General features: G+C 35.8%; 221 protein-coding genes, 15 pseudogenes and 3 other annotated features (1 of these 239 cut by a window edge). Of the genes and pseudogenes, 148 read left to right on the top strand and 88 right to left on the bottom strand.

Features of this window, described 5'->3' with window-relative positions:
- Positions 1-249: the 5' end (the start) of a TetR/AcrR family transcriptional regulator gene (locus AZF08_RS22540; protein ID WP_051725871.1), read on the bottom strand. 351 nt of this gene lie to the left of the window's left edge; 249 of the gene's 600 nt are visible here — the first part of the coding sequence; it begins with the start codon at positions 247-249; its stop codon lies off the left edge, out of view.
- A gap of 281 nt (positions 250-530) precedes the next feature.
- Between AZF08_RS22540 and AZF08_RS22535 the strand changes: the two genes are divergently transcribed.
- Together AZF08_RS22535 and AZF08_RS22530 are read left to right on the top strand one after the other, a co-directional pair.
- Positions 531-1,331, top strand: coding sequence for a hypothetical protein (locus tag AZF08_RS22535; RefSeq protein ID WP_033676733.1), 801 nt, complete (start codon positions 531-533; stop codon positions 1,329-1,331).
- Positions 1,332-1,468: 137 nt separating this feature from the next.
- Positions 1,469-1,773, top strand: a pseudogene (locus AZF08_RS22530) (heavy metal-binding domain-containing protein).
- Between the two features lie 518 nt (positions 1,774-2,291).
- Here the strand turns inward: AZF08_RS22530 and AZF08_RS22525 are convergent.
- The gene (locus AZF08_RS22525; protein ID WP_063177376.1) at positions 2,292-3,164 is read right to left on the bottom strand and encodes a YitT family protein; all 873 of its coding nucleotides are present in this window, start codon (positions 3,162-3,164) and stop codon (positions 2,292-2,294) included.
- Positions 3,165-3,679: 515 nt separating this feature from the next.
- Between AZF08_RS22525 and AZF08_RS32410 the strand changes: the two genes are divergently transcribed.
- From AZF08_RS32410 to AZF08_RS31545, 7 genes and pseudogenes are all read left to right on the top strand, one after another.
- Positions 3,680-3,901, top strand: a complete 222-nt coding sequence (locus AZF08_RS32410) for a heavy metal-binding domain-containing protein (RefSeq protein WP_063177375.1) — start codon at positions 3,680-3,682, stop codon at positions 3,899-3,901.
- Positions 3,888-4,091 (top strand): annotated as a pseudogene (locus tag AZF08_RS32405) (heavy metal-binding domain-containing protein); the annotation flags it as partial. The gene AZF08_RS32410 and the pseudogene AZF08_RS32405, both read left to right, overlap by 14 nt.
- On the top strand, positions 4,069-4,191 hold the full coding sequence (locus AZF08_RS29190) for a heavy metal-binding domain-containing protein (RefSeq protein ID WP_082793732.1): 123 nt from the start codon (positions 4,069-4,071) through the stop codon (positions 4,189-4,191). The pseudogene AZF08_RS32405 and the gene AZF08_RS29190, both read left to right, overlap by 23 nt.
- 253 nt (positions 4,192-4,444) lie before the next feature.
- Positions 4,445-5,662: a sensor histidine kinase gene (locus tag AZF08_RS22510; protein ID WP_033673961.1), complete on the top strand. Its 1,218-nt coding sequence runs from the start codon at positions 4,445-4,447 to the stop codon at positions 5,660-5,662.
- Complete coding sequence (locus AZF08_RS22505; RefSeq protein WP_033673960.1) at positions 5,652-6,296, top strand: response regulator; 645 nt, start codon at positions 5,652-5,654, stop codon at positions 6,294-6,296. The genes AZF08_RS22510 and AZF08_RS22505 overlap by 11 nt, the downstream gene beginning before the upstream one ends.
- A 207-nt stretch (positions 6,297-6,503) precedes the next feature.
- Complete coding sequence (locus AZF08_RS22500) at positions 6,504-6,944, top strand: hypothetical protein (protein ID WP_033673959.1); 441 nt, start codon at positions 6,504-6,506, stop codon at positions 6,942-6,944.
- Between the two features lie 254 nt (positions 6,945-7,198).
- Positions 7,199-7,645 carry an Ig-like domain-containing protein gene (locus AZF08_RS31545; protein WP_051725689.1) on the top strand — a complete coding sequence of 149 codons (447 nt, stop codon included), beginning with the start codon at positions 7,199-7,201 and terminating at the stop codon, positions 7,643-7,645.
- A gap of 87 nt (positions 7,646-7,732) precedes the next feature.
- Here the strand turns inward: AZF08_RS31545 and AZF08_RS22490 are convergent, their stop codons facing one another.
- Positions 7,733-7,873 carry a YflJ family protein gene (locus AZF08_RS22490; protein WP_063177373.1) on the bottom strand — a complete coding sequence of 47 codons (141 nt, stop codon included), beginning with the start codon at positions 7,871-7,873 and terminating at the stop codon, positions 7,733-7,735.
- A 154-nt stretch (positions 7,874-8,027) separates the two neighbouring features.
- Here AZF08_RS22490 and AZF08_RS22485 point away from each other — a divergent pair, with 154 nt between their 5' ends.
- On the top strand, positions 8,028-8,387 hold the full coding sequence (locus tag AZF08_RS22485; RefSeq protein ID WP_033673957.1) for a hypothetical protein: 360 nt from the start codon (positions 8,028-8,030) through the stop codon (positions 8,385-8,387).
- Between the two features lie 26 nt (positions 8,388-8,413).
- On the opposite strand, the gene AZF08_RS22480 is transcribed toward AZF08_RS22485, so the two are convergent.
- Positions 8,414-8,599, bottom strand: coding sequence for a YhzD family protein (locus AZF08_RS22480; protein ID WP_033673956.1), 186 nt, complete (start codon positions 8,597-8,599; stop codon positions 8,414-8,416).
- Positions 8,600-8,769: 170 nt separating this feature from the next.
- On the opposite strand from AZF08_RS22480, the gene AZF08_RS22475 reads away from it, so the two are divergent.
- The 15 genes and pseudogenes from AZF08_RS22475 to hepT all read left to right on the top strand — a co-directional run bounded on the left by AZF08_RS22475 (position 8,770) and on the right by hepT (position 27,394).
- Positions 8,770-10,005, top strand: coding sequence for a metallophosphoesterase family protein (locus AZF08_RS22475; RefSeq protein ID WP_033673955.1), 1,236 nt, complete (start codon positions 8,770-8,772; stop codon positions 10,003-10,005).
- An 80-nt stretch (positions 10,006-10,085) separates the two neighbouring features.
- Positions 10,086-10,669 (top strand): annotated as a pseudogene (locus AZF08_RS22470) (IS607 family transposase).
- The gene (locus tag AZF08_RS22465) at positions 10,641-11,759 is read left to right on the top strand and encodes an RNA-guided endonuclease InsQ/TnpB family protein (RefSeq protein ID WP_033673954.1); all 1,119 of its coding nucleotides are present in this window, start codon (positions 10,641-10,643) and stop codon (positions 11,757-11,759) included. Before AZF08_RS22470 ends, AZF08_RS22465 begins: the two are co-directional and overlap by 29 nt.
- Positions 11,760-11,921: 162 nt before the next feature.
- Positions 11,922-14,849, top strand: a complete 2,928-nt coding sequence (locus AZF08_RS22460) for an ATP-binding protein (RefSeq protein WP_033673953.1) — start codon at positions 11,922-11,924, stop codon at positions 14,847-14,849.
- Between the two features lie 41 nt (positions 14,850-14,890).
- Positions 14,891-15,835, top strand: coding sequence for a 3'-5' exoribonuclease YhaM (yhaM, locus tag AZF08_RS22455; protein WP_033673952.1), 945 nt, complete (start codon positions 14,891-14,893; stop codon positions 15,833-15,835).
- A gap of 988 nt (positions 15,836-16,823) precedes the next feature.
- The gene (locus tag AZF08_RS22445; RefSeq protein WP_033673949.1) at positions 16,824-17,936 is read left to right on the top strand and encodes a response regulator aspartate phosphatase; all 1,113 of its coding nucleotides are present in this window, start codon (positions 16,824-16,826) and stop codon (positions 17,934-17,936) included.
- The gene (locus tag AZF08_RS22440) at positions 17,936-18,157 is read left to right on the top strand and encodes a hypothetical protein (protein WP_033673948.1); all 222 of its coding nucleotides are present in this window, start codon (positions 17,936-17,938) and stop codon (positions 18,155-18,157) included. Before AZF08_RS22445 ends, AZF08_RS22440 begins: the two co-directional genes overlap by 1 nt.
- Positions 18,158-18,465: 308 nt before the next feature.
- Complete coding sequence (locus AZF08_RS22435) at positions 18,466-20,853, top strand: immune inhibitor A (protein ID WP_265182898.1); 2,388 nt, start codon at positions 18,466-18,468, stop codon at positions 20,851-20,853.
- 152 nt (positions 20,854-21,005) lie between these two features.
- Positions 21,006-21,206, top strand: coding sequence for a sporulation YhaL family protein (locus AZF08_RS22430; protein ID WP_033673947.1), 201 nt, complete (start codon positions 21,006-21,008; stop codon positions 21,204-21,206).
- A 296-nt stretch (positions 21,207-21,502) separates the two neighbouring features.
- On the top strand, positions 21,503-22,060 hold the full coding sequence (locus AZF08_RS22425) for a glycerol-3-phosphate responsive antiterminator (protein WP_033673946.1): 558 nt from the start codon (positions 21,503-21,505) through the stop codon (positions 22,058-22,060).
- Positions 22,061-22,287: 227 nt separating this feature from the next.
- A complete protein-coding gene (glpF, locus tag AZF08_RS22420; protein ID WP_033673945.1) occupies positions 22,288-23,109 on the top strand; it encodes a glycerol uptake facilitator protein GlpF in 822 nt (273 codons plus the stop codon).
- Between the two features lie 13 nt (positions 23,110-23,122).
- Positions 23,123-24,613, top strand: coding sequence for a glycerol kinase GlpK (glpK, locus tag AZF08_RS22415; RefSeq protein ID WP_033673944.1), 1,491 nt, complete (start codon positions 23,123-23,125; stop codon positions 24,611-24,613).
- A 132-nt stretch (positions 24,614-24,745) separates the two neighbouring features.
- Positions 24,746-26,428, top strand: a complete 1,683-nt coding sequence (gene glpD, locus AZF08_RS22410) for an aerobic glycerol-3-phosphate dehydrogenase (RefSeq protein ID WP_033673943.1) — start codon at positions 24,746-24,748, stop codon at positions 26,426-26,428.
- 195 nt (positions 26,429-26,623) lie between these two features.
- Positions 26,624-27,031 (top strand): type VII toxin-antitoxin system MntA family adenylyltransferase antitoxin, encoded by a 408-nt coding sequence (gene mntA, locus AZF08_RS22405; protein ID WP_033673942.1) that lies wholly within the window; start codon positions 26,624-26,626, stop codon positions 27,029-27,031.
- Positions 27,021-27,394: pseudogene (hepT, locus tag AZF08_RS22400) on the top strand (type VII toxin-antitoxin system HepT family RNase toxin). Before mntA ends, hepT begins: the two are co-directional and overlap by 11 nt.
- Before the next feature lie 73 nt (positions 27,395-27,467).
- Here the strand turns inward: hepT and prsA (AZF08_RS22395) are convergent.
- A complete protein-coding gene (prsA, locus tag AZF08_RS22395; RefSeq protein ID WP_033673940.1) occupies positions 27,468-28,313 on the bottom strand; it encodes a peptidylprolyl isomerase PrsA in 846 nt (281 codons plus the stop codon).
- 486 nt (positions 28,314-28,799) lie between these two features.
- On the opposite strand from prsA (AZF08_RS22395), the gene AZF08_RS32045 reads away from it, so the two are divergent.
- On the top strand, positions 28,800-28,937 hold the full coding sequence (locus tag AZF08_RS32045; RefSeq protein ID WP_321141627.1) for a YjcZ family sporulation protein: 138 nt from the start codon (positions 28,800-28,802) through the stop codon (positions 28,935-28,937).
- 31 nt (positions 28,938-28,968) lie between these two features.
- On the opposite strand, the gene AZF08_RS22390 is transcribed toward AZF08_RS32045, so the two are convergent.
- Positions 28,969-29,163, bottom strand: coding sequence for a hypothetical protein (locus tag AZF08_RS22390; protein WP_033673938.1), 195 nt, complete (start codon positions 29,161-29,163; stop codon positions 28,969-28,971).
- A gap of 119 nt (positions 29,164-29,282) precedes the next feature.
- Between AZF08_RS22390 and AZF08_RS22385 the strand changes: the two genes are divergently transcribed.
- Positions 29,283-29,618 (top strand): DUF1878 family protein, encoded by a 336-nt coding sequence (locus AZF08_RS22385; RefSeq protein ID WP_033673937.1) that lies wholly within the window; start codon positions 29,283-29,285, stop codon positions 29,616-29,618.
- Between the two features lie 6 nt (positions 29,619-29,624).
- On the opposite strand, the gene AZF08_RS22380 is transcribed toward AZF08_RS22385, so the two are convergent.
- The 3 genes from AZF08_RS22380 to AZF08_RS22365 form a co-directional block, all read right to left on the bottom strand.
- Positions 29,625-30,182, bottom strand: a complete 558-nt coding sequence (locus AZF08_RS22380; RefSeq protein ID WP_033673936.1) for an HTH-type transcriptional regulator Hpr — start codon at positions 30,180-30,182, stop codon at positions 29,625-29,627.
- 300 nt (positions 30,183-30,482) lie between these two features.
- Complete coding sequence (locus AZF08_RS22375) at positions 30,483-30,845, bottom strand: YtxH domain-containing protein (protein ID WP_033673935.1); 363 nt, start codon at positions 30,843-30,845, stop codon at positions 30,483-30,485.
- A 313-nt stretch (positions 30,846-31,158) separates the two neighbouring features.
- Positions 31,159-31,593, bottom strand: a complete 435-nt coding sequence (locus AZF08_RS22365; protein ID WP_033673933.1) for an HIT family protein — start codon at positions 31,591-31,593, stop codon at positions 31,159-31,161.
- Between the two features lie 590 nt (positions 31,594-32,183).
- Between AZF08_RS22365 and ecsA the strand changes: the two genes are divergently transcribed.
- From ecsA to AZF08_RS22335, 6 genes are all read left to right on the top strand, one after another.
- Entirely contained in the window at positions 32,184-32,927 is a 744-nt protein-coding gene (gene ecsA, locus AZF08_RS22360) for an ABC transporter ATP-binding protein EcsA (RefSeq protein ID WP_033673932.1), read from the top strand.
- Positions 32,920-34,131, top strand: a complete 1,212-nt coding sequence (locus AZF08_RS22355) for an ABC transporter permease (RefSeq protein ID WP_033673931.1) — start codon at positions 32,920-32,922, stop codon at positions 34,129-34,131. Before ecsA ends, AZF08_RS22355 begins: the two co-directional genes overlap by 8 nt.
- 13 nt (positions 34,132-34,144) lie before the next feature.
- Positions 34,145-34,864, top strand: coding sequence for an EcsC family protein (locus AZF08_RS22350; RefSeq protein WP_033673930.1), 720 nt, complete (start codon positions 34,145-34,147; stop codon positions 34,862-34,864).
- Positions 34,865-35,087: 223 nt separating this feature from the next.
- Positions 35,088-35,270, top strand: coding sequence for a hypothetical protein (locus AZF08_RS22345; RefSeq protein WP_033673929.1), 183 nt, complete (start codon positions 35,088-35,090; stop codon positions 35,268-35,270).
- An 84-nt stretch (positions 35,271-35,354) separates the two neighbouring features.
- Positions 35,355-35,831 carry a PH domain-containing protein gene (locus AZF08_RS22340; protein ID WP_033673928.1) on the top strand — a complete coding sequence of 159 codons (477 nt, stop codon included), beginning with the start codon at positions 35,355-35,357 and terminating at the stop codon, positions 35,829-35,831.
- Entirely contained in the window at positions 35,824-37,254 is a 1,431-nt protein-coding gene (locus AZF08_RS22335) for a PH domain-containing protein (protein WP_033673927.1), read from the top strand. Before AZF08_RS22340 ends, AZF08_RS22335 begins: the two co-directional genes overlap by 8 nt.
- A 560-nt stretch (positions 37,255-37,814) precedes the next feature.
- On the opposite strand, the gene AZF08_RS22330 is transcribed toward AZF08_RS22335, so the two are convergent.
- A complete protein-coding gene (locus AZF08_RS22330) occupies positions 37,815-38,288 on the bottom strand; it encodes an antibiotic biosynthesis monooxygenase family protein (RefSeq protein ID WP_033673926.1) in 474 nt (157 codons plus the stop codon).
- Positions 38,289-38,417: 129 nt separating this feature from the next.
- On the opposite strand from AZF08_RS22330, the gene AZF08_RS22325 reads away from it, so the two are divergent.
- From AZF08_RS22325 to hemY, 4 genes are all read left to right on the top strand, one after another.
- Positions 38,418-40,535 carry a transglycosylase domain-containing protein gene (locus AZF08_RS22325; RefSeq protein WP_033673925.1) on the top strand — a complete coding sequence of 706 codons (2,118 nt, stop codon included), beginning with the start codon at positions 38,418-38,420 and terminating at the stop codon, positions 40,533-40,535.
- Positions 40,536-40,716: 181 nt separating this feature from the next.
- Positions 40,717-41,763: a uroporphyrinogen decarboxylase gene (gene hemE / locus AZF08_RS22320; protein WP_033673924.1), complete on the top strand. Its 1,047-nt coding sequence runs from the start codon at positions 40,717-40,719 to the stop codon at positions 41,761-41,763.
- Between the two features lie 14 nt (positions 41,764-41,777).
- A complete protein-coding gene (gene hemH / locus AZF08_RS22315) occupies positions 41,778-42,713 on the top strand; it encodes a ferrochelatase (protein WP_033673923.1) in 936 nt (311 codons plus the stop codon).
- A gap of 24 nt (positions 42,714-42,737) precedes the next feature.
- On the top strand, positions 42,738-44,159 hold the full coding sequence (hemY, locus tag AZF08_RS22310) for a protoporphyrinogen oxidase (RefSeq protein ID WP_033673922.1): 1,422 nt from the start codon (positions 42,738-42,740) through the stop codon (positions 44,157-44,159).
- A gap of 163 nt (positions 44,160-44,322) precedes the next feature.
- Here hemY and AZF08_RS22305 read toward each other — a convergent pair whose 3' ends face one another.
- On the bottom strand, positions 44,323-44,631 hold the full coding sequence (locus tag AZF08_RS22305) for a carboxymuconolactone decarboxylase family protein (protein WP_033673921.1): 309 nt from the start codon (positions 44,629-44,631) through the stop codon (positions 44,323-44,325).
- The gene (locus tag AZF08_RS22300) at positions 44,631-45,044 is read right to left on the bottom strand and encodes a tautomerase family protein (RefSeq protein WP_033673920.1); all 414 of its coding nucleotides are present in this window, start codon (positions 45,042-45,044) and stop codon (positions 44,631-44,633) included. Before AZF08_RS22300 ends, AZF08_RS22305 begins: the two co-directional genes overlap by 1 nt.
- A gap of 109 nt (positions 45,045-45,153) precedes the next feature.
- Here AZF08_RS22300 and AZF08_RS22295 point away from each other — a divergent pair, with 109 nt between their 5' ends.
- Entirely contained in the window at positions 45,154-46,029 is an 876-nt protein-coding gene (locus AZF08_RS22295; RefSeq protein WP_033673918.1) for a LysR family transcriptional regulator, read from the top strand.
- Positions 46,030-46,214: 185 nt separating this feature from the next.
- Here the strand turns inward: AZF08_RS22295 and AZF08_RS22290 are convergent, their stop codons facing one another.
- The 3 genes from AZF08_RS22290 to AZF08_RS22280 form a co-directional block, all read right to left on the bottom strand.
- Positions 46,215-46,709, bottom strand: a complete 495-nt coding sequence (locus AZF08_RS22290; protein ID WP_033673917.1) for an NUDIX hydrolase — start codon at positions 46,707-46,709, stop codon at positions 46,215-46,217.
- A gap of 187 nt (positions 46,710-46,896) precedes the next feature.
- The gene (locus AZF08_RS22285) at positions 46,897-47,340 is read right to left on the bottom strand and encodes an NUDIX domain-containing protein (RefSeq protein WP_033673916.1); all 444 of its coding nucleotides are present in this window, start codon (positions 47,338-47,340) and stop codon (positions 46,897-46,899) included.
- 15 nt (positions 47,341-47,355) lie between these two features.
- On the bottom strand, positions 47,356-47,841 hold the full coding sequence (locus tag AZF08_RS22280; protein ID WP_033673915.1) for an NUDIX domain-containing protein: 486 nt from the start codon (positions 47,839-47,841) through the stop codon (positions 47,356-47,358).
- A 515-nt stretch (positions 47,842-48,356) separates the two neighbouring features.
- Here AZF08_RS22280 and AZF08_RS22275 point away from each other — a divergent pair.
- Positions 48,357-50,717: a DUF6359 domain-containing protein gene (locus AZF08_RS22275; protein ID WP_033673914.1), complete on the top strand. Its 2,361-nt coding sequence runs from the start codon at positions 48,357-48,359 to the stop codon at positions 50,715-50,717.
- Positions 50,718-50,763: 46 nt separating this feature from the next.
- Here the strand turns inward: AZF08_RS22275 and AZF08_RS22270 are convergent, their stop codons facing one another.
- Positions 50,764-51,621: a membrane protein gene (locus AZF08_RS22270; protein ID WP_033673913.1), complete on the bottom strand. Its 858-nt coding sequence runs from the start codon at positions 51,619-51,621 to the stop codon at positions 50,764-50,766.
- A gap of 316 nt (positions 51,622-51,937) precedes the next feature.
- Here AZF08_RS22270 and AZF08_RS22265 point away from each other — a divergent pair, with 316 nt between their 5' ends.
- Positions 51,938-52,510, top strand: coding sequence for a TetR/AcrR family transcriptional regulator (locus AZF08_RS22265; protein ID WP_033673912.1), 573 nt, complete (start codon positions 51,938-51,940; stop codon positions 52,508-52,510).
- Between the two features lie 289 nt (positions 52,511-52,799).
- On the top strand, positions 52,800-55,484 hold the full coding sequence (locus AZF08_RS22260; protein WP_033673911.1) for a YhgE/Pip domain-containing protein: 2,685 nt from the start codon (positions 52,800-52,802) through the stop codon (positions 55,482-55,484).
- A 616-nt stretch (positions 55,485-56,100) separates the two neighbouring features.
- Here AZF08_RS22260 and AZF08_RS22255 read toward each other — a convergent pair.
- Genes AZF08_RS22255 through AZF08_RS22245 form a run of 3 tightly spaced genes read right to left on the bottom strand, consistent with a single transcriptional unit; the run spans position 56,101 to position 57,441 of the window.
- The gene (locus AZF08_RS22255; protein WP_033673910.1) at positions 56,101-56,628 is read right to left on the bottom strand and encodes a permease; all 528 of its coding nucleotides are present in this window, start codon (positions 56,626-56,628) and stop codon (positions 56,101-56,103) included.
- On the bottom strand, positions 56,625-57,107 hold the full coding sequence (locus AZF08_RS22250) for a hypothetical protein (protein ID WP_033673909.1): 483 nt from the start codon (positions 57,105-57,107) through the stop codon (positions 56,625-56,627). Before AZF08_RS22250 ends, AZF08_RS22255 begins: the two co-directional genes overlap by 4 nt.
- Entirely contained in the window at positions 57,100-57,441 is a 342-nt protein-coding gene (locus tag AZF08_RS22245) for a PadR family transcriptional regulator (RefSeq protein ID WP_033673908.1), read from the bottom strand. Before AZF08_RS22245 ends, AZF08_RS22250 begins: the two co-directional genes overlap by 8 nt.
- A 702-nt stretch (positions 57,442-58,143) precedes the next feature.
- Here AZF08_RS22245 and AZF08_RS22240 point away from each other — a divergent pair.
- The gene (locus AZF08_RS22240; RefSeq protein WP_033673907.1) at positions 58,144-58,809 is read left to right on the top strand and encodes a response regulator transcription factor; all 666 of its coding nucleotides are present in this window, start codon (positions 58,144-58,146) and stop codon (positions 58,807-58,809) included.
- Positions 58,802-60,250 carry a sensor histidine kinase gene (locus AZF08_RS22235; RefSeq protein WP_033673906.1) on the top strand — a complete coding sequence of 483 codons (1,449 nt, stop codon included), beginning with the start codon at positions 58,802-58,804 and terminating at the stop codon, positions 60,248-60,250. The genes AZF08_RS22240 and AZF08_RS22235 overlap by 8 nt, the downstream gene beginning before the upstream one ends.
- Before the next feature lie 35 nt (positions 60,251-60,285).
- Here the strand turns inward: AZF08_RS22235 and AZF08_RS22230 are convergent, their stop codons facing one another.
- Both AZF08_RS22230 and AZF08_RS22225 read right to left on the bottom strand, forming a co-directional pair.
- Complete coding sequence (locus AZF08_RS22230) at positions 60,286-60,972, bottom strand: ABC transporter ATP-binding protein (protein WP_033673905.1); 687 nt, start codon at positions 60,970-60,972, stop codon at positions 60,286-60,288.
- An 11-nt stretch (positions 60,973-60,983) separates the two neighbouring features.
- Positions 60,984-62,414 (bottom strand): ABC transporter permease, encoded by a 1,431-nt coding sequence (locus AZF08_RS22225; RefSeq protein ID WP_033673902.1) that lies wholly within the window; start codon positions 62,412-62,414, stop codon positions 60,984-60,986.
- A 441-nt stretch (positions 62,415-62,855) separates the two neighbouring features.
- On the opposite strand from AZF08_RS22225, the gene AZF08_RS22220 reads away from it, so the two are divergent.
- Complete coding sequence (locus AZF08_RS22220; RefSeq protein ID WP_033673901.1) at positions 62,856-63,386, top strand: RNA polymerase sigma factor SigX; 531 nt, start codon at positions 62,856-62,858, stop codon at positions 63,384-63,386.
- Between the two features lie 3 nt (positions 63,387-63,389).
- Positions 63,390-64,367, top strand: a complete 978-nt coding sequence (locus AZF08_RS22215) for a DUF4179 domain-containing protein (protein ID WP_033673900.1) — start codon at positions 63,390-63,392, stop codon at positions 64,365-64,367.
- Positions 64,368-64,876: 509 nt separating this feature from the next.
- Here AZF08_RS22215 and AZF08_RS22210 read toward each other — a convergent pair.
- Positions 64,877-65,401, bottom strand: a complete 525-nt coding sequence (locus AZF08_RS22210) for a DinB family protein (protein ID WP_033673899.1) — start codon at positions 65,399-65,401, stop codon at positions 64,877-64,879.
- Between the two features lie 256 nt (positions 65,402-65,657).
- Between AZF08_RS22210 and AZF08_RS22205 the strand changes: the two genes are divergently transcribed.
- Complete coding sequence (locus tag AZF08_RS22205; RefSeq protein WP_033673898.1) at positions 65,658-66,671, top strand: LacI family DNA-binding transcriptional regulator; 1,014 nt, start codon at positions 65,658-65,660, stop codon at positions 66,669-66,671.
- A 40-nt stretch (positions 66,672-66,711) separates the two neighbouring features.
- On the opposite strand, the gene yhfH is transcribed toward AZF08_RS22205, so the two are convergent.
- Positions 66,712-66,840 carry a protein YhfH gene (gene yhfH, locus AZF08_RS22200; protein WP_000567010.1) on the bottom strand — a complete coding sequence of 43 codons (129 nt, stop codon included), beginning with the start codon at positions 66,838-66,840 and terminating at the stop codon, positions 66,712-66,714.
- 201 nt (positions 66,841-67,041) lie between these two features.
- Between yhfH and AZF08_RS22195 the strand changes: the two genes are divergently transcribed.
- The 6 genes and pseudogenes from AZF08_RS22195 (at position 67,042) to AZF08_RS22170 (ending at position 73,139) form a co-directional block, all read left to right on the top strand.
- The gene (locus tag AZF08_RS22195; RefSeq protein WP_033673897.1) at positions 67,042-67,776 is read left to right on the top strand and encodes an MBL fold metallo-hydrolase; all 735 of its coding nucleotides are present in this window, start codon (positions 67,042-67,044) and stop codon (positions 67,774-67,776) included.
- A gap of 9 nt (positions 67,777-67,785) precedes the next feature.
- Positions 67,786-68,775, top strand: coding sequence for a lipoate--protein ligase (locus tag AZF08_RS22190; RefSeq protein WP_033673895.1), 990 nt, complete (start codon positions 67,786-67,788; stop codon positions 68,773-68,775).
- 359 nt (positions 68,776-69,134) lie between these two features.
- Entirely contained in the window at positions 69,135-70,667 is a 1,533-nt protein-coding gene (locus AZF08_RS22185; RefSeq protein ID WP_033673893.1) for a fatty acid--CoA ligase family protein, read from the top strand.
- 350 nt (positions 70,668-71,017) lie between these two features.
- Positions 71,018-71,368 (top strand): annotated as a pseudogene (locus AZF08_RS22180) (sulfate transporter subunit); the annotation flags it as partial.
- A pseudogene (locus AZF08_RS22175) lies at positions 71,335-71,841 on the top strand (sulfate/molybdate ABC transporter ATP-binding protein); the annotation flags it as partial. The pseudogenes AZF08_RS22180 and AZF08_RS22175, both read left to right, overlap by 34 nt.
- A 188-nt stretch (positions 71,842-72,029) precedes the next feature.
- Complete coding sequence (locus tag AZF08_RS22170; protein ID WP_033673892.1) at positions 72,030-73,139, top strand: metallophosphoesterase; 1,110 nt, start codon at positions 72,030-72,032, stop codon at positions 73,137-73,139.
- Positions 73,140-73,221: 82 nt separating this feature from the next.
- Here the strand turns inward: AZF08_RS22170 and AZF08_RS22165 are convergent, their stop codons facing one another.
- Complete coding sequence (locus AZF08_RS22165) at positions 73,222-74,340, bottom strand: anti-sigma factor (protein ID WP_033673891.1); 1,119 nt, start codon at positions 74,338-74,340, stop codon at positions 73,222-73,224.
- A gap of 5 nt (positions 74,341-74,345) precedes the next feature.
- Positions 74,346-74,831 carry an RNA polymerase sigma factor gene (locus tag AZF08_RS22160; RefSeq protein ID WP_033673890.1) on the bottom strand — a complete coding sequence of 162 codons (486 nt, stop codon included), beginning with the start codon at positions 74,829-74,831 and terminating at the stop codon, positions 74,346-74,348.
- A 259-nt stretch (positions 74,832-75,090) separates the two neighbouring features.
- Here AZF08_RS22160 and AZF08_RS31540 point away from each other — a divergent pair, with 259 nt between their 5' ends.
- From AZF08_RS31540 to AZF08_RS22145, 4 genes are all read left to right on the top strand, one after another.
- Positions 75,091-75,987 carry a hypothetical protein gene (locus AZF08_RS31540; RefSeq protein WP_235190031.1) on the top strand — a complete coding sequence of 299 codons (897 nt, stop codon included), beginning with the start codon at positions 75,091-75,093 and terminating at the stop codon, positions 75,985-75,987.
- A 27-nt stretch (positions 75,988-76,014) separates the two neighbouring features.
- On the top strand, positions 76,015-76,761 hold the full coding sequence (locus tag AZF08_RS31535; protein ID WP_235190030.1) for an IS200/IS605 family accessory protein TnpB-related protein: 747 nt from the start codon (positions 76,015-76,017) through the stop codon (positions 76,759-76,761).
- A 304-nt stretch (positions 76,762-77,065) separates the two neighbouring features.
- Positions 77,066-77,971: an AraC family transcriptional regulator gene (locus AZF08_RS22150; protein WP_033673889.1), complete on the top strand. Its 906-nt coding sequence runs from the start codon at positions 77,066-77,068 to the stop codon at positions 77,969-77,971.
- A gap of 58 nt (positions 77,972-78,029) precedes the next feature.
- On the top strand, positions 78,030-78,395 hold the full coding sequence (locus AZF08_RS22145; RefSeq protein ID WP_033673888.1) for a VOC family protein: 366 nt from the start codon (positions 78,030-78,032) through the stop codon (positions 78,393-78,395).
- A gap of 44 nt (positions 78,396-78,439) precedes the next feature.
- On the opposite strand, the gene AZF08_RS22140 is transcribed toward AZF08_RS22145, so the two are convergent.
- Positions 78,440-80,179, bottom strand: coding sequence for a sensor histidine kinase (locus AZF08_RS22140; protein ID WP_033673887.1), 1,740 nt, complete (start codon positions 80,177-80,179; stop codon positions 78,440-78,442).
- Positions 80,180-80,188: 9 nt separating this feature from the next.
- A complete protein-coding gene (locus AZF08_RS22135; protein ID WP_033673886.1) occupies positions 80,189-80,893 on the bottom strand; it encodes a response regulator transcription factor in 705 nt (234 codons plus the stop codon).
- Positions 80,894-81,027: 134 nt separating this feature from the next.
- Between AZF08_RS22135 and AZF08_RS22130 the strand changes: the two genes are divergently transcribed.
- The 4 genes from AZF08_RS22130 (at position 81,028) to AZF08_RS22115 (ending at position 83,242) form a co-directional block, all read left to right on the top strand.
- Entirely contained in the window at positions 81,028-81,861 is an 834-nt protein-coding gene (locus AZF08_RS22130) for a CPBP family intramembrane glutamic endopeptidase (RefSeq protein WP_082246028.1), read from the top strand.
- Between the two features lie 25 nt (positions 81,862-81,886).
- Positions 81,887-82,249: a hypothetical protein gene (locus tag AZF08_RS22125; RefSeq protein ID WP_033673884.1), complete on the top strand. Its 363-nt coding sequence runs from the start codon at positions 81,887-81,889 to the stop codon at positions 82,247-82,249.
- Positions 82,250-82,297: 48 nt separating this feature from the next.
- The gene (locus tag AZF08_RS22120; RefSeq protein ID WP_033673883.1) at positions 82,298-82,597 is read left to right on the top strand and encodes a hypothetical protein; all 300 of its coding nucleotides are present in this window, start codon (positions 82,298-82,300) and stop codon (positions 82,595-82,597) included.
- A 345-nt stretch (positions 82,598-82,942) separates the two neighbouring features.
- Positions 82,943-83,242: a hypothetical protein gene (locus AZF08_RS22115; RefSeq protein WP_033673882.1), complete on the top strand. Its 300-nt coding sequence runs from the start codon at positions 82,943-82,945 to the stop codon at positions 83,240-83,242.
- A 47-nt stretch (positions 83,243-83,289) separates the two neighbouring features.
- On the opposite strand, the gene AZF08_RS22110 is transcribed toward AZF08_RS22115, so the two are convergent.
- Positions 83,290-83,874 (bottom strand): SCO family protein, encoded by a 585-nt coding sequence (locus AZF08_RS22110; RefSeq protein WP_033673881.1) that lies wholly within the window; start codon positions 83,872-83,874, stop codon positions 83,290-83,292.
- Positions 83,875-84,031: 157 nt separating this feature from the next.
- Here AZF08_RS22110 and AZF08_RS22105 point away from each other — a divergent pair, with 157 nt between their 5' ends.
- The 11 genes from AZF08_RS22105 (at position 84,032) to AZF08_RS22055 (ending at position 100,147) form a co-directional block, all read left to right on the top strand.
- Entirely contained in the window at positions 84,032-85,294 is a 1,263-nt protein-coding gene (locus tag AZF08_RS22105) for a M48 family metallopeptidase (RefSeq protein WP_033673880.1), read from the top strand.
- 147 nt (positions 85,295-85,441) lie between these two features.
- Positions 85,442-86,359: a DMT family transporter gene (locus AZF08_RS22100; protein ID WP_033673972.1), complete on the top strand. Its 918-nt coding sequence runs from the start codon at positions 85,442-85,444 to the stop codon at positions 86,357-86,359.
- Between the two features lie 252 nt (positions 86,360-86,611).
- Positions 86,612-88,201 carry a malate synthase A gene (gene aceB, locus AZF08_RS22095; RefSeq protein ID WP_033673879.1) on the top strand — a complete coding sequence of 530 codons (1,590 nt, stop codon included), beginning with the start codon at positions 86,612-86,614 and terminating at the stop codon, positions 88,199-88,201.
- A 22-nt stretch (positions 88,202-88,223) separates the two neighbouring features.
- A complete protein-coding gene (aceA, locus tag AZF08_RS22090; RefSeq protein ID WP_082246030.1) occupies positions 88,224-89,501 on the top strand; it encodes an isocitrate lyase in 1,278 nt (425 codons plus the stop codon).
- Between the two features lie 286 nt (positions 89,502-89,787).
- Positions 89,788-89,991, top strand: a complete 204-nt coding sequence (gene cspA / locus AZF08_RS22085) for an RNA chaperone/antiterminator CspA (RefSeq protein WP_033673878.1) — start codon at positions 89,788-89,790, stop codon at positions 89,989-89,991.
- A 356-nt stretch (positions 89,992-90,347) separates the two neighbouring features.
- Positions 90,348-90,935 (top strand): competence protein ComK, encoded by a 588-nt coding sequence (locus AZF08_RS22080; RefSeq protein WP_033673877.1) that lies wholly within the window; start codon positions 90,348-90,350, stop codon positions 90,933-90,935.
- 267 nt (positions 90,936-91,202) lie between these two features.
- On the top strand, positions 91,203-91,796 hold the full coding sequence (locus AZF08_RS22075) for a TVP38/TMEM64 family protein (protein WP_033673876.1): 594 nt from the start codon (positions 91,203-91,205) through the stop codon (positions 91,794-91,796).
- Positions 91,797-91,853: 57 nt separating this feature from the next.
- Positions 91,854-92,420, top strand: coding sequence for a signal peptidase I (gene lepB, locus AZF08_RS22070; protein WP_033673875.1), 567 nt, complete (start codon positions 91,854-91,856; stop codon positions 92,418-92,420).
- Between the two features lie 121 nt (positions 92,421-92,541).
- Entirely contained in the window at positions 92,542-96,057 is a 3,516-nt protein-coding gene (gene addB, locus AZF08_RS22065) for a helicase-exonuclease AddAB subunit AddB (protein ID WP_033673874.1), read from the top strand.
- Positions 96,054-99,776 (top strand): helicase-exonuclease AddAB subunit AddA, encoded by a 3,723-nt coding sequence (addA, locus tag AZF08_RS22060; protein ID WP_033673873.1) that lies wholly within the window; start codon positions 96,054-96,056, stop codon positions 99,774-99,776. Before addB ends, addA begins: the two co-directional genes overlap by 4 nt.
- A 77-nt stretch (positions 99,777-99,853) precedes the next feature.
- Entirely contained in the window at positions 99,854-100,147 is a 294-nt protein-coding gene (locus tag AZF08_RS22055) for an RNA polymerase alpha subunit C-terminal domain-containing protein (RefSeq protein WP_033673872.1), read from the top strand.
- An 85-nt stretch (positions 100,148-100,232) separates the two neighbouring features.
- Here AZF08_RS22055 and gerPF read toward each other — a convergent pair whose 3' ends face one another.
- The 7 genes from gerPF to AZF08_RS22020 form a co-directional block, all read right to left on the bottom strand.
- Positions 100,233-100,448: a spore germination protein GerPF gene (gene gerPF / locus AZF08_RS22050; protein ID WP_033673871.1), complete on the bottom strand. Its 216-nt coding sequence runs from the start codon at positions 100,446-100,448 to the stop codon at positions 100,233-100,235.
- Positions 100,449-100,499: 51 nt separating this feature from the next.
- The gene (locus tag AZF08_RS22045; RefSeq protein ID WP_033673870.1) at positions 100,500-100,877 is read right to left on the bottom strand and encodes a spore germination protein GerPE; all 378 of its coding nucleotides are present in this window, start codon (positions 100,875-100,877) and stop codon (positions 100,500-100,502) included.
- Between the two features lie 14 nt (positions 100,878-100,891).
- Positions 100,892-101,086 carry a hypothetical protein gene (locus AZF08_RS22040; RefSeq protein ID WP_033673869.1) on the bottom strand — a complete coding sequence of 65 codons (195 nt, stop codon included), beginning with the start codon at positions 101,084-101,086 and terminating at the stop codon, positions 100,892-100,894.
- A 6-nt stretch (positions 101,087-101,092) separates the two neighbouring features.
- Positions 101,093-101,707: a spore germination protein GerPC gene (gerPC, locus tag AZF08_RS22035; protein ID WP_033673868.1), complete on the bottom strand. Its 615-nt coding sequence runs from the start codon at positions 101,705-101,707 to the stop codon at positions 101,093-101,095.
- A gap of 68 nt (positions 101,708-101,775) precedes the next feature.
- Positions 101,776-101,979 (bottom strand): spore germination protein GerPB, encoded by a 204-nt coding sequence (locus AZF08_RS22030; RefSeq protein WP_033673867.1) that lies wholly within the window; start codon positions 101,977-101,979, stop codon positions 101,776-101,778.
- A gap of 23 nt (positions 101,980-102,002) precedes the next feature.
- The gene (locus AZF08_RS22025) at positions 102,003-102,224 is read right to left on the bottom strand and encodes a spore germination protein (protein ID WP_033673866.1); all 222 of its coding nucleotides are present in this window, start codon (positions 102,222-102,224) and stop codon (positions 102,003-102,005) included.
- Positions 102,225-102,406: 182 nt separating this feature from the next.
- Positions 102,407-102,586, bottom strand: coding sequence for an aspartyl-phosphate phosphatase Spo0E family protein (locus AZF08_RS22020; RefSeq protein WP_033673865.1), 180 nt, complete (start codon positions 102,584-102,586; stop codon positions 102,407-102,409).
- A gap of 244 nt (positions 102,587-102,830) precedes the next feature.
- Between AZF08_RS22020 and AZF08_RS22015 the strand changes: the two genes are divergently transcribed.
- Both AZF08_RS22015 and AZF08_RS22010 read left to right on the top strand, forming a co-directional pair.
- Positions 102,831-103,730 (top strand): fumarylacetoacetate hydrolase family protein, encoded by a 900-nt coding sequence (locus AZF08_RS22015; RefSeq protein WP_033673864.1) that lies wholly within the window; start codon positions 102,831-102,833, stop codon positions 103,728-103,730.
- Between the two features lie 10 nt (positions 103,731-103,740).
- The gene (locus AZF08_RS22010; RefSeq protein ID WP_265182899.1) at positions 103,741-104,202 is read left to right on the top strand and encodes an HXXEE domain-containing protein; all 462 of its coding nucleotides are present in this window, start codon (positions 103,741-103,743) and stop codon (positions 104,200-104,202) included.
- A 38-nt stretch (positions 104,203-104,240) separates the two neighbouring features.
- On the opposite strand, the gene rocD is transcribed toward AZF08_RS22010, so the two are convergent.
- Complete coding sequence (gene rocD / locus AZF08_RS22005; protein ID WP_033673862.1) at positions 104,241-105,431, bottom strand: ornithine aminotransferase; 1,191 nt, start codon at positions 105,429-105,431, stop codon at positions 104,241-104,243.
- 150 nt (positions 105,432-105,581) lie between these two features.
- Between rocD and AZF08_RS22000 the strand changes: the two genes are divergently transcribed.
- Positions 105,582-105,950, top strand: a complete 369-nt coding sequence (locus tag AZF08_RS22000; RefSeq protein ID WP_033673861.1) for a YisL family protein — start codon at positions 105,582-105,584, stop codon at positions 105,948-105,950.
- 56 nt (positions 105,951-106,006) lie between these two features.
- On the opposite strand, the gene AZF08_RS21995 is transcribed toward AZF08_RS22000, so the two are convergent.
- A complete protein-coding gene (locus AZF08_RS21995; RefSeq protein ID WP_033673860.1) occupies positions 106,007-106,555 on the bottom strand; it encodes a DUF2777 domain-containing protein in 549 nt (182 codons plus the stop codon).
- Between the two features lie 273 nt (positions 106,556-106,828).
- Here AZF08_RS21995 and asnB point away from each other — a divergent pair, with 273 nt between their 5' ends.
- Positions 106,829-108,676 (top strand): asparagine synthase (glutamine-hydrolyzing), encoded by a 1,848-nt coding sequence (gene asnB / locus AZF08_RS21990; protein ID WP_033673859.1) that lies wholly within the window; start codon positions 106,829-106,831, stop codon positions 108,674-108,676.
- A 42-nt stretch (positions 108,677-108,718) separates the two neighbouring features.
- Here the strand turns inward: asnB and AZF08_RS21985 are convergent, their stop codons facing one another.
- Positions 108,719-109,000: a hypothetical protein gene (locus AZF08_RS21985; RefSeq protein ID WP_033673858.1), complete on the bottom strand. Its 282-nt coding sequence runs from the start codon at positions 108,998-109,000 to the stop codon at positions 108,719-108,721.
- Between the two features lie 322 nt (positions 109,001-109,322).
- Between AZF08_RS21985 and hemH (AZF08_RS21980) the strand changes: the two genes are divergently transcribed.
- The 3 genes from hemH (AZF08_RS21980) (at position 109,323) to AZF08_RS21970 (ending at position 112,912) form a co-directional block, all read left to right on the top strand.
- Positions 109,323-110,282, top strand: a complete 960-nt coding sequence (gene hemH / locus AZF08_RS21980; protein WP_033673857.1) for a ferrochelatase — start codon at positions 109,323-109,325, stop codon at positions 110,280-110,282.
- 57 nt (positions 110,283-110,339) lie between these two features.
- Positions 110,340-111,806: a catalase gene (locus AZF08_RS21975; protein ID WP_033673856.1), complete on the top strand. Its 1,467-nt coding sequence runs from the start codon at positions 110,340-110,342 to the stop codon at positions 111,804-111,806.
- A 509-nt stretch (positions 111,807-112,315) separates the two neighbouring features.
- Positions 112,316-112,912, top strand: a complete 597-nt coding sequence (locus tag AZF08_RS21970) for a LysE family translocator (protein WP_064504769.1) — start codon at positions 112,316-112,318, stop codon at positions 112,910-112,912.
- 720 nt (positions 112,913-113,632) lie between these two features.
- Here the strand turns inward: AZF08_RS21970 and AZF08_RS21965 are convergent.
- Positions 113,633-114,874: an ammonium transporter gene (locus AZF08_RS21965; protein ID WP_033673855.1), complete on the bottom strand. Its 1,242-nt coding sequence runs from the start codon at positions 114,872-114,874 to the stop codon at positions 113,633-113,635.
- 283 nt (positions 114,875-115,157) lie between these two features.
- On the opposite strand from AZF08_RS21965, the gene AZF08_RS21960 reads away from it, so the two are divergent.
- Complete coding sequence (locus AZF08_RS21960; protein WP_051725685.1) at positions 115,158-116,441, top strand: alpha-amylase family glycosyl hydrolase; 1,284 nt, start codon at positions 115,158-115,160, stop codon at positions 116,439-116,441.
- 157 nt (positions 116,442-116,598) lie between these two features.
- On the opposite strand, the gene AZF08_RS21955 is transcribed toward AZF08_RS21960, so the two are convergent.
- The 4 genes from AZF08_RS21955 to AZF08_RS21940 all read right to left on the bottom strand — a co-directional run bounded on the left by AZF08_RS21955 (position 116,599) and on the right by AZF08_RS21940 (position 119,820).
- Positions 116,599-117,414: an aldolase/citrate lyase family protein gene (locus AZF08_RS21955; RefSeq protein ID WP_051725681.1), complete on the bottom strand. Its 816-nt coding sequence runs from the start codon at positions 117,412-117,414 to the stop codon at positions 116,599-116,601.
- A gap of 4 nt (positions 117,415-117,418) precedes the next feature.
- Positions 117,419-117,859, bottom strand: a complete 441-nt coding sequence (locus AZF08_RS21950) for a dTDP-4-dehydrorhamnose 3,5-epimerase family protein (RefSeq protein ID WP_033673853.1) — start codon at positions 117,857-117,859, stop codon at positions 117,419-117,421.
- 127 nt (positions 117,860-117,986) lie between these two features.
- Positions 117,987-118,715, bottom strand: a complete 729-nt coding sequence (locus tag AZF08_RS21945) for a glycosyltransferase family 2 protein (protein ID WP_033673852.1) — start codon at positions 118,713-118,715, stop codon at positions 117,987-117,989.
- Between the two features lie 613 nt (positions 118,716-119,328).
- Positions 119,329-119,820, bottom strand: coding sequence for a YajQ family cyclic di-GMP-binding protein (locus tag AZF08_RS21940; protein WP_033673851.1), 492 nt, complete (start codon positions 119,818-119,820; stop codon positions 119,329-119,331).
- Between the two features lie 278 nt (positions 119,821-120,098).
- Between AZF08_RS21940 and AZF08_RS21935 the strand changes: the two genes are divergently transcribed.
- Complete coding sequence (locus AZF08_RS21935; RefSeq protein WP_033673850.1) at positions 120,099-120,965, top strand: CvfB family protein; 867 nt, start codon at positions 120,099-120,101, stop codon at positions 120,963-120,965.
- A gap of 40 nt (positions 120,966-121,005) precedes the next feature.
- Here AZF08_RS21935 and prsA (AZF08_RS21930) read toward each other — a convergent pair whose 3' ends face one another.
- Both prsA (AZF08_RS21930) and AZF08_RS28230 read right to left on the bottom strand, forming a co-directional pair.
- The gene (prsA, locus tag AZF08_RS21930; RefSeq protein ID WP_033673849.1) at positions 121,006-121,869 is read right to left on the bottom strand and encodes a peptidylprolyl isomerase PrsA; all 864 of its coding nucleotides are present in this window, start codon (positions 121,867-121,869) and stop codon (positions 121,006-121,008) included.
- A gap of 125 nt (positions 121,870-121,994) precedes the next feature.
- Positions 121,995-122,126, bottom strand: a complete 132-nt coding sequence (locus AZF08_RS28230; protein WP_001120850.1) for a DUF3941 domain-containing protein — start codon at positions 122,124-122,126, stop codon at positions 121,995-121,997.
- A gap of 107 nt (positions 122,127-122,233) precedes the next feature.
- Between AZF08_RS28230 and AZF08_RS21925 the strand changes: the two genes are divergently transcribed.
- The gene (locus AZF08_RS21925; RefSeq protein ID WP_033673848.1) at positions 122,234-123,091 is read left to right on the top strand and encodes a YitT family protein; all 858 of its coding nucleotides are present in this window, start codon (positions 122,234-122,236) and stop codon (positions 123,089-123,091) included.
- Between the two features lie 26 nt (positions 123,092-123,117).
- Here the strand turns inward: AZF08_RS21925 and AZF08_RS21920 are convergent, their stop codons facing one another.
- The 3 genes from AZF08_RS21920 to AZF08_RS21910 all read right to left on the bottom strand — a co-directional run bounded on the left by AZF08_RS21920 (position 123,118) and on the right by AZF08_RS21910 (position 124,366).
- Positions 123,118-123,315, bottom strand: a complete 198-nt coding sequence (locus AZF08_RS21920) for a DUF3813 domain-containing protein (RefSeq protein ID WP_033673847.1) — start codon at positions 123,313-123,315, stop codon at positions 123,118-123,120.
- Positions 123,316-123,456: a hypothetical protein gene (locus AZF08_RS21915; RefSeq protein WP_033673846.1), complete on the bottom strand. Its 141-nt coding sequence runs from the start codon at positions 123,454-123,456 to the stop codon at positions 123,316-123,318.
- Positions 123,457-123,556: 100 nt separating this feature from the next.
- Complete coding sequence (locus AZF08_RS21910; RefSeq protein ID WP_033673845.1) at positions 123,557-124,366, bottom strand: Cof-type HAD-IIB family hydrolase; 810 nt, start codon at positions 124,364-124,366, stop codon at positions 123,557-123,559.
- A gap of 554 nt (positions 124,367-124,920) precedes the next feature.
- Here AZF08_RS21910 and AZF08_RS21905 point away from each other — a divergent pair.
- Entirely contained in the window at positions 124,921-125,100 is a 180-nt protein-coding gene (locus tag AZF08_RS21905) for a YjzC family protein (protein WP_033673844.1), read from the top strand.
- Between the two features lie 197 nt (positions 125,101-125,297).
- Positions 125,298-127,898 (top strand): ATP-dependent chaperone ClpB, encoded by a 2,601-nt coding sequence (clpB, locus tag AZF08_RS21900; RefSeq protein ID WP_033673843.1) that lies wholly within the window; start codon positions 125,298-125,300, stop codon positions 127,896-127,898.
- A gap of 32 nt (positions 127,899-127,930) precedes the next feature.
- On the opposite strand, the gene AZF08_RS21895 is transcribed toward clpB, so the two are convergent.
- Complete coding sequence (locus tag AZF08_RS21895) at positions 127,931-128,113, bottom strand: YjzD family protein (RefSeq protein WP_033673842.1); 183 nt, start codon at positions 128,111-128,113, stop codon at positions 127,931-127,933.
- A 157-nt stretch (positions 128,114-128,270) separates the two neighbouring features.
- Here AZF08_RS21895 and AZF08_RS21890 point away from each other — a divergent pair, with 157 nt between their 5' ends.
- The 7 genes from AZF08_RS21890 to AZF08_RS21860 all read left to right on the top strand — a co-directional run bounded on the left by AZF08_RS21890 (position 128,271) and on the right by AZF08_RS21860 (position 134,447).
- Positions 128,271-129,005 (top strand): lipase family protein, encoded by a 735-nt coding sequence (locus tag AZF08_RS21890; protein WP_033673841.1) that lies wholly within the window; start codon positions 128,271-128,273, stop codon positions 129,003-129,005.
- A gap of 57 nt (positions 129,006-129,062) precedes the next feature.
- Entirely contained in the window at positions 129,063-129,923 is an 861-nt protein-coding gene (locus tag AZF08_RS21885) for an NAD-dependent epimerase/dehydratase family protein (RefSeq protein ID WP_033673840.1), read from the top strand.
- Between the two features lie 54 nt (positions 129,924-129,977).
- Complete coding sequence (locus tag AZF08_RS21880) at positions 129,978-130,151, top strand: ComZ family protein (protein ID WP_033673839.1); 174 nt, start codon at positions 129,978-129,980, stop codon at positions 130,149-130,151.
- Positions 130,152-130,269: 118 nt separating this feature from the next.
- Positions 130,270-131,202 carry a beta-ketoacyl-ACP synthase III gene (fabH, locus tag AZF08_RS21875; protein WP_033673838.1) on the top strand — a complete coding sequence of 311 codons (933 nt, stop codon included), beginning with the start codon at positions 130,270-130,272 and terminating at the stop codon, positions 131,200-131,202.
- Positions 131,203-131,232: 30 nt separating this feature from the next.
- On the top strand, positions 131,233-132,471 hold the full coding sequence (gene fabF, locus AZF08_RS21870) for a beta-ketoacyl-ACP synthase II (protein ID WP_033673837.1): 1,239 nt from the start codon (positions 131,233-131,235) through the stop codon (positions 132,469-132,471).
- Positions 132,472-132,752: 281 nt separating this feature from the next.
- Positions 132,753-133,544 (top strand): DUF2268 domain-containing protein, encoded by a 792-nt coding sequence (locus tag AZF08_RS21865; RefSeq protein ID WP_033673836.1) that lies wholly within the window; start codon positions 132,753-132,755, stop codon positions 133,542-133,544.
- A gap of 156 nt (positions 133,545-133,700) precedes the next feature.
- The gene (locus AZF08_RS21860; protein WP_033673835.1) at positions 133,701-134,447 is read left to right on the top strand and encodes a YjbA family protein; all 747 of its coding nucleotides are present in this window, start codon (positions 133,701-133,703) and stop codon (positions 134,445-134,447) included.
- A gap of 83 nt (positions 134,448-134,530) precedes the next feature.
- On the opposite strand, the gene trpS is transcribed toward AZF08_RS21860, so the two are convergent.
- Together trpS and AZF08_RS21850 are read right to left on the bottom strand one after the other, a co-directional pair.
- Positions 134,531-135,520: a tryptophan--tRNA ligase gene (gene trpS / locus AZF08_RS21855; RefSeq protein ID WP_033673834.1), complete on the bottom strand. Its 990-nt coding sequence runs from the start codon at positions 135,518-135,520 to the stop codon at positions 134,531-134,533.
- Positions 135,521-135,753: 233 nt separating this feature from the next.
- Positions 135,754-135,971 (bottom strand) — a binding site (T-box leader).
- 118 nt (positions 135,972-136,089) lie between these two features.
- Positions 136,090-136,467 carry a DUF3899 domain-containing protein gene (locus AZF08_RS21850; RefSeq protein ID WP_033673833.1) on the bottom strand — a complete coding sequence of 126 codons (378 nt, stop codon included), beginning with the start codon at positions 136,465-136,467 and terminating at the stop codon, positions 136,090-136,092.
- 330 nt (positions 136,468-136,797) lie between these two features.
- Between AZF08_RS21850 and AZF08_RS21845 the strand changes: the two are divergent.
- The 5 genes and pseudogenes from AZF08_RS21845 to AZF08_RS21825 all read left to right on the top strand — a co-directional run.
- Positions 136,798-138,346, top strand: a pseudogene (locus AZF08_RS21845) (peptide ABC transporter substrate-binding protein); the annotation flags it as partial.
- Between the two features lie 125 nt (positions 138,347-138,471).
- The gene (gene opp3b, locus AZF08_RS21840) at positions 138,472-139,401 is read left to right on the top strand and encodes an oligopeptide ABC transporter permease (RefSeq protein ID WP_033673832.1); all 930 of its coding nucleotides are present in this window, start codon (positions 138,472-138,474) and stop codon (positions 139,399-139,401) included.
- Positions 139,398-140,414: an oligopeptide ABC transporter permease gene (opp3C, locus tag AZF08_RS21835; RefSeq protein WP_033673831.1), complete on the top strand. Its 1,017-nt coding sequence runs from the start codon at positions 139,398-139,400 to the stop codon at positions 140,412-140,414. The genes opp3b and opp3C overlap by 4 nt, the downstream gene beginning before the upstream one ends.
- Before the next feature lie 20 nt (positions 140,415-140,434).
- Complete coding sequence (locus AZF08_RS21830) at positions 140,435-141,478, top strand: ABC transporter ATP-binding protein (protein ID WP_033673830.1); 1,044 nt, start codon at positions 140,435-140,437, stop codon at positions 141,476-141,478.
- Positions 141,471-142,406, top strand: a complete 936-nt coding sequence (locus tag AZF08_RS21825; protein WP_033673829.1) for an ABC transporter ATP-binding protein — start codon at positions 141,471-141,473, stop codon at positions 142,404-142,406. Before AZF08_RS21830 ends, AZF08_RS21825 begins: the two co-directional genes overlap by 8 nt.
- Positions 142,407-142,803: 397 nt before the next feature.
- Here the strand turns inward: AZF08_RS21825 and AZF08_RS21820 are convergent, their stop codons facing one another.
- Entirely contained in the window at positions 142,804-144,195 is a 1,392-nt protein-coding gene (locus tag AZF08_RS21820; protein WP_033673828.1) for an MATE family efflux transporter, read from the bottom strand.
- A 451-nt stretch (positions 144,196-144,646) separates the two neighbouring features.
- Here AZF08_RS21820 and AZF08_RS21815 point away from each other — a divergent pair, with 451 nt between their 5' ends.
- The 3 genes and pseudogenes from AZF08_RS21815 to AZF08_RS21805 all read left to right on the top strand — a co-directional run.
- Positions 144,647-146,296, top strand: coding sequence for a peptide ABC transporter substrate-binding protein (locus AZF08_RS21815; protein WP_033673827.1), 1,650 nt, complete (start codon positions 144,647-144,649; stop codon positions 146,294-146,296).
- A gap of 241 nt (positions 146,297-146,537) precedes the next feature.
- Positions 146,538-146,740 (top strand): annotated as a pseudogene (locus AZF08_RS31525) (tyrosine-type recombinase/integrase); the annotation flags it as partial.
- Positions 146,737-147,732, top strand: a pseudogene (locus tag AZF08_RS21805) (tyrosine-type recombinase/integrase); the annotation flags it as partial. The pseudogenes AZF08_RS31525 and AZF08_RS21805, both read left to right, overlap by 4 nt.
- A gap of 304 nt (positions 147,733-148,036) precedes the next feature.
- Here the strand turns inward: AZF08_RS21805 and AZF08_RS21800 are convergent.
- The gene (locus AZF08_RS21800; RefSeq protein ID WP_033673826.1) at positions 148,037-148,915 is read right to left on the bottom strand and encodes an AraC family transcriptional regulator; all 879 of its coding nucleotides are present in this window, start codon (positions 148,913-148,915) and stop codon (positions 148,037-148,039) included.
- A gap of 709 nt (positions 148,916-149,624) precedes the next feature.
- Between AZF08_RS21800 and AZF08_RS21795 the strand changes: the two genes are divergently transcribed.
- A complete protein-coding gene (locus tag AZF08_RS21795) occupies positions 149,625-150,020 on the top strand; it encodes an SRPBCC domain-containing protein (protein ID WP_033673825.1) in 396 nt (131 codons plus the stop codon).
- A gap of 141 nt (positions 150,021-150,161) precedes the next feature.
- On the opposite strand, the gene AZF08_RS21790 is transcribed toward AZF08_RS21795, so the two are convergent.
- Entirely contained in the window at positions 150,162-150,365 is a 204-nt protein-coding gene (locus AZF08_RS21790; protein ID WP_033673824.1) for a hypothetical protein, read from the bottom strand.
- 630 nt (positions 150,366-150,995) lie between these two features.
- On the opposite strand from AZF08_RS21790, the gene spx reads away from it, so the two are divergent.
- Positions 150,996-151,391 carry a transcriptional regulator Spx gene (gene spx / locus AZF08_RS21785; RefSeq protein ID WP_000258267.1) on the top strand — a complete coding sequence of 132 codons (396 nt, stop codon included), beginning with the start codon at positions 150,996-150,998 and terminating at the stop codon, positions 151,389-151,391.
- A gap of 76 nt (positions 151,392-151,467) precedes the next feature.
- Here the strand turns inward: spx and AZF08_RS21780 are convergent, their stop codons facing one another.
- Positions 151,468-152,142: a TerC family protein gene (locus AZF08_RS21780; protein WP_033673823.1), complete on the bottom strand. Its 675-nt coding sequence runs from the start codon at positions 152,140-152,142 to the stop codon at positions 151,468-151,470.
- A gap of 385 nt (positions 152,143-152,527) precedes the next feature.
- Here AZF08_RS21780 and mecA point away from each other — a divergent pair, with 385 nt between their 5' ends.
- The 5 genes from mecA (at position 152,528) to pepF (ending at position 159,540) form a co-directional block, all read left to right on the top strand.
- Entirely contained in the window at positions 152,528-153,199 is a 672-nt protein-coding gene (gene mecA / locus AZF08_RS21775) for an adaptor protein MecA (protein ID WP_033673822.1), read from the top strand.
- 335 nt (positions 153,200-153,534) lie between these two features.
- Complete coding sequence (tnpB, locus tag AZF08_RS21770; RefSeq protein ID WP_033673821.1) at positions 153,535-154,656, top strand: IS200/IS605 family element RNA-guided endonuclease TnpB; 1,122 nt, start codon at positions 153,535-153,537, stop codon at positions 154,654-154,656.
- Between the two features lie 126 nt (positions 154,657-154,782).
- Positions 154,783-156,327 (top strand): cardiolipin synthase, encoded by a 1,545-nt coding sequence (cls, locus tag AZF08_RS21765; protein WP_033673820.1) that lies wholly within the window; start codon positions 154,783-154,785, stop codon positions 156,325-156,327.
- Between the two features lie 96 nt (positions 156,328-156,423).
- Positions 156,424-157,665: a competence protein CoiA gene (locus tag AZF08_RS21760; RefSeq protein ID WP_033673819.1), complete on the top strand. Its 1,242-nt coding sequence runs from the start codon at positions 156,424-156,426 to the stop codon at positions 157,663-157,665.
- A gap of 48 nt (positions 157,666-157,713) precedes the next feature.
- Entirely contained in the window at positions 157,714-159,540 is a 1,827-nt protein-coding gene (pepF, locus tag AZF08_RS21755; RefSeq protein WP_033673818.1) for an oligoendopeptidase F, read from the top strand.
- A gap of 474 nt (positions 159,541-160,014) precedes the next feature.
- Here the strand turns inward: pepF and AZF08_RS21750 are convergent, their stop codons facing one another.
- The 3 genes from AZF08_RS21750 to AZF08_RS21740 all read right to left on the bottom strand — a co-directional run bounded on the left by AZF08_RS21750 (position 160,015) and on the right by AZF08_RS21740 (position 162,086).
- Positions 160,015-160,908, bottom strand: coding sequence for a ClpXP adapter SpxH family protein (locus AZF08_RS21750; protein ID WP_033673817.1), 894 nt, complete (start codon positions 160,906-160,908; stop codon positions 160,015-160,017).
- Positions 160,908-161,306, bottom strand: a complete 399-nt coding sequence (locus AZF08_RS21745) for a globin domain-containing protein (protein ID WP_033673816.1) — start codon at positions 161,304-161,306, stop codon at positions 160,908-160,910. The genes AZF08_RS21750 and AZF08_RS21745 overlap by 1 nt, the downstream gene beginning before the upstream one ends.
- Positions 161,307-161,507: 201 nt before the next feature.
- The gene (locus tag AZF08_RS21740; RefSeq protein ID WP_033673815.1) at positions 161,508-162,086 is read right to left on the bottom strand and encodes a CYTH domain-containing protein; all 579 of its coding nucleotides are present in this window, start codon (positions 162,084-162,086) and stop codon (positions 161,508-161,510) included.
- 143 nt (positions 162,087-162,229) lie between these two features.
- On the opposite strand from AZF08_RS21740, the gene AZF08_RS21735 reads away from it, so the two are divergent.
- Genes AZF08_RS21735 through AZF08_RS21720 form a run of 4 tightly spaced genes read left to right on the top strand, consistent with a single transcriptional unit; the run spans position 162,230 to position 164,995 of the window.
- On the top strand, positions 162,230-162,601 hold the full coding sequence (locus tag AZF08_RS21735) for a UPF0738 family protein (protein WP_033673814.1): 372 nt from the start codon (positions 162,230-162,232) through the stop codon (positions 162,599-162,601).
- A gap of 30 nt (positions 162,602-162,631) precedes the next feature.
- A complete protein-coding gene (locus tag AZF08_RS21730) occupies positions 162,632-163,270 on the top strand; it encodes a GTP pyrophosphokinase (RefSeq protein ID WP_033673813.1) in 639 nt (212 codons plus the stop codon).
- Positions 163,271-163,288: 18 nt separating this feature from the next.
- Positions 163,289-164,086, top strand: a complete 798-nt coding sequence (locus tag AZF08_RS21725; protein ID WP_033673812.1) for an NAD kinase — start codon at positions 163,289-163,291, stop codon at positions 164,084-164,086.
- Between the two features lie 15 nt (positions 164,087-164,101).
- Entirely contained in the window at positions 164,102-164,995 is an 894-nt protein-coding gene (locus tag AZF08_RS21720) for an RluA family pseudouridine synthase (RefSeq protein WP_033673965.1), read from the top strand.
- A 107-nt stretch (positions 164,996-165,102) separates the two neighbouring features.
- On the opposite strand, the gene AZF08_RS21715 is transcribed toward AZF08_RS21720, so the two are convergent.
- The 7 genes from AZF08_RS21715 to AZF08_RS21685 all read right to left on the bottom strand — a co-directional run bounded on the left by AZF08_RS21715 (position 165,103) and on the right by AZF08_RS21685 (position 172,537).
- Positions 165,103-166,446, bottom strand: coding sequence for a peptidase G2 autoproteolytic cleavage domain-containing protein (locus tag AZF08_RS21715; RefSeq protein ID WP_033673811.1), 1,344 nt, complete (start codon positions 166,444-166,446; stop codon positions 165,103-165,105).
- Positions 166,447-166,689: 243 nt separating this feature from the next.
- Entirely contained in the window at positions 166,690-167,430 is a 741-nt protein-coding gene (gene prpE, locus AZF08_RS21710) for a bis(5'-nucleosyl)-tetraphosphatase PrpE (protein ID WP_033673810.1), read from the bottom strand.
- A 78-nt stretch (positions 167,431-167,508) separates the two neighbouring features.
- Positions 167,509-168,669, bottom strand: a complete 1,161-nt coding sequence (locus tag AZF08_RS21705; protein WP_033673809.1) for an FtsW/RodA/SpoVE family cell cycle protein — start codon at positions 168,667-168,669, stop codon at positions 167,509-167,511.
- Positions 168,670-168,869: 200 nt separating this feature from the next.
- The gene (locus AZF08_RS21700) at positions 168,870-169,808 is read right to left on the bottom strand and encodes a glycosyltransferase family 2 protein (protein ID WP_033673808.1); all 939 of its coding nucleotides are present in this window, start codon (positions 169,806-169,808) and stop codon (positions 168,870-168,872) included.
- Positions 169,805-170,587 (bottom strand): class I SAM-dependent methyltransferase, encoded by a 783-nt coding sequence (locus AZF08_RS21695; protein WP_033673807.1) that lies wholly within the window; start codon positions 170,585-170,587, stop codon positions 169,805-169,807. Before AZF08_RS21695 ends, AZF08_RS21700 begins: the two co-directional genes overlap by 4 nt.
- A gap of 179 nt (positions 170,588-170,766) precedes the next feature.
- Positions 170,767-171,612 carry a TylF/MycF family methyltransferase gene (locus AZF08_RS21690; RefSeq protein ID WP_033673806.1) on the bottom strand — a complete coding sequence of 282 codons (846 nt, stop codon included), beginning with the start codon at positions 171,610-171,612 and terminating at the stop codon, positions 170,767-170,769.
- Positions 171,613-171,736: 124 nt separating this feature from the next.
- On the bottom strand, positions 171,737-172,537 hold the full coding sequence (locus AZF08_RS21685; RefSeq protein ID WP_063177372.1) for a BclA C-terminal domain-containing protein: 801 nt from the start codon (positions 172,535-172,537) through the stop codon (positions 171,737-171,739).
- A 202-nt stretch (positions 172,538-172,739) separates the two neighbouring features.
- Between AZF08_RS21685 and AZF08_RS21680 the strand changes: the two genes are divergently transcribed.
- The 11 genes from AZF08_RS21680 (at position 172,740) to AZF08_RS21630 (ending at position 181,274) form a co-directional block, all read left to right on the top strand.
- The gene (locus AZF08_RS21680) at positions 172,740-173,792 is read left to right on the top strand and encodes a glycosyltransferase (RefSeq protein WP_051725691.1); all 1,053 of its coding nucleotides are present in this window, start codon (positions 172,740-172,742) and stop codon (positions 173,790-173,792) included.
- Between the two features lie 124 nt (positions 173,793-173,916).
- Entirely contained in the window at positions 173,917-174,306 is a 390-nt protein-coding gene (locus tag AZF08_RS21675) for a methyltransferase domain-containing protein (protein ID WP_033673803.1), read from the top strand.
- A gap of 74 nt (positions 174,307-174,380) precedes the next feature.
- Complete coding sequence (locus AZF08_RS21670) at positions 174,381-175,064, top strand: class I SAM-dependent methyltransferase (RefSeq protein WP_033673802.1); 684 nt, start codon at positions 174,381-174,383, stop codon at positions 175,062-175,064.
- Between the two features lie 2 nt (positions 175,065-175,066).
- Positions 175,067-175,747, top strand: a complete 681-nt coding sequence (locus AZF08_RS21665) for a glycosyltransferase family protein (RefSeq protein ID WP_033673801.1) — start codon at positions 175,067-175,069, stop codon at positions 175,745-175,747.
- Between the two features lie 23 nt (positions 175,748-175,770).
- Positions 175,771-176,451 carry a glycosyltransferase family protein gene (locus AZF08_RS21660; RefSeq protein ID WP_033673963.1) on the top strand — a complete coding sequence of 227 codons (681 nt, stop codon included), beginning with the start codon at positions 175,771-175,773 and terminating at the stop codon, positions 176,449-176,451.
- A gap of 13 nt (positions 176,452-176,464) precedes the next feature.
- On the top strand, positions 176,465-177,202 hold the full coding sequence (locus AZF08_RS21655; RefSeq protein WP_033673800.1) for a sugar phosphate nucleotidyltransferase: 738 nt from the start codon (positions 176,465-176,467) through the stop codon (positions 177,200-177,202).
- Between the two features lie 8 nt (positions 177,203-177,210).
- Positions 177,211-177,756, top strand: coding sequence for a dTDP-4-dehydrorhamnose 3,5-epimerase (rfbC, locus tag AZF08_RS21650; protein ID WP_033673799.1), 546 nt, complete (start codon positions 177,211-177,213; stop codon positions 177,754-177,756).
- Positions 177,757-177,767: 11 nt separating this feature from the next.
- A complete protein-coding gene (gene rfbB / locus AZF08_RS21645; protein WP_033673798.1) occupies positions 177,768-178,739 on the top strand; it encodes a dTDP-glucose 4,6-dehydratase in 972 nt (323 codons plus the stop codon).
- 11 nt (positions 178,740-178,750) lie between these two features.
- Positions 178,751-179,605, top strand: a complete 855-nt coding sequence (rfbD, locus tag AZF08_RS21640; RefSeq protein WP_033673797.1) for a dTDP-4-dehydrorhamnose reductase — start codon at positions 178,751-178,753, stop codon at positions 179,603-179,605.
- Positions 179,606-179,712: 107 nt separating this feature from the next.
- On the top strand, positions 179,713-180,483 hold the full coding sequence (fabI, locus tag AZF08_RS21635; protein ID WP_033673796.1) for an enoyl-ACP reductase FabI: 771 nt from the start codon (positions 179,713-179,715) through the stop codon (positions 180,481-180,483).
- Positions 180,484-180,791: 308 nt separating this feature from the next.
- Positions 180,792-181,274, top strand: a complete 483-nt coding sequence (locus AZF08_RS21630) for a CotO family spore coat protein (protein ID WP_033673795.1) — start codon at positions 180,792-180,794, stop codon at positions 181,272-181,274.
- Positions 181,275-181,329: 55 nt separating this feature from the next.
- Here AZF08_RS21630 and AZF08_RS21625 read toward each other — a convergent pair whose 3' ends face one another.
- On the bottom strand, positions 181,330-181,782 hold the full coding sequence (locus AZF08_RS21625) for a CotY/CotZ family spore coat protein (protein WP_063177371.1): 453 nt from the start codon (positions 181,780-181,782) through the stop codon (positions 181,330-181,332).
- Positions 181,783-181,904: 122 nt separating this feature from the next.
- Here AZF08_RS21625 and AZF08_RS21620 point away from each other — a divergent pair, with 122 nt between their 5' ends.
- Positions 181,905-182,264, top strand: coding sequence for a DUF1360 domain-containing protein (locus AZF08_RS21620; RefSeq protein ID WP_033677924.1), 360 nt, complete (start codon positions 181,905-181,907; stop codon positions 182,262-182,264).
- Positions 182,265-182,364: 100 nt separating this feature from the next.
- On the top strand, positions 182,365-182,559 hold the full coding sequence (locus AZF08_RS21615) for a hypothetical protein (RefSeq protein WP_033677923.1): 195 nt from the start codon (positions 182,365-182,367) through the stop codon (positions 182,557-182,559).
- Positions 182,560-182,739: 180 nt separating this feature from the next.
- On the opposite strand, the gene exsF is transcribed toward AZF08_RS21615, so the two are convergent.
- The 6 genes from exsF to AZF08_RS21585 all read right to left on the bottom strand — a co-directional run bounded on the left by exsF (position 182,740) and on the right by AZF08_RS21585 (position 187,976).
- Complete coding sequence (gene exsF / locus AZF08_RS21610) at positions 182,740-183,243, bottom strand: exosporium protein ExsF (protein ID WP_033677922.1); 504 nt, start codon at positions 183,241-183,243, stop codon at positions 182,740-182,742.
- A gap of 170 nt (positions 183,244-183,413) precedes the next feature.
- A complete protein-coding gene (locus AZF08_RS21605) occupies positions 183,414-183,881 on the bottom strand; it encodes a CotY/CotZ family spore coat protein (RefSeq protein WP_033677921.1) in 468 nt (155 codons plus the stop codon).
- 163 nt (positions 183,882-184,044) lie between these two features.
- On the bottom strand, positions 184,045-186,108 hold the full coding sequence (locus AZF08_RS21600) for an ATP-dependent helicase (protein ID WP_033677919.1): 2,064 nt from the start codon (positions 186,106-186,108) through the stop codon (positions 184,045-184,047).
- Positions 186,109-186,209: 101 nt separating this feature from the next.
- Positions 186,210-186,632, bottom strand: a complete 423-nt coding sequence (locus AZF08_RS21595; protein ID WP_033677917.1) for a GNAT family N-acetyltransferase — start codon at positions 186,630-186,632, stop codon at positions 186,210-186,212.
- Position 186,633: 1 nt separating this feature from the next.
- Positions 186,634-187,152 carry a YjcG family protein gene (locus AZF08_RS21590; RefSeq protein ID WP_033677915.1) on the bottom strand — a complete coding sequence of 173 codons (519 nt, stop codon included), beginning with the start codon at positions 187,150-187,152 and terminating at the stop codon, positions 186,634-186,636.
- Positions 187,153-187,244: 92 nt separating this feature from the next.
- Positions 187,245-187,976, bottom strand: a complete 732-nt coding sequence (locus AZF08_RS21585) for an alpha/beta hydrolase (RefSeq protein WP_033677913.1) — start codon at positions 187,974-187,976, stop codon at positions 187,245-187,247.
- A gap of 204 nt (positions 187,977-188,180) precedes the next feature.
- Here AZF08_RS21585 and AZF08_RS21580 point away from each other — a divergent pair, with 204 nt between their 5' ends.
- Both AZF08_RS21580 and AZF08_RS21575 read left to right on the top strand, forming a co-directional pair.
- Complete coding sequence (locus tag AZF08_RS21580) at positions 188,181-189,092, top strand: DMT family transporter (RefSeq protein WP_033677911.1); 912 nt, start codon at positions 188,181-188,183, stop codon at positions 189,090-189,092.
- A 164-nt stretch (positions 189,093-189,256) separates the two neighbouring features.
- Positions 189,257-189,628, top strand: a complete 372-nt coding sequence (locus AZF08_RS21575; protein WP_033677909.1) for a PH domain-containing protein — start codon at positions 189,257-189,259, stop codon at positions 189,626-189,628.
- Positions 189,629-189,654: 26 nt separating this feature from the next.
- Here AZF08_RS21575 and AZF08_RS21570 read toward each other — a convergent pair whose 3' ends face one another.
- Both AZF08_RS21570 and putP read right to left on the bottom strand, forming a co-directional pair.
- Positions 189,655-190,053 (bottom strand): Ig-like domain-containing protein, encoded by a 399-nt coding sequence (locus AZF08_RS21570; protein ID WP_033677907.1) that lies wholly within the window; start codon positions 190,051-190,053, stop codon positions 189,655-189,657.
- Between the two features lie 178 nt (positions 190,054-190,231).
- A complete protein-coding gene (gene putP / locus AZF08_RS21565) occupies positions 190,232-191,698 on the bottom strand; it encodes a sodium/proline symporter PutP (protein ID WP_033677905.1) in 1,467 nt (488 codons plus the stop codon).
- Positions 191,699-192,004: 306 nt separating this feature from the next.
- Positions 192,005-192,243, top strand: a binding site (T-box leader).
- Positions 192,244-192,382: 139 nt separating this feature from the next.
- Positions 192,383-192,624, top strand: a binding site (T-box leader).
- A 51-nt stretch (positions 192,625-192,675) separates the two neighbouring features.
- Here putP and trpE point away from each other — a divergent pair.
- The 7 genes from trpE to trpA are packed head-to-tail and all read left to right on the top strand — an operon-like array spanning position 192,676 to position 199,028.
- Positions 192,676-194,094 (top strand): anthranilate synthase component I, encoded by a 1,419-nt coding sequence (gene trpE, locus AZF08_RS21560; protein ID WP_033677903.1) that lies wholly within the window; start codon positions 192,676-192,678, stop codon positions 194,092-194,094.
- Complete coding sequence (locus AZF08_RS21555; RefSeq protein WP_033677901.1) at positions 194,091-194,678, top strand: aminodeoxychorismate/anthranilate synthase component II; 588 nt, start codon at positions 194,091-194,093, stop codon at positions 194,676-194,678. The genes trpE and AZF08_RS21555 overlap by 4 nt, the downstream gene beginning before the upstream one ends.
- A complete protein-coding gene (gene trpD / locus AZF08_RS21550; RefSeq protein WP_033677899.1) occupies positions 194,675-195,700 on the top strand; it encodes an anthranilate phosphoribosyltransferase in 1,026 nt (341 codons plus the stop codon). Before AZF08_RS21555 ends, trpD begins: the two co-directional genes overlap by 4 nt.
- Complete coding sequence (gene trpC / locus AZF08_RS21545; RefSeq protein WP_033677898.1) at positions 195,701-196,462, top strand: indole-3-glycerol phosphate synthase TrpC; 762 nt, start codon at positions 195,701-195,703, stop codon at positions 196,460-196,462.
- Entirely contained in the window at positions 196,459-197,073 is a 615-nt protein-coding gene (locus AZF08_RS21540; protein ID WP_033677896.1) for a phosphoribosylanthranilate isomerase, read from the top strand. The genes trpC and AZF08_RS21540 overlap by 4 nt, the downstream gene beginning before the upstream one ends.
- The gene (gene trpB, locus AZF08_RS21535) at positions 197,070-198,263 is read left to right on the top strand and encodes a tryptophan synthase subunit beta (RefSeq protein WP_033677895.1); all 1,194 of its coding nucleotides are present in this window, start codon (positions 197,070-197,072) and stop codon (positions 198,261-198,263) included. Before AZF08_RS21540 ends, trpB begins: the two co-directional genes overlap by 4 nt.
- A 3-nt stretch (positions 198,264-198,266) precedes the next feature.
- Positions 198,267-199,028, top strand: coding sequence for a tryptophan synthase subunit alpha (gene trpA, locus AZF08_RS21530; protein WP_033677893.1), 762 nt, complete (start codon positions 198,267-198,269; stop codon positions 199,026-199,028).
- 242 nt (positions 199,029-199,270) lie between these two features.
- Here the strand turns inward: trpA and AZF08_RS21525 are convergent, their stop codons facing one another.
- Positions 199,271-199,834 (bottom strand): DUF4240 domain-containing protein, encoded by a 564-nt coding sequence (locus AZF08_RS21525; protein ID WP_033677891.1) that lies wholly within the window; start codon positions 199,832-199,834, stop codon positions 199,271-199,273.
- A 163-nt stretch (positions 199,835-199,997) separates the two neighbouring features.
- On the opposite strand from AZF08_RS21525, the gene AZF08_RS21520 reads away from it, so the two are divergent.
- The gene (locus AZF08_RS21520; protein ID WP_033677889.1) at positions 199,998-201,494 is read left to right on the top strand and encodes an L-lactate permease; all 1,497 of its coding nucleotides are present in this window, start codon (positions 199,998-200,000) and stop codon (positions 201,492-201,494) included.
- Positions 201,495-201,595: 101 nt separating this feature from the next.
- Positions 201,596-202,276, top strand: a complete 681-nt coding sequence (locus AZF08_RS21515) for a DUF2278 family protein (protein ID WP_033677887.1) — start codon at positions 201,596-201,598, stop codon at positions 202,274-202,276.
- A gap of 14 nt (positions 202,277-202,290) precedes the next feature.
- Here the strand turns inward: AZF08_RS21515 and AZF08_RS21510 are convergent, their stop codons facing one another.
- Complete coding sequence (locus tag AZF08_RS21510; RefSeq protein ID WP_033677885.1) at positions 202,291-203,124, bottom strand: hypothetical protein; 834 nt, start codon at positions 203,122-203,124, stop codon at positions 202,291-202,293.
- 197 nt (positions 203,125-203,321) lie between these two features.
- Between AZF08_RS21510 and AZF08_RS21505 the strand changes: the two genes are divergently transcribed.
- The 3 genes from AZF08_RS21505 to AZF08_RS21495 all read left to right on the top strand — a co-directional run bounded on the left by AZF08_RS21505 (position 203,322) and on the right by AZF08_RS21495 (position 206,336).
- Positions 203,322-204,101, top strand: coding sequence for a zinc ribbon domain-containing protein (locus AZF08_RS21505; RefSeq protein ID WP_033677883.1), 780 nt, complete (start codon positions 203,322-203,324; stop codon positions 204,099-204,101).
- A gap of 299 nt (positions 204,102-204,400) precedes the next feature.
- Positions 204,401-205,735, top strand: coding sequence for an FAD-dependent oxidoreductase (locus AZF08_RS21500; RefSeq protein WP_033677881.1), 1,335 nt, complete (start codon positions 204,401-204,403; stop codon positions 205,733-205,735).
- A gap of 190 nt (positions 205,736-205,925) precedes the next feature.
- On the top strand, positions 205,926-206,336 hold the full coding sequence (locus AZF08_RS21495) for a DUF3908 family protein (protein ID WP_033677879.1): 411 nt from the start codon (positions 205,926-205,928) through the stop codon (positions 206,334-206,336).
- A gap of 24 nt (positions 206,337-206,360) precedes the next feature.
- Here the strand turns inward: AZF08_RS21495 and AZF08_RS29150 are convergent.
- From AZF08_RS29150 to AZF08_RS21465, 7 genes and pseudogenes are all read right to left on the bottom strand, one after another.
- Positions 206,361-206,492 (bottom strand): annotated as a pseudogene (locus AZF08_RS29150) (SAM-dependent methyltransferase); the annotation flags it as partial.
- A 120-nt stretch (positions 206,493-206,612) separates the two neighbouring features.
- Positions 206,613-208,181: a SagB family peptide dehydrogenase gene (locus AZF08_RS21490; protein WP_033677878.1), complete on the bottom strand. Its 1,569-nt coding sequence runs from the start codon at positions 208,179-208,181 to the stop codon at positions 206,613-206,615.
- A gap of 23 nt (positions 208,182-208,204) precedes the next feature.
- A complete protein-coding gene (locus AZF08_RS21485; protein WP_033677876.1) occupies positions 208,205-210,154 on the bottom strand; it encodes a TOMM precursor leader peptide-binding protein in 1,950 nt (649 codons plus the stop codon).
- Positions 210,154-212,073: a putative thiazole-containing bacteriocin maturation protein gene (locus AZF08_RS21480; protein WP_033677875.1), complete on the bottom strand. Its 1,920-nt coding sequence runs from the start codon at positions 212,071-212,073 to the stop codon at positions 210,154-210,156. Before AZF08_RS21480 ends, AZF08_RS21485 begins: the two co-directional genes overlap by 1 nt.
- A 157-nt stretch (positions 212,074-212,230) precedes the next feature.
- The gene (locus tag AZF08_RS21475) at positions 212,231-212,416 is read right to left on the bottom strand and encodes a heterocycloanthracin/sonorensin family bacteriocin (RefSeq protein WP_033677874.1); all 186 of its coding nucleotides are present in this window, start codon (positions 212,414-212,416) and stop codon (positions 212,231-212,233) included.
- A gap of 435 nt (positions 212,417-212,851) precedes the next feature.
- Entirely contained in the window at positions 212,852-214,111 is a 1,260-nt protein-coding gene (odhB, locus tag AZF08_RS21470; RefSeq protein ID WP_033677872.1) for a 2-oxoglutarate dehydrogenase complex dihydrolipoyllysine-residue succinyltransferase, read from the bottom strand.
- Between the two features lie 153 nt (positions 214,112-214,264).
- A complete protein-coding gene (locus AZF08_RS21465; protein ID WP_033677870.1) occupies positions 214,265-217,150 on the bottom strand; it encodes a 2-oxoglutarate dehydrogenase E1 component in 2,886 nt (961 codons plus the stop codon).
- 943 nt (positions 217,151-218,093) lie between these two features.
- Between AZF08_RS21465 and AZF08_RS21460 the strand changes: the two genes are divergently transcribed.
- The 3 genes from AZF08_RS21460 to AZF08_RS21450 are packed head-to-tail and all read left to right on the top strand — an operon-like array spanning position 218,094 to position 218,928.
- On the top strand, positions 218,094-218,297 hold the full coding sequence (locus tag AZF08_RS21460) for a helix-turn-helix transcriptional regulator (RefSeq protein WP_033677868.1): 204 nt from the start codon (positions 218,094-218,096) through the stop codon (positions 218,295-218,297).
- A gap of 22 nt (positions 218,298-218,319) precedes the next feature.
- A complete protein-coding gene (locus AZF08_RS21455) occupies positions 218,320-218,697 on the top strand; it encodes a hypothetical protein (protein ID WP_033677866.1) in 378 nt (125 codons plus the stop codon).
- Between the two features lie 48 nt (positions 218,698-218,745).
- A complete protein-coding gene (locus AZF08_RS21450; protein WP_033677864.1) occupies positions 218,746-218,928 on the top strand; it encodes a DUF3976 domain-containing protein in 183 nt (60 codons plus the stop codon).
- 94 nt (positions 218,929-219,022) lie between these two features.
- Here AZF08_RS21450 and AZF08_RS30890 read toward each other — a convergent pair.
- Positions 219,023-219,160: pseudogene (locus AZF08_RS30890) on the bottom strand (TetR/AcrR family transcriptional regulator); the annotation flags it as partial.
- A 6-nt stretch (positions 219,161-219,166) separates the two neighbouring features.
- Between AZF08_RS30890 and AZF08_RS21445 the strand changes: the two are divergent.
- A pseudogene (locus AZF08_RS21445) lies at positions 219,167-219,676 on the top strand (transposase); the annotation flags it as partial.
- Between the two features lie 148 nt (positions 219,677-219,824).
- A pseudogene (locus AZF08_RS31520) lies at positions 219,825-219,932 on the top strand (IS6 family transposase); the annotation flags it as partial.
- Between the two features lie 231 nt (positions 219,933-220,163).
- Here the strand turns inward: AZF08_RS31520 and AZF08_RS21440 are convergent.
- Positions 220,164-221,240 (bottom strand): Ger(x)C family spore germination protein, encoded by a 1,077-nt coding sequence (locus tag AZF08_RS21440; RefSeq protein ID WP_063177370.1) that lies wholly within the window; start codon positions 221,238-221,240, stop codon positions 220,164-220,166.
- Positions 221,241-221,513: 273 nt separating this feature from the next.
- Here AZF08_RS21440 and AZF08_RS31515 point away from each other — a divergent pair, with 273 nt between their 5' ends.
- A complete protein-coding gene (locus tag AZF08_RS31515; RefSeq protein ID WP_033679072.1) occupies positions 221,514-221,900 on the top strand; it encodes a hypothetical protein in 387 nt (128 codons plus the stop codon).
- A gap of 176 nt (positions 221,901-222,076) precedes the next feature.
- Here AZF08_RS31515 and AZF08_RS21430 read toward each other — a convergent pair whose 3' ends face one another.
- Both AZF08_RS21430 and AZF08_RS32040 read right to left on the bottom strand, forming a co-directional pair.
- On the bottom strand, positions 222,077-222,424 hold the full coding sequence (locus AZF08_RS21430; protein WP_033679071.1) for a YkgJ family cysteine cluster protein: 348 nt from the start codon (positions 222,422-222,424) through the stop codon (positions 222,077-222,079).
- 711 nt (positions 222,425-223,135) lie between these two features.
- A pseudogene (locus tag AZF08_RS32040) lies at positions 223,136-223,323 on the bottom strand (hypothetical protein).
- Positions 223,324-223,426: 103 nt separating this feature from the next.
- Between AZF08_RS32040 and AZF08_RS31880 the strand changes: the two are divergent.
- The 6 genes from AZF08_RS31880 to nheC all read left to right on the top strand — a co-directional run bounded on the left by AZF08_RS31880 (position 223,427) and on the right by nheC (position 229,842).
- Entirely contained in the window at positions 223,427-223,558 is a 132-nt protein-coding gene (locus AZF08_RS31880) for a hypothetical protein (protein ID WP_265182934.1), read from the top strand.
- Positions 223,559-223,954: 396 nt separating this feature from the next.
- Entirely contained in the window at positions 223,955-224,365 is a 411-nt protein-coding gene (locus AZF08_RS21420) for a hypothetical protein (RefSeq protein WP_033679070.1), read from the top strand.
- 288 nt (positions 224,366-224,653) lie between these two features.
- A complete protein-coding gene (locus tag AZF08_RS30885; RefSeq protein WP_033679069.1) occupies positions 224,654-224,845 on the top strand; it encodes a hypothetical protein in 192 nt (63 codons plus the stop codon).
- A gap of 1,161 nt (positions 224,846-226,006) precedes the next feature.
- Positions 226,007-227,176, top strand: a complete 1,170-nt coding sequence (nheA, locus tag AZF08_RS21410) for a non-hemolytic enterotoxin subunit A (protein ID WP_033679068.1) — start codon at positions 226,007-226,009, stop codon at positions 227,174-227,176.
- Between the two features lie 53 nt (positions 227,177-227,229).
- Complete coding sequence (gene nheB, locus AZF08_RS21405; RefSeq protein WP_033679067.1) at positions 227,230-228,405, top strand: non-hemolytic enterotoxin subunit B; 1,176 nt, start codon at positions 227,230-227,232, stop codon at positions 228,403-228,405.
- A gap of 273 nt (positions 228,406-228,678) precedes the next feature.
- Positions 228,679-229,842, top strand: coding sequence for a non-hemolytic enterotoxin subunit C (nheC, locus tag AZF08_RS21400; RefSeq protein ID WP_063177382.1), 1,164 nt, complete (start codon positions 228,679-228,681; stop codon positions 229,840-229,842).
- A 189-nt stretch (positions 229,843-230,031) separates the two neighbouring features.
- On the opposite strand, the pseudogene AZF08_RS31510 reads toward nheC, so the two are convergent.
- Positions 230,032-230,686: pseudogene (locus AZF08_RS31510) on the bottom strand (IS6 family transposase); the annotation flags it as partial.

Here is a 230,686-nt window from a genome sequence, read left to right as displayed (position 1 = left end):
CAGTGATTGTGTGGCTTCCTTAGTTGATAGATGCTCTTTGAAAATAGCCTCAATATCTGTAGTGATTGCTTCGTTTAAGATTTGTAAACAAGTAATTAATAGTTCTTCTTTACCATTTGGAAAATGATGATAGAGCGCTCCTTTTGTAACATTACAAGCTTTTAAGATTTCATTGAGTCCGACACTTTTATAGCCTTTCTGCTGAAAAAGATTTGTAGCAGTATCAATTATTAGTGATTTTGTATCCATGTTTCATGTATCCTCCCTTAACATACCAACTGGTCTGTTTGTTAGTATAACAAAATAATTCTCCATGATGTAAGTGTTTTTTATGTTCTTTTACAAGGAAATTTCACAAATTAGACAATAGAACGTGCGTGAGTTGAAGTAGGACTATAAAAAGGGCCTCAAAATTATATACTGAAAAGATGTTTTCGATACTGCAGCAGAGTCATTTTTGGGTAGAGGATATGATTTATTTTTGATACATTAATAATTGGGAAATACAAATAAGGGGTAGAGATGTAGAAATGGAATTATTTGATTATTATAAGCGAAAAGGGAAGTTTAAACTTTTAATTGGGACCGGTATTTTTATTCTTGCGTTATGCGCTGTGTATGAGAAGTGGGGAAATGTTAATTGGGGACAGGTTACCTTTATTGTGATTGCTTCTTCTGTCTTTTTCGGAATTGGATTTTGGCAGTTACGAAAAGGAAATTTGATACAAAAGAATGCTGTGAAAAGTAATACAACGTTTTGGGATATTGATACTTTTGTCATATTAGAATTACCTAAACGGAACAAACAATTTGGTTTATATCATCCTGATGGTGGATATGCTGCAGGAACAAAGATGATTTCATCTAACATTCTTTCTTCAATGATACCTTTTTTAAACAATAAAGATGTGTATGGATTAGAAACGAGCAGCGGGGAAATTCTTGCATATTTTCATAAGGAAGTCGATGGGTATGATTGGGTAATCTATGATTCGAATTATAACCAGATTGGTATGTTTAAGGAAAAGATGATACAAGGATTTACCATGATACGTGGTTCTTTGATGGCAGATAAAGAAACGAAGTTGTCCGATGTAGAAGTAGAGTTTGATTTTATTCAAACAACTCTTCGTACAATAGATGGACGTACATTAGTAATCGGTAAGCAAGGATATATGCCCATAGAATGGAGTGAAAGGTTTATGGGATTAAATGTGCCTACTATTACATTAGGTTCCAATGCATCTAAGGATGAAAAAATTCTAGGTTTAGGGGCGCTCCTTTATAGTTTATACACAATTGAGATTCGAAAAAATAGAGCGAGTGTTTAATAGGAAAATGTTCTTTTTATTTATGAATCCTTACAAAGATGTCATCTTTCTGTAAGGTTAGTAGATAGTTTATTTATTGCTTCAATGTAATAATAAAGGTATAAGAAGCGCCAATAAATTATAGGAGAGTGTCAGTAATGATTGTAACAACGACTTCTGGAATTCAAGGAAAAGAAATTATTGAATATGTTGATATTGTAAATGGTGAAGCGATTATGGGTGCAAATATTGTCCGCGATTTATTTGCTTCCGTTCGTGATGTTGTAGGTGGCCGTGCTGGTGCATATGAAAGTAAATTAAAAGAAGCGCGTGATATTGCAATGGAAGAAATGAAACAACTTGCGAAGCAANNAATGCAATTGTTGGCATTGATGTAGACTACGAAGTCGTTCGTGACGGAATGTTAATGGTTGCTGTAAGTGGTACTGCTGTACGTATATAAAATAAAAAAAGCATCTCATGAAATGATAGGATCATCCCTTTAGAGTAGACATACTCTAAGGGGATTTTTATATGGAAAACTTACGATATAAAATTTAAGAAAAAGCAGTAGATTGATATGTAGTAGAACAAATTAGATGCTACCACAAGTCTGGCTATGTCAACTGCAAATTCTTTTACTAATGTAAGCATTAGAAATATATATGTTTGTGTTCCCCAGTAGCAAGCCATAAATAAACCACGAGATGCAATGATGGCAGGTAAACCAGATCGTGATATAAAAGTACAGGGGGTAAAAGTGAACGTAATGGAAAAAATAACATAACAGACCCTATAAGTGAAAGGACAACTCCATTCATTTTGGGTAACCATCCTAGTCCTGTAATTCACATACCTGTACTTATAGTCAATACAATGGGTGATGAAAATTAACATAAATATCCAATGTAAAAATCACCTTTTAGTAAAACTAAAAAGGTGATTTTTTGTGAAACTATATTAAAATTTTCCTAGGTTGTACTAATGAATATCATGTTTTTTGAAATTACCGCCCTTTACTTCTGCTACGTCATATACGGTAATAAATGCATTTTCATCAATTTCATGAATGAGTTCTTTCATTTTACTTTCTTCTAAACGGTTAATGACACAAGTGATTTCTTTAAATTGTTCCTTTGAATAACCGCCGTAAACTTCATTATACGTTGCACTTCGACCTAAGCGCTCTCGAATTGTTTCTACCATTAATTCAGGTGCCTTTGTGATAATTTTAAAGGTTTTAGAACCACTTAAACCTACTTCAACGATGTGAATTACTTTTGATGCAATAAAGTAAGCAATTGCCGAAAGAATAGCTCCTTGAAGACCAAATACTGTTGAAACAAAAATAAAGACAAACATGTTTAAAAATAAGATGAGATCACTTGTCCCAAAAGGTAATTTTCGAGAAAGTAATACAGCTAACATATCAATACCATCTAATGCGCCACCATTACGCAATGCTAACCCCATACCAAAACCGATGATAATTCCCCCAACAACGGTAACTAACAATGTATCACCTTGAATAATAGTTGGTACTTGATGCATAAGGACAGTACCGATTGCTAGTGAAGCAATACCGATAACCGAATAAATAGCAAAACTTTTACCAATTTGCTTATACCCTAACCAAACAAAAGGGATGTTAATGACTGCAATTAGAAGTCCTAATGGTAATCCAAATAGTTGTGAGCTAACGATACTTAAACCCGTCACACCACCATCTGATACATTGTTTGGGATTAATACTGATTCTAGTCCATATGCTGTTATAAATCCCCCAATAATAATCATTAATGCTCGTAAAATGATTTTTAGTTTATTGGGCTTGTGCTTTTTGAGTGTACTCATATCATTTCCTCGTTTCAAACTATTTTTTTTCATTACTACACATTTTTTAATCAGTTAGACTCATTCCTAATAACTATTCTAACATATTATCATCAAAATACTCCTTGAAGTATTTTTCTTCTTTAAGTAGAAATCTTCACAATCTCTTCTAAAATGTAAAAAAGATATCCAATTTTCTTTTAAGCTGTTATTCAACAAAATGGCCCGATTGTGGCATTACAGAACGGGCATATTTTTAAATAACTTTATTGTCAATCAACAATGTGTACAGAAAATTGTATATTTCTGTACACAACAATATTGAACAAAAAATCAAGGAATTTCTCCTTTATTGTGTTCAAAAACCTTGTAAACTTATGTATGTTCAGATAAATATACATCATTAAGTGATTGGACAAGGAGAGAGAAAACTAAATGAAAAAAGGTTATTAGATAGTACATTTGTTGTTTCAATGTAATAATAAAGGTATAAGAAATGCCAATACATTTTTATAAATCATAGGAGAGTGTCAGTCATGATTGTAACAACAACTTCTGGAATTCAAGGAAAAGAAATTATTGAATATATTGATATTGTAAATGGTGAAGCGATTATGGGTGCAAATATTGTCCGCGATTTATTTGCTTCTGTTCGTGATGTTGTAGGTGGCCGTGCTGGTGCATATGAAAGTAAATTAAAAGAAGCGCGTGATATTGCAATGGAAGAAATGAAACAACTTGCGAAGCAANGTTCGTGATGTTGTAGGTGGCCGTGCTGGTGCATATGAAAGTAAATTAAAAGAAGCGCGTGATATTGCAATGGAAGAAATGAAACAACTTGCGAAGCAAAAAGGAGCAAATGCAATTGTTGGCATTGATGTAGACTACGAAGTCGTTCGTGACGGAATGTTAATGGTTGCTGTAAGTGGTACTGCTGTACGTATATAAAATAAAAAANAATGCAATTGTTGGCATTGATGTAGACTACGAAGTCGTTCGTGACGGAATGTTAATGGTTGCTGTAAGTGGTACTGCTGTACGTATATAAAATAAAAAAGCATCTCATGAAATGATATGATCCCCTTATAGGACAGAAAAAGAAAGCACATTAATCTGTTTACTATAAGGGGATTTTTCTATGGGGAAAATCAGGATAACTTATAGTGGTCTAAATGATTATACGAAATTCGTAAGAGGATAAATTTGTCATGTAACAGTAGTTAATTTAATCATTTGAGAATAATGCCACCGGGCATGTTATACAATCGATTTATAGTATAATCTAATGGTGGAGGTCGTATATGAAGAAATTAAAGTCAAATATAGATTTGGATACAAATTTATTAGAAGCGGTGTTTATTCCGAGAAGGTTTATAATTTTATGGATAACACTCGTGTATATAGCTTCAATGCTTTTAGAATTTCATGATAACATTTTCTCTATGGATAGTTTTTTCTTTACAATAATAATTGTTATCCATACAATCTTTCATTGGTATGCTAGTTCATTAAAGAATAGTCAATTGCTGTACTTCTTTTTTATTCAACTCTTCATTGTATTTTTCGCTGCATTTATTGTGCCAAATGGTTCAATAGCGGTTTTTGTTGGATTAACCCCCATTTTAATTGCGCAAAGCTTATATGTATATAATAAGATATTTAAAGTAATTGCAGTTTTTACTCTCATGTATGCAATATTTTGTGTTGCAATTAGTATCAATTATGGTGTGAATAAATTATCTATTCTTATCTCTATGTTCCTTTTAGTATTAGCAATTATTATTCCTTTTTCCTATATTAATAAGCAGCAATTTGATGCACGTAATCGCATACAGAGATACATTCAAGAGTTAGAGTCTGCATATATGAGAGTGGAAGAATTGACATTAGCCAATGAAAGACAGCGAATGGCAAGAGATTTACACGATACATTAGCGCAAGGTGTAGCAGGCTTAATTATGCAATTGGAAGCAATAGATGCTCATATGCAAACAGGGAATACAAAACGATCTCAAGAGATTATTAAACAAACTATGATAAGAGCGAGAAAAACTTTACATGATGCAAGATTGGTTATTGATGATTTGCGTCATACCACCAATTCATTTAATGAAGCAGTAGAGGAAGAAGTGCAACGTTTTTCTGAGGCTACGTCTATACATGTGAGATTTAATATTCAAAGTCCCCCGCTTATTTCAAACTTAGTAAAGGAACACTGTTTATATTTAATAAGTGAATGTTTAACCAATATCGTGAAACATTCACAGGCAACGGATGTGAATATAGAAGTTGATTATATGTATGACCTTGAGAAACTCACTATCGAAATTGAAGATAATGGAATTGGTTTTGACACTGGGTATATCGGTAAGAATCCTGGACACTATGGTTTAATTGGTTTAAATGAGCGTGTTCGATTGATCAAGGGAGAAATACACATATCGAGTGAAAAGATGAAGGGTACTAAAGTACATATTCAAGTACCGATGAATAAAGAAGGAGATAGATATGAAGTATAATGTATTAATTGTTGATGATCATTTCGTTGTAAGAGAAGGTCTGAAATTAATAATAGAAACTAGTGATTCCTTTCAAATAATAGGTGAGGCTGAAAATGGAGAAGAGGCTCTTTGGTTAATAGAGGAAAAGAAACCTGATGTAATTTTAATGGACTTAAATATGCCTAAAATGAGTGGTTTAGAAACAATTGAATCTTTAAATAAAAAACAGGATAATACTCCAATTATTATATTAACTACTTATAATGAAGATGAATTAATGATAAAGGGAATTGAGTTAGGAGCAAAAGGATATCTACTAAAAGATACTGATCGTGACAATTTGTTTCGAACATTGGAAGCTGCTATCAGGGGTGAGATTTTACTACAACCAGATATTATGGAAAAGATAGTTAATTATAAAAGAAAAAAGGTACATACCAATACCATTGAAGAACATAATTTGACAGAAAAAGAACTTTTTGTTCTAAAAGCTATTGCGCGAGGATATAAGAACAAAGAAATTGCATTTGATATGGGGATAGCAGAGCGGACAGTAAAAGCGTATTTAACTAATATATACAATAAACTAGGTGTTAATTCACGATCAGAAGCGGTAGCTGTATCTATCGAAAGAAAATTAATTCATTTTTAAAACATTATATATGCCCAATCGTACATTGTAGGCTTGCCCTTTTGTACGATTTTTTTATTTTTTCTTTATGCTATGCTCAGAGAGTATCAAGAAAGTTGAATATTGTATAACTTTAATTTCATAAATGAGATTCAAGAAAAATTGAAACAATACAATCTCATTAGAAATACAGACGCTTCTAATAGAGAAAGGAAACAGAATAATTAAATGATAACTTTGTTGTTCATTTCTACAATGATTTTCTTTGTTTGGATTCAAATCAAACCTAGACAGATAAAATGGATAGATATTTTAATTTTTCTAATTGTTGCAGGAATCATTATATACACGATGCCGCGTCCTATGACATGGAATTTGCAAGCTGAGTTACTTGCGATTACACTCTTTTCTTTTTGTATTGGTGTTTGGCAAGGGAGTGTAATTGAAGTCTATTACGAGGGTGGGATTTTATATATCAAAAGTGGAAGGCAGTATTTAATCTCTTGGATCTTCTTAATAATCGGTCAGATTATTATTATTGATTTATTCGAGGGAGGGATTACATCTATAGCTAATGGAGCATGGTTACTTTTGTTTAGCGTTGTTATTACATCTGGAATAAAAAGCTGTATTTTATATATTTTGTGCAAGCTAACAGTAAGGAATTGAGTGGAAAATCGAATGTTTTTTCTTAACATATTATATTCAATATGGAAATATTTAAGAGTCCCTTATTACCAATCAAAGCTGTTTCCTTTTTTCAAAAAATAGAAATTATAGCTGTAAATTCATTTTATTATATTGATTCAGAGAGTGTGGGGGAATTTATTCTGTTTTCAGATTCCAGTGAGATATGGTTGTATGTCATGATTTGAATTGATCAAAAATGAGAAGGTAGTTTTGGAGAAATGGAGGGACAGTTAATGCAGATGGCTCCATCTATTAGTATTATTGCCATATTGTATAGGTTTAGTTGGCGTAAAAATTTGAGTTTCTGTTCTGATAAAGCTGATATGAATCAAGAATTTTCGGGAACGGAAGATTTAAAAATTAAAAATATATTCTACGAAGATAGAACGATTAAAATGAATTTGAAAGAAAAGAAATGTATTCAATCAGTTGGTTATATTGATGCAAAAATAATGATAGCTTCTGTGACACATAGTGATAAGTATGTAACAGGCCATGCGGAACCTCATTCAACAATTGTACTAATAGGTGACGATATGGTTATTGGGAGCGGACGGGTTGATAAGTATGGGAAATTTAGTATACATACGTATAATCATTTGAAAGATAATTCTATAATCAAAGCTCAAGTGATATTCGATGGTTTTTATCAAGATAGCATAACTATTCATGTTAATTAACTACGAAAGTCATATCTGTTGCGTAGTAGATGAAAAGTAAAATAAGAAAGAAGCAACGTCCCAATAAACGTTGCTTCTCCTCATGTATTAAGCAGACTCTCTCTGAGCTCTTTCGAGTAAACTAGCCAACACATGCGTACGATATGATTCTAGTTTTTTACCTTCATAATGACGGATACCTAATTTTTTTAATTCTTTTACATACCATCCTTTACTTCCGAAATACATGTGATCGCTCCCCTTCAAATTTGTTTTTATTTGTTCTGATTGTTACTTGGAGGTACGGGAAATAGATGAAGGAAATGAATTTCGTGTGAAAATGGTTAACTTCAGTGTAAAAGACATATATACTAAGGGTAGTATATAACGAGGTGGACAAGACGTGATTATAGAGAAGCACGAAATTCAAATTGACCAAATTACGAGCGGAAAGGCAAATATATTTACTTTTTATCGAAATAGAAAGCAAATTAACGATCCGTTTTTACGATTGCAAGAGCCATCGCTTACCGCAAACTACTTTTTCCATTTTCATTTGGATGCAGAAAGTTTACGTCTTCTGCAGGAAGAGTTCCAGGGCGTATATCCGTACGACGGGAATGGAACCATTCACGACTGGACGGAAAAGATGAAACTCGAATTGCAGCGCCAAATTCAAACTGGAGAGTGGAATCGGCGCGTGCGTATTGGTAATCGGATTCTAGATGTGGTATTCACGTGGTGTGATGAAGATATGGAATGAAAAAGAAGCGGATGACGCTTCTTTTTTTAGCGCTGGAATAAAACGAGCTTTCCTGCTGAAGATGTGCAACGATGCGTTTTTTCATATAATCCTTTTTCTCGTAAAAGGGATTCCCCTTTTGATTTCGCTTCTTTTTCTGTTACGGCCTCGAATGATTCGTCTAATGCTTTTGAACCATCTTTTTCAAAGACTGTTAGAACGTATACTCCCATGAAAAATTCCCCTCCAAATTAAAATCAGAATCTTATAACTATTTTGTCATAAAACAATAGAATATGCAAAGAAATATGTGACATTGCGTGGTAAAATAAAGTGAAACTTTTATATATGAACAGTTATGCTGTTTGCAATAGAGTAAGAAAAAAGAAAGGAACGTTTATTTGTGAAACAAGTAAAGTTTATACATGCGGCAGATTTACATTTAGATAGTCCGTTTAAAGGAATGGAAATGAATGTGCCGCTATCGGTTTGGGAAAGAATGAAGCAAAGTACGTTTCAGTCGTTTGAGCGTATTATTGATAAGGCGATTCAAGTGCGCGTTGATTTTGTATTATTAGCAGGAGATTTATATGATGCTGAAACGAGAAGTTTGCGTGCGCAAGTGTTTGTGAGAGAGCAGATGAAGCGGCTTTCGCAGTATGAGATTCCTGTTTATATCATTCATGGTAACCATGATCACTTAGGGGGAAGCTGGGCAGCGATTGAGTTTCCTGAAAATGTTCATGTGTTTACGGAGCCGTATGTAGAAGAGAAGACATTTTATAAAGATGGTGAACTTCTTGCATCTATTTACGGATTTAGTTACCAGCAGCAAGCGGTAACGGATAATATGACAGCGCAATATACAAAGACGAGTGATGCACCTTTTCATATTGGGATGCTTCACGGGAGTGTGGAAGGCGATGCAGAACATAATCGCTATGCACCGTTTCAAATTCGTGAGTTAAAGGAAAAAGGATTTGATTACTGGGCTCTTGGCCATATACATAATAGAGAGATTTTATCAGAGGAACCGTACATTATTTATCCAGGTAATATACAAGGGCGTCACCGGAAGGAAACAGGAGAAAAGGGTGCGTATCTTGTTACGATTACAGAGCAAGGGACGACTTGTTCATTTTTCAGTGCGGCGGAGGTCGTTTGGGGTGAGGCAGAGATTCGGATTGATGAACTGCAAACGGTTGATGACCTTATGTCAGCTTGTACGGAAGTCATAAATGAATGGCGCAAGGAAGAGGAAGGAACGCTTTTGACAGTTGTTTTTACAGGACAAGGGCTAGTATCTTCTTATTTGCGCGATGAGAAACGAGTGGAAGAGATTTTTCATATTTTAGCAGCGGGAGAAGAACGTAGAGATTTTGTATATGTTATGAAGTGGAAGAATGAGACGGTTTCGTTTGCGGAAATTGAACGGTTGAAAGAGGAGAATCATTTTGTTGGTAATGTTCTGCAAGAGTTAGAATCATTTACGAATATGGATGCAGTGCTACGAACAATTTGGACATCTCCTATTGCGCGTAATGTGATTGAAACTTTTTCAGAAGAAGAAAAAGCGGAGATTCAAAAGGAAGCGGAAAGTATTATATTAGAACAATTATTCCAGCAAGAGAGGAAATAACAGTTAAAAATAAGTTATAAAAGTCAACACTCTTTAATTATTATAATGTTTATTTTTTGATAATTGGAGGGGTGGTATAGATGAAATATTACACGATTGGTAAATTTGCTGATTCGATAGTAAAAAAAACACATAAACGCTACGGAACTGGGATAAAGAAGGGGATTTCAAGCCTCATCACGTAACTAAAAGTGGTACTCTCAAGAACAGCTTAATCACTTTTTAGGAATTAAAAATGAAATATAACTTAAAAAAGGTGACTTAGATAGGCAGATTGATAATATTAAGAACATATATGTTTGCTAAGGGTTATCGATTTGAAATTATCACAGATATAGGTAGCGGGATTAGCTATCATAACAAGGAATTAAATCAATTACTCGATAGGATTACAAATTCAGAAGTAGAAAAGGTAGTTATTCTGTATAAAGACAGGTTGATTCGGTTTGGATTTGAGCTGATAGAAAACCTTTGTTCTAAGTTTGGAAACACGATAGAAATAATAGGCGCTACTGAAAAGACCGAGGAACAGGAGTTAGTTGAAGATTTAATCTAAATTGTCACTATGTTCAGTTGTAGACTTCAATAAAAAAGGGCAAATGAAGTTAAGAAGGTGATTAAGGAGTTGGTGGACAGTGATATTAGCGAGGAGAGTTTCTCTTAAACCGACTTTAGAGCAAGAGAAACAACCATGGAAATCCGTTGGAACAGCTCGATGGGCATATAACTGGGCGTTAGCTAAACAAGAAGAGAATTATAAACAAGGTGGAAAGTTCATCACTGATGGTGTTCTTCGAAAAGAGTTGACACAAATGAAACAAACAGAAGAATATGCTTGGTTATACGGTGTATCCAATAATATTACGAAACAAGCGATTAAGGATTTATGTGAGGCGTATAAACGATTCTTCAAGGGATTAGCTGACAGACCACGATTCAAGAGTCGCAAACGCTCTAAACCATCTTTCTATAATGATAATGTCAAACTAAAAGTAAAAAAGAATTATGTTCTCATTGAAAAAGTAGGATGGATAAAAACATCTGAACTCATTCCAATAGTTGATAAGTACACAAACCCACGTGTTAATTTTGACGGGAAGTATTGGTACTTGTGTATAGGGATTGAACAAGAATGTTCTCAATATAAACTAACAAATGAGTGTATTGGAATAGATGTTGGTGTAAAAGAACTTGCGGTTTGTTCGAATAGAATGACGTTTAAAAACATTAACAAAACAAAAGTTATAAAACAGGCAGAGAAACGCCTTCGTAAGTTACAGCGGCAAGTTTCTCGCAAATATGAAATGAATAAGGAGGGAAACCGTTTTGTCAAAACAAGCAACATTATAAAACTTGAAAAACGTATACAACACCTACACCGACGGTTGGCAAACATTCGCAATAACCATATTCACCAAACAACAACTGCAATCGTGAAAATCAAGCCTTGCAGAGTTGTGATGGAAACATTGAATATCAAAGGAATGATGAAGAATAAACACTTATCAAAGGCAATTGCACAGCAAAAGTTACACGATTTCAAGCTGAAGTTACAATATAAATGTGAGAAATATGGGATTGAATTTGTAGAAGCTGATAAGTGGTTTCCGTTGTCAAAAATGTGTTCAAGTTGTGGGAATATCAAAAAAGATTTAAAGCTGTCTGATCGAATGTACCAATGTACTTGTGGTCATGAAATAGACAGGGATTTAAACGCAGCAATCAACTTGTCGCAATATGAATTAGTAAGTTAACATCAAAACGTTACTGCTAATATGTAGGATTCGTTGTATCCGAATTTACGCCTGTGGAGTGTTATACCAAACGAAAGTAGCCCCGGCAAAATCGGACACGTAGAAGCAGGAAGCAAAACAAACTTTATAGAGTTTTATAAGGTTTTGGCAACGGGATAAAAAATGAGAATTGAGAAACTCCATATTTACGGTTATGGAAAATTAGAAAATGTGGAAATGGACCTTTCGATGCTGACTGTATTGTATGGTGAAAATGAAGCGGGAAAATCAACCATTCGCTCGTTTATGAAAAGTATATTGTTTGGTTTTCCGACGAGAGGGCAGCGGCGTTATGAACCGAAAGAAGGCGGGAAATATGGCGGGGCGATGACTGTTATGAGTAAGCAGTATGGCCGTCTCAAAATTGAGCGCCTTCCGAAGACGGCCGCTGGGGAAGTGACGGTTTATTTTGAAGATGGAAAAACGGGCGGTGAAGAGGTATTACACGATTTGCTGAGCGGGATGAATGAAAGTCTATTTGATTCTGTCTTTTCATTTGATATGCACGGTTTGCAAAATATTCATCATATTGGTGAAGCAGAAATCGGGAACTATCTATTTTCAGCAAGTGCAGTCGGAAGTGATGCATTACTACAGTTAGATAAAAAGCTAGAAAAAGAAATGGATCAACGTTTTAAACCGAATGGTCGTAAGCCGGAGATTAATGTGTCACTTCAAGAAATCAAGAAGCTTCAGGAGAAGTTGAATGAGTGGCAAGGGAAAATTGGCACGTATGAAAAACAGGTGAAGCAGTTAAAGGAAAGTGAACAAAAGCTTACTCATGTACGGAATGAGAAAGAGATGGCAGAGAAGCGAAAACAAGATTATGAAGTATTGGCTTCACTCGAGCCTCTTGTAATTGAAAAACGTGCATATGAAAAATTGTTAGAGGAGAAAAAGAATCATTTTCCTGTTCAAGGTGTAGTGCGTTATGAAACGATAAAAGCAAAGATTGAACCGCTCCAAATACAACTAGATGCAGTCCAAAAAAGGATGGAGATGGTGCAATCTGAAGTGGATTCACTTGAAATACAGGAAGAGCTTCTTCAAAAGGAGAGCTATGTAGAAGAACTTCGGATGCAGCATATGTCTTATGAAAATGCACGTCAAGAAATGCGTGATATTACAAGTAGTATTGGAAATATGAAAGAAGAGATAGAAGAGTTACAGCAACAAATTGGTACGACTTTTGAACAAGAACATGTTCTTTCATTTGATACGAGTCTTGGGACAAAAGAAATGGTTACGCAAACTGTGCAAAAGGCGAGAGAGCTAGAAACTCGGAAAGAGCAGTTAGACGCTCGTTTTAAAGCAGCGCAAGAGCAATTAGAGGAACAAGAAGAGAATGTAGGACATATTCGTAAGCAAATGTTATCTGATGAAGAACGCGAGGCACTTGTTGCGCAGGAAAAGTCGGTTCAAGATACGATGTTTAGAGGGAGTGGTGCGGAAAGAATCCAAGGTACATATGAGCAAGGAATGAAAGCAGCGCTGCAGAAGAAAAAGCGGTGGCAAACAATCTGCTATATTTTATTGCTACTGAATACGGGGATTTTACTGACGAGTTTATTTTTAGATAATCGTACATTACTATTTATTAGTGTAATCGCATTTGTTGGGATTGTACTTGCTCTTATCTTATATAGAGATTCTTCTACTGACAATTTAAAAGAAGAACTACTGGCACTAAAGCAAAGTGCAGGAGGACGGCAAAGTGAAGAGGCGCTGTCAATTCGTTATCAATTAGAAAAGGATGAAGAAATCCGAAAGTTATTTGAGCGAGAATCTTATAAACTACAACAAATAGAAAGAGCTTATGATAAAGTTGTTTCGGCATATGAAGAATGGGAACGGGATACGTTTCATGTAGGTGAGAAAGTGGATGCCTATAATACGCGCTATCAATTCCCAAGCTTTTATACATATGCACACGTATTACCAGCATTTGAGCGCATTGAAAAAATGCAACAATTGTACCGTAACCTAGGAAAACGAATAGAGCGAAAAAGCGCATTATATGAAATGATTTCGCAGTTTGAACATAAACTAGAGAATGTTATGAAAGATACAGATTTTGATAATCTGCATATGATTCGTGATCGTATTCAAAAGGAAAAAGAAAAGGGACAACTGCATCAGCAACTTTTAGGAAAGCTTGGCGAGTTGCAGGAGGAACAATCATTATTACAGTATCAACTGCAGCAACTTTTATTAGAAAGGGATGCACTGTGGGAAATAGCAGGAGCTAATAATGAAGAAATGTTTTTAGAAGCAGGCAAGCAAGTGGCGGAAATTGAAGATGCTGAAAAGCAACTGCAGCGATTGTTACCTCAGATTGATATGTTAGAACAGCGTTTAATGAGTTTATCGCTAGCGGAACATTATCAAGTAGAGGGCTATGAGGAAAAGTTAAAGGAAGAATCATTGCGTATACGATCTTTCGTTTCACAAGAGAAGGAATTAACCGAGCGAATTGCGGAGTACCGCGTAGAAATTGCAAACTTAGAAGAGGGTAGTACATACGGTGATTTATTGCATGAATGGGAAATGAAAAAATCGCATGTACGTGAACAGGTGAAAAAGTGGGCTGCGTACGCGACTGCAAAAATGGTATTAACAAAAACGAAGCAATATTATCATGAAGTGCAGTTGCCTCGCATTTTGCAAAAAGCGGAAGAATATTTTGTATACTTAACAGGCGGGCAGTATAGTAAAATATTTTCACCATCAGAAACAGAGCCGTTTATTGTAGAGCGGAGCGATGGTATTCGTTTTTATAGTCATGAGCTAAGTCAAGCGACAGCAGAGCAGTTGTATTTATCATTGCGTTTTGCCCTAGCGCGGACATTTGAACATGATTGTCCATTTATTATTGATGATAGCTTTGTGCATTTTGATGAACTGCGAACGAATCGAACGATAGAGTTAATAAAAGAAATTGCGAAAGATAGACAAGTGATTTTCTTTACATGTCATGCACATCTATTATCATTATTTACGGAAAAACAGATTATAAAATTAACACGTGATCACAAAGAAAATACGGTGTAATGTGCTATACTAAAAGTACTTAAGTTGGTGGAGGAATTAAAATGAAAAAGAAAATTGCAGAATATGAAGTTGGCGAACAAGTCGATATCTTCTTGTTAATTAAGACAGCAACAAAAGGAATCGCAAGTAATGGGAAGCCGTTTTTAACAGTAATCTTACAAGACCAAACTGGAGATATTGAAGCGAAGCTATGGGATGTATCACCTGAAGTAGAGCAGCAGTATGTAGCTGAAACAATTGTGAAAGTAGCTGGAGACGTTCAAAATTATAAAGGACGCATTCAATTACGCGTGAAACAAATTCGCGTTGCAAATGCAAATGAAGTGACGGATATCTCAGACTTTGTAGAAAAAGCACCAGTGAAAAAAGAAGATATGGTAGAAAAGATTACCCAGTACATATTTGAAATGAGAAACCCGAACATTCAGCGTCTGACAAGACATTTATTGAATAAACATCAAAATGAATTTTTAGAATATCCAGCAGCAACGAAAAATCATCATGAGTTCGTATCGGGACTTGCGTATCACGTTGTATCCATGCTTGATTTAGCAAAAGCTATTTCTACGTTATATCCATCTCTAGATAAAGACTTACTTTATGCAGGGGTTATTTTACATGACCTTGGTAAAGTTATCGAATTATCTGGTCCGATTTCAACAACGTATACACTAGAAGGAAACTTACTAGGGCACATTTCAATCATGGTGAACGAAATTGGAAAAGCAGCAGATGAGTTGAAAATTGAAGGAGAAGAAGTATTAATTCTTCAACATATCGTTCTTTCTCATCATGGAAAAGCGGAGTGGGGTAGTCCAAAACCACCGTTAGTAAAAGAAGCAGAAATTCTGCATTACATCGACAATCTAGATGCGAAGATGAATATGATGGATCGTGCACTTGGACGTACGAAACCAGGTGAATATACAGAGCGTGTATTTGCACTTGATAATCGTTCGTTCTATAAACCGACGTTCCATAATTAAAATAGGTTATGTATATGTGAAGTAATAAAATAAACCGGCTCTGTAATAGGAGTCGGTTTTACTTTCTTCTTAGGTTGGGTCGGTTGGGCTAGCGGGGTCAACTGGACTCCGAGAGAACTGCCCATGAAGGACCGTATTCCCACTTTGAATCACACCCGCAGCACTGATTCCCCATGTGTTTACAGTGACGGGCGAATGTGGGTCGGTTGGTGCTAAGGGATCAGTCGGGGCGAGAGGGTCTACCGGTATCGTCACCCGAATTACGTAATGAGGGTCTTGGGGCCTAGTAGGGTCACCTGGCCATGCTCGAACGTTGAATAATTGCCGCGCTGGAATCGTAAAGGTAAACGGAGTCAGAACGGGATCTACGCCCTCCGGTGGATAGTAGATATCGTCGCCGTTTCCGTTACCATGTCGAACTTCCTCATCCGAATCGTTAACGAGTTCTCCGCAAAGATAGCCATACTTAGGAAATTCATTCGCATCACAAGTATCTTGCCAATTGGTTATGGATACGGTAACAGTTTGTGGTTCGTCAGTTTGGTTAAGGACGGAAACTTGGATGAAGTCAGTGTTCACGCTTCGGAATAAGGGGCCTGACGACAAGGTTTGGCGATGATGGTGGCAATGAAAATGATGGTGATGAGATTTTCTCCTATAGCACTTATGACAACTATCGTAATAGTAATCTGCCATACTTATTTTAATTCTCCTTTCTTTTTAGTACATGCTATTCAGTAGAGAAAAAGTATGATTGGACATAGCTACTTCAAGAAAGGATCTTAATAAAGAAAGCCGACTGAAATTGAACTGCACCCGAATTGTTAGACACAGTCTAACAATTAGAGGTGCAGTTTTTTGCTTCTATGATCATCTAATAATATGCTGTAATTTATTTCTCAAGTTTTTAATAGGGGGATTTTATTCTTAATTAGTAGAATTATGGTAATATTTAGAAGGTTAAAGACAGAGTGAGGGGGAAGATTAAATGAATACGGAATTATTTACAAATACAAACATGACAAAGCCTCTGAATGATTGGTATCAGGCTATGTTGTCACTACAAACTGTAAAGGCAACAAGCCTGAAACATGATATTGATGAAATGATAAATAAGGTGAAAAATGGAAACGAAGAATTTCAAGATCAAAATTTATTGCTATACTATGCACTGTTAGATTTTCGTTATAAAATGCTCGCAGATTGGTTAAATATTAAAGATGATAGTTTTGATAATATCGAATTTTTTGACACTCCAGTTGATAACTATTTAGCTTATTATTATCATTTTTTCAAAGGGGTTCATTGTACTTCGACGTCAAATTATAATGCTGCGAAAGAACATTTGGAAAAAGCTGAACAGCTATTAAAATACATTCCAGATCCTTTAGAACGTGCTGAATTTAACTATCGAATGGGTAATTTTTATTATCAGATATATCAACAGATTATTTCGATTGAATATATTAGAAAAGCAAAAGAAGAATTTTCAAAACACCCAGGATATGAAATACATATAGCATTATGTGAAAATACTTTTGGGTTATGTTGTGTGGACTTAAAAAATTATGAACTTGCTGAAGAAAGCTTTAATACAGCAATAAATATTTTCCAAAAAGTAAATAACGAAGAATATATTCTCATGGTTCGGCATAACTTAGGTTCGTTATATGCTAACCAAAATCTTTCACAATTAGCAATTCGTCATGCATCTGAAGTGACGAAGAAGAATCCTAAACTTTTTAAAGCTCTTTTTGTAGAAGCGCGCGAATATTATAAACTAGGAGAATATCAACTTGCGGATGCTCTAATTGAAAAAGGGTTAAGTATATGTGTAGAATTAAATAAAAAAGAATTTCAATATCGCTTTACGATTCTAAGAGAATTGAACAATAAAGTTCCTACACTAACTTTAGAAAAAGTAATTTTAGAAGGGATTTCTTACTTTGAAGAAGAAAAACTATGGGACTGTATTCAAGAATACACTGAAATTTTAGCAATTAGATTTTATAAAGAAGATAACCATCTTAAAGCAAGTCAATATTTTTACATGAGTAACAATGCTAAAAAAAACGAATTAGAAAAAGGAGCGTTGAAATAATGAAAAAGGTTCGTGTAACTGTAATGGGGATAACGCTAGCAAGTATTTTATTATTAGGATTCAATAACTCATTGACAAATCAAAGCTTAAATATAGGAGAGACTGGGGCGCCGCAAAGACCTAACTTAACGTACAATATAGGTGACACGCCTGCACCTGCTGAAGCTCGTGGTGATACTGGTGGAATCGTAAGTAATGAAAGTCACGCGGATCATTTTTAATTGAAAGAATAGGGGCTCCTAAAAAGGGGGTCTCTTTTATTGTTATATCGACGTTTTAAATTATGTAATGATTTATATCCTTATATAAAATATAGCTTTTTGTTCCGTAATTAAAAATAGGTTGTTTGAAAAAGCTCTGCTAAAAATAGCAGAGCTTTTTTTGTACGAGAAATTGTCAGAAAAATATTTCTCAACTTTTCGTATATTCAGTTTGTTAAAATATATTGAAAATTTAATAAACAAACAATATTATTTGTTTATTGACAAAAAAATCTGTTTTTTTTTTGAGAATAAGGGGAGGGAATGCATTGAAAAAGAGAAGATTGAATGGGTATGCAGTACTTGCGACGACAGCGCTATTAAGTAGTACATTTGCGTTCGGCAATTCTTCTGCGTATGCAGAAGAAAAAGTGTTACCATCTATACCGGTAGATGAGCATGTAATACCAGAAGAGCGATTAGCGAATGCACTGAAAGAAAGAGGAGTAATTGATAAATCTGCTTCGCAAGCAGAAACATCAAAAGCTGTTGAAAAGTATGTAGAGAAGAAAAAAGGTGAAAACCCAGGAAAAGAAATTATACCAGGAGATACTCTTACACAAGAAGCTTCTGATTTTATGAAAAAAGTAAAAGATGCAAAGACGAAGGAAAAGGAACAAGCAGAGAAGCCAGCGGACGGAGTATTAACTGGACCAGCGGCAGGTCTCAATCCTAGCAAGTTAAACGGGAAAGTTCCTACTACACCAGCGAAGCCGGAAGAATATAATGGGGCTGTTCGAAAAGATAAAGTGCTTGTTTTACTCGTAGAGTTTAGCGATTTTAAACATAATAATATTGATCAAGAACCAGGATATATGTATTCTAAAGATTTTAATCGTGAGCATTATCAAAAAATGCTATTTGGCGATGAGCCATTTACATTATTTGATGGTTCTAAAATTAATACATTTAAACAATATTACGAGGAACAATCAGGTGGTAGTTACACAGTTGATGGAACTGTAACGGAATGGTTGACTGTTCCAGGAAAAGCTTCAGATTATGGTGCAGATGCTGGAACTGGTCATGATAACAAAGGGCCTTTAGGACCACGTGATTTCGTGAAAGAAGCGTTAAAAGCAGCGGCAGCAAAAGGAATAAACTTAGCAGAATTTGATCAATTCGATCAATATGATCAAAATGGTGATGGAAACAAAAATGAGCCAGATGGCATTATTGATCATTTAATGGTTGTACATGCTGGTGTAGGTCAAGAAGCTGGCGGCGGTAAGTTGAAAGATGATGCGATTTGGTCTCATCGTTCAAAACTTGGATCAAAACCATATCCAATTGAGGGAACAAAAGCATCTGTTCCTAATTGGGGAGGAAAGATGGCTGCGTACGATTATACAATTGAGCCTGAAGACGGAGCTGTTGGTGTGTTTGCACATGAATATGGTCATGATTTAGGTTTACCAGATGAATACGACACAAAGTATACAGGACAAGGTGAACCAGTAGAATCATGGTCTCTTATGAGCGGTGGTAGCTGGTCTGGAAAAATTGCAGGAACAGAACCAACAAGTTTCTCACCACAAAATAAAGAATTCTTCCAAAAGAATATGGGTGGAAATTGGGCGAATATTGTTGAAGTAGATTATGATAAACTTCGCAATGGAATCGGTGCTGCAACATATTTAGACCAAAGTGTTACAAAATCACAACGACCAGGCATCGTTCGCGTTAACTTGCCGGACAAAGATATCAAAAATATTGAATCTGCATTTGGTAAGAAATTTTATTACAGTACAAAAGGGAATGACATTCATACAACACTTGAGACACCAGTATTTGATTTAACGAAAGCTGAGAATGCTAAATTTGATTACAAGACATTCTATGAACTTGAGGCGAAGTATGATTTCCTTGATGTAAACGCGATTACAGAAGATGGAACGAAGGTGCGTATTGATAGAATTGGTGAAAAAGATGTGAAAAATGGTATAGATACAACTGACGGTAAGTGGGTTGATAAATCATACGATTTAAGCCAATTCAAAGGGAAAAAAGTAAAACTACAGTTTGAGTATGTAACAGATATTGCAGTAGCTTACAAAGGATTTGCTTTAGATAATGCATCCTTAACTGTAGATGGTAAAGTTGTCTTCACTGATGATGCAGAAGGCCAACCAGCATTAACACTAAAAGGATTTACTGTATCTAATGGATTGGAACAGAAGAAACATAACTACTATTTAGAGTGGAGAAACTATGCTGGTTCTGACGTTGCGTTAAAACATGCGCGTGGTCCAGTGTTTAATACAGGAATGGTTGTATGGTATGCAGATCAAAGCTTTACAGATAACTGGGTAGGAGTTCATCCAGGTGAAGGATTCTTAGGAGTAGTAGATTCTCATCCAGAGGCAATTGTAGGGACATTAAACGGAAAACCAACTGTGAAGAGCAGTACGCGTTACCAAATTGCAGATGCTGCATTCTCATTTGATCAAACACCAGCATGGAAAGTTGATTCCCCAACTCGCGGTATCTTTGATTATAAAGGATTACCAGGAGTTGCGAAGTTTGATGATTCTAAGCAGTATATCAACAGTACAATTCCAGATGCAGGACGTAAACTACCGAAATTAGGATTGAAGTTCGAGGTAGTAGGACAAGCTGAAGACAAATCTGCAGGTGCAGTTTGGATTCATCGATAGAATAAAGTGAAACTAAGAGCAGTACTCTTATCTATAATAATCGTAGATAGGAGTATTGCTTTAATTGTTTGAAAAAGAAATTGTCATAACTCTTGTCCAACCTTCATATAGTGAAACTAACAAGGCTTGTCTCAGGAAAGGAAGGACGAAGAGTGGAAACTTTACCATGGTGGATTTATCTTATTATTATCGGGATTGTTGTAAGTGGCTACATGGTTTTATATACTTCTAAAAAAGAACAAGAGATGGATAATGAGTTTATTGAAAAAGAAGGCGAAGTATATATGAAGCGTTTAGAAGAAGAACGAGAGCGACGCAATCAAAATAACGATAAGGATTCTGTTCTGCTTTAATTATAGTAAGGGGTGAATAGCGAATCGATTATTCACCCCTTTTTTATTATATCGGCGGAAAGTATATATTTATCGGCGATTTTTAAAATATATCGACCGCTTCTCAGCGTATATCGGCGATTCGACATAGGATATCGACCGTTCGACGCAGTTCAACATAGCGCGACAAGCGAAGAACGATATCGGCCATTCAAAGTGCAACATCAAGGGAACTAAAAATTTCTCTTACTAGCTGTTCTTTTCCCTTAAATTGTGTACTATAAAGGATAGGAAGACGCAAAGAAGGGGACTTTTGAATGGAATTTCATGAACAAAGAATTTTACCAGCTGTTCGGCAAATAAAGGATTTAGAAAAATTACTACATAGCTCTTATGAGTATATTGTGATTTTAGATATTCATATCGGTCAATTGAAAAGTGTGGTTGCACTTGCAAAGCAGCATTGTAAGAAAGTGTTTTTACATGTGGATCTCATTCATGGTTTGCAAAGTGATGGGCATGCAACAGAGTTTTTATGCCAAGAATATAAACCGTATGGCTTATTGTCGACAAAGGCGAGTGTCATTGTGAAGGCAAAGCAAAAAGGTGTTGTTGCCATTCAGCGTATCTTTTTAATTGATTCTAGTGCGATGGAAAAAAGCTGCAATCTTTTAGAAAAAACTAAACCTGATTACATTGAGGTGCTTCCAGGAGCTTTAACGGGTGTGATTGCAGAAGTGCAAGAGCGGACAGGTGTACCGATTTTAGCAGGTGGTTTTATTCGTACAGTTGAGGATGTAGAAAGAGCGTTAGCTGCTGGGGCGACAGCGATTACAACGTCGAAAAAAGAACTATGGAAACATTTCCAAAAATAGTGACGAAAATGTGAAAGAATTCTGTTGACACCGCTTTCATTTGAGGTTAACATTATAGACAAGTTAATAAACGTGACGGAGAAAAGAAGAGATCCACATTTCATTGTTTCTATATTTTTATATAGAAACGTGTTAGCTGTGGGTCTTTTTCTTTCGAAAAAAACGAATGGCCATTCATTTTGTCTCTATCACATTGAAAGCGTTTAAATTGATTGTGGAGGGATTTTATGTCAGCATTTTTAGGGGAATTAATAGGGACAGCGTTGTTAATCGTTCTTGGTGGCGGCGTTTGTGCAGGCGTAAGTTTAAAGAAGTCATTTGCAAAAGATTCAGGTTGGATTGTAATTACAATGGGATGGGGCTTAGCAGTTGCCATCGCAGCATATGCAGTAGGATCAATTAGTGGGGCACATTTAAACCCAGCAGTAACACTTGGACTCGCTTTTAAGGAAGCGTTCCCATGGAGTGATGTACCAGGGTATATCGCGGCGCAAATGATTGGGGCAATCATCGGTGCAATTATCGTATATTTACACTACTTACCTCATTGGAAAGAAACAGAAGATCCAGGCGCAAAATTAGGTGTTTTTGCAACAGGTCCTGCAATTCCGAATACATTTGCAAACCTTTTAAGTGAAATGATTGGTACATTCGTTTTAGTATTTGGTATATTAGCAATTGGTGCAAATAAATTTGCGGATGGTTTAAATCCATTTGTCGTAGGTTTTTTAATTGTAAGTATTGGTTTATCATTAGGTGGAACAACAGGGTATGCGATCAATCCAGCTCGTGATTTAGGGCCTCGTATTGCGCATTTCTTCCTTCCGATTGCAGGGAAGGGCGGTTCGAACTGGAAGTATGCATGGATTCCGGTTGTCGGTCCGATTTTAGGTGGTTCACTTGCAGGTTTATTCCATCAAGTAGTATTTGAAGGCAAACAAAATGCAGCACTTATTTATGTGATAATTGCAACTGTGATTGTACTAGCAATCTCTTATATGACAAGCAAAAAGAGCGGAAACGATAAAAATAGTAGAAAAGTAGCATAAGGGGGAACCGAATATGAAAAAATATATTCTTTCACTAGACCAAGGAACAACAAGTTCACGCGCAATTCTTTTTAATAAGGAAGGTAAAATTGTTCATGTGGCTCAAAAAGAATTCACGCAACATTTTCCAAAGCCAGGTTGGGTAGAGCATAACGCACAAGAAATTTGGGGATCTATCTTAGCAGTTATCGCAACTTGCCTAAGTGAAGCGGATGTAAAACCAGAGCAAATCGCTGGTATCGGGATTACAAACCAACGTGAAACAGCAGTTGTATGGGATAAAGAAACTGGTAAGCCAGTTTATAACGCAATCGTATGGCAATCTCGTCAAACAGCTGAAATTTGTGATGAGTTAAAAGAAAAAGGTTATAGCGACATAGTTCGTGAAAAAACAGGTCTTTTAATTGACGCATACTTCTCTGGTACGAAAGTGAAATGGATTTTAGATAACGTCGAAGGTGCAAGAGAAAAGGCAGAGCGCGGCGAATTATTATTCGGAACAATTGATACATGGCTTGTATGGAAACTATCTGGTGGTAAAGCGCACGTAACAGACTATTCAAATGCATCACGTACATTAATGTTCAATATTCATGATTTAAAATGGGACGAAGAGCTTTTAGATATGTTAACTGTACCGAAAAGCATGCTTCCAGAAGTGCGTCAATCTTCTGAAGTATATGGTCATACAGTTGATTATCACTTCTTTAACCAAAACATACCGATTGCAGGTATTGCAGGTGACCAACAAGCAGCGTTATTTGGACAAGCTTGCTTCGGTGAAGGTATGGCGAAGAACACATACGGAACTGGTTGCTTCATGTTAATGAACACAGGTGAAAAAGCAGTTGCTTCTGAGCATGGTCTATTAACAACAATTGCATGGGGTTTAAATGGTAAAGTTGAGTATGCATTAGAAGGAAGTATTTTCGTAGCAGGTTCTGCAATTCAATGGCTACGCGACGGAATGCGCATGTTTAAAGATGCAAGTGAAAGTGAAGCGTACGCATCTCGCGTTGCATCAACAGATGGCGTGTATGTTGTACCAGCATTCGTCGGACTAGGAACGCCATATTGGGATAGTGAAGTACGCGGAGCTGTATTTGGCGTAACGCGCGGCACAACGAAAGAGCACTTTATTCGTGCAACTCTAGAGTCATTAGCATATCAAACGAAAGATGTACTATGTGCAATGGAGGCAGATTCAGGTATTACGCTGAAAACATTACGCGTTGATGGGGGAGCAGTTAAGAATAACTTCTTAATGCAGTTCCAAAGTGATATGTTAGATGTTCCAGTAGAGCGTCCAGAAGTAAATGAAACAACAGCTTTAGGAGCAGCGTATTTAGCAGGTCTTGCTGTGGGATATTGGGAAAACCAAGAAGAAATCAAGGCGCAGTGGAATATGGATAAAAGCTTTACACCAGCAATGGAAACGGAAACAAGCGAAGAGCTATATGCTGGCTGGAAAAAAGCAATTGAAGCAACAAAAGCTTTTAAATAATCATAAACAGTGTTATAATGATGATAAGTTAATAATTCGGTAGGAGATTCGGAGAGACCACAACGCGCTATAGAAGCGATTTCTATAGTGATGTTTGTGGTCTCTTTTTTCGTATCAAAGGGAGGAATTACCATGAAATTTTCAAGTAAACAACGTAAAGACGTATTAAACGGAGTAAATAAACAAGAGTTAGATGTGATCGTAATTGGTGGCGGTATTACTGGTTCTGGTATTGCATTAGATGGGGCAACACGCGGTTTATCAACAATTGTGTTTGAAATGCAAGACTTTGCAGCAGGTACATCAAGTCGTTCAACGAAGCTTGTACACGGTGGTTTACGTTATTTAAAACAACTTGAAGTGAAGATGGTAGCAGAGGTTGGGAAAGAGCGTGCGATCGTATATGAGAACGGTCCCCATGTAACAACACCAGAGTGGATGTTATTACCGTTCCATACAGGCGGCACATTTGGTTCATTCAGTACATCAATCGGTCTTCGTGTATATGACTTCCTAGCAGGAGTAAAACGAAGCGAACGTAGAAAAATGTTTAGTCGTGAAGAAACAATGAAGAAAGAACCGCTTGTGAAACAAGAAGGATTAAAAGGCGGCGGTTACTACGTAGAATATCGTACGGATGATGCTCGTTTAACAATCGAAGTAATGAAAGAAGCAATTGAACACGGTGCGAAAGCTGTTAACTATGCAAAAGTAGACGGTTTCTTATATAAAGATGGAAAAGTATGTGGTGTACGTGTTATCGATTTATTAGATGGAGAAGTGTATGAAGTATACGGTAAGAAAATCGTAAACGCAGCTGGCCCTTGGGTAGATACACTTCGTGAAAAAGATAACTCTAAAAAAGGTAAAGTCTTGCAATTATCAAAAGGTGTGCATTTAGTTATTGATCAAAAACGTTTCCCACTTGGGCAAGCGATCTACTTTGACACACCAGACAAACGTATGGTCTTCGCGATTCCACGCGGCGGGAAAACATATGTAGGTACAACAGATACGTTCTATGATAAAGATGCAGCGGTACCACAAATGACAACAGAAGATCGCACATATATTATCAATGCGATTAACTATATGTTCCCTAGCGTGAAGATTACAGAAAAGGATATTGAATCAAGCTGGGCTGGTGTTCGTCCGTTAATTTATGAAGAAGGTAAGAATGCATCTGAAATTTCTCGTAAAGATGAAATTTGGACTTCTGAATCTGGCTTAATTACAATTGCTGGTGGGAAATTAACAGGCTATCGTAAAATGGCGGAAATGGTAGTAGATTATGTAACGACGTTATTACAAAAAGAAGGACACAGTGCGTATCCGAAAAGTGAAACGAAGCATATGCCAATCTCTGGTGGGCATGTAAGTGGGTCAAAACAATTCCCAACATTCGTTGCGAAAAAAGCACAAGAAGGAACGAAATATGGTTTAACAACGCAGCAAGCAGAAGAGTTTGCGAAATTCTATGGCTCTAACGTTGATATTCTCTTTAACTTAGCAAAACAACATAAAGAAGAAGAAAAAGAGTATAACATGCCGTTAGACGTGCTTGTACCGCTTGTATACGCGATGGACTATGAAATGACAGCAAAACCTATTGACTTCTTCGTACGCCGCAGAGGGGCTGTATTCTTTAACATTCACTGGGTATATGAGTGGAAAGAAGCAGTTATTGCCTATATGGCAGCAAAATTAGGCTGGAGTAAAGAAGAACAAATGAAATATACAGCTGAATTAGAGAAAGCATTAAGAGACGCTGTAGTGCCTGTAGACCAGCAAGAACAAGCAGTTGCATTAGCATAAAATGGAAAGTTCTATCAGTGATTTCTTCATTCCCTAGCACTGTCTGAGAATAGTGGGATAAAAAATAAATACATTTTTTTCTGAATGATAACCCGAATTGTGGACACTTTGAAAGTACACAATTCGGGTTTTTTAGTAGGCTGTTAATGGTTATGATAAAATAAAGGATAAGAATGGTAAGGGAGAATGGATAATATGATTCCTCAAAATATGGTAACATTTATTATTGAGAAACTGAAAGAAACAGTAAATCCATATTGGATTATTGTATTTGGATCGACAGCAGAGAATCGGGAAAGAGAAGATAGTGATATCGATATAGCATATGCCAGTGATATAATGCTAGGTAATTATGAACGTTTTTTGTTGGCACAGGAATTAGCAAATATTGTTCATAAAGAGGTTGATTTAGTTGATTTATCAGAAGCATCAACAATTTTTCAAGCACAGATTATACATAAAGGAAAAACAATATATTGTTCGGACGAAGAGCGCAAAATAGTATTTGAAATGAAAGCTCTCAAAATGTATGCGAGATTGAATGAGGAACGCCAGGTCATATTTGATGATATTAAGAAAAGAGGTACTATATATGAAGAATGAAGTGATTCTCAACAAAATTGCTACGATAGAGCGTTGTATAAATAGGATTAAAGATGTATATGAAAACAATCCAGATAATTTAAAAGATTATACGAAGCAAGTATTGATTTAGCGATGCATATTGTAGCAGGCAGGAAGCTAGGATTGCCACAATCTAGCCGGGAAGCATTTGATTTATTAGTAGAGGCAGGATTGATTAGTAAGGAATTAGCAAAGAACTTAAAGGCAATGGTAGGATTTCGTAACATTGCTGTTCATGATTATCAAAGTGTGAACTTAGACATTGTCCGTCAAATCATTGAGAAGCATTTGAATAATTTTAAACTGTTTGCTAAGGAAATTATGGGGATATTAGATTTGTAGAAGTAAAAAAGACAAGGATTGGCATATTTGGTGATTCATATAAAAAAGCTCGGCATGTGCCGAGCTTTTTTTATTATTTCTTTTCTGCTTTTGGAGCATCAAAGATATCTTTTAAGTCTTTATCTTCAATTTTCACATCAGATTTTTTAACTTCTTTAGTGATAAGGTCGTTCATGAATTCAGCATCTTGAGTTTTCTTCGCAATAAGTTCTTTTTTAATATTTTCTTTTTCCTGCTCGAACGGTTTTTGTTCTTTAATATCTGTTACTTTAATGATGTGGTAACCGAATTGTGATTTCACAGGTTCACTTACTTCATCTTTTTTCAATTTATATGCAGCATCTGTAAATTCTTGTACCATTTTACCTGGTCCGAAGTAACCTAAGTCGCCGCCTTTTTCAGCAGAGCCTTTATCTTCAGAGTATTGTTTTGCTACCTCTTCAAATGATTTTCCTTGACCAAGTTCTTCTTTTACTTTTTTCGCAGTTGCTTCATCTTTTACAAGGATGTGGCTTGCTTTAATTTCAGGTTTATTATTTTCTTTTAGTTCTTTCTCTGTGATACTCTTTTCAACAGCTTTTTCTGTTGCTAATTGAGCGCGAACACTATTTTTTAAAGTTTCTTCTTTAAGGCCTTGTTGCTTCATTAGTGTTTCGAATTGATCACCGTATTGCTTTTTAAATTCATCATATTTTTTATCAACTTCTTTGTCTTCAACTTTATAGTTTTTCACAAAGACTTTCTCGATAACCATGTTACGTAAAACTTGTTTACCGGATTGTTGCTTCATTGCTGTGTAAAGATCATCCTTTGTTACGTCACCAGCTTTAGATGTTACAATTTTATCAGATGATCCTGTTCCACATGCTGATAAGGCAATTACACTTGTTGCGGCTAAGGCAAGCATAGCTTTCTTCATTCAATAAACACTCCTACTATTATGTATTTTTAATTTATCCCGCACAAATGAACAATTTCCTCATTAAAGGTTATGCTTGTCCATAAGAGCCCGATTAAGTCTCACTGGTTTCGCTTTCTTATCAAGTTGAAAGCCTGCTTAACAGGGCTTACCGAGGCTGAGGATAAAATCTAGCTGAAGGTAATTTTTTTTATAGTATAAGCAATATGTACAAAAATTAATATATCATATTTTGACGTCTTTTCCTATTGATAAAGAAAAAATGCCCATTTGTTTATGAAGATTGTCAGATTGAAGGGGAGTACCATTTTGGGCGAATGTGCATATATATATATCCAATTTGATTTTCCAACATATAAATTGCGGCTATGAAGAACAGAAGGGGACTTCCTCTCATTTTTTCCTTCTGTTTTCACATGGCATGGGGCTAAAAAGGGCACTGACCGCTTCTATCCGTGAGCGGATCTTCTCTTCCACCTAAAAGGAATGGTTTTATGTCGGTCTTTCAATCCGTATTTATATAGAAAAGAGGAGAAGGGATGGGATGGGCGTATGAATTCACTACTTATTTTATTGCTTGTACTGTTTATTTTATTAGTTATAATAGGTATAATTTGCTTATAGAGGAAAAAAGTGAGGAAGGGACTTTCCTTCCTCACTTTCCATGAAATATAATTTCTATATAACTAGAAATTAATAGAATAGTAATACATACATTAATAACCCGAAAAGCCCTCGTTTGGTGGCTCTCGGATAGTTGTTTTCGCTCACACAGTGTATGTGTCAGGAAATTCGTGTAGAATAGAACAATAAGTGCAAATGTGACAAAAACAAGTTCTATAAGAGTCACGAGGAGATACCTCCTTTTGGCCAAAATACATATACTTTTATATATTGTATCATACGATATTTTGTTCGTGTTATAAAATTCAGAAATAGAAGACCTTGTGTTAGAAAGTGAGGAAGAAAATGGACGTTGTAAAACGACTAGAGCAAGCGGAATATTATGTAGAACTTCTTTTTCAAATGATCGATGAAGATAAGTGTCCATTTTATTCTTTGATTATCAAGAAGAAAGCTCGAAAAAAGGATATCGAACGTATATTATCGCTTTGTGAACAATTGAATGAACAATACATAATAGAGAAGCAAGAAGGTTTACTTTTGTTTGATGCTCTTTTGGAGCAATTCGAAAAAGCGCTTCCACATCAGCTCGAAGTAAACGAAACTGCGGAAGCGCTTGTAAGACAAGGGTTATTTCAGCCAGTTATGAAAGAATTTTCACGCATGACAGCGAAAAAATAACTGGCATTACTTTTTAATTAATTTTTGATCGTGTTCTGTAAAGTTTTCCTCAATATTTTCTAATGATTTCTCAAAAATATCGATAAAATCTTGACCGTAAATATTTCGTAAGATTGCGATTAATTCAATGTTTTCTGGGAATTTCCCGTAAAAATTGCGAAGAGCAAGAGCGCCATTAAAGACAGAATTATTTTCAGGGTCATACTCCTCCATTAATTGCAGCAGTAATTCTTCCCCTTTTTCTGTAATTTCAATATACGTATTCCGTTTATCATCTTCTTTTTTTGAGAATACAAGATAGCCGCGCTCTTCAAGCTTTTTAGAAAAGTTAAATGCCGTCGATACGTGCATAACACCAAACTTTGCAATCTCAGAAATAGAAGCCCCTTTTAAATGATAAGCGATTGATAAAATATGATGCTCATTAATGTTTAAATCGTATGGTTTTATCCATTGCTGCCAATCTTTTTCTACACATTTCCATAACGCCTTCGATAATTGAGCGATACGTTGACTAAAAATCATTGCTTCTTTTACCGAATAATCTTTTTCTCCACTTTTCATTTACTCACCCACTTTTACATTCTTATTCATTAGTATCTATTATGCCAGTAAAATAAAAATTAATAAAGTCTTTTTGTGAGAATTGTGAAAATTTTTCGGTAAAACTACACTCTTATACAAATCGTGCATAATTGTGGACGCGTTTTAGGTGTTAAAACTACATATGTTATCTTTACGCAATAGAGGATAACATATATTGTAAATGCATAAAAACACGGCATATCTATGTGATATGCCGTGTTAGGAGAAACAGTTATAAAAAATATTTGTTATATGCAAAAACTAAGAATGGAACGTGTTTTACGCTTTTTCTGGAACTGTTTGTTGCAATTTTTCAATTGATTTTTGAATGTCTAAAATCTCTTGTTCAATATGACGCTTATTCTGAGAAATATCTTGTTTCCATGTGGAAAGCGTATCTTGCATATCATCTTTCAATTCTTGAAAGACTTCTTTACCTTCTGAAGCAGTTTCAACAATTTGACGTTTTAATAACTTTGTATCAGCAGTAATATCTGCTAACGTCTTTTTAATATCATTTCCTTTTTCTTTTAGCTTATTGCGCATATCTTTACCAGAAGAAGGAGTGGAAAAAAGAACGGCTAGTCCAGCGACAGCACCGCCGCAAAGTATACCTGTTATAAAGGATTTAGCTTTTGACATAAAAGGATACCTCCTTATTTTTTGTTCGTATTCATGATGTATAAAACAATGCATATGCTTAAGACAAGGGGGGAGAAAGGTGAAACTCGTGACAACCATTTGTTTTATTGTAAGTCTTTTCTTTCTTGTGCGTGCTATGCATCTATTGTTATTTGTAAAGCAAAAAAGATCGTATCCTCCAGCGTTTTGGGTTAAGAAACAAGCCATGCAGTATATTTCTTTTGGAGGAGTAGGCTTGCTATGTACACTCTTATTTTATATGTTTCTATAGTACGGTTTACTTGCTAGCATGTGATAAATCGTGTTGTTATTTTTATTTTACACTATTTGCAATCGTACTTGCGATATTTTGTAAACTTTCCGTCGTATATTCATTTTGGTGTGATTTCCAAACGGCCCCGAAACCATCGTTTTCACCGTAGCGTGGAATTAAATGCAGGTGGAAGTGGAATACAGTTTGTCCCGCTTTTTCGCCATTGTTGTTCAACAGGTTAAAGCCGACGGGATTAAATTCAGATTTAATCGCATTTGAGATTTTAGGAACGACAGAAAAAATATGGGATGCAATTTCTGGCGTTAAAGCAAAGATATCTTGCTTATGTACTTTTGGAATAACAAGTGTATGTCCTTTTGTTACTTGACTAATATCTAAAAATGCAAGTACATGTTCATCTTCATATACTTTTGAGCAAGGAATTTGTCCTTCAATGATTTTACAAAAAATACAATTATCCGCTGTATGATTCATAGTTCTCATCCTTTCGAGTAGTCTTAGCCGTATTTTAACATAATTACATAGGAGAACAAACACGAAAAACAGGAAGCTGGCTCAGCTTCCTGTTTTCTGAAGAGGGATTGAAAAAGCATTTTTATAATTTACCTTTCGCAGACACCTCATTTATTTAAGAAATGCATGGTAATTCGGCTAAAGTTTCTGCCGTAGACACCCCATTTTCAATAAAATGAAATTGCAATCTTTTATGAAATGAAATTGTTTATTTTATAAAACAGTATATACTCTCCGCGAGACACCCCGTTTCTAAAATGAAACAAATTATCTGGTTTCGTGTAAATTTTCTTTGTCCATGATGGACACCCCATTTCATGATGATTTCACTAAGTTGTATTCATCAATTTGGTGGTTGCTTTTTCAATGTGTTCCTTCTTCACTAATTATGATGTCCCGTTTTGCAGAGGATATGTAAAGAAATTAAATTTTTTTTGAAGAAATCAGGGTACTATGTAGTATCTTCTGTTTTTGGTAAGATGGATATATACATTCTAGTGGAGTATACGCTTTTTAAAAGCGAATGAATATAACGAAGAAAGTGGTGTCATATGGAACAGTTATTACGTGTGGACAATGTTACAGGGGGATATACGAAGCGACCTGTATTACAAAATGTTTCATTTTCTGTTAATAAAGGTGAACTTGTTGGTTTAATCGGCTTAAATGGAGCTGGTAAGAGTACGACGATTAAACATATTATTGGCTTAATGGAACCGAAAAAAGGCAGTGTAACAATTAACGGAAAAACAATTCGCGAAGATATGACGGCATATCGATCCAGTTTTTCTTTTATTCCTGAAACGCCTGTATTATACGATGAGTTAACATTAGAAGAACATTTAAAGTTAACAGCGATGGCATATGGCGTAGATGAGAAGCAATATGAGGAACGCGTAGGGCAGTTATTGCAAGAATTTCGAATGAAAAATCGCTTAAAATGGTTCCCAGCCCATTTTTCAAAAGGGATGAAACAAAAGGTCATGATTATGAGTGCGTTTCTTGTTGAACCAGCGCTTTATATTGTTGACGAACCTTTTGTGGGGTTAGATCCATTAGCAATTCAATCACTTCTACAAATGATGGATCAAATGAAAAAGAGCGGTGCGGGAATTTTAATGAGTACACATATTTTAGCGACAGCAGAGCGCTATTGTGATTCTTTTATTATTTTACATCAAGGTGAAGTAAGGGCGAAAGGGACATTATCTGAATTGCAGTCGCAATTTAATATGCCTGGTGCAACACTAGACGATATTTATATTGCATTAACAAAGGAAGAAGATTATGAATAGTAAAGCGTTATGGAAAGAACGATTCAGGCATTTTTTAAAGGAAGTTCGTACATATAGTAAATATGTTTTTAATGATCATTTGAAATTTATTTTTGTCTTTATCATTGGTGCGGGGGCTTACTATTATCAGCAATGGTTACAAACGCTAACACCTTCGTTTCCCACCGCACTCGTTATGGCAGTTTTACTTGGACTTGCTTTAACGACAGGCTCCATTCAGACGTTATTAAAAGAAGCGGATCTTGTATATTTGCTTCCGGTCGAAGAAAGATTAAAACCATACTTTACAAAGGCGTTTTTCTTTACATTTACAATTCAGCTCTATGTGATAGCGATTGTGGCCGCTGCACTTGCTCCTTTATATTTCCAGCAAACGAAGCAGACGGGTGGGGCTTACATATGGATTGTCGTTGCACTCGTTTTAGTAAAAGCGTGGAATTTATTTGTGACATGGGAAAAATCATTTTTAACAGATCAAAGAATGCAGCGTGGAGATTGGTTTATTCGTTTTATATGTAATGCTTTGTTTGTATACATTCTTGTCGGACATGCTTCTGTCATTTACATAGGGGCTATTCTCCTTGTAATGGTTATGTACCTCGTAGCTATGCATCAAATGGTTAAAGGAAAACCGCTGAATTGGGAATATTTAATTGCAGAAGAAGGCAAGAAAATGATGTTCCTATACCGTATTGCGAATATGTTTGTTGATGTACCAGCATTAAAAGAACGGGTATCACGCCGGAAGTGGCTTGATTTTGTTCTTACAATCATTGGTGAAAAACGGATGTATTTATATTTATATACAAGAACGTTCTTAAGATCGGGTAATTATTTTGGTTTGTATATTCGTTTACTCGCTATTGGCGGTGTCATTCTTTACTTTATCCCATTTTTATATGGTCGTTTCATTGTAAGTATTGTGTTTTTATACTTAATTGGTTATCAGCTATTAAGCCTTTGGAAACATCATCGTTTGAAACTTTGGCTTGATCTATATCCAGTAGCTATAGAAGAAAAGAAAACAGATTTTCTTACCCTGCTACGTGCAATTCTCTGCACAGGTAGTATTGTATTTACAATCATATTTGCTTTCGCAACAAAAGATATCATTATGACGTGTATTTTATTTGCTGTTAGCATAGTCTTTAGTATTGGCTTCGTCTATCAATACGGTGCAAAACGCATTGAGCGTTTAAGTTGAAAGGAATGAACCTATGACTGAATATGAAGAGAAGGTCATAAAAGAAGTGCAGCAGTGGAAGCATACGATCATGAAAGATTCTTCTATGATGACCCGGTTTTCCAAAAAGGTACAAACGAAAGTACAACAGCTTATCCCTGAAAAAGTGCAAAAAGCCTTAACAGAAACAATCAAAAAGATGGTTCAAGGTATTAGTGTTGGTTCTAATTTTATAAAGCCCAAATTAAAGGAAACAGATTGGTCGCTGCAAAGAAGAGATGAAGAAGTCATCAAAAAAATGGATGAGTATAAAAAAATTGCGGCAGCAGAAGGTGCAGGGACGGGGGCTGGTGGTTTTCTCCTTGGGCTTGCAGATTTTCCGCTCTTACTCAGTATTAAAATTAAATTTTTATTTGATGCAGCTACTGTTTATGGGTTTGATACGAGCAAAGAAGAAGAACGGCTTTTTATCCTTCATGTCTTTCAACTTGCCTTTTCAAGCGATGAGTACCGTAAAGAAATATGGAAAGCAATTGAAACATGGGATACGAAGGAAGAAAACCATATCGATTGGGAGAAATTTCAGCAAGAATATCGTGATTATATCGATTTAGCGAAGATGCTCCAGCTTGTTCCGGTTATTGGTGCACCAGTTGGAGCTTATGCGAATTATCAATTACTACAACGACTCGGAGAAGTGACGATGAACTGTTATCGTTTGCGATTACTTCAGCAAAAGGGACTCGTTATTTGAGAAAACAGGAGCCCTCTGGCTCCTGTTTTTTTGTTGTTATTTGTCGCAAAGCCGATATCCTTTGTCGCAAAGCCGATATATTGAAAAAATCGCCGATACATTTTGAGAAACGGTCGATATATTTGAATTTGCGCCGATTCGCTTTTGTTTTCATAATTGCGATTCGTATGTGGGAAAGCAAAAATAGATAAAATCAATTAATCGATAGAGAGGAGAGGGAAATATGAAGTTTCGAAAAGATTGGTTTCTTGGATTTCTTGGTTTAATTGGAGTTTATAAATTTCCTGATGTGATTGATGCGTTTCAAGGTGAAAAAGAATGGACGGCATACATTAGTCTCATTTGGTTCATTTGGTTCGGTTGTTTTATACCAGAGAAGAAAGAAGAGGAAAAGAAGGAGCATTAAAACATTTCTATTTTTTGTAAAACCTTATAATATATATAATAAGAGAATTTATATATATTAGATTTCTAGATTTGGAGTGATTAGATGCAGCCATTGGAAAATGAAATTCATCCTGATATGGTCAAGGTGTGGAAAATTCGAGTTTTGATTGAAACGGGAATTAGTGTACTAGTAATTCTAGCTTATCTCTTTTTTATGATTAAGTTTAATTGGTGGGAGTGGCTTTTCTGGGTGCTTGTTGTTGCGACGATTGTATATACACCATTCGATTATTTTGTGTTTCAAAAACTACGTCAACGTTACCATAGTTATCAATTAAATGAAGAAGAATTAGAAATTCAGCACGGAATGTTTACAGTAAAACGTGTATTAGTTCCGATGATTCGTGTGCAACACGTTACAATTGAACAAGGTCCAGTTATGAGAAAATACGATTTAGCAGAATTACAAATTTCAACGGCGGCTACTTCTCATAGTATTCCAGGTTTAAAGATGAGAGAGGCAGAGCAATTGAAACGACAAATTGCAGAACTTGCGAAGGTGAGTGATGAGGATGTATAAGAGGCAGCATCCCATAACAATTTTACTGGAAATAAAAATTTCTCACCTCTTACCAGGGCTGATTCCTTTAATTAGTTTAAATGGGAAGTTTCCTTTTTGGTATATGATCCCGATTGCAGTTTTTGTTGGGACGATTTTCTTTGCAGTTATACATTGGTATTACAAAGTATATTGGATTAAGGGCAATGTATTGCACATAAAGCAAGGAATGTTTGTGAAAAAAGAGAGTTACTTAAATAAAGAACGTGTACAAACAATAAATACAAGTTCAAATGTTCTATATCAATTATTAGGATTAACGAAACTGAAGATTGAAACAGCGGGTGGGGGGAAAGAACCAGAAGTAAGTTTGGCTGGTGTAACCCTTGAAGAGGCAAAAGCACTTATTTCTCTATTAAATGAGGAAGCGACTGTAAAAAGAGAAAATCAGGAAGAGATAACAGATTCAGTTTTACAAGAAGAACCGAAATCGTCTGAATACAAACTAACATGGAAAGAAATTATTTTTGCTTCCATCACTTCTGGTGAATTTGGAATCGTGTTCTCTGTGCTATTGTTTATTTATTCAAAAGCGCACGACTATGCTCCGAAATGGATTGTAGAAAAAGCTGAAAAATATGTGATGGATTTTGATTTTGATGTTTACGTTTGGGTATACGGCGTTGCAGTGCTACTTGTTCTGTCGTGGATCTTATCAACGATTCGATATGCAATGAAGCACGCCAATTTTACTATCGTTCGAAATGGCAATGAAATACGAGTTTCACAAGGTCTTTTTGAGAAGAAAGAAATTGTTTTAAAAACGCATCGTATTCAAGGGATTACAATAAAAGAAACGTTGTTACGTGAATGGTTAGGTTATTGTTCGATTCATGTAGAAGTCATTCAAAATGCTGAAAAAGGGGAGAAAAGTGTAACGATACATCCCCTTATGAAAAAAGCGCATGTATCCGGTTTACTAGAGCATCTGGAACTCCCTTATAAAATGGAAACAAATCTTATCGGGTTACCAAAGGCGGCATTAAGACGTTACTTACTTGGAAGTTGGATCTTCTTTATTTTTTTAACAATCCTAATTGCAGGAGCAGGGATATATTTTGAAAAATATATTGCATTGTTAGTATTACTTCCGCTATTTATTTTGCTTACATGGTTAGGTTACATATCGTTTACAGCTGGTGGATATGCACTACATGACCAGCAGCTGACAATCGTATCTAGAGGTCTTGGAAAGCGTACAGGTTTAATTCGTAGAAGGCATATACAATCACTCTCGAAGACGCAAACGTTCTTTCAACGTAAAGATAAGTTATGCACATATATATTTATTATTGCTTCATCAGAGGGCGGACATCATTACAAGTTGGAGCATACGCGTTTAGAAGATGCAGAGTGTATGCAAGATTGGTATAAAAAGAAGTAGAAGAAAACACCCTTTTGAAAGGGTGTTTTTTAATAAAGTAAAAAAGACAAAAGCCTTTTCTTTTTAGGAGGGCGAGAGGATCCGGCCATGCATAAAAGCAGTCAGATCCTTTTTTAGCCCCATGCCGAGTGGGATAGTAATGTACATGTCGTTGTTCATCTTTTTGAATGCCTGTATCCTGATGACGATCGTTCTTTTGGGAAAGGTATAGAATTTGATCTTGATCAATTAGCACTTGAATGGTTGCCATTAGAAGACCTTCAAAACACAAACCTTTATCCAAAAGCAATCATACCGTTCTTAACAGAATATGGACTTAGAAATAGGAAGTTGGCAACCTATGTCGGGGATATGGGATAGTATTTATCGATTATAAAGGAGTTAAAACAACTTCTGATAACGGTAATTCTTTTAAGTAAAAAAGATAATAGGTGATGTAAATGAAAATTAGAAATTCAGTCACAGTCATATTAATAACTATGACTGTGTAGTGAGGTTCATATGAGGGGGAGAAAAAGCACTTCTTTTACGTAAAGAAGTGCTTTTCTACTTTAAAATGTTTATGCTTGTACATCAAATGTCGTCACAAAAGATGGTCTTGAAAAAATACTTTTTTGCGGCTCTGCATTCGTTTGTGCAGGGCGTTTTTTATGTGCATTTTCGAAAGATCTAGACTCTGTCCAGTCTTTGAAGTTTTGTTCATTTTCCCACATTGTTAGAATGACATATGTATCGTTACTTAATGGACGAAGCACACGGATAGCTTGGAAACCAGGTTCGTTTTCAATAAGTCCTGCGCGGTTTTTGAAACGATTTTCAAAAACGGGACGACCTTCGTCTGTAACAGAGATGTTGTTACAAACAATAAATCCAGGTTGTCCTTTAAATTCCCCGACTGCGTCTAGCACGTCATATTGAAGTGATCCTTCTGCAGTTTCTTCCGTATTTTCTTTATAAAACATATCTTTTTCATTATTTTTTGCAGTGAAATGTGGTTGCTTGAGAGGTGTTTCGTATGAAATAATTGCTTTCATTTGTAATGCCTCCTTTATGAGTTTGACTTTATTATAGCAACTCTTGTGAAAAAATTCGAAGATTATATACATAAAGATAGTCGTTTTCCAAATAATAAATGTACCATCATTTGGAAAGAAGGACGATGTATGAAGAACATAAAGTGGATCCTAATGAGCGTCGTAGCGGTGTTTGTAGTTGCGATCGTATTCTATAAACTGATTGTATTAGCTGGCGGTTATATGATGGATGAAAAACGACTTGTTTTCCACTCTTCATCACGTATCGTCGATCAGCGAGGAAAAGAAATTACAAAGTTATATGTAGAAAATAGAGAGCTTGTACCAATTGAACAGATTCCAAAGCATGTAGCAGAGGCATTTATTGCTGTAGAAGACGCTCGGTTCTATGAGCATCATGGAGTGGACTACCCGTCTGTGTTTCGAGCGCTATATAAAGATATTTTAGCAGGAGAGAAAATGGAAGGCGGGAGTACAATTACACAGCAGTTAGTCAAAAATGTTTTTTTAAATCAGGAAAAAACGGTAGCCCGCAAATTAAAAGAAGTGGCGATATCCCTTCAACTAGAACAAAAATATACGAAGCAGCAGATTCTTGAAATGTATGTGAATCATATTTATTTTGGACATGGTGCTTATGGGATTCAGGCGGCGGCAAAATTGTATTTTAATAAAAATGTAGAGGGGTTGACAGTTGAAGAAGGAGCGATGCTTGCGGGGCTTCCGAAAGCTCCAAATGGGTATTCTCCTTTCTTATATCCAGAAAAGAGTAAAGGACGCCGTGATTTAGTTTTGTCTCTTATGCATAAGCAAGGATATTTATCAGCAGAGGAAAGTGTTCGTTATCAAGGGAAAACAATCGCTCTTTATAAAAGCTTAGATGAGCGGGAACTTGCTTATATGCCATATATAGACATGGTGATAGATGAAGCTGCACGTTTATATGGCTTATCACATCAAGAAGTACTCCGCGGAGGCTATACATTTGTTGTATCAATGGATGAAAAGCTTCAAAAAGTAGCTTATGATCAATTTCAAGATGCACGCAATTTTCCTGGTAAAGGAAATGGAGCGCAAGGAGCTTTTTTATTAATGGACAATGTAAGTGGCGGAATTAGAGCTGCGATTGGCGGAAGAGACTATGTGCCGAGAGGTTTTAATAGGGTATTTGCGAAAAGGCAGCCTGGCTCTGTGTTAAAGCCTTTAATTGTGTATGCGCCAGCGCTAGAAACAAAAAAATATAATCCGTATTCTTTATTAACAAATGAGCGGATTTCTTTTGAAGGATATGAACCAAGAAACTATAATCACAGGTATTCAAAAGAGGTAACGATGTATGATGCGCTTTTAGAATCAGCAAATGTGCCAGCTGTATCGTTATTAAATGAGCTGGGGGTAGAGGAAGGAAAGCAATATTTAGAAAAGGGCAATATTCATATTGCAGAATCTGGTTTAAGTACGGCACTTGGTGGATTAAAAGAGGGGGTTTCTCCATTTGATCTTGTTAAGATGTATCGTGCTTTCTTAGCGAATGGGAAGATTATCGAGCCTCATGTTATTGAAAAAGTGCTAAATCGTCATGGAGAACTCATTGGACAACCACCTCCAGAAGAAACAAAAATTTTTTCAAAGCAAACAGCGTGGTATATGACAAAAATGTTAGAAGGTGTTGTCGAAGAAGGTACAGCAAAGGCAGGGGAATATAACGGTGCATTAGCTGGGAAAACAGGTACGACGTCACTTCCAGATCAAAGTGAAGGTGCTAGAGATTTTTGGTTTGTTGGCTATACACCAAGTTTAGTAGGTGCGGTATGGATTGGATATGATTGTACGGATAAAGAACATCAATTACAGGATGGAAAGCTATCCGCAACAGCATTATTCAAAAAAATTTTAACGAAAGCAAATGTACAAGATAAAACAAGTTTTACGCAGCCAAAAGGTGTCGAGACAATTGGGAGACCAATTCGCTTAAGTAAAATGGACAATCTAAAGGCGAAGCTCTTCTTTAGTCCATTGGGCTTGTTTACTATGAAGTTAAGTTGGAATCCACTTCCAGATAATCGGATTCTATATCGGATTTATAAAGTAGAACATGGAAGACATACTCATATTGGAACAGTAAAAGGGATTGGTGAGTACGAGGAAAAGTTTATTAATGTTTTCTCGAAACCAAGTTTTTATGTCGTTCCGTATAATCCGCAAACAAACCGAGAGGGAGAAAAGACAAAAGTAGCTAAACCGTAGTTTTTGCTTATGTTATAATAAGAATGTTACAAAAATAGTAAGCGTTTTTACGAACGTTTGTGTCAATTTCATGAACAACGTACATAATGGTATGCATTTTGTTTTTACAAGATGTATAGTAAAAAAAGATAAATATCGGATAAGGTTCTTAGAAGTGTTAGTAAGGAAGGGAGCAAGGGTCTTGGTAAGAAATATAAATGAGACATTTTTAAAAGCATGTATGGGGGAACAAACGGAATATGTACCAGCATGGTATATGCGACAAGCAGGGCGTTCGCAGCCTGAATATAGAAAGATAAAAGAAAAGTATTCTTTATTTGAAATCACACATAACCCGGAGCTATGTGCGTATGTTACAAAGCTTCCAGTTGATCAATATAACGTAGATGCGGCGATTCTTTACAAAGATATTATGTCGCCCCTTCCAGCAATTGGTGTAGATGTGGAAATTAAATCTGGGATTGGTCCGGTTATTGACAACCCGATTCGTTCTTTACAGGACGTGGAAAAGCTTGGTGAAATTCATCCGGAAGAGGATGTACCATACATATTAGATACAATCCGCTTATTAACAACAGAAATGTTAGATGTTCCGTTAATTGGTTTTTCAGGAGCACCGTTTACATTAGCGAGTTATATGATTGAAGGCGGTCCTTCTCGTAACTATCATAAGACGAAGGCATTTATGTATGCTGAGCCAAAAGCTTGGTTTGCTTTAATGGATAAGCTTGCAGATATGGTAATTACATACTTGAAGGCACAGGTTAAAGCAGGAGCAAAGGCTGTACAAATATTTGATTCTTGGGTTGGAGCGGTAAATGTAGTAGATTATCGTCTATTTATTAAGCCAGCAATGGAGCGTATTTTTACAGAGCTTAAGGCTATGAATGTACCGATGATTATGCACGGTGTAGGCGCAGGGCATTTAGCAAATGAATGGCATGATTTACCTCTTGATGTAGTGGGGCTAGATTGGCGTTTACCGATTGAAGAAGCGCGCGCGCGTGGTATTCATAAAGCGATACAAGGAAATATGGATCCTTCTTTATTACTTGCACCTTGGCATGTAATTGAAGAACATGTAAAAGGCATTTTAGATCAAGGGATGAAGCAACCTGGCTATGTATTTAACCTAGGCCACGGTGTGTTCCCAGAAGTAAATCCAGATACATTAAAACGCTTAACAGCATTTATTCATGATTATTCTAAAGGACAGTTAGCGAAGTAAAGGAGAATAGGTGTATGAAAAAGAAAATTGGTTTGCTTGTAATGGCATACGGAACACCGTATAAAGAAGAAGATATTGAACGTTACTATACACATATTCGTAGAGGAAGAAAGCCGAGCCCTGAAATGTTAGAGGACCTAACAGAGCGTTACCGTGCGATCGGTGGTATTTCTCCTTTAGCTACTATTACATTAGAACAAGCAAAAAAATTAGAGACGCGTTTAAACGAAATGCAGGATAACGTGGAATTTCATATGTATCTCGGCTTAAAGCACATTGAGCCTTTTATTGAAGATGCTGTGCAGACAATGCATAATGATGGAATTGAAGAGGCCATTGCCCTTGTCCTTGCTCCGCATTATTCTACTTTTAGTGTGAAATCATACGTTGGACGAGCACAAGAAGAAGCGGAAAAACTAGGTGATTTACAGATTCATGGTATTGATAGTTGGTATAAAGAACCGAAGTTTATTCAGTATTGGGTAGACGAAGTGAAAAAAATATATGGTGGTATGACAGAAGAAGAACGTGAGAAAGCAGTTTTAATTGTGTCTGCACATAGTTTGCCCGAGAAAATTATTGCGCTAGGCGATCCGTACCCAGAACAATTAAATGAAACAGCCGATTACATTGCACGTGGTGCAGAAGTGCCAAATTACGCAGTAGGTTGGCAAAGTGCAGGGAATACACCGGACCCATGGATTGGACCAGATGTACAAGATTTAACGAGAGAATTAAATGAAAAGTATGGTTACACTTCATTTGTATATGCGCCGGTTGGGTTCGTAGCTGAACATTTAGAAGTACTATACGATAATGATATTGAATGTAAAGTCGTTACAGAAGAAATCGGGGCGAAGTATTATCGTCCAGAAATGCCAAATGCATCAGAGGCATTTATTTCTTGTTTAGCGGATGTAGTTTTAAACAAACAAGCAACTGTTTTGTAATACCTTGGGAAAGGAGGAGCTATTTTGAAGAAGAAAGTTGTGGTCATCGGTGGTGGCATTACAGGTTTAACAACAGCGTATTACTTACAAAAAGAAATTCGCGAAAAAGGATTGCCGATTGATACATTACTGATAGAAGCATCGGGTAAGCTTGGAGGGAAAATTCAAACCGTTCAAAAAGATGGATTTACAATTGAGCGCGGTCCGGATTCTTTTTTAGAAAGAAAAGAAAGTGCAGCTAGATTAGCGAGAGAACTAGGACTTGGAGATGGGCTTGTAAATAATGCAACGGGTAAATCATTTGTTCTTGTGAACAACCGATTACATGGAATGCCGAGCGGATCAATGATGGGAATTCCAACGCAAATTACCCCGTTTCTATTTTCAGGATTGTTCTCTCCGATTGGTAAATTAAGAGCTGGTTTTGATTTTGTGTTACCACGTTCGAAACCAGTTTCTGATCAATCACTTGGGCAGTTTTTCCGTCGTCGTCTAGGAAATGAAGTGGTTGAAAACTTAATTGAACCGTTACTATCTGGTATTTATGCGGGGGATATCGACCAAATGAGTTTAATGGCGACGTTCCCACAATTCTATCAAGTTGAGCAGAAATACCGTAGTATTTCACTTGGTATGCGTACGTTAGCACCGAAGAAAGCAAAGGATGTAAAGCCAAAGGGAATCTTTTTAACATTGAAAACAGGTTTAGAATCCTTAGTGGAAGAAATTGAGGAGAAGCTTGATAGTAGAACTGTTATGAAGGGAACTCGTATTGAAAAAATTGCAAAGATAGGCGATGGTTATACGCTTACGCTTAGCAACGGAAAAGAAATTGAAGCAGATTCTATTGTTGTTGCAACTTCTCATAAAGTGTTGCCGTCTATGTTTGCACAGTATAAGCAGTTTCGTTTCTTCCGTAATATTCCCTCGACATCGGTTGCTAATGTTGCGTTAGCTTTTCCGAAAGAAGCAATTCAGCGTGACATTGAAGGTACGGGATTTGTAGTATCGCGAAATAGTGATTTCTCCATTACAGCGTGTACGTGGACGCATAAGAAGTGGCCACATACAACTCCAGAAGGAAAAGTATTGCTTCGTTGCTACGTTGGACGTCCAGGTGATGAAGCAATTGTAGAACAAACGGATGAAGAAATTGTTCAATTTGTAGTAGAAGATTTGCAAAAAACAATGGATATAACAGCCGATCCAGACTTTACCGTTGTGAGTCGCTGGAAAGAAGCAATGCCGCAATATACCGTGGGACATAAAGAGCGAATGGACGAGTTAAGAACATTTATGGAGCAAGAATTACCAGGTGTTTATTTAGCAGGGAGCTCTTATGGCGGAACTGGTCTTCCTGATTGTATTGATCAAGGTGAGGCAGCTGTGAAGCATGTATTATCCTATTTGGAAAAAAGAGATGAAGCTGAATTAATTGCGCAATAATGAAAGAAATCTTTTATGCATGTAAAACTGCAAAGACATAGCGGGATAAACAGCTTGGTGATTGACCAAGCTGTTATTTTTTATTTTCATAACACAGGTTCTCGCTTAAATACTTCATTCTATTTAATTCCATAGCAGACGCATGCATATCTTTGGGAGCTTTTTAACTCAGTATTACGTTTAGAGCTGCAGCCGCTTTCGGCCATCCAACATAAAAGGCTAGATGGGTTATTAAAGCAATCATTTCTTGTTGGTTCATTCCGTTTTTTTCGGCTAATTGTATATGAAATGGTAGTTGTTCTGTATTACCAATACTAATTAGAGCAGAAAGTGTAATTAAACTTCTTTCTTTTGATGTTAAAGTAGGTTCTCTCCATACTTTTTCGAATAACACGTTTTCACTATAATCAACAAAATCGGGAGCAGTATCTCTCATTTTCTTTGGTATATTGAATTCGATACGATCATTCACTATTCTTTTTCTCCCCTCATATTAACCATTTGTGCTATTCCTTGACCAAATGACCAGTTTTCAGCAGATGTTTCGTTTAATGTAATAAAAATATCAGTTGTAGAGATGTTTAAATGATTATAAAAAGCTTCTGAGATTGATCGATACAAATTTCTTTTTTGCTGTATTGTTCTTCCTGGTCCGCATGTAATAGAAACATGAATCATTTTATCTGTTCTCTTTTTCTGCCCTTCTAAGAGATAATACGGATCGTAAAAAAATTGATGAGATGGGTAGGGTAAGAACATGTGAAAGTAATCATTTTCTGGAATTCTAAAATGTTCAATTAATGAATGGTGAATACGATTACTTACTTTTTTTAACTCTTCTCTATGCAATTGACCGTCTGGATAATAAACAGTAACAAATGGCATATATTCACTCCCTTTCTTATGGTTTTATTTTACGTTTGTAACTTCGATTTGTATAATTGAAAATATATAATAAAATTATCAATAAAACCGATAGAGATCAGGTGTGAAAATGGAAATAAAAGAGTTAAAAACGTTCAAAATGATTGCCCAGGAAGGCACTTTTTCACTTGCAGCCAAAAAATTAAACTATGCGCAGTCAACCGTAACAACACATATAAAAAAACTCGAAAATGAACTTGGTTTTCTTCTATTTGAACGAGGATGGGATGCTCGATTAACAGATGAAGGCATTCTATTTGCAGAGGAAGTAGATAACTTGTTAATGCATTGGGATTATTCAATATCTCAAGCGCAGCGTATCAGCAATGAAGAGAAAGGAACAGTAAGAATCGGGTTATTAGAATCTGTTGCAGAAAAATTAATTCCCCGTATATTAAAATGTTTACATGAGGAGAAACCATACATACATTGTGATTTTGTTGTAGGAAACACAGCGCTTTTATCACAAATGATAGAGCAAAATAAGATTGATTTTGCTGTTTGTGGAAACAACAAAAACATTTCCAATGTGAATTTCACTCCACTTTGCCATGAACAAATACAATTTATCGTCGATAATCATCATCATCCATTATTACAAAAAGAGTCAGTAGAAATATTTGATATCATTGAGTATCCTATTTTAATTGGGGAGAATAGTTGTTATTATTATCGATCTGTGAATGCTTTCTTATCAGAAAACAATTTATCATTTAAAAAAGTCTACAATTGTAGTGCACTACATCTCATTCCACAAATGATTTTTGAGGATATGATAGGTATTATTCCTAAGGGAACTAACTTAAAAGAAAGTAATATATCATTTAAGGTTAGAGGATTTGATCCTAAAATGCCTATCGGATTATTAATTTCTTCGAAAAAAAGAAACTATTTGAGTCAAACAAAACAACAACTTATGAAATTGATTCAAGTGTCGTTATTATAAAGTGAAACTTTAATCAGTGGGTAGGCTTCATCCCCTACTGATTATTAGTCAACCAATCGAGTCTTTACGGGCAGTTGATCCCTCATCTAACTGCTTTGCTTTTGCTGAATCTTGAGATGGGGGTCTTACTGCTCGTTAATGCGGGATAAACAGCTTGGTGATTGACCAAGCTGTTATTTTATATCTTATAATATTTCTAATATTTCTAATTCCTTGCATTCGTACGCAACCATTTTATTATTTATAATTACGCATCTATGTTCAAATTTCTTCGAGCTATCGAGAATCTTAGGTAAAATGTGTGGTATTATTTCATCTAATCCATAATTCCCTTCACTTAAAAGCCACGAAATATTTTTCCAGTCTAATATGCCTTCATCTACTTTCTTAGGAGTGGGATAAGAATAATCTTTAGGAATATTAACCAAGTAAGCATACATTCCACCAAAATAAGCATCATCAAATTCCCACTTTATAATCCCTTTAAACTGTACTTGATTGTCTAGTATGTCAATCCCTGTTTCTTCCTTTACTTCTCGAATAATGCAAGCTAATGGTGTTTCTTGGTTCGCTATTTTTCCTCCTACACCGTTCCACAAGCCTTTTAATGGATCATATTCTCGGTTTAACATGAGTATTTCATCATTTCTTTTCATAAAGCACAAAGTATGCTTATACAAAATAAGTCCTCCTCTGTAATTGTTATATTAAAAAATAGTTGTAGACTGAAAAGGTGTTTTCTGTACATAAAAACAATGTGTTGCAAAACCTTGAAAAATTTCTTCGGAAGAACTGAAGAAATTTTTCATTCGTATAATCAGTGTTAGCGATATCGATCTTTTAAGAAGTTCATTTTAACTGAAGCATTTAATCAATTTCACCTATATAAACGGGACTTGATGGATTTCCTGTATGAAAGTCTTTAATAAGCTTCCTGATGCCAATGGGAAACAGTGGATAATGTTGTAAGTCAGCGATTGGTAACCATAAAATCCCTGTTTGTTTGCTGTCCATATTTAGACTTTTGGACTTTACATTTGTAAAGGATACCGGTGTACATGAATACATAAATTCAACTCTGTGTATTTCTGAATCCATAAAACATTCTCTGATGAATAAGAGATCGCCTTCTTTTACTTCAATTCCTGTCTCTTCAAGACATTCTCTTTTCAAGGTTTTATCTAGAGTTTCTCCAACCTCTTGTCCGCCACCAGGAAGTAGGTGATAGATACCTTCCTCATCTTCATAAGTTGTTACTAATAATTTTTCTTCATGTATGAGTATGGCTTTGACTGAATTTCTAATTTTCATGTGCATCACTCTCTTTTAGTTAACAGCCGTAGGATATTCTTCTAAGGCATGCTCTTCAATCATATCTATATTTCTTTTGTTTTTTGCATAATGGATGATATGATCTTTTATGTTTGGATACAGAATAATAGTATGTAATTCAGATAGCGGTATCCATTTTACATCAGTTTGATTCGGATCGGGGTTAGCGGGCATTTTCGGTGCAGATCCATCTTGTATTTTACATTCAAACATGAGACATAAAGAATGGATTGGACCATATTTATTAGCATTTAGATGTGGCGCATATTCATAAGCAAATGCTAATGAACCAACTTCTACATCAACGGATGCTTCTTCTTTCGCTTCCCTTTGTACAGCGTCGATAACTGTTTCACCAGGTTCCGCTCCGCCAGCTGGTAAATTATAATGGAGTCCATTTTCATCATTAAATTCAATTAACAGGATTGAATCATTTTCTATAATAACTGCTCCGGCTCTTACTCTAATATGATAAGTCATTTGTTATCTCCCACCTTTTGAAAATTATACCATCTTATTTTACAGTATTTTTAGAGTTTTGTGTCTAGTTATTAATATTGGAAAGTAATAAAATGCCTTTGAGCACCAAAAGGGAAGTCTTTCGGTTTTTCTTATTGTATTAACGAAGTAGGTTAGTTGAAGAAGGATATATGACGAAATAGCGTGAATTCCCAAAAAATAAAGACATTACTATGGGGCGATTCTTCGAAAAAGGAGGTCGCCTTATTCTTATGCAAGAAACAGGACAATTTAGTAGACACTTTTTTTCATGTAATGATTTCTTTCTTTTGTCTCTCCTATTTCGTCTGATAGCCTTCGTCGGATTTTTCAAACCTTTCTTTCATCTCACGGTCGTCACAGAAAAGAAAGAATTTCTTACAGAAGGATGAGATTAATTTTTTGTAAAGTTTGTCGAATTTTTAGTTCTTTATAAAGAACTATTTGTTATGATAGTACATGCTGAGAAAATACAAAATTAGGGGAGGAAGAAGGATTTGAAGAAGATAGTAAGTGTCTTTTTATCATTGATTCTACTGATTTCATTTACTGGCACTGTAGCAAAAGCAGAGGAGAATGCTTCGTTGTCAGTACAGGATGCAATTCAAATGTTTCAAAATCAGGGAAAAGGTAAAGGGGTAGTAGAAGGGTATATTGTTGGATATACGCAAAGCCCTTCTAAATACACGAAGGATCCAGCGAAGTTTGAAGATACGAATGTGGCGATCGCTGATTCTCCAAATGAGACAGATCCAGCGAAAATTATGCCTGTTCAGTTGCCAAAAGGTGACGTGAGAACAGCGGTAAATGTAAAGGATCACCCTGAAAATATGGGGAAGAAGGTTCGTTTAACAGGGACACTTGATTTGTATTTTAGTAGCCCTGGCCTAAAATCAGTAACAGCTTACAAGTTTCAAGGTGAAATACCAAATCGTGTTGGGGATGTTAGTGCATCACCAAATGGTGGAGAAATTGAAAAAGGAACAGTAGTTACATTAACAACAAATACAGAGGGAGCAGCAATCTATTATACGCTAGATGGATCTGTTCCTACAGATAAAAGTATTCGTTATCATGCACCTATTGTTTTAAATGAAAATAGTGTTGTAAAAGCGATTGGAGTAAAAGAAGGTCTTGTATCTTCGGCTATTTCTACGTTTTCTTTTACAATCGAAAAAAGTGAGCAAATTCGCATTCATGATATTCAAGGGAAATCACATATTTCCCCTTATAATGGAAAAAAAGTACGAAATATAGAAGGTGTTGTAACTGCGCTAGATAAAAATGGTTTTTATATGCAAGACCAACAGCCTGATAATGATCCGGCAACTTCAGAAGGAATCTATGTATATAAAAAAGAGGCAAATGTAGTAGTAGGAGATCTTGTGCAAGTTGATGGAGATGTTGAAGAGTATATTGGACCTGGGTATGCTGAGAAGTTTGAAACAGATTTATCTATTACCGAAATTAAAGCAAATCGCGCCGTAGTAAAAGTAAAGAATCAACAGTTACCATCTGCGATTGTATTAGGTGAAAATGGTTTAAAGATTCCTGATCAAATTATTGATAATGATGCATTTGGAGTATTTGATCCAAATGAAGATGCAATTGATTTTTATGAAAGTTTAGAAGGTATGCGTGTTACAATGCAAACACCAAAAGTTATTGCACCTCAGAAAAACGGGAATCTATATGTAACCGTTGCAAATGGTAGCGATAAAATCGTAACAAAATATGGAACACCACTCTTAGGCGAGAATCAACTAAATCCAGAACGTCTTTCTCTAAAAGTATCTCGTGATTATGTCGCGAAAGTAGGAGATACATTTAATGGAGATATAACGGGAATAGTAGGTTATGACTATGGTTCGTATCGTATTTCCCCAGTAACAGAACTACCATCTGTAACGGATGGCGGATTTAAACAAGTGGGGGCAAATATTCAACCACGACTTGGAAAACTAACAGTGGCAACATATAACATTGAGAACTTTTCCGCAAACAAAAAAGAAACATCTGATGAAAAGGTAAAGGCACTTGCGTATTCTATTAAATATAATTTAAAGATGCCAGATATTATTGGTATACAAGAGATGCAGGATAACAATGGAACACTTAACGATGGAACAACAGATGCTTCATTAAGTGCAAAGCGTATTATTGATGCTGTGCAAGAAATTCGTGGACCAAAGTATGAATATGTAGAAGTTACTCCGCAGAATAATCAAGATGGAGGAGCACCAGGAGCGAATATTCGCGTTGGTTTCTTCTATAATGCATCACGTGTGAAATTAGCAGATCAGCCAAAGTTGTTAGAAACAAATCCAACGCGTATTGGACAAGACAACCCATTATTTGAAAATACACGTAAACCATTAGCTGCTGAATTTACATTCCAAGGTCAAAATATCGTTGTTGTTTCGAATCATTTAAACTCTAAACTTGGGGATGCGACGCCATTTGGAAAAATACAACCGCTTGTATTAAAGAGTGAAGAGAGACGAATTCAGCTCGCGCAAGAAGTGAATCATTTCGTAAAAGGTATACAAGAAAGAGATGCGGATGCACCTGTTGTTGTAGTTGGTGATATGAACGACTTTGAATTCTCTAAACCACTGCAAGCTCTAAAAGGTGATACAATGCAAGATATGTTAGAAACGGTTTCGAAAGAAAATCGTTACACGTATATTCATGAAGGAAATGCACAAGTATTAGATCATATTTTAGTTACAAATAATATTGCTCCGCATACGATTGTAGATCCTGTACATCTAAACTCAAATGTTATGAAGGAACATGGACGCGTTAGTGATCATGATCCAGTACTCGCTCAAATTGATTTGAAAAAGGCTTCTTGAGTATACAAAATATCCCTTAGCAATTAAGCTAAGGGATATTTTTGTATTATAAATTTATTGATTTTCCAATGGATTCTTTGCATCTCATTCTTTTTTGTAGTCTTCGCATATATTTTTTGTTATCTTTTTGTACACCTTTTATATACATAAATAAGCTAATTAATAAAAATAGCATGCATTGTATGCTTAAAACATAAGGTGACATTCCTTGCAGTGGTTGCTTTGGATCATATAAATGAATAGGTGCACCCCCGATGGTAGGGAATATAACATTTAAAATTACATAGGGAAGTGAGCTAACGGCAAATGGAAATAAAATAGCCATGTAATCTTTTTTTGACCATATAGATGCAGCTAATCCTAATACAGCCATTAAACCTGCAAACAAAAAATTAATCCCAATATACAGGGAAATATAAGTGATAGGAGAAGTGTAGTATAGTGATGCAAACATACCGTTATTGTTTATAATCTCAGAGGTTAATGGTGGCATGCCATCTGGTATTGTTAGTTTACAAAGTAATAAAGAAAACAAAAACGGAAAAATATAAAGAATTCCACCAGAAAAAAATGTAACGATATATTTCGTGAATAGATAGGGGAATATAGGAATCTCTCTACTTATAAATGATTTAAAACCATCCGATTTATCAGAGTTATAGCTCGTACTAAATGGTAAAGAAGCGATAACAGGCATTAATAATAAATAAACATCCATCTCATTATCACGAAAGCCAATCCATTTATATGCAGTGGTTACAACATTATCAGGTATGTCTCCTATGTATTGTATGACATAGTAATAATGATAAATTAAAATAAGAACGAACATACTGAAAAAGAAACTCATCGAAATCCGATTCAAAAAGGCTTGCTTTATATTTAAACGAAGTGCATGCATCATGTTTGATTTAGCCCCCACTAAATGTAATAAATATGTCTATGTTCTATACTACTATTATTTGTAAAGATTTTCTTGTTTTTTCATGTTGATTATATAAAAAAAGAAGTGTTTTTTTACCTTTTCATTTCCACTCTCTTTTTGATACACTATGACAGTATTATAGTAATTGATTGTGAATAAAAAACAATTGATAGACTGGAATTTTTTATACTGGGAATAAATAAAAAGAGAACTTGTATACAATGGAAGACTGTGATAATATCAAAAGTGTACTAATTGACTATATTATCCAAATGGTCATTTTGGAGGTGAAGATGTGGCAGTAGATCGAAAACGTTCTATCATTGAAGCTGCGACAAAATCTTTTTCAGCTTTTGGCTATAAGGCAACAACAATGGATCAAGTTGCTAAACTAGCGAATGTCGGAAAAGGAACGATTTATACTTTTTTCAAAAACAAAGAGGAATTATTCGGAGAAATTATTTCTAATTTAATTACAGAAATGAAGCAAGTTGCAAAAGAAGCAATTCGTCCAGAAGTTTCATTTTTTGAAAATGTACATAGAGCATTATATAGCATTTTAGAGTTTAGAAAAGAACATCAGCTCATGATTAAACTCATTCAAGAAGAGCGAGATATGGGAACGAAAGAAGTACAAGAGGTTATGCAGCAAGTTGATGTTGAAATTGTATCTGTTATTCAATCCTATTTAGAAATCGCGATTGAAAAAGGCGAGATTAGTAAATGTGACCCAGAAATCACGGCATTTATTATGCTTCGACTATATGTATCACTGATCTTTGATTGGGAAAAAAATCATAAACCATTAGAAAAAGAGAGAATTGCAGAGCTTTTCGAACTTTATTTATTAAAAGGATTGTCAAATTAAGATAATCCTTTTATTATATATAAAAATGACTAATTAAATAAAATGGTCAAAAGTGAGAGGGGATATAAAAAACAGCAGATTAAGTATATACGATTATCAAAAAGATCATTTTATTTGTTTGCATTGACTAGGTGGATTAAACGGTCATTTAAAATAAAAAGAAACATAATATAAAAATTAGATCATAAAAGTTAGGGCTAGGTAATATATATAACATGCTATAGTCTTTTTATTTGTTATAAAATGACCGTATGAACAAAGTAGTCAACTATTACGAGGGGGAGGATTTATGAAAGGATTTACGTTACTTGGTAAGGAATTTGTAGAGATTATAAAAAGTAAAAAAATTTTAATACCCATTATAGCCGTTTTATTTGTACCACTTTTATATGCGGGGATGTTTTTATGGGCGTTTTGGGATCCATATGAACAGTTAGATGATTTGCCGGTCGCGGTAGTGAATCTAGATCAAGGTGCAGTATTTGATGGCAAACCAATTGAGGTTGGTAAAGGACTCGTAGATAAATTAAAAGATAATAAAAGTTTCAAATGGGAGTTTGTTAGTGAAAAAACAGCGAGAGAAGGAATGGAGAACAGGAAATACTATATGCTAGTTCGTATTCCAGATAATTTCTCAGACAATGCGACAACGCTGTTAAAAGAAAATCCAAAACCATTAAACTTAGAATATATTCCAAATGAAAGCTTAAACTTCTTATCTTCACAAATTGGTGGAACAGCCATTGAAAAAATTAAAGGTGAAGTATCGAGTACATTAACAAAAACGTATGCAGAGAAAATGTTTGATTCGATAAAAGATGTTTCACAAGGTCTCGCTGATGGAGCGGATGGAGCGAATAAGTTACATGATGGAGCTGGAGAGTTACAAGATGGTTCTGGCAAGGTAACAGATGGCTTGCATACGCTGCAAGGGAAGTCTGGAGAGATGGTAGTTGGAGTCAACAAATTACAAGATGGTTCTGGCAAGGTAACAGATGGTGCAAATAAACTATTAGATGGTTCTGGCAAGGTAACAGACGGTGCAAATAAGCTATTAAATGGTTCTGGAAAAGTAACAGACGGTTTAAACTTATTAGTTAATAAATCTAGCGAACTACAAAAAGGAATAGGCGATCTTTCTAATGGTTCAGGTCAATTATATGGTGGTTTAAAAGAATTAACAGGCAAATCAATTGAGTTTAATGCTGGTTTAAAACGTGCTTCATCCGGTTCTAATGAATTACAAAAAGGTACTGCTGATCTTTCGAGCGGCGTGGGAACACTTAACGGTGCGCAAGGGCAATTAGAACAAGGTGCACAAAAAATTCAAAAAGGTTTACAAGGATTAAATAATCAATTGCAAAATGCTGTAACTGGATTCTCAGACATGCAAGAAATACCAGCGGCAATACAAAAAGCAAATAAAGAGGTAGATGACGCAGCAGACAATATAAGTCGATTAGACGCAGTTTCTCTGTCTAATGCAGAGGAGGCGAATAAAGCAACACAAGACGTAGCTGCTCTGAAAAAACAAATTGAAAGTTTACCAAAAGAATATCAAGACCAATTAACCCCTTTTATAACGAATGCTACGAATAGTACAACTAGCGTTCAAAAGAAATCAGCTGGAGTAGCAAGTGCAACAAGTCAATTAAAAGTAGAAGTGTCGCAGTTACAAGAAAAAGTAAATGCAACAACAAAAGGATTACAAGCGAAATTACCAAATCCAGAGAAGCTAAATGGCTTAGTCGCTGGTGTGAATGAGTTAACAAAAGGACAAAATGAATTCGTTGCTAAGTTCCAAGAATTTGGTAAAGGGTTAGATGCGGCAAAATCTGGAGCCGATCGATTAGCATCAGGAAGTAAGCAATTGAATGATGGTGTTAGTCAATTAGCTGAAAATGGTCCGAAACTTGTAAATGGAGTAAGTGAACTAACAAATGGTGCAGGTAAGTTAAATGGAGGGATAGGTACATTATCAACAGGTTCAGGTCAATTAATTACAGGTGTTAATCAATTAGCAGATGGCTCTAGTCAAGTAACGAATGGCTTAGGAACATTAGCAGATGGCTCAAGCCAAGTAACAAATGGCTTAGGAACATTAGCAGATGGCTCAAGCCAAGTAACAAATGGCTTAGGAACAATGTCAAACGGTTCCAATCAATTAATCGACGGAGTAAACAAACTAGCAGACGGATCTGAAAAAGTAACAGATGGTTTAGTCAAAGTAAATGACGGAACAAATGAACTCGCTGCAAAACTTGGTGAGGGTGCTGAGAAAACAGGTGAAGTAAAAGGAACTGATAAAACATACGACATGTTTGCAGATCCAGTGAAAGTACAAACGGAGAAGATGTCAGAAGTACCAAACTACGGAACAGGATTTACACCATATTTCTTATCTCTTGGTCTATTCGTTGGGGCGCTTCTTTTATCCATTGTATATCCACTGCGTGATACAGTAGGTATTCCGAAATCGGGATTTAGTTGGTTTATTAGTAAATTTGGTGTTTTATTATCAGTAGGTATTATCCAAGCTTTAGTTGCAGATTTAGTACTGCTGTTAGGATTAGGTGTGGAAGTAAAGAGTGTTCCATACTTCATTTTATTTAGTATTCTTACAAGTCTATCATTTATTGCATTAATTCAGTGCTTAGTAACAGCATTTGGAGATGCAGGACGATTTATTGCGATTTTAACCTTAATTCTGCAGTTAACAACAAGTGCGGGTACATTCCCACTTGAGTTAATTCCGAAGTTTTTACAATACTTTAACGCTTGGTTACCGATGACATATTCTGTATCTGGTTTTAAAGCGGTGGTATCAAGTGGAGACTTCGACTTTATGTGGCAAAATGCTGGTATTTTAATGATCTTTATCGTTCTGTTATCACTCGGAACAATAGGTTCGTTAACTTGGATGCATAAGCGTCAATTTAGAAATATAGTAGAAGAGAAATCGATAGAAGCCTAGGGGAGTGATCCTTTAGGCTTTTTCAAATATGTAAAAAAGATAGAAAACCATTTCTTTTTAGTTTGGAGAGAGCATCCGACCGTGCGTAGAAGCGGTCAGGTCCTTTTTTAGCCCCATGCCATGTGAGAACAAAAGGAGGAAATGAGTGGGGATCTTCGTTTGTTTTCAAAGCCATAACTTGTATGTTGAAAATACAAATAGATTTATATAGAAGAATTGGAGAGTTTGTTAAATTGGCAAGGATTTTTCAATACGGCTAAAAAAACTGAATAATGTTATAATTTAACGGTTAGTTTAAGGAGTATTTGAGATTGAATTTGTATATAGGACTTTTTACTCATACATCCTCCAATTTCTGGAGCTTAACTAGGCAAAAGCCTACCCTCCCAAACTTCTGTGCAAAAAAGCACAACCTCAAGGATTTCTCCGAAAAGTCCATTCCCCTACAAAAATATAGCGGAATGAATGTACATATTTTATATACCACAAAAAGATTCTATTGTAGCTTTGAAATAAAGTCATACCGTTTGCAAAAAAGATGTACCATCATATCTTTAAAGGTTACAGCTACAAAAGAATCTGGGGTGGAAGGGCTTAAAGACTTATTGATCTAAATCTAAATTTCTTTAGTTATATCATACTTTAACAGTTGTCGTTGGTCATAAAACTTCTCATAAATAATACCCATTAAATAGAAAAATAATAGACCAAAACAAATGTGAATGAGTGTAAATTTAGCTCCAAATGAAGCAAATTCATACACCATAACTGGTAATTTTGCAGTTGTCCAAACTCCTAGAAAAAATATAATGTATCGTATGCTCGCTCCTTTTTTTAATAAAAGTGCCGCGATTGGAAAAGCAACATAGAGGGGACCAGCTGCAATTCCTCCTAATAATAGGGAGAACAAGATGCCATAGATGCCAGAATTTTTCCCCATATATTTAATTAATGTTTCTTTCTTCACCCACTGGTCAAGCAACCCTACGAATATTAAGACAGGAGGAAGTAGAAACAGCATATCTAAAATACTTTTTCCTGTTAATTGAAATGCGTTCCATCCCAACGATTGGTTTACAAAAGTTAATATAATGAGCCCGAATAGTAAAATGAAAAAGAAACGATATTTTCTTAGCTCATTCATGCCATCACCACCCAAATAATATATGAGAATATGAGAGACATTAACAATGCAGATGCATTACGAGAATAAGCAAAACTTCGCCCAAATATCTTTTGTTCCATAGGTAAAGTTGTGATTCCTACTGACATTAATGTAGACATTAATGCCGCAACTTGAGGAAGGCCCGCACCATTCTGGACTAATGTATTTCCAAGAGGAAACACAACAAAGCTTGGAATGAGTGCAACAGAGCCAATTATTGCTGAATAAACAATACCGATGAATCCAGATTTTTCCCCAATGATGGAAGAAATGAAGGAAGGCGTTAATATAGAGAGTGATAGTCCAACGAAAAGCATAATTGATAACATGTCAGGTATAAGATTACGAAACATTTTCCATGACTTGAATAGCGCATCTTTTGTTTTATTCCGATCCTTCACAAAAGAAATACAGATAAGAATAATGGCTAAAGAGTAAAGGATAGCGCCATTAATCATGATTAGACTCTTTCCAGTCTTTATATTTGTCTAAGAAAAATGATAAATTTTTAATTTTTTCTTCAATATCTATTTGAAACTCTTCTAATTGTTTTTTTCCGGCTGTAGTAATTTTGTACATCTTTATTGGCTTATCTTGATCAGATGTATCCAAATAAGATTCAACAGCACCTTCTTTTTCTAATTTTTTTAGAGTGCGGTATATGATGGCACTATCAATTGGATTGACGGGAAGTTTTTCTTCACATTTCTGCAGAAGTTTTCCTCCATAGCTATCTCCCTCTGTTAAAAACAGCAAAAGAAATGCACCTGTATGTCTCCCTGTATGTTTCATAAAATATCTAACCTCCTGAATTAAATGTAAAAAATATTTTTTGTCATCATAACATTAAAATTATTACTGTTAGTAATAATATACTGTTGTTAACAGTAATGTGTTACTGACAGTATAGATGTAATATAATGTCATGTCAATTCTAAAAATAAACAACATGTTTTTTTATCTTTCTGATAACATGAATTTAATTGCAAATACTACCGAAGAATTAACAAGGTCAACAGAAATGAATGCGATGTCATCTATAGATGGTATCGAGGTCAAAAAAAGCAAGAGTGATTTAAAAGTGAAGTAGTTGAAAATGACAGATAGTCTGTTACAAATAATAAAAAACGATTAAACTTTTTTATTATTTCCACTGTCTACTTGACAGGGAGCTGTTCATCTATTTTTCAAAATGGATTCTTTTCATGTATAGAAAGCACCTTTTTCAGTCTAAAACTATTTTTTAATGATCTAATACTTTTTTTATAGTCTAAAACATTTTTTAATAAGACACCTGTATCGATAATTACTTGGTAATTGTCGATACAGGCTCTATATTTTAGTGTTCAATAAATGTTATATATATTTAATTAATAATTTGGTCTCTTTCGTCATAATAGGGGTCACGTCATATTTGAATTTTTCTATATAGTCTAATGCGTCTCCACATAAACTCCAGATAGTAAGGTTATAATGGCTACGAGAGGTGATATAATGATGAACTATCATATTCTTGTGGTAGAGGATGATCAAGAAATTCAGGAATTAATTAAACAGTTTTTAATGACACAACAGTATACTGTTGCAGTTGCATCAGATGGATTAGAGGGCATGAAGCAATTTAATAAGCAATCTTTTGATTTAATTCTTCTAGATGTGATGATGCCAAACCTTAATGGATTTGAAGTTGCCAAAATGATTCGAAGTCAGTCAAATATACCAATTATTATGCTAACCGCGTTAGAAGAAGAACAAGATCAAATGAAGGGATTTGATCTTGGAATCGATGATTATATTACGAAACCTTTTTCCTTTCATGTTTTGATTAGACGAGTCGAAGCAGTAATGAGAAGAAGCTATGATCAAAGCACGGATAATCATTTAGTTTTTAAAGAAATACATGTCGATAGTGATGCATATAAAGTATATGTAAATAAGGTTGAAATCCCCTTAACGACAAAAGAATTCGAAATTCTGCAACTACTACTTCAAAATGAGAAAAAAGTACTTACAAGAGAAAGTATTGTAGAAAAAGTTTGGGGATACGAGTATCACGGAGAAACACGAATAATTGATACACACATTAAAAACATAAGAAAAAAATTAGATATTTCCTACATTAAAACAGTAAAGGGCATTGGTTACAAAATTGATGAATAGGATTGTAAAAATCATGAAGATGAAGAGAATTACCTATAAACTCTTTATGACTACATTTCTCATATTGTTAGCCTTTGCAGTCCTGATTTATTTAACTTTATACTTCTTTCTCCCTACATTTTATGAGCAATACAAAACAGATCAGCTTCAAACAGGAATAGAAGAAATAATTGATAAATCTAAAGATCTTACGTTCCAAAATGCAATACCACTTTTTGATGAATACGCACAAAAAAATAACGCAATGATTTCCCTTCAAAATAAAGAGGGATTAATTATTTATTCTCCTTCATTTACTTTTATTCAAGGAGGTACGCAAGCAAAAATTTTTGCTAAAGCAGCACCATTAGGAAGTTTAGATAACCTTCGCAATTCATATGAGGTTACCATGCCGATCCAATTCCAAGATGGCACCTTAACGCTCGTGGTGTTCGCAACATTTCAACCTATTGATGAAGCCACGCAGGTCTTGGTACGTTTTCTCCCCTATATCAGCATCATTGTACTTGTTATTGGGGTAGGAAGTGCTTATATATATTCAAGGTTTATTACAAAACCACTCATTTATATTAATGAGGGCGCACAAAAGATGGCAAACTTAGATTTCTCGGAAAAAATTGAGGTTCGTTCCATTGATGAATTAGGGGAATTATCCAATAGCTTGAATGATATGTCCATTAATTTACAACAAGCTATGTTCGATTTACAAAAAGCGAATCAGCAATTAAAAAGCGATATTGAAAAAGAAAGAGAAATAGAAACAAAACGCAGGGAATTTTTTGCGATTGTAGCGCATGAATTAAAGACTCCTCTCACTGTTATGAAAGGATACTTAGAAGGGATGATCTATAATATTGGTCCATATCAAAATCGTGACCAATACTTAAAGAAAAATCACCAAATTATTGAAAGTATGGAACAACTGGTTCGTGAAATTTTAAGCATGTCAAAACTAGAACAACATACCTTTAAACTACAAGTAGAAGAAGTAAATCTCTCGGAATTAATGGATACAATCATAAAAGATCTCGAATTTTTTGCTTCTGAAAAAGACATTCAAATAATAAAACAAATTGATTCTGACCTTTTTGTTTATACGGATTGTGTTCTTTTAGAAAAAGCCTGTAAAAACATTATTCATAATGCGGTTATGTATTCACCGCATGGCGAGAAAGTATATATACAGCTAACTCAGGATTCAAAACACAGCCACATCCAAATGCAAGTCATCAATACAGGTGTCAAAATTAAAGAAGAGAATATACAAGATATCTTCAAACCATTTTATCGAATCGAAAAGTCAAGAAATCGAAATACTGGGGGGAGTGGCTTAGGGTTATATATCGTCAAACAAATTTTTGAAGCACTGGGTATAAGGTATTCTATAAACAATGTAGAACAGGGTGTACAATTTTTTGTTAGTATTCCAATATCTAAATAATAAACAAACTCCCCTACTAAAAGGGGAGTTGTTTATTAGGAGTTATTAATATCGTTTACTACTAATTTCTTTTTGCTTAAATAAACTGCTCGATCCGATTTTTTTGCAACTTCTTGTGAATGCGTAACAACAATTACACATTTATTCTCTTGATGGGCGAGCTCCTGAAACAATTCAATAATCTCTTGTGCTGTTTCTTCATCAAGGTTTCCTGTTGGTTCGTCAGCAATAAGTAAATCAACATTGCAAGATAGTGCTCGAGCAATTGCTACACGTTGTTGTTGTCCACCACTTAGTTGCAGGACATTTCGTTTCGCTTCTACTTCTGTGAGTCCTACTTTCTCTAATAATTCTAATGCTCTTGCCTTTTTATTTTGCACCTTAACACCTGTAATTTCCATTGCCGTTAGTACATTTTGAAGAGCAGTCATATAGGTAATTAAATTATATGATTGGAAAATCACGGATACATATTGATTACGGTATCGATCTAAACCAATTTTTCGAATGTCCTTGCCCTTATACAGAACATAACCAGTTTTTGGTATATCCAATCCGCAACCTAGGCTAAGAGCTGTGGTTTTACCAGATCCAGATGGCCCTAAAATCGTGTAAAAATGCCCTTTTTGAAAAGAAAACGTAACATCATCTAGTATCGTTACTTTTTTTCGGTTACTTTCATAATAATAATTTAAGTTCTTAAATTGTAAAATTGTCTCCATGTCGAGCCTCCTTATTCATCTTTTAAAAGGATTTGTTTTGGATTTAAGCGTAGAATCGATAATGCTGGAAGAATAGTTGCTAGTAAAGCAATAGTCAGTCCAATCCCCCCCATTTTTCCTAAATCCTCTCCTGTTACACTTACATCAATTTTATCAATTGGATCTTCTTTTTGGTTTTGTAGAGTACCACCAGGTCCAACCATCATTACACTACCATTTTGTGGATCGTCTTTTTCTTCGCTTGCTGTAGCAATTTCATTAGAAAGTAAATGATCTCCTATGAATTGAGAAACTTTAGCTCCTGTTGTTATGGATAATCCAAATGCTAAAATAGCAATACATACTACTTCTACTACGAACTGCGCCATCAGTTTCCATTTTTTCTCTCCAATAGACAATAGAATCCCCATTTCCTTACGACGTGCTTTAATCGATAACATAATGATTAATCCTAAGATAATAGCACCCGCAATAGATACAATATATATAATCATTTGAGAAGTAGAAGAGATATTTTCGATAGGACCAATCATTTGTTTGTACAATGAATCATGTGCATCTAACTTAAAATAATTAAAATCAATATCAGATTGTTTTGCTTCTTTTTTAAATGCATCAATGTATTGTGGATCGTTCAAGAAGTATACGACTTGAATGCTACTACTAGTACCTTGCTCTGCTTCTAATTTTTTTAAAGTAGAGTGAGGCATATATAGCTTATTAGCTGGATTCATCATAGGAGGGGCATTTCCACCCATCGATGGTGCTTGCTCATCTGTTTCGTAAATACCAATAATTTCAAATTCAAGAGTTTTCTTCTTATCCCCTGATTGAATTTTAACCTTATCTCCTACTTTCAATTTGTTTTGTTCCGCTAATCGTTTTTCCATTAAAGTTACATTCTGATCTTTCATCTTTTCTGTAATTGGTTTCCCATCAATGATTTTACTTTTTCCATTTTTAAAACTTTCTTGTAATAAAGTCTTGCGAACTCCTTCTATCATAAAAGAAGAATTCGGATCTATTTCTGAACCTGAACCTCCTCGTACAGCCATTCCCACTCCACTTTTTCCTTCTCCTACTTCTTCTGAAGATCCTACTAATTTAAACCCATCCGGAATTCCGAAAGTATGGGTTATATAATTATAGTCTTTTACATACTTGGACTTCGCTAATTGATCTGCTTCTTTTGTATTGAGATGCGGCGGATTAGGCATTTCTCCACTTTCCCTTGCTTGTTTTCCTAATTTATCAAAATCAAGACCTAAAGTAACATCTGCACCCAGTTTTTTTCTTGCTGATTCAGTAGCTTTTTTTGATGCATTTTGGATTGTGAATCCTGCCAGCACTAAATTTGTAACAATCAGGAAGACAGCCATCAAAATTAATGATGTTCCTATTCTTTTTTTCATACTGAGAATTGCGCGTTTTATAAAATTCATTGTTTCTAACCTCCTTGATAGCTGTTATTCTATATGAGCTATCTGGAGTCTATATGGAGATATTCAGTAGTTTATCTAGAGATATAAGGGGGTTATATGAAGTTTATATGTAGTGATTCGTTTGCATATTTCTAACAGGTTCTATTGCCAAGATGAACCACTTAAATCAGCTGTTTAGGAAATAACTCTTACTCTATATTTTTATGACACAAGTAGTGGCTAGACCCTCGCTTCACACCAATCACCGCCTCACAACCAAAAACAAAAGTAAGGTTAATTCGTATCAGGGATTAATCTGAATCAAATTTTTGCATGTATCGGATTGAAAAATGAATGATTTTTTTTAGTACATAATAAAAAAATAAAAATTTTTGTCACAAAACTAGGTTTTCTGGTTTCTCTATAATGCAGGCATCAAATGAGAGTGAGGTTTTAACTAAAATGTTAACTATAAAAGGTGAGGAGAGGCATGTTTCGGATGTGACATTTGAAGATTTGTTTAAACAATACTATGTGTACGTTGTGAAACAGATAGTATGGATTATCAAAAAACAAACTATCGCTGAAGAGTTAGCGCAAGAAGTATTTTTACAATTACATCGCACTGATTGGAAAGAAATTGAAAATTTACCTGGATGGCTGATTAAATCTTCTACTTATGTAGCTTATAACTATTTACGCTCTGAGAAAAGACATCAGGCGAGAATAGATAAAGAAATACAATATCATGAAATACGAAATGATTCATCACTAGATGATCAATGGATACGAAAAGAGGAGATTACAAAGGTACAAAATGCATTAATAAAAATGAGCGATCAAGATCGAACAATTTTATTAATGAAATTTTCCGGATTTCAATATAAAGAAATTGCACAAGTACTTCAAATGGACGTATCTTCTATTGGAACATTATTGGTACGAGCCAAAACAAAATTTCGCAAGATTTATAAACAGATGGAGGAGGCATAACAAATGACTTGTTATGATATGGGGTTAATTCAAGCATATATAGATGGAGAACTTCCTCGTGAGACAAGAAAGAAATTTATACAGCATCTAGATACATGTGAAAAGTGTCAAAAAGCATTGATAGAAATTAGTAAATTAAATCAATGGGAAAATTTGATACTTGATGAAGAGTGTACACATGAAACACAAGAAATCAATATTGATGTGGAACAAGCGTGGAAAACATTCGAAAGCCATACCCAGTTAGAAAATGTGTCTGATATAAATCATAAAATGGAGAAGAAGAAAGGATTGTTTACAAACATGAATAAAAAATCAAAACGTTTAATGTATACAGCAGTAGCTGTGGCAGGGCTTGTTACAACAGCAATGATTCCGCAAGTACAAGTTGCGGCTACTAATGTTGCCTCGTATTTTTCTAATGAAGTTGCAAATGATAAGGTTGTAAATGAGGGAATAAAAGATGAAAATGGTGTCACACAAGATATGATGAAGAATGGTCAATTTCTTCCTATAGATGAAAAAATAACGGATCAAGAGATTACTGTACATTTCAAAGAATTGTATGTAGCAGATTCACGTATATCTATTCATTATAAAATTGAGAAGGCCGATGGAAGTGTAGTACCGTTTGAATTTGATACAACTGGATTAGATCTTAAAAGTGATGGAAAGGTAAACGCACAACAAGAAGAGAATCCTGAATATAAAACGAAGGATGGTATGTTCTCACAGTTAGCATTTATTCAAGGTACAGATGGTTTACCGTTTGAATTGATGGCAGCAGGAAAAAAATTAGAACATGTGGGCATTCGTGAGAAAGATAGACCAGAAGGTGTCATTACATTTGTTGAAGGTTCTGAAGGGAAAGGATCGCTTAAACAACCACTTACGTTAGATGTAAATATAAATAAAATTGGGAAAGTAGCTGGATCTTGGAAAGGTCAACTTCAAATTGATACTGCGAAATTTAAAAAATAAAATAAAACAATGTGTATCTAATGCTAGATTTATATGTTTTCTTGTTTTAATTACATTTATTTCTTATCTTGTTTTAACCTTATCTTTTATTTATTAATTAGGTTCATAAACTTAATATGCCTAATTCTACTAAGAACATAACTACTAAAAGGCTATCGCCCGCATTTTAACGGCAATATATGCTAAATAGCATATATCTTTTATGCAATTCATTTTAATCAAAAATCACTTTTTGTTTATCCCGCTATTTGCGAGCAGTAATACTCCCACCTCAAAATTCAGCGGAAGCAAAGAAGTCAAGTGGGAGATAAATTGCCCATAAAAGCCCGATTGGTGAAGGCTAATAATCAGTAGGGGATGAAGACCCCCCACTGATTAAAGTTTCACTTCATTAGTCAGATATTCGCAAAAACATCCCAATAGAGTAGACTATATTGGGATGTTTTATTACGATTAGCTAGCTCTGTCCGTAATGGAACAGTAATAGTTAGACAAGAAAAAGATATTTTTTATTTAAGAACCAAACTCTGTTCCAATCTCTCCTTCTGATGAAGATGATGAACAAAATGCATATAAACGAGTTGAAACCATTCCACTGCATTTAAATAACCTAGTCCAGGGTGCTCTACTTTGCGGTTACTTGAAGTAGAAGCTAGTGATGGTTCAACTTCCTTCATGTCCTTAATTAGTTGTAGCAATCGTTGTTTAACGTCTTCTTTATCTGTAGGATTTTCAGGTGCGTATCCAGGGCGATTAGGCAATTTTATTTGTATAGGAGGGAAAGCTCCCACCTTGTATACTTTTTCACCCATTTCGGTTTTCTGGCCATCTATCGTTGCAGAATCAGTTGTACATTTTGCGATGGCACCTAATTGCATATGTGAAGCTGCAATCAAATGATTATACATTTGTCCGAGAGACCATTCTTCTTCAGAAGGTTTTCTTCTAAATTGTTCAAGGGAGTATTTTTCTAATTCATTCACGTAATCCATAGCTAAACTTTCGAATTTCTCTAAAATGACATTAGTATACATAGGATTAGCTCCTTTTTCTATAAAATTTAGTTCCTAAAGATTACTATAAACGAGTGCGGTGGACACCATTATGTTAGTACAGTAATCGTTATAATAGGAATGTTCGAAAGCCATAGCTGTTTCTCCTGCAAATAACAGACTTTTTCCTATGTATAATATTAATATAGTAAAATCATTCGAACCTGTATTGCAGTTTCCAATAATATACTATATAATCTACTTAAGAAAACGTTTTCATATAAAGGGGGAGAATTTCGTGTCGACGATCGAGGACGTAGCGAAATTAGCGGGGTTATCAAGAACAACGGTTTCTCGGGTGATTAATAACCATCCGTATGTATCAGATGAGAAGAAAAAGAGGGTTCAATTGGCGATGAAGCATTTAGGATTCGTTCCTAATTCTGCAGCAAGAAGACTTAGAAAACAAAAGACAGAGACAATTGCGGTACTTGTTCCAAGGATTACTAATCCTTTTTTCAGTAGATTTATTGAAGCGATTGAGATTGCAGCTTCTGAACATAAATATAAACTGATTATTTGCCAAACAAGATACTTGCCAGAAAAAGAGATGGAATACTTACAACTGTTATCAACGAAACAAGTTGATGGTATTATTTTGTGTTCACTTGAGAATCCATGGGAGAATGTAGAGCCATATTTACAACACGGTCCAATGGTTTTATGTAATGAATATATTGAAGAAGCAAATATTCCAACGGTTAAATTTGATCATGCGCAAGGAGCTTACATAGCTGCAAAACATGTATTAGAACAAGGATATCGCAATCTTATTTTTTGCCGTGGAAATGAAACAAAAGTAATGAGCCAACAGCGAAAAATGGGATTTTTACGCGCGATTACTGAACAGAGTAAACAAGTGGAAGCGATCGATTTTCTTGAAAACGCTTTCTCTTGGGAAGATGGAAAAAGAATATTTCATGAAGCATTGAAGGACAAAAAAAATCCTACCGCTATTTTGGCAGGAGGCGATGAAGTCGCAGCTGGAATTATCGCAGAGGCAAAAAGTCACAACTGGAGCATTCCTGATGATTTAGCTGTAATTGGCTTCGATAATCAAATTTTATCACAGATTACAGAGCCAGGTATTACGACAATTGAACAGCCAATTGATGAAATGGCTCGAAAAGTTGTCGATTTAATGATGGATAAAATCCATACGAAAAATTACCGAAAAAAAGAATTATATGAGTTTGAATTGGAGCTCTTGGTGAAAGGTTCAACGATGAGAAATACGATGTTGCTAGCCTAGTAGACGATGTCTGCTAGGTTTTTCTTATGTTTACAAACTACTATTCTTCGTGAACGCAATCGTCACATTTATTATGATATGCCTCGTGCTGTTCATCAATTTCCTTTCCGCAATGCGCACAAGTTTTCGTTGGTAAATTTCTGAAAAACTCCATTGGTTGATCTATCATGTAAATCCCTCCATTTCCATTTCTTACTAATATTGTATTAGTACAAAAAACAAAAGTCAACAACTGTTTTATAACAAAATTGAAAAATAATGAAAAAGTTTAGGAAATGAATTATAGTTAAGACTGTAGAGTGTAGGTGAAAACCCTTCTTAATGGGAGGAAATACTGCATTTCTAGTGGTTTTAGAAAGGATGGATACATATGAAAATGACTGTTGTTGGCTTTTGGGGTGGCTTTCCAGAAGCGGGAGAAGCAACGTCGGGGTATTTGTTTGAACACGATGGTTTTCGTTTACTCGTTGACTGTGGTAGTGGTGTACTAGCACAGCTTCAAAAATATATAACACCATCTGATATAGATGCAGTTCTATTGTCACATTATCACCACGATCATGTTGCTGATATTGGGGTATTGCAATATGCGCGGTTAATTACGAGTGCGACAAAAGGACAACTACCGGAACTTCCGATTTATGGTCATGGGTTTGATGTACAAGGATTCTCTTCTTTAACACATGAACCACATACGAAAGGGATTGTTTACAATCCGGAAGAACTACTTCAGATTGGACCGTTCACGATTTCATTCTTAAAAACGGTACATCCTGTTATATGCTATGCGATGCGTATTACGGCCGGAGATAAAGTTATCGTATATAGCGCTGATTCCAGCTACATTCCTGAATTTATTCCATTTACAAAAGATGCAGATTTATTTATTTGTGAGTGTAATATGTATGCACATCAGGAAGCTGCAAAAGCAGGGCATATGAACAGTACAGAAGTAGCAGACATTGCAAAGAATGCAAATGTTCAGGAGCTCTTATTAACGCATTTGCCGCATACGGGAAATCCTTCTGATTTAGTAGAGGAAGCAAAACAAATTTTTGGTGGTCGCATTACGCTTGCGCATAGCGGTTACGTTTGGAATTCATGAGGTGATAACATGTTATTTATTGATAATAAAGGGATTACAGATCCTACGATTAACTTAGCAATTGAAGAATACTGTGTGAAAAACTTAGATATTAATGAAACATACTTACTGTTTTACATTAATGAACCTTCCATTATCATTGGAAAAAACCAAAATACAGTGGAAGAAATTAATGCTGATTATGTGAAAGAAAAAGGCATCCATGTTGTAAGACGTTTATCCGGCGGCGGTGCTGTGTATCATGATTTAGGAAACTTAAACTTCAGCTTTATTACGAAAGATGATGGAGACAGTTTTCATAACTTTAAAAAGTTCACAGAACCTGTTACAAAAGCGCTTGGAAAATTAGGTGTAAATGCTGAATTAAGCGGCCGTAATGATATTTTAGCTGAAGGTAGAAAAATTTCAGGTAACGCGCAGTTTTCAACGAAAGGTCGTATGTTTAGTCACGGTACATTACTGTTTGATTCTGAAATCGATCACGTTGTATCTGCACTGAAAGTGAAAATGGATAAGATTCAATCAAAAGGAATCAAATCAATCCGTAGCCGCGTGGCGAATATTACGGAATTTTTAAATGAAAAAATGACAACAGAAGAGTTTAAACAGCTTCTTCTTGCAACGATTTTTGAAGGAGAAACAGAAGTTCCAACATACGAGTTAACAGAAGAGGATTGGAAAGAAATTTATAAAATTTCTGAAGAACGCTACCGCAATTGGGATTGGAACTATGGGAAGTCTCCTAAATTCAACTTACAACATTCGCACCGTTTCCCAGTTGGACAAGTTGATGTTCGTCTAGAGGTAACAAAAGGAACAGTAACGGAATGTAAAGTATACGGTGATTTCTTCGGCGCCCTAGATGTTCATGATATTGAAGAGCGTTTAACAGGGGTACAGTTTGACAAAGAAGCTTTTGCTACTGCTTTAGAAGATGTAGATGTAAAACGCTACTTTGGTAATATAACAAAAGAAGATTTCTTAACTTTATTCTTCTAAAAGGAAGAACGGTCATACGATTTGTATGATCGTTTTTTATGTTGTTCTAAAAGGGTGCATAAAAACAATATGTACAAACTTGGGTTGAAAAATGAATGAATGCTCATTTCTCTCGCATGAACTGGCAACCGTAATGTCATAAAAAAATGTAGTTAAAAATATAGAAAGCGAATGAGGGAAACCGTCTGTAAATGCCCGGTTGGTTCGACTAATAACCTGTGAAGGGCTGAAGCTTTTTCACTGATTAAAGTCTCACTTTATATTCATTTAATTGAATATCACTTGCTACTTTAATTTTCTTTTAATATAATTAATTTAGAATTTTTAAATTTTCTAAATTTTATAAAGGTGGGGTTTGTGTGAATCTCGTTCAATCTTTAGCTGAAACAGCAACAAAGAAAGGAGAGAAACCGGCGTATATTTTTATGGATCAGTCGGTCTCGTATGACCAATTAAACAAAATGGTCACGAGGTTTTCTAGTAATTTAGCAAAAATGGGCATTGGAAAAGGGGACAATGTCGCATTAGTTGTAGGTAATTCACCACATTTTTTAGTTGGGCTATATGGAACGATGAAAACTGGAGCAACTGTCATTCCTATTAATCCAATTTATACAGCAGATGAAATGCATTATATTTTACAAAATGGAGATGTAAAAACAATCATCACACTCGACGTCCTTCTACCTGTTATACAATCTCTTACAACAAGACTTCCTTCACTTGAACATATCATCATATGTGAAACCTCATCAGATTTCAATCATACAGAAAGTGAAAAAATGAAAACGTTTACTAGTCTCGTAGGAACTGGAGATCTATTCTACGAAGGTCCTGAGCTAGATGAAGAAGATGTAGCGGTTATTTTATACACTTCAGGCACAACAGGAAAACCAAAAGGGGCTATGTTAACACATAAAAATTTATACAGTAATGCTAGCGATGTAGCGTCGTATTTACAATATACAGGGGAAGACCGTATTGTTGCGGCACTTCCAATGTTTCATGTGTTTTGTTTAACGGTTGCAGTGAATGCGCCAATTATTAATGGGGCGACGATTTTAATGTTACCAAAGTTTAGTCCAAAAGAAGTATTTCGTATTTGTCGTACATATGAGCCGACAATCTTTGCTGGGGTACCGACGATGTATAATTATTTATATTTATATGAGGAAGCAAGTGCGGAGGATGTTCAAACACTTAGGCTCTGTATTTCCGGTGGTGCTTCTATGCCCGTTGCCCTTTTGAAAAACTTTGAAAATCGCTTTGGAGTTATTGTTTCAGAAGGATATGGATTGTCAGAGGCTTCACCAGTTACTTGCTTTAATCCGTTAGATCGTCCGCGTAAACCAGGATCAATTGGTACAAATATTTGGCATGTAGAAAATAAAATCGTCAATGAGCTTGGCGAAGAAGTTTCTGTCGGTGAAGTAGGCGAACTGATTGTTCGTGGTCCAAATGTTATGAAGGGCTATTATAATGCACCTGAAGATACAGCGGCAACGCTTCGTGATGGATGGTTATATACAGGTGATTTAGCGAAAATGGATGAAGAAGGTTATTTTTATATTGTTGACCGTAAAAAGGATATTGTCCTTGTAGGTGGCTATAATGTATATCCTCGCGAAGTAGAAGAAGTGCTATATCAACATGAGATGGTTGCGGAAGTTGTTGTAATTGGTGTTCCAGATGAGAATTTAGGCGAAGCGGTACGGGCGTATGCTGTTCTGAAACAAGGAGTTGTCACAGAAGAGGAACTGATGCATTATTGTTCTTTACACCTTGCGAAATATAAAGTGCCAAAAAGTATCGAGTTCTTGGAAGAATTACCAAAGAATACAACAGGTAAATTGCTGAGAAGAGCTTTGAGAGAGAAGGCAATGCAGGTATAGTGAGTATGTAATAAAAGTAATGAATTTTATCAGATGAAAAATAAAGTTGTTTATACATGTAATTTGATTGTACGGTAATAAAAAATATATGTTTATAAAAAGCTATGTCTCTACATGATGAGTTGTTATGTGAAGACGTAGCTTTTCATTTGTCTCGCTATTTGCAGAGTAATAGTGAATTGTAAACAACTTAATTCCGAGTTGACATATAAGAATTATTAAATTACAATGAAAGGAAATTAAACAAAATACAATAGAAACTAATCAGAGAAACTGAAGGCGCACAACGTTCACTTTGTGAATGGATTGTGGGCCTTTTTTCTATTGTACAAAACAAGGGGGATTTATTGATGAAACTGTGGGGTAAGGCATCAATTACAAAAAGTGCAGGTGTGTTGTTATCGGCATTTGTTCTTTTGTCGGGGTGTGCATCGACAACATCCACTAGTAAGTCAGAATCGGGGCAGGAGAAAAAATCAATTGAACTGTTAAATGTTTCATATGATCCGACTCGTGAATTGTATCAAGATTTTAATAAAGATTTTGCGAAGTATTGGAAAGAGAAATCTGGTCAAACCGTAACAGTGAAGCAATCGCACGGAGGGTCAGGTAGTCAAGCACGTTCCGTTATTGATGGTTTAGAAGCGGATGTTGTAACACTTGCATTAGCGTATTCGTTACACATGACCAAGAGGAAGCGTTAGATGTTGCGGATCGGATTGTTGTGATGAACGAAGGGCGTATTGAACAAATGGGAACACCAGAAGAAGTGTATGATAATCCAGCGAGTCCATTTGTATATGATTTTTTAGGGAATGTGAACTTATTCCATGGACGTGTCCATAAAGGGAAGTTGAATTTAGGTTCGATTGAACTAGAAGCACCAGAACATACGCATGTTTCTGATACGGATGCAATTGCATATGTACGACCACACGACTTATCGATTACACGGACAAAACAAAGTGTAGATGCCATTTCTGCAAAAGTAACATATTCACATGCTGTTGGCCCTGTTGTATATGTGGAGTTAAGACGCGAGGGGACAGAAGAGTATTTGGAAGCAGAGATTAGTAAGGAACAGTTCATACAGCTACAGATTCAAGTTGGTGAAGTTGTATATGTACATCCAAAAGAAGTGAAGGTATTCATTCCAGAGGATTTTGTTATTTAATATATTGGAAATGGAGGCGAATCATCTATAAACGATGGTTCGTTTTATTTTTCTACTATTTTGTGAGAAAGATTAAGTTTGAAGTTAGAGTTAGGGGTATAAACTTAGTAAGTATCTTATGATGCGTAATATTCACGGTATACATGGATTGCAGGTTATAATGAAAGAAATAATAGAGGAGGCATTCTGTGAAAATAAGACGATATTTGAATATAACTACTATTTTTATCATATACACATTACTGATGTTTTATATCGGATGGAATGGCTGGGTGTGGCTAAGCACGCTCTTTGGCTGGGAGTCTTGGGGATACTATGCCTTATTGGTTGGTCTCTTCTCGTATGCGTATTTAGTTGTTCAAGTGTTTAAGTTTCTTCCTTTCTTACGAACAATTGGCTCATATTGGTTTGCGGTCATACAATACGCGCTTATATTATTGCCACTAGCTGATATAACGGTGTTTATTTTACGGTTATTATCAGTGCAGGTAGAAACGGCTATTATTTGGACAGGAATCGTTACTCTTAGCATGTTCATTTTCATCTTTGGTTATGGAACATTTAATGCGTATAGTCCAGTTGTTCGAAAATATGAGATACATATACCGAAAGAAATGAAGGAGCGTAAAACTCTTCGCATTGCAATGGCTTCTGATATGCACTTTGGTAAATTATCAGGTGTTTCTCATTTAAAAAGATTAGTCCATCATGTAAATGAAATGAAACCGGACATGATTTTACTACCTGGAGATATCATTGATGATCATCCAGGAGTATTCATTAAGAAAAACATGGGACAAATTATGAAGCAAATGCACGCTCCATTAGGTGTATACGGAGTACTCGGAAATCATGAATATTACGGCAAGGCAATTCCTGAATTTTTACAAGAGATGGATAAGATTGACGTTCATATCCTTTTAGATGAAGTAATCAAGATAGAAGATAGTTTTTATCTTGTTGGAAGAAGAGATAAAACAGAGCGAGATCGCCAAAGTTTTGAAGAATTAATGAGTACAGTTGATAAATCGCTTCCTGTTATCGCGATGGATCATCAACCGTTTGAATTAAAACAAGCAGAGGCATCAGGTGTCGATTTATTACTATCCGGTCATACACATAGAGGGCAAATGGCGCCTAACCATTTGATTACGAAACGGATGTATGAATTAGACTGGGGATATGCACAAAAAGAAGCATTTCATGCAATTGTTTCTTCGGGATTTGGATTTTGGGGACCCCCGCTAAGGCTTGGTAGTCGGTCAGAGATTATTCAGATAGAGGTTACGTTTGGGTGATTTAGAAGAAATAAGAAAAATATATACTCTTTCATCATAAAAACCCACTTTTTCCGAGTGGGTTTTTATGATGGGAAATATGTTAAAACCAATTCCAAAATTCAATATTACCAAGTGCGGCAGAGCGTATATGGGGAGAATTTTTGAGTTTTAATAGTTCTTTTGAGGGGCCTGTGATGACGATACCATATACTTTTACACCGTTCTTGTTTACATATTTATATCGTTTGGATAGGTCGAGTGGTTTATTGTCGTACCAAGCAACCTCTTTGACGATGTCCTCGTGCTTTGATAAAGTATGCATCATTTCAATTACTTCGTCTTCTTTCGTTTTAAATTGTCTTTCTTCAAGGTTACCCCAACTTAAATGATTAGGAAAACCGAATATCTCGAATTTTGATAGGAAAAAGGCCTTATCGGTTTGTTCGAGCCCTGTATCCAATGCATACCAAACAGGTGTTGGAGGCATTTCTTGGGCTTCAAATATACTATAAAGAAGAGATTCTAATTCTTGTAAAGTATAAGAACGATCAAAAGAAATAGCCACATCTGCAACGGTTCCATCCGGGATTTTCTGCAAAGTTTCCCACGTTTTTTTTGAATTCAAGGATGGGTCACCAATTTCTTCTGCTTGTGGATGCACAAAGAATAATCTTTTTTGATAAGCCATTTTATCGTCCCATTCTTCTTTTTTTTGAATAGAGGTGAAGAAGCTATTGATTTGGAATGTGCCCAATCTCACATCGTTTTTTCCGACAGTTTTGACTAAATTAACATCAGAGTGGGTGCCGAAAAATGAATCTGTACGTGTTCCACCACCACGAATCTGTACGTTTGGAATTGTAGCTTGTAGCGCAAGTGCAGGTACGTCTCTAACTTCTTTTAGTTTTTGTTCGTTGTTAAATTGAAAGTAAATAGAGGATAGAACGCCACCAATCATATATAAGACCATACAAACTGCAAGCATAAAACCGATAGTTTGCAAACGATGTTTCCATTTGATTCTTCGAAAAGGTACTTGCAGATTTGGCGGTGGCGGGAGCTTTTTCTTTACTCGCTCTGTTTTAGTTAGCAGTTCATCTAAGTAGGCTTCACATATCGCACAAGTTTCAATATGATTTTCTAGTTTTTCTTGTTCTCCATGTGTAAGAGTGCCGTTCTCATATTTCTCCCAAATCTTTTTAAATTCTGAACAACTCATTTATATCACTCCTTTATGATTCGAAGTTCTTTTCGGCCACGGTGCAATTCGATTTTGACTTTTGCTAGTGTGAGACCAGTCATCTCTGTGATTTCTTTATAGGAGAAACCATAGTAATCTCGTAATAGTAAAACGTTTCGCCTTTCTAGTGGAAGGGCGCGTAACCCTTGTAACCAACTTGAAATTTCATGTTTTATGAAATAGGCGTTCTCTGTACTTGGCACATTTGGCAAATGAAAGTCTTCGAGTGTTGTTGTTTTATATTTTGTTTCTTTTCGCCGCCAATCAATAAAAGCATGGTAGGCAATTGTAAATAACCACGGCCTGACTTCTTCGCCTTTATAATAGTCAATATGGACGAGCATTCGGTAGAAGGTTTCTTGCATAAGATCTTCTGCTGAATGGAAATGTCCTGTTAGGGAGAGAAGATAGCGAAATAGATCATGAATATGTTGTTTGTAAATTTGTTCTAATGTTTGATTATCCTTCACTAATTTCCCTCCCCTCACTTATAACAACGAAATACATATGAAAAAGTTACAAGATTCTGTAAAATAAAAGCAAAAAACGTCAAGAAAAGAATTGTCTTTTCTTTTATCATTTTAACTGATAAGACCTCCTCCTCTAAACGAAGTGAAGGTGGGCGATGAATCGGTTTTTTTTTTTTTTTGAAGAAAATTACAATTAATGAGAACGTACGTTTTATTTCGTTGTATAATTGTCTTATCAAATAAAATGAGGTGAGAACAGGTGAAGAAAGCGTATTTTTCGAAACGGATCTATAAGACAGATCTATCGCATGAAATAGTAGATACATTGACACAGACAATCGAAACATTTAATCGAGCGAAACGATATGCGTTTCAAACGATCGTCCGAGAAAAGCGCTGGAACCGCAAGATGCACGCGGATAGTCTTCATCTCGTTCTCAAGCGGAATTATCAATTGAACGATTACTATGCCAACAGAGCGGTACAAGAAGCAAAAGCATTGTTTACAGGTTTAATGGAGTTACAGAAAATATATGAGAAACAAACACAAGAGAAAATCAAGAAACTTAAGAAGAAATTGAAACAAGAACGAACAAAACTGACAAACCTTCGTAAAATTAAACAAAGTTGTGTGAAAGGAAAGATGACGTTTCCGAAAAACACTCGCTTCTCCAAGAACAACAAGGTCATCTCTTTGTCTCGTAAAGAAGACACATTGATTTGGCTGAATGAATATCTTTTTGAGCACCAGTACTTAGATGTTCAAATCAAAAGGATTCAGGCAAAAATTGGCCTTTTGACCCACCGGCAATACCGTTTAACGCAGAAGCTTGAATCGTACAAAACGCATATTCCGAGTGCGGTGTTTGGGAGTAAAAAATTGTTTCGGTCTCAATTTACAATCGATGAGTTCGTACAGAACCATGATAAATGGAAAACATTATTTTCTCGTGCTCGAAATAAACAACATATACTATCTGGTCGTAAAGACGCCAAACATGGAAACTTTGTGTTTCAGTATGTGATGGAGAACCAGGAATTATGGATGACGACAAGTACAGGAAAACGAGTCATGTTTCCAGCTGTTACATTCACGTATGGAAAAGAAATCATTGAAGAAGTAATCACAAACCAATTGCAGTGTAAGGATAAGTAAAAATATGGAAAACCGATTGCGTGGTCTGTGGAAGACCATGGGGAGTATTACATTGTAAAATGTTTAGTCGATGTGCCAGAAAACCCTCATACGAATTATAGTAAATCGGATGGTGTCATTGGTGTGGATTGTAATCTAGATCATTTTGCTTGGGCGAATGTAACGAAGGATGGGAATTACAAAGGAAGTGGCTCCTTTCGCTTTTCGATTATGTGGAAATCTACTGGACAAATCACAAAAATCATCGAAGCAGAAGCCATTCGTTTAGTTGACTTAGCGGAGCGGTATAACAAGCCGATTGTCATAGAGAAGTTGGATACCACGCAATCAAAGACAGGTGATCAATATGGAAATAAGCGAGCAAATTGGATGAAGAGTATGTTTGCTTATGAGAAGATGACAAGCGCGATTCTGGGGCGTGCGCATAAAATAGGCGTAGCTGTCTTTCAAGTTAATCCCGCATACACTTCTATCTCAGGGAAGATGAAATATATGCGGAAATTCGGCATCCCTATTCATCAATCCGCAGCCTTTACAATTGGTCGTCGTGGATTAGGGTATAAAGAAAAGGTACCTCAAGTGTTGCAGCTTTATATTACAAGAAAAGACGCACATCACTGGAGCCATTGGCATCAATTAAACAATCGATTGGATATTCGTACGCATCATTTCTATCAGTTATATGATGTGAATCAACCGAAAGAGGCATTACAAATCAAGCGATTAGACTTATTGGAAAGTGAGAAGAAAAAACTAGAAAAACTGTTTGCATAATGAAAAAAGATCCCCTTGTCCCAGTCTCTTACACTTGTCACCAGAGCAGATAACAGGTCTAGGAACTGGATGCATGACAGGGTGTTCTTCGCCTTGATATAGGAAGAAAGTAGCTGTACCTTTTCTGTTTTCCTCAGAAGACAGAAAGAGGTCGTCTTGCTTAAGGACACTACCGAATTTCTATATTGTTGTATCCTCTTTGTTGAACGAGAGGAAGTGTTTTTGTTAGGGCAGAAACAGTGGAATCCCCACCTCAAGCTCGTGGGGTAGTTCAACATAATACATATAAGGCGGGTGAACAGAGATGGAAAGCTATGAAATGCAAATTCAAAAAGCGATTGATTATATTGAAGAAGATGTGATGGAAAAACAAACGTTACGTAATTTAGCTCATATGGCAGGTTTTTCTGAGTCTCATTTTCATCGTGTATTCCAGGCGTTAGTCGGTGATCCAGTAATGGAGTATGTTCGGAAGAGGAGGCTAGCCCGGGCAGCTTATCAGCTTTCTCATACGGACGAAAAAATTATTGATATCGCATTCGAACATGGCTTTCAATCTCACGAAACGTTCATTCGAGCCTTTAAAAAATTGTTTCAAATGACGCCAAGTGAGTATCGAAAGCAAGAAATAAAAACACCAATGTATTACAAAGTGAATGTGAAACAGAGAAAATTAAATCCATATTTAGGGGGAATAAAAATGGAATTTCGTATTGTGAAAAAGCCAGAGTTTCTTGTAGCGGGGTATGAGATGAAGACGACTAGTAAAGAAGGGAAAAATCATCAAGACATCCCAGCGTTTTGGGATAATTATTTACAAAAAGATCTAGGAACGACTATTCCAAACAGTAAAGATACAAGTCAATGGGTAGAACTTGGAATGTGTACAGATTTTAATTTAGAAACAGGAGACTTCACTTATATTATCGGAATGGAAGTTACAGACTTTAATAATGTGCCAAGTGAACTTACGAAGCGTACATTCCCAGAGGCAACGTATGCGGTATTTACAACGCCGAAAGTACCTCATAAAGATATGGTCCCGTCAATCCATCAAACCTGGAATGCTGTTTTCTCAGAATGGTTCCCACATTCAGGATATGAGCATTGCGGGAGTGTAGAGTTTGAACTATACGATGAGCGTTGCCATGAAGATAAGAGCGAATCTGCTCAAGTTGAGATTTGGATACCAGTGCAGAAAAAACAATAAAAGAAGGAGCGAATCATTAAAAAATGATTCGCTCTTCTTATAAAGGGGATAGGAGAGTATGTTTAAAAAATTAGAATGTGTATCCATACATACAAAGGATATAGAGAAGTCTGCTTTGTTTTATAAATCAATGGGATTGAAACAACATTGGATTGTGGAGAGAAATTTAGAAAATGACCAGGTTTGGACTTTAATAGGACTGAAATTTCCAGAGAAGCATAGTTCCGAGTTAGTATTAAGCAATCATCCAGATATTAATTTTATGGAAGTTGAGATATTGGTAGAAGATGTTCTTCAAACATATGAGAGTTTAAAAGAAAATAAAGATGTGAAATGGATACGTGAGCCGTTTCAAACAGAGTCAGGTCATGTAGCAGTGATGGAGGCGCCAGATGAGAATGTGTTTGTATTGGTTGGTAAATAAGAAAAGAACTTCCTAGATTGATACCCTAGGAAGTTCTTTTTTTGTTAGTTAAGCGGAAATACGATAATAATGGTCGTTCCTTCTCCAAGCTCACTTTCAATTGAAATCGTACCGTTATGAGCGAGTACAAGTTGTTTTGTAATCGCTAAGCCAAGCCCTGTTCCGGCATTATTTTCTTCGGTATTTGTACCGCGATAATAGCGTTCAAACAATAAACCTTTTGTTTGTTCATCCATACCTTTTCCGTTATCAGAAATAGAAAGTGTAAAAGAGTCTGCACCTTGTCCAAGCTTTACAATCACCTTTGTTGTTTCATTATTATGCTTTACGGCATTTGCTAATAAGTTTTCAATGATGCGTTGGAACCATTTTTCCTCGATAGAATAATAAATTTTATTAGCACTAGGAACAAATTCGATATTTTGATTTTGAAGTGTCGGGTTATTAATAAATTGTAATAAGACTTTTTGTACAAACTGGTTGATTTCAACATGAACGTGCTGAGAGGGAAGCGCATTGTTTTTTAATTGGTAAGTTAAGCTTAAGTCGTCAATTAATGTTGTCATATATTGTGACTTTTCTTTCATCACGCGGCCGAATTCTTGAATATCTTTATCAGTCCAGTTATATTGCTTAGACTCTAATAAGAGAGAATAGCCGTAAATGGAACTGAGCGGTGTTTTTAAATCATGCGTGAGACCGGTGATCCATTCTTCGCGTGTTTGTTGGAGCACTTTTCGCATCGCGTCATTTTTTTGAAGAGTAATAGAAAGATGTTCTAACGTATTTGTAACATCTTTAAACAGACGGAATGACCACTTTTCTTTACCAGAGCGCCGGAAGCGAACGGATTTCCCTTTTTTACTTACCGGTTCTTCATATTTCCCTCCAGCAATATTTTTGAGCCAACGCATTGTATGTAATAATGGTTTACCAAATTTTCTTCCGTACCAAATAGAGAGAATTACTAAGTAGGCAAACACGACAAGAAATATAGAGCCGACTCCTGTAAAGAATTTTTTTGCAAATTGGATTTCTGTTTCATCATCTGGATAATAATAATCATTTTTCGCTGTTATGACGAAGAGAAGTCCACTATCTGAATGATAGAAACTAGAGATGTTCTCCTCGTGATTCCATGGTTCTTTTTCGGCAAGTGCGGCTTGTATTGCTGAAAGTGTTTTTTTCTTTCCATGTGGATATGAAAAAACTGCTTCTCCATTTACATCGAATATTTGTAGCGTTGCTTTTTCTTTAGAGAATAATTCCTTTTCTTGTTCGGTTAATGAAAAATTATCGATCAATGGAGAAGGATGATTTTGGTTGAGTTTTTGTAGTAGCGTACTACTTTTCATCACGCCTCCATAAATAACGATTGCTTTTTTATCTTCTAACTCAATTTCCCAATAAGTGAATTTATACGGACTCTGTATATGGTGCTGTAAATATGCAACTAGAGATGTCTTTGTATAAGAAGCAGGGACATCATCTGGAGTATTGAAATGATAGAGAACTTTTCCGTTATCATCTACAATTTGTAGCCAGTCATCTTTATCTGTAATTAATTTTTTTACATCAGAATTCAATGTAATATGACCATCTTCTGAAGAGATATATTGAGAGATTGCGGAACTATCGGATTTTGGGATGTTCGGTTCATATAAAGTTGTACTGACAAGGTAAGCTAAATAAACAAAAGCGACTACTACTGCAATTAGTAAAGTAAACAGGACGAAAATATGCTGCATAATAAACTGGATAATGAGCCTTCTACTTAAATTCATATGTACTACCTACTTTGCAACGAATTTATAGCCAAGTCCACGAACGGTCTTTATATACTGCGGGTTACTTGGATCAATTTCAATTTTTTCACGTAATTTTCGAATGTGGACCATAATAGTATTATCATCCCCATTGTAGGCAGGAGCGCCCCAGACCTTTTCATATATTTCTTCTTTGGAAAATACGTAATTAGGATGTTCACAGAAAAAGAGTAGTAGCTGAAAAAGTTGAGCTGAACATTCAACAGTTTTTCCATCTACTTGTAATTCTGCTGCGTGTATATCAACTTGAAATCTTTCAAAAGAAATGAAGTGTTTTTCTTCCATAGATTGTGTAGCTTTCTTCATATGTCTTCGGAGTTGAGCTTTCATTCGGGCGACTACTTCTAGTGGGTTGAATGGTTTTGTAATATAATCGTCAGCTCCGTATAGGAAGCCGGATACTTTATCTAAATCAGATGATTTTGCTGTTAAGAAGAAAATCGGACAGTCTGTTTTTTGACGAATGATTGGACAAATATCAAATCCAGATTTTCCTGGAAGCATTACATCTAGAACCATTAAATCATAACTGTGTTGCGCTACAAGGCGTAGAGCTTCTTCAGCAGATGTAGCAGTTGTAATATGAGAAAATCCCTCTTTTTGTAGAATAGTAGTTAATAGCTGTAAAATTGCTGTTTCATCATCGACTAGTAAAATATTTGCGTTGTACACAATAAATCCCCCCTATTTCCAACGAATATCATAACATTTTCTTGTAAGTTATGGAATTTTTAAGGGAAAATTAAGGTTTTCTTTGCTTAGAAATAAGATTGAGATGGTATGATAAAAGTAACATAGGGGAGGAGATGAGGGTGAATCCTTTTTATTCGATGCGAGCTAGATATTTTTTGATTGTATATGCACTACTTCTTTGTATAGAACGTGTTAGTAAACAATTTTTAGAAAATACATTTCATATATCAATTTCTTCATTCACAAGCCTACTCGTGATATATATATTTCCATCTGTTTGGTTGTGGTATCAATGTAAGCACAACGGTATTCCATTTACTTTATTTATGAATAGAAGAGAATCATTTAATCTTTTACAAGTTTTGATGATTACAGGAATGCTGTGTCTTTTTAGTTATGGATACATTGTATTGTATATGTATAGCTTCGCATGGATTACACCAGATTTTATTATAAATATATTACATGAACCTATTATAAGTAGTACGGGTGGGTATGTATATCAATTTATAGTAGTAGTTTTGGTGGCTCCTATTATAGGCGAATTTGTATTTAGGGGATTTCTATTCCACCGTTTTGCAGCAAAATGGGGAGCGGTAAAAGGGATGATTACGGTAGCGCTTCTTTTTGGATGTTTGCATGTTGATTTTCTCGGTGCTGCCATATTTAGCATCGTCTTATCAATTGTATACATTCGTACAAAAAGTTTACTAATACCGATCAGTATTCATATGCTCTATAATGCGATTGTACTTATTGCATCTCTTATGTTTAGTAAAGAAGAAATGATAAGTCTAGCTGACTTTTCTAAGTATACGCCATTCTTTACAGGACTTATTATTTTTAGTATTGGTTTAAATTTAGTACTCATCTTTTTGTTTATCAATCGCAGTTATATAAATAAAGAGGTATCAGTGGCATACGTAAATAAAATGAGAGAGTTATAGCTTATATTTTAGGAGAGTAATGGGGATGAAGTTAATTGAAAAAATCTTGAAAGAAATTGTAGACTCTACATCTATTACAGATATATGTAATGGGGGATTTTGTGAATTCGTTAGCCCGGTAGTTGATCCTATTATATTTCCAGAATTTCATTTGTTTACAAGTAGTAGCTATAAAGAAAGTATTATTTTTTTACTTGTCCTGGTAGGGATATTCATTTTAAGTGGTTTTATTTTGGAAGAAATACTGAAGCGTGTGTTTCAAAGATATTGCAAAAATGAAGAGAATCGAGTTGTATTTAACAAAATCTTTGAAAAAGTGATGATCGTTTGTATATCTTTTTATTGTATCAAAGCTATTATTTATTTCATTATAATGAAACGTCATTAAATATATACTGAACAACGAAAAAACATAGAAAGGAGTGTATACAGCTATATGAATAAAACGATACAATCAAATAAACTGTTTTATTTGATTATGGGGAGTCTAATTGTTATTACGACAATGAATGTTGGCTTTCGTTGGAATGAGTCATACTTTTTTGTTTATTTAGCACTGCATCTTCTAGGGCTATTATGTATTGGCGGCGGGATTGTAGTTGAAAAAAGAAGTGAGGATGGCATTAACTATATATGTGTGCTTGGTCTTGTACTACTTTTAACAGTACAAGGAATTATGAAATATAGTTCCATTTCCTTTCAGGATCTCAGTTTCTTCGTGAATATTTTTGGGTGAGGAATGCTAGTTTGTTTTGATGAAAAACAAGTTGGATATGTAGTTACTTTACTTGGATGTATTGTAATCAATTTTTTATGAGTAAACAAAAACAATCTAAAGCCTACTGGATAAATACAGTATAATTTTAGGTTGTTTTTATTATTTAAAGATCTTTAGTCCTATTGAAATCACGGACTGGTGGGAAGGTGACGACGCAGCAACATGTCCTTACTGTGGAATTGACGCTGTTATAGGAGAGGATTCTGGATTTCCGATAACGAATTTGATATTGACTATATATAGATGAAAGGAATTTGTCATCAAATGAAAGCTACTGTTTCTAAGTTATGAGAAGAATATGAGTTGTTTGTTAAAGAGCCTTTTCCAGATTGTCCTGAGGATGATAAATTAGATGATATTTATAGCGAGTTAGTGGAATATGATAGTTTTGTAGCGGGGTTAGTATCGAGTTTCTTATGTGGAAAAAGGCTCAATAAAAAATTTTTACAAAACGATGATGCAATTAATCTAAAATTAAAACAGCATAAAGATAATTTGATACAACCAGATGAAGACGGAGTACAACAGCTAATTATGTATAAACAAAAACTAGATAACCTTATGAGAATGCTTAAAAAAATTAACTTAACTACCAATGAATGATGTGATGTTACTATCACATCATTCATTTATTATTCATAGAAGCTTTTTTATATAGCATCTTTAATTGTGTTGAGTACTTTCTTACTATTAAATCCACGTTCCCCCATACCGAACACTTCAATTAAGCAATCATTTTCATCGAGTAAATAAGAGTTGGAAGTATGAATATATAGTCCGCTCCCTGGATCGCGGTACTGAAAGTTAAAGGTATCTGCTAGTTGTTTCGTTTCATCTACATCCCCACGTAGTAAGTGCCATCCTTTTGTTTTTTTCATTTCAAATGTGTTAGCGTATGTAGTTAATATTTCTTTTGTATCGAATTTTGGATCAATGGTAATTGTGATAAATTCAATTTCTTTATGAAATAGGTTTTCCTTTTCTAATTCGTCTCGTAGATGTTTCATTTTGTAGGTGGTAACTGGGCAAATATCAGGACATTTTGTATATATAAATTCTACAAGTTTTAGTTTTTTAGGCAAGTTATCAAAAGATAGCGTTGTTCCATTTATATCCTCCATGACAATGCCACGTGGTATTTCAGCGGAAGCCTTACGATAATCTGTAAAATAGTAAATTCCAATTCCGATTACAATGACTAAACCTAGTGTAAAAGTAAGATAAAATTTTTTCATTTACCAATCCCCTCCCAAGTATATTTTATAAGAAAAATCCGACAATTTTTAAGGAGTGATTGAAAATTGCATGACAATTCTATGTGTTAGCTTGTTCTATTTTAGAAAGAACGAACTTACAATAATAATAGACAGGCAGCATAGAGGAGGGGAAAACGTGAGGAAAGTTGTTAGGTGGTCGCTTTTTTTGTACGTTGGTTTTGCGTTATTTATATATTGGTATTTATTTGGATGGAACCATGAGATTATTCCAGATATGTATAAAGGAACGAGTGCTGATCCACAGACGTTTATGAATGCGAAGGAGCTTACATTAAGTCAAGATTATTCACGAGTGAAAAACTTACTCTTTTTTTTAGCGACGCCTCTTGAATGGATTATTCTATTGTTTGTTCTTGTTTTAGGGGTATCAAAGCGTTTTGAACAATGGTCAAAGGAAACGACAAAAGTACGGGTGATACAAGTTGCTATCTATTTATTCTATTTATCGCTGCTTACAACGGCTCTTTCATTACCGCTTCAATGGATAGGCCATCAAATATCAGTCGATTATGGCATTTCAACTCAAGCAGCAGCGAGCTGGATAAAAGATCATGTAATTGATTTTTGGGTGAACTATATTACAATGCTACTAATCGTTTCTGTACTTCTATGGCTTATTTATAAATTCCCGAGAAAATGGTGGCTAGCTGGATGGGCATTATCTGTACCATTTACAATTTTTTTAACGTTTGTACAGCCGGTTTTAATTGATCCGCTGTATCATGATTTTTCTACACTAACAAATAAAGAATTAGAAACGAAAATTTTAGCGATTGCAGATCAGGCGCATATTCCAACTGAACATGTATATGAAGTGAACATGTCAGAAAAAACGACGGCACTAAATGCTTATGTAACAGGAATTGGTTCAAATTCTCGAATTGTATTATGGGATACAACACTTCAGCAGTTAAAAGATAAAGAGATTTTATTTATTATGGCGCACGAAATGGGACATTATGTGATGAAACATATATATTGGGGCGTAGCGAGTTATATTGTGTTAACGTTTGTAGGGATGTATCTCATTAGCCGCATTATCAATATGTGCCTGCGAAAATGGGGAAATACATTGCAAATTCCAAAGGTGGCATGCCTCTCGGTTATTCCGTTGTTTTTCCTTATCTCTTCCGTATTATCTTTTGCGGTAAGTCCATTATCAAACTATGTATCTCGAGTAGAAGAACGTGCAGCTGATCAATATGCATTGGATATGACAAAGGACGGGACATCGGGAGTAAAAACATTCCAGTATTTATCAAAAACAGGATTGAGCCAAGTGAATCCACCGGCGTTAGTGAAGTTTTTCTTATATACGCACCCTCCAATTTTTGAAAGAATCCATGCATTTGAAGAGTATGATAAGCAAAAGAAATGAGGAGCAGCGATTGAGCTGCTTCTTATTTTTTACATTTTATTTTGTATATTGTATGATTAAAGTTAAAATAAAAAAAGAATATTAAGAATAATTAATCGTTCTTGTTATTGGAGGGTATACATAGTGTTGCAAGGGAATAAAACAAATATGTTATTTCAAACAAAATCGATGCCGGCTATAAAAATGATAGCATCCATGTCTATTTTTGGTTCAATTGGATTTTTCTCAGTGAAAACGGGTTTACCATCGTTCGAATTAGTATTTATTCGCTGCATTTGTGCCACAATCTTTTTAACATTATGCTGGATCGCAACAAGGCAGTTTAAAGAAGAGAAGTGGGACCGAAAAGAAATTCTGCAAATATTAGCTTGTGGTGTATTTCTTGTTTTTAACTGGGTGTTTTTATTTAAAGCTTTTGAAGTAATGTCAATAACGATCGCGATTTCGGTGTATCATCTGGCACCAATTATTGTCTTAATCATTGGAAGTGTAGTATTTAAAGAGAAATTAACAATGCTATCCGTTATTTCAATTGTAATTTGTTTTGTTGGTACAGTTTTAGTGGCGGGCGTAGATGGGAGTGTTTCTTTAGAAAAACTGATGTCTTCCGGGATGATTTGGGCACTTCTTGCAGCACTGTTTTATGCATTTACAACTTTATTAGGAAAAGGGATTAGGAAGACAAGTGCGTATGCGATGACTTTTTTGCAAACGTTTCTAGGGATATTTCTTTTACTTCCATTTGTAGATTTTGGGGCATTTCAGGGGCTAACACAAAGCAATTGGATTGCGATTACGGCGACAGGTCTCATCCATACAGGATTCGTTTATTATTTGTTTTTTGATAGCTTACGAGATTTGCCAACAAGGCTCATTTCTGTATTAGTGTTTTTAGACCCAGGTGTAGCAATTCTATTAGATACAGTGTTTACAGGATTTCGCCCAACTGTGGTTCAAGTTGTAGGTATTGTTCTTATTTTTGCTGGAATGGCGTTTACATTCCGAAAGTCAAAAAAAGAGGTACAGTCAGAAGGAAAGCAAAGAGAAATGGCATCTTCGGAGTAAAATATATGCTTTACAAAATGACTTGTTTTCGCGAGGAATCGTTTTGTTTAAATGTAAATGAAAAGGACTAGTGTTATATAACACTAGTCCTTTTTTTGCATCAAAAAGGTTAAATGAATACAGGGAAACAAGGTTTTACAAAAAAATAAGTTAAATTTTCAAAAAAATTCCTTCCTTTTCTGAAAATTTGTTATATAATATAAAACATAAAATACAATCTGTTATAAGACAGTTTGAAAGGGAGATGCTAATATGTCGACGCAAACTTCACGGGTTACACTCGCCTTAGAAGTATTACCGGCGCACAGTGAAATTTTGACACCGGAAGTGCTCAATTTTTTAAAAGAGCTACATGAGAATTTTAACGAACGCCGACTAAGCTTATTGCAAAAACGAGTAGAAAAACAAAAAAGGATTGATGCAGGAGAGTTTCCGAGCTTCTTACCAGAAACGGCACATATACGCGAGGGAGATTGGACAATCGCACCACTTCCGCGAGATTTAGAGGATCGTCGTGTAGAAATTACAGGGCCAGTAGATCGAAAGATGGTGATTAATGCTTTAAACTCGGGAGCACACCTATTTATGGCTGACTTTGAAGATTCTAACTCCCCAACTTGGGAAAATGCAGTGGAAGGACAGATTAATTTAAGAGATGCAGTTAAGGGAACGATCTCATATAAGAACCCAAGCGGAAAGGAATATCGCCTTAGCGGTAAAACAGCTGTATTAATTGTTCGGCCACGTGGCTGGCATTTAGAGGAAAAACATATGCTAGTCGATGGAGAAAAGATGTCAGGTAGTCTTGTTGATTTTGGTCTGTACTTTTTCCATAACGCAAAAACGTTGTTAGAGAAAGGAAGCGGGCCATATTTTTACTTGCCGAAGATGGAAAGCCATTTAGAAGCTAGATTGTGGAACGATGTCTTTATGTTTGCCCAGAAATATATGGGGATTCCAAATGGAACAATTAAAGCAACTGTTTTACTAGAGACAATTCATGCTTCTTTTGAAATGGATGAAATTTTATATGAATTGCGTGATCATTCAGCAGGACTGAATTGTGGGCGCTGGGATTATATTTTTAGCTTTTTAAAAAGTTTTCGTAACCATAATGAATTTCTGCTTCCAGACAGGGCGCAAGTTACAATGACGGCTCCGTTTATGCGAGCGTATTCTTTAAAAGTAATTCAAACATGCCATCGACGCAATGCACCAGCAATTGGCGGAATGGCCGCACAAATTCCTATTAAAAATGATCCAGTGGCAAATGAGGCTGCTTTTGAAAAGGTGCGTATGGATAAAGAACGTGAAGCTTTAGATGGACATGACGGGACTTGGGTTGCCCATCCGGGACTTGTACCGGTTGCGATGGAAGTATTTAATCACATTATGAAAACACCGAATCAAATTTTTAGAAAACGTGAAGAGATTGATGTAACAGAAAAGGATTTATTAGAAATACCAGTGGGAACGATTACAGAAGAAGGACTTCGTATGAATATTAGCGTTGGCATTCAATATATTGCATCTTGGTTAAGTGGCCGCGGGGCAGCGCCGATTTACAATTTGATGGAAGACGCAGCGACAGCGGAAATTTCACGTGCGCAAGTATGGCAGTGGATTCGTCATGAAGGTGGAAAGCTGGATGACGGACGCAAGATTACATTCGAATTAATGGAAGAACTAAAGGAAGAAGAGTTAGAAAAAATAGAACGAGAGATAGGTAGTGACCAGTTTAAGAAAGCTAGGTTCATTGAAGCAACAAAATTGTTCACAGATTTAGTTCGTAATGATGAATTTAAACCGTTTTTAACATTGCCGGGTTATGAAATTTTATAAAAAAGAAAAGGGGATGGAAGAAATGAAAAATGAAAGAGCACAGCAATTACAAGAAAGCTGGGAGTTAGATGAACGTTGGAACGGAGTAACACGTCCTTATTCAGCTGAAGATGTGATTCGTCTTCGTGGATCTATTGATATTGAACATACGCTAGCGCGACGCGGGGCAGAGAAACTTTGGGCATCACTTCATACGGAAGATTATATTAATGCGCTTGGGGCGTTAACAGGAAATCAAGCGATGCAGCAAGTGAAAGCAGGGTTAAAAGCAATCTATTTAAGCGGGTGGCAAGTGGCTGCTGATGCCAATCTATCCGGACACATGTATCCGGACCAAAGTTTATACCCAGCGAACAGTGTGCCAGCTGTTGTAAAACGTATTAATCAAACGCTGCAACGTGCAGATCAAATTCAGCATATGGAAGGCAGTGGCGATACGGACTATTTCGTACCAATTGTTGCGGACGCTGAAGCGGGATTTGGCGGGCAATTAAATGTATTTGAATTAATGAAAGGTATGATTGAAGCGGGAGCATCAGGTGTACATTTTGAGGATCAATTATCTTCAGAGAAAAAATGCGGACATTTAGGTGGAAAAGTACTACTACCAACGCAAACGGCGGTACGTAATTTGATTTCTGCTCGTCTAGCTGCGGATGTAATGGGCGTGCCAACAATCATTGTGGCAAGAACAGATGCAGATGCGGCGGATTTAATTACGAGTGATATTGATCCAGTTGACCAAGAGTTTATTACGGGCGAAAGAACACCGGAAGGTTTCTACCGTACAAAAGCAGGCCTCGATCAAGCGATTGCACGCGGATTAGCGTACGCACCGTATGCAGACCTTGTCTGGTGTGAAACATCTGAACCAAATTTAGAAGATGCGAAGCGTTTCGCGGAAGCAATTCATGAGAAATACCCAGGGAAATTACTAGCATATAACTGTTCACCGTCCTTTAACTGGAAACAAAAATTAGATGAAAAGACGATTGCAAATTTCCAAAAAGAAATTGCATCATACGGTTACAAATTCCAATTTGTAACATTGGCAGGATTCCATGCGCTAAACTACGGTATGTTTGAATTAGCACGTGGCTATAAAGAACGTGGTATGGCAGCTTATTCTGAATTACAACAAGCAGAATTTGCGGCAGAACAACATGGATACTCTGCAACGCGTCATCAGCGTGAAGTCGGAACAGGCTACTTTGACGAAGTAGCACAAGTGATTACAGGTGGAACTTCTTCGACAACAGCGTTGAAAGGTTCAACGGAAGAAGCGCAATTTACGAAATAAATGTAGGAGCAGGTGTCCTTAGAGGACATCTGCTTGCATTTTTTCAACTAGTTGTAAAAATTTACAGATAAATACTTTCGAAAAATATTGTACATTCTATTTTAAGTGTGTTATGATGATCCTAGTTGAATAATTAAATCAAGCAATCCATATATTATCAAGTGCTGAAAACGAACGAGAAAAAGTATGTGAGAACTGTTTTATGTTTCGTATTTGATAATGTGTGGATTCTTTTTTTATGTATGAAAACTAAAAAAAATTGTGTTTTCTTTAGGAGGAAATAATTATGGCAGTAACAGGACAAGTAAAATGGTTTAACAACGAAAAAGGTTTCGGTTTCATCGAAGTTCCAGGCGGAAACGATGTATTCGTACATTTCTCAGCAATCGAAACTGAAGGTTTCAAATCTTTAGAAGAAGGTCAAAAAGTTAGCTTCGAAATCGAAGATGGCAACCGTGGACCTCAAGCTAAAAACGTTATCAAACTATAATTTTATAGTATGTGATGGAAAAAAGGATGGCTTATGCCATCCTTTTTTTGTGTGCTAAAAAACTAAAAATAGTTTGCTTGCAGTATAGAAGAAAGAATGTAGTTTACAGAGAATCTCATTATGTTACAAATGTTTCAAAAAAGAAAATTTCTCTTTTATCTATAAGAATATGTTGGTTTGGATTGAGAGAAATAGAAGGTTTATATGGATATTTTCATGAATAGATGTAAGTAGATGTTAAAGTTTTATAAGTGATTGTAAAATATTTGAAAATATAAACTATTTTAATTTGAAAATGGTACAATTATCCATGCAGCTGCTAGTACGAATTAAAATAATGAAGGAGCGAGTATAAGATGGGTGACACAGTAGAACGCTATGTCGAAAACTATGTCGTAAACAAGAAAACTATGGCCTTACTTCCAATTATTTTAGGTGAAAAAACAATTGTAACGCGAGTGGTTGAAGTAGAAGACTCTTTTTTCATGTTTCAAAAGCCTCTCGATATTGTAGAGCAAAGTTGCCGTAAGCATGGATCTAGTTTTTTAGGGAGAAAAGAAGGTACGAAAGAATTGACACGTATTACACACAAAGCACCCATTGCGATTAGCCCGACAGATCAGCTTTATTTCTTTCCTACGTATTCGTATTCTAGAAAGGAATGCGCATGGTTGTCTCATTTTCACATTGCAAACAATAAAGAACTAGCAGATGGTAACCTTATGATTCGATTCATTAATGGCTTGGGAGTAAAACTAGAAATGTCTAAAAGCAGTTTTGAAAATCAACAAAATCGTACTGCAAAACTACGGACAGAGTATGAAGATCGTAAAGATAAGCAGGGGAGCCTTCGATTTAAAGAAATTGATAAGAAAGATGAATCTAAATTGAAGCCTGCATATGAAAAGGCTTATGTTGTAAAAGAAGATGAAAATAATGATTGATAAGATGCGAATTGATGTAGTAAAGTTTTGTTTCTTATCAAGAAGTGAGATAAACAGAAAGGATGGGCAACCATCCTTTTTTTATTTTTCAATATGTAATATCCTGTCAAATAATGATAGATTATCATACAATAATAATGGAGGATTTCTACATAAAAGTATGGAACATTAATAAATACATCTCCATATGTCGTATCTACCATTTCCTCTGTACGATAAGCAGTGATAAAGTAGGGATAGTAATATAGCAAAGGGGTAAATTGTAGAATGGATTTTCAAACAATCAAAGAGTACTTCTCAGCAGAAAATATGGATCGGCTTGTCGAGAGTTACAGAGCATTTGGGCCGCTTCTTGGTATTGGTTTACCAATGATAGAAGCACTTATCCCAGCATTGCCACTTATTTTGTTTGTGATGGCGAATGCAGTTGCATTCGGTTTATGGCTGGGCTTTCTGTATTCATGGCTCGGATCGGTTTTAGGTGCGTTCATTGTATTTTTAGTTATTCGTCGTTTTGGACGGAGTCGATTTTTTTCTTTTGTAAATAAACATCCGAAAGTGCGAAGTGCAATGGGATGGATTGAAAGAAGAGGGTTCGCGCCTATTTTTGTATTATTTTGTTTTCCGTTTACGCCGTCTGCACTTATTAATGTTGTAGCTGGTTTATCACGTATTAGTATAAGGCAGTTTGGATTAGCGCTAGTGCTTGGAAAACTAGTAATGATTTTTATTTTAAGTTATATCGGACATGATTTGACCTCTTTTATCCATAAGCCTGTGAAAACAGTTATTGTCATAGGTGTTATTTTTCTTTTATGGTATATCGGTAAGAAGATTGAGGTAAAGTTAGAACTGCATTGAGACTAGTCTTCGCTGTGATTACAACGTCATTATAGAAAAGGGTGAGGGGAGAAGCAGATGAAGCGAGCGTTGAAAAAAGAAAGTTTAGAGTGGATGCGAACAATCTTTATAGGTGTGCTATTAGCTGTTTTTTTTCGAACGTTTTTCTTCTCAACGTATGTTGTAGAGGGGAAGTCAATGATGCCGACACTGCAAGATGGAAACATGCTTGTTGTGAATAAAGTTAGTTATCAAGTCGGGGAATTGAACCGATTTGATGTTGTTGTGTTTCATGCAAATAAAAAAGAAGACTATGTAAAGCGGGTTATTGGTTTACCAGGTGATCATATTGAATATAAGCAAGATAAACTGTATATAAATGGTCAATTTATTGATGAGCCTTATTTGGAAACGTATAAGAGGCAAGCAGAGGGACGGCAGCTAACAGGCGATTTTACATTAGAAGAACTAACGAGAGAAAAGGTTGTTCCGACAGGGCATATTTTTGTGATTGGTGATAATCGTCTAGGGAGCTGGGATAGCAGACATTTTGGTTTTGTGAAAGCGGATACTGTTGTTGGAAAAGTAGATTTACGATATTGGCCAATTAATGAAGTGCAAACAAACTTTTCAAAAGGCGAATGAAATAATTTACGGTGCATGAAAGATAAAGACAAGCAGCCTCTGTTTGTCTTTTTTCTTGTCCTATAATACAATAATGACAGCAAACTAACGTTCGTTATGTAAGTGAAAGGTGGGGGATTATATGTCGCTTCGATTTGTGATTGGTAGAGCTGGAAGTGGAAAAAGTACACTTTGTTTACGCGAAGTACAAGAAGAATTAAAGCAGCGTCCAAGAGGCGAAACGATTTTATACCTTGTGCCAGAGCAAATGACATTCCAAACGCAGCAGGCGTTAATAGGTAGTGAGGATGTAAGAGGTTCCATTCGGGCGCAAGTGTTCAGTTTTTCAAGGTTAGCATGGAAAGTGCTGCAAGAAGTTGGTGGTGCAAGCCGTCTTCATATTGATGAAGCGGGGGTGCATATGTTACTGCGCAAAATTGTGGAATCACGTAAAGAAGGTTTATATGTGTTTCAAAAAGCAGCAGAGCAGAATGGTTTTTTCGAACATCTTGGCAGCATGATTACGGAGTTTAAGCGTTACAATGTAACACCATCGAATGTATATGAGATGTGGCAACAGTTAGATGCTCATAGCAGCGGTGCTGAGCAAAAATTATTAGCAAATAAAATGTACGATTTGCAGCTCTTATATGATGATTTTGAACGAGCTTTAATTGGAAAATATTTAGATTCAGAAGATTATTTACAGTTGCTTGTAGAGAAGCTTCCGCAATCTGATTATGTTAATGGTGCGGAAATTTATATAGATGGATTTCATTCGTTTTCACCCGGAGAATTAGAGATTATTAGGCAAATTATGAGATGCGGGGCAAGGGTAACCATTACATTAACGGTAGATGAACAAATATTAGCGCAGCCGGTGAGTGAATTAGATTTGTTCTATCAAACGGTGCTTACGTATGAAAAAGTGAAACAATTAGCACGTGAAGAGAAAGTCACGATTGAGAATACGATTTCAATGAGAGAACAGCCCCGCTTTCTTTCACCAGCATTGGCACACTTAGAAGCCCAATATGAATCGCGCCTATATGATAAGTTTTCAGGTGAAGCGAGTATTACATTATATACAGCGGCTAACTTACGTGCGGAAGTCGAAGGAGTGGCTCGTGAAATTCGTAGACTTATTGCAGAAGAGGGCTATCGCTACCGAGATATTGCGGTTCTTCTCCGTAATGGAGAAAGTTATTATGATGTAATGAGAACTTTATTTACGGATTATGACATTCCACACTTTATTGATGAGAAGCGCCCAATGTCGCATCATCCATTAATTGAATGCATTCGTTCTGCATTCGAAGTAATTAGCGGGAATTGGCGTTATGATGCTATTTTTCGTAGCATTAAAACGGAACTTTTGTATCCGTTAGATGTAAGAAAAGAAGCAATGCGTGAAGAAATGGATGAGTTTGAAAATTACTGTTTAGCATACGGTGTGCAAGGAAAAAGATGGACTGCGGATGAACCGTGGACATATCGTCGCTATCGTTCGTTAGATGGAGTGAATGGAACGGTAACGGATAGTGAGCGTGAAATGGAAGAGAAAATAAATCGCCTTCGTGACGTAGTGAGGACGCCAATTATTCGTTTGCAAAAGCGTTTAAAGCGTGCTGGATCGGTAATGCAAATGTGCGAAGCGGTGTATTTATTTTTAGAAGAATTGGATGTTCCAAAGAAATTAGAAGATTTACGTCTGCGTGCTGAAGCAGGAGGAGATTTCCTGTTTGCTAGTGACCATGACCAAGTATGGGAAGAGGTAATGGGTCTTCTTGATACATTTGTAGAGATGCTTGGTGAGGAAAAGATGTCTCTTTCGATGTTTATCGATGTGATGACAACTGGACTTGAGGCACTTCAGTTTGCTAATATTCCACCATCTTTAGATCAAGTGCTAATTGCAAATATCGATCGTTCGAGGCTATCAAATGTTCGTGCGGCATTTGTAATTGGAGCAAATGAAGGTGTTATTCCAGCAGCTCCTTTAGATGAAGGAATGTTATCTGATGAAGAACGAGAAGTTCTCTCTACGGCCGGTGTTGAACTGGCACCGACAACAAGGCAGACTTTGCTCGAAGAACAATTTGTTATTTATCAAACAGTGACACGTGCATCTGAGAGATTATATATTTCTTGTCCGCTCGCAGATGAGGAAGGGAAGACATTACTTACATCTAGCTTTATTAAGAAGATAAAAAGAATGTTTCCAGATATGAAAGAAGTATTTATAACAAACGATGTAAACGATTTGTCACGTTCAGCACAAATTTCCTATGTAGCAACGCCAGAGGTTACGCTGTCGTATGTGACGCAGCAATTGCAAAACTGGAAACGATACGGTTTTGAAGGGAATTTAGACTTTTGGTGGGATGTATATAACTTCTATGTGACTTCGGATGATTGGAAGCAAAAAAGTAGTCGCGTGTTATCTAGTTTGTTTTATCGAAACCGTGCACAGAAATTGAGTCCAGTTGTAAGTAGAGAGTTATACGGAGATAAAATTAAAGGCAGCGTTTCTCGTATGGAGCTGTTTAATCGTTGTGCTTATGCTCATTTTGCCCAGCACGGATTATCACTAAGAGAGCGTGATATTTTTAAATTAGATGCACCAGATATCGGGGAATTATTCCATGCCGCATTAAAGAAAATTGCAGATAAATTATTGCGTGAAAATCGAACTTGGGCTGATTTATCTATAAAAGAGTGTGAGCATCTTTCTGCTGTAGTTATAGAAGAAATTGCACCATTGCTGCAACGACAAATTTTATTAAGCTCGAATCGCCACTTTTATTTAAAACAAAAGTTACAACAAATTATTTTCCGGACATCATTGATTCTTCGTGAGCATGCGAAGTCTAGTGGATTTGTACCAGTTGATTTAGAAGTTCCATTTGGTATGGGTGGTGCAGGATCGCTTCCTCCAATGGAATTTGCATTGCCAAATGGTGTGAAGATGGAAGTCGTTGGCCGAATTGACAGGGTTGATAAAGCGGAAGATGAGAGCGGCACGTTCCTCCGTATTATCGATTATAAATCAAGTGCCAAAGCATTAGATTTAACGGAAGTGTATTATGGATTAGCGCTGCAAATGTTAACGTATTTAGATGTTGTCATTTCAAATGCGAATACGTGGATGAAGAAAGATGGAACGGCATCACCTGCTGGAGTTCTGTATTTCCACATTCATAATCCGATTGTCGAGATGAAAGGTGATGCTTCAGAAGCAGAGATTGAAAAAGAAATCTTAAAGAAATTTAAAATGAGGGGACTTGTGCTTGGGGATGCAGATATTGTCCGCTTGATGGATAATAAGCTTTCATCAGGAAGTTCTGATATTATTTCTGCTGGCTTGAAGAAAGATGGTAGTTTTAGTGCGCGCTCTAGTATTGCGAGTGAGCAAGAGTTTACAGTCTTACAGGAATATGTACATCATACATTTGAAAACATTGGTAAAGACATTACAGAAGGTGTCATTGATATTGCACCTTATAAAATGGGTAACAAGGCTGCCTGTACGTTCTGTAATTTCCGCTCTGTTTGTCAGTTTGATGAATCGCTTGAAGACAATCAGTTCCGTACATTAAAAGATATGAAAGATAGTGAAGCAATGGAGAAGATGCGAGAGGAGGTTGGCGGCGAATGATAGAGAATTGGCCAGCGAAGCCAGAGGGTAGTCAATGGACAGATAATCAATGGAAGGCAGTTGTCGGAGATGGTCGTGACATTTTAGTAGCAGCGGCAGCGGGATCGGGAAAGACAGCTGTACTTGTAGAAAGAATTATTCGTAAAATTATTAATGCTGAAAATCCTGTAGATGTGGATCGTTTGCTTGTTGTAACGTTTACGAATGCAGCGGCGCAAGAGATGAAAAATAGGATTGGTGAAGCGTTAGAAAAAGTATTAATTGATGAGCCAGGGTCACAGCATATACGTAAACAACTTAGCTTACTAAATAAAGCTTCGATTTCAACGATTCATTCGTTCTGTTTGCAAGTAATTCGAACATATTATTATATGCTTGATGTAGACCCACGCTTTCGCATTGCGAACCAGACGGAAAATGAATTATTAAAAGAAGAAGTATTGGATGACATATTAGAAGAGGAATATGGCATCGAAGAAAATCATATTTTCTTTGAACTGGTTGATCGATATACGAGTGATCGCAGTGATGATGATTTACAACGTATGATTTTAGCGCTTCATACTGAGTCGAGGGCGCATCCGGATCCAGAGAGATGGCTTGATAAGCTAGTAGAGGCATACGATGTCGAAGGCAAGACAATTGAAGATTTGGTGTATGCTTCTTATTTATTAGAAGATGTGAAGTTTCAAATTGAAACAGCAGAAGAACATATTCGAAAAGCAATTGAGCTTGCGATGCTTCCTGATGGCCCAGCGCCACGCGCTCTGACATTACAAGCAGATCTTGCATTACTCGGAACATTATCCACAGGAGCTCATCAGTCTTGGACAAGTGTATATGAAGCAATGCAAAATGTATCGTGGCAAACGTTAAAGCGTATTAAGAAAAGTGATTATAATGAAGAAATCGTAAAGCAAGTAGATTCACTTAGAAACAAAGCAAAAGATGAAGTGAAGAAACTACAAGAAGAGCTATTTAGCCGTAAGCCAGAAAGCTTTTTACGTGATTTTAAGGAAATGCATCCTGTTCTAGAAAAGCTCGTTCAGCTTGTAAAAGTATTTACTGAGCGCTTTCAAACGATAAAGCGTGATAAAGGAATGGTTGATTTCACAGACTTAGAACATTTTTGCTTGCAAATTTTAAGTGAGCATACTGAAGGCGGAGAAATGCGCCCTTCACCAGTGGCTCTTCAATATCGTAATAAATTTGCTGAGGTTCTTGTTGATGAATATCAAGATACGAACTTTGTTCAGGAATCCATTATTAAATTTGTGACGAAAGACTCCGAACAAGAGGGTAATTTATTTATGGTTGGGGATGTAAAGCAGTCGATATATCGTTTCCGTTTAGCAGAGCCAGGTTTATTTTTAGGGAAGTATAAACGTTTTACGCCTGAAGGCATAGATGGTGGTATGAAAATTGACTTAGCGAAAAACTTCCGTAGTCGTCATGAAGTGTTAGCGGGTACAAACTTTATTTTCAAACAAATTATGGGCGAAGCTGTCGGAGAGATTGATTATGATGCAGACGCTGAATTAAAGTTAGGTGCAAGTTATCCAGCAGGTGAAGATGTAGCAGCTGAACTATTATGTATTCATCAATCTGACGAAGAGGTGTTAGATGGTGAAGAGGGCGCGGAAGTAGAAAAAGCACAACTTGAGGCTCGTCTAATCGCGCAACGTATTAAAGCGATGGTCGATTCAGGATATGAAGTATATGATCGGAAAAACGATAGCATGCGCCCTGTAAAATACCGTGACTTTGTTATTTTACTTCGCTCGATGCCATGGGCTCCGCAAATTATGGAAGAGTTAAAACTGCAAGGTATTCCTGTTTATGCTGAACTTGCGACAGGTTATTTTGAAGCAACAGAAGTGAACATTATGATGAATGTCTTTCGGGTCATTGACAATCCGATGCAAGATATTCCGCTTGCAGCAGTGCTTCGTTCTCCAATCCTTGGATTAAATGATGAAGAACTTGCGATGCTACGTGCTCATGAAAAGAAAGGTTCGTTTTATGAAGTGATGCGTTCATTCATACAAGGAGCACCGCTTGAAGAAGAAGTAGAATTACATGGGAAACTACAATGGTTCTATAATCTTTTACAAGGATGGCGTGAGTTTGCACGCCAACAGTCGCTTTCAGATTTAATTTGGAAAGTATATCGTGAGACAGGCTATTATGATTTTGTTGGTGGTCTTCCGGCTGGAAAGCAAAGGCAAGCGAATCTACGCGTACTATATGATCGAGCAAGACAGTATGAGGCGACATCTTTCCGCGGGTTATTCCGTTTTCTACGTTTTATTGAACGTATTTTAGAGCGCGGCGATGATATGGGGACAGCGAGGGCACTCGGTGAACAAGAAGATGTTGTTCGAATTATGACGATTCATAAAAGTAAAGGTTTAGAGTTCCCAGTTGTATTTGTAGCAGGATTAGGACGCCGTTTTAATACGCAGGATTTAATGAAACGTTTCTTGCTACATAAAGACTTTGGTTTTGGTTCTCAATTTATTGATCCGCGTAAACGAATTAAGTATACGACGTTATCGCAATTGGCTATTAAGCGTAAGATGAAAATGGAACTAATTGCGGAAGAGATGCGGGTATTATATGTTGCTTTAACGCGTGCAAAAGAAAAATTGATTTTAATTGGTACCGTAAAAGATAAAGAGAAAGAAATGGAAAAGTGGATGGATGCACGGGAGCATACAGATTGGTTGTTGCCAGATTATGTTCGGGCCGGGGCATCTTGTTATTTAGACTGGATTGCGCCATCGCTATATAGACATCGTGATAGTGAATTGCTTCTTGATCTTGGACAAGGTACCATTCCAAATGAAATTTATGAATACGATGCGAGCTGGAGTGTAGCATTCGTTGATGGTGGAACTTTAGTAGCACCAGAGCCGGTGCAAGAAGAAAAACAAGAACTACTTGAGGCGCTTCGTGAGAAAAAACCTGTTCCTTTGGAAAGTGAACGAAGAGAAGAAGTTTATAATCGCTTAACGTGGGAATATGCATATGAAGAGGCAACAGCGCATCGTGCTAAGCAGTCTGTCACAGAGATTAAGCGTAATTATCAATCTGAAGAAGGCAGCGATCATACTTTTATTAAGAAACTCCGTGCGCCGATCAAGACACGTCCGCGTTTTATGGAGAAAAAAGGATTAACGTATGCTGAACGTGGAACTGCTGTCCATGCGGTTATGCAACATGTGAATTTGAAGAAGCCGATTACAATAGAAATAATCCGAGAACAGATTGCGGAAATGGTAAATAAAGAATTATTAACATTTGAACAAGCAGAAGAGATTGCGATTGAACGGATTGTAGGCTTTTTTGAAACTGATCTTGGTAAAAGGGTGTTAGCTGCGAAAAGTGTAGAACGGGAAGTTCCTTTTACGATGATGCTTTCAGCGGAAGAGGCGTATCAAGATTGGCAAGATAAGAGCGAAGAATCTGTACTTGTCCAAGGGGTTATTGATTGCATGATAGAAGAGGAAGATGGGATTGTATTAATTGATTTCAAAACAGATACAATTGAAGGGCGTTTTCCAGGTGGATATGATCAAGCGAGAGCTATGTTAGAAGATCGTTACAAAGTACAGCTTACATTATATGCGAAAGCCTTGGAGAAAAGCTTACACCATCCAGTGAAAGAAAAGTGCTTATATTTCTTTGATGGAAATCACATAGTAAATGTTGATTAAAAAAGTGAGTGAAACATACATCAAAGTATAAATGTGAAAAAGAGGAAAGATGTAACGTTAGAAAGGAGCTATGTAAAATGATAGCTCCCAAAAAAAGTTTAAGAACTTGCGACAATGGTCACGGGTACTATAAAAGTAGCGATTGCCCTTCTTGCCCAATCTGTGAGAAAGAAAGAAAACCAGAAAGTGGATTTCTTTCACTTCTCTCGGCACCAGCAAGAAGAGCATTGGAACACAATGAAATAACGTCTTTGCAGCAGCTCTCAGAATATAGTGAGAAAGAGATTTTACAGCTGCACGGTATGGGGCCAGCATCTTTACCTAAACTTAGAACTGCTCTGAAGGAAAGTGGGTTATCATTCAAAGATTAAATAATAAGAATGATTACATTTATTGAAGCACGAACAAAAAAATCAAAAGAACGAAAAAAGTAGGAGAACATTTCTCCTACTTTTTTTAAGCTGTTCCGATTTGATCTTGATCTGCTACATCGGAATCAAATGTATTCGTTGCACTGACACCATTGAATGTACTGACAACAAAACCAACGTTTGATGAGCCCGATCCATTATAGGCTTTCGTATTTTCTTTTGGAGATACGTTATAAAAGTCTCCTAAGTTAAAAGAGCCGTTACTATTTTGAACGACAAGATTCCCAACGACAGAGGGCATGATACTCACCTACTTTATTCGTCTTCTTTATCATTACTATATGATTTATTTTTAGGAAGGTTCATCAATATATTGGCGAATTTGCATAATACGTGAATTATTAAAGGCGTAATCAACTGATCCAATCTGAAAGCAACCTGAATTTAATAGAGTGCGCAAGGTAACATCATTCACTTCAATAAAGGGACATTCATTAATAATATTTAGTTTCACATTTGTTGACCGGGTCGGAATTGTGATGTATTCGTCTGTAAAGATTTCAAAAGCATCTAGTCGTCCCTCATCATTTAAATAAAAAGGTATTTCTCGATGGACAGCAAGCGCCCTGCTTTTTAGCTCCATTTGATTAGCATCACCAATTTGAAATACGCCACTAATTCCCATAGAAATAATTGAAGTTTTGTTTACAACTGAGATATGACGCAGCATACGGCATCTCCTTTTTAACCCGGGGTAACGGGCACATCGGTTACGAGTGGTACAAATGGACCTTCGGTAACAGATTCAAAAGGTGTATCTAGGATAGAGGAGAGAATGAGAAGATTAGCATCACCAATTAAAAATAGTGCCGATGAAGAGACCCCGTTCATTTTAATCTGTCCAACTTTTAGTTCACGATTTACAACGCTCACATTCATACGTACTTACTCCTTTCGGAAGTTGTTTGGTATGTGCTGGATAAAAGAAAGGAATGCTTTATCGATATCTTGTTTCATTGCTTGAATAATTACATCGTGCAAATATTGTGGATCGGATGTAATGTCTTCGTATGGTTGTACTTGTGACAAATAATAAGGAAGTCGATGTTCCATTTGCTTTTTTATGTCATCAATCATCATTTGCCGATACATATCATCAAGTGGTGTTCGCTCTGCTCTTTCGAAATGAAGAATTCGGTTATAAGCTTCCTCGTCTAAATAACAGTGCATTTCTTGAATAATGCCTTGATAAAAATCGGGATTTGTTTGTGTCTCTGGATTTACTTTTAACGTTTCTGTATCTACTTCGAAATCTTCAATCTGTTGTCCTTTTTTTGCAAATGGATTTAAGCCGATATTTAAAGTTCCATTTAGGTTTTCTACTTTTAGTTGATCAAATTTATACTCGACTTTTCCTATGGAAGAGGAGGGACGGCTTTTTAGTTTAGCAAGCTCTTCGGTTAACGTACGTACTTGTTCTTCTAAAATATGGATTGTCTCTTGTTGTTTTTGAAGAACTTGTTGGAATTGGTATAAGTAAGTATATATATCTTGATTCAATGTGTGAAACCTCCTTTTCGATAGGGAGGGTGTGTACTGCTGCTATATATGTTTATGATAAATATGACCTAAGAAGAACTCATTGGTTTAATAGAAATAATTTGTCCTTTTGCGGCAAGAGGACGAAGGGGTTCTGTAAATCCACCGGTATTTGAAAATCTAGAGAGTGCTTTAATACTTCCTGCTGTTCCAATTTGAAAAACAGAAGAGGTTGTAATGCTTCCTATTTCTATTTTGTTAATTATAATACTTTGATTTACATAAAAGTTCACTTTCTAATCGCCTCCTTGACCTTTTAGGTAGAACCGACTATCGCTTGATCAATTACATCTGAATCATTAACAGTTGTTGAATTTTGATAATTATATACAGAAACATTTTCACCAACGTTAAAAGAACCAGCTCCTGCAAACGCACGTGAATAGCTAATCGGTCTAATTGCAAACACATCTCCAATATGAAAAATACCACTTGATCCAATATTAACGATATGGATATGTCCAACCATTGCTGGCATAGCAAACACCTTTCATGAATAAAGTTTTTTTGAATTTTTATTAACGATAAAAAATCAAAATATATGTTGGGTAAACGTGAAACTCCTATCAGTAGGGCTTAGGAATATAGATGATTCTTCTATTACTTATTGTATGGGTGTTTTTACTAAAATGTGTCTTTTTTCAATAAAAGACACACACTTTATTGTGTGTGTTCGTCTATAGTATGGGGAGGGATAAAGTCAACTTTCATAAGCCAAACAACATTTAAGAGCCTGTCCAGTTCTTGGCTGCAACTTACTGTTTTTTGAGAGGTTATTCCATAGCGTTCAGCAAAATATATCATTTTTTCACGTTTTTTTTCAATCGCTTGCTCAAACATAGAATCGGCTCCATCTCTATAATAAATTTTAAGTATATGCGTAGTACATATTATACAAAAATTCCATAAAAAAGAAATGCATTCGATAAAAAAAGTAAAAATTCTACATTTTATTCCGAAATGAAATCGGAACAAATGCACAAAGAAAAGAATATTGTAAAAATTAAAGTGTGCTAGCAGGTTTTTTGCCAGGCAATGCGAATACAATTACATTGTATGAGTTTTAGGATGGAGAGTGGAAAGAATGCGGTTTGTTACGGTAAAGAGAGAGGAAAAAGTGTTTGTTGGTGTTGTAAATGAATATGAGCAAACGGTACTGCATGTAAGAGAAGCACAGCGGCAAAAAGGTGAAAAGATTACAATTCCTATTACAATGCTAGAATGTATCGAGCAAGGAAATGCCTTTATTGAAAAAGTAACTGAAATTGTAAAATGGGCAAAAGAGAATGAAACAACAGCGTATTATTCATTAACAGAAGTCAAAATATTGGCGCCGATTCCAAGGCCAAGAAAGAACATTCTTTGTGTCGGAAAAAATTACCGTGACCACGCGATAGAAATGGGCGGGGAGGAATCCGTTCCGAAAGATATTATGATTTTCACAAAAGCGCCAACAACGGTTGTTGGGGATGGAGAGAAAATTAACAGTCATCCGCATGCAACGAATGAATTAGATTATGAAGGGGAACTAGCAATTGTGATTGGAAGACGTGGGAAACAAATCACAAAAGATAAGGCGATTGACCACGTTTTTGGTTATACGATTATAAATGATATAACTGCTCGGGATATTCAAAGAAAGCATAAACAATTTTTCTTAGGAAAAAGTTTCGACACATTTTGTCCAATGGGCCCGTACTTAGTACACAAAGCGTCTATCGAAACACCTAATAAATTGAATGTTGAGACAATGGTGAATGGAGAAGTACGACAAACTTCAAATACTGCAAATATGATGTTTTCTATAGAAGATATTATTTCTATCGTAAGTAAAGGGATGACGTTAGAGCCTGGGGATATTATTGCAACTGGAACACCAGCTGGAGTTGGAAAAGGGTTTATACCGCCAAAGTTTCTCCATGCTGGTGATGAAGTGATGGTAACGGTAGAACATATTGGAACGCTTCGAAATACAGTCAAATAGTAGTTGGTACGTGTGGTTCATCCCTATTTTATTTGCAGTTCATAACGCGGAGGAATATTATTTCTTTTCAGAAATGAGATATATACAACTGATTCAAATGGAAGAGAATGTGATGCAGAGACAATATTTTTTCGTTGCATTATGCCTATTAACCATGATTGTTTTTTTATTTGTATGCGCTCATTTTATGTTTAGAAAGAGATTTACCCTCAGTATGCTACTTATTATACAAGCAATGATTTTCATGAATGGATGGTTCCATATTGGTGGGGCAATTTTGACAGGGAGATACGTTCCAGGATTCATAACATCGCTGATATTGATTATTCCTTTTTCATTATTTTTATTTCGGAAAGGGATTGTAAGAGGTTGGTGGAAGATGAAGCATGTTGTGATTTCCTGTTTATTAGGTGTAGTGCTGTTATTTCCAATTATCTTTGGTGTATTATTTTTAGCAAAAGTAATCGTTTAATAAAAACAAGCTGCCTTTTAAAAGGCAGCTTGTTTTTATTAAGATAATACCGCTTTAATTTTTTGGAATGCCCACTCTAAATCTTCTTCAGAAATAATAAGTGGTGGTGCAATACGAATTACATTTTCATGCGTTTCCTTACATAATAAGCCTTCTTCTTTTAGTTTTTCACAGTAAGGACGAGCTGATTCGTTTAATTCGATACCGATAAATAATCCTTTACCACGGATTTCTGTAATCATTGGATTATCAATTTCTTTTAATTGTCCTACTAATTTTTCTCCTAATTGAAGAGAACGTTCTGTTAATTTTTCATCTAGTAATACATCAAGAGCAGCGATAGAAACAGCACATGCAAGTGGGTTGCCACCAAATGTAGAACCGTGGGAACCTGGCTCAAATACGCCTAAAATATCGCGGTTTGCTGCTACGCAAGAGATCGGGAATACACCGCCGCCTAATGCTTTACCAAGTATGTACATATCAGGAATTACGTTATCCCAATCACACGCAAATAATTTACCAGTACGGCCTAGGCCAGTTTGGATTTCATCGGCTACAAATAACACATTTTCTTTTTTACATATATTATGTGCTTCTTGTAGGAATCCAGCTGGTGGAATGTTAATGCCTGCTTCACCTTGAATTGGTTCTAAAATAAATGCTGCTGTATTTGGTGTAATGGCAGCTTTTAATGCTTCTAAATCACCGTAAGGAATGACAACAATGCCAGGAAGCATTGGACCGAAGCCGCGTTTGTATTCTTCATTGGAAGACATAGAAACAGCGCCCATTGTACGGCCGTGGAAGTTATCTTCACAAACGATAATTTCAGCTCTATTTTCTTCAACTTTTTTCACATCATATGCCCAGCGGCGTGCCGTTTTGATAGCGGTTTCAACAGCTTCCGCACCTGTGTTCATTGGAAGTACCATATCTTTATGTGTTAATTTCGCTACTTTTTCGTACCAAGGACCTAATTGATCGCTATGGAAGGCGCGAGAAGTTAACGTAACACGATTTGCTTGCTCAATTAAAGCATCAATAATTTTTGGATGACGATGTCCTTGGTTTACCGCAGAATATGCACTAAGTAAGTCCATATAACGATTTCCTTCAGGATCTTCTACCCAAACACCTTCCGCTTTAGAAATTACGATTGGTAGCGGATGGTAGTTATTAGCACCGTATGTGTCTGTTAGTTCGATAATATCTTTTGTTTGAATCATGATTGTTCCCCCTTTTGTTATTACAAGAAGTTTGTAAATACTCTAAATATTATATCATTTAAGTTAGAAAAAGCGAAACATTTCCTAAAAAAGAAATGAACATGGTATCATATAAAGTGAAAAAGTGTGAAAAGAGGAGGTAGGGGTACCATGACAACACATCTGCATATTACAGCGTGGGCATTGGGACTTATTTTATTCTTCGTAGCGTATTCTATGTATACAGCTGGAAGAAAAGGTAAAGGCATACATATGGGGCTTCGTCTTGTGTATATCATCATTATTGTAACAGGCTTCTTACTGTATCAAAGCATTATGAAAACAGCGACAGGGAATATTCACATGTGGTATGGCCTAAAAATGTTAGTTGGCGTTTGGGTTATTGCTGCAATGGAAATGATTCTTGTAAAAACAAGTAAGAACAAGAAAACAGGGGCATTCTGGGGTCAATTTATTATCGCGCTTATCGTTGTATTATATCTTGGATTACGATTACCAATCGGATTTGACCTATTTTAGTCAAGGAAAAACCACCTTATTTCTCTAATATGAGAAAATAAGGTGGTTTTTTAATTTTACTGAATGTGTAATTCTTCGCCATTCGTTTTTGTAAACTTAAATATATTTTTATTACAAGTAGAAAATCGAACATAATGGTGATGCAAAGAACAAATCATTTCTTCATTATCAAATAAGAGGAGGTTTACCCCTTCGCAAGCTTGTTCTTTCGGTTGAAACGATAAGAAATTATGACAATACATGCAATCATATAGAGAGTAATTAAGTGATTGTAGTGTTTCTGTTAATAAAGAAAAAGCAGAATCAGGTAGTTCCTCTAACCATTCATAATAACTGAGAAGTAATTTTTTACGAATTCGTATCATCTCGCCGTTTTGCAAAGGATGGTGTTCATTTGCAACTTGTAATATGTTTTGTTCATAGAAACGTGCTGGCAGCCAATTGTTGTTATATAAAACCTCAAAACCATCTTCAATAATATCTTCTAACAAAAATGCTTCATCATTTTCATCATCAAAGAATATCCATTCATCGTTTATATATTCCACGTTACCAATTGTATGAGCGCGTGGTTGATTATACAAAATATGTTTGCGCTGTTTCATTCGTGATTTCTCCTTTTGTAGAAGTAGTTATTCCTGTTATAGACAGTTCAGACGTTCTTTATAACTATGGAACACCTAAAGAAAGTTGGGCATACAATAAAAACACGCTTCATACAGTGAAACTGCTATCTGGTGGGGATATCTTATGTGGATAGTTAGTTATCGTCAATTTGGTTTTTGTGTATCCGCATTCTGCCTTTTTCTTATTAGGGGGCTTTGAGTGGGGACTACTGCACGTTCTATACGGATATAAGATGAGGAAGGATGATTCATATGTGCGGGATTACAGGATGGGTTGATTATAAGCGCTCATTAGAAAGTGAAAGAGACGTAATTACGAAGATGGCGGAAACGTTAGCAAAACGGGGACCAGATGATAACAATGTTTGGATTAAAGGAAACGTTGCATTCGGGCATAAGAGGTTAATTGTTGTGGATCCTGAAGGTGGAAAGCAGCCGATGACTTGTTTAAAAGAAGAAACGAGTTATGCGATTTGTTATAACGGGGAGCTATATAACACAGAAGATATTCGTAAAGAATTATTAAGAAGAGGATATACGTTTAAAGGGCATTCTGATACTGAAGTATTATTGGCATCATATATAGAGTGGAAAGAGGAGTGTGTGGATCATTTAAATGGGATATATGCGTTTGCTGTATGGGATGAGAAAAAAGAACAAGTATTCATTGCAAGAGATCGGTTAGGAGTAAAGCCATTATTTTATAAATATGATAGTGGAAGGTTTTTATTTGGTTCAGAGTTAAAAGCGATTTTAGCGCATCCAGATGTAAAGACAGAAGTAACGACAGAAGGGCTATCAGAAATATTCGGATTAGGACCGTCTCGAACGCCTGGGCATGGTATATATGCTGGTATTAAAGAGCTTAGACCAGGGCATGCTCTTACGTTTTCAAAAAATGGTTTATGTATATGGAGATATTGGAATGTGGAAAGTAAAAAACATGAACATTCATTTGAAGAAACGGTAGAACATACTCGCTTTTTATTACAGGATGCAATTACCAGACAATTAGTTTCGGATGTACCGCTATGTACATTTTTGTCAGGCGGGGTAGACTCGAGTGCCATTACCGCAATTGCAGCAAAGGCATACGAGAGAGAAGGAAAAGGAAAGTTACACACGTATTCGATTGATTATGAAGATAATGAGAAATATTTTAAAGCGAACGCTTTCCAGCCAAACTCAGATGCGCCGTTTATTCATTTAATGACAGAAACATTTGGTACGATTCATCATCGCCATGTCATTTCAAATGAGAGGTTAGCAGAGTATTTAACGGAAGCAGTACTCGTTCGTGATTTACCGGGTATGGCAGATATCGACTCGTCATTATTATGGTTTTGCCGTGAAATTAAACAAGATTTTGTCGTTGGTTTGTCTGGGGAATGTGCCGATGAAATTTTTGGCGGATATCCGTGGTTTTATCGGGAAGATGATTTACAATCAAGCGCATTTCCGTGGATGCGTTCCACAGAGGCACGTGAACAACTTCTAAAAGCAGAGTGGCGAAATAAATTAAAACTGCAAGATTATGTACAACAGCGATATGAAGAGTCGATACAGGAAGTGCCCGTTTTAGAAGGGGAAAGTGTAATTGAGGCGAAAAGAAGACAACTCTTTTATTTAAATATGGTTTGGTTTATGACAACATTATTAGACAGAAAAGATCGTATGAGTATGGGAGCGAGCCTAGAAGTGCGCGTTCCATTTGCAGATCATCGTCTTGTCGAATATGCATGGAATATTCCTTGGGAAATGAAAATGTATGAAAACCGCGAAAAAGGTTTATTACGTAAGGCGTTAGAAGGGATATTGCCGAATGATATATTATATAGAAAGAAAAGTCCGTATCCGAAAACGCATAATCCGCATTATACGAAAGCTGTAACTGTATGGCTTCAAGATTTGTTAACGGATAAAAATTCTATTTTGCATGAGTTATTTGATAAAGAACAACTACAAGGGCTGATTCAGTCAGGAGGAAGTGCATTTCAGACACCATGGTTTGGGCAGTTAATGACGGGACCTCAGCTTTTAGCACATTTGGCACAAATTCACGTTTGGTTTAAGGAATATGGAGTGAATATTAAAGAATAATGAAAAGAGGCTCACAGATTATTGTGAGCCTCTTTTTTATTATTATTTCACTTGAATATACACATATTGATTATATTTTCCATCTTCCGTTGATGCAGTTAAAACAACGCGTCCAGATTTTAAAGCTTTTGCATGAATTGTATCATTTAAATTTTCTTCAAATGATAGTTTCATAATTTCCTCACTAGAAAGGTTTTCTTGCTGTGTTTGTATTGCTGGAGTGGGTGATTCTGCTAATACGTTAAATGGAATTGTTGTGGATAGGATTGTACTCATTGTAAGTGTAGAAATCAGTACTGCTTTTTTCATAAAAGGCTGCTTCATTTCAAATCCTCCTCATATGTTCTTTTAATTTAGAATTCAACGGGTTCCCGTTTACTTTTCTAAGTTAAATAGTAAAGTGCAAATTTTGAGGAATAATAACTGGAATATTGAGAATTTTTTAAGATGGTGTGAAGTTCCACAATAGAAGTAAACCAGAATATAACAAATAATATTAAATAAATTGTCAAATAAAATTCAAAATCATATTATAAATAATACTTATTTATAATTATTATTTTGACGTATTAATTATTGCTTGTTATAATTGGAAACAAACGTTCTTGAAAAAGATTCTCATTGTTGAAATTGAGGTGTTATATAAATGATAAAGAAGAAAATGGGTTTACTTGTGATGGCGTATGGAACGCCAGAGTCACTAGAGGATGTAGAGGCATATTATACACATATCCGTCACGGACGTAAGCCATCTCAAGAAGCGCTTGATGATTTAGTAGGACGCTATAAAGCGATTGGTGGTATTTCACCACTTGCAAAGATTACAAAGGAGCAAGCTAATAAATTAACGGATGAACTAAATAGACGTTTCTCGGAATATGAATTCGTTTGTTATTTAGGTTTAAAACATATTGCTCCTTTTATTGAAGATGCGGTCTCAGAAATGAAACAGGATGGTATTGAGGAAGCGATTAGTATTGTGCTAGCACCTCATTATTCTACTTTCAGTATCAAAGCATATAATGAGCGTGCAATAAGTGTTTCAGAGAAAATAAACGGCCCTATTATTGAACCGATTGAACAGTGGTACGATGAGCCGAAATTTATTGCGTATTGGGCGAACCAAATAAGAGAAACGTTTACTAGAATTACAGACGGGGAGAAGGCTGTTGTAATTTTTTCTGCGCACAGTTTACCGGAAAAAATCATTGCTGCTGGAGATCCTTATGTGGAGCAACTCCGGCATACAGCCGATTTAATTGCTGATGCAGCTGGTATTCAAAATTATACAATTGGTTGGCAAAGTGCTGGAAATACACAAGATCCATGGATTGGACCAGATGTACAAGATTTAACAAAAGACTTATATGAAAAGTACGGTTATAACTCGTTTGTGTATTGTCCAGTTGGCTTTGTAGCGGAACATTTAGAAGTGCTGTATGACAATGATTATGAATGTAAAGTTGTGACAGATGAACTAGGTGCACTCTATTTCAGACCGGTTATGCCAAATGCACAAGACTCATTTATTGATTGTTTAGTAGAAATTGTTTCCAAAAAAGCGAATAAAAGATTTGACAAAAAAGTAATTTTAAATAATAATTAGATTATAATAATTTTAATTAAATAATTATTCTTGAGAAAAAAGAGGAGGTTCCCTTTGATGAATCCAAATAATCGCTTAACAACAAACCAAGGTGCTCCAGTAGGAGACAACCAAAATTCTCGTACAGCTGGTCGCCGTGGACCAGTATTATTAGAAGATTATCATTTAGTAGAAAAACTTGCTCATTTTGATCGTGAACGTATTCCTGAGCGTGTTGTACATGCGCGTGGTGCAGGTGCTCATGGTGTTTTCGTAACAAAAAATAGTATGAAAGAATATACAAAAGCAGCATTTTTACAAAACGCGGGAACGGAAACGCCTGTATTCGTTCGTTTCTCAACGGTTATTCATGGTCAAGGTTCTCCTGAAACAGCTCGTGATCCACGTGGTTTTGCTGTGAAGTTTTATACGGAAGAAGGAAATTATGATATCGTTGGTAACCATTTACCTGTTTTCTTCATTCGTGATGCAATTAAATTCCCTGACATGGTGCACTCTTTAAAACCAGCACCGGATACAAATGTTCAAACGCCAGATCGTTACTGGGATTTCATGACGTTATCACCAGAATCTACACACATGATGACATGGGTATTCTCTGATTACGGTACTCCTGCAAACTATCGTCAAATGGAAGGTTTCGGTGTACATTCATTTAAGTGGATTAATGCAGAAGGTAAAATCGTTTATATTAAATACCATTGGAAACCACAGCAAGGTGTGCGTAACCTAAGTGCAAAAGAAGTAGAAGAAGTACAAGGAAAAGATTTTAACCATGCAACTCGTGATTTATTTGATGCAATTGAGCGTGGTAATTATCCGAAATGGGATCTTTATGTGCAAGTGATGCAACTTGATGAAATGGATTCTTTAAACTTCGATCCATTAGATCCAACGAAAGTATGGCCAGAAGATCGTTTCCCATTAATGGAAGTAGGGACAATGACATTAAATCGTAATCCGAAAAACTTCTTTGCTGAAGTAGAACAAGCGGCGTTTACGCCAAGTGCGACTGTCTCTGGTATTGAACCGTCTGAAGATAAATTATTGCAAGGGCGTCTATTCTCTTATCCAGATACACAACGTTACCGCCTTGGTGCGAACTACTTACAAATTCCTGTAAATTGCCCATATGCAGCTGTTCGTAATCAACAACGTGATGGTGCAATGCAAATGAATCAACAACCATCAACAATTAATTACGAGCCAAGTCGTCACGCTGAAAATCCAGTGGAAGATTCTAACTACCGTGATTCAACTATGAAGCTTGAAGGTTATGTATCTCGTGAAAAAATTGATAAACCAAACGACTTCGAGCAAGCTGGTGAGCGTTACCGTTCATTCTCTAAAGAAGAACAAGATAACTTAATTGCAAACTTAACAAATGATTTAAAAGATGTGCATGAGCAAACAAAATTACTTGCTATTTGCAACTTCTTCCGTGCAGACCGTGACTATGGTATGCGTTTAGCGAAGGCGTTAAACGTTGATATTACAGCGTATGTAGGAAAACCTGCGAAATAATAACATTGGGGTAGTACTACATCGTCATCAACCTAACGAAATTAAATACCCCCAAAACGAAAAAAACGGTATTCATTCTATCTAAGATGTAGAAGGATTATCGTTTTTTTTTGTAAAAAACCTCTTAAAGCTAATGGAAACATGTAAAAAGTTAAAAACTTAACTTTTGGCAAGAATACCATGTTGATTTCAATTAAAGGTAACAAAAATATAAAACAAGTAAGATAAGATTAACAAAGAAATCTGACTATCTTTCAATGAATGTATTGGCAATAAAGTTTAACTGTTCATAAAAAAGATGAACTGAAATATTTTAATAAAGAAGGGATTTTGGTTTATCGTTTTGTAGTAATAGAGCAGGTTGTATATTAGGCACATCAAAAATTTATATAATATTATTTTTAAGCAGATTGGAAAATTTATTTGATGAATTAATTTAAGAAGGTTATTAAAAAAATGAAGAAGCGTCGTTCTAAAAAAATTTGATTGAAATAAAGGATTGAATACAAATGAGACTTCTAGAATTTATCTTTACGATTTTGCCTATAGCCCTTTCGCCGGGTGCAAGCTTTACTCTAGCTATATCTAGTATAGCTTCTTCAGGTTTTAAGGGATTAAAAAGAGTCATTGTAGGCACTTCCTTAGGCATATTGACACACTCAATATTTGCAGGGATAGGGGTCTCGTTGATTATATTAAGTAATATACTTTTATTGAAAACAGTAACAGTTATTGGTTCATTATTTTTAATTTATCTTTCCGGCACTTTCATCATCAGTGCATTAAAACAAAATAAAATGAATGCTTCGGATAAAGAAGTGTACATAAAAGATGCTTATTTATTAAATGTTCTTAACCCTAAAGCTATTTTGCTTTATTTAACAATTGTTCCTGGATTTATTACGAATAAAGAGAATGTACTGTTAGAATTTACTCTTTTATCGCTGATTCATATTACGATTATGTCATTATGGTTATTAATTGTTAGTATGACCATTATATTTTTACGAAATAATAGGCTCTATCTTGTAACGAATATCATCAGTTTTATAGGTGGCTTATTTTTGTTTTATCTGGCAGTGCAGCAGTTACTATCAATATTTTAATCATTTTTAAAGGGAAAATAAAAAAGATGTGCTCTGTTTCGAAAAGGAGTACATCTTTTTTACTTATTCATAAATTTGTTCGGTGCCTTTAATGGTCAGTTTTCGTTATTTCTTTTTTATAAACAACAAATCGAAAAAAGCAAGACCTAGAGAACAGCCTAAAGTTGTAGTGAAATCCGAAATCTGAAGATTTGAGGATTGAAAAAAGTAGTTAAAAAGATATTTTGTAGCGCTAAATGCTAGGAATATAATCAAAAACCTCAACAATCTTTTTTGTGTTTCAATCCAACCTAATTTCCACATACGTATTGTACTTGTGAAAATAAAATACAAAAAATATCCAATAAGAAAAATTACATAGCCTATTATAAATTTTGTTGAAAAGGGAGTGTCGATGTCCGTGTAAATAATAAATAACGTACATATTATTCCTAATATAGCTAATGTAGATAATATGTATATTAGATTCTTTGAAATATATTTTTTCCTTTTATTACTTCCTTAATTTTATTATCGTGATGTTTATTGATTGTGTAAGAAGGTATAATGAAACAAATTGTAAATTTGTTAATTATAAACAATAAAACATATTTGTTACAGTTTAGCATATAAGCAAATGAAACGATATAACTTCATATAGTTATAGTTAAAAAATAAAGAGATGTATCCTGCTTGAAAAGGGGATACATCTCTTTGTTGTTTGATGGTGTACACATGTATTTATCTCTGGTGTGCTGTTTTCTCTGTATATTCATAAGCCTTCTCCCCGTGCATTGAAATATCCAGCCCCATTTGTTCTTCGTGTTCATGTACGCGGACGGGAAGGAAGAAGTTAATAGTTTTAATAATGGCGTACGTCATAACGATTGTAAACGCGTATGTTGCACCGATTGCAGCTAGTTGTTTAAAGAGGAGTGCGGCGTTTCCGTAAAATAATCCGTCAGCGCCGCCGCTATTAACGGAAGTTGTTGCGAAAAGACCTGTTGCAATACCGCCCCATGTCCCGCCGATACCATGGCAGCCGAATGCATCAAGTGCGTCATCATATCCGAGTTTATGTTTTAAAAAGAATACAGCTCCGAAGCAGAGAACGCCTCCGATTGCTCCAATGAGAAGGGCGGAGAAGGGGGTAACAAATCCACAAGCTGGTGTAATTGCGACGAGTCCTGATACGGCACCACATGCTGCTCCCATTACGGTTGGTTTAGATTGAAAGAACCACTCTGCTAAGATCCAAGTTAAAGCGGAAGCTGCTGCGGCGGTATTTGTATTGATAAATGCTGTAAGAGCGACATCGTTAAGTGTAAGAGCACTACCTACGTTAAATCCGAACCAACCAAACCATAATAAGCCTGCACCTAAAATAGTAAAGGGAAGATGATGAGGTGATGAGCCGTTTATGTCTTTTCGTTTACCAAGGAAGATTGCCAAAACAAGTCCGGCGACTCCGGATGTGATATGGACAACGTTGCCCCCAGCGAAGTCTAATGCGCCGAGTTCGCGAAGCCAGCCTCCAACGCCCCATACCCAATGGGCAACAGGATTGTAGACGATTGTCGTCCAAAGAAGAATGAAAATAAGAAAAGCTGAAAATCGCATTCTTTCAGCAAATGCACCTGAAATTAAAGCTGGAGTTAAGATTGCAAACATAAGTTGAAACATCATAAATAAATTGTGTGGAATAGTAGCAGAGTAATCTGGGTTTTGTGCGTAGGTTACGTTTTGTAGACCGAACCAATCGAGTGAACCGATGATGCCGTTCCAATCTGGTCCAAATGATAAAGAATAGCCGATAAAAATCCATTGAATTGAAACGATTGCCATTGCGCTATAGCTATGCATTGTTGTACTTAGTACGTTTTTACTGCGAACCATTCCTCCGTAAAAAAGTGCCAAGCCTGGCGTCATAATCATAACCATTACTGTTGCTAAAAATATAAAAACTGTATCTCCCATATTCATTCTTTTCCCCTCCTGTAATGTTATAAAATATTACATTGAATGTTATGTTACATATCATATTCAATAATCATTAAGAAATCAACATAATTTTTAGAAAATTTAAAATTAAATGTAAGGAAATCTAACATGAATTTATTTTACATCCAGATAATTCGTGCAAGTTAACAAATTAAGGGGATATGCGGTTTGTCCGAAACATTGGTATAATATTCTTACAATTAAAAGAAGTTGGGGGATATATGTGAAAAGAATATGGAGCAGGGGAATATGCATTGTTTTTGGTATGTTATTTGTTTTTTTAATACCGGTACATATTTTTGCAGAAGAGAAAAGAGAATGGAAAGATGAAGTAATTTATTCTATTATGATTGATCGTTTTAACAATGGGGATGCGAAAACTGATAAACAACTTGATGTGGGGAATTTAGAAGCCTATCAAGGCGGCGATATACAAGGAATTATAAAGAGATTGGACTATATAAAGGAGATGGGGTTTACCGCTGTGATGCTTTCGCCTCTTTTTGAAAGTAGAACATATGATGGAACTGGTATAGGCGACCAGCGAAAAGTAAATGAGCATTTTGGCTCATTACAAGATGTGAAGCGGCTTGTAAAAGAAGCACATGCAAGGGAAATGAAAGTTATGTTTCAATTTGTTATTGGAGAAGAACAGCAACAAATGATTGAGTCGATGAAGTGGTGGATAGTAGAAGTAGACTTAGATGGCGGTTATCTTATACATAGTAAAAAACTGTCCCATGCTTTGCTGAATGAAGTACAACAAAATGTACAAGAAACAAAAAAAGATTTTCTCTTGATGACGGATGAAGCGGAAGATATACATAATCAGTATTATAAGCAAATAACAGAAGTGTTTTCAAAAACAGATATGTCTATTAAACCGCTATATGATGCTAGTTTAATAGAAGGTGATAAAGTAATGAATACATTTGTAGATAATCAAGAAACAAAGCGGTTTGTCCGTATTGCAAAAGAGAATGCGTATTATCCGCCAGCTCGTTTGAAGTTAGCACTTGCTTATTTATACACCTCTCCAGGAATACCTAGTGTATATTACGGAACAGAGATTGCGTTAGATGGTGGAGAAGCTCCGGATAATCACCGATTAATGGACTTTAAAACGGATGAGAAGTTTTTACAGTACGTAACGAAATTAGGAGAATTGCGTCAAAAGCTACCATCCCTTCGCCGTGGTACATTTGAACTGTTGTATGATAAGAACGGGATGAGTGTATTGAAAAGAACATATAAAGATGAAGTAACGCTTGTTGCAATCAATAATACAAAAGAGACGCAAAAAGTGTCATTTTCAGCTAATAGTATAGGAGAAAATCAAGAATTAAGAGGCTTGATGGAAGATGAAGTTATTAGAGAAGAGGAAGGGAAATATTATCTTGTTTTAAAAAGAGAGGAAGCAAATGTATACAAAGTCGGGGAGCGAACAGGGATTAATTGGCTGTTTGTATCTCTGTTGGTCTTGGTAAACGTTTTATTTATTGCTTTTTTAATTGCTGTAAAGAAGCGAAAGAAATCCCCCACTCTGTAAAAGGGAAATAGGTAGATTGACAGTATGTACTTCTGTGGGTGGTGTACTTTTGTTTATCCTGCTATTTGCGGGTAGTAACACTCCCACCTCAAAATTCGGCGAAAGCAAAGAAGTTAAGTGAGGGCTAATAATTAGTGGGGGAAGAAACCCCCGCTAATTAAAGTTTCACTTTATTTGTCATTAGACGGAGTTGCTCCAAAAGTGTTGCGTGTTTAAAATCAAAAAAATCTTTTGGGGCTTGAGCGTAATCATGGAGAAAATTTCTTAGTAATAAAACTTCTTTTTGAATTGATGAGCCTATATTGTTTCTATCCAATGCATCTCGGAAACTTCTTCCTAACCATCCTATAGAGGTTTTTAATCTTAATTGTTCACATAATAGTAATTCTGGATTTATGGGGAGTGTTGTATCGGATAATTTTGCTATACCTCCGAATCCCCACCGAATCTTTTTTTTGTTAATAATCATGGCGTATTCTTCCAAAGAACCATTTAATATGGGGTCAAACATAGTTTTGTATCCGAAACTTATTTTAAGATCATTAAAGCCTATATGAATTTCGTGGACTTCCTTCAAATCAACTATTTTAGGAAGGAGTTCTGCGGCTTCCTTAGTTTCAATTAACAAGCTGTTAATAACAGCTCCATTTGTTAGTTTAAGAAAAGTTTTTACTTCATCCATAGAATGAAAAAAGGGCAGCATTACAATGTCGGCTCCCATTTGGATTACGGTATCTATTTCTTTGTGCGAATTTTTATTGATCGGGTTTATACGGACGAAAAGAGGATTTTTTTTGAAAATTTTTTTTATAGTTGGAATATCGTTGATTGTATGATCAGATAAAAAAAGATTTTTACCAAATTGGCGGATGTTCTTACCATTTACCTCTAGGTCAATCATAATCCGATCTATTCCTGCAGACTGCACATAAGTAGCCATAATCGGGTCATTGGAAATGAAAGATAAAATCATAATTTTAATCCCATTGATAAGGTATAGTTTTATCTTCAGGAAGGAGTTTGTCTTCATCCGTATTTTCGAAGTTATAGGGAATGGTATTCATATGCAGAAGAAGAGCGGGTTTACTACTTATCGCTTTGAAGCCGTGCCAGACTCCTGGTGGGATTTGTACTAGTAATGGATTTTCTTCTACTATGTGAATCTCTTTGATCTGATTATATGAAGTCGAATGTTCTCTTGTGTCATAGAGCACTAGCAATAGTTCGCCTTTTATCAGAGCGATTTGGTCTATTTGTTTATGATGCCGATACCATGCCTTAATAACACCTGGATTAGTGGCAGTAATGTATGACTGTCCGAACCCAGGGAAATCGGTATCGTCATTTCTCTGTACCTCCAGCAGAAATCCTTTTTCATTCGATAGCTTTTTAAGTGAAATAACTTGTATGCCTTCCATTGTATGCCTCCTTTAATGAAAATAGCCTCTCATTATTTGTTAGTCAATGTAGATGAAACGATTGTATTGCTATGGAAATGAAAAAATGTATGCGTTAGCGTAATGTAACTAGTACCATGGGTTTAATTTACAATACTTTAACAGATTCCTTTTTTAACCTTTCAAATGCTTGAAGTTTTTTCTTTTCATCCCATAAATACTCATGTGCCCAGTTGTTAGCGATATCGGTTCTTCGAAGTCTTGTTTTTTGTTCCGATAATCGGTTGTTTAAATAATTAAATCCTATATGTTTATAGTGTAAAAGTAGTATTTCTTTATTGAGTGGCTTTTTTACATTACCCAAAGGAAAAGCAGAATGTCTACCGACAGAAAAGTTTATATCTTTAATCTCACTTGGATTAAAAACCTGAGGTTTATCCAGGTATTCCCTTCTTGCGCCAGATTTTACACTTTCATACAAAGGTTTGTCACTATTGGGGAATGAGTCTGAAACCATTTCATAACCTTCGGGTACAATGAGTGTAATCCCATTAGAAGTGCATTCTTGCAAGTAAGTTCTAAGATTAGGATGATATAAATGTTCATCTATGTTGCAGATAATAACCCAGTCTGCCGTTTCTTTACTTTGTTTCCAAAAACAATTGTATTGATCTAGTGCTGATTGCACAAAAGAATCACCTTGTATCTCAAATCTATTTATAATTACCTTGGGATGTGATTGTAGGATGGATAAGGAATTGTCCGTTGAGTCATTATCAAAAATATAATACTGATCAGCTATACTATCATAATGCTTGAAAAAATACGGCAGTATTTTTTCTTCGTTCCAGCATAAGGCATAGACATGAATTATCATGTGATGCCCCCTTTCATAATTTGAAATCTTTTTGAGATGAATCCCCCTATATTTAAACAAAAAATAAATATTATTCCTCCTCGATCACCCAGTCGGTACGTAATAATATATGTATGAACAGAAGTGAGTATTGTGCGGATATTTTATCCCGCTATTTGCGGGCAATAATACTCCCATCTAAAAATTCGGCGAAAGCAAAGAAGTTAGGTGGGAGATAAGCTGCTCGTAAAAGCTCGATTGGTGGCGGCTAATAATCAGTGGGGGATGAAGCCTCCACGCTGATTAAAGTTTCACTTTATATAATGTAACTTAGAATAAAGGAGTTTTTACTTGGAATTGGTAAGAGGGATTAGCGTGTATAAATAATTCTAAACAGATAATATGGGAAATGTTCGAGTAATGCTGGAGCTTTTTTCTTAATAATGATGAAGTATTCTGAGGGGATTTATGGAAAGTGATGTATTCGATTCGTGTTGCAACATATTTATCGGATTGCCCTAACCCCCCAAAAATATTGCACGCTGCACATAAATACGGCATGATTCTGATATTCTATCGGAATCATGCCGGTTAATTTGTCTACCTTTTAATAACACATTGAGAGTGTTTTATTTTAGCGATAGTTAATGAACTGTACGTCAATTGGTAAGTCCGCACTACGAACTGCTGCGATTACTGCTTGTAAGTCATCGCGGCTTTTTGCTGTTACACGTACTTGGTCATCTTGTACTTGCGTTTTTACTTTTAACTTTAGTTCTTTAATGATGTTATTGATTTTTTTAGCGTTATCTTTATCGATACCTTGTTGCAGTGTTGCACGTTGGCGTACTGTATTACCAGTAGCGCTCTCTACTTTTCCGTAGTCTAAGTTTTTAATTGGTACTTCGCGTTTAACGAGTTTTGAAATAAGAACATCTTTTACTTGTTCTAATTTAAACTCATCATCAGAAGTTAAAACGAGTACTTCCTTTTCTAATTTAATATCACTTTTGCTTCCTTTAAAGTCATAACGGTTTTGAATTTCTTTTAATGCGATGTTAATTGCATTTGTTACTTCAGGTAATTCAATTTTTGAAACGATGTCAAAAGAACTATCTTTTGCCATAGTTAGCACCTCCAAATAAAATTTTATCTTTATCACACTGTAACTGGGTATGTAATATTCACATTAAAGTATAGCGGAAAATACATGAGTTAGATAGAGTGATAAAACTGATATATTTTGACTAATAAGCAGTGGGGGAAAATCCCATTTGATTAAAGTCTTATTTTATTATAGTGAAAATTGGTCAGTTGGACAAATAAAGGAAAAATCGTGTTATAATGAACCTTTCTTTGGAATGATAAAAATAATACTTTATATATAGAAGGGAATTAAAATATATGTATTTACAACCAGGATCGATTGAACAGGTAACTGTTTTACGAGAAACGGAAATTGGATATATGGTCGGATTTGATGATGAGGATGGTTATGAAGAGGTATTTTTACACAAAAATGAAGTAGCAGGAGAAATTGAAGAAGGTGACACAATTGATGTGTTTTTATATCTTGATCACCAAGAGCGCCTGACTGCGACGATGAAAACGCCACTTATTACAACGAACGATTGGAACTGGGTTAAAGTAGTAGAAGTGAAACCTGATTTAGGTGTGTTTGTTGATATCGGTGTTTCAAAAGATGTATTAATTCCAGCTGATGAGTTTCCAATTTATACGCCAGTTTGGCCAGTTGAAGATGATGAACTATATTGTACATTAAAATTAACAAACCGTGGTCGCCTTATCGCTCTTCCGGCAAGGGATTCAGATATGCAAGAAATTATTGTTGATGCAACACCATCTATGCGTAATAAGAATGTAAATGGACGCGTATATCGCTCACTTCAAGTTGGTTCGTTTGTATTAACAGATGAACATTTCCGTGCGTTTTTACACCATACAGAAAGAAAAGAACAAGTTCGTATTGGTGAACGTGTAACAGGTCGTATTATTGATGTGAAAGATGATGGTACAATTAACATTTCGCTTCTTCCTCGTAAAGAAGAGGGGATGGAAGACGATGCAGCGGTGATTTATGAGTATATGGAAAGTCGCGGTGGAGCAATGCCGTTTTGGGATAAGAGTCATCCAGAAGACATTAAGGAACGTTTTAATATGAGTAAGGCTGCGTTTAAGCGTGCCCTTGGTAAAATGATGAAAGAAGAGAAGGTTTATCAAGAAGAAGGCTGGACGTACTTCAAGAAATAATAAAAAAATCCGAACAGGCATGAGCTTGTTCGGATTTTTTTTATTGTGCTTGTTGTCCTGAAAGACGAGAAAATGTATCTTTCAAATCGCTATCTTTTACTTTAATATCTGCTTTCTTTAATTCATCTAGTAATATTTTTTGACCCGTTGTTGTATCTGCTAAACGCTCGTCTTCTAAGTTTTTACGAATGGAAGCTTTTACTTCATCATAAGGCTTCAATTCTTTTTTATCGGTAAGTTTAATAATATGGTAGCCGTTTGATGATTTGACAGGGGTGCTAATTTCGCCAACATTCAGTTTGTAAGCAGCTCCTTCGAATTCAGGTACCGTTATTTTACCCGGTCCAAAGTATCCAAGATCTCCGCCTTTATCTTTTGAGCCTGGGTCTTGAGATTGTTCTTTCGCTAACTCTTCGAAGGAAGCGCCTTCGTCTAATTTCTTCTTAATATCAGTTGCTGTTTTTTCGTCATTTACTAAAATGTGACTCGCTTTAATTTCAGGTTTATAGTGTTCTTTCACGTCTTTTTCTGTAATGCTTTTCTTAATTGCTTCGTTCATTGCGAGCTTAAATCTAATTTGATTCTTAAAGTCGTTTTCATCTTTTAAACGATTGCTCTCTAGTACCATTTTGAATTGTTCACCGTATTGATCTTTCGCTTTTTTGAATTCTTTATCCACTTCATCATCAGATACTTTATATTTTTTTGAAATGATATCTTGTGCCATCATTTCATATAACATATCTTTTCCGTAACGATCTTTTAATTGTTTATCAAAATCGCTTTTTGTAATTGTTGAGCTTTTTGATGTTGCGATGGCATCCGAGCTGCCTTGAGACCCACAAGCAGACAGCGTTAACGTTCCGATTGTCGCCGCTATAATCAATAATTGTTTTCTTTTCATCCTAACACCTCATCCAAATATGTTATCGCTATTGTAAAATAGTGAAGTGAACATGAAGTGTATTCGATATGTTTTTTCCTGTAAAATGTAAAAAAGTACATCAACTATGTTGATGTACTAGAGGATTAAAGATGATCTGTTTTTTTTGAATAAGCACGTTTTCCTTGCTCGATATTTTTTTGTTCTTGTTCATTTTTTTGTGTGCGTTTTGCATTATTATCGCGTGCTTTTTTGTCATTATCACTTGTATGCGGCATATGTATCAACTCCACTTCTAAATGGTTGTACGTTTATCATTTCCGTTTTCGTAAAGACTATGTATACGTAGCGTGATGAATTTATGATTTATAAAGGTGGATAGGATATGGACTTGAAACTAAATTATACCGAATTAATAAAGAAACTAATTGTTGTTATCGTTGCAGGCTTATTAAATGCAATTGGAATGAATCTGTTTTTAACGCCAGCAAAAGTATATGCAAGTGGTTTTGCCGGGTTATCTCAATTGCTTTCGCAAGTATTAAGTGATTTTGCATCCATACATATATCAACAGGGGTGCTGTTTGCTTTATTTAATATTCCAGTTGTGATTTTAGCGTGGAAAAAAGTCGGAAAAGCATTTACTTTATTTAGTTTTTTATGTGTCGTATTTATGACACTGTTTTTAGAAATTGTACCAGTAAGGGCAGTTTCAAATGATATTATATTAAATGCTATTTTTGGGGGGCTTATTTCGGCAATAGGAGTAGGGATTGCTTTGAAATGGGGTGCGTCTACAGGTGGTTTAGATATTATTGCGATGATTTTGTCAAAGATTAAAGATAAGCCTGTCGGAACGTATTTCTTTTTCTTTAATGCCATTATTATTATTGCAGCTGGCTATGTATATGGATGGGAAAAAGCCTTGTACACATTAGTCACTTTATATGTATCAACACGAATTATTGATGCGATTCATACACGTCATGTGAAAATTACAGCGTTTATCGTTACGAAAAATGGTACGGATGTAAAAAAAGCGATTCAATCGCGCTTAGTGCGAGGGATTACAACTGTACCAGCTACAGGTGCATATACGAATGAAAATAAAGAAATGCTAATGATCGTGATTACTCGTTATGAGTTATACGAACTAGAGAGGATTATTAAACAAGTAGACCCGGGAGCATTTACAAATGTCGTGCAAACCGTTGGGGTGTTTGGATTGTTTAGAAAAGAGTAAAGAGGACCAAGTTTGGTCCTCTTGTTTTAATGTGTGCTAGTAACGTTTTGTAGTTGCTGTTGCATTTCACGTAGCTGAACTTTTTCAGCAGTTGAAGAATTAGCGTAAGCAGACTGCAAAGCGTTTTTTGCTCGATAAACAAGTTCTTGTTGTTCAGCACCGCTAGAACAAGAAACGGCACTAGAAACAGCATCACGTGCTTGCTGGAATAGTAAATTACCCATTTAAACCCCTCCGAGAGAAGAGTTGCTTCGTTCTTTTTCTGCATCAGCTAATGTACCGCGGTACGGGAATCTTGCAGCGTGCTTCATAACAGCATCGGCCCCTTGTTGGGTGAAACGTTTTGATTTGTTCTTTTTACCCATTCGTAATTCCCCCTTTTTTAGCAGAAAACAACTGACACATCGCTGTGTCTAGTTATAGTATAAGCGTTTTGCGGGAAACTATAAGTAGGGAATTTTTAGATTACAACCCAAGAACCTCTTCTAAATAAAGGGCAATTCCATCTTCTTCATTTGTTAATGTTGTATGATTAGCTAATGATTTCAATTCTGGAATGGCATTACCCATTGCAATGCCGTGACCTGCAAATTCAATCATCTCAAAATCGTTGTCTTCATCACCAAAAGCAATGATGCGTTCTTGTGGAATGTTATAATAGCTAGAAACTTTTTGAAGCCCAATTGCTTTATTAAGACCACTTTTCACAATTTCAATAATTGGCCAAGGCGCACCCCATTTACGATGGTCAATTACCTCGGCATGCATATCAGTTAAGTGCTTGCGAATTGCTGTTGATTGTTCGTCAAGCGCATCGATTAATAGGCATGTTGGATGGTCTTGCAAAATGTGTAGTAAATCTCCTGTGAAAATATTCGGAGAACCAAATTCAAAAATATGTTTTTTATCTTCATCAATTTCACGAACATATACATCATCAATCACTTCAGCGTAAATGTTTTTGACGCCAAAATCAAAACAAGCTCGAACGATTTCTTGTGCAGTTGAGAGTTCAAGGGGAGAGTGATGTGTTCCCCAATTTGCATCAAGTGGATGGTGAACATAAGCACCGTTAAAATTAACGATAGGTGTATTCAAACCAAGTTCTTTATAATAAGCGTGACTGGCACGAAATGGGCGCCCTGTTGAAATTACAACAACATGTCCTTGCTCTTTTGCTTTTTCAATTGTTTTTTTTGTTCTTGCTGAAATTATTTTATTGTCTGTTAGCAAAGTACCATCTAAATCTAGTGCGATTAAGTGTTGTTTTTTCATGTTTTCACCTCTTATGAAATTTTTTTGGTTCTATCTGTATTTCCGATTTTAATATGCAGAAATAAGAGGCTAGAAAGAGTATAGGAAACATCCTTGAATGGAAGTTTCTTTATATATTCATCTTACGTCGTGAAACGTGTTAGTGTCCACTATTTCTCGCCAGAAAACAGAAAAGTCAATATTTTTTCCGAAAGTTCAAATAATGTTTCTTTCATTTTGTACAAATTGTGAAAAGGGTTACATTACTTGCGCAGTGGGGCTTATAATAAAAATGTAATCTTCTCGTATATGTTTGACTCTCCTTTGAAACTGGCCTAGAATAGGTCGGTTTCTTTTTTTTCAACAAACATTGCTTTTTCTCCTGCTTTATCATGTGAATTTATCCAGTTATTCATAAGTTAACCATTTGTGAGGAATGAAAAAAGCTTATGGATGGAAGTTTCGCTTTATATATAAGTAATGAAGGGGATAGCGTGTTTCCTAAACATAACAGAAAAGCTTTTTAAAAAATGGATATACTAATGAGGCACAGATGTCATGGAAGGAGAATGGAAATGGGTCAAAATCGCAGATTTCGTTCAGGACAGAAAGCACCAAATGATGGGGTTTATGTAGAGATTGGTGAGACAGGAAGTATGGTTAAAGATCCGCAAATGGTAAAATTAACTGCCGGTGAAAGATTTCCTGAAAATTCGAATCATAATCGTCAGTGGACATATAGAAGAAAACCGTAAGAGAAGCCGCAATTGATATTGCGGCTTTTTTTTGAAGTGCGGAGACGCTCAAGGAAGTATCATTTGATGTATGTTCTATATACTTTTTTAAAAAATAAAGTCAGAATGCATAATCAAATTTATTGTATAAAAAAGACAGTTGGCGTATAATCAAATCAAAGGTCAAAGAAAGTCAAAGTATGGGAGTGACAGTAAAGATGGACCTAAATCAAATGACGACAAAAACACAAGAAGCGATTATGAGTGCTCAATCTTTAGCGGTGTCTTATCATCATCAAGAAGTAGATTGTATACATCTGTTACTTGCATTATTAGGGCAGCAGGATGGATTAGCAGTACGTATTTTTCAAAAAATGAATGTCAATATAGAAGAATTAACGAAAAAAGTAGAAGCATTGGTTCAAAAAAAGCCATCTGTGACAGGAAGTGGTGTAGAAGCAGGAAAAGTGTATGTGACAAATGCTTTGCAGCAATTACTTGTTAAAGCAGAAAAAGAAGCGGAAAAGTTACAAGATGAATATATTTCAGTGGAACATGTACTCCTCGCTTTTTGCGAAGAAAAAGGGGATATAAATCATTTATTTACAACAGCCCATATTACAAAGGACATATTATTACAGTCTTTAATGGCGGTTAGGGGGAATCAAAGAGTGACTAGTCAAAATCCAGAGGTAACTTATGAAGCGTTAGAAAAATATGGTCGCGATTTAGTGGCAGAAGTAAGAAACGGGAAATTAGATCCTGTTATTGGTCGTGACAGTGAAATTCGTCGTGTGATTCGTATTCTTTCACGTAAAACGAAAAATAATCCTGTTCTAATAGGTGAACCAGGTGTTGGTAAAACAGCGATTGTTGAAGGGTTAGCACAACGCATTGTTAGAAAAGATGTACCAGAAGGATTAAAAGATAGAACAATTTTCGCGTTAGATATGAGTGCGCTTGTAGCAGGTGCCAAGTTCCGTGGTGAGTTTGAGGAGCGTTTGCAAGCTGTCTTAAATGAAATTAAAAAAAGTGAAGGACGTATTCTATTATTTATCGATGAGCTTCATACCATTGTTGGTGCTGGTAAAACAGAAGGAGCAATGGACGCAGGGAATATGTTAAAACCAATGCTTGCACGTGGTGAACTGCACTGTATTGGAGCGACAACATTAGATGAATATCGAAAATATATTGAGAAAGATCCAGCGCTAGAACGTCGTTTTCAGCAAGTATTGGCAGAAGAGCCGACGGTAGAAGATACGATTTCCATTTTACGTGGCTTGAAAGAGCGTTTTGAAATTTACCACGGTGTAAATATTCATGACCGTGCGATTGTAGCTGCTTCTGTATTGTCTGATCGATATATATCTGATCGTTTTTTACCAGATAAAGCGATTGACCTTGTTGACGAAGCGTGTGCCACAATTCGAACAGAAATTGATTCTATGCCAACAGAATTAGATGAAGTAACGCGCCGGATTATGCAGTTAGAGATTGAAGAAGCTGCCCTAGGAAAAGAAACGGATCGTGGTAGTCAAGAACGACTAAAAACGTTGCAGCGTGAATTGTCCGATTTAAAAGAAGTTGCGAGTGGAATGCGTGCGCAGTGGCAAAAAGAGAAAGAAGAAATTTATAAAGTTCGTGACTTACGTGAACATTTAGAACGTCTGCGCCGTGAATTAGAAGAAGCTGAAGGGAATTATGATTTAAATAAAGCGGCAGAGCTTCGGCACGGTAAAATTCCAGCAATGGAAAAAGAGTTGAAAGAAGCGGAAGAAACAAGTGCACATAATGGTCAGGATAATCGTTTGCTTCGTGAGGAGGTAAGTGAAGAGGAAATCGCCAATATTGTTTCACGTTGGACTGGTATACCAGTAGCAAAACTTGTAGAAGGAGAACGTGAAAAATTATTACGTTTAGAACAAATTTTATCAGAACGTGTCATTGGACAAGAGGAGGCTGTGAGTCTCGTAGCGGATGCTGTTCTTCGTGCCCGTGCAGGTATTAAAGATCCGAATCGTCCAATTGGTTCGTTCATTTTCTTAGGACCTACAGGTGTTGGGAAAACAGAACTTGCAAAAACGTTAGCACAATCTTTATTTGACAGTGAAGAGCAAATCATTCGTATAGATATGTCAGAGTACATGGAAAAACATGCTGTATCTCGTCTAATTGGAGCCCCTCCAGGATATGTAGGTTATGAAGAAGGTGGGCAATTAACAGAAGCGGTGCGTCGTAAACCATATTCAGTTATTTTATTAGATGAAATTGAAAAAGCACATCCGGAAGTATTCAATATTTTATTACAAATGTTAGATGATGGACGTATTACAGATTCGCAAGGGCGAACAGTGGATTTTAAAAACACTGTAATTATTATGACATCCAATATAGGTTCAGGGCATTTATTAGAAGGACTACAAGAGGATGGCTCTATTAGAGAAGAGTCGCGAGAGCTTGTTATGGGACAGCTTAGAGGACATTTCCGTCCAGAGTTTTTAAACCGTGTGGATGAAATTATTTTATTTAAACCTCTTACAACAAATGAAATCAAAGGAATCGTTGATAAGATTGTAAAAGAGTTACAAGGGCGTTTGATGGATCGTCATATATCAGTAGAATTAACAGGGGCGGCAAAAGAGTTTGTTGTAGAAGCTGGGTTTGATCCAATGTACGGGGCACGTCCATTAAAACGATATGTACAACGTCAAATTGAAACAAAATTGGCGCGGGAATTAATTGCAGGGACAATTACTGATAATAGTCATGTGATTGTTGATATGCAAAATAATGAACTAATTGTTCATGTTCGATAAAAAAAGAGTCCGGATGAAACCCGGACTCTTTTTTAGTGTTGTTCTACTGGTTCGTTTGGAATTGCTGCTGCAATTGCCATTACAAGTACAGCAAGAACAACTGAGAAAATAGACGCTTGCTGGAAATCGTATATACCGCCAGTCATAGAGCTAATTACATAACTCATCATATGTACAAGCATAAACGACCAAATAAAGGCCCAAATTACGCGCATCTTTTCACACCCCTATTCGTTCAATCTGTCTATATTGTAACACAATTGAAAAAAGAATATAGAAAAAATATTTGTAGATTTTGCAAAGCAAATTTGTATTCCGTTCATACATTATAAAAGAGTAGTGTTTAATGTTTAGAAATAAGGCGGGAGAAGGATGAGTATTACGGAACGTTTTTTCTATTTAGAACAAGAACCATGTGTGATTTATTTACCTGAGAAGCCAAATGGATTTTGTGTCATGCTTCTTGGTGATTACAACTATTTTATTGAGAATGGTACAAGTTTGTGGATGCAACATGCGGGGCGAGCTCATTTTCTAAACGGGCTTATAGAGAAAGGCTATACGGTTTTTTCATCTAATTTATATGGAAGACACTGGGGAAATGATCAGTCGGTTCGTTTAGCGAAGCGTCTATACCATATTGTTATGAGAAAAGAAACGTTGAACGAAAAAATTCATATACTTGCGGAGGGGATGGGATCTCTTGTAGCGCTTGAAATGATGAATCAATATCCTGAATGTGTGCGATCTGTCGTGATGTTTAATCCATGTATAGATTTACCTACGCATGTTGAGTTTGAAAAAGAACATAAATTTTTCTATAAAAGGTTAGTCAGAGAGCTATTGCTTGCATACGATGTGAAGGAATCGGAGTTAGCGGAGGCAATTAATAAAAAATCATTTTCTTATCTTCCTTCAAGTGTGCCTGTTAAAATATTTGTATCTACACAAGAGAAAAAAGAGCGTAAGCAGTTGCTACGTGAATATGAGAGAAAAAGAGTATATGAAAAATGTGAGACCTCTCTAACGTTTCATTTACAAGATGTGAAATATAAAATGGTTCAACATACATGCCATTTCTTTAAGAAGTATGAAGAAGATTTATGAAGCTCCAATATACATAAGTGAGGAGCTAGTTGGTTAGGAAAGGAAAGGGTTGATGACATGAAGCGCGTGCTTATTATAGGTGCACTTACGTTTGTAGGTTATCATCTTGTAAATAAAATGCTTATGGAAGAAGTGGAGGTATATGGTCTTGATTTTGCTGATTTAGAGGGAATGTCAAAAATAAATGAAGAAAAGTTATTTTTAATTGGAAGGAATGCTTTGTTTACGTACTCTGCTATCAGGGATGAAATGGGATGGAAGAGAGTGGATGAGGAACTTTTTGATGCAGTTTATTTTTGTTTATGTGAACCGAATCAGCAAAATGGGTTTCGAAATGAAAGGATTATCTTGCAATATTTGAAGCGTGTTTCTCATATATGCGAGCGGAAAAAAATAAAGTTAAATCTACTTTCTTCTATTGAAATGGGAAATGTAGAAGAAGAATCTGAGAATAAAAGGTTATTTATGAAAATAGAAGAGGAGATAAAGAAAAGAAATCTTTCCTATAGTGTGTTTCGTGTTCCCATTGTATATGGACCATGGCAACCTTCGTTTATGGTATATCATCAACTTATTCTTTCTGAAATTATCGACAAGGAGTGTCAGCTTGTTCAAAGGGAAAAGGGAACGGATCTTCTTTATGTGGAGGATGTGTGTGAATGTTTATGGGAAAGAGGGAGCGATTTAGAAAAAATAGGTGTATATAATCTGATAAGTGGACAAAAAAAATTATGGGAAAAAGGAATTACCCTTTTAAACGCTGACGATAAAGTGAAACAAGTTACTGAAGAAGAAAGCGGAGAAGTGATTGATAGTATTTGTATACAGAAAAGCACACCACTGGAAATGGGTTTAAATAAGCAATTAACACATTTAAAACAATATAAAGAGTTATATGAAGAGCAAAGCACGTGTTAAACTAGTGAAGAGATAAGGAGTGCTTTATGCCCTCTATGGAAAGGATGAAGAAATATGAATGAGAAAAATATGCAGTTTTTACAAATCGCTATGAAACATTTACCGGAGGCAAAGGCAATTTTAGATGATAATGGGATTGCACTCGATATGGAAAAAGCAGCACCAGTATTAGAATTGCTAATGAAAGTAATGACTGAAGCATACGAGCTTGGAAAAGCGGGAAAATAAAGTCGACAATATGTCGGCTTTATTTTTTTGCCTAGAAATATATTCTAGACAAATAAACATTTATGTTTTAGAATTAGTACCAAGTCATAATAATTGATATAAAACGGAGGGCTGCGATGTGAACGTAGGTATTTTAGGAATCGGGAGATATGTGCCAGAAAAAGTAGTCACAAATCACGACCTAGAGAAAATAATGGATACATCCGATGAGTGGATTCGTACAAGAACGGGAATTGCAGAAAGACGAATTGCCGATGATACAATAGATACTTCATATATGGCTGTGGAAGCAGCAAAAAAAGCACTTGAGGATGCGGGAATTAGCGGGGAACAAATTGATCTCATTTTAGTTGCGACAATAACCCCAGATCGTTCTTTTCCAGCGGTAGCTTGCGTTATTCAAGAACAAATTGGTGCAAAGCATGCGGCAGCAATGGATTTAAGTGCAGCATGTGCTGGGTTTATGTACGGAATGATTACAGCGCAGCAATTCATACAAACTGGAACGTATAAAAATGTTTTAGTAGTTGGTAGCGATAAATTATCTAAAATTGTAGACTGGAATGATCGCAATACAGCAGTGTTATTTGGAGACGGAGCAGGGGCTGTTGTAATGGGGGCTGTTTCAGAGGGAAAAGGTGTTCTTTCGTTTGAGTTAGGAGCGGATGGAAGTGGCGGTAAACACCTTTATCAAGATGAATATCTTAGGATGAACGGCAGAGAAGTCTTCAAATTCGCTGTTCGCCAACTTGGTGATTCCTGTCTTCGTGTTTTAGACAAAGCAGGTCTTACGAAAGAAGATGTGGACTTTTTAGTTCCTCATCAAGCGAATATTCGTATTATGGAATCAGCAAGAGAAAGATTAGATTTACCGCAAGAAAAAATGAGTACAACAATTGAGAAATTTGGAAATACATCAGCCTCTTCGATTCCGATTGCTATGGTGGAAGAATTACAAAATGGGCGTATTCAAGATGGTGATGTAATCATATTAGTTGGTTTTGGTGGCGGATTAACATGGGGAGCAGTTGCTCTTCGCTGGGGTAAATAAGGACTGAGAGAAAAAAGGAGTGTATTTTGTATGGAAAAGAAGCGTGTCGTAATTACAGGATTAGGAGCTGTCACGCCGATTGGTACAGATGTTGAAACAGCTTGGGAAAATATTAAAAATGGTGTATCTGGCATCGGACGTCTTACGCGCATAGATCCAGAACAATTTCCTGCAAAAGTAGCAGCAGAAATTAACGACTTTGAAGTGGAAAAATATATAGAGAAAAAAGATGCACGCCGTATGGATCGTTTTACACAATATGCAGTGGCGGCAGCAAAAATGGCGGTTGAAGATGCAAAATTAGAAATTACGGAAGAAAACGGCCCTCGTATTGGTGTCTGGGTAGGTTCTGGTATCGGTGGTATGGAAACATACGAAGAGCAATTTAAAATATTTACAGAAAAAGGACCAAGACGTATTAGCCCATTTTTCGTACCGATGATGATTCCTGATATGGCAGCTGGTCAAGTATCGATTGCAACAGGTGCTAAGGGAATTAATACTTGCTCTGTAACAGCTTGTGCATCTGGAGCGAATTCAATTGGTGATGCATTTAAAGTGATTCAGCGCGGTGATGCAGATGCGATGATTACAGGTGGGGCAGAAGCGCCATTAACAAGTATGGCTTTTGCAGGATTCAGTTCTGCTAAAGCTTTAACGTTTAATGAAGACCCGGCAACTGCTTGTCGTCCGTTTGATAAAAACCGAAGCGGATTTGTAATGGGTGAAGGTGCAGGTATTCTTATACTAGAAGAATTAGAACATGCACTAGCACGTGGTGCACATATTTATGCTGAAATTGCTGGATATGGTGCAACAGGTGATGCGTTCCATATTACAATGCCTGCTCCTGGTGGTGAAGGCGGAGTTCGTGCGATGCGTCAAGCTTTAGCTGATGCAGGTCTTCAGCCAGAAGATATCGATTATATTAATGCGCACGGTACAAGCACAGATGCCAATGAGAAATATGAAACGATGGCAATTAAAGAGACGTTCGGTGACCATGCATATAAAGTGGCAATTAGTTCTACAAAATCAATGACAGGACATTTATTAGGAGCAGCTGGTGCTGTTGAGGCAATCTTCTCTGTTAAATCCATTACAGATGGTGTTATCCCTCCAACAATTAACTATGAAACACCAGATCCAGAATGTGATTTAGATTACGTGCCAAATAAAGCAAGACATCAGGAAGTACGTAATGTACTAAGTAATTCATTAGGATTCGGCGGTCATAACGCAGTATTAGTATTTAAAGCATATAAATAATGTAGTAAGAGGGTGTTTTGGGAAGTAGCAAAGAGGCTGCTTTCCAAAACACCCTTTTTATTTTTAACGATATATAAATTGAAAAAAGGCATAAAACCATTCTTTTAGAGTGGGAGAGAGCGTCCATCCATGCATAGAAGCGGTTAGATCCTTTTTCGGCCTCATGCCATGTGAAATCAGAGAGGGAAAACGAGTGGAAGTCAGCTGATAAAAGTTTCACTTCATCGCTTCGCGTTCGCTCCTTTTGTTGCATATGTATAGAAGAAAAGGGAGAGGTGAAGATGGGGATTATTCAAACGGCAGATTGGTTACATCTTTACTATGGACGTCCAGAGAAGTTGTGTGAGAAGTTTACAAAATATATTCCATTGCCAAAGGAGCGGTTGTATCGTTTTTTAATTTCTAAAGGGATGTATCGTCCAGTAATAGAAGGAGAAAAGGAAATTAGACAGTTAGAAGAAAAACAAATCTGGGAAGAGCTTGCGGCAGAATATGAAGAATTAAAAAAGTGGTTACGAGGTCCAGATGTTCCTATCTTTATTTTATTATCGGATTCATATAATCGCACTGTGCGAGAGGAGTATAACGGAAAAGCTGGTTTAACAATGCGACATGTCATTTTTTTGTTTATATGTGGAAGTAATTCGATAGAGGAATTAAAAGCGCTGCTTACGCATGAATATCATCATATATGTCGTTTGCATCAAATTGAAAAGAATGAAAGAGACTATACTTTACTTGATACAATGATTATGGAGGGGCTAGCAGAGCAGGCGGTGTATGAAAGGCATACAGAAATGGAGTGTGCACCGTGGACGTCATACTTTTCAAAAGAAGAAGCTCTTCATTATTGGGATAAAAGTGTAAAAGATAGAATAAATCTAAAGAGGGGAACAAGAGAACATGATTTGTTGCTAAATGGATTGCATTCATATCCGAAAATGCTTGGGTATGGCATTGGGTTTCATATTGTAAAAGATTGTGTAGAAGGTAAAAAGGACAATACACTTTCTTTATTGTCTATGGATGCAATACAGATATTAAATAAAGCGAATACCTTTATGGATAAATGATTGTGAACTTGGCGCTGCCAAGTTTTTTTGTGATGAAAATGGAAGTGAAGCACAATGAAGAAATAATAGGTAGAATATATTTCCTTATATGGAATAAATTTTACCGAAAATGAACATAATGAGATGTACAAACAGTAGTGAAGTGAGGGGTAGAAGATGTTATATCTGCATGATGTATGGGTAAATTGGTTTGAAGGTGAAGAAAATGGGTATAACGTTTGTCATTTTTACGAATGGCGGAAGGATGATACGATTGAATTATTAGATCAAGTGCCATTATTAAAAGTAGATTCCACATTATATCATTACATCGAGAACGAATTATTGGAGCTTCCGCAAAAATTAATGGAAGACGTACATCATAAGGCGTATATTCGTAAAAATCACGAGCGTTTGCAACAAGAATATTGTTTTGTTGTTACAGATGGAAAAGGAATTATTGCAGTGGATTCAATTGGATACAATGTACCAATTCGAAAAAGCAGGCTTATACCGCGTCAAGAGCAAATGGTATATGAAATGGTGGCAAATGTCGAAGCTGAAACGTATGAGTTTCAAATGGAAGATGTACGAAAAGAGCATCATATTTTATCACCATCACCGTATATCATGAATGGTTTAACACGTAAAGAACGACAATTAAAACAATTGTTATTTATGGCGCTAGATCAACTACATACAACGAAAAATCCAGCTGAAATTCGTTATTGGTATACAGAATGGGATCCATCAGCATATGGAACTGTTCAACATATGAAGTTTGAAGATGTTTGGGAGCGACTTTATGATGAAGCAAAATATGGCTGGTCAGAGAAACATGAGCAGTTATGTGAACGCCTTGTAAAAGGGCAACCATTCTTTGAAAAGTTATGGGAAATGGAAAATGAACAAAAGGTAAATTAAAAAACCGCCAGATTTGGCGGTTTTTTAATTTTATTTAGCGGAAACGCCTCACATTCTAAGTGAGCCGCTTCTGCTTTTTATTATTACCTACGCTTTCTACTTAGTCCCATTGCGTTTTCTATTTTGCGTAGTTGTTTGAATGCAACTCGATTTGCTTTTTCAGCACCTTTATCAAGGATTTCATCTAATTCTGGAGAGCTAATTAGTTCGTTATATTTCTCTTGAATTGGACGAATTGCTTCTACGACGATTTGTGCTAAATCACCTTTAAAGTCGCCGTAGCCTTTTCCGTCATAGTAAGCTTCGATTTCTTCAATTGTTTTTCCTGTAAATGAAGAGTAGATTGTTAATAGGTTAGAAATACCAGGTTTGTTTTCTTTATCGTATTTTACGATACCATCAGAGTCCGTTACTGCACTTTTAATTTTCTTTTCAATTGTTTTTGGATCGTCCAGCATACTAATCATGGATTTTGGATTTGGATCCGATTTACTCATTTTTCTCGTAGGTTCTGTTAGTGACATAACACGTGCGCCTACTTTTGGAATTCGGATTTCTGGAATTGTGAAAATTTCACGGAAACGTTTATTGAAACGCTCTGCTAAATCGCGCGTTAATTCCATATGTTGTTTTTGATCATCACCAACTGGTACGATTTCAGTGTTATAAAGTAAGATGTCAGCTGCCATTAATGGTGGATACGTAAGTAAACCAGCTGGAACGGATTCTCTACCAGATGATTTATCTTTATATTGCGTCATACGCTCTAATTCTCCAACATATGCGATAGATTGCATAATCCATCCTAGTTGAGCGTGTGCTGGTACTTCTGATTGTACAAATAAAGTAGATTTTTCAGGATCAATGCCGCAAGCTACGTATAGTGCAGCAAGGCTACGAATATTTTTGCGAAGCTGTACAGGATCTTGAGCTACTGTAATTGCATGTTGATTTACAATGCAGAAATAACAATCATGTTCGTTTTGTAGTTCTGTAAATTGCTTCATTGCTCCTAAATAGTTTCCAAGCGTAATTATTCCGCTCGGTTGAATACCAGAAAAAATAACTGACATAAGTAATTCCTCCTTAAATTGGGTATGTATTGTTGAAGGGTGGGGGAAGTAGGTTGGATACGAACTGCTTCCCCTCACATTCTGGGCGAGTCGCTGCCGCTTTTTATGCAATCCAGCTCCAGCGACAAGAATGCTCGGTGGCTTCGCACCTCGCAGGAAGGAGCTCCATCCCCCTCGCATTCTGAACGAGCCGCTTCTGCTTTTTAATACAAAAAGGCCCATTCATCCCAATATATAGGGACGAATGGACCGCGGTACCACCCTAATTATTTCACGTTTGTGAAATCTCTTTTATCCATTGTAACGCTGGATAAAACGCCAAAGCCTACTCCAAAGATGTTTCGGTTTGGTGCTCAAAAGCCCATTCCATACTGTACAATTACTTGTTCGCACCGGCCACAAGCTCTCTGAAATCGCTGCAATATGTACTCTTCTTTCTCATTGCATACATATGAATTTATTATAACCTAGCTCTGATTCCTATTTTTTAATAGCTGAGCGAGCCACTAGCGCTTTTTATAATAAAATGTTTTGCAAACCATTATATCATATGGAGAGTTGTTTGCAAACTACATCAAAATAGCAAAGCTAATGATTGTAGAGAAGATCCCTAATAGAACACCTGCAATACAAATAGGGTATGTCCATGTGAAAGAATATGTCTTATATATTCTTTCTTTTTTATTTACTGGTTCTTCCTCTTCAATTAAAGATTCTATTTTTTTGTTTGTTCCAAATACTTTTTGGAAAGCGTACATTGTTATATTAAAAAATCCGCTTTGAAATAAGAATAAAAAAACACCTAAAACAATAAAAAGTAATGCAAAATAAAACGCGATATTGACAAAATTCAACAAATATTGTGCCGGAAAGAAAAATGCACCAATACTAGAAGAAATCGTTGCCAATGAAATTAGTATACAAGTATGAAAAGAAATTTTATTCAAAATGTTCCCTCCCGTCAAAATATTACTAGAATTATTATACTATAAAAGTTATAATGAGTACTAGAATTAATTATTTGAAAATTATGCACAATCACGCATTTTATTTCAATATGATAGGAGCAATGTTAGGTTATCCCTTTACAAAAAAATAAAAAAATAAACATTTTATTAAAAATTTTAACAAAAAAACAAAAAACTATATTCACAATCGTCGTATTATATGTATAATGAAAATTGTAGAAACTTGGAGATTATTCTTTCAATTCTGCTTTTTAACAAGTGAGGGTACAGGAAGTGTAATTAGGGGAGGCAGTACAACATGAAGAAAAAGATACCAGTAGTAGTAATGGGAAACAAATTATCAATTTGACGGAACTATCTGAAATTCCGACAATGGATGCATCTATGACATCAGATTCTTCATCTTCAATGGTATTAAATAACACGATGGAAGGATTATATCGCGTTGGAAAAGACCAGAAGGCTACACCAGGTGTAGCGGAATCTTATGAGAAACTTGAAGATGGGGAAAAAATACATATTTAAACTAAGAGAAGATGCGAAATGGTCAAATGGAGATCCCGTCACGGCAAATGATTTTGTGTACGCTTGGAAACGTGCAGTGAATCCAGATACAGGTGCTACATATTCTTATATTATGTTTGATATTAAGAATGCGGAGAAAATTCATAAAAAAGAGTTGCCTGTTGAACAGTTAGGTGTAAAAGCAATTGATGCTCACACATTAGAAGTTGAATTAGATAATCCGGTTCCTTACTTTGTTGATTTAACAGTTTACCCAGTGTTCTATCCATTAAATGAAAAATACACTCAGTCACAAGGGGATAAATTTGGTTTAGAAGCAAATACAACACTTTACAATGGACCATTTGTACTGAGTAACTGGAAACATGAAAGAAGTTTCCAGTTTAAAAAAAACCCATCGTATTGGGATAATAAAACAGTTAAACTTGAAGAAGTTAACTTTAATATTGTTAAAGATACAGCAACATCTGTAAATTTGTATGATACAAATGCAATTGATCGAGTTGGTTTAGCGTCTGAATTCGTGGACAAGTATAAATCAAGTTCAGAATTTAATGCAGCGAAAGAAGCTGGAGTTGCATACTTACGTTTCAATCAAGGAAACAAATTCTTAGCAAATAAAAATTTACGTAAGGCAATTTCAATGTCCTTTGATCGTGAAAATGTTGCAAAGGTTATCTTAAATAATGGAGCTATACCAGCCTATGGGTTTGTTGGAAAAGACTTTGCTGAAGGCCCTAATAAGAAAGACTTCCGTGCTGAAAGTGGAAAGCTTGTTGAAACAAACGCAAAAGAAGCAAAAAAATTATGGGAAACAGCAAAGAAAGAGCTTGGTACAGATAAGATTGAATTGGAGTTATTAAACTTTGACAACGAAGATTCAAAGAAAATTGGTGAGTTCTTAAAAGGTGATATTGAAAAGAATTTACCAGGAGTGACAATCAAGATTAAACATCAACCATTCGCTCAAAAAAATAAATTAGAAGATACACAGCAATATGATATTTCTTTAGGTATTTGAGGACCAGATTATCCAGACCCAGTTGCATACTTAGATATGTTTGTTACGAAGGGTACACAAAATAAAACAGGATATTCAAATCCAAAATATGATGAGTTAATTTTAAAAGCAAAAACAGATACGAAAGATTTACAAACTCGTTGGGACAATCTTTTACAAGTTGAAAAAATGTTAATTAAAGAGGATGCGGTAATTGCACCAATCTTCCAAAAAGGAACATCTTACTTGCAAAAGGGTGCCGTGAAAGACATTGTAAAACATAATTACGGGGGGGAATTCTCCTTTAAGTGGGCATCTGTTGAGCAAAAATAGTTCTTATTCCATCGTTTACAAGGGTATGTGCCTATGATGGGCATATACTCTTATTTAAAAAATATAAAAGTAAGAATATTTTAAACTATCTTATTGTTGTTGAAAAAATGGGGAGGTGCTTGACTATGGGACGTTATGCATTAAAACGTTTCGTGTACATGGTTTTGACATTATTTTTAATTACTACATTAACATTCTTTCTAATGAAATTACTGCCGGGTTCTCCGCTTAAAAACCAAGAGAAATTATCTCCGGCACAAAGAGAAATCATTTTAGAAAAATATGGTTTAAATGATCCAGTACCAGTGCAATATGCTCGTTATATGGGTAATTTGTTAAAAGGTGATTTAGGAGTATCATTCCAATATGATAACCGTCCAGTAACGGATATGATTGTTGAACGTATTGGTCCATCCGCACAACTTGGTTTACAAGCGATATTGTTAGGAACATTTGTTGGTTTATTACTAGGTATTGTAGCGGCCCTTCGTAATAATACATGGGTGGATTACGGGGCGACCATTGTTTCTGTACTCGGAATGTCGGTACCATCATTCGTATTTGCAGCATTACTACAATATTTCATAGCTGTAAAACTTGGATGGTTCCAGGTTGCATTCTGGAAAGGTTTTGAATATACAATCTTACCTACTGTTGCTTTATCGATGGGTGTTATCGCAACAATTGCTCGTTTTTCTCGTGCAGAATTAATTGAAGTTATGCAAGCAGATTACATTTTAACAGCGAAAGCGAAAGGGATTAGTCAAGGCGTTATTATTGTGAAGCATGCGCTTCGTAATGCACTGATTCCAGTTGTTACAATTTTAGGACCGTTGGTTGCTGCGTTATTAACAGGAACACTTGTTGTAGAACAAATCTATGCTGTACCAGGGCTTGGGGAGCAGTTTGTTAAGTCGATCCCACTAAATGATTATACAGTTATTATGGGAACAACAATTTTCTATAGTGCAATCTTTATCTTAGTAATTTTTATTGTTGATATTTTATACGGTATTATTGATCCTCGTATTCGTTTAGCGGGAGGGAAAAAATGATGAAAGATGTACAAAAATTATCTCCAGATTTATTTCAACTAGCAAATCAAAATAATGTTGATAATGAAGTCATTGCCCGTCCGAGCCTAACATTTTGGCAAGATGTAAGAAGACGTTTATTTCAACATAAAGGAGCAATGTTTGGTCTTGTGATCCTTATTATCATTGCATTCCTTGCTATTTTTGGACCGATGATGAGTAAATATTCCTATAAAGACCAAGATTTAAATCGTTCAAAAATGCCACCTAAAATCCCAGTGCTAGAAAATGTTCACTGGTTACCGTTTGATGGTACAGATCAATATGGTGTTGATCAATATGCAAAACGTGATATTAAAGAATATTTCTGGTTTGGTACAGACGATCTTGGACGTGACCTTTGGACAAGAACATGGGAAGGAACACGCGTATCATTATATATCGCTCTTTTAGCAGCGGCAATTGACCTAGTAATTGGGGTTGCATACGGAGGAATTTCGGCGTTCTATGGTGGACGAGTTGATAATATTATGCAACGTATTATGGAAATTATTAATGGTATTCCATACTTAATCATTGTAATATTAATGGTAATAATTATGGATCCAGGTATTTTATCTATCACATTTGCGATGGCAATTACAGGTTGGATTGGAATGTCGCGGATTGTACGTGGACAAATATTAAAATTAAAAAACCAAGAATATGTATTAGCTTCTCGTACATTAGGTGCAACAAATACACAATTAATTGTAAAACATTTAATTCCAAACGTAATGGGACCAATTATTGTTATGACAATGTTTACAATTCCAACAGCAGTGTTTGGTGAAGCCTTCTTAAGCTTTATTGGACTTGGTATTCAACCACCAACTGCATCACTTGGTTCTCTTGTAAATGATGGATATAAATCAATTCAAACATATCCGCATATGATGGTTATCCCTGCGATTGTCATCAGCACGTTGATTTTATCATTTAACTTAATGGCAGATGGATTACGCGATGCGTTAGATCCAAAAATGCGTAAGTAAACGAGAAAGGAGAGGAAGAAATGAAAACATTGTTAGAGGTAAAAGATTTACAAGTCTCCTTTGATACACATGCTGGTGAAGTACAAGCTGTTCGCGGAGTTACATTTGATTTGAAAAAGGGAGAAACATTAGCGATTGTAGGTGAATCTGGTTCTGGGAAATCAGTTACTTCGAAAGCGCTAATGGGGCTAATCCCTAACCCTCCAGGGCGTATTAAAAATGGAGAGATTGTATTTGATGGTCGTGATTTAACAAAATTAACAGAAAAAGAAATGCAGCAAGTGCGCGGAAAAGAAATTGCGATGATTTTCCAAGATCCGATGACATCATTAAACCCTACGATGACAATTGGTAATCAAATTATGGAAGGTCTTATTAAACACCAAGGGATGAGTAAAGTAGATGCACGTAAAGTTGCTTTAGAGTTAATTGACCTTGTTGGAATTCCAAATCCAGAAGCACGTTTAAAACAATATCCACACCAATTTTCCGGTGGTATGAGACAGCGTGTTGTTATTGCGATGGCCTTAGCTTGTAATCCAAAGTTATTGATTGCGGATGAGCCAACAACAGCGCTTGACGTTACAATTCAAGCTCAAATTTTAGAGTTAATGAAGGATATTCAGCAGAAAACGGAAGCAGCAATTATTTTCATTACGCATGACTTAGGTGTAGTGGCAAACGTTGCAGATAGAGTTGCGGTTATGTATGCTGGTAAAGTTGTTGAAATTGGAACGGTTGATGAAATTTTCTACAATCCTAAGCATCCTTATACATGGGGACTAATCGCATCTATGCCAAGTTTAGAAGGTTCAGAGGCAGAGTTATATGCAATTCCTGGAACGCCTCCAGATTTATTAAAACCGCCAAAAGGGGATGCGTTTGCACCACGTAATCCACAGGCGTTAAAAATTGATTTTGAAATGGAACCACCGTTCTTTAAAGTAAGTGATACACATTATGCGGCAACATGGTTACTTCACGAGCAAGCTCCAGAAGTACAACCGCCGGAAGTCGTTCAAAAACGAATTCTTCAAATGAAAGCAGGTGAACAACATGACTAAGCAACGTGAAAAATTAATTGAAGTGAAAAATGTGAAACAACATTTCAATGTTAGTGGTGGTGTTGTAAAAGCGGTCAACGATATTTCATTTGATATTTACCGCGGTGAAACATTTGGACTTGTGGGAGAGTCTGGGTGCGGAAAATCTACAACTGGAAGAACAATTATTCGATTATATGATGCAACTGCTGGAGAAGTGTTGTTCGATGGAGAAAACGTACATGGGAAGAAATCAAGAGCAGAATTAAAGAAATTTAATCGTAAAATGCAAATGATTTTCCAAGATCCATATGCGTCATTAAATCCTCGTATGACAGTTGGCGATATTATTGCAGAAGGTATTGATATTCACGGCTTAGCGAAGAATAAAAAAGAACGTATGGATCGTGTTCATGAATTACTTAATACAGTTGGACTAAATAAAGAACATGCGAACCGTTTCCCACATGAATTTTCTGGTGGACAACGTCAACGTATTGGAATCGCTCGTGCCCTTGCGGTAGAACCAGAGTTTATTATTGCGGATGAGCCAATTTCAGCACTTGACGTATCGATTCAGGCGCAAGTTGTAAACTTACTGAAACAACTGCAACGAGATAAAGGGTTAACGTATTTATTCATTGCCCATGACCTATCAATGGTAAAATACATTAGTGATCGTATTGGTGTTATGTACCGTGGTCAAATTGTTGAATTGACAAGTAGTGAAGAGTTATATGAGAATCCGATTCATCCATATACAAAATCATTATTATCAGCAATTCCGCTTCCTGATCCGGACTATGAGCGCAATCGTAAACGTATTGTGTATGATCCGTCTCAGCACCAATATGAGAATGAAGCACCTACTATGCGAGAAATTCGTCCTGGACATTTTGTTCTTTGTTCAGAAGCAGAATACAAGAAATATAAAGAAATCTATCAATAATAGAAAGAAGGCGGCCTTTATGGCCGCTTCTTTCTATTTAAATACAAATAGAAAACCTGCTTTTTTAGATGGGAGAGAGGATCCGGTCATGGATAGAAGCGGTCAGGGCCTTTTTTTAGCCCCATGCTAAGTGAAAACAAAAGGAGAAAACGAGTGGAGATCTCCTTTTGTTTTCAAAGCCGTGACTTATGTATTGGAAAATCAATATAAATACAAATAGAAAACTTTCTCTTTTAGATGGGAGAGAGGATCCGGCCATGGATAGAAGCGGTCAGGACCTTTTTTAGCCCCATGCTAAGTGAAAACAAAAGGAGAAAACGAGTGGAGATCTCCTTTTACTTTCAAAGCTGTGACTTATAGTATTATAGAGTTATAAAAGTAGTGTACCAGATTCGTATTAGGCTTGAACAGGTGCTGACTCTTCAGAAGTCTCCGGTTTAACAAGTGCATAACTTTCCCATGCTCTACTTCTCCAGCGGAAGAACATAATAATAGCGCGCGTCCACTCATCGATAGCAATTGCTAACCAAATGCCAACGAGTCCCATGTCTAAATGAAACACGAAAAAGTAACCGAGCGGTAAACTCATCAAGACCATTGAGAATGCTCCGATTAATACGGGATATTTTGCATCACCAGCCGCGCGCAGTGAATTGATGATGACAATATTCATCGTTCGGCCTGTTTCTAATATAATGCTTAATAGAAGAACCGTTGCTCCTAAAGCGATAACATGGGGATTATCTGTAAATAACCCCATTAACTGTGTACGAAATGCTATGACAAGAACAACCATACATAATGTAACACCGATGGCCCATTTTACACTTTTCCACACACGTATATAGGCTTCGTCTTTTTGATTTCCCCCGACTAAACGACCAACAATAATTGCTGTTCCCATTCCAATAGCAATCGCAAATAAATAAGTAAACATTGAAATGTTTGTAGCGTATTGTCTTGCTGCTAATGATTCTGCCCCTAAATATGTCGCATAATATAAGAAGACAATTTGGCATGCTTGGTACATAACTTGTTCAAATGCTGATGGAATACCAATTTTTAAAATCTTTCCAATATATTCTTTAGATAATGTAATATAGTATTTCAATTTCACTCGGTACTCCATTACACGGTATAGTAACCAGAAGAAAACGAGGAGTGCGATAAGTCGGCTGCAAGCTGATGAGATAGCAGCGCCCTGAACACCTAGTTCAGGTAGACCTAATTTTCCGAAAATAAGCAGATAATTTCCAGCGATATGAATAATGTTCATTCCTAATGAAACAAACATCGCTTGTTTTGTAAATCCATGTACACGAATAATGGCAGCTAATGAATTTATTATGGCTTGAAGAAAGATTGCTCCCCCAACAATTGATAAATAATTTTGTGCATAAGCTAATACATCGCCTTGCAAATTCATTGCAGTCATCATGTGTCTTGAAAATAAAAGAAAACCGGCGCTTATAATGAGCCCGACCCCTAAGTTTAACGTTACTGCTAACGCTGATATTTTTGATGCTTCGATGTATCGTTTGGAACCAAGGTACTGAGATACAACAATTGCAGCACCATTTCCGATTACTTCTAGCACTAATATTGCAATGTGAAGATATTGATTTGCTGCTCCAACACCTGATACTGCGTCGTCTGATAGGGCACTGAGCATAAATGTATCAGCGATCCCCATTAACATAAAAAGAAAAACTTCTAAAAAAATGGGCCATGTTAAGAAGAATAAATTTAATTTTTCTTCCTGCCCATTCTTTAATTTAATCGCTGCCATCCCATCCCCACTTTCCTGATATCTTTTTGAACAAAGTGTATCTTAACATACTTTATTAACACTTGCATTGATTTTGCAGTGTAAGTGTTAATAGGTGTTTTTTCGATGACTGACACATGTAGAATTGATAGAGATTCCATACGTTGTAATGGAAAAAATGCAGCATGATAGAACGGAATAATTATACAAAAAATATTATATAATATAAAATTAGTTATACTCTGATAATTTAGATAATTATAAAAATAATCTTTTTTTTGGTATTTTAGGTGACTAAATAAGTAATATAAAACGTTTACAGAAATTATTTTGTTACCAGAAAATTTTAACAAGATAGGAAAATAAATATACAAAGAATATATTTATGTGTATAATATGAATTATTAGAAGATAAATATATTTCTTTTTGTTCGAAAATGAAAGGGCTAACATTTTTTTGGAGGGTGGAAAAATGAAGAAAAAGTTACCAGTTTTCGTAGCATCAACATTAGCAATGAGCATGATTTTAGGGGCGTGTAGTTACCAAAAGGATGAGTCACAAGCGAAAGCTGAAGGGGAAAGTGGCAATAGTAATGCGAAACAAGTAATAAATTTAACGGAAACACAGGAAATTCCAACAATGGATCCAGCGTTATCAGCTGATGCAGTATCATCACGAGTGATGAATAATACGATGGAAGGGCTATACCGTCTTGAAAAAGGAGACAAGCTTGTTCCAGGTGTAGCAAAATCAAGTGAAAAATCAGCAGATGGGAAAAAATATACGTTTAAATTGCGTGAAGATGCAAAGTGGTCAAATGGAGATCCTGTAACGGCTAAAGACTTTGTATTCGGATGGCAACGAGCAATTAATCCAGATAAAGCAGCAGTATCAGCATACATTATGTTCGATGTTAAAAATGCACAAAAAATTAATAAAAAAGAAATGTCACCAGATCAATTAGGTGTAAAGGCCGTTGATGATTATACATTGGAAGTAGAATTAGAACATCCAGTTCCTTATTTTGAAAACTTAATGATTTATCCATTGTTCTATCCTGTAAATGAAAAATATACAAAAGAGCAAGGTGAAAAGTTTGGTTTAGAAGCAAATACAACGCTTTATAATGGTCCATTTGTATTAAGCGACTGGAAGCATGAAAGAAGTTTCCAAATAAAGAAAAATCCATCATATTGGGACAATAAAGAAGTTAAACTAGAAGAAGTAAACTTTAATATTGTAAAAGATTTGGCAACAGCAATTAATTTATACAATACAAAAGCGATAGATCGTGTGAATTTGAGATCTGAATTCGTTGATAAGTATAAAGGGGATGCAGATTTTAAAACTGAACATGAAGCTTCTGTATTCTTCCTTCGTTTCAATCAGAAAAACGAAGCTTTAGCAAATAAGAATATACGTAAGGCGATTTCACTTGCTTTTGAACGTAAATCGTTTGTTGATACAATTTTAAACAATGGTTCCATTGAGGCGACAGGATTGATTCCAAACAAGTTTATTACAGGGCCAAATAAAAAAGATTTCCGAGCTGAAAATGGAGCGTTAGTAAAAGCCAATGTGAAAGAAGCGAAGAAATATTGGGAAGCAGGTAAAAAAGAACTAGGAAAAGATAAAATTGAGATCGAGCTATTAAATGAAGATGTAGATTTATCTAAGAGAACAGGGGAGTACTTAAAAGGAGAGTTAGAAAAGAACTTACCTGGTTTTACATTGAAAATAAAGCAACAACCATTTGCACAAAAACTTAAATTAGAAGAAAGTGGCGATTATGAAATGACTTTCGCTGGATGGAGTCCGGACTTCCCAGATCCAGTTACTTATCTTGATATGTTTATAACAGATGGTGCGCAAAATAAAATGAGTTATTCTAATCCGAAATATGATGAAATTATTAAAAAAGCAAAGACAGATGGTAGTGATGTAAAGGCACGTTGGAATAGTTTACTTGAAGCAGAAAAAATTCTTCTGGATGAGGCTGCAATTGCTCCTGTCTATCAACGCAGCACAGCTTATTTAGAAAGAGGAACAGTTAAGGATATTTATAAGCATAATTATGGCGGCGATTTAAGCTTTAAATGGGCATCAGTCGAAAAAAAATAAAAAAGAAGCAGGGGAATTTTAACCGTACTATAATGAATAGTGGATACTATGTTTAATATAACATAGTATCCACTATTTTTTTATATATTATAATCTCTATACATACCATTTTTATTTAGTATAAATTGTATAAATTGTATAAAATGTATAAGTGATATATGAGTATTTCATTAAATTTCAGAGGGGGGGAGAAAGTCCCATAGCGGGTAGCGGTAACTATTCTCAAGGAGGGAGATAAAGAATGAGGGTACAAGAAGTTTTAATAGACCAAACCAAACGGTATATGCTTTTAGATCATAATGGGTTTCCAGTTCTCCCTGTACTTAAGTACATTAAATATTTAGATACAACAGGTAAAAGCAGCAATACACAAAAGACATATTGTTACTCCTTAAAACAGTATTTTACTTAGAAGAAACAAATAAGGATTATAAGTACATACGGTCAACTTAGAAGTAAAGTATGTATGGTATCACAAGCTATTTAACGATGAATGGGCTTTAAGTAGTGTCTTTAGTGGACAAGCAACAAGATTAAATAAATTAATATTGTTCATGAATCAAAAATACCCTACTACCCATTCACTTCTTGATTTGGACATTGAAAAAGCAGAGAGAGAATGGATATTTTGGTTAAACGAGCAAGGGATTCAGACACAAGAAACTTCGCAAAACACATATGGTGAATACACATACAAGTCAGGAACAGCAAACTTTTTACGAGTCTTACATACAAATCTTTTTGAACTAACGGACAATCGCGAAGAATGGGAAAAAGACCGATGGGATGTACGGATTTTGCATGAAAAGTATGGGATTTATTATAACAAAAGTAAATCCGACTTTTATATTGACTTCACTAAGATTGAAGAAGTCAATATACGTCAACAAGTGAAAAGGTATACCAAACAAAGATTATTAAGTAAACATAATTTTTCTTGGGGAACGGCACGTGATTATTTAAGATATTTACCCAAATTCATTTCTTTCATATTTTCGTTAGAACCAAAATGGAAAGATTTAAAGGGAATGAAGCGTTCACATATGGAACAATACCTTCAATGGCTACATAAATACGCTAAAAACAATTTAAAACAAAAAAATGCACATCCTGAAAAATATGTGAGACTGGCAATAGAGTACTTAGGAAAGTTTCTTTCGGACATTCAACGATACGAATATGAAATCGTCCCCGAAACTCATGTACGATTGTTACTTTTCCCAGAGGATAAGCCGAAGTTACGAAAGAAATCGGTTGATCAGATTGACTATATCCCTGACTATGTGTTAGAAAAACTTTTCATCCACATCAATGATTTACCTAAAGATTTAATCCCTGTCGTGTGGGTTGCCTTCAAAACAGGACTTCGTATTTCGGATGTATTAGGATTAACCTCTAGTTGTTTAGTTCAACTAAACGGCAACTATTCAATGATGAAGAAATCCAGTGGATAAATAATATTGTAATTTCTGTTTTAGTATTTTGGGTTTATGTTTTATGGGAGTGGGCAAAAAACCATATGAATGGAATAAGGATAAGAAATAAATCTATGAAATGGAAAGCAATCGGGCGCAAAATAAAGGGGCGTGATAAAACTGGTACCAAATATTTCATCTTTAGGCTCTGTTAGCGAAAAGTGTTGATTTTTCATCAAATTCAAAAAGCCCAGTCAATATCTACTGACTGAGCTAATATGGTAAATGAAGATTTAACGGAATAACACTTCTGTAAATATAATAATCATCCAAGCTTATCGCTAACTTTTTTCTTTACTGGCATCCAAATTTCGCTATATACCTTTTCCGATGTACCATTGTGCTTTGTAAAAGAAAATCCAGGTATATCTGCTACTTCATAATCTGAAGAAGGCAACCATTCAGAATAAATTTTTGCGGTAGTTTCTTGAAGCGTAGCAGGAAATGGTCCTTGATTAGGGAAAATTGCCCATAAACTTTCTTCAATAGAAATTTGCTCTAAATCATCGAATGGATTTTCTTTTGTAGTTGCAAAACCAATCATATGAGTTAAGGAGCCTTTTTCTTCCAAGAAACCATCATCAAAATCATAAGATACATTCAAGACTTGATGAGGATATAAATCAGCTAATTGATGCATTTCATTTCTTTGTTGTTCGGTAATTGACTGAGCTAGTTCTAAGATAGCATTATTTTCACCTTCGAATTGAATTGGCACTCTTTTCGAGACACCTACTATATTAAACTTCTCTTTTTTTTCAATTTTGAATTCCATGGATATTCCTCCTCTTATATCTATAAAGAATGAAAATTTGGGAAATGATTTTTGAATTTTGTTTTTAGTTACTTCTGAAGGTAAAAAACCACTCCATTCACGAAAGGCTCTTGAAAATCCCTCTATAGATTGATAGCCATATTTATAGGCAATATCTGTCACTTTTGCTCCGTTTATTAATTCAACATTCGCAACTGATAATCTCCTATTTTTGATATACTCATTCAATGACATTCCAGCCATATACGAAAACATTCTTTTAAAATGATAATCAGATAGTCCTACAATTTTTGATATATCTTTTCCAGAGATTTCTTCCGTTAAATGTGTTTCGATGTAATCCATTAAATTATTGAATTCTTGTAACATTCATTTCCCTCCTTTACAAATACATAATATCGTTAAAATTTATTATTCACTCGATATTTTTTATACGGAATTTATCGGAACTTGTCTTCCATTATTATAGTCACTTAAACAATCATTTCATAACATTCTTTATTAGTCATCTATGACGTTAAATAGCTATTAAACGTACTCAACTTGTCTTAACGAATATCATTATTGGTATCAGAGACTTTATTCATTAGCCCATCCACTGCAAGCTCTTTAATAGAGCGTTCACTATCTTCAAATCTTAGCTGATCAAGATAGTTGAACAATAAAGTTATTTTAATTCTAGATAAACTTGAAAAAGTCGGATTAGAAGCTGTTATTTCTGAGCTTAGTGATCAAGGTTTATCAAACTCAATGATTATTTTAATTAAACGGTTTTTGACTTATGAAAAAAATACAAGTTTCAGCTTCTTTGAATTAAAATAAAAGATATGTTTGTGATGAAAAAATTGAATCATATCAGTTTCTGTGGCTTTGAATAAAATTTCTTATTCAACTGTTTTTTTCTTTAATAACGATCTTCCGCAAAAGAGGTGCTTTTCAAGAACAAGGAAAGTTCCCTTTTTGTAGAAAATGATTTGAGTTAGTTTACTTATTTTGAAATAATTGGTATTAAGCAATAGGACATTACTGTTGTATAAGGATTAAAATAATTAATTCAAATTAACGGAGGGTAAGAATTATGGATAATGCAGAAGATGAGAGTTCTGTTTGGATTGATAGCAATAAAGAGAAAGTTTGGAATGCAATAATAAATGATGATAAACTTTCACAGTGGTATGCACCTGGTTCACCTTGGGAAATTCCTAGTCTGAATGTTGGGGAGAAAATTACTTTTACGTTAATGCCTAGTGTACATAATAACCTTACAGAGAAACTTCCAATGACCTTAACAATTGAGAATGTTGATACATATCAGGAATTTGCTTTTCGTTTAGATTCACAACAAATTCTTATATCAATTGCATTAACAGATGAAGCAAATGGAACAAGAGTAACAATGAATTCGGAAGGTTTCGCTGCCTCTTTAGAAAATTTGAAAGCCTTAGTAGAAGGAGATGAATTACCTAATATTTAAAAAGGTTATTCCAGAATAGGGCGCGTTTGTGGAACAAGTAGGAAAAGGGTGATACATATTATACATGACTAATATGTATCACCCTTTATTTTTTATGAATTTTTTCGATTTAGGTCTTGATAAGATATTCCCTGCTTCTTTTTAATACGTACGTTTCTTATAAATTCCCTTCCCACCAACTTGCTTCCAGCCAGATTGTACTTCTGCACTTTTAGTAACAAACTTCATTTTTTCATTTCCGCCAAATAGCTTTTCACCGATGCTATTTGTAATGACACCAATCAATGCTGTGATACCGATGACGAGGGCAGCGACAATTGCAAAATCAATAAAAAAAGTAACCATATGTAATTTCCCCCTTTGCTTATCTGTACTTGTATTGTATGAGAAAAAGCATCGAAAAGAAAGAAAAATCAGAAAAATATTATTTTACTTAAAAATATGCTAGACAGTAATAATGAGATTTGATAAAATTAACAAGAACAAATGTTCTTTAGTCGAGGTGTTTCGGATATCAAAAAGTCTTACATTTTATCATTGTTTCATCAAAAAAAGGTAAGAAAACGCTATCTTTGAAACAGGGTGCAGTATCTGATTTGAAGAAAAGTCATTTCTTATCACAGGTTAAAAATTAACTTTAAAGCGTATATCAAGGGAACTGAGGGGTTATATTTGCAGCACCTATATTCAAATTTATTCGTGTTAAGCATTCGCTAAAGACGGACGAATACTTTCTGATAAGAAAGGAAATTTACTGTATATTTCTTTCAGAATCTATTGTATAATGTTTATAGAAGTTACTTATTTAAAGTAATTGTCGTTTACTGAAAGTTGCTTGCTTATAAGTTGTTGTTTACATTTAAAGCAATTTTTTATTTTGTTGTAAGACAAGTTATAGTGGAGAATTGCTGGAAAATAGAAATTCAAACTGTAATTGGTACAGAATTTGTACTCTTTAAGGAGAGTGAGTCTTGTATGGTAACATTATATAGTTCTCCAAGCTGTACGTCTTGTAGAAAGGCGAAATTATGGCTAGAGGAAAATCATATTCCCTATACAGAACGTAATATTTTCTCAGATCCATTAACAATTGAGGAAATTAAAGAAATTTTACGCATGACAGAAAGTGGAACGGATGAGATTATTTCTACTCGTTCGAAAGTTTTTCAAGAGTTAAATGTTAACTTAGAATCTTTACCGCTTCAAGATTTATATAAGATGATTCGTGACTATCCGGGCATTTTACGCCGTCCTATTATGATTGATGAAAAACGTCTTCAAGTAGGCTATAACGAAGATGAAATTCGTCGTTTTTTACCACGTACAGTAAGAACATTTCAGTTACGTGAGGCACAGCGCCTTGTAAATTAATAATAAAGTTTTGTATGCGAAAACCTTCTACCTTATAGTAGAAGGTTTTCGCATACTTTCATTTGTTTAACATGTATTAATGATTCATATTGCGAAGTTTTACTTGTTGAACGATAAATCCGACGCATAATACTGTAAAAATAAAGAGGAAGGGAATGCTTGTTGTAAAGGTAGGATTATGATTGAAAAAAGTTGCCAGTCTTGTTTCATGTGTAATCATCCTTCCAGCTGTATAAGCAAGAACAGCTCCTCCGCAATAAATAAGAAAAGGAAAACGCTCCATAAATATTAAAATGAGCTTGCTTCCCCAAATAATAATGGGAATGGAAATTAATAATCCGATAATCACAAGTATAATGTTTCCGTGAGCCGCTCCGGCGATCGCAAGGACATTATCAAAACCCATCACGAGATCTGCAAATACGATTGTACGCACCGCTTGAAATAATGTTGTTTTCGCTTGAATAGAAGAAAGATCGTTGCTATTATCGGTAAGTAAATTTACAGCTATAAGTGTTAATAAAATGCCTCCAATAAGCTGTAGGAAAGGAATATCAAGTAAATAGACGGCAAGTATTGTAAGGAGAATTCTTAGTACGATCGCTAAACCCGTACCAATAAAGATGGCTTTATTTCGTTTTGCTTCGGGTAAGTTGCGGCTAGCAAGTGCGATGACAATTGCATTATCACCACCTAATACAACATCGATACCGATAATCATTAGTATAGATGTTAAAAAATCTAACTCCATTATTTTGCCTCCAGTTATTCTGTTTTAATAAGCAATATAATTGTGAATATATGTATGATGTGTAAAAGCTTGACCAGCTTTATTACAGTGTACGGTGAGATGTGTAATTGTATGTCCAATTTTTTTGTTGATGGGGATAGGTATGTTCATTTAGTAAGTGTACATAATTGGATGGAAAATAGACATTTTTTCCTTTAGAGGAGTAAAATAATGATAAATTTGTATGAAATAATTATAGGTGAATGACTGTTTTTGTAAAATAAAACGATTTTATTTCCATTCTGGAGAATCTTATCATAAAATGAGAGTACAAGAATCTATTGATTTGTCATATGAGTGGGGAATCCCTTCATAACAATTCCAAAGAGGAAGGGAGAGTTGTATTTTGGATATTGAAAGAATTAATGACCATACGATGAAATTTTTTATTACGTACGTTGATATAGAGGATAGAGGGTTCGATCGTGAAGAGATTTGGTATAATCGCGAACGAAGTGAAGAATTATTTTGGGAAATGATGGATGAAGCGCGCGGTAATGATGATTTCTTTATTGATGGACCGCTATGGATTCAAGTGCAGGCGCTGGATAAAGGTATCGAGGTACTTGTAACGAAAGCACAGCTTTCGAAAGATGGACAAAAATTAGAATTACCAATAGGCCTAGATAAAATTATTGATATACCACTAGATGATCGTATTGAAACGTTATTTCAACAAGAGCTAGAAGAAGAAGTGGGAACAAACTTTAGCGAAGATGGGAAATTTGGTTTTTTAATTAAATTTAATGATTTTGAAGATGTTATCTCGCTAAGTCATCGTCTCATATTTGAAGATATAAAGGATGAATTATATTCATTTGAAGACCGCTATTATGTATATGTTGAATTTGATGAAGTGCTACATGATGAAGAAGAAATCGATCGTATTCTAAGTGTTATTTTAGAATATGGGGAAGAATCTACTTTAACGGTTCACCGTGTAAGTGAGTACGGAAAACAGATTGTTAAAGAACATGCACTTGAGATGATTCGCAGTCATTTTCCTTCTAAGAAGTAGGCCGATTTCTATAGTATGAAATCGGCTTTTTATCATTTTAGTTGAGAAGCCCCAACCTTAAGGAACGTGAAGGGCATAGATTAGTGGGTAAGTGGAGGCTGAATCGCCTTCAGATCGGGCATGGCTTATGCCTACGCTATTGATCCGACTTTTCGAGTGCTATTTGTAAGAAATGAAAAGAGTTTGGGCACGATTTCTAAACCCCTTTTCTTCTTTATATGTGTCTACTTGCTCCAATCAGCCTTTTGGAAATCGCAACATAACAGCCACCTTTTTCGTTGAGACCACTTCTTTAAAATGAGATACTAAGTATATCAAAAGGAAGTGAAAAATCAATGTTAGTGAAAAAGGCGTACAAATTTCGTATCTATCCAAACCAAAAACAAGAAATCTTAATCGCGAAAACAATTGGTTGTAGTCGTTTTGTGTTTAATCACTTTTTAGAACAATGGAACGATACCCATAAGAAAACGGGAAAAGGATTCACATACAATTCTTGTTCTAAAAAATTAACTCATTTGAAAAAGGAATTTGTGTGGTTGAAAGAAGTGGATAGTATTTCCTTACAATATGCACTCAAATATCTTATCGATGCATTTGCTCGTTTCTTCAAGAAGCAAAATGATATACCACGGTTCAAATCGAAAAAGAATCCAGTACAATCCTATACAACAAAGCATACAAACGGAAATATTGCGATTGTAGGTAACAAAATCAAATTGCCGAAACTTGGTCTTGTTCGGTTTGCAAAAAGTCGTGAAGTAGAAGGGCGTATTCTAAATGCTACTGTAAGACGAAATCCAAGCGGTAAATACTTTGTATCTATTCTTACTGAAACAGAAGTGCAGCCATTACAAAAAACAGGTTCTTCTGTTGGTGTTGACGTTGGATTAAAAGACTTTGCTATTTTGAGTACAGGAAAAGTATTCTCTAACCCGAAATGGTTTCGCAAACTGGAAGAGAAGTTAGGGAAAGCACAGCGTATTCTTTCTAGGCGTGTGAAGGGTTCTTCGAATTGGAATAAACAGCGGATTAAAGTCGCGCGTATCCATGAAAGAATCGCTAATGCAAGAATAGACTATTTGCAAAAAATCTCTACTGAAATTGTCAAAAACCACGACATTATTGGTATTGAAGATTTGCAAGTATCAAATCTGTTAAAGAATCACAAATTAGCTAAAGCGATTAGCGAAGCATCTTGGTCGCAGTTTAGAAACATGCTGGAATACAAAGCAAAGCGGTATGACAAGAAAGTCATTACTGTGTCTAAAACATTTGCTAGTTCTCAGCTGTGTTCGTGTTGTGGATACCAAAACAAAGACGTTAAGAATTTAAACCTTCGTGAGTGGGATTGCCCTTCTTGCGGCACGCATCACGACAGGGATATTAACGCAGGACAAAATCTGAGAGACGAAGCCATTCGTATCTTAACCGTAGGGAATACGGGGATAGCCTAATCAATTAGAAGCGGATATGCTTCCGTACTTAGGAATCCTTTACTTCAAGGAGCTTTAGTAAGTGGAGGGAGTTCAAATGATGGGCATGCTAATAATAGAAAAGCTTTGTAAGTAAGGAGGGCTGATATGAAAAATACGTTAAAGCTACTTTTCTTTTTTATAGGATTATTTGCAGCGTTTGTTTCATTACGAATGGTTATTGATGTAGCATTTTATTCAGATGTTATAGGTATAAAGAACATTTCGATTTTAGGAATTATAAGTATTTTATTTACCGTTTCTGCATTTTTAATTGGCTGTGTGATTTTTTTAGAAAATCGACATCCATCCAAAACGTTGACATGGTTAATTGTACTAGGTATTTTTCCTGTATTTGGATTCTTTGCGTATTTATTGTTTGGACAAAATTTCCGGAGAAAACGGATGTTTCAAAAGAAGGCACTTTTGGATGAACAAGCTTTCCTGCAGTACAAAGGGCATGAAGATTATCAAGAACGCATTTTACAAAATCATAAGCATCAAGAATTATTGTTTCGCTTAGCTGATCGACTTGGAGCGTTAAATATTTCATTTCAGACTGAAACGAAAATATTAACAAATGGAGATGAAACGTTTCAAGCGATTTTAGACGGTTTGAAAAAGGCGCAGCATCATATTCATATGGAATATTACATTGTACGTGATGATCGGCTTGGAACAAAAATTAAAGATATTTTAATTCAAAAGGCACAGGAGGGCGTAGTCGTCCGTTTTTTATATGATGCTGTTGGAAGTTTCAAGCTGTCAAACGCTTATATTGATGAATTAAATAATGCTGGTGTAGAGATGATTCCATTCTTTCCGGTACGGTTTCCGATTTTGAATGATAAAATTAATTATCGAAATCACCGGAAAATCGTCGTTATTGATGGAAACGAAGGGTTTGTAGGTGGACTCAATATTGGTGATGAATATTTAGGGGAAAATAAATATTTTGGATTTTGGCGAGATACCCATTTATACTTACGAGGTGAAGCGGTTCAAAGTTTACAATTGATTTTTCTTCAAGATTGGTTTTATATGACAGGTGAAGCAGTATTAGCACCTGAATATTTACAGGCACAAACAGTAGAAGGAGATCATTGGGGTGGTGTGCAACTTGTTGCAGGAGGACCGGATAATAAATGGGAAACGATTAAGAATCTTTATTTTGCAATGATTGCCTCTGCCAGAAAATCTATTTGGATTGCTACCCCCTACTTCATTCCAGATGATGATATTTTATCTGCGTTAAAAGTAGCAGCTCTTGCTGGTATTGATGTTCGTCTATTAATGCCAAGTAAGCCGGATAAAAGGACGGTCTTTTATGCATCGAGATCTTATTTTCCAGAGTTGTTAGATGCAGGAGTAAAGATATATGAGTATGAAAAAGGCTTCTTGCATAGTAAGATTGTCATTGTTGATTCTGATTTAGCATCGATTGGGACAGCTAATATGGATATGAGGAGTTTTCATTTGAATTTTGAAGTAAATGCCTTTTTATATGATACAAACAGTATTCGAAAGCTTGTACAAGATTTTAAAGAGGATTTACAAGTATCAAGTGAAATTCATGTAGATCACTTTCATAGAAGGCGCCTGCATAAGCGCATTGTTGAATCAACATATCGTTTATTATCACCTTTATTATAGGAAAGAGGATGTTCTTACAAGGACATCCTCTTTTACTTAGAAAGGAATTTGTAACAAATTGTAGAATACAAAGCAGTATAGAAAGGTTGTGATATTATGTTTGTCGCAAGGAGAGAAAATGGTGAAAAGATTCATCTTCTGCACAACCAAGATGAAAGGGCGTTACTTGCAATGCGAAAGAAGGAGCGCTTTTTTTGTCCGATATGTGGGCGAGAAGTGCAGCTTAAGTTAGGAAAGCAAAAGAGATGGCATTTTGCCCATAAAAAAACAAATCAGTACCTCGTTTCAGCCGAACATGAATCAGCTTACCATATGCATGGAAAGGAACAACTGTATAGATGGTTTAGGGAGCAAGGATTCCATGTAGAAATTGAACATTACCTCCCAGCAATTCGGCAAAGACCCGACCTCTTTATTGAAATGAACGGGAGACAGATTGCAATTGAATATCAATGTGCATCTTTATCCACCGAACATTTATTAAAACGAACTCGTTCATATTGGAAAGCAGGGATACAAATTCTCTGGATATTAGGGGGGAATCAGCTGAAAAGGCACTCTGCTTATTGGATCTCATTATCCTCGTTTCATTTTCTCTGCATACAATCTTATCCTCAGCCTTCACTTCTCTTTTTTTGCCCAAATGAAAAATCATTTATGAAATGTGAGCTTATTACCCCGTTTTCTACAAATGTTTCTTTCTCGCATATCACTTATTTCCCGGTGCGTACCGTTACTTTTGAGGAACTCTTTTGCCAGGTCCCAGTTACGAAAAAACGATTGGAGCGGGAATGGCAGAATAAAAAGAACTACTTTCGAATGAATGTCCTTCCCATATGGAATTATAGCCATAAATCACTGTTGCACCTTTTATATCAATACCACCTTTCACCTTCTTGTTTTCCATCTGAAATTGGTGTTCCTCTTCCATCTGCATTTGCATTTCAAACACATCCTTTTGTATGGCAAGCTTTTCTTTGTATAGATTTCATTGGCAAATTTAAAATTGGAGATTATTTTTCATTGCATGCTGTTTTTTACTATGTAAATAAAAAGCGTAGTATTCAGAGGCGCACGTTACCGTATTTTCCGCAAAATGTATGGCAATTGGCAACCGTAGAGTATGTAACGTTTTTATGTAAAGTAGGGATGATTGAAAAAGTGGATATGCATAAGTATCGAAAAACGAGGCAATTTGCGATGCCAAAAACGGAAGCAGAAGTAAAAGAATATGATGCAATTTGTTTGTCACATGCACTAGCTTTGTTTGAAGCAAAGTACAACATGAGAGAGGAAAAAGCGGATATAATAAAGGGGTACCCTGAAGGGATTACATAAGAAGAAGCGAATTGTAATTGAGTAGAGATTAAAAGGAGGGTTTATTTTATGTCGGATCAAAAAGCAGCAAAAACATTACCAGACCGCAGTGAGATTGAAGAAATGAACACATGGCGATTAGAGGATATTTTCCAAACTGATGAAGAATGGGAAAAAGAATTTCAAGCAATAAAGGGATTGCTACCTAAATTAAGTGAATTTAGAGGGAAACTCGGTGAATCTGCTGATGCATTATTAGCGGCATTGCAATATGAAGACGAAGTTTCTATGCGATTAGGAAAACTATATACATATGCACATATGCGTTATGACCAAGATACGACAAATTCTGTTTATCAGGCGCTAAATGATCGCGCAACAAACTTGTATTCTCAAGCTTCAAGTAGTATGGCCTATATCGTTCCTGAAATTTTAACAATTTCAGAAGAAGAATTACAATCATTTTTACAAGAAAATAAAGAATTAAGCGTATATGAACATGCGTTAGAAGAAATTACACGTCAGCGCCCACATGTACTGTCAGAAGCTGAAGAATCGTTGTTAGCAGAAGCATCTGAAGTAATGAGTGCATCAAGTAGTACGTTTGGCATGCTTAATAATGCAGATTTAAAATTCCCATCCATTAAAGATGAAGATGGTGAGGAAGTAGAAGTAACACATGGTCGTTATAGTCAATTTTTAGAAAGCAATGATCATCGTGTGCGTCATGACGCATTTCACGCTGTTTTTGAAACATATGGAAAGTATAAAAATACATTTGCAAGCACATTAAATGGTGCAGTGAAACGGAATAATTTCTATGCACGTGTTCGTAAATATGATTCTGCACGTCAAGCTGCGTTAAGTAATAATAATATTCCTGAAACGGTGTATGACCAACTTGTTGAGACGGTAAATGATAATTTACATTTATTGCATCGTTATATTGATATTCGCAAACGTGCACTGGGACTTGATGAATTACATATGTATGATTTATATACACCGCTTGTACCTGAAGTGAAAATGTCTGTGAAGTATGACGAAGCACAAGACATTTTATTAAAATCTTTAAATGTTCTTGGTGACGAGTATGTGGAGATTTTGAAAGAAGCATACGAGAATCGTTGGGTAGATGTGTATGAAAACAAAGGAAAACGAAGCGGTGCGTATTCATCTGGTACATACGGAACAAATCCGTATATATTAATGAACTGGCATGATGATGTGAATAATCTATTTACACTTGCACACGAGTTCGGTCATTCTGTACATAGCTACTATACAAGAAAAACACAGCCACATGTATACGGTGACTATTCAATATTTGTTGCAGAAGTTGCATCTACGTGCAACGAAGCAATTTTAAATGATTACTTATTAAAAACAACGGAAGATAAAAAAGAGCGCTTATATTTATTGAACCATTATTTAGAAGGGTTCCGTGGGACTGTATTCCGTCAAACAATGTTTGCGGAATTTGAACATATCATTCATCAAAGGGCACAAGAAGGTCATGCAGTAACGCCGGATATGTTAACAGAAACTTACTATGATCTAAATAAAAAATACTTTGGAGATGCTTTAGTAATCGATAAAGAAATTGGTTTAGAGTGGTCTCGTATTCCGCATTTCTATTACAATTATTATGTATATCAATATGCAACAGGATTTAGTGCGGCAACTGCTTTATCAAAACAAATTTTAGAAGAAGGCAAACCAGCAGTAGAACGTTACATTAATGAATTCTTAAAAGCTGGAAGTTCTGATTATCCAATTGAAGTACTGAAAAAAGCAGGCGTAGATATGGCATCACCGGAACCTGTTAAAGAGGCATTGCAAGTATTTGAAGAGAAGTTAAATGAACTAGAAGCGCTATTGTTTGAAGGTAAATAGTAGGGAAAGAGAAGACGAGAATGAAAATTCTCGTCTTTTTCATCCCCTACTGATGGAATTTTCACTTTATTTCAGAAGCCTTGGAATCGTTTCCTACGATTGAAAGATGAGAGGCTAATTAAAATGGTTATAAATAAAAGCGGTAGGGCGATAATTTTTGGGAATGCTTGTAATAGTGAAAGAACGTATAAGAAAAAGGAAATAAAAATACTAAAAAAAAGAAGTAAAATATATGTTTTTTTCATAAAAAACCTCCTAAAAAAGCTTTTTTTATAGCTTATTCAGGAATGAAAACGTTTAGAATGTGACAAAAGTGTGAAATTCGACAAAAAGGGTTGTCATCTGACGTCGAATCTTGTAATATAATAAGCGTGAACGAATTCACATACAAACATATACCCCTTTGTTTGAACGTGAAAATTTCTCCCATCCCCTTTAATATTTTTATAAGCCGTAAAGAAAAAGACCTGGTGTTTACACCAGGTCTTTTTCTTTTTCAATCCATTTCCAATAGCGTTCACATTTCACTTCAATCATTCGTACTTTTCTTTTTAATGACAATTTTTTTAGCTCGCATTCTATTTCTTGCTGCGGACGGTCGTAGATAAATGCAATTTCCTTTGATGACATAAATTGGACCGTTTCTAGTAAGTGTTCCAGTGGTGGTAAAGGTGCTGGATCAATATCACATTTTACAATTTCTTTTAAGAGTTGTACGTACACATCATAGGAATAAATTCTTGCAATCTTAATGCCTTCTTCATCTGAATTTGCATGAAAGAATACGAGAGAAGGGATTTCTGTAATATGCATTTCGTTTGTAAATTTCAAATCACATTGGAATGCTTTTTTTGCACTAGTCGAATGTAAATCTTTTTGAAATTCCTCTACATCAATACCACTTTGCTGTGCACATTTAAGTAATAATTCCGCACTTGGCTTCGATACATTTTCAAGAAAAATGTACTCTTGGAGTTTTCGTAAAAACTTCGAACCTGCTTTTCGACCTTGCAACTCAGCTGCTTTGATCGCAATAGAAACCAAATATGGTATAGACGAGGCATCTTGCATATGTACTTTGCCATCGCATGAAAATCCGTGCAAACTCGTTGTTTTTTCCCACACAAATCGAATATTAGCAGGTTTATTCCATTTGTGTGAGGAGGCGATTGCCCCTTCCACTTTGCCGGTTAATATATGCCGAATTGAAAAATACTTTCCATATTCAAGCCATAATTTTATGATTACTGGCTCGATTTCCCAGCATTCTTTGCAAAGCGGATCGATAAACAAATAGGCTTCTACAGATTTATGTTCACACTTGGAAAGAGAAGGCATGCGCATATGCTTTGCTTCTTGTTTATCCATTATGCTTCACCTGTTTCATTTGGAGTGTTAACCATATGCTGTGCAGTTAATGCTAAACGTTCAAAAACAAATTCTCGAACATGCCCGTGTACTTCTGTATCTTCCATAGCTTGCTCCATGCATGCTAACCAGGCTTTCGCTCGCTTTGGTGTAATTTCAAAAGGGAGATGGCGTGCTCTTAGCATAGGGTGACCATGTTCTTCTGTATATAAATTTGGTCCACCTAAATACTGTGTTAGAAATTGTTTCTGTTTCCTGGCTGTTTCTGTTAAATCGTCAGGGAAGATGGGAGACAAGTCAGGGTGCCTACTGACATAGGAATAAAATGTATCGACTAATGTTGCAATGCCTTGTTCACCGCCAATTGCTTCAAATGGTGTCATCGGTTGCTTGCTCATCCTTTATAAACTCCTTTTTCCATCAAATGTATATCTATTGTAGCAATGGATTGTCACGAAGAGCAACTAAATAGTTCTCGTGCAATCTTTTGTTTATTGTATTGAACAAATCCTTATTCAAAAAAGACAAAGGATTCGTAAGTGCCCGATTGGTGAAACTAACCATCAGCGAGAAAAGCGCTCCCTGATGGAAGTTTCACTTTACCTCGCTTCTTTTTGTTTGGCAAGGAAAAAGCGCTGTACTTTATTTTGGGTATGGCGAACAGGTATGTGGTGTTGGTTTAATAATTTAGTAAAGGCTGCTTTACCCGCCGGTTCATCTTGTACTTCATATTCAAGTTCATAATCATTGTGATTGTAATAGAAGCTATGGTCAAATACAAGTATGCCGCCTTCAAATGGAGTCTCTGCTCTTTCTGTTGTTAAGCTTCCCATATAAGCTAGATTAGAAACAGGGATTTGCAATTCATCTAGTTGCTTTGCTACAGCACCCGGAATAATCTGATTTGTTTCCATCATGAAGAGAGCTTCTTTCTCTGTCAAAGATTGATGGGTTTCAAGCAATCCAATTGTAGCCGGTTGTTTTAATGTTAATGTATAAGTTCCAGCTTTATGCCGAATACGAAGAGCAGAGCCTGCCGTTTTTAAAGAGAACTGAGATGTTTCAAAATAATGATTTACTTGTTTGACAAATGATTGAATAGAAAATACATTACATAATGCTTGAAATTCTTTTTCTGTTACCATATTTTTAAATTCAATTTCAATTTCTTGTGTCATGAATAGAGTCTCCTTTTTTAATAATTCTTTAGACATTATCGCTTTTTCACAAATTTGGTTCAATGTTTTATTTGTTTGTGTCCATGTTATGATACAATAATAGTGCTAAGTAAGACAGGAAGTCGATATGGAGGAGTTAGAGCATGCAAAATAAAATTCAAGTTAAGAGCGTAGAAGAAAGAGAAAATGCTCTTATTTTTTGTGCGGAAAATACTGAAATACAAGTGGAGGAGTTAACAGCACGTAATCACGTACTTGTAGACTCAGATCATTTATCATTTTTATATATTTTAGAGAACGAATCAGCTTTCATTTATGTAAGTATTCCGCATACATGCTGGGAAGGAATGCACGATGCGATGAAGAATGATAAAGCGATGTTCGTTCGTGTAAATAATAATGAAATTGAGTTAGAACAATTGAAGGAAGAAGTAGAGTATTTAATTGAGAATATTGAAGGTAATGCAAATTACGGAGAAGAACTTGTGACAGCTGTAGAAAAAGTATTTCTATAAGCAAATGGATTGATTTTGGTGGTGGTTTAAATGAATCGTAATTGGGAAGAATTTTTAGCGCCGTACCACCAAGCGGTGGCAGAGCTAAAAGTGAAATTAAAAGGAATGCGTGCTCAGTTTGCAATGTTAACAGAACACTCTCCGATTGAATTTGTAACTGGTAGGGTAAAATCAGTTGCGAGTATTATTGATAAAGCAGAAAAACGAAATGTACCGCTAGATCGGCTAGGAGAAGAAATGCAAGATATCGCTGGCCTTCGGATGATGTGTCAATTCGTTGATGAGATTAAACCTGTTGTAGAATATCTTCGGAAACGGAATGACTTTGAAATTGTAGAAGAGCGGGATTATGTAACGCAAAAGAAAGAGAGCGGCTATCGTTCGTATCATGTTGTAGTTAGTTATCCCGTTCAAACAATTCGCGGAGAGAAAAAAGTTTTAGTTGAAATTCAAATTCGGACGTTAGCGATGAATTTTTGGGCAACAATTGAGCATTCTTTAAATTACAAATATAGTGGGCGTTTTCCAGAAGATATTAAAGTGCGCTTACAGCGTGCAGCAGAAGCGGCATTTTTATTAGATGAAGAGATGTCTTCCATTCGTTTGGAAATTCAAGAAGCACAAAAGATTTTTTCGCGCAAACAAGAAGCGAAAGAATCCGAATCATAAACTAAAGGGTGTTGGGCGATGAAATTTGCAATTATGTCAAAGGGAGATCAATCATCAAACGCACTTGCGAGTACGATGACGGAGTACTTGCAGGATTTTGGCTTTACAATGAGTGAAATGGAGCCGGATATTGTCATTTCTGTTGGAGGAGATGGTACGCTCTTACATGCGTTTCATCGCTACTATAATCGATTAGATGAGACGGCATTTGTTGGTGTGCATACTGGGCATTTAGGTTTCTATGCAGATTGGTTGCCAACAGAAGTCGAAAAACTTGTAATAGCGATTGCTAAGACACCGTTTCAAGTGGTGGAATACCCACTTTTAGAAGTTATTATCCGCTATGTAAATGGTAGCAAAGAATCACAGTACTTAGCATTGAATGAAGCAACCGTAAAAAGCGCGGAAGGTACATTAGTAACGGAAGTGGAAATTCGCGGGGAGTATTTTGAAACATTTCGCGGGGATGGTCTTTGTATTTCTACGCCTTCGGGAAGTACAGCTTATAACAAGGCGCTAGGCGGGGCGATTATTCACCCTTCTATTGAAGCGATTCAAATTGCAGAAATGGCATCAATTAATAACCGTGTGTTCCGTACAGTGGGTTCACCGCTCGTTTTACCAAAGCACCATACATGTGTTTTAAAGCCAACCGCAGGAATGAATTTGCAAATTACAGTGGATCATTTAACGATGGTTCATCAAGATGTGAAATCAATTCAGTACCGTGTTGCACATGAGAAAGTACGATTCGTTCGTTTTCGTCCTTTCCCATTCTGGAAACGTGTTCGCGATTCGTTTGTTGCGGATGAATAGAGAGGGTTTATGGATTTGAAAAGATTTTCATTAATATGGAATATGACAAAAGCAGAAGAAGGAATGCTTATTCGAGAGTTTTTAAAAACGAAAGGGATTTCTAAAGCTGCTTTAACTGATATAAAGTTTCATGGCGGAGCAATTGAAGTAGATGGTGAACATGCAAACGTTCGGCACATGTTACAGGCCGAGGAAGAGCTGCGAGTGTTCTTTCCGATTGAGGAGAGAAGCGAAGGGATCCATCCGGAAAATATTCCACTGTCTATTGTATATGAAGATGATGCGGTGCTTGTAATAAATAAGGAACCGTACATGTCAACGATTCCGTCGAGGGAACATCCAACTGGTAGTGTCGCAAATGCACTTCTATATCACTATGATAAACAAAATCTTGCGAGTACAGTACATATTGTAACAAGATTAGACCGTGATACTTCAGGACTCATGTTGATTGCGAAAAATCGCTTTATTCATCATCTTTTATCAAAGCAGCATCAACAAAAGCAAGTAAAACGAACATACGAGGCAATTGTTCATGGAGAACTATTAGAAATGTCAGGGACTGTTGATGCGCCAATTGGAAGAAAAGGCGATAGTATTATTGAACGAGTTGTGTGTGTGGATGGTCAAAAGGCAGTTACATATTTTCAGGTTATAGATAGGTTGCCTAATAAGACGCGTGTGGCTCTTCAGCTAGATACAGGAAGAACACATCAAATTCGTGTACATATGGCGCATATAGGTCATCCGTTGCTTGGGGATGATTTGTATGGTGGTCAAAGAGATTTGATAAAACGGCAGGCGCTTCACAGCGCATCTTTGACTTTTTATCATCCTACTTTTGAAAAACAGATGTCCTTTTCTGTCGACATACCAAATGACATGAGAGCGGTTTTATCTAAGAATTAATGGAGGTCATATCCGTACCTTGTTACAGAGTTAGATGAATAGTAAGGCTCTCTTCAATTTAAATTAGAATTAAAAAAACTGTCCTCTTTTTACAGAGGACAGTTTTTTTAGCGAAATAATATCAAAATTTGGTTTGGGCTGTTGCGTTTGATGACGAAATACCCATCTGTTGTTTTGGTAGCGATACCTTCATCATTAGGGCGGCAATATCCATGTGTTTCGCAAGTACCATCATCACGTACTAATATTTGTCCAACTAATCCGACAGGAAGCCATTCAGGACGTTCTCGTCTCGGTGTATATTTGCAATTTGGATCCCATGCTGAATTTATGATGGGCTGTGTCTCTGCTGTTTTTGCAGAAACGTTCAAATTCGTATATTTACGTTGCCCCCATTCATCTGTTACATAGCGATTATTCCAACTTAATGCAGCACTGTTCCCGATAATTAGAGGCGTAGCGCTGGAAACTCCCAATATAAATGAATCATTAGCATTTGCTTTGCGGATCTTTTCTTCTGTATCAAAGGTAACAAAATACCCGATATCGATAGTTTTACGATCTACGGTTTCAAACATTTGAGCATAATCAGTTCCGCTTGCGTTATAACAAGCACCATCAATATACATTTCCCCATTATGTGCAAGCCATTTTGCACCTAAACCAGGCATGAATTGATTTGTGCCATTAGCGATAAACCATGAATAAGGTTGTTCTGCGGAACCAAATCGTCCCATAATGTGAGTACCTGCAAAGCTAGCTGTTGATGTATGAATTCCTTCGGCATGTGAGGAAAAACCATCAGCGACAGTTGCTGTTCCTTCGGCATGTGCAGAATCGCCTAGGGCAATTGTACTTTTTCCTTCGGCATGAGAATAATGCCCGCTTGCTGTTGTTTTACTTCCCTCACTATGCGAACTATGTCCAAGTGCTTTTGTTTGTGATCCTTCCGCGTGCGCAAAAGCGCTCGTTGCCTGGGTAAGAAGTCCTTCAGCATGTGATGCAATACCGTCTGCTTTGGTTTGAAGACCTTCTGAGTGTGCGTGCCGTCCAGTGGATTTCTGTGCTTTATTTAAAGGTGTTTTTGGAGGAATCGTTTTTTCGGGTGGTACTAATTCTTTCGTTATCTTAATTTGATTTTTAAGGGTACTTACATTCTCTATTTGTGCTGGTTCTTCTTTCTTTACTGCAATGATTTCACTTTCTTTATTTCTCTTGTTTTTTGATTCGGATATATATATATTTCTTTTGGATGAATGTTCTTTTTTTCTTTTAGATTTTAATGGTTTTCTATCTATGAGGCGTTTAAGTATATCACTTTTTTTGAATGTATCGGTTTCTTCTTTTACTTCCATGGCTGCGGCGCGTATGCTACACCAGTTATTAATTCCATACATAGGCTGATATAAGGGGCAGAAATTTCTTTTTTGTTTAGAAGAATTTCTCTTCATATTGTCACCTCCTGCGACAGTATATGCTCCATAAATAATAAAAGATGCAACAAAGTGTATCTTTTTTTACAGTGCTTTATCGTATGTGAAAAATAGAAAATTAGTATTTGATAGGGAATTGCTTGGTGGGAGAATACATTTATCCAGCTATTTGAGGGAGTATTACTGCCTGTAAAAGCCCGATTGGTGAAGGCTAATAATCAGTGGGGGATGAAGAAGCCCTCCACTGATTAAAGTTTTACTTTATGAAATCGGACGGAATTTTTCAGGAACCAAAGGTAAGGAAGAAGGGACAGAAAGAACTTCTATTTCGGGATAACGAAATCCAGTAAGCTTACCTCCAAAAACAGCACCTGTATCAATATTTACTGTACGCTTAACAAAGCGTGGCTCATTTACAGGTGTATGTCCATATATAATCCAAGCCTCTCCATTATAATGCTGTGCCCAGTCGCGGCGAACGGGCGAACCATCAGGGTGTTTTTCACCGGTAATATCACCATATAATACGAATGTCTGAACTTTCTTATCTTGTCTTCCTATATAATTTTCTGGAATACCAGCGTGACAGATAATAAGTTTTTTATCATCAAGTATGTGATAGAGTGGAGATTTCTCATAAAGCTCGATAAATTTTTTCTTTATTATTTCTTGCTTATTAGGTGATAAAGCCTCATATTCTGCAACTGTTGTTTCTAGGCCGTGGGCAATCGTAACATTGCGTCCAAGAAAAAAACGATATAGTTTATTGCAATGATTTCCTGGGGCATAGTAAGCCTCTTGTCTGTTTATAACAAGTTCCCAAACAATTTCAATCATGCGTAGTGATTCGGGTCCACGATCAGTAATATCTCCGACAAATGCAAGTTGGCGTTTTTCTTTGTGAATAGGAAGGCCGCTATCCCAACTATAGCCTAATTTAGTTGTTAATGCTTGGAACTCTTGTAAGCAGCCATGAATATCCCCGATAATATCGTATCTCATTTTATAACCCCCATCTTAGTTTTGTATTAGTATACCTAAAGTAGATATAGAAAAAAACCATATCCAGCTGGATATGGTTTAATCGAACATAAATGTCTTTGTTCGGGATCTTACGTTGAGTATGAAGCCAATTGCAATCATATAGGTCAGTAAGGAACTGCCACCATAACTCATAAGCGGAAGAGTAATCCCTGTAATTGGAAGAAGTCCAATTGTCATTCCGATATTTTGGAATACCTGGAAGGTAAACATTCCGATTGTTCCCGCGCATAGATAGCTACCAAATGGATCATTGCTTTCTAAAGCGATATGAATCATACGGTAAATAAGTAAGAAGAAAAGTGAAATAACAACACTTGCTCCTAAAAAACCAAATTGTTCAGCGATATTTGTGAAAATAAAATCTGTATGAGGTTCTGGAAAGTATACTTGTCCATTTTCCCATCCTTTTCCATGAAGTTCACCAGATCCGGTAGCTAAAACAGCTTGTCTTAATTGATATCCCTGTGTTTCATATTCGTAAGGTGCTAACCAACCATAGAACCTATCCAATTGGTACTCCTTTAAAATATGTTCTTTAAAGAAAGCTGTATGTGCAAAATAAATGTATGTTAACGCAGAACCAGCTGCGATAACAAGGGTGGTTAAACCTAAAATAAAACGCCAGCGTATACCAGAAACTAAAATCATTGCTGCAAGCATCGCTGAAATAACCATTGTATTTCCTAAGTCTGGTTCTTTCGCAATGAGAAGTAACGGTGGTAAACTAGCACCAAATATTTTCCCGAGTAAAATCAAATCTTCACGCGGCGAGCGAAAAGGATATTTTTCATTATGATTTACAATAATTCGCCCAACGACAATAATTAAAAATAATTTCATGATCTCGGAAGGTTGGAAGTTACCGATACCTGGTAATCGGTACCAAGCGGTAGCACCTTTAATTGTTACAGCTCCTGGGATTTTGAGTTCTAGTCCAATGAGAAGTAACATTGCAGCTCCATACAAATACCATGCGATTTGTTTATAACGATCAAAGTCAATAATCATAATGGCGATGATTGCTATCGTTCCAATGATATACCATTGAATTTGTTTCAGTACAAAATTTACATTTTGTAAAAGCGGTGGTAACGATGGCTGTGCGCTTGCAATAGCAAAACAACTAACAGTCCCAATTGCAAGTAAAATTAGTATCAATATGTAATCTATTCGATATTGAGAATTTTTGTCTTTCACCGTACGTAGTCCTTTCTATTCTCTTCGTGTAATAAAAAAAAGACGCTATTATCATATTAGCGGATTTTAAGTTGTTTGCAAATAAGTTGTTTCGTTTTTTATCTTGCTCGTAACAGTCTTCACTTTATAGGTTATGTCAGATGACAAACTGGAAAGAATTTTGTTAGGAAAAAAGCAAGGTTGAAATTGTTTCAACCTTGCTAATGAGGAGAATGAATTTGTAATTCGTTTTGAATGGATTGAAGGCAATAAAGCAGTCGCGGTTGTGCATCTGGCGCTAAGTCTGGATTAGCCTTGTAGTATTGAAGTGATCCTGAAATCCACTGCAAGGCGCAACTTATTCCAGAGAGGTAATCTTCACGGTTTTGTAAAAAACCGTACTTTCGTGAAGTAAGAATGAGATGAGTAAAATCTTCTGTTCCTTCTAACAATTTTTGATGAAGTTGCTGACCGCTGTGATAACGAAAACTGCTGAGTGGTTCGGCAATATATACTGCTTTTCCTTTTGATAGTAAATGCACCCATGAAGCCATATCAATGGAACAATTATATGTTCTGTTATTTAATGTGCCGAATGTTTCAGTTAAGAATAATTTATTAAATAATACAGTTGTAGGTTCTCCAATTATATTAGTGCTTGTTTGCAACATGGTATTTCCGAGTTGTATGCCATCGATTATTGTATCTATTTGAAAAAGTTGAACTGTAGGGGGAGCATCTTCTATGATAGTTCCTTCTTCATTGATTAGTTTCCGGTAGGAAGTAACAAGTACAATTTCATTTTCTACATCTTGCTGAAAATAGACCATCATTTTTTCTATTTTTTCATGATGGAAGAGGTCATCATCCATTAAATAGTTTACGTATACACCATTTGCACGTTCTAATAACATAAGGTCATTATGAAACTGCCCTAATGTAGATGCGTTGCGAATGTAAGTGATATTATCGTAGTTTGGTAAGTATTGTGTACGTAATAATGTTTCTGTTTCATCGTTTGTACTATCATCTCCAATAATAATTTCTATGTTTGAATATGTTTGGGCGAGAGCACTTTCTAATGCGATTTGCAAATAATGTGGACGATTGAAAGTTGGAATTAAAATGGACACAAGTGGCGTGTGTGTTGGTGAATTCATAACGATGAAAAGTCCGTTTTATTTTTTTTCTTCTGAAATATCATTATATCTTGATAGCTTGTAAATTTTGTTCGTCCGCACCAAGAGCCGAAATGAATAGGTTCTATAATTTCTGTATTATGTTTTATGAATAAGTTACGAAGCCACTCTTCAGGGTATGCAACTGCAAACTCAGGCATATCTTTATTTACCACATAACAATCACCGATGTTATGTCGAAAAGGGAGCGTACTTAGTCCAGCATTGAGATAGTATATCGATTCTGGATTGACAAGGAAAAAAGTAACGAAACATCTTCCATTATTTTTCATAACACGTAAAACTTCAGAAAAATAATGCTCCAATTCTACTGGCAGTAAATGAGTAAATACGGAAGTTAAAAAAACAAAATCGAATGTTTCGTCTTCATATGGAAAACGGAATTGAGATGCTGTAATCGTTCCTTTTGGGTTGTAAAATTGATTACGTATATTCGCATGTTGGAAATGGAAATTACTATATTTTGGAGAAATATGAGTTTGACACCAGGAAATGCCCTGCTGAAAAATATCGAACCCATGATAACTACCTTGCTTATTTAAGTATGTTGTTAGTGGAACAGCTATTCTACCAACGCCGCATCCAACATCTAATACATGCTCATCGCGTTTTAAATTCCCAATTTCAATAAAATGACGAAGAAATTCTTCGCCAACTTCGCGGAAATTCCCCCCTACATAGTGAACGAGTTCAGGAGGTGGTAGCAACTCTTCATTTTGATTGCTTACATTTTGATCCATATATGCACTCTCCTATATATATTTCGCTTGTAATCTCAAAAAGTTTCCCCCTGCATTTTTCCATTTAGATGAAAAATAGTAGGGGGAGGTGAAATGTCTTGAAAAGCTCGATTGGTATTTCTCACAATGATTTACCGATGATTGTGGGTTTTATGCTCATATAAAGGAAAAAAGCGTGTTTATTCTTTACGCCAATAGACACCAAATTGGTCAATTGTTGTAATAGGTGTTTCAATCCCTCTTTGCTTTCGAAAATCTGTTACAGCTTCTGCACATACTGGTAAGCCGTAATCATCAATGATAATATAACCGCCTTTTGAAACTTTGTCATATAAATTGACTAATCCATCCATTGTCGATTCATACATATCACCATCAAGCCGAGCGATGGCTAATTTTTCAACGGGTGCTGTTGGTAATGTATCTTTAAACCATCCTTTAAGAAAGTGTACTTGGTCGTCAAGTAAATCATATTTTTCAAAGTTTTGTTGAACTTGTTCTAATGAAACACGTAAATAATCAAATGTATGTAAATAGTCGCCAAAATCTTTTGGATATGCTTCAATGTTTGGAGCAGGAAGTCCTTCAAATGAATCAGCGACCCATACATTTCGATTGGTTATATTATGAGCTTTTAAAAATCCACGCATGAAAATACAGGAACCACCACGCCATACACCAGTTTCAATAAAGTCTCCTTCTATATTTTCACGTACAACAGTTTCCATTGCTTGTTGAAGTTGATTCATGCGACTGCGACCAATCATACTATGGGCAGCTCGTGGCCAATCGTTACCATCTTTTCGTTCGTCTTTTGAAATATGAGATTTAACAATTTTTAAATTGTGTGCCTCAGCGTATTGTTTAAAGAACAGTGGGACGGGAACGGTGATAGGTTCGTAATGTAAGTCGTTTGTGATATGTAGTGATGCTGGTAAATATGCTTCATACTCTAACCAAATTTCAAATAAAATCGTTTTCTTTAACAATTCAAGGTATAACTGAATAGCTGTTTCGTTTTGCATAAGATTCCCTCCTAAGAAATTCCATACAATAGTATGAGTATGTGAAAAAAGTTGAATTCATGAATGAAACGCGTATAGAAAAGGCAGTAAAACTTAGAAAAAGTTTTACTGCCAATAAAACAGGTTATGGCAAATCTACCACTTGTTCAATAATAATAGATGCATTTACACCTAAAGCAAGAGATAAGCTAAGTCCAGTAGCAAGAACGTCAATTATAGCTGGTGTTGTGATTGACGCAAGAGCTTGCACGACCATTGTTGGTCCAACTGCAGTAAGAGTTACAGTAGTTCCTGGAATCGCTACGCCGTTGACTCGGATTTGAAGACCACCTAGTAGGCTAACTAGTGAAGTGTATACAATGACTGTAATTTTATAGATTCCATTGTCAGCAATAAAGAAGGTATCAGGAGTTAACTGTGTAATTGCTGTACCAAAACTTAATCCTAGTGTGTTAAATTCAACTGGATCGTTAAGACCTAGGGTAATGCCAAGACCAGAGTTAAAGGCATATAATCCTGCAGGAAGCCCTAACCCACTTAGTCCAGTTGGTCCAGTTGGTCCAGTTGGTCCAGTTGGTCCAGTTGGTCCAGTCGGTCCAGTCGGTCCAGTTGGTCCAGTTGGTCCAGTCGGTCCAGTCGGTCCAGTCGGTCCAGTCGGTCCAGTTGGTCCAGTCGGTCCAGTTGGTCCAGTCGGTCCAGTCGGTCCAGTCGGTCCAGTTGGTCCAGTTGGTCCAGTTGGTCCAGTTGGTCCAGTTGGTCCAGTTGGCCCAGTCGGTCCAGTTGGCCCAGTCGGCCCAGTTACTCCAGTCGGAAAAGTAAATGGCGGAATTGGTGGTAATGTTGGTGCTACAAAATTAGGATCTAATGCACTAGCGGATAAAAACTCTTCTGGGTTTAAATCATTTGAAAAATTTTCGTTTGACATAAATTCACCTCCATAAAGCTTTCATTATATAGTAGATGCAAAAGCAGAAGAAAATGACACGGACAGATGAATTATTTAAAAGAATTATATAAAGCTTGAACATTATCAATTTTTTTGGAAAGTTTTTGTGCTCTTCCACATATGATTGAGTTTGAAGAGGGTGATAACTGTGAGAGAAAAGGAGATTACAATTAGTTTATGTATGATTGTTCGAGATGAAGAACTCACGATTGGAAGATGTTTGGAATCTGTTCAGCAACTTGTTGATGAAATCATCATTGTTGATACAGGGTCGATAGATCGAACGAAAGAAATTGTAGCAGACTACACAGCCCATATATATGAATTTCAGTGGATTGATGACTTTGCAGCGGCTAGAAATTTTTCATTTTCTAAGGCTACGCAAGATTATATCTTTTGGCTGGATGCTGACGATATTTTGACGGAAGAGGCACAAGAGGAATTTAAAATATTAAAACGAGAGCTAGAGGAAAAGGTCGATGCGGTATCGATGCCTTATCATCTTGTTATGGATTCGAATGGCAAACCTTTATATGCTTCAAGACGTCACCGGCTTGTGAAACGAGAAAGGCAATTTCAGTGGTTTGGAAAAGTACATGAATATTTAGCTGTATCTGGAGAGATTTTCAAGAGTAACGTGGCAATTACGCATAGAAAGGAAAAGAAGCCGACGGATCGGAATTTCAAAATTTTTCAAAATATAATGAAGAATGGAGAAGAATTAACGCCAAGAGATATTTTCTATTATGCGAATGAATGTACGGATCACCAAAAGTATCGTGAAGCCATTCCTTTATACGAAATGTTTTTAGGAGATGGAAAAGGATGGAAGGAAGATAACATTTATGCTTGTGGTAAGTTAGGGGATTGTTACGTCCACCTTGCAGAATGGGAGAAGGCAATTGATGCATGTGTAAAATCTTTTCTGTATGATATTCCAAGGGGTGAAATTTGTACACGGTTAGGAAATATATATAGGGAGCTACAAAGATATAATGAAGCAATCTTTTGGTATAAATTAGCGACGGAAGTTCCTGTGCCAACAGAGTCTCCTTTCCATAGTCCTGCAAGCTATACTTGGATTCCGTATTTGCAAATGTGCATATGTTATAGCCGCCTAGGAGAGCATGAAAGGGCTTATTATTATAATGAATTAGCAGCAGCATATGTGCCCAATGATGCTGCTATTGAATACAACCGTAAATATTTTAGGGATTTGTTTCAAAAAGAATGAGAGTACGTAATTACGCAGGTAGAGACAGGAAAAAGGGAGAATTTGAAATTTGGGTTATAGAACACACCTTGCCAAATTATAATACTATAAGCACGCATTATAATATGCGAGGGTGAGGACCTATGTGTTAATGAATATTGTTATTTTAACTCATAAACAAAATTCAATTAATGTTGGGTTTCCTCGCGGCTGTAATGAAGGAATGAAGAAAGTGAAAGGCGTTGAAGAGAATCAGGAAGCAGTACGGATTGCTAAGCAAGTTGTTCTGACAACGCATATGACTCTTTATGATTTACATAAAACATTTCTAGTCAATATGTTTGCTATTATTCTACTTTCAAGTCTTGCTCACTGTGAAAATATGCAGGCTGTAATAAAAGAAATTGCTCATTTAGTGAAACAAGATGGTGTTTTTAATATTTGTTTTCAAAGATTCATGATTCCAGTCGAGTTGAACAACGATTCTTTCATAATGGAGAAAATAACAAGGAAGACCAAAAGAGATATAGTTTAGAAGAAATGAATGTTATGCCTCGCATTGTAATTTGTTATATACAAAATTCATTACGGATAAGGAGGGGGAACGCAATGAGTAAAGAAGAATCTTCTTTATATCAAGAAAAGCCTGATTTTTATTATGGTGGTGCAAATCCTGAATTATTAAAACATATAAAAGATGAGTGGAAAGAAGTGCTTGATATTGGGTGTGCTGAAGGTGGTTTAGGAGCAATAATAAAAGCAAAGGGAGCACGTGTCTCTGGGATTGAAGCTTTTTCAGATGCTGCGCAAAAAGCAAGAGAAAAGCTTGATCACGTCGTTCAAGGTAATATTGAAACGATGGAGTTACCATATAAGCCGGAACAATTTGATTGTATCATTTTTGGAGATGTACTAGAGCATTTATTTGATCCATGGGCAGTTCTGGAAAAAGTAAAACCGTATTTAAAGCAGGGTGGTGTCATTTTAGCGAGTATACCAAATGTCGCACACATTTCAGTATTAACGTCTTTACTTGCTGGAAATTGGACGTATACAGACTATGGTTTAATGGATAAAACGCATATTCGCTTTTTTACATTCAATGAAATGTTACGTTTGTTTTTTAAGTCAGGTTTTACTATTAGTAAAGTTGATCATGTATGTGTTGACCATGATAGATATCTTCCACTTATTGAAGATTTAAGTGAGGTTTGTAAAAAATATAACATCGGAGGTGGGTTTATGGCTGAAACAGTTGTATTTCAATATATTATTGAAGCGGAGAAATTGTAAGTATGGAGACGGGTGAAAAAACAATTTTATTTGTCACTTGTGTAAACGATCAGAAAATGTATGCGCAATGTGTGAAGCATATTTTAAATTTGGCAGTACCAGAGTCGTACAAAGTAGAATTTTTTCCTATTCAAAAAGCAGCGAGCATGACAAGTGGGTATAACAAAGCAGTTTCACATCCAGCAAAATATAAAGTGTATTTACACCAAGATGTATTCATTGTAAATCATGCATTTTTATATGAAATGCTTCAATTGTTTAACTCTCATGAACATTTAGGAATGATTGGTATGATTGGAGCACAGTATGTTCCGCCGAATGGATTATGGCATGAAGGAAAAGGCGTTGTCGGTAAGGTAGTTGGATATATGAATGATCTATTTTATATGGCTACACAAGAGAAGGCGTATCATGAAGCTAAAACATTTATCCCTGTGGAAGCAATCGATGGATTGTTAATGGCCACACAGTATGATGTGCCGTGGCGCGATGATCTTTTGGATGGATTTCATTTTTATGATTTGTCGCAATCATTTGAATTTCGTAAAGCGGGGTATACAGTGGGGGTTCCTGTTCAGCGTGATGCTTGGTGTATTCATTATCATGTTGGTTTAAATATGGAATATTATGAGAAATATCGTCAAATTTTTGTAGAGCATTACATGTCGGATTCAAATCCGTAAACGTGAAAGAAAGGATTACAATGATGAAAGAAAAGACGATTTTGGTAGTCGTTTGTGTGAATAATGAAGAGCTTTTTGAACAATGTGAGTGGCAAATTAAAAATGTCATTGTCCCACCTGAATTTCAAGTTCGGATATTTCCGGTATATCATGCAAAAAGCATGACAAGTGCATATAATCAAGCACTTTCATATCCAGCAAAATATAAAGTGTATTTGCATCAAGATACGTTTATTATCAATCGTAACTTATTTATAGATTTAATTTCCATTTTTGCATCTAATGAAAAACTTGGTTTGATTGGAGTAGCTGGGTGTCAGTACTTACCTCAGAATGGTATATGGTGGGAAGGGAAGAATTTGGTTGGGCAAGTGATTGAATATAGAAGAAAAAATTATCAGCTATTAAGTTTGGAAAAAGAATTTTACGAATCCAAAACCTTTACTTCAGTGCAAGCGATTGATGGATTATTAATGGCGACGCAATATGATTTACCGTGGCGTGAAGATTTATTTGATGGATTTCATTTCTACGATGTTTCTCAGTCACTAGAATTTAGAAAAGCAGGTTATTTAGTTGGTATTCTTGACCAAACAAGGATATGGTGTATTCATTATAATGGGGATGAATTTGATCCTATTACTTATGAAAAATATCGCCAAGTTTTCGTGAAGCATTATATGGATTCTACATCTCCAACATAAAGGAGAGATTGCGATGAAGGGGATTATTTTAGCGGGTGGAACAGGATCAAGACTATATCCAATTACGAAAGTGACAAATAAGCATCTACTTCCAGTTGGACGTTATCCGATGATTTATCATGCAGTATACAAATTAAAACAGTGCGAAATTACTGATATTATGGTGGTTACTGGAAAAGAACATATGGGAGATGTTGTTAATTTTTTAGGGAGCGGCTATGATTTTGGGGTATCGTTTACCTATCGTGTGCAAGACCGCGCGGGAGGGATTGCAGAGGCCTTAGGGTTATGCGAACATTTCGTTGGTGACGATCGAATGCTAGTTATACTTGGGGACAATATTTTTTCAGATGAGCTGCGTCCATATGTAGAAGAATATATGGAGCAAGAGCAAGGAGCAAAAGTATTGCTACAAAAGGTGGAAGATCCAGCAAGATTTGGTGTACCATCTATCGAAAATGGAAAGATTACCGAGATTGAGGAAAAGCCGAAAGAACCAAAAAGTTCATATGCAGTTACAGGAATTTATATGTATGATGCACAAGTATTTTCATATATTAAGCATTTAAAACCATCAGCAAGGGGAGAACTTGAAATTACAGATATCAACAATTGGTATTTAAAAAGAGAAGTACTTACTTATAATGAGATGAGCGGCTGGTGGACGGATGCTGGAACTCATACTTCTCTTCAAACAGCAAATACATTGGCACGAGATATAGACTTTGGGAAGCAGTTTAATGGAGAATAGGTGAGAATATGGAAGTCATTGAAACGTATTTTAATGATGTGAAATTGTTGGAACCACAATTGTTTCAAGATGACCGTGGTTTTTTTTCAGAAAGCTATAATAAGAAAATATTAGAACGGCTTGGTGTTACGCATACATTTATTCAAGATAATATTTCCTATTCTGTTAAAGCAGGTACAATTCGAGGGCTGCATTTTCAAAAAGAACCTAAAGCACAAACAAAACTTGTTCAAGTATTACAAGGTGCAATTTATGATGTAATTGTCGACTTACGTACGGCATCACCCAGCTATAGACAGTGGCAAGGGTATATTTTAAGCGCGGATAATCGCCGGCAACTGCTTGTTCCAAAAGGGTTTGCTCATGGTTTTTGCACGCTTGTTCCGGAAACAATTGTTATGTATAAAGTTGATGAGTATTATAGTCCTATGCATGATAGCGGGATTCATTGGAATGATGAACAATTAGCAATTCCTTGGCCAGTAAAGGAGCCGATTTTGTCAGAAAAAGATCGAGTGCTCCCAAAATTGAATGAATGTGAAGATATTAAGTAGGAGAGTTGTACATGAACATATTAGTAACCGGTGGAGCTGGATTTATTGGTAGTAACTTTGTGCATTATATGTTACGAACACATGAAACATATCGTATCATAAATTATGATGCTTTAACCTATAGTGGAAATCTTGAAAACTTATATTCTGTTGATCAAGATTCCCGCTATTCTTTTATAAAAGGGGACATTCAAAATCGTGAACTTGTAGAATATGTTATTCAGCAATATCAAGTGCAAGCTATTATAAATTTCGCAGCGGAATCACATGTGGATCGCAGTATTGAAAATCCGATACCTTTCTATAATACAAATGTAATTGGTACAGTAACATTATTGGAATTAGTAAAAAAATATCCTCATATTAAATTGGTGCAAGTATCAACGGATGAGGTATACGGTTCTTTAGGGGACGAAGGGAAATTTACAGAACATACTTCTTTAGATCCAAGTAGTCCATACTCTTCTAGTAAGGCAAGTGCCGATATGATTGCTTTATCCTATTATAAAACGTATCAATTGCCGATTATTGTTACGCGTTGTTCCAACAACTATGGACCATATCAATATCCTGAGAAGTTGATTCCGCTCATGATTACGAATGCACTTGAAGGAAAAAAACTCCCATTATACGGAGATGGATTGAATATACGAGATTGGCTTCATGTGAATGATCATTGTAGTGCAATTGATATTGTACTGCATAAAGGGAATTTTGGAGAAGTATACAACATTGGCGGGAATAATGAAAAAACAAATATAGATGTAGTTGAACAGATTATGAATTTACTGGGAAAAACAAAACAAGACCTTCGGTTTGTTGCAGATAGATTAGGGCATGATCGTCGCTATGCGATTGACGCAACAAAAATGAAAGAAGAGTTAGGATGGGAACCGCAGTATACGTTTGAGCAAGGGCTAGAAGAAACGGTTAAGTGGTATAAAGAGAATAGGCAGTGGTGGAAGCCATTAAAGGAACAATAAGGGGTTCGCAGATGAAAGAACGGATTATTGTAACAGGAGCAAATGGTCAATTGGGAAAACAAATGGTGGAAGAGTTAAGTCCAGATTTGTATGAAGTGTATCCATTTGATAAAAATGCATTAGATATTACGAATATGTCTCAAGTCATGCATATCATGAAACATATACATCCTCACGTTATCATTCATTGCGCTGCCTATACAAAAGTAGATGCAGCAGAGGAAGAAGAGGACTTAGCTTATTTAGTAAATGCAATTGGCACGAGAAATGTAGCAGCGGTGGCGCAAAATCTGGGAGCGAAATTCGTTTATATAAGTACAGATTATGTATTTCCTGGTGATAAGGTGAATGGTTATCATGAATTTCATCAACCAGCGCCCATAAATATATACGGTGCTTCAAAATATGCAGGAGAGCAGTTTGTAAAAGATTTACACAATCAATATTTTATTATTCGTACGTCATGGCTTTATGGGAAATATGGAAACAATTTTGTGAAAACTATGATGCGACTAGGGGAAGAGAGAGAAAGCGTGTCTGTTGTAGCTGATCAAATTGGATCTCCTACGTATGTGACAGATTTGATTACTGTAATAAAAAAGCTCATTGTTACATCATTATACGGCACGTATCATGTATCGAATAGTGGATCGTGTTCTTGGTATGAGTTTGCTAAGGAAATTTTTTCTCAATCCAACAAACAAGTAAAAATTTTGCCTGTATCTACAGAAGAATTCGGGGCGAAGGCGCCTAGGCCCAAGTACTCAATATTTCAGCATAAAATGTTGCAATTAAATGGTTTTTCAAAGATGCCATCTTGGGAAGAAGGATTAGAGCGTTTCTTTATAGAAACAAAAAGTCACTAGTGAATTTGAGCTAGTGATTTTTTGTTTGCCTTTAGACCATTTTATGGTACTATAAATATAGTATCAGGTACTAATAACAAGTATAATAATGTTTGGGAGGATATATCATGAAACTATTACAAGGGAAAACATTTGTTGTTATGGGCGTTGCCAACCAAAGAAGTATTGCATGGGGAATAGCACGCTCTTTGCATAATGCAGGGGCAAAATTAATATTCACGTATGCGGGAGAACGTTTAGAAAAGAATGTTCGTGATCTAGCAGCGACATTAGAAGGACAAGAATCACTTGTATTACCATGTGATGTAACAAATGATGAAGAACTTACAACTTGCTTCGAAACAATTCAAAAAGAAGTGGGTACAATCCATGGAGTTGCACATTGTATTGCTTTCGCGAATCGCGATGATCTAAAGGGCGAGTTTGTGGATACATCTCGCGATGGATTTTTACTTGCGCAAAATATTAGCTCTTTCTCTTTAACAGCTGTAGCAAGAGAAGCGAAGAAGGTTATGACAGAAGGCGGAAATATTTTAACTTTAACATACCTTGGCGGAGAACGTGTTGTGAAAAACTATAACGTTATGGGTGTTGCAAAGGCTTCATTAGAAGCGAGTGTAAAATACTTAGCGAACGATTTAGGACAACATGGTATTCGTGTTAACGCAATTTCTGCAGGACCGATTCGTACATTGTCTGCAAAAGGTGTTGGAGACTTTAACTCTATCTTAAGAGAAATTGAAGAACGTGCTCCTCTTCGCCGCACAACAACACCAGAAGAAGTTGGAGATACAGCAGTATTCTTATTTAGTGATTTAGCACGTGGTGTAACGGGTGAAAACATTCATGTTGATTCAGGATATCATATTTTAGGATAGGTAAACGGCTCGTAGTCAGTGGGGGGATGAAGAAAACCCCCATTGATTAAAGTTTCACTTTATAGAATGTGTATTTTAAAAGAGAAATATATGGCTTAAGCATAGAGGATAATCTCAGTATAATACTGGGATTATCCTTTTTTAGTATGTAAAGAGGTATTCATTAAAGTTTTATTTTTAATTATTTTGTTCTGTCATTTATGAGCAATGTATCCTATGTAACAAAGAAAAGATTTTTAACGAAAGTTCTTGGGGCGTGATGAATATAACTGTAATAGTACATGATTTATGGAAGTGGAGGGACAAGTATGAAAGATAAAAATAAAGGTTCAACAGAGGGGAAACCGTTGTTATATATCGGTCGGGCAGGTTCTAATAATATTTCACGTCACATGCAACAAATAATCATCACAAAGCTTGAGAAACATAGCGAACAAGAAGAAATTCATAGCAGTCAAAATATTGTAAGTCACGTGAAGGAGCAGGATGTAGTAAATGAGCCAGATATAATAAATGAACCTGAGCATATAGAGCAAGAAGAACAACCGTCTACAATGCCGCAAAATAAGTCTTTTAAAGAGATGAATAATGAAGAGAAAATACAGTTTTTATTAAATCGTCCGCATTATATTCCGAAAGTAAGGTGCAGGATAAAAACGGAAACAGTTTCTTATTTGGGGTCCATTGTATCATCTCAAGATGGATTCGTTCTTATAATGCCACCTAATGGTATGAAAGATATTAGATTACCAATACAAGATATAATATCTATTCATATGCTAGGCTTTTGAATAGATAAAGGTGGTAGAAGATTTTCTACCACCCAATAGTTTTTAGGTTTACTTATTAAATAGAAACATCGCGCAAACATTGAATAGCGCAGAAACAATTTAAATCAACAGTGATACAGGAATTTGTTGCTCGTAGTGTAGCGTTTGGTACATTTAAAAACGTACAAATTGGATCACCGTCTGGTGCTGGTTCACCTCCCACAAATACAGCTAATACACGTAATACAGCGCAGCAATCATCATCTACACTCTCAACACGGAAAATAGGTGATTGGCAGGAAGTGGTAGATCCTGAAGGGGCAAATGCCTGGAAAGGAACTCCAGATTTTGTGAATAAAATAAAGGGACGTGTATTTGCTACTCTTACATCACTGTGTGCTCCTAAGAACGGAACTTCACAACCGGATGCACATGTTGTTGTTGCGCAGTCTTGTAATTCATTTATAAATTTTACGACATCGCATACACAACGAGAAGAACTATGGTGTTTGTTTTCATCACAACCCATTAATGTCACTCCTTATCTTTTGTTTTTATTTTACATTAATAAGATATTGGAGCACGGGTGAATTGGTCACTCTCTGAAGCTGTTTTTTTTCAAATAGGCTACGAATAAGGGAAGGTGGAAGGATGTTATTTACAAGTTGGCTTTTGTTTTTCATTTTCGCTCTAGCTACATTTAGATTAACTCGCCTTATTGCATATGATAAAATTACTGCTTTTTTACGTAAACCGTTTATTGAAGAATTAGAAATTACTGAGCCAGATGGAACCGTATCAACTTATACGAAAGTGAAAGGAACAGGACTGCAAAAGTGGATTGGAGAATTATTAAGTTGTTATTGGTGTATTGGTGTGTGGATCAGCGCCTTTTTGCTAATTTTATATAATTGGATTCCAAAGGTAGCAGAACCTATATTAGCATTACTGGCTATTGCAGGGGCGGCAGCAATTATTGAAACAATAATAGGTTATTTTATTGAAGAATAAAGGGTGTTTTTATGCTATAAAAAGCGGAGTTTAGGGGGATAAGGGAACAGAAAGAAGAAGTTGTTCATATAGTAAATAGACAGAATTGACAGTAGAGGAGATGTTTGCTGTGAGAAACAATTCACAACAAAGTTCTTATAACCTTCAGCAATGGTATCAAATACAGCAACAAGCATATCAGAAGCAACAAGAGTATCAACAACAACAGGAACAATTAAATCAACAAGGTTTTGTAAAAAAAAAGGGATGTAACTGTGGAAAAAAGAAAAACGTTGGAAAAAAATATGAAAGTTAAAACACTCATGTTACCGTGAGTGTTTTTTCACTATGCAGTGTAAAACAGAAACAAATAGCAAGAAAGGACGTAACGCTGGAGGCATCTTTTAGAATTTAGAAAAGGTGACATAGTGGCTGAGTGTAAAAAATAAAAAAGCGGTATTTCGAAAAAGAATTCTTTTCGAAAACCGCTTTTTTATTAAGCAATTTGTGCAACAGTTAATGCTGCAGCACGAACATCTACAGTGCCAATTACTTCAACTGGGACAATTTGAATAAGGTTACCAGGATTTAAGTTAATGAGGATTACACCGCTGGAAACATCGACTTCACCAGTACCAATGACGTTAGAGCGGACTGCAGTTCCTGACCCTGGAATAATATTATCTGGCGTATTTAATGTTAAGAAGAAACGAGCAGCTTCTGGTGCAGCAGGAAAGTTATCAAGGCTGATAGTTAATGTATAACTGATTTGATAAATACCAGCTTTTTCAATTCTAATACCAGTTCCTGTGCTAGTAGTATCATTTATTACAGGAACAGGAATATTTGGATTAGGATTGGTGCTAGGTAGTAATAGTGGTACTCCTAATGTTGCAAATTGAGGTCCAGTAGCGTTGAATGCAAAACCAAAAGCAGGTAGTTGAGTAACTTTTTTGGGCTCACAGCATATTTTAACAAAATCACAATGAGAAGAGAACATGTTTTTCACTCCTTTATTTGTTCTACTTTTATTAAATGTAAAGGACAAGTTCTTTGTTCTAGACAAGTTCCTAATTTTATAAAAAAAATAAAGATTAATGTTCTTTAAGCAACAATTGGGTGGCAGAGTTTTCTGCCACCCAATTGTTGCTTAAAGAAAGTTGTGTCATTTTAAACAGATACATCGCGTAAGCATTGAATAGCACAAAAGCAATTTAAATCAACTGTGATGCAAGAAGATGTTGCACGTAATGTAGCATTAGGAACATTTAAAAAATCACAAATGGGATTATCGCCTGGTGGTGCTGGTTCACCTCCAATAAATACAGTTAATACACGTAATACAGCGCAGCAATCATCATCTATACTCTCTACACGGAAAATAGGTGATTGGCAGAAAGTGGTAGATCCTGAAGGGGCAAATGCCTGAAAAGGATCTCCTGATTTTGTGAATAAAATAAAGGGACGTGTATTTGCTACTCTTGCATCACTGTGTGCTCCTAAGAACGGAACTTCACAACCGGATGCACATGTTGTTGTTGCGCATTCTTGTAATTCATGTATAAATCGAACGACATTACATACACAGTTAAAGTCAAAATCATGGTGATGATGATCCTCGTTGCAGTTGCAGCTCATTGTATTCACTCCTTATCGTGAGTTCTGACATACACTATTACAATATGAGTGGGATATGGGTGATATTACGTTAATTCTCATGATAAAACCATGAAATTTTAATTTGCGTATAACGCTAAGATGAGGAGGGGGGCATAATAGGTGAAGTAAAAAGACATCCAAATTAAGAGGATGTCTTTTTAGGTAAGTCTTTTCGCGTGATATATAAAAAGCGCGATATATCTAATTTTTTCCCTCTGAAAAATTGCGGAGAGGAAATGTACAGTTCTTCTTTTGCGCGAGTGATCGCGACGTACATTAAACGTCGCTCTTCTTCTAACGCTTCAGAAGTATCTGTTACGCGGTCATTCGCATCTTTTAAAGAAGACGAATGGGGTAATATGCCATCACTTGCTCCAAGTAAGAAAACACATGGAAACTCAAGGCCTTTTGCATTGTGAATTGACATAAGTGAAACAGCATCCTTTTGAGGCATTGTTTTTAATGCTTCCATTTCTTTTTGACCTTGAATAGCACTACTAATAAATTCTAAGTAGGCCGGAATATCCGTAAAACGAGTTGCAGATTCCATTAGTTCTTCAAGCATTTCTTCTTGTATGTCTTTATGCATCGTAAAGGAAGAACGATCATTGCTTTGTAAGTATTCTAAATATTTCCCTTTGCCGTGGATAATCTCTTTTAGTGCCTTTTTCGGTTCTAGTTCTTTTATAAATTTAATAAAATCAATGCGCTCATTGATTTTTTTTACTTGAAATGGTTTTAAGCTAGGGTTCAGTAATAGAAAATGGAGGAGGGAAGGGAATCGGCCTTCACCGTATTTCCATTGCTCACGTTCAATAAATGAAATGCATTCATCACGGCCAATATACATCGTTGGCAATATGTTTGAAAGAGATTCAATTCGAAACGGTTCGCATACTAAACGTAAATGATCTAACACTGGCTTAATTAAAGAATGTTCATAGAATGACTGACTTGCTCCGTGTTTAATAAACGGAACTTTATGAATCGTAAGCTGATCAAGTAAGGAACGACTTACAGAGTGTGTACGGTACAGTAAACAAAAATCTTTATATGCTCGTTCACCGCTTGTTACTTTATCTTGAATGAGTTGTAAAATTTGATTTGCTTCATCAAGAGTTGTTGCAGGACGTGCATAAAAAGGCTGCATTCCTTCTTCATGCACAGAATATAACTCTTTATTAAAACGTTCTTGATTTAGTTTAATGACTTCGTTTCCAAGACCAACGATAAATGGATTGGAGCGATAATTTGTATTCAGAGCGATAATCGTTGTATTATCGAATTCTTTTGGGAAAGATAAGATGATTTGGTGACTCGCACCACGCCAACCGTATATAGCTTGATCATCATCACCTGCGATAAATAAATTATTTCTTGGCGAAGATAACAGTTTTACAATTTCATATTGTGCATACGATGTGTCTTGAAACTCATCTACTTCAATATAATGGAAACGCTCTTGTAATTGTGTTAATAGAGGAGCGTTATTTTCTAACATATAAAAGGTTTCTAATAAAATGTCGTCAAAATCGATATAATTATATCTTTGCTTTACCTCTTCGAAACGTTCGTACACTTCACGGAATTCTTGTTCAACCGGTGTTTTAGCTTGTACATCTTTTGGACGATTTAATTTGTTTTTCTCGAGCGAAATCATGGCTAACATTGTTTCAGCATCATAATCGTCTTTTAACCGTAATTCTTTCAAAATTTTCTTTATCATAATTTGTTTATGTTTTTCATTTGCTAAAATTTGCTGATTATATCCTTGACTACGAAGTAGCTTTAAAAAGACGGAATGAAATGTACCCGCAACAACGTAGCTGCTTGCAGCATGATTCATACCAGGCAAATTCGCTACACGACTGCGAATTTCTTCAGCAGCCTTTTGTGTAAACGTCAGCAGTAAAATGTTGCGTGGATGAACCTTTTTCACGTTCACTAAATAACCAACGCGAGTAGTTAAAACAGATGTTTTTCCACTTCCAGCTCCCGCTAATGTAAGGACGGGCCCTTCTGTCGTTCGCACTGCTTCTAGTTGTTTTTCATTTAAATAAACGCCTTGTTGTTCTAAAGCGCGGAAATAAGCTGCATCTGCATCTTTCTCCATAATTAAATGGGATGATGTCTTTGGAATATGATATGTCGCTTGCGGAATGCCAGCGTGTGTTAATGATTTTTGTGAAAACTTTTCTTGAGTCATATATTCACCTTCAAAATTATAGCATCAACATTTAACTTTAGCGGAAGAAAAAGAAAATAGCAATGTAAAAAACAGGAGGGGGCTACCTCCTGTTTAGAAAATCATAATTCTTTTATCATAACAACATGTGGTATATCAGCTTCTATAAATACAGCGGAAACAGTTTGATATCCAAGTTTTTTATAAAAGGATTTGGCATGTGTTTGGGCGTGGAGTTTCAATTTGGATAGAGATTCTTCTCTGGCATATGCTTCGAGTGCATCCATAATGATTTTTCCAAGTCCTTTTTTACGATGGGAAGCGAGAACGCATATACGTTCCATTTTACCGATTCCATCCACGATGCGAAAGCGTCCTGCTCCAACAGGAAGATCTTCATCGTATATGACAACATGCTTTGCGATTTCTTCAAATTCATCGTATTCTTCTTCAGAAGATACATGTTGTTCTTCAACAAATACTTGTTTGCGTACAGAGAATGCATCTCTTAGTTGCTGATCTGTTTGTACGATTTGTGCTTGCAAATTAGTTGTTCTCCTTTCCAAGATGGAATGTTTCATGTACTGTCCATGTTTCATTTTCTAATTGGTATAGAAGATGGAAACGGTCAATTGGTTGCTCATAATAAAAGTCTTTCATACGTAATCGGCCTAATATATCAGCATGTTCTGCATCGGATAAACTTTGTCCAATTGTTAAGTGTGGTACGAATGAGTACTCACGCTCTTGCTTGAAGAATCCACAATGCATCTCTTCATTTAAGAATGTAAGTTCAGGAGTTTTTTCTACTTTAAAATAAATAACATTATTAACAGGTGCGAATGAGCTCACCTTTCCAACGTGAAGGGTGAACGGATTTGTTTTGTTTGCGATTGTATGTAATTCTTTTACAATCGTTTCTAATTGTTCATCTGGTGCCTCAAAGGGTGCTTTTAATGTGATGTGCGGCGGGACCAGTGCATAATGTGGGTCATAACGCTTACGTAATCCGTTCGCTTTATCTTGAATCATTTTTGATGGAAAAATTACAATGCCTAGTTTCATGTTTCAATTCCTCCCTTTGTAAGTCTAGTTAGATTTCGAGAAAACAATTCTCTTTTTCTATTATATCAAATAATTCTGAATACTGCTTCCTATTATTTAATTGATAGAATATGAGAAAATGCTTTTGGTAAATCTATTTGCCAATATTTCCAAGTGTGATTGCCTTCAAACTCTTCGTAATGTGTTATGAAATTCCTTTCAATAAGTAATGCATGTAGTTCACGGTTTGGTCCTACGAAATCAGAAGTTTGTCCGTCTGTTCTCTTCACATTTGTTTCTTCTGTACCAATCACATGGTAAATGTCTAATGCTTGTGGTTCTGTAAAGTCTTTTGTAAGGCGAAGTACCGTTTCATCAACAAATGGTGATTGCATAACAACTTTACCAAATGTATGCGGATACAGAAGTGCTGTCATATAAGATACTGTGCCGCCTAGGGAATCTCCAATTAATACACGCCCTTTTCCCATTTGATAGGTTGGATAATTTTCATCAATGTATGGAACGAGTTCGTGGGCAAGGAAACGAATGTATGCTGCGTTCTTTACATCGTTTGGAAAGTATTTTTCTTTACGATCATGTACATTTTTATATGGAATACCGACAATAATTGTTCGGTCAATCTCTTCATTTTCACGAAGACGTTCAATTACGCGGTGCGCTTTCCCAAGTTGAAAATAATCTCTTCCATCTTGTGCAATTACAACAGAATGCTTGTGCAAAGGCGTGTAATTGGCTGGTAAATAGACGAGAAGTGTAATCTCTTCTTGAAGTGATGTACTATAAAATGAAACTTCTTCAATTCTCCCTATTGCTTGATTCATGTATGATCCCCCTAAATAAAAATATGCTGTATTGATTTGTAAGAGCGATGCCTGTAGTGAAAATGAAAGGAACATTCACTAATAGGTGCTTTGCTTTCTATTTTAACATAATGGTACGAAGAATCTAAAAAATTAGTATTTAAGTTATGAAAGAAAAAAGCTATAATGAAGTGGGATTTTTGACAGGGAGAGGGGGAACTCGATTTGAAACAAGAAAAATCAATTGCACTACCATTAGCCGTTTCTATTATAGCTATTTCATTCGCAGCTGTTTTCGTAAAGATGTCCTCGGCACCGTCTTCCATTTTAAGTATGTATCGTTTATGGATTATCGTACTTATTATGCTGCCAATCGTTTGGAAAAAGCGGGAAGAGTTTAGTAAGATTCAAATAAAGGATTGGGGATTTTTAATAGGATCTGGCTTCTTTTTAGCACTTCATTTTCTTTTATGGTTTGCATCTTTAAAATATACAACGGTTGCAAGTTCGACGATTATTTTAGCGCTCCAGCCTATTGTATCTTTAGTTGGAGGTTTTTTTCTGTTTAAAGAAAGAACGACATACTCAGCAATCGCTACGATGGGCATTGCTATCTTAGGCGTAATGTGTATTGGCTGGGGTGATTTAGGACTGAGTGAACAAGCAATCTTTGGAGATATATTATCCTTTTTAAGTGTCATTGCTGTTGTCGGGTATTTATTTATTGGTCAAACGACAGTGAAGAAAGTATCTCATTGGATTTATAGTTTCACTGTGTTTGCGTTTGCGGGTATATTTATAGCGATTTATAACGTAATACTCCGCGTGCCATTTACGGGCTATACGAAGTGGGATTGGAGCATTTTTCTTTTACTTGCGATCGTGCCAACAGTTTCACACGTCATCAATAATTGGCTTTTAAATTATGTAAATGCGACAACAATTTCAATGAGTATTTTAGGAGAACCAGTTGGGGCATCTATACTCGCATTCTTCTTACTTGGAGAAAAGTTAAATATGATGCAAATCCTCGGTAGTATTCTCGTATTGTTCGGTGTATTTATTTTCTTATTACAACAGCAAAAACGGAGTTCAAAAGATTCGGTGAATCAAGCGGTGTATACGCAAGAATTATAAAGTTTGCACCCATAATAAAATAATGTAATCGAGTTGGTGATTCGTTATACCTAAATATTTGGTGTAATGAATCACTTTTTTTATGAGTGTATACGATGAAAAAGATGATATATAGTGGAATTAAATCATAAGTTTTTGATTACAAAGATGCATGGTTATATCCAATCTTTATAGTAGTTGTAGGTGCATGTTTTGCTCCAATCATTGTAGGAAGCGACTATTTTTTTTTATTCCTTACTGTGCCTTTCGCAGCTCTTTTCATTTGGAGCTGGTTTACAACGAAGTATATCGTGACAGAAGAACAAATTATTATTAAATCAGGTCTGGTAAAAAAGCACATTTTCATAAAAGATATAAAGAAAATTTCTAAAACAAGAAATCCGTTAGTAGCTTATGCACTATCATTTGATCGGCTTGAAATTCTTTACGGGTCATACGAAACAGAACTCATTTCTCCTAAAAATAAACTACAATGCATCTCTTTGTTAAAAAGTAAAAATCCTCAAATTGAAATAGAAAAAAATATAGAAAAGTAAAAAGAGTAGCTATAAAACCACTCTTTTTACTTTGGATTTGTCATATAAGATTGTACATGAACGATACATAAATCGCGGAATTTTCCTTCGGCAGTTGTTACGATGATAACGGCCCGTCCGGCGCTTTTTCCAGCTAGGATAACTTTATTTTGGTTTGGACAGATTGTTACAACGTTAGGATTCATGTTTGTCCATATAAGTTCTTGGTTTGTTGCTTGAACTGGTAGAACAAATGCAGATAGTTCCGCATGTTGTCCTACTTTTATTTTTAATTTATTTTTTTGCATATGAACACCGATTACTGAAACAACAGAAGGAGCAATTGAAATTTTAGGTAGGTTTGGTTGTATGTTTAGACAAGAAGTAGAAGTGTTTGTGATAGGTGAAAATTTTCTTATATTTTGTTGTTGTAAAGATGCTAACATGTTGGAGTCCCCTTTCTGTATAAGTGTCGATACTCATACTATAACTGCATAGTGTTATGATAAATTTAAAGAAACATAAAGAATTTGTTAATTTCAAGGAGAAAATTGTCGAACAATGATTAAAAGAAAGGAACCTCCGCTTTCATTATGAAGGCGGAGGTTCTCGTTTCTAAAAATGTTATGCAGTTTTCTCAAATTCCTCGAACTGTTTCTCAACTTCTTTTGAAGGTTTTGTTAGTAAACTAACGATGATAATCGCTAGTAAACTTACAGTGAAACCAGGAATCATTTCGTATAGGAATTTTGTTAAAAATTTAAATTGTGTCCACGTAATAACAGTTGCAGCTCCAGCAATCATTCCAGCAAGCGCACCCCATTTTGTCATGCGTTTCCAGTATAAACTTAGTAAAATGACTGGTCCAAATGAAGAACCGAATCCAGCCCAAGCATATCCAACAAGTGCTAAAATTGTATCATTTTGTTTAAATGCTAATGCACATCCAATAAGTGCAATGCCAAGAACTGCCATGCGGCCGACAAATACAAGCTCGCGATCAGAAGCAGAACGTTTGAAGAATGTTCTATACAAGTCTTCAGTTATGGCGCTTGAAGTAACAAGAAGCTGAGAAGAGATTGTGCTCATAATAGCTGCTAAAATAGCTGCTAATAAAAATCCAGTAATCAGTGGGTGGAATAAAATGCTACCTAGTTCAACGAAAATTGTTTCTGGATCAGAGAGCTTTAATCCCGCTTTTGAATAGTAAGCGATACCGATAAGACCAGTAAACATAGCTCCTGCTACAGAAAAAATCATCCAGCCCATACCAATTCGACGTGCACTTTTAATCTCTTTTACAGATGAAATGGCCATAAAGCGAACAATAATATGGGGTTGTCCAACGTAACCAAGACCCCATGCAAATAATGAAATAATGCCTAATACGGATGTTCCTTTAAAAATATTTAATAGTGCTGGGTCAATAGATTTAATTGTATCGAATGCTGGGCCAAGGCCATTTACATTCATAATTGTTACAATCGGAACAAGCACAAGAGCAACTACCATGATGATTCCTTGAACGAAGTCTGTCCAACTTACAGCTAAGAAGCCTCCAAATAATGTGTAGGCGACAACAACGCCTCCAACAATGAGTAATCCGACATGATAATTTAGGCCAAATGAATTTTCGAATAATACAGCACCTGAGACGAATCCAGAAGCTACATAAAATGTGAAAAAGATCATAATAACAAGTCCAGAAACAAGACGTAGCATATGAGAAGCATCATGGAAACGATGCTCTAAAAATTCTGGAATAGTAATAGAGTTGTTTGCAATTTCTGAGTAGGTACGTAAGCGAGGAGCGACATAGATCCAGTTTGCGTAGGCGCCGAGTGTTAAGCCAATCGCAATCCAGCTACTACTTAATCCAACGCTAAACATTGCACCGGGTAACCCCATTAATAGCCAGCCGCTCATATCGGCTGCTCCAGCACTTAATGCGGTTACTGCGGGGCCTAGTGTACGCCCGCCAAGCATGTAATCTGTTAAGTTGGATGTTCGTTTATAGGCAAAATAGCCAATGACTAGCATCCCGAGCATGTAAATAGAGATAGAAGTTAAAATTAATATCTGCGTACTCATGTAGTTCCCCTTCCTTTTGTAGTGTCTTTTGATGAACTTTGCATAATTATAATCTATCATGATTATTTCGGAAAATCCATATACAAATACGAATTTTCTGAAATGTAAGCGTTTTTTGACAGTAAATCATTTTTAGAATATATAATTTTCTGACAAAAAACATTAATTTTAATAGAGTATTTATTATATTTACATAGAAATAGGTTGTTTTGTCAATATAATAATGAATGAAGAGATAAATAAAAATTTTCAAAAAGTATTGACTTATGAAAAAAGAAGGGATTATAATGAGTTCAACTTAAAAAAATGCAAGCGTTGATGAAGAAGAGTACATATTATGAACATGTCAGAGAGCTGATGGTTGGTGCGAATCAGTATGGAATTAATATGGAATGGCCTTCGGAGCTTCCAAACCGAACCGAAAGAAGTAGGCTTTGGCGACATGATCTCATCGATATAAGAGACACGTATTAATTTTTGATACGTTAAAGTGCGTTACGTGTGTAACGAATTAAGGTGGCACCACGGGAGTACCCGTCCTTTCTATAGGATGAGTACTCCCTTTTTGTGTATAAAAATAAATAAGTATAGAACTACAGGAGTATCGGATTGGCGACGCAGGCGAAGAAATCGGACGGCGATCTTTACCGGACTTTTTGAACATCTTATATAAAAAATAAATAAGTAAAATCGTTTAAGTAAGAAGAGTACGTATATTGGAGACGTTACAGAGAGCCGGGGATAGGTGAGAACCCGGTGCGGTGCCGTATGCGGAATGGGCTTACGAGAGGTATGCTGAACAATTATAAGTAGGCAACCCGGGTTCCGCCGTTAAAAGGATAAGGTATATGATTTGTACCTGAATAAAGCGGGATGCTTTTGCATCCAACATGAGGTGGTACCACGGTAAATTTATCGTCCTCTACATATTTCGATATGTAGAGGACTTTTTTATTTTTCAGAGTGAGGTGAAAGGCATGATAACAAAAGAAGAGTTTATGATACAAAAGAGACAAGGGAAAACATTTTTAGTAATTGATGAAGAAGAAGGAGATAGTGTGACGCCAATCGCGTTATACCGTCGTATGAAAGGAAACAAGAAATTCTTGCTTGAAAGCTCGCAGCTTCATCAAGATAAGGGGCGCTATTCTTATTTAGGATTTGATCCTTACGGGGAAGTTAAAAGTATCGGAACGGCGATAGAAATTACGGTAAATGGTAGGACTGAAAAGATAGAAGAAAATGTATTACAAGTATTAGAAAGGGTGCTTGCGCCATCAGAGGTAGAAAGTCCATTCCCATTTTGCGGGGGAGCAATTGGATATATTGGTTATGATGTCATTCGGCAATATGAGGATATTGGGGAGGAACTGCTTGATTCGGTAAATATTCCAGAAGTTCATATGTTACTGTACCGCGAGTTTATTGTGTATGATCATGTAAGGCAAAAATTATCGTTTGTATATGTATGCAGGGAAGAGGATGCGAGCTCTTATGAAGAAGTATATGAAAGATTACAAGCATATAAAAATGATGTGTTAAACGGATTGGAAGAGCAAGTAATAGAAGCGGAGTCCACTTTAGCATTTACATCCTCTGTTACAGAAGAACAATTTTGCAAAATGGTGGAGAAAGCAAAGGAGTATATTCGGGCAGGGGATATTTTTCAAGTTGTATTGTCACAGCGCTTGCAAAGTGAATTTACAGGTGAAGCATTTGCGCTCTATCGTAAACTTCGCATAGCGAATCCATCTCCATACATGTTTTATATTGATTTTCAAGATTATGTCGTACTTGGTTCCTCACCAGAAAGTTTACTTTCTGTACGAGATGAAAAGGTGATGACAAACCCAATTGCAGGAACAAGACCACGCGGAAAGACTAGGTCGGAGGATGAGGAAATAGCGAAGGAGCTACTGGCGAATGAGAAAGAGCGGGCAGAACATATGATGCTTGTAGACTTAGGGCGAAATGATATTGGACGGGTGAGCGAAGTTGGTTCTGTTGGATTAGATAAGTATATGAAAGTAGAGAAATACTCACATGTAATGCATATTGTATCTGAAGTTTCCGGACTATTACGAAAACAAATGAGTTGTTTCGATGCATTAGCCTATTGTTTGCCAGCTGGGACGGTATCTGGGGCACCGAAAATTAGAGCGATGGAAATTATAAATGGATTAGAAAGTGAAAAAAGAAATGTATATGCTGGAGCGATTGGTTACATTGCCTTTTCTGGAAATCTTGATATGGCACTTGCGATCCGGACGATGGTTGTAAAGGATGAAAAAGCTTATGTGCAGGCAGGAGCAGGTATTGTATACGATTCGAATCCGATTTCTGAATACGAGGAAACGCTAAATAAAGCGAAAGCACTTTTGGAGGTAATGAAATGATTGTACTGATTGATAACTATGATTCATTCACCTATAACTTGTATCAACTGTTAGGGGCATATGTAGAAGAGATTGTTGTTTTACGTAATGATAAAGTGACGATTCAAGAGATTGAGGAGATGAAACCAGAAGCAATTATTCTTTCTCCAGGACCTGGAAAACCAGAGGATGCTGGAATTTGCATTCAGGTCATTCAACGTTTTTATAAAACAATTCCCATCCTTGGGATTTGCCTAGGGCATCAGGCGATTGTTTCAGCGTTTGGTGGAGAAATTGTGCAGGCGAAACACATTAAGCACGGAAAAACATCACGTGTCAAACATAATGGGACATCGATATTTTCATATGTTACGCAGCCATTAACAGCTATGCGTTATCATTCACTTGTAGCGGAGCAGCATACGTTACCCCAGTGTTTTGATGTATTGGCAACAGCGATGGATGACGGAGAAATTATGGCAGTTCGCCATAACTATTATCCGCTCTTTGGATTACAGTTTCATCCAGAATCAATTGCGACTGAAGAGGGCGGAAAATTAATACGTGCATTTTTATCCAATGTGAAAGAGGTGGAGAGAGTATGAACAAGTACCTTCGTAAATTAGTTGATGGGCAAAACTTAACGGAACAGGAAATGCATGAAGCAGGCCTTCTATTATTAAGTGAAGATATATTAGAAAGTGAAATTGCTGCCTTTTTAGCATTGTTAAAGGCAAAAGGTGAAACAGCAGAAGAAATATATGGGCTCGTTCGTGCTCTTCGTGAAAAGGCATTACCATTTTCAAATCATATCAGAGGAGCGATGGATAATTGCGGAACGGGCGGTGATGGAGCACAAACTTTTAACATTAGTACAACATCAGCTTTCGTACTTGCAGGGGCTGGTGTAAAGGTCGCAAAACACGGAAATCGCGCTGTTTCTAGTAAAACAGGGAGCGCAGATCTACTAGAAGAGCTAGGTGTTAACATCGGATGTACGCCAAGAGAGATTGATTATTTGTTAGAGAATGTAGGAATTGCATTCCTATTTGCGCCAGCTATGCATCCTGCACTGAGACGGATTATGAAAATAAGAAAAGAATTAAATGTACCGACTATCTTTAATTTAATTGGCCCTCTCACAAATCCAATTGATTTAGAAACCCAGTTTGTTGGGATATACAAACGAGATATGTTGTTGCCAGTAGCAGAAGTACTGCAAAAGCTTGGTAGAAAACAAGCACTTGTTGTAAATGGAAGTGGATTTTTGGATGAGGCATCTCTACAAGGGGAAAATCATGTTGTGATTTTGAAAGATAACAAAATTACAGAAGCAAGTATTGCCCCGGAAACGTATGGCTTTTCACGTGTGAGAAATGAAGAGATTAGAGGCGGAGACGCAAAAGAAAACGCACATATTACAATGCAAGTATTGAAAGGAGAAAAGAGTGTCTATCGTGATACGGTTCTATTAAATGCAGGCCTTGCCCTTTTTGCAAATGGAAAAGCAGAGTCAATTGAAGATGGAATTCATTTGGCTGCTCATAGTATTGATTCTGGAAAAGCGTTAGCGAAACTGAACTTATTAATTGTAGCTAGTAATAAGAAATTAGAGAGGGTGAACTAAATGGGGACAATTCTAGAAACAATTGTACAGCAGAAGAAAATAGAAGTAGAAGAGTTGTATAAAACATATACACCGGTGAAGTCAAATCGTAAACCATATTCTCTTGTAGAGGCATTAGATCATTTTACAGTCATTGCAGAAGTAAAACGCGCTTCTCCGTCTAAAGGAGATATTAATCTACATGTGGATGTGACAAAGCAGGTACAAACGTATGAAGAGTGCGGGGCAGGGGCTATTTCGATTTTAACAGATGGTCAGTTTTTTAAAGGGGCCTTTCATGATTTAGAAACAGCACGAGCACATAGTAATATTCCACTGTTATGTAAAGATTTTATGATCGATAAAATTCAAATTGACCGTGCGTATGAAGCAGGAGCGGATCTTATTTTACTTATCGTTGCTGCATTGCCAGAGCAAAAATTAAGAGAATTATACAAATATGTAAATGAGATTGGCTTAGAAGCAATTGTCGAAGTGCATAATGAGGCTGAATTAGAAGTAGCGATGGAGTTAAAGCCACATGTCATCGGGATAAACAATCGGAATCTCAAAACATTTGAAGTGGATTTAAGCATAACAGAAAAGCTTGGGAAACGATTAAATGAAGAGAACGTACTTTGGATTAGTGAGAGTGGCATTCATACGAAAGAAGATATCGTACGTGTGAGAGGGGCGGGGGCAAAAGGAATCCTTGTTGGAGAAGCACTTATGACAGCAGATTCTATCGGAGATTTCTTTCATTCACTGAAGGTGACATCATGAAAGTGAAGATTTGTGGTATTACCGATTTAGAAACAGCAAAGAAAGCTTGTGAATATGGTGCAGATGCCATCGGATTTGTATTTGCAAAAAGTAAAAGAGAAATTGCTCCAGAGCAAGCAAGAAAAATCATTGCCAAGCTCCCAATGGACGTCATGAAAATTGGTGTTTTTGTAAATGAATCAGTTGAAGTGATTCAGAAAATTGCAGAAGAATGTGGTCTAACACATGTGCAATTGCATGGGGAGGAAGAGAATCATCATATCAGAAGATTGAATATTCCATCTATAAAGGCGGTAGGAGTAAATTCAGAGCAAGATATACCACAAATGGTAGGTTATGAAACGAATTATATTTTATTTGATAGTCCGAAAGGTAAATTCCAGGGCGGGAATGGGAAAACATTTTCATGGAAGTTACTTAAACATATGCCTGAAGATTTACGGAAAAAAAGTATATTGGCTGGTGGTTTACACATTGGAAACGTGGAAAAAGCAATCAAAATGGTTCGACCGTATATGGTGGATGTTAGTAGTGGGGTGGAAACAGACGGAAAGAAAGATGCTGAGAAAATCAAGCAATTTATTATAAAAGCGAAGGAGTGTTCAATATGAAGTACGCATACCCAGATGAAAAAGGTCACTACGGGATATACGGAGGGCGTTATGTTCCAGAAACGCTCATGCAATCTGTTTTAGAATTAGAAGAAGCATATAAAGAAGCAATGCAAGATGAATCGTTCCAGCAAGAATTAGAACATTATTTACAAACGTACGTTGGAAGAGAGACACCACTGTATTTTGCAGAAAACCTGACAAAGTATTGCGGGGGAGCAAAAATTTATTTAAAACGTGAAGATTTGAATCATACGGGAGCCCATAAAATTAATAATACAATTGGGCAGGCACTTCTTGCAGTACGAATGGGTAAGAAGAAGGTTGTAGCTGAAACAGGAGCGGGACAACACGGGGTAGCGACAGCGACGGTATGTGCCCTGCTCGGTTTAGAATGTGTCATTTTTATGGGAGAAGAGGATGTAAAACGTCAAAAGTTAAATGTCTTCCGAATGGAGCTGCTAGGAGCAAAAGTGGAAAGCGTGGCAGCAGGGAGTGGAACGTTAAAAGATGCAGTAAACGAGGCGCTTCGTTACTGGGTTGCACACGTGCATGATACGCACTATATTATGGGATCTGTTCTTGGACCGCATCCATTTCCGCAAATTGTACGTGATTTCCAAAGTGTAATCGGGAATGAAACGAAGAAGCAATATAAAGCATTAGAAGGAAAATTACCAGAAGCAGTTGTTGCCTGTATTGGCGGTGGTAGTAATGCGATGGGAATGTTTTATCCGTTTGTACATGATGAAGAAGTTGCCCTTTACGGTGTGGAAGCCGCAGGTAAAGGGGTTCACACAGAGAAACATGCAGCAACGTTAACGAAAGGAAGTGTTGGCGTTCTGCACGGTTCGATGATGTATTTACTTCAAAATGAGGAGGGGCAAATTCAGGAGGCACATTCTATTTCAGCAGGACTAGATTATCCAGGGGTTGGGCCGGAACATAGTTTACTAAAAGATATTGGCCGTGTTTCTTATCACTCAATTACAGATGACGAAGCACTACATGCTTTTCAATTGCTAACGAAAAAAGAAGGAATTATCCCGGCATTAGAAAGCTCGCATGCTGTAGCGTATGCACTAAAATTAGCGCCTACAATGACACAAGATGAAGGGCTTGTCATTTGTTTATCAGGACGCGGTGATAAAGATGTTGAAAGTATAAAACGTTATATGGAAGAGGTGTAAGGAATGGGAGTAGAAAGAATTACGGCAGCATTTCAAAATGGGAAAAAAGCATTCATCCCTTATGTAATGGGCGGAGATGGCGGTTTGCAAAAATTAAAGCAACAAATTCGTTTCTTAGATGAAGCGGGAGCAAGCATTGTGGAAATTGGTATCCCTTTTTCTGATCCAGTTGCAGATGGTCCCACAATTCAAAGGGCAGGAAAGCGGGCATTAGAAAATAGAATAACGCTCGAAGGAATCTTTGGAGCATTAGCGGAAGTAAGGCAAGAAGTAAAGATTCCATTTGTACTTATGACTTATTTAAACCCCGTGTTAGCATTTGGAAAAGAACGTTTTACCAGAAGCTGTCTTGAAGCTGGTGTGGATGGAATTATCGTTCCTGATTTACCATATGAAGAACAAGACATCATTGCGCCGCTTCTTCGTGATGCAAATATCGCTCTGATTCCGCTTGTTACAGTAACGAGTCCGATTGAAAGAATTGAAAAGATTACGAGTGAATCACAAGGCTTTGTATACGCGGTAACAGTAGCGGGTGTTACTGGTGTTAGACAGGACTTTAAGCAAGAATTGCATAGCTATTTAGAAAAGGTAAAGGCACATGTTCATCTTCCGGTTGTTGCTGGATTTGGAATATCAAGGGTAGAACAAATAGAAGACATGATTACTGTATGCGATGGGGTTGTTGTAGGAAGTAAAGTAATTGAGCTGTTAGAAAAAGAAAAGCAAGAGGAAATTTGTGAGTTAATTGCTGCGGTGAAATAAGAAAGGCTGCCTGTTCAGGCAGCTTTTCTTGATGTTGTTAAAAAAAGAATTAGCAATAGAGTAGATTGATAGAAAAATAGTAAATGAAATTATATCGGCGAAAATTTAAATATATCGACCGTTTCTTCAAATATATCGGCGATTTTTTGAATATATCGGCGTTCCGACAAATAACGACAAAAAGAGGTCTGCTAGCTCCTGTTTCCCAGCACTCTGGAAAGAGGATGAGCCTCTTTTTTCAGTTAATAAAATAGAGGATTTTCACCAAAACGTTCCCAGAGTTTTGGGAAACGTTCTGCTAATCCATCCTCATCATCTTCTTCCCAATCAAATTCTAGTTCTTGTTCAAATGGTTCATACCCTTTTTCATCGAGTAATGATGAAAATTTGTCCCACACCTTGTCGTCCCATTCTATATCTCCTGTTTCTTTTAAAGTGAAAGCTTCAAGCCCGGTATTTAACAGTTCTTCAAATTCTGGAATAATTTCTTCTTCTTCATAATAAGAAGGAATTAAGTTTGCTAGATTGTCCGGATTTTGCACAGCGGATTCAAACACTTCTTGTCCACATGCAATGAGCCAACCCCTAAAATAATCAAATGAATCATCAGAACAACCACCTAAAATAATATAAGCAGCTGCCCATAGAGAGGATGTATAAGACTGTTCCAACGCAGTTTGGAAATGAATTTCATAGTCTGCAATTTCGCTTGCGGATCGTGAAGCTAATTGCTCAACTAGCCATTCACTCGTTTCGTCTTTTTCCTTCATTTCTGAAATAAGTTGCCAAAATTGTTCTTTGTTTATTTGTATCGCTCCTTTTAAGATAGGTAGTTTTTAGTAGTGTAGCATTTTTTTAATAGTTCATCAGATAAAGAATAGTTAAAAAACTGTTATAAAATTAATTGAATATTTCGCTATCTGTTATATAATAGATGCAATTGTATCTTTTTAGAAATGAGATGATGGTATGGCAATATTGTTGGCTCTTATTCCGATTATGATGATTTTTATCTGTTTATTTGTGTTTAAGCAAACATCTTTGAAAGCTTCATTGATTTCCTATGTTGTATGTAGTGGAATCGTTTTACTAACGCCAATGTTTCGCTTGCAAATCGGGGAGGTAGTACATGCAACCATTAAAGGCGGTTTAATTTGTTTTATTGTTGGATATGTTTTGTTCTTTGGTATCCTATTATTTCACCTCATGAATAAAATGGGGTACATTGATCAAGTTGCCAGGTTTATGGAACAGGTTACACATGATCGGTTATTGCAAATGCTTTTCATGTGCTTTGGGATTTGTCCACTTATTGAATCAGTAAGTGGATTTGGAATCGGTTTTATGGTGGCAGCTCCTATTTTTCTTTCGCTCGGTTATAAATCGTTTCAAGCTGTTTTACTGTCGTTTATTGGATTATTAGCGAGTTCATGGGGAGCGATGGCAACCGGAACAATTATTGGTTCGCAGCTTATCAATATGCCGTTAGTAAATTTAGGTTCCAGTACAGCGCTATTGAGTGTTCCTATATTCGCATACTTTGTCATACTCTCTTTGTATGTAGTTGGTGGTTGGCAAGCGGTTAAGAAAAAATGGAAGGAAGCAGTCGGCTTCTTTCTCTTATTCTCTTTATCAATCTATCTTTCTAATGCATATGTAAGTGTTGAATTGGCTGGGATTTTAAGTTCAATCGTTACAATTACATTTGGATTTCTCATCATTAAAATGACAGCGAGGCAAGGCAAGGAAGTTTTATCGGAACATGCCGCAACTGTAGAGAGAGAAGTTCCCATTATGAAAATTATAAGTCCCTACTTATTTTTAACTGTTTGTATTTTGCTCTCTCGTTTAATTCCATCGTTACATAATATGTTGCAATCTTATGCTGTTCTTGATTTAAAGGCATACTCTTACAAACTAGAATTATTGTATTCACCAGGTTTTTGGCTAGGTATCACATGTCTATTTACTATTATTTTCTTCCGTGTTCCTTCTACTATTATGAAACAATCTTTATCTCAAACGATAAAACAATGGATACCATTTGCTATTACAACAACAATGTTCATTGCCATTTCAGAATTAATGGGTGCTGCAGGGATGCATACATTATTAGCTGAAGCAGCTGGGCAAACATTTGGAATGCTATTTGTCTTTGTTGCCCCATTCATTGGTGCAATTGGTGGTTTTTTAACGGGAAGTAATGCAGGGTCGAATGCCATGTTTATTAAACTTCAAATGCAAACAGCACAGAATGTAGGGCTTCCGTGGCAATATGTTACAACCCTTCAAAATACAGCGTCTTCTGTAGCGACGATTGCCTGCCCATCACGGATTACACTAGGTGCCTATTTATGTAACATTCCGTTTCGGGAGAATGAATTGTTAAAGAAGACGACGCTTATGATTTTTGGAGCGGTGTTGATTGTAGTTGTGGAGGTAGTTGTGTGGTATGTATTGCAATGAAATATTTGAGAGAATCCTCTGCGTTAGGAGGATTTTTGTTTGTCACTGGATAATTTATAATGGAGTAGAAGCTTCGATTAAATGAATAGGAGATGAACTGTATGCCCTTAAAAAACTACGGCGTCTTAAAAGGCACAGCAATACAATCTATGATTGGAAAAGGGAAAACACCTCATTATCAAGTTCATTTGCAAGATGAAGCGGGAGTAGACTACCGCATTGCAGTTAATGTAAAGTCACAAAGTTATCCATCAGAAGTATTATATTTTGCAAGTGAGAACATTGGGTCGGAAGCCATTACGATTTTATCAACATTACCTTTTGGTTTTACGGAAGTGAAAAATAATGAACCAAGGGTGGCTTTAGATTATGTGAGGGGAAATTTATTTGATTCGAAACAGATGATTCCTTTGCCACCAGAAAAATCGGGAGCTAACAATGATTTAAATGAAAAAATAGAATATTATATAAAACGGGCAATAGAGGAAAAGGCAATTATTTATGCATTTGGAGAACGATGGGGTCCAGAGAATAATACACCAGATCGATATTTTCATTTTAAACCGGGTAATGGTATACATGATATTCACATGAATCAAGGGAATGTGGAGAAGTGGGAAAATGATGATGGTGTGTGGCAAGATGGCGGGATATTCATTCACTTTGAGAAAAAACAGCAATGGATTGGAATTTTCCTCGCGTTTCAATCGCAGTCTTGGTGTACAGATGAAGAGGGACATGCTCGTGTTCCTGTGGAGCAGTGTAATTATAAGAAGGATTAATAAAAACAGCTAGTTCATTTTGAACTAGCTGTTTTTATTTGATAACAAATAAAGCTAATGAATACAGCGATACATGAAAATAGTAGAGCTACGCTAGAGAAAGCGAGTAAGTACGTATTGTATTTCACTAGATTTCCGATTAGCTGGTTACTATCATAGTGAAAAAATCCTGCTATTGTATTAAAAAGAAAAAGGAATATGAATATCGTAATCAATCCATCTAATGAACCTTCAATATCTGGTTTACTCAAGGCGATATGTGTAGAGATGCAAATTGCAATAAAAAGAAAAAGCCAAAAAGAAGGAGTGGATAAGTTGCTAATGGTAAAAAGACTTTTTACTAAGAGCATGGATGATAAAAAAATATTTTGTATCACTTCTATATTTATAGAAGGAGATTGGGTGTTTATCTCAAGATTGTTTATAAATAATGAGAAGGATTGCGGAACAAAATAATACATTGACAGTATTAATACGATCATTCCTGAGAAAATAGGAGCAATCCCAATGAAGAAATTTCCTATTCTTTGATAGATACTTTTGGGGTTATATTGATGTTTTACATAGCCTAAATAACCGTTATTTGTATTGGTTGGGAACAATTGAATTGCTACAATTTGATGCCGGAATAATACGCACATAACAGCATGTCCCAATTCATGAATGGGAACGCCGATCCATGCTGATAAAAGGAAGCCTTTTCTACCAAAAGCTCTCGTCCAATATGTTCGTGTAAGAGTTTCTAAATATCCTAATAAAAAACCAACCAAAATAATGATACCGATTAAAGAAAATAATTGTACCAAACTTGTAATGAATATATGAAAAAGTGAGTATGCTAGCTCCATAATTTTTCGTCCCATCTATTTGTTGTAATAAAATAAAGTGTTCTCTATATAATAGCATTTTGTCAACGGTGAATAAAAATTTAGTTATTGGAAAGATAAGAAATATATGATCCCTCTCTTGGAGTCATGTTTTGCCTCCTCGTACATATATTGAATCTGTAATAGCCTACAAGATACATGCTAAAGGGGATGAGAGAATGACATGTCCAAAGTGCAACGTGGAGAATACAGATGAAGCGAAATTTTGTGGTAATTGTGGGCATCAGATAGCGGAGCCAGTTGTAGAACAAGATGAACAGCAATTGTCTCAATCATCATCATCAGTTCAGGCGAGTCGTTTGAATGAAACGGTAGAGCAGGCCAAACAATTTGCAAGTGGCTACTTTCAGTTTTGTAAGAATGCATTAAAATCTCCGTCGGCAATTATGAAAAGTGGACATATCGAGGTAAGAAATGGGATTACAAGTCTTGTTCTCATTTGCTTTTTTTTAGCTTGTGTTTTTTACCGAATAATGAGCGGGGCCGCATCGATTGCAACGAGTATGATAAGTCGTACTGGATTTGTACCTGAAGAAACACCCTCTTTTTTTGGAGAATCAGTTAAGGTCTTTTTCTTTTTATTAATTTTATTTCTCTTTATTGGATTTATTGTCTTTGTAAGTGGTAAGTTGATGAAATCATCTTTTTCCTTTTTAGAAGCATTAGGAGTATGGGGAACAGTTTCAACACCAGTTGTCGCTATACTCATTATTGCGCTGCTATTTAGCTTTTTGTTAAGTTTTCTAGCGCCAATATTTTTAGGTTTTGCTGTGACGTGGATGACTATTTGTACAATTGTTTCAATATCAAAGTTAGATCGAGGTGGATTAGATCCAGTTTATACACTTATTATCGCAAATATTTGCATTTCAATTGTAAGTTGGATTGTACTTTGGTCTTATATCAAAACAATATTTGATACCTTAGCTAGAGGTTGAGCAAACTTCTAATGAAAAGGTAGCTAAATAGATGAATGTTTGTACAAAGTGTGGGGCGAGAAAAGAAGAAAATCAGCAGATAGTAAATAAACGAGAAACTTTTATAAAGTCGAAAGAATAGCTATATGTGAGAGCTTTTTCAAAGAAGGTGCATCATGGATTAGACCGATGTACCTTTTTGTTTGTGAAAAAAGAGGGAAGAATGTATCTTGTGTATAAGAAACTCATAAAGAAAAAAGATTTATTTGTGTAGCTTTTGGAGAATGTAAACAATAGAGAAGTAACAAAGGAGTGGTAGAGTGAACTATGTAATTATTGGCGGAGATGCAGCTGGTATGAGTGCAGCGATGCAGATTGTTAGAAATGATAAGAATGCGAAAGTTGTTACATTAGAAAAGGGAGAAATATACTCATACGCACAGTGTGGTCTTCCTTATGTGATTAGCGGTGTAATTTCTTCAACGGAAAAGCTCATTGCACGAGATGTTAAGACGTTCCGCGATAAATATGGAATTGATGCAAAAGTACATCATGAAGTGACGCGGATTGATACTGAAAACAAAATTGTACATGGGATACATATAAATACGAACGATACATTTCAATATAAATACGATCGCTTATTAATTGCGACAGGAGTTAGACCAGTTATGCCGGATTGGGAAGGATCAAATTTACGAGGGATTCATCTTTTGAAAACAATTCCACATGCGCATGAAATATTAGAGACATTGAAAACGAACCATGTCGAGCAAGTGACGATTATTGGTGGTGGAGCAATTGGTCTTGAGATGGCCGAAACATTTGTCGAGCTTGGGAAAAAGGTGCGAATGATTGAACGAAATGAGCATATTGGTACAATTTATGATGCTGATATGGCAAATTACATACATGAAGAAGCTGAAAAGCACAATATTGAGATTGTAACAAGCGAAAATGTAAAAGCTTTTAAAGGCAATGAAAAAGTCGAATGGATTGAAACAGACAAGGGAACATATGAAACGGATCTCGTTTTAGTTTCAGTTGGTGTGCAGCCAAATACAGAGTTTCTTACCGGGACAAATGTGCGTACCAATAAAAAAGGAGCCATAGAGGTAAATGCGTACATGCAAACAAATGTGGAAGATGTGTATGCAGCTGGAGATTGTGCAACACACTATCATGTGATAAAAGCAATACAAGATCATATCCCGCTCGGCACTACTGCGAATAAACAAGGGCGACTGGCTGGACTCAATATGGTAGATAAGCGAAGAGCATTTAAAGGAACTCTCGGTACGGGTATTATTAAATTTATGGGGCTTACATTAGCAAGAACGGGATTAAATGAAAAAGAGGCGAATGGATTAAAAGTACCATATAAAACAGTGAAGGTAGATTCAACAAGTGTGGCTGGCTATTATCCAGAGGCAACGCCGCTCTATGTTAAATTACTGTATCGTTCTGATACAAAACAATTATTAGGCGGACAAGTTATTGGGGAAGAAGGCGTGGACAAACGAATTGATGTCATTGCAATGGCACTTTTTCATAAAATGAGTATTCATGATTTAGAAGATGTGGATTTAAGTTATGCACCGCCATATAATAGCGTTTGGGATCCCATTCAACAAGCGGCAAGGCGAGCGGAATAGTACTTCTTTAAGGAGTACTATTTTTTTCATGATGTAAAAACAGATCGTGCGAAAAATATATGGTATAATATTTAGCCTTGAAAAATATAGTACTTATAGATTATATTTTCATATAGTATTTATTTTTTCATACATAAGAAGTAGGATTGTACATTATAAACAAAGTAATGAATGAAGCAGGGGGAGCAACATGGCAATAAATATGAAAACAATAGAAGAGTGGATTGCTGATTCAAACGCAAGACACGAAGAAGATTTTGGACAAGTTGTTCAAGAAATGAAAGAATTATGTGTTGGACTTGATAATGCGACATTAATTTATACGAAAAATGTGTTTTGTTTTGGTAAGAAAGTGGAAGTATTTTTCTTCTTTCAAGACCATGTTGTCATGGGACAGTCGCAAGAAGAGTATATTCAAGTTGAAAAATTAAAGTATGAAGACATTACAGATATAAGTCTAAAAACAAATGATAAAAATACAACATTACAGTTGAAGTTCTCTAATGGAAATTCCATTATGTTGGACAGTTTAAATGATAACTGTGGCACGAAAAACTGGTTATTCGCAAGACAAATTAAGAGTATCTTTAAATTAATTTAGTAGTGAAAAGCAGGCCTTGGAAGGTCTGCTTTTTAATATTTGCAGAGCCCAATTTGTTAATCTTGTATGTACAGTATTCATAATATAAAGCATGGAAGAATCAATAGAACCTCTAGGATTTTTAGCCTGTTCAATTAATTTTTGTAATACGCTCAACCTTATCCCTCCTTTTATATATGAAATCCCTAAATTTGTATATTCGTTTTGGATAATTCAAATCCCTTTAAAAAAATCCGCCCTTTGCCAGTAACGATGTACGGAGCATAGGGCAGATTTTTAACTATGCAAATATCCTTTTAGCCAGGTGCGAGGGCGATAAGGGCCAACAGGGATTTGAATGAGCGTTGTTTTTCTTGTTGTATCGATTTCATATAGTTTGTCACATAGGTTTGCATCAAACCCTAAGAGAGGATGCCCCCCCATATCCATGGCAGAGGCAGCTATAACGAGCTTCTGCACAAGTATCCCGGCTTCCATTTGTTGAATGCGATAGCCTCTATATCCCAATTTGTGTTTGAAATAATCTTTGTTACCTATTACGTGTAGACAGAGCGGTACTTGGAAGAGGTTCACATTATCCATTGTCATGCCTGAGTATAGTGGATAGCGGAGGTCACCTAATTGAATCTGTTCTAATGTATGTGTACTATTGTTATAGGAATAGGCACCATTTGGTATACCGTCTATGTTATAAAAGCAGCCATACAGCGAAACGCGTGATTTCATTTTCAGTTGTTTTCCATCTAAATCATTTTGATAGGGAAAAGAAAGACTTGCTTCTTGAAGTAAAGTAGCTAGTTGTGTACTTCTTATTTTTCTTAAGACAAAATCTATATCAGGTGAATGACGTTTTTGACAAACGGCCGCGAAATCGTATGACAATTGTTTCACCTGAGGGAGTGCTAAAGTTTGTTTGCTATGCACTATGTCAGCTTCTTCAGACATAGTGCGAAATGATTCTGTCGATTCTAACATAGATGCTGTATTCATTTTTGTTATCATAGGGTACTCGGTAATGTTCTTTGAACGAATAAAGTGTTCGTGTTGCAAGAGCGGGAGATCCTGTAATAGTTCATGAGATGTGAAGGTTGCTCCAGATGTATTCTCATGGTGAAACCATTCGTTTGCAAGATGGCTAGATAACGGAATAACTGCATACACGCTTTCTTCTTGTTCAGATAGTCCAAGTAAATGATTGATGGCCCTATCAAGAAATTGAAAGTATACACCAGATGTATAACCAAATTGTTTAGAGACTTCTAGTAGTTGACCAATGAGAACACCAGTATCTAGACCTTGGAGACGATAAGAAAAATTATTATATTTAAAGAAGTTTTTCCAGAACATTGTTGATACGAAAACAGTCCCGAAACAAGCGGATAGGTTGCATCGATTTCCAAGTGCTTGAGAGAGATAAGTATCAAAATCTCCTTCACGTAGTAATATGAGTCGATGATGTGCTACATCGTAATGATATATTCCATGTGGATAATTGTTGATTTTTAAATATAAATATAATTCGTTTGGATATAAAGCCCCTCCTGATGGAATAAATCTCCTGCATATATTTGTTGTTTTTTGCTCTTCTAAATTGAAGGTAGGCTGACAAAATTGAGTTAGGCCGAATGTATACCAAAGAAAATGCCCGACTGTTTCTAAAGTTGGTTCAGTAGACAGATTTTGATCTCGTAGTGTTAAGGGGACCTCTAGAGAAAGAGGAATGATAGGTAGATCACGATATAATTTATAGGGAAGCGGTGCATCGTCCCAGCTAACTTCTGTATTTTGGTTCATAATTTCATCGATAGAAAACTGTAAATGGTGTAAAAATGTTTCTAGTTGCATCAATCTTGCCTCCTTATCATGGCTTATGGAAACGGATGCGGATGTGGATTAAGCTGTTCAAACGTCAGTGGTTCATTTGTATAGCCAAGTTTCATTGGTACAGTAAGTGCTCGTTGCAATCCTTTTACACGAGTAAAGTGATGACCGAATGTCATTGGCAGCATGCCAGGGATTAATACTTTTACACAATATAATCCGTTACGCTCTATGATAGGAGCAGTTTGATCAATGACTATTACTTCAAGACCTAAGCGATGTAATCTATCTAAAAGATGTTGAAGATCTACAGTTAAATCTATATTAATAGATTTAAGATGATTCATTTCTTCAAATGTTTGTATGGGCCGATTATCATGTAATAAAAAATGAAGACGGTCTTCAGCCTCAGGTAAACCATAAAGCATACAATGATCATCCATTTGTGTGACAAGATATGGATCATGTAAGCATTGTTCGTATTTTTGTCTGTTTGTATCAAATTTTTCATCCATTGTAAGCAGCATGCCTGCTAATTCATGAATGGCATTTTTAACAGCACGCAGTGGTTCCATATGAGCCCCGCCTGCACAGATGAGATTCAGCCCATCTGGTTTTGTATTTTTGGCAATTGCCCATATACTCGGAATGCCATGCTCCATCGTTGCATTAAAAACATGTAAATCATAGCCTGTAATGGTACGCATTCGTTCAATCATCAATTGTAATTCGGTATCATGTGCAGAAGCTAGATCAAGGCGGGGAAGTGGTAATTGTGCATACCAAGTTAGCAAGAAGGCATCGCGTTCGACTATTTCTAAAATACCATGGAAAATGGCTTCTTCTAAACTACCTCCGATCGCGCAGCCATTTGAAGTTTCATAAACAAAAGCATCTCGGTGTCCTAAGCTATAATAAGCGAGTGATTCTGGTACTAAAAGTGGCCGATCTTGTAATAAAGAATACCCCCATACCCAGTCTTGTGGGGAATCAGGGTGAAATGGATTGAATGGGAAATCTGTTTGGGTATAATGTTCATCCGTATGTACACCAATTGTGAGGGGATTAAGGGCTGTATCTTCTAACTCTCGATAGCTTCCATGAACATTCGTCTTTTTGCCACGAGGGGCAATTCCGCAGTATCGCTCTAATCCTTCTAAAATAGCTGTTGATTCGCTAATTGTGAATGAGTGTGTTCGACCCGCAACGCCTTCATTACCTAAAAGTAAAGGCATATTTACAATGACATCAGCAAATGGTAATAAGGGGTGCTGCATTTTTCCATTTAAAAGTCCAGTTCGATAATCGAAATAATCTTTAGTTAAAAAAGTATTAAAATCTTTGATAGAACGACATCGATAACTTGCATCGCTTGTTTTCAAGCTTGGCTGTAGTGAAATACAAGCAGCAGCTGCAGTGTCATCAGGTAATGTGCTACATATTGGACATAGAGGATCAGGAAGAAATGAATGCCGTGAACATTGAAATGTTTGCAAGTTAAGTAAAATGAGTTCTTCTTGTAAAGAGGTGTGACCTCCTGTTACTATTTTTTCTGTTTCAGCGTGAATAATCTGAGACATTTGTAACAAACCAGTTTGTGTTGCGCAAATATCTCGCTTTATGACCTCATCAGTTTTTAAAGAATGTCTTCGTTGTAATTCCCACATTTCTTTTTGGTCAAAACCGGCTATAAAACGCCGTGCGTCGGCACATTGAGAACATCCTACTTTATCTGGTTGAACGTAAGGGCCAATAATACCCTCGCCGAATGAAGTAAAGCCCCGAAGCCATGGAATGTTAGAGGATCGAAATACTTGTTCTGCTCTATGATGTATAGAGGGAGAAGAGCCATCGTGTAATACGAGAGCGATACGAATATTTTCAGGAAGGTTTTCTTCAAGAGTATTTTGATGAATGATTGGATAGTGAACAGACAATTGTTGATTTACATAGTCTGCGAGTATGCCATCCCCTACGATCAATATTTTACGATCCATCAGTCTACCTCCTCTTCAATTAACACACCGAGTACGTTGCCTAATCCTTCTTTTAAAAAGGGTTCAATTGCTAAATCAAAGACGTAGGGATGAAGGTTATTTTCTTTTAAATGTTGTAAGACAGATTGTAAGGTCTCTAATTGCGGAGTTGCTTCTTCTGCTTGTATGTCAGTTCGAAATGATTGAGTTTCTTGTAAATGAACAGATGAATCCCATAATACATAAGAGTTATGGGGTGCTTTTTGATTTTGTACATGAAGTAGTGCGTTTTGTAATGAGTTTCTTAGAGCTAATGTTACATTTATATCAGTACTACCATACCACTGATTGTGCACACCAACCCAGACAACAGGAAAGCCTAGTACGTCTTCTCCAATTCCGATTTTAGGTGTTTCCTGTATTGTGGAGAGTGCATGTAAATAGAACCGGCAGTGTTTGTCGTGAATTTCTGTTAATTGTAGTTCTGTAATTTCTTCTGTTTTATTTAATTGTCTTTTGTGAAATGAGTTTGTTAAATGATTTTTGATCGCCCGATGTACGCTCTCTAACATTGTTTCTCCAGCCCCGATTCCCATATATTCATTTTGTTCAGGAATAAGGAAATTAGCGATTTGTGTGACATAGGTTTCAATACCGATTAAACCAGCTTCGCGGCGCGCTTCGTCATGAGTTAAGCCTCCGCAAGTTATGACCGGGAGAAGTTCAGCGGGACCATCTGATAATGGATTTACAACTTGAATACGGCACTGAGATAAAGGCAATTGCTTTAGATCTTGTTCCTCCCAAGTATGAAAAATTCCAGATGAATTTGAGGTTAGTTGATCGAAAAAGTAAAATAGTTCATTTGATTGGTTTTGATTTGAATGTCGTTTGAGAGTGTTACCAATGTCTTGTATCAGTTCTATTGTGAAATTTTTGGTGGCTATAAGCGGATGTTTAATGAAAGTATGCCAATTGCCTTCTAGTGTTTTCGGATTTAGTAAAAAAAATTGTTTGTTTTTTTCTCTATTTGAGGCGCCTGTAATATTTTTAAATAATTCAAAAACAATAATGTTTGCTAACATAGCTCCAGCCATTGGAGAGAAGGGCTCTAGTGCTTGATCGTGTTGAAGAGTGGTCTCATGTATGCGGCGCCATGCCGATTCCCAGCATTCCTCAGCATCTGAAGTAACTACGGGACCAGCTAAACCTATTTGTTGCAAGCATATGGCAGGGAGGAAGTTTTTCTTTTCTTCTCTACAAATTGCATGTATAGCTCTTAATTTTTCAATATTACCATTTTGAGATACATATAGAATCCAATCAAAAGGCTGAAATATTTCCTGTAAAGAACAATCTATAGTTGTATCTATTTCTTGAACAAGTACATTTGGATCGGTAGCGTGGGCTTTTTGTACAAGTTCGTTCAGCCGTTCGTGATTTGTTCCTGCAGAGTCGGTAATCAGATAGTGAAACTCGGGTAAACCAGATTCAAGTAAAGAAGAAACTAATGAAGTGAAAATGGCTCCAGATCCAATTGCTAAGACTTTAGCTTCTCTGTACATTTGAAATTGCAGAGCACCCGAGTGAGAGGAAGCTTCTAAAAATTCGATTTGTGATGCATATCTATCTAGTAAGATATCTTCTAATTGGTGCGGAGAATCTTGACTTATATCTCGAACAAAGCCATTTTGGTACAAAATGTCTCCAATTTCAAATACTCTATTTTGATAAGGGAGGGGGAGTCCAGTTGTTAATTCTTCTAAAGTGTGATCTCCATTAAACATAGGCATTAATTTTTCAATCCATTGGTAGATACCATCCCCTTGCATCCGAAATGAACTAGAGTTATTTCTAAAATAGACACCCCCGTTTGAATCGGGGAGGAAAAAGGTATCTTTGTTCATCTTTAGCTTTGTAGAAGCCGGCAGATTACTCATTTTATTCCTCCTTATCAGTAAATTTGTTCTAGGCGCACATTATTAGTGTATGTACTGTAATTTGTCCTTTATGAAACCTAAAAGATTGCCCCTACAATGAAATATAGAGACAATCCTTTTTCTGTAACGGTTCTGTTTAATTTGGTGATTACTAGTTTTAGTGCCTGCCGCCGCAACGATGCCATCCACCCCAACACCGCCACCCGCTCCAACATCCACCGCCATATTGACGACTATCATAAGTAACATAATAAGATTGAGTTTGTGGATCCCAAACTGTGACTTCACCTGTTTGAAAATCGTTTAAGCCCAATGATTGAATATCAGGTTGAAAATTATACATTTTCAACCTCCTAGTTATATAGAGTATTTTTCAGTTATAAAAAGAATTGGAGAGTTCAATAATAAAAAGTATTCATAAAAATCTTCGTTACTCTCCTCATCAAACTATGAACGCATTTGTGTGGGTGTTCTAATTTCAATGCCTATTTGCTTATATCAATTTTTCTTGGTTAATGAATAAAGGAGGGGAATCAATAGGATATCATTTGTATTCTATGTTTTGTATCTTGTTATTTAAGGTTAGTAATATTCTTATCTTTAAATTCATATAAAACAAAGAGATAAAGTGTGTTATGTGACGTTCGTAAAAGCCTTAATTGTAAGGATGAATAAGTTCACTAAGTGATCTGTTTGAAATAGAGAAGAGGAGGGCGCTAGTTTTTTAAATAAAAAGAGACTGTAGAATTTTCTACAGTCTCTTTTTATTTTAGGTCTATCAACCTTCTAATAATAATGATTTTGGATCTTCAAGCATTTCTTTCACTGCAACAAGGAAGCTTACTGCTTCTTTTCCATCTACAATACGGTGATCGTAAGATAAAGCAATGTACATCATCGGACGGTTTTCCATACGTTCTGCATCAATTGCAACTGGTCTTACTTGGATTTTATGCATACCGAGAATACCTACTTGTGGGCTGTTTAGGATTGGTGTTGACATAAGGGAACCGAACACGCCTCCGTTTGTAATTGTAAATGTGCCACCTTGTAGTTCTTTTAATGTAAGTTTGTTGTCACGTGCTTTTTTACCTAGATTACGAATTTCACTTTCGATTTCAGCAAAGTTTAATTGGTTTGCATCACGCACAACAGGAACAACTAGTCCATCTGGAGCTGCTACAGCGATGCCGATATCATAGAATTTCTTAATGATAAGCTCATCACCTTGAATTTCAGCATTTAACAATGGGAATTGTTTTAATGCTGCAACAACTGCTTTTGTGAAGAATGACATAAAGCCAAGACGAACATCATGTTTCTTTTCGAATGCATCTTTACGCTCTTTACGTAGTTCCATGATAGCAGTCATATCAACTTCATTAAATGTTGTTAACATTGCAGATGTTTGTTGAACTTCTACAAGACGTTTTGCAATTGTTTGGCGACGACGAGACATTTTCACGCGTTCAACTGGTTTTTCAAATTCAGTAGTTGCAGCTGGTTTTGGACTAGTTTTTTCTTGTTTTGGTTGTTCTTTTGGTGCAGCAGCATGTGCTTGTACATCGTGTGGTCTTACACGGCCAAGTGGATCAGTGCTACGTACTTCATTTAAGTCAATTCCTAATTCGCGTGCCATTTTTCTAGCGGCAGGTGATGCGATAGGACGATCTGTATTTGGAAGACCTTGTAAAGCTGTTTTAGCTGGTGCAGCACTTGGAGCCTCAGCTTTTGGAGCTTCTGCAATTTCTTGTTTTGGTTGTTCTGGAGCTGCTGCGGGAGCAGGTGTGCTTACTGCAGCACCGTTTGCATCTAAGATTGCAATGATGTCGCCAACTTCAACTGTATCCCCAGGTTCGCCTAGTAGTTTTGATACAATACCTGAATCTTCTGCAATGATTTCTACATTGACTTTATCAGTTTCAAGCTCAACAACGCTGCCACCTTTCTCAACTTTGTCGCCTACATTGATAAGCCATTGTGAGATAGTTCCTTCTGAAATAGATTCTGCAAGCTCAGGTACTTTAATTTCGATCATTTTAAATGTCCTCCCCTTATTTGCCTAACGGTGTGTTTTGTCTTCTTTTTTCTTCGGTAATCTCAAAGTTTCCAGCCTGATTGGGCAGAAGTTCCTTGAAACTTAAAGTCACGGAATTCTGCCCAAGTGAGCTAGGGTGAATCATTTTTTCGTTTAGTTGCTATAAACTTCGATTTCTTGTTTATCTTGACGGAAGTTGTATTTCACGTCTAAAGCATGTGAAACAATTAGTTCCTGCTCAGCTCGGTGTGCAAATGGATCGCCACCTGATGGGCTAGAACGATCTGGACGTCCAATGTATCCAGTTTTTACTTTATCGCCAGCAAGTTCAAACAGAATTGGAGCCATGTAATGCCATGCACCCATATTTCGTGGTTCTTCTTGCACCCAGATGATTTCTTCTAAATTTTTAAAGCGTTTCATAATAGATTGAACTTTTTCAGCAGGGAATGGGTACAATTGCTCAATACGAACAATATGAACTTCATCTAAATTATACTGATGTTTACCAGATTCAACCTCTGCTGCTAAATCAATTGCCATTTTACCTGTTGTTAAAACAAGACGTTTCACCTTGTTTGGTTTTATACCAAGGTTTTCTTGTTCTAAAGCAGGGTGGAAACGTTCTTCACTTAACTGGCTACCCGATGAAGCTGTAAGTGGGTGACGCAGTAAGCTTTTTGGTGTCATAATGACTAATGGTCGAACAGCATCTGTACCAAGAATAGATGCTTGACGGCGCAAGATATGGAAATACTGTGCCGCGCTTGTTAAGTTTGCAACAGTCCAGTTATTTTCCGCAGCTAGTTGCAAGAAACGTTCTGGGCGCGCGCTAGAGTGTTCTGGTCCTTGACCTTCGTAACCGTGAGGTAATAGAAGAACTAGGCCTGATTTTTGTCCCCATTTTGCTCTTCCTGCTGAAACATATTGATCAAATAATGCTTGTGCAGTATTTGAGAAGTCACCGTATTGTGCTTCCCACATAACAAGAGTTTCTGGAGCGAATACATTATAACCATATTCATAACCGACAACAGCAGCCTCTGATAACGGACTGTTATGAACAGAGAATGATGCACGTGTATGTGGTAATCGGTGCAATGGTGAATAGGTTTCGTTTGTTTCTGTATCATGTAATACGATATGACGGTGTGCGAACGTACCGCGTTGTGAATCTTGACCAGTTAAACGAATTGGAGTACCTTCTTGTAAAATAGAAGCGAATGCTAAAGATTCAGCAAGTGCCCATTCAATTTTACCGTTATCTTCAAGAGCATCTTTACGGCGCTCAAGAATTTTCTTCACTTTAGGGTATACGTTAAAGCCTTCTGGCCAAGATAAAAGTCCTTCGTTAATTGCGCGAAGTGTTTCAAGCGGAAGACCGGTATCGATTGGTTGAATTCCTTTCGCAACAACGTCTGGAACTTTAACGTGAATTGCCGCTTCACTTGTATCTGCTGGTGGTACTTGTGCATATTCAGCTTTTAATTGTTCTTGTATAAACTGAGTAATTGTTTCAACCTCATCTGTATTTAGGACGCCTGCAGCTTGTAATTGGCTTGCATATAAGGCTCTTACAGTTGGGTGGTTTTTAATTTTTTTGTAAACTTGTGGTTGCGTAACTGCTGGGTCATCCATTTCGTTATGACCGTAACGACGGTAACCGATTAAATCGATTAAGAAGTCTTTTTTGAACAGCATACGATATTGAATTGCAAGGTTAGCAGCAGCAAGACAAGCTTCAGGATCATCAGCGTTCACGTGAACGATCGGAATATCGAACCCTTTCGCAAGGTCGCTTGAATATTTTGTAGAACGAGAATCATAGCTATCTGTTGTAAAGCCGATTGCATTATTTGCGATAACATGAATTGTTCCACCAGTTTGGTATGCATTCAATCTGCTTAAGTTCAATGTTTCAGATACAATACCTTGACCAGGGAATGCAGCATCACCATGAACTAAAATTACGAATGATTTTGAAACGTCTTGTTCAGGATAACCAGCTTTTTTACGATCTTCTTGAGCAGCACGTGCATAACCTTCAACAACTGGATTAACAAACTCCAGGTGACTCGGGTTATTTGCTAATGTAACACGTGTACTAGCTTCTTCAGATCCGACAACTTGTTCTCTACCTAAATGGTATTTCACATCGCCAGTCCAGCCAACACTACTATTTATTACATCTTGTGATTTATCAGATTCAATAGTCGCATGTTTGAATTCTGCGAACATGTGACTATATGGTTTTTCTAATACATGAGCGAGTACGCTTAGACGACCACGGTGAGCCATACCAATCATGACATCGTTTACGCCGCCTTTAGCACCTTCTAGAATAATTTCATCTAGTACAGGTACAAGCATATCAACGCCTTCGATGGAGAAACGTTTTTGACCAACGAATGTTTTATGCAAGAATTGCTCGAAACTTTCAACAGCTGTTAAGCGTTTTAAGAGAGCAGTTCGTTTTTTATTTGTTAATGGTTGACGCAGGGAATTTGATTCCACCATTCGATGCAACCACGCGCGTTCTTCACTATCTTGTATATGTGAGAATTCATAAGCTAAAGATTTTGTATAAACCTCTTTTAATCTATGAATTACATCAAATGCTGTGTGAATACCCTCTGGTGCATTTGTCCATACTGTTTTAGCTGGAATCGCTTTCAAATCTGCATCGCTCAATTCGTTCATTGCTTTCTCGATGAGAGATTGCCCATCAGCAGGCTCTTCCATTGGATTAATATGAGCCGATGTATGACCGAATGAACGGATATGCTCAACAAGTTGAACGACTTTAAGAATCTTTTCAATGTTTCCTGTGTTTTGAGGAGAAAAATTTGTTTCTTTGTTGTCCCCTGTTACGACATCTGCTTGGAACGTCGGAGCTCCAAAAGTTTCAAAAAGCTCTTGTAATTCCGGATCAACAGAACCTTCATTAGTCACGTAACGATCATACTGTTCAATAACATAGCCAAGGTTCGGACCATGGAATTTGGCCCAAGGGTTTGTCGTTGTATTCTTCCTCGTCATTTGTTTAAACCTCCCAATGCATATATTCCTTTTTTTAATGTGAAAAGGATGCATTTCGCTCTTTTCATAATTGATGAACCAGTAATGAATGTAAATAATTATCTTTACTCTTATGTTATTACAATAATTTACATAATACCAAACATTATTACTTATCCGTTTTGTAAAAAAACATTCACAATTACTTATCACCCAGATTAATCTTTCATGTTATAAAGTAAGTTTAAGGAAAAAATGGTGATTTCATCTGGTACATCCGTAATTGATAGGGGATCGCCTGATGAAAGTATAAGGATAATTGTTAGAATTTTTAGTCAAAACTTAATTTGAATTATGTATATTGAAATAATAAGCGCTTTCAAGATTATTATACAACAATATAACAGAATATAGTATAAAAAATAAAAAATTGTGAATTTATCGTAAATTTTATTTCGATAGTGTTAAATATTGAAAGGAAAAATGAAGTATTTGCTTATAAGTGATGATTATTTATAAAAAATCACACTAAGGCATTAGTTTTTACAAATTTAGCAGGAAAATACGCTAATTTGAGTGTTCATTTTGTGGGATTAAGGTAAGACATTCAGTTTGCTTATCATTAAAATTCATATAACGATATTAATTTTTCTTTGAGGGGAATGATTGCTATAACAAAAAAATTGAATTTGGGTACGTTCGATCTGGTGGTGGTGATAAACGGAAAAAGTGCAGGGGGATTATGGAATCATTAGCGATAAAAAGAAAAGATTAATAGAAACAATGATTTTTATATGTGAAGGGAATGATTCAACCTTCTTCTTAATCTTCACCTTTAGTGTACGGATTAGGAAGTTTTTTAATAGCATGTTAGGAAATTATTTTCCGTATTATGTAAAGTGAACTTGACGTTAAGTTTCCTTTACATATATACTGTATGTAAGTTGAGAAGGGAGAATTTTCCTTGGAAAATAGAATGATTGAATATCGAAAAAAGTATGGACTATCTCAAGAGAAGTTAGCTGAAAAACTTGGAGTTTCCAGGCAAACGATTATTTCAATTGAAAAAGGAAAATATGATCCATCACTTCCTTTAGCATTTGAAATTGCTAAAACATTTCAGACAACAATTGAGGAAGTATTTATTTATGAGGGGAAAGAACAGTAAGTTTGTATAAGGGGGAATAGAGATGAATTACTCACAAAAATATTTTTTGATTATGGGACTTATCTTTTTGGTTATGAGTGGATCTATGGTACTAGCTGGTATTATGACACACTCTGCACCACCAGCTCCAACTTATTCTTTATTAGGAATGATGATTATGTGCTTTTGTTTAAGCTATTTGCATCCGCAATTTAAAGAGAAGGATGAGCGGATGAAATTAATACGGCAGAAAGGGATGTTTTATTCCTGTTTTGCGTTATTTATATACTTTATTATTTTTTCTATTGGATTAAATCTAAATATAATTACGTTGAGTGCGAGCGAATTATTAAATGTGTTAGCCTCTTTAACAATTAGTACAGTTTTTATATCATTTGTTATTTTATCTAAAAAATATTAAATGATAAGTAATAGGTGTATTAGGTCGCAAATATAGAAAGGAGAAAAGATGCAATTTCTTTATGTGTTTGGTATAAGTCTTGTTTTATTTCTAGCAATGTACCTCTTTCTTCGTAAAGATATACAAGGTAACACATTAACGAAAAGAGGTTTTTATAAGCTGATCGGGTGTTTAGCAGTGATGTTTGTTGGGATTATAGTGTTGGTTGTATTGGTGAGTCAGAAGTTATAAAAAGCATGTAAAAAAAACCTTTGCTGAAAAAATTCTGGCAAAGGGTTTTTTATTATAGAAGAAACAGGAGTATAAGGCATAAATATGTTTCTATTTATTCTTTACTAATGCCTCCCCATACAACGTCCAATTGCTGGTTAAGCATATCTCTAATATTAGTTTCATGGGAATGCAATAACGATTGAGACATGAGCGTATAAAAATAGATACTCATAATAGTGGAAGTAATGATACTTGTGTTCTGTGTGATCAACTCAAATTATACGCAAGACGTTATCAAGAACTTCTTCACCAAAAAGAATGCTGTATTAACAAGATGGTGCATATAGCCGGACAACGTGCAGAATACAATATCATTCTTAGTCTTCCTGGAGTTGGACCGAATACTGCCATACGCTTAATGGCTGAAATAGGAGATATTACTCGCTTCACCAGTAATAAGCAACTCAATGCATTTGCTGGTATTGATATACGTCGTTTTCAATCAGGTAAAACCTGTTTTAAAGATAGAATCAATAAACGTGGAAATAAACATTTGCGGAAGCTCATGTTCCTCATCATCCAGAACATGATTAAACAACGACGTTACGGACAAAATCATATTGTTGAGTATTACGATAAACTAAAAACGCAACCTTATAACAAATGTCATAAAGTTGCGTCCATTGCATGTGTAAATAAGTTATTGAAGCTCCTCTTCTATCTCATTACACATAATATGTACTATGATTATCGGTTAACCGCCTGAAATCATAGTTTCATTCATCATATCATATTCTCCCCCCTAGTAAAAAAATGAATACATATTAGGGGTATTTGGTTTGCAGTATAATTGACATAAAATCTCCGACATTTCATGAATTAGCACTCTGAAAAACAGTTGACTAATCGTAAGAAAAGGAATCGAAACCGTTCATGCCCTATACAAACAAAGGCGAAGTCTTCAAGCAGACTCCGCCTTTTCKGTGTATCATGAATTGCAACAATTACTAGTAGTCGAATAATCTTTCCCCATACTTTCATGCCTCTGTTTATCTCTTAGGAAACTTTGCAACAGAACCTGATTGTCTTTATATAATTTCATTGAAAATTACACATAACTTACTTAAAAACTCATAACAAAAACTAAACATTATTTATAGAATCTATAAAATCRCCTATAACAGACGTTAAAATTACATTTTTTGAAGCCTAGAATCGTTCACGTTCCCCTTGTAGGCAAAGTATCAAATGTTTTACTCAACAACTCCTGAATGTTCTATATTCACCATATATTTGACTCTTAYTGGTACTGTTTTATATATTTTCTCCCACTCTTTTAACTTAAATGGTCTATACTGTTGTTTAAATTTGGAGCCTAAACCGAGTGGATCTACATTTAGATTTTGTATTTTTTTTATTAGCTTTTTACTTTCTGTATTAAGTTGCTTTTCTATGTTCTTTGTTATTACCTYGAAATTCTTTTTATCTTCTAAATYTATCCTTTTTGAGATTTCTTGCAGACGAGCATCCATTTTAACTTGAATATAAAAAGATGGTTTTCCATTTTTAATCTGAACATGATAGGAAGGAGTGGAACGGATATTGTTAATTAATACATAACCGCCATGGGTTTTGAATTCTTGGGAATTTAATCTATGTTTTTCAAGMAATCCTCTAAAAATAAACATATCTTTTTGTTCCAATTTCCCTACATATTTTTCTTCATTGAAAAGAGCCATGCCTTTAATTGTTATTTTATCTTTCTGTTTTTTTAATATCGGCATAAAAGTATCTCTTCCTACTTCGTAATAKCGATAAGAGTTAAGATGTARATTATCATTTGGTAATGAACCTGTTTCCATGTTGTGTTCCAACAGATTTTTTATATAAATTGCAACATTAAAGTTATTTTTGTATTTTCCAGAGAATAGCTCATATCCATCACCTTCTAGTATTCCTAGATATATTGTATGTCCTATGCTACTATCTCGTAGAAGTGTATCAAACGCTACTGTGATATCTTTTTTYGCTAATTTTTCTGTAAAAAGAGCAACWCGTAATTGTCCACTGGTAAACGGTTGTGCAGATTCGAAAGAGGCGTTTTCCCTTCCTTGTTTTATTGTGTTTCCACTGTTCTCAAATACTTGGACTTTATGCCCTTTTTGTTGAATAGGACAGACAATCGTTGCTTTTATTTTATCTTTTGTTGTATCGTATACAACTCCTTGAATTAATTGRACATCATCAATAATATCCTTTTGCAAGCACCCTGTCATAAATATTAACGAAATACCAAATAGTAAAATTTGTTTTCGGRTAATTTTTTTCATATTTTCTCCATCCAGTAAAAAACAAAATTGAGAAATAACTCATTCTAAGTTAGATTTTACATCGTATTAATTATTAAATGTTGGATTTTAATTGTTTGTGGTATTTTTCCAAAATAATCATCATTATATTCCATGTTTTTATTAAAACTACCGATAATGATGCGTTATGTTAACCGAGCATGTATACGATATACATATTACATTTTATCTATATTAAGTAAGGGTAACTGTCATACAATGAAGATAGCATTATGAATTATATGGGGGACAGAAATGAAAAAATTTATAGTTAGTTATTTAGTATGTCTCATATTTTTTTCTATATTTACATCTAGCTTGCAATTTATAATAAATGACCCTGAAGGTATGGAAGCATGGGGTTCCCCCTGGTCGATGGCTCTCCTTTACATTATGTATGGGAGTATACCTGTACTTATAGGCTGTCTACTAGGAGAATTCTCTTATAGGAAAATAAAAAGAAGTTATAAATTAAATATTGGGATTCCCCTGTATATATTATTAGGTTTTTCCTATACATATTTAATGAGCATCGGATTATCTGGAGGATATGTATCTTACTTTATAATGGATTTTATTAAATTTAGTTTTCCAATTACTTTGTCTTCCTTAGTTTTCTATTTTATAAGACGAATAAACTGATGTTAATCAACTTCTGATAACGAGAATTATGTAAATACGAAACCCCTTCAGCAAGCAAACTGAAGGGGTTTTTTTCTAGATACATTGAATACCGATAAGTGGTGTTATGTTAACTCTTGAAAAAATGCTAAATTTTTCTTAGCGTATATTTTCGTTGAAATTTGGGCGGTAAGTCATTAAGAAAAATCTTTCCATGTAAAATCAACACTCAAAATACCAATGGACTGTTCGTTGGTCATATAGTTTTTTGCGGAAAGGACCTCCGGTTTGCGAAAACAAGCAAGATTTTTGTAATACCCAAATGCTCGGCAAATTATTGGGCGTACCGAATGAATACCGCAACGGTCGTTTATTTCATCATAGAAAATACAGGTTCCAAAATATCGTTGCTGATTTTTTAACTCTAGACGTTTTTTTGTAGGCATCGATTTTATCTTCTTTTTTATTTTCTTTAATTCTTCTTCTGTAATTGGAACGGGACCGCAACACATTCCTTTGCAACCTTTACAAGGTAAAATTTCCATTTAATCATCTCCTAGAATAGGTAGTTGTTATGATTGATTCAAAAATGCGAATTTTCTAGCTCAGTAATCAAATAAAGAGGATTTCATTTTACATTCAGTGGAGTTGGCAGTAGTAGTACAAGTACTGCTAACTTCTTTACCGATCCCTTTAATTTAGAGAGTCGATTTATACTTTTTCTGTACATTTGTTTCTTCCTTGCTGATTCCAGATGTATTTTTCTGCTTGAATTCTCCTTTCTTTTCGTTTTAGAACAATACAAAAAGGTCTTTAGACGCACTTGAAGAAGAATGTTCTTCAAGTGGTTTAAAGACTCTTGATCTGCTATTCAAATAAAAGCTTGATAATAAGGTACCCGATGGCATTTTTTCTAAAAAGAAAAGTATTTCTATTGTTATTTTAACAAATTTATCTAAAAATTACAATAATAATCGAATTAAAAGAGAGTCCTTAAACATTATCTTTAACTATCCCTTTATTTATATTGTTTTGAATGTATACTTTTGTTATTGATTTTGGAGAAAATGAGTAAAGCGCAATAAAACCAATAAAATCAAGGAAATGAATGTAAACTAATATGTAAAAGTATACATTCAGTAATAACAAAAAAGTCCCTTAATAATGCTAAAGGGACTTTGCTCACACAAATGATCTGCAAATCAATTTACCTTTGATATACAGATCATTTGTATGATAATTTCTAAATAGTAAACTTACATAAATGCTTTTATAAGTTCTTGAACTAATGGAAGTGCTCCACCTACGAATTTTAAAACTGCCATTGCGATTGCCATATTATTTCCTCCTCTTTTGTTGGTACTAAGATGTGATTAATCTTTATGCTTTTATTATAGTAAGCGCTTACATTTATAACAATACATTTCTGTATGCAATATTGCATACTTATGCGTTTAGACAAAAATTAGACCTCTATTAGTCATTCCTTAATGGTACCATAGCGAGGTGAGAGTCTTCAAAGGTTCTCCTTAATAGGAGGAAACGATATGGAAAGAGTGCAAGCGTTTGACAGTAATCTGAAATTCAAGAGCTGGGTTAAACAGGTACTAGCTGTAGGCGGAATGTTAGGGTTCTGCTACTTGGTGTTATATGTTTTCTGTTTCTTAGTTGTTATGTAAATACTATACAACTATACTAGTGGAGTCTTGCCTACAGAGGTAAGGCTCTTTTTTTGTACCTGAGGTGAACAAACTACATACAATACCTCTCAGGCTTGTCAGATCACCCTATATTGTGGTGTTAATCGGTAAACTTCTATTCAAAAGTTTTACTTTCAAATTAGAAAAGGTTAGCTCCTCGATACGCTTCACCCCAGCCATAAACCTTACGATCAAAACAAAGGGTAACTCAATTATCAAACTCATATAAAGTTTCAATCTTGTCTAAACACCCATTAGGATATGCAACTGATTATCTATTTTTCTTTACATAATCTCCAGATACAGTCCATATCAACTATAGATTCTTGTCTTATGCTAAATACATGTTCAAACAAAACAAGGAGGTAATGAAAAATGATTAAAACATTATTAGCAGGAGCACTTTTAAGTACAGGATTGGTAGCGGGAGGTGCAGTAGGTGCAGATGATGCGAAAATGGACAATTTAAAATCAAATGAAGATAGTTCAAATCAAGTAATTACACAGAGGGCAGATGGAACAACCTCTTTCTCACAAAACTTTGATGCACCTAAAGATGCAGTGCCAGCAACTTCTAAAAAAAATGTAAAAACTGTTGAAAAATCAGAAGGTACAGGTACAGGTTCTCAAGAAGGAAAAATGGTACCAACAAAAGAAGGTACAGATTCTCAACCTGGATTTGAAATTGGAGCCCCTGAAAAACCAGAACATGCAAAAACTGTTGAAAGAACAGAAGGTACAGATTCTCAACAAGGAAAAATGGTACAAACAAAAGAAGGAAATTAAATAATATATAGTTATAACGAAGAGCATCCAAAAAGTGGTGCTCTTTTTATATTATAGGGATCAACTAGTTTTACTCAATATAGAACTGTAGGAGGAATTGTGGCTAGAACATGGGGTACTGTCTCTTCAAATCATGGTGTTTGGAGCAATAGTTTTGGTGGTAACGTTACAATATAAACATTTTATTAGAGATTTTTTAAATTTACATACACTCTAGATAGACTACATATAAACTTCAGATACTTGTTTTATGATACAAGTAATCAAACAAAAGGAGGGCAATACAAAATGATTACAACAGTATTAACAGGGCACTCTTTTAAGTACAGGAGATTATTAGCAGATGGAGAAAATGTTGAAGATGTACAGACAGATAAACATATTCCATATGAACAAAATGAATTGCAACAAGCTAAAAGTACGATTCTAAGAAGTTTGAGTTATAAAAAGAAAATAGATAAGTATAGTGAAAATAGATAAATTGACAAGAGAAAAGCACTTTGTGTATATCACAGGTGCTTTTTATTTTCATTTTGATATAGGACTTGAATTAAACTTTTATACTAAAATATATATAGCAAAAAGGTGGGAGTTCATTGCACAAAATTATTTATGGAATATTAATTTTAATTTATACTTTGTATTCATTTTTTGTAAGTAATGGAAGTGAAGTAAGGTTTATTATGGTGTTAACTATAGTACTTATCTTTTCTGTGGTTTTAGAAAAAGGAAATGTAAAAAAAACGATTGATTAAAGGTCGTTTTTTTTACACTTTTTAAAGATATCTAATGTAAATTATTATTCAAAAGTTTACTTTCAGTTTTTGTTTAAATTTTGAAATTGTAATTTAATCCCAGGGTGGCCCCTCATTCCCAGAATCGTTTCCGTACCCCTAATAGGTTCTAAAATATGCAATTTTACATATCCAAATATAGGGAATCGTATACAAAGTGTGATTGAATTATATTAAAAACATTTAAATTACATTTTATTTTTTTCGCAGGTTAAAATAGTTATCTTTTTAATATATATACCAACTTATAATAATTATAATTTAATTTAATGAAATTAAACATTAATTTTAGAAGTATAATATTTTTACTTGTATTAATACGTAATAATTAAATTTTTAAATACACTCGACAAAATTCTACTATTTACGCATTAAAAATTTAATGTTTTAATGAAGGTGTAATTGGTATGACCGCTATGAAAGGAGAAGATTATACTAATAAAAGTGCAGTAAAGTTGCAAGTAGCATTATGTCGAATTAATTATCTTAAAATTTAGTTAATTAACCTTGACAAAAATCTAGAATCAGCAAAGTATCACATTTGTAAAAAATGGCTTACTAGGTCTCTACATAGCAAAAATGATCTTATTTTATTACGAGGTGAAAGTATAAGCAATGTACAGCATAATTTCATCTTTTGTAATCTTGTAGAGACCATGCAGGCAAAACTAGGGGGAATAATGTACAAATATTTATAATCTATATTTAGGTTCCCATAATATACATCTTTATAACAATCTAAAACGATTAATGGTTATAAGGCTAAATTTCATATAAATGAAAATGAAACCTTTAAAATTTAGTCCAACTATTTATCAAAAAACACCAATTAATAGGAGGAATTACCATGAAAAAAACATTAGTCGCAGGGTTATTAGCTACAGCAGTATCTACAAGTTGCTTCTTACCTGTAAATACTTTTGCAGAAAGTAAAACAACTTATTTACAACAAACAAGTAGTCAAAATCAAGTTGCTATGAATAGGTTATCAGATTCGCTTAGGACATTAGGATCACAGACGCCATTAATTCAAGGATATGGGCTAATCATATTAAAGCAACCAGACCTTCAAGTAAATGCTATACCTGGAATAACAACTGATCAACGTACTGCAAGAAACCATGTTAAAGAATGGCTGGATAACTATAATCCAAAACTAATCAAAGTAAATCTAGACATGCAGAGTTTTGGAACAAGTTTTACAAATTATTATGATATATTGGTTGAACTAGCTGAAAAAATGAATGAAGATCCGCAAGCAAAAGAAGCACTTGTAAGTGTTTTCAATGAACTTCAAGATCAAGTGAAAGCAATTCAGCTTAATATGAAAGGAAATTCAGTGAACTTAAATTATTATAAAAACGATTTGGTTAAAGATAGTGATAATTTTTCTAGTAAAGTTAGCAGAGCAATTGAAGGTTATAAGAATTCAGGCGGAGACATTGAAACATTAAGAACGAAAATTGGACAACTTGATGAAAGCATTCAAAATGATTTTACAAAACTTCTAGCTCTACCAAAAGAAAATATAAAAGGTTCTATAAATATTGGAAAGACGGTTATTGATATTTGGATAGACGCAGGTAAGGATCAAACTTTAGACACGTCTAATTTGGAAGTGATTTTTAACCAAGTTGGACAACTCCAAAATGATGAAGTAACAAAACTGAATAATGATGTTCGTCAGAAGCAACAACAAAAACTTCTATTGCTACAAAATTTATCGAAAATTGAAGTGCAAGCAACTCAAATGACACTTATTGATCTGCAGTTAAATAACTTTACGAGTGTAGTTAAAAAGCAAATTGAGAGTTTTGACAATCTAGTAAGTGGTTGGGACATCTTTAATGAAACAATGAGTGAAATGAATACAAGTCTTAATACTGATGCGAAACTAGATTCTAATGCAGTACAAGCAAAATTAACAGAACTCAAAAAGTTTACGGATGAATTGAATAAACAAACAAAGGAATATGATGATAGTGTTACAAAAATAAAAGTAACAGAAGGAAAATAGTCGAATGAAGAACCTTAATTCTTAACAATATAATATAAGGAGAGATAAATATAATGAATAAACCTTATAAAGTAATGGCTTTATCTACAGTAATAGCAACAATCGCAGCGGGTAGCATTACGCCATCATATGCCTCGGCAGCGGAAAATACAACAAAACCAGCACCTATTTATGCAGATGCAACAAATAACTACCCTGAGTACCCTGAGTACCCTGAGTATTCACTTGGACCAGAAGGGCTTAAAGATGCGTTAGAGAAAACTGGATCCAATATGTTGGTAATGGACCTGTATGCTTTAACTATTATTAAACAAGCAAATGTTAATTTTGATGGTTTAACTGCAATTAGCAATGATTTACAAACAGGCATGAAGAACAACCTAGATGTTTCTAGAGTAAATGCAAAGCAATGGTTAGATGATTTGAAACCACAAGTAATTAAGACGAATCAAAATATTATCAATTATAATACAGAATTTCAAAATTATTATGATGCTTTATTAGAAGCTGCAAATAATAAGGACAAAGAAACAATAAAAGCTGTACTTATAGAATTAAAAGATAGTATTTCAAAGAATAGAGATGCAGTGGACAAGTTAGGGAAAGATTTGATAGCCTTTCGCGACAAATTAGCACTGGATACACAAAATTTTAAAAGTAATACTGACACAATCACAGGTATTTTAACTGGTGAAAAAAATGGAATTCCAGATATGAAGAAACAAATCGAAGTAAATTACAAATTAATTGATGAGAATAACAAAGTTTATATTGCATCATCGGTTGCAACTGCTCTCGGTGCATACTTAACTGCTACAGTTATCTTTGCGCCTATTGGTGCAGCTGGATTAGGAGGCGGGATATACGGAATTACTACATCGCAGCAGCAGATAAACAGCGCATACGAAAAGATTAAACAGCTAACAACAAATATTTCAACTGCAGAACTACAGGTAGCTAAGTTAACGGTTTTAGAACAGAATACTAAAAATTTAGTAGAAACAGTTGGTGCAGCTGTTACTGCTACTGAAAAAATAAAGGATCAGTGGACGACAATGGGGGTAAAATATCAATCATTGCTTGAAAATGTTGACAAAATGAACTCAGACCAGATTGCTATTATTATAAAATCAAAGCTGAATACAGCGAAGGGTAGCTGGAACGACGTTAACCAGTATGCCCAAAATATTCAAAATGGTGAGATTAAATTCGTAGAAGAGAAGAAATAATATTACTCCAAGAAATTGCTGAAGTAATGAAAAATATAATATACTGACTTTCCCTTTTGAAGAACACATAATGTGAGTCTCCTGTTCAAATTTGAGCAGGAGATTTCCTATATAGTTATGAAACTTGATAAAGATTATAGAATAAGAAAGTATGAAAACCCCTATTTTAATATGTTGTTTTATTTGCAATGATCGTAATTCATATGAAGTAAAGAATAGAAGCTTATGAATGTAATAAAATACGCGATACATTTGAGAGGATAGATGAAAAAGGTGAATAAAAAATTGTATAAGAAAGTTATTTTATCAACGATCATTACTGGAATGGCAGCGAGTAATGTAATCCCTCTTCATACTTTTGCAGCAGAACAAACAGTGCAAAATAGTGTGTCCCAACAGCAAGAAGATAGTACGAGCTATGATTTGGGTCCTGATAGATATAAAGAAGTAATGGAGAAAATGGGGGCAAATATCCTTACAATGGATTCATATGCTCAAACAATCCGTAATCAACAACAGACAGATTTAAGTAAAATAAGTTCTATAAATGGTGATTTCAAAGCAAACATGATTAAGCATCAAAAGGATGCCCAAACGAATGCAACATATTGGATAGATGATCTAAAGCCTGATATTATGAAAACGATTCAGAATAGTGTAAGTTATAATGATACCTTTCAAGCGAGTTATAATGAATTACTAGCTGCTGTAGATCAATTACGAATTGCTATAGATCAAACAAATAAAGTGACATTTAAATTTAGACTGGTGAGATTATATCGTAGTATTTTGGAAAATAGTGAAGAAATGGATGGACTACTAGAAAAGTTGAAAACATTCCGAAATAAAATGGCTGAAGATACAAGAAGTTTTAAAGAAGATTCCAATCAATTGAATTCTATTTTAGAAAGTACGAACGCTGGTATTCCATTTCTACAACAACAAATCAATAATTTTAATAATATAATTAAAGAAAATAATGATAAACGTGGTGGCTATATAGCTTTATCTGTATTTATGCCTCCAGTTGGTATACCATTGATTGTCACTGCTGACAAGAATATCGCATCTGCACAACAAGAAATAGAACAATTAAAGTCTAGAATTTCTGGAGCAGAGGCAGAATTAGTTATTTTGGCAGATGCCAAAAATAAGACGGAACATATGACTGCAGCAATTGATACAGCTATTACTGCTCTTCAAAATATATCGAATCAGTGGCATACAATCGGAGCAAAATATGATTCTTTACTAAAAAATGTTGATAACATTAACCCAGACAGGCTTGCTTTAATAAAAACACAGCTGAAGATAGCGAAGGATAGCTGGCAGGACCTTAAAAATTATGCAGATAAATTATATGAAGGTGCTAAGATTGTACAAAATGGAGAGATTGTACAAATAGGACAACCACAAATAGGACCGGATTGCACCTGAATACATATAAAACAACAGAATATACACTATATCAGGTTCTGTTGCAAAGTTGATTCAAGAATAGAGTAATCCAGCTAAAAGTTCTTAATTTTATGCGATTGTTAATAAATTTCGTAATTCATCATACGCCGANGGTTCTGTTGCAAAGTTGATTCAAGAATAGAGTAATCCAGCTAAAAGTTCTTAATTTTATGCGATTGTTAATAAATTTCGTAATTCATCATACGCCGAAAAACCGAAATCTGGGTTCAGATTTCGGTTTTGTTTATATAAAGCGTGAACTGTTTCAATACCTTTCAAGGTTCGTGAAGCATAGCGAATACTTTGAAATCCTGCGGATTTAGCTAAACGCCGTTTTACATGCCTGTGGTCCTGTTCAATGAGATTGTTCAAATACTTAATTGCGTAATGCTTCGTATGTTTATAAAGGCCTTCTTCTCTTAATTTTTTTAATGCACAAAGTAATGCTGGTGCCTTGTCTGTGGTNGTTCAAATACTTAATTGCGTAATGCTTCGTATGTTTATAAAGGCCTTCTTCTCTTAATTTTTTTAATGCACAAAGTAATGCTGGTGCCTTGTCTGTGGTGAGAACCGTTGGTTCACCAAATGTTTTTACTAATCTTTTCATAAAAGCATAAGCAGCTTGATGATCGCGTTTTTTACGAAATTGAATATCCAATGTATGCCCGTCTTTATCTATTGCACGATATAAATAACACCACTTTCCTTTGACTTTGATATAAGTTTCATCTAGTTTCCAATAGAATTGAACCTTTTTATGTTTCTTCTTCCAAATTTGATAGATCAGGTTCCCGTATTCATGAACCCAGCGCATGATGGTTGT

Origin of the sequence: Bacillus gaemokensis (assembly GCF_001590835.1) — a bacterium.
GTDB lineage: Bacteria > Bacillota > Bacilli > Bacillales > Bacillaceae_G > Bacillus_A > Bacillus_A gaemokensis.
This window is presented reverse-complemented; position numbering and strand designations above follow the sequence as displayed.

Bases quoted from the DNA above. Each gene is read 5' to 3' on its own strand.
- AZF08_RS22535 (WP_033676733.1), top strand. From the start codon at position 531: ATGGAATTATTTGATTATTATAAGCGAAAAGGGAAGTTTAAACTTTTA.
- AZF08_RS22525 (WP_063177376.1), bottom strand. From the start codon at position 3,164: ATGAGTACACTCAAAAAGCACAAGCCCAATAAACTAAAAATCATTTTA.
- AZF08_RS22510 (WP_033673961.1), top strand. From the start codon at position 4,445: ATGAAGAAATTAAAGTCAAATATAGATTTGGATACAAATTTATTAGAA.
- AZF08_RS22505 (WP_033673960.1), top strand. From the start codon at position 5,652: ATGAAGTATAATGTATTAATTGTTGATGATCATTTCGTTGTAAGAGAA.
- AZF08_RS22500 (WP_033673959.1), top strand. From the start codon at position 6,504: ATGATAACTTTGTTGTTCATTTCTACAATGATTTTCTTTGTTTGGATT.
- AZF08_RS31545 (WP_051725689.1), top strand. From the start codon at position 7,199: ATGCAGATGGCTCCATCTATTAGTATTATTGCCATATTGTATAGGTTT.
- AZF08_RS22490 (WP_063177373.1), bottom strand. From the start codon at position 7,873: ATGTATTTCGGAAGTAAAGGATGGTATGTAAAAGAATTAAAAAAATTA.
- AZF08_RS22480 (WP_033673956.1), bottom strand. From the start codon at position 8,599: ATGGGAGTATACGTTCTAACAGTCTTTGAAAAAGATGGTTCAAAAGCA.
- AZF08_RS22460 (WP_033673953.1), top strand. From the start codon at position 11,922: ATGAGAATTGAGAAACTCCATATTTACGGTTATGGAAAATTAGAAAAT.
- yhaM (WP_033673952.1), top strand. From the start codon at position 14,891: ATGAAAAAGAAAATTGCAGAATATGAAGTTGGCGAACAAGTCGATATC.
- AZF08_RS22445 (WP_033673949.1), top strand. From the start codon at position 16,824: ATGAATACGGAATTATTTACAAATACAAACATGACAAAGCCTCTGAAT.
- AZF08_RS22440 (WP_033673948.1), top strand. From the start codon at position 17,936: ATGAAAAAGGTTCGTGTAACTGTAATGGGGATAACGCTAGCAAGTATT.
- AZF08_RS22425 (WP_033673946.1), top strand. From the start codon at position 21,503: ATGGAATTTCATGAACAAAGAATTTTACCAGCTGTTCGGCAAATAAAG.
- glpF (WP_033673945.1), top strand. From the start codon at position 22,288: ATGTCAGCATTTTTAGGGGAATTAATAGGGACAGCGTTGTTAATCGTT.
- glpK (WP_033673944.1), top strand. From the start codon at position 23,123: ATGAAAAAATATATTCTTTCACTAGACCAAGGAACAACAAGTTCACGC.
- glpD (WP_033673943.1), top strand. From the start codon at position 24,746: ATGAAATTTTCAAGTAAACAACGTAAAGACGTATTAAACGGAGTAAAT.
- mntA (WP_033673942.1), top strand. From the start codon at position 26,624: ATGATTCCTCAAAATATGGTAACATTTATTATTGAGAAACTGAAAGAA.
- prsA (WP_033673940.1), bottom strand. From the start codon at position 28,313: ATGAAGAAAGCTATGCTTGCCTTAGCCGCAACAAGTGTAATTGCCTTA.
- AZF08_RS32045 (WP_321141627.1), top strand. From the start codon at position 28,800: ATGGTTTTATGTCGGTCTTTCAATCCGTATTTATATAGAAAAGAGGAG.
- AZF08_RS22385 (WP_033673937.1), top strand. From the start codon at position 29,283: ATGGACGTTGTAAAACGACTAGAGCAAGCGGAATATTATGTAGAACTT.
- AZF08_RS22380 (WP_033673936.1), bottom strand. From the start codon at position 30,182: ATGAAAAGTGGAGAAAAAGATTATTCGGTAAAAGAAGCAATGATTTTT.
- AZF08_RS22375 (WP_033673935.1), bottom strand. From the start codon at position 30,845: ATGTCAAAAGCTAAATCCTTTATAACAGGTATACTTTGCGGCGGTGCT.
- AZF08_RS22365 (WP_033673933.1), bottom strand. From the start codon at position 31,593: ATGAATCATACAGCGGATAATTGTATTTTTTGTAAAATCATTGAAGGA.
- ecsA (WP_033673932.1), top strand. From the start codon at position 32,184: ATGGAACAGTTATTACGTGTGGACAATGTTACAGGGGGATATACGAAG.
- AZF08_RS22355 (WP_033673931.1), top strand. From the start codon at position 32,920: ATGAATAGTAAAGCGTTATGGAAAGAACGATTCAGGCATTTTTTAAAG.
- AZF08_RS22350 (WP_033673930.1), top strand. From the start codon at position 34,145: ATGACTGAATATGAAGAGAAGGTCATAAAAGAAGTGCAGCAGTGGAAG.
- AZF08_RS22345 (WP_033673929.1), top strand. From the start codon at position 35,088: ATGAAGTTTCGAAAAGATTGGTTTCTTGGATTTCTTGGTTTAATTGGA.
- AZF08_RS22340 (WP_033673928.1), top strand. From the start codon at position 35,355: ATGCAGCCATTGGAAAATGAAATTCATCCTGATATGGTCAAGGTGTGG.
- AZF08_RS22335 (WP_033673927.1), top strand. From the start codon at position 35,824: ATGTATAAGAGGCAGCATCCCATAACAATTTTACTGGAAATAAAAATT.
- AZF08_RS22330 (WP_033673926.1), bottom strand. From the start codon at position 38,288: ATGAAAGCAATTATTTCATACGAAACACCTCTCAAGCAACCACATTTC.
- AZF08_RS22325 (WP_033673925.1), top strand. From the start codon at position 38,418: ATGAAGAACATAAAGTGGATCCTAATGAGCGTCGTAGCGGTGTTTGTA.
- hemH (WP_033673923.1), top strand. From the start codon at position 41,778: ATGAAAAAGAAAATTGGTTTGCTTGTAATGGCATACGGAACACCGTAT.
- AZF08_RS22300 (WP_033673920.1), bottom strand. From the start codon at position 45,044: ATGCCATTTGTTACTGTTTATTATCCAGACGGTCAATTGCATAGAGAA.
- AZF08_RS22295 (WP_033673918.1), top strand. From the start codon at position 45,154: ATGGAAATAAAAGAGTTAAAAACGTTCAAAATGATTGCCCAGGAAGGC.
- AZF08_RS22285 (WP_033673916.1), bottom strand. From the start codon at position 47,340: ATGAAAATTAGAAATTCAGTCAAAGCCATACTCATACATGAAGAAAAA.
- AZF08_RS22280 (WP_033673915.1), bottom strand. From the start codon at position 47,841: ATGACTTATCATATTAGAGTAAGAGCCGGAGCAGTTATTATAGAAAAT.
- AZF08_RS22270 (WP_033673913.1), bottom strand. From the start codon at position 51,621: ATGATGCATGCACTTCGTTTAAATATAAAGCAAGCCTTTTTGAATCGG.
- AZF08_RS22260 (WP_033673911.1), top strand. From the start codon at position 52,800: ATGAAAGGATTTACGTTACTTGGTAAGGAATTTGTAGAGATTATAAAA.
- AZF08_RS22255 (WP_033673910.1), bottom strand. From the start codon at position 56,628: ATGAATGAGCTAAGAAAATATCGTTTCTTTTTCATTTTACTATTCGGG.
- AZF08_RS22250 (WP_033673909.1), bottom strand. From the start codon at position 57,107: ATGATTAATGGCGCTATCCTTTACTCTTTAGCCATTATTCTTATCTGT.
- AZF08_RS22245 (WP_033673908.1), bottom strand. From the start codon at position 57,441: ATGAAACATACAGGGAGACATACAGGTGCATTTCTTTTGCTGTTTTTA.
- AZF08_RS22240 (WP_033673907.1), top strand. From the start codon at position 58,144: ATGATGAACTATCATATTCTTGTGGTAGAGGATGATCAAGAAATTCAG.
- AZF08_RS22235 (WP_033673906.1), top strand. From the start codon at position 58,802: ATGAATAGGATTGTAAAAATCATGAAGATGAAGAGAATTACCTATAAA.
- AZF08_RS22230 (WP_033673905.1), bottom strand. From the start codon at position 60,972: ATGGAGACAATTTTACAATTTAAGAACTTAAATTATTATTATGAAAGT.
- AZF08_RS22225 (WP_033673902.1), bottom strand. From the start codon at position 62,414: ATGAATTTTATAAAACGCGCAATTCTCAGTATGAAAAAAAGAATAGGA.
- AZF08_RS22220 (WP_033673901.1), top strand. From the start codon at position 62,856: ATGTTAACTATAAAAGGTGAGGAGAGGCATGTTTCGGATGTGACATTT.
- AZF08_RS22215 (WP_033673900.1), top strand. From the start codon at position 63,390: ATGACTTGTTATGATATGGGGTTAATTCAAGCATATATAGATGGAGAA.
- AZF08_RS22210 (WP_033673899.1), bottom strand. From the start codon at position 65,401: ATGTATACTAATGTCATTTTAGAGAAATTCGAAAGTTTAGCTATGGAT.
- yhfH (WP_000567010.1), bottom strand. From the start codon at position 66,840: ATGATAGATCAACCAATGGAGTTTTTCAGAAATTTACCAACGAAAACT.
- AZF08_RS22195 (WP_033673897.1), top strand. From the start codon at position 67,042: ATGAAAATGACTGTTGTTGGCTTTTGGGGTGGCTTTCCAGAAGCGGGA.
- AZF08_RS22190 (WP_033673895.1), top strand. From the start codon at position 67,786: ATGTTATTTATTGATAATAAAGGGATTACAGATCCTACGATTAACTTA.
- AZF08_RS22165 (WP_033673891.1), bottom strand. From the start codon at position 74,340: ATGAGTTGTTCAGAATTTAAAAAGATTTGGGAGAAATATGAGAACGGC.
- AZF08_RS22150 (WP_033673889.1), top strand. From the start codon at position 77,066: ATGGAAAGCTATGAAATGCAAATTCAAAAAGCGATTGATTATATTGAA.
- AZF08_RS22145 (WP_033673888.1), top strand. From the start codon at position 78,030: ATGTTTAAAAAATTAGAATGTGTATCCATACATACAAAGGATATAGAG.
- AZF08_RS22140 (WP_033673887.1), bottom strand. From the start codon at position 80,179: ATGAATTTAAGTAGAAGGCTCATTATCCAGTTTATTATGCAGCATATT.
- AZF08_RS22130 (WP_082246028.1), top strand. From the start codon at position 81,028: ATGAGGGTGAATCCTTTTTATTCGATGCGAGCTAGATATTTTTTGATT.
- AZF08_RS22125 (WP_033673884.1), top strand. From the start codon at position 81,887: ATGAAGTTAATTGAAAAAATCTTGAAAGAAATTGTAGACTCTACATCT.
- AZF08_RS22120 (WP_033673883.1), top strand. From the start codon at position 82,298: ATGAATAAAACGATACAATCAAATAAACTGTTTTATTTGATTATGGGG.
- AZF08_RS22110 (WP_033673881.1), bottom strand. From the start codon at position 83,874: ATGAAAAAATTTTATCTTACTTTTACACTAGGTTTAGTCATTGTAATC.
- AZF08_RS22100 (WP_033673972.1), top strand. From the start codon at position 85,442: ATGTTATTTCAAACAAAATCGATGCCGGCTATAAAAATGATAGCATCC.
- aceB (WP_033673879.1), top strand. From the start codon at position 86,612: ATGTCGACGCAAACTTCACGGGTTACACTCGCCTTAGAAGTATTACCG.
- aceA (WP_082246030.1), top strand. From the start codon at position 88,224: ATGAAAAATGAAAGAGCACAGCAATTACAAGAAAGCTGGGAGTTAGAT.
- cspA (WP_033673878.1), top strand. From the start codon at position 89,788: ATGGCAGTAACAGGACAAGTAAAATGGTTTAACAACGAAAAAGGTTTC.
- AZF08_RS22080 (WP_033673877.1), top strand. From the start codon at position 90,348: ATGGGTGACACAGTAGAACGCTATGTCGAAAACTATGTCGTAAACAAG.
- AZF08_RS22075 (WP_033673876.1), top strand. From the start codon at position 91,203: ATGGATTTTCAAACAATCAAAGAGTACTTCTCAGCAGAAAATATGGAT.
- lepB (WP_033673875.1), top strand. From the start codon at position 91,854: ATGAAGCGAGCGTTGAAAAAAGAAAGTTTAGAGTGGATGCGAACAATC.
- addB (WP_033673874.1), top strand. From the start codon at position 92,542: ATGTCGCTTCGATTTGTGATTGGTAGAGCTGGAAGTGGAAAAAGTACA.
- addA (WP_033673873.1), top strand. From the start codon at position 96,054: ATGATAGAGAATTGGCCAGCGAAGCCAGAGGGTAGTCAATGGACAGAT.
- AZF08_RS22055 (WP_033673872.1), top strand. From the start codon at position 99,854: ATGATAGCTCCCAAAAAAAGTTTAAGAACTTGCGACAATGGTCACGGG.
- gerPF (WP_033673871.1), bottom strand. From the start codon at position 100,448: ATGCCCTCTGTCGTTGGGAATCTTGTCGTTCAAAATAGTAACGGCTCT.
- AZF08_RS22045 (WP_033673870.1), bottom strand. From the start codon at position 100,877: ATGCTGCGTCATATCTCAGTTGTAAACAAAACTTCAATTATTTCTATG.
- AZF08_RS22040 (WP_033673869.1), bottom strand. From the start codon at position 101,086: ATGAATGTGAGCGTTGTAAATCGTGAACTAAAAGTTGGACAGATTAAA.
- AZF08_RS22025 (WP_033673866.1), bottom strand. From the start codon at position 102,224: ATGCCAGCAATGGTTGGACATATCCATATCGTTAATATTGGATCAAGT.
- AZF08_RS22020 (WP_033673865.1), bottom strand. From the start codon at position 102,586: ATGTTTGAGCAAGCGATTGAAAAAAAACGTGAAAAAATGATATATTTT.
- AZF08_RS22015 (WP_033673864.1), top strand. From the start codon at position 102,831: ATGCGGTTTGTTACGGTAAAGAGAGAGGAAAAAGTGTTTGTTGGTGTT.
- rocD (WP_033673862.1), bottom strand. From the start codon at position 105,431: ATGATTCAAACAAAAGATATTATCGAACTAACAGACACATACGGTGCT.
- AZF08_RS22000 (WP_033673861.1), top strand. From the start codon at position 105,582: ATGACAACACATCTGCATATTACAGCGTGGGCATTGGGACTTATTTTA.
- AZF08_RS21995 (WP_033673860.1), bottom strand. From the start codon at position 106,555: ATGAAACAGCGCAAACATATTTTGTATAATCAACCACGCGCTCATACA.
- asnB (WP_033673859.1), top strand. From the start codon at position 106,829: ATGTGCGGGATTACAGGATGGGTTGATTATAAGCGCTCATTAGAAAGT.
- AZF08_RS21985 (WP_033673858.1), bottom strand. From the start codon at position 109,000: ATGAAGCAGCCTTTTATGAAAAAAGCAGTACTGATTTCTACACTTACA.
- hemH (WP_033673857.1), top strand. From the start codon at position 109,323: ATGATAAAGAAGAAAATGGGTTTACTTGTGATGGCGTATGGAACGCCA.
- AZF08_RS21975 (WP_033673856.1), top strand. From the start codon at position 110,340: ATGAATCCAAATAATCGCTTAACAACAAACCAAGGTGCTCCAGTAGGA.
- AZF08_RS21970 (WP_064504769.1), top strand. From the start codon at position 112,316: ATGAGACTTCTAGAATTTATCTTTACGATTTTGCCTATAGCCCTTTCG.
- AZF08_RS21965 (WP_033673855.1), bottom strand. From the start codon at position 114,874: ATGAATATGGGAGATACAGTTTTTATATTTTTAGCAACAGTAATGGTT.
- AZF08_RS21960 (WP_051725685.1), top strand. From the start codon at position 115,158: ATGTTATTTGTTTTTTTAATACCGGTACATATTTTTGCAGAAGAGAAA.
- AZF08_RS21955 (WP_051725681.1), bottom strand. From the start codon at position 117,414: ATGATTTTATCTTTCATTTCCAATGACCCGATTATGGCTACTTATGTG.
- AZF08_RS21950 (WP_033673853.1), bottom strand. From the start codon at position 117,859: ATGGAAGGCATACAAGTTATTTCACTTAAAAAGCTATCGAATGAAAAA.
- AZF08_RS21945 (WP_033673852.1), bottom strand. From the start codon at position 118,715: ATGATAATTCATGTCTATGCCTTATGCTGGAACGAAGAAAAAATACTG.
- AZF08_RS21940 (WP_033673851.1), bottom strand. From the start codon at position 119,820: ATGGCAAAAGATAGTTCTTTTGACATCGTTTCAAAAATTGAATTACCT.
- AZF08_RS21935 (WP_033673850.1), top strand. From the start codon at position 120,099: ATGTATTTACAACCAGGATCGATTGAACAGGTAACTGTTTTACGAGAA.
- prsA (WP_033673849.1), bottom strand. From the start codon at position 121,869: ATGAAAAGAAAACAATTATTGATTATAGCGGCGACAATCGGAACGTTA.
- AZF08_RS28230 (WP_001120850.1), bottom strand. From the start codon at position 122,126: ATGCCGCATACAAGTGATAATGACAAAAAAGCACGCGATAATAATGCA.
- AZF08_RS21925 (WP_033673848.1), top strand. From the start codon at position 122,234: ATGGACTTGAAACTAAATTATACCGAATTAATAAAGAAACTAATTGTT.
- AZF08_RS21920 (WP_033673847.1), bottom strand. From the start codon at position 123,315: ATGGGTAATTTACTATTCCAGCAAGCACGTGATGCTGTTTCTAGTGCC.
- AZF08_RS21915 (WP_033673846.1), bottom strand. From the start codon at position 123,456: ATGGGTAAAAAGAACAAATCAAAACGTTTCACCCAACAAGGGGCCGAT.
- AZF08_RS21910 (WP_033673845.1), bottom strand. From the start codon at position 124,366: ATGAAAAAACAACACTTAATCGCACTAGATTTAGATGGTACTTTGCTA.
- AZF08_RS21905 (WP_033673844.1), top strand. From the start codon at position 124,921: ATGGGTCAAAATCGCAGATTTCGTTCAGGACAGAAAGCACCAAATGAT.
- clpB (WP_033673843.1), top strand. From the start codon at position 125,298: ATGGACCTAAATCAAATGACGACAAAAACACAAGAAGCGATTATGAGT.
- AZF08_RS21895 (WP_033673842.1), bottom strand. From the start codon at position 128,113: ATGCGCGTAATTTGGGCCTTTATTTGGTCGTTTATGCTTGTACATATG.
- AZF08_RS21890 (WP_033673841.1), top strand. From the start codon at position 128,271: ATGAGTATTACGGAACGTTTTTTCTATTTAGAACAAGAACCATGTGTG.
- AZF08_RS21885 (WP_033673840.1), top strand. From the start codon at position 129,063: ATGAAGCGCGTGCTTATTATAGGTGCACTTACGTTTGTAGGTTATCAT.
- AZF08_RS21880 (WP_033673839.1), top strand. From the start codon at position 129,978: ATGAATGAGAAAAATATGCAGTTTTTACAAATCGCTATGAAACATTTA.
- fabF (WP_033673837.1), top strand. From the start codon at position 131,233: ATGGAAAAGAAGCGTGTCGTAATTACAGGATTAGGAGCTGTCACGCCG.
- AZF08_RS21865 (WP_033673836.1), top strand. From the start codon at position 132,753: ATGGGGATTATTCAAACGGCAGATTGGTTACATCTTTACTATGGACGT.
- AZF08_RS21860 (WP_033673835.1), top strand. From the start codon at position 133,701: ATGTTATATCTGCATGATGTATGGGTAAATTGGTTTGAAGGTGAAGAA.
- trpS (WP_033673834.1), bottom strand. From the start codon at position 135,520: ATGTCAGTTATTTTTTCTGGTATTCAACCGAGCGGAATAATTACGCTT.
- opp3b (WP_033673832.1), top strand. From the start codon at position 138,472: ATGGGACGTTATGCATTAAAACGTTTCGTGTACATGGTTTTGACATTA.
- opp3C (WP_033673831.1), top strand. From the start codon at position 139,398: ATGATGAAAGATGTACAAAAATTATCTCCAGATTTATTTCAACTAGCA.
- AZF08_RS21830 (WP_033673830.1), top strand. From the start codon at position 140,435: ATGAAAACATTGTTAGAGGTAAAAGATTTACAAGTCTCCTTTGATACA.
- AZF08_RS21825 (WP_033673829.1), top strand. From the start codon at position 141,471: ATGACTAAGCAACGTGAAAAATTAATTGAAGTGAAAAATGTGAAACAA.
- AZF08_RS21820 (WP_033673828.1), bottom strand. From the start codon at position 144,195: ATGGCAGCGATTAAATTAAAGAATGGGCAGGAAGAAAAATTAAATTTA.
- AZF08_RS21815 (WP_033673827.1), top strand. From the start codon at position 144,647: ATGAAGAAAAAGTTACCAGTTTTCGTAGCATCAACATTAGCAATGAGC.
- AZF08_RS21800 (WP_033673826.1), bottom strand. From the start codon at position 148,915: ATGTTACAAGAATTCAATAATTTAATGGATTACATCGAAACACATTTA.
- AZF08_RS21795 (WP_033673825.1), top strand. From the start codon at position 149,625: ATGGATAATGCAGAAGATGAGAGTTCTGTTTGGATTGATAGCAATAAA.
- AZF08_RS21790 (WP_033673824.1), bottom strand. From the start codon at position 150,365: ATGGTTACTTTTTTTATTGATTTTGCAATTGTCGCTGCCCTCGTCATC.
- spx (WP_000258267.1), top strand. From the start codon at position 150,996: ATGGTAACATTATATAGTTCTCCAAGCTGTACGTCTTGTAGAAAGGCG.
- AZF08_RS21780 (WP_033673823.1), bottom strand. From the start codon at position 152,142: ATGGAGTTAGATTTTTTAACATCTATACTAATGATTATCGGTATCGAT.
- tnpB (WP_033673821.1), top strand. From the start codon at position 153,535: ATGTTAGTGAAAAAGGCGTACAAATTTCGTATCTATCCAAACCAAAAA.
- cls (WP_033673820.1), top strand. From the start codon at position 154,783: ATGAAAAATACGTTAAAGCTACTTTTCTTTTTTATAGGATTATTTGCA.
- AZF08_RS21760 (WP_033673819.1), top strand. From the start codon at position 156,424: ATGTTTGTCGCAAGGAGAGAAAATGGTGAAAAGATTCATCTTCTGCAC.
- pepF (WP_033673818.1), top strand. From the start codon at position 157,714: ATGTCGGATCAAAAAGCAGCAAAAACATTACCAGACCGCAGTGAGATT.
- AZF08_RS21750 (WP_033673817.1), bottom strand. From the start codon at position 160,908: ATGGATAAACAAGAAGCAAAGCATATGCGCATGCCTTCTCTTTCCAAG.
- AZF08_RS21745 (WP_033673816.1), bottom strand. From the start codon at position 161,306: ATGAGCAAGCAACCGATGACACCATTTGAAGCAATTGGCGGTGAACAA.
- AZF08_RS21740 (WP_033673815.1), bottom strand. From the start codon at position 162,086: ATGACACAAGAAATTGAAATTGAATTTAAAAATATGGTAACAGAAAAA.
- AZF08_RS21735 (WP_033673814.1), top strand. From the start codon at position 162,230: ATGCAAAATAAAATTCAAGTTAAGAGCGTAGAAGAAAGAGAAAATGCT.
- AZF08_RS21730 (WP_033673813.1), top strand. From the start codon at position 162,632: ATGAATCGTAATTGGGAAGAATTTTTAGCGCCGTACCACCAAGCGGTG.
- AZF08_RS21725 (WP_033673812.1), top strand. From the start codon at position 163,289: ATGAAATTTGCAATTATGTCAAAGGGAGATCAATCATCAAACGCACTT.
- AZF08_RS21715 (WP_033673811.1), bottom strand. From the start codon at position 166,446: ATGAAGAGAAATTCTTCTAAACAAAAAAGAAATTTCTGCCCCTTATAT.
- prpE (WP_033673810.1), bottom strand. From the start codon at position 167,430: ATGAGATACGATATTATCGGGGATATTCATGGCTGCTTACAAGAGTTC.
- AZF08_RS21700 (WP_033673808.1), bottom strand. From the start codon at position 169,808: ATGAATTCACCAACACACACGCCACTTGTGTCCATTTTAATTCCAACT.
- AZF08_RS21695 (WP_033673807.1), bottom strand. From the start codon at position 170,587: ATGGATCAAAATGTAAGCAATCAAAATGAAGAGTTGCTACCACCTCCT.
- AZF08_RS21690 (WP_033673806.1), bottom strand. From the start codon at position 171,612: ATGCAAAACGAAACAGCTATTCAGTTATACCTTGAATTGTTAAAGAAA.
- AZF08_RS21685 (WP_063177372.1), bottom strand. From the start codon at position 172,537: ATGTCAAACGAAAATTTTTCAAATGATTTAAACCCAGAAGAGTTTTTA.
- AZF08_RS21680 (WP_051725691.1), top strand. From the start codon at position 172,740: ATGATTGTTCGAGATGAAGAACTCACGATTGGAAGATGTTTGGAATCT.
- AZF08_RS21670 (WP_033673802.1), top strand. From the start codon at position 174,381: ATGAGTAAAGAAGAATCTTCTTTATATCAAGAAAAGCCTGATTTTTAT.
- AZF08_RS21665 (WP_033673801.1), top strand. From the start codon at position 175,067: ATGGAGACGGGTGAAAAAACAATTTTATTTGTCACTTGTGTAAACGAT.
- AZF08_RS21660 (WP_033673963.1), top strand. From the start codon at position 175,771: ATGAAAGAAAAGACGATTTTGGTAGTCGTTTGTGTGAATAATGAAGAG.
- AZF08_RS21655 (WP_033673800.1), top strand. From the start codon at position 176,465: ATGAAGGGGATTATTTTAGCGGGTGGAACAGGATCAAGACTATATCCA.
- rfbC (WP_033673799.1), top strand. From the start codon at position 177,211: ATGGAAGTCATTGAAACGTATTTTAATGATGTGAAATTGTTGGAACCA.
- rfbB (WP_033673798.1), top strand. From the start codon at position 177,768: ATGAACATATTAGTAACCGGTGGAGCTGGATTTATTGGTAGTAACTTT.
- rfbD (WP_033673797.1), top strand. From the start codon at position 178,751: ATGAAAGAACGGATTATTGTAACAGGAGCAAATGGTCAATTGGGAAAA.
- fabI (WP_033673796.1), top strand. From the start codon at position 179,713: ATGAAACTATTACAAGGGAAAACATTTGTTGTTATGGGCGTTGCCAAC.
- AZF08_RS21630 (WP_033673795.1), top strand. From the start codon at position 180,792: ATGAAAGATAAAAATAAAGGTTCAACAGAGGGGAAACCGTTGTTATAT.
- AZF08_RS21625 (WP_063177371.1), bottom strand. From the start codon at position 181,782: ATGGGTTGTGATGAAAACAAACACCATAGTTCTTCTCGTTGTGTATGC.
- AZF08_RS21620 (WP_033677924.1), top strand. From the start codon at position 181,905: ATGTTATTTACAAGTTGGCTTTTGTTTTTCATTTTCGCTCTAGCTACA.
- AZF08_RS21615 (WP_033677923.1), top strand. From the start codon at position 182,365: ATGTTTGCTGTGAGAAACAATTCACAACAAAGTTCTTATAACCTTCAG.
- exsF (WP_033677922.1), bottom strand. From the start codon at position 183,243: ATGTTCTCTTCTCATTGTGATTTTGTTAAAATATGCTGTGAGCCCAAA.
- AZF08_RS21605 (WP_033677921.1), bottom strand. From the start codon at position 183,881: ATGAGCTGCAACTGCAACGAGGATCATCATCACCATGATTTTGACTTT.
- AZF08_RS21600 (WP_033677919.1), bottom strand. From the start codon at position 186,108: ATGACTCAAGAAAAGTTTTCACAAAAATCATTAACACACGCTGGCATT.
- AZF08_RS21590 (WP_033677915.1), bottom strand. From the start codon at position 187,152: ATGAAACTAGGCATTGTAATTTTTCCATCAAAAATGATTCAAGATAAA.
- AZF08_RS21585 (WP_033677913.1), bottom strand. From the start codon at position 187,976: ATGAATCAAGCAATAGGGAGAATTGAAGAAGTTTCATTTTATAGTACA.
- AZF08_RS21570 (WP_033677907.1), bottom strand. From the start codon at position 190,053: ATGTTAGCATCTTTACAACAACAAAATATAAGAAAATTTTCACCTATC.
- putP (WP_033677905.1), bottom strand. From the start codon at position 191,698: ATGAGTACGCAGATATTAATTTTAACTTCTATCTCTATTTACATGCTC.
- trpE (WP_033677903.1), top strand. From the start codon at position 192,676: ATGATAACAAAAGAAGAGTTTATGATACAAAAGAGACAAGGGAAAACA.
- AZF08_RS21555 (WP_033677901.1), top strand. From the start codon at position 194,091: ATGATTGTACTGATTGATAACTATGATTCATTCACCTATAACTTGTAT.
- trpD (WP_033677899.1), top strand. From the start codon at position 194,675: ATGAACAAGTACCTTCGTAAATTAGTTGATGGGCAAAACTTAACGGAA.
- trpC (WP_033677898.1), top strand. From the start codon at position 195,701: ATGGGGACAATTCTAGAAACAATTGTACAGCAGAAGAAAATAGAAGTA.
- AZF08_RS21540 (WP_033677896.1), top strand. From the start codon at position 196,459: ATGAAAGTGAAGATTTGTGGTATTACCGATTTAGAAACAGCAAAGAAA.
- trpB (WP_033677895.1), top strand. From the start codon at position 197,070: ATGAAGTACGCATACCCAGATGAAAAAGGTCACTACGGGATATACGGA.
- trpA (WP_033677893.1), top strand. From the start codon at position 198,267: ATGGGAGTAGAAAGAATTACGGCAGCATTTCAAAATGGGAAAAAAGCA.
- AZF08_RS21520 (WP_033677889.1), top strand. From the start codon at position 199,998: ATGGCAATATTGTTGGCTCTTATTCCGATTATGATGATTTTTATCTGT.
- AZF08_RS21515 (WP_033677887.1), top strand. From the start codon at position 201,596: ATGCCCTTAAAAAACTACGGCGTCTTAAAAGGCACAGCAATACAATCT.
- AZF08_RS21510 (WP_033677885.1), bottom strand. From the start codon at position 203,124: ATGGAGCTAGCATACTCACTTTTTCATATATTCATTACAAGTTTGGTA.
- AZF08_RS21505 (WP_033677883.1), top strand. From the start codon at position 203,322: ATGACATGTCCAAAGTGCAACGTGGAGAATACAGATGAAGCGAAATTT.
- AZF08_RS21495 (WP_033677879.1), top strand. From the start codon at position 205,926: ATGGCAATAAATATGAAAACAATAGAAGAGTGGATTGCTGATTCAAAC.
- AZF08_RS21490 (WP_033677878.1), bottom strand. From the start codon at position 208,181: ATGCAACTAGAAACATTTTTACACCATTTACAGTTTTCTATCGATGAA.
- AZF08_RS21485 (WP_033677876.1), bottom strand. From the start codon at position 210,154: ATGGATCGTAAAATATTGATCGTAGGGGATGGCATACTCGCAGACTAT.
- AZF08_RS21480 (WP_033677875.1), bottom strand. From the start codon at position 212,073: ATGAGTAATCTGCCGGCTTCTACAAAGCTAAAGATGAACAAAGATACC.
- AZF08_RS21475 (WP_033677874.1), bottom strand. From the start codon at position 212,416: ATGTATAATTTTCAACCTGATATTCAATCATTGGGCTTAAACGATTTT.
- odhB (WP_033677872.1), bottom strand. From the start codon at position 214,111: ATGATCGAAATTAAAGTACCTGAGCTTGCAGAATCTATTTCAGAAGGA.
- AZF08_RS21465 (WP_033677870.1), bottom strand. From the start codon at position 217,150: ATGACGAGGAAGAATACAACGACAAACCCTTGGGCCAAATTCCATGGT.
- AZF08_RS21455 (WP_033677866.1), top strand. From the start codon at position 218,320: ATGAATTACTCACAAAAATATTTTTTGATTATGGGACTTATCTTTTTG.
- AZF08_RS21450 (WP_033677864.1), top strand. From the start codon at position 218,746: ATGCAATTTCTTTATGTGTTTGGTATAAGTCTTGTTTTATTTCTAGCA.
- AZF08_RS31515 (WP_033679072.1), top strand. From the start codon at position 221,514: ATGAAAAAATTTATAGTTAGTTATTTAGTATGTCTCATATTTTTTTCT.
- AZF08_RS21430 (WP_033679071.1), bottom strand. From the start codon at position 222,424: ATGGAAATTTTACCTTGTAAAGGTTGCAAAGGAATGTGTTGCGGTCCC.
- AZF08_RS31880 (WP_265182934.1), top strand. From the start codon at position 223,427: ATGGAAAGAGTGCAAGCGTTTGACAGTAATCTGAAATTCAAGAGCTGG.
- AZF08_RS21420 (WP_033679070.1), top strand. From the start codon at position 223,955: ATGATTAAAACATTATTAGCAGGAGCACTTTTAAGTACAGGATTGGTA.
- AZF08_RS30885 (WP_033679069.1), top strand. From the start codon at position 224,654: ATGATTACAACAGTATTAACAGGGCACTCTTTTAAGTACAGGAGATTA.
- nheA (WP_033679068.1), top strand. From the start codon at position 226,007: ATGAAAAAAACATTAGTCGCAGGGTTATTAGCTACAGCAGTATCTACA.
- nheB (WP_033679067.1), top strand. From the start codon at position 227,230: ATGAATAAACCTTATAAAGTAATGGCTTTATCTACAGTAATAGCAACA.